Annotated in this window: 188 protein-coding genes, 1 tRNA gene and 1 pseudogene (1 of these 190 cut by a window edge); 114 read left to right on the top strand and 76 right to left on the bottom strand. The window is 43.9% G+C overall.

The genetic code is table 11. The features are described from left to right. The 14 genes from DWW91_RS03250 to DWW91_RS03185 form a co-directional block, all read left to right on the top strand. Window positions 1–525, top strand: the 3' portion of a protein-coding gene (locus DWW91_RS03250; RefSeq protein WP_122326929.1) for a hypothetical protein. The gene continues 342 nt to the left of window position 1, outside the view; the window shows 525 of its 867 coding nt (coding positions 343–867); its start codon lies beyond the left edge, outside the window; the stop codon is at window positions 523–525. 961 nt (window positions 526–1486) lie between these two features. Then, entirely contained in the window at window positions 1487–2248 is a 762-nt protein-coding gene (locus tag DWW91_RS03245; protein ID WP_122326928.1) for a class I SAM-dependent methyltransferase, read from the top strand. Between the two features lie 378 nt (window positions 2249–2626). Continuing rightward, window positions 2627–3850: a site-specific integrase gene (locus tag DWW91_RS03240; protein WP_122326927.1), complete on the top strand. Its 1224-nt coding sequence runs from the start codon at window positions 2627–2629 to the stop codon at window positions 3848–3850. A 25-nt stretch (window positions 3851–3875) separates the two neighbouring features. After that, window positions 3876–5030 carry a YhcG family protein gene (locus DWW91_RS03235; RefSeq protein ID WP_122326926.1) on the top strand — a complete coding sequence of 385 codons (1155 nt, stop codon included), beginning with the start codon at window positions 3876–3878 and terminating at the stop codon, window positions 5028–5030. Window positions 5031–5261: 231 nt separating this feature from the next. Next, window positions 5262–5834, top strand: a complete 573-nt coding sequence (locus tag DWW91_RS03230; protein WP_015546401.1) for a Crp/Fnr family transcriptional regulator — start codon at window positions 5262–5264, stop codon at window positions 5832–5834. A 9-nt stretch (window positions 5835–5843) separates the two neighbouring features. Continuing rightward, window positions 5844–6407, top strand: a complete 564-nt coding sequence (locus DWW91_RS03225; RefSeq protein ID WP_057328416.1) for a Crp/Fnr family transcriptional regulator — start codon at window positions 5844–5846, stop codon at window positions 6405–6407. A gap of 99 nt (window positions 6408–6506) precedes the next feature. Then, window positions 6507–6938: a GNAT family N-acetyltransferase gene (locus tag DWW91_RS03220; protein ID WP_057098940.1), complete on the top strand. Its 432-nt coding sequence runs from the start codon at window positions 6507–6509 to the stop codon at window positions 6936–6938. Between the two features lie 30 nt (window positions 6939–6968). Then, window positions 6969–7382, top strand: a complete 414-nt coding sequence (locus DWW91_RS03215; RefSeq protein WP_057328417.1) for a hypothetical protein — start codon at window positions 6969–6971, stop codon at window positions 7380–7382. Between the two features lie 16 nt (window positions 7383–7398). Beyond that, window positions 7399–7827 carry a hypothetical protein gene (locus DWW91_RS03210; protein ID WP_009860055.1) on the top strand — a complete coding sequence of 143 codons (429 nt, stop codon included), beginning with the start codon at window positions 7399–7401 and terminating at the stop codon, window positions 7825–7827. A gap of 15 nt (window positions 7828–7842) precedes the next feature. Then, window positions 7843–8325 carry a GNAT family N-acetyltransferase gene (locus DWW91_RS03205; RefSeq protein ID WP_009860054.1) on the top strand — a complete coding sequence of 161 codons (483 nt, stop codon included), beginning with the start codon at window positions 7843–7845 and terminating at the stop codon, window positions 8323–8325. Continuing rightward, window positions 8322–8642, top strand: a complete 321-nt coding sequence (locus DWW91_RS03200) for a DUF3795 domain-containing protein (RefSeq protein ID WP_005802209.1) — start codon at window positions 8322–8324, stop codon at window positions 8640–8642. Before DWW91_RS03205 ends, DWW91_RS03200 begins: the two co-directional genes overlap by 4 nt. Window positions 8643–8709: 67 nt before the next feature. Continuing rightward, window positions 8710–8955 carry a hypothetical protein gene (locus DWW91_RS27980; RefSeq protein WP_122326925.1) on the top strand — a complete coding sequence of 82 codons (246 nt, stop codon included), beginning with the start codon at window positions 8710–8712 and terminating at the stop codon, window positions 8953–8955. Then, complete coding sequence (locus DWW91_RS03190; RefSeq protein ID WP_009860053.1) at window positions 8909–9328, top strand: RteC domain-containing protein; 420 nt, start codon at window positions 8909–8911, stop codon at window positions 9326–9328. Before DWW91_RS27980 ends, DWW91_RS03190 begins: the two co-directional genes overlap by 47 nt. A gap of 130 nt (window positions 9329–9458) precedes the next feature. Beyond that, complete coding sequence (locus DWW91_RS03185; RefSeq protein ID WP_005802205.1) at window positions 9459–9791, top strand: helix-turn-helix domain-containing protein; 333 nt, start codon at window positions 9459–9461, stop codon at window positions 9789–9791. A 55-nt stretch (window positions 9792–9846) separates the two neighbouring features. Here DWW91_RS03185 and DWW91_RS03180 read toward each other — a convergent pair whose 3' ends face one another. From DWW91_RS03180 to DWW91_RS03145, 8 genes and pseudogenes are all read right to left on the bottom strand, one after another. Continuing rightward, the gene (locus DWW91_RS03180) at window positions 9847–10566 is read right to left on the bottom strand and encodes a hypothetical protein (protein ID WP_122326924.1); all 720 of its coding nucleotides are present in this window, start codon (window positions 10564–10566) and stop codon (window positions 9847–9849) included. 4 nt (window positions 10567–10570) lie between these two features. Then, on the bottom strand, window positions 10571–11497 hold the full coding sequence (locus tag DWW91_RS03175; protein WP_057328419.1) for a relaxase/mobilization nuclease domain-containing protein: 927 nt from the start codon (window positions 11495–11497) through the stop codon (window positions 10571–10573). Beyond that, the gene (locus DWW91_RS03170) at window positions 11463–11846 is read right to left on the bottom strand and encodes a MobC family plasmid mobilization relaxosome protein (RefSeq protein WP_007479984.1); all 384 of its coding nucleotides are present in this window, start codon (window positions 11844–11846) and stop codon (window positions 11463–11465) included. The genes DWW91_RS03175 and DWW91_RS03170 overlap by 35 nt, the downstream gene beginning before the upstream one ends. Window positions 11847–11992: 146 nt before the next feature. After that, complete coding sequence (locus DWW91_RS03165) at window positions 11993–12958, bottom strand: toprim domain-containing protein (RefSeq protein WP_057328420.1); 966 nt, start codon at window positions 12956–12958, stop codon at window positions 11993–11995. A gap of 163 nt (window positions 12959–13121) precedes the next feature. Further along, window positions 13122–14195 (bottom strand): AAA family ATPase, encoded by a 1074-nt coding sequence (locus DWW91_RS03160; protein ID WP_057328421.1) that lies wholly within the window; start codon window positions 14193–14195, stop codon window positions 13122–13124. 5 nt (window positions 14196–14200) lie between these two features. After that, window positions 14201–14487, bottom strand: a pseudogene (locus DWW91_RS03155) (helix-turn-helix domain-containing protein). 125 nt (window positions 14488–14612) lie between these two features. After that, a complete protein-coding gene (locus DWW91_RS03150; protein ID WP_057328422.1) occupies window positions 14613–15521 on the bottom strand; it encodes a hypothetical protein in 909 nt (302 codons plus the stop codon). 237 nt (window positions 15522–15758) lie between these two features. Further along, a tRNA-Leu gene (locus DWW91_RS03145) sits at window positions 15759–15842 on the bottom strand. Window positions 15843–16019: 177 nt separating this feature from the next. Here DWW91_RS03145 and DWW91_RS03140 point away from each other — a divergent pair. Further along, entirely contained in the window at window positions 16020–17102 is a 1083-nt protein-coding gene (locus DWW91_RS03140) for a mannose-1-phosphate guanylyltransferase (protein WP_010800895.1), read from the top strand. Here DWW91_RS03140 and DWW91_RS03135 read toward each other — a convergent pair. The 5 genes from DWW91_RS03135 to aroQ form a co-directional block, all read right to left on the bottom strand. Further along, window positions 17095–18318 (bottom strand): ABC transporter permease, encoded by a 1224-nt coding sequence (locus DWW91_RS03135; RefSeq protein ID WP_009860045.1) that lies wholly within the window; start codon window positions 18316–18318, stop codon window positions 17095–17097. The two genes, DWW91_RS03140 and DWW91_RS03135, sit on opposite strands and share 8 nt — an antisense overlap. A 12-nt stretch (window positions 18319–18330) precedes the next feature. Continuing rightward, window positions 18331–18666 (bottom strand): 30S ribosome-binding factor RbfA, encoded by a 336-nt coding sequence (gene rbfA, locus DWW91_RS03130; protein WP_010800893.1) that lies wholly within the window; start codon window positions 18664–18666, stop codon window positions 18331–18333. A gap of 12 nt (window positions 18667–18678) precedes the next feature. Then, window positions 18679–19305 carry an O-methyltransferase gene (locus DWW91_RS03125; RefSeq protein WP_010800892.1) on the bottom strand — a complete coding sequence of 209 codons (627 nt, stop codon included), beginning with the start codon at window positions 19303–19305 and terminating at the stop codon, window positions 18679–18681. Between the two features lie 95 nt (window positions 19306–19400). Further along, on the bottom strand, window positions 19401–20852 hold the full coding sequence (gene pyk / locus DWW91_RS03120; protein WP_122326923.1) for a pyruvate kinase: 1452 nt from the start codon (window positions 20850–20852) through the stop codon (window positions 19401–19403). 33 nt (window positions 20853–20885) lie between these two features. Beyond that, the gene (gene aroQ, locus DWW91_RS03115) at window positions 20886–21323 is read right to left on the bottom strand and encodes a type II 3-dehydroquinate dehydratase (RefSeq protein WP_009860041.1); all 438 of its coding nucleotides are present in this window, start codon (window positions 21321–21323) and stop codon (window positions 20886–20888) included. Between the two features lie 99 nt (window positions 21324–21422). Between aroQ and xerD the strand changes: the two genes are divergently transcribed. Then, window positions 21423–22328, top strand: a complete 906-nt coding sequence (xerD, locus tag DWW91_RS03110) for a site-specific tyrosine recombinase XerD (protein WP_009860040.1) — start codon at window positions 21423–21425, stop codon at window positions 22326–22328. Window positions 22329–22432: 104 nt separating this feature from the next. On the opposite strand, the gene DWW91_RS03105 is transcribed toward xerD, so the two are convergent. Further along, entirely contained in the window at window positions 22433–24424 is a 1992-nt protein-coding gene (locus tag DWW91_RS03105; protein ID WP_122326922.1) for a DUF4954 family protein, read from the bottom strand. Window positions 24425–24452: 28 nt separating this feature from the next. Next, on the bottom strand, window positions 24453–25664 hold the full coding sequence (gene hflX / locus DWW91_RS03100) for a GTPase HflX (protein WP_009860038.1): 1212 nt from the start codon (window positions 25662–25664) through the stop codon (window positions 24453–24455). Between the two features lie 70 nt (window positions 25665–25734). Here hflX and DWW91_RS03095 point away from each other — a divergent pair, with 70 nt between their 5' ends. The 10 genes from DWW91_RS03095 (at window position 25735) to DWW91_RS03050 (ending at window position 37802) form a co-directional block, all read left to right on the top strand. Further along, on the top strand, window positions 25735–27513 hold the full coding sequence (locus DWW91_RS03095) for a T9SS type A sorting domain-containing protein (protein WP_122326921.1): 1779 nt from the start codon (window positions 25735–25737) through the stop codon (window positions 27511–27513). A 51-nt stretch (window positions 27514–27564) separates the two neighbouring features. Continuing rightward, window positions 27565–27786 (top strand): hypothetical protein, encoded by a 222-nt coding sequence (locus DWW91_RS03090; protein ID WP_009860036.1) that lies wholly within the window; start codon window positions 27565–27567, stop codon window positions 27784–27786. 198 nt (window positions 27787–27984) lie between these two features. Then, window positions 27985–28347: a BlaI/MecI/CopY family transcriptional regulator gene (locus DWW91_RS03085; protein WP_009860035.1), complete on the top strand. Its 363-nt coding sequence runs from the start codon at window positions 27985–27987 to the stop codon at window positions 28345–28347. A 21-nt stretch (window positions 28348–28368) separates the two neighbouring features. Continuing rightward, complete coding sequence (locus tag DWW91_RS03080; protein ID WP_122326920.1) at window positions 28369–30363, top strand: M56 family metallopeptidase; 1995 nt, start codon at window positions 28369–28371, stop codon at window positions 30361–30363. A 19-nt stretch (window positions 30364–30382) separates the two neighbouring features. Further along, the gene (locus DWW91_RS03075; protein WP_122326919.1) at window positions 30383–31960 is read left to right on the top strand and encodes a tetratricopeptide repeat protein; all 1578 of its coding nucleotides are present in this window, start codon (window positions 30383–30385) and stop codon (window positions 31958–31960) included. A gap of 70 nt (window positions 31961–32030) precedes the next feature. After that, a complete protein-coding gene (locus DWW91_RS03070; RefSeq protein ID WP_122326918.1) occupies window positions 32031–33227 on the top strand; it encodes a 6-bladed beta-propeller in 1197 nt (398 codons plus the stop codon). Window positions 33228–33254: 27 nt separating this feature from the next. Then, window positions 33255–34769 (top strand): lipopolysaccharide assembly protein LapB, encoded by a 1515-nt coding sequence (locus tag DWW91_RS03065; protein WP_233584394.1) that lies wholly within the window; start codon window positions 33255–33257, stop codon window positions 34767–34769. A 51-nt stretch (window positions 34770–34820) separates the two neighbouring features. After that, the gene (locus DWW91_RS03060; RefSeq protein ID WP_010800882.1) at window positions 34821–35999 is read left to right on the top strand and encodes a 6-bladed beta-propeller; all 1179 of its coding nucleotides are present in this window, start codon (window positions 34821–34823) and stop codon (window positions 35997–35999) included. A 14-nt stretch (window positions 36000–36013) separates the two neighbouring features. Continuing rightward, entirely contained in the window at window positions 36014–37210 is a 1197-nt protein-coding gene (locus DWW91_RS03055; RefSeq protein WP_122326917.1) for a 6-bladed beta-propeller, read from the top strand. A 1-nt stretch (window position 37211) separates the two neighbouring features. Beyond that, the gene (locus DWW91_RS03050; protein WP_233584392.1) at window positions 37212–37802 is read left to right on the top strand and encodes a hypothetical protein; all 591 of its coding nucleotides are present in this window, start codon (window positions 37212–37214) and stop codon (window positions 37800–37802) included. Window positions 37803–37902: 100 nt separating this feature from the next. Here DWW91_RS03050 and DWW91_RS03045 read toward each other — a convergent pair whose 3' ends face one another. Further along, window positions 37903–41925, bottom strand: a complete 4023-nt coding sequence (locus DWW91_RS03045; RefSeq protein ID WP_122326916.1) for a glycoside hydrolase family 2 TIM barrel-domain containing protein — start codon at window positions 41923–41925, stop codon at window positions 37903–37905. Between the two features lie 204 nt (window positions 41926–42129). On the opposite strand from DWW91_RS03045, the gene DWW91_RS03040 reads away from it, so the two are divergent. The 3 genes from DWW91_RS03040 to DWW91_RS03030 are packed head-to-tail and all read left to right on the top strand — an operon-like array spanning window position 42130 to window position 46511. Further along, complete coding sequence (locus tag DWW91_RS03040; RefSeq protein ID WP_009860026.1) at window positions 42130–44340, top strand: patatin-like phospholipase family protein; 2211 nt, start codon at window positions 42130–42132, stop codon at window positions 44338–44340. A gap of 50 nt (window positions 44341–44390) precedes the next feature. Continuing rightward, a complete protein-coding gene (locus DWW91_RS03035) occupies window positions 44391–45800 on the top strand; it encodes a sialate O-acetylesterase (protein ID WP_122326915.1) in 1410 nt (469 codons plus the stop codon). A 39-nt stretch (window positions 45801–45839) separates the two neighbouring features. Continuing rightward, complete coding sequence (locus tag DWW91_RS03030; RefSeq protein ID WP_009860024.1) at window positions 45840–46511, top strand: DUF2461 domain-containing protein; 672 nt, start codon at window positions 45840–45842, stop codon at window positions 46509–46511. Between the two features lie 47 nt (window positions 46512–46558). On the opposite strand, the gene DWW91_RS03025 is transcribed toward DWW91_RS03030, so the two are convergent. Next, entirely contained in the window at window positions 46559–47767 is a 1209-nt protein-coding gene (locus tag DWW91_RS03025; RefSeq protein ID WP_009860023.1) for a hexokinase, read from the bottom strand. A gap of 368 nt (window positions 47768–48135) precedes the next feature. Here DWW91_RS03025 and DWW91_RS03020 point away from each other — a divergent pair, with 368 nt between their 5' ends. Next, on the top strand, window positions 48136–48543 hold the full coding sequence (locus DWW91_RS03020; protein WP_010800871.1) for a DUF3836 domain-containing protein: 408 nt from the start codon (window positions 48136–48138) through the stop codon (window positions 48541–48543). A 103-nt stretch (window positions 48544–48646) separates the two neighbouring features. On the opposite strand, the gene DWW91_RS03015 is transcribed toward DWW91_RS03020, so the two are convergent. Next, window positions 48647–50011: a TrpB-like pyridoxal phosphate-dependent enzyme gene (locus DWW91_RS03015; RefSeq protein ID WP_009860021.1), complete on the bottom strand. Its 1365-nt coding sequence runs from the start codon at window positions 50009–50011 to the stop codon at window positions 48647–48649. A gap of 156 nt (window positions 50012–50167) precedes the next feature. On the opposite strand from DWW91_RS03015, the gene DWW91_RS03010 reads away from it, so the two are divergent. The 6 genes from DWW91_RS03010 to DWW91_RS27975 all read left to right on the top strand — a co-directional run bounded on the left by DWW91_RS03010 (window position 50168) and on the right by DWW91_RS27975 (window position 56502). Next, window positions 50168–51394 (top strand): hypothetical protein, encoded by a 1227-nt coding sequence (locus tag DWW91_RS03010; protein WP_010800869.1) that lies wholly within the window; start codon window positions 50168–50170, stop codon window positions 51392–51394. Window positions 51395–51409: 15 nt separating this feature from the next. Then, on the top strand, window positions 51410–52633 hold the full coding sequence (locus DWW91_RS03005; protein WP_009860019.1) for a DcaP family trimeric outer membrane transporter: 1224 nt from the start codon (window positions 51410–51412) through the stop codon (window positions 52631–52633). Next, window positions 52630–53517, top strand: coding sequence for an SDR family oxidoreductase (locus tag DWW91_RS03000; RefSeq protein WP_199722551.1), 888 nt, complete (start codon window positions 52630–52632; stop codon window positions 53515–53517). The genes DWW91_RS03005 and DWW91_RS03000 overlap by 4 nt, the downstream gene beginning before the upstream one ends. 20 nt (window positions 53518–53537) lie before the next feature. Beyond that, a complete protein-coding gene (locus tag DWW91_RS02995) occupies window positions 53538–54725 on the top strand; it encodes a phosphoribosylaminoimidazolecarboxamide formyltransferase (RefSeq protein ID WP_122326913.1) in 1188 nt (395 codons plus the stop codon). Between the two features lie 219 nt (window positions 54726–54944). After that, window positions 54945–56186, top strand: coding sequence for a sulfatase-like hydrolase/transferase (locus tag DWW91_RS02990; RefSeq protein ID WP_233584390.1), 1242 nt, complete (start codon window positions 54945–54947; stop codon window positions 56184–56186). Beyond that, entirely contained in the window at window positions 56179–56502 is a 324-nt protein-coding gene (locus DWW91_RS27975) for a hypothetical protein (RefSeq protein ID WP_233584389.1), read from the top strand. Before DWW91_RS02990 ends, DWW91_RS27975 begins: the two co-directional genes overlap by 8 nt. Window positions 56503–56700: 198 nt before the next feature. Here DWW91_RS27975 and DWW91_RS02985 read toward each other — a convergent pair whose 3' ends face one another. Both DWW91_RS02985 and DWW91_RS02980 read right to left on the bottom strand, forming a co-directional pair. Beyond that, window positions 56701–57978, bottom strand: coding sequence for an ATP-binding protein (locus DWW91_RS02985; RefSeq protein WP_009860015.1), 1278 nt, complete (start codon window positions 57976–57978; stop codon window positions 56701–56703). A 162-nt stretch (window positions 57979–58140) separates the two neighbouring features. Continuing rightward, a complete protein-coding gene (locus tag DWW91_RS02980; protein ID WP_010800865.1) occupies window positions 58141–59151 on the bottom strand; it encodes an aspartate-semialdehyde dehydrogenase in 1011 nt (336 codons plus the stop codon). A 129-nt stretch (window positions 59152–59280) separates the two neighbouring features. Between DWW91_RS02980 and DWW91_RS02975 the strand changes: the two genes are divergently transcribed. The 3 genes from DWW91_RS02975 to DWW91_RS02965 are packed head-to-tail and all read left to right on the top strand — an operon-like array spanning window position 59281 to window position 62293. Then, complete coding sequence (locus DWW91_RS02975; RefSeq protein ID WP_122326912.1) at window positions 59281–61662, top strand: lamin tail domain-containing protein; 2382 nt, start codon at window positions 59281–59283, stop codon at window positions 61660–61662. A gap of 37 nt (window positions 61663–61699) precedes the next feature. Further along, window positions 61700–61951, top strand: coding sequence for a hypothetical protein (locus tag DWW91_RS27590; RefSeq protein ID WP_010800863.1), 252 nt, complete (start codon window positions 61700–61702; stop codon window positions 61949–61951). A 3-nt stretch (window positions 61952–61954) separates the two neighbouring features. Beyond that, on the top strand, window positions 61955–62293 hold the full coding sequence (locus DWW91_RS02965) for a hypothetical protein (RefSeq protein WP_010800862.1): 339 nt from the start codon (window positions 61955–61957) through the stop codon (window positions 62291–62293). A 64-nt stretch (window positions 62294–62357) separates the two neighbouring features. Here the strand turns inward: DWW91_RS02965 and DWW91_RS02960 are convergent, their stop codons facing one another. Continuing rightward, window positions 62358–63488, bottom strand: coding sequence for a clostripain-related cysteine peptidase (locus DWW91_RS02960; protein WP_122326911.1), 1131 nt, complete (start codon window positions 63486–63488; stop codon window positions 62358–62360). Window positions 63489–63606: 118 nt separating this feature from the next. On the opposite strand from DWW91_RS02960, the gene DWW91_RS02955 reads away from it, so the two are divergent. Together DWW91_RS02955 and DWW91_RS02950 are read left to right on the top strand one after the other, a co-directional pair. Then, entirely contained in the window at window positions 63607–64167 is a 561-nt protein-coding gene (locus DWW91_RS02955; RefSeq protein ID WP_009860009.1) for a DUF3575 domain-containing protein, read from the top strand. A 7-nt stretch (window positions 64168–64174) separates the two neighbouring features. Beyond that, the gene (locus tag DWW91_RS02950) at window positions 64175–64711 is read left to right on the top strand and encodes a DUF3868 domain-containing protein (protein WP_010800859.1); all 537 of its coding nucleotides are present in this window, start codon (window positions 64175–64177) and stop codon (window positions 64709–64711) included. A 715-nt stretch (window positions 64712–65426) separates the two neighbouring features. Here the strand turns inward: DWW91_RS02950 and DWW91_RS02945 are convergent. The 11 genes from DWW91_RS02945 to DWW91_RS02895 all read right to left on the bottom strand — a co-directional run bounded on the left by DWW91_RS02945 (window position 65427) and on the right by DWW91_RS02895 (window position 79595). Then, a complete protein-coding gene (locus DWW91_RS02945; protein ID WP_122326910.1) occupies window positions 65427–66332 on the bottom strand; it encodes a fimbrillin family protein in 906 nt (301 codons plus the stop codon). Between the two features lie 73 nt (window positions 66333–66405). Beyond that, window positions 66406–67386, bottom strand: a complete 981-nt coding sequence (locus DWW91_RS02940; protein WP_122326909.1) for a fimbrillin family protein — start codon at window positions 67384–67386, stop codon at window positions 66406–66408. A 57-nt stretch (window positions 67387–67443) separates the two neighbouring features. Continuing rightward, window positions 67444–68358 (bottom strand): DUF5119 domain-containing protein, encoded by a 915-nt coding sequence (locus DWW91_RS02935; RefSeq protein ID WP_229061086.1) that lies wholly within the window; start codon window positions 68356–68358, stop codon window positions 67444–67446. 125 nt (window positions 68359–68483) lie between these two features. Then, window positions 68484–69335, bottom strand: coding sequence for an AraC family transcriptional regulator (locus DWW91_RS02930; RefSeq protein ID WP_122326908.1), 852 nt, complete (start codon window positions 69333–69335; stop codon window positions 68484–68486). Between the two features lie 9 nt (window positions 69336–69344). Beyond that, window positions 69345–70874, bottom strand: a complete 1530-nt coding sequence (locus tag DWW91_RS02925; RefSeq protein ID WP_122326907.1) for a glycoside hydrolase family 10 protein — start codon at window positions 70872–70874, stop codon at window positions 69345–69347. 103 nt (window positions 70875–70977) lie between these two features. Further along, entirely contained in the window at window positions 70978–73362 is a 2385-nt protein-coding gene (locus tag DWW91_RS02920; protein ID WP_232312343.1) for a DUF4906 domain-containing protein, read from the bottom strand. 1 nt (window position 73363) lies between these two features. Then, the gene (locus DWW91_RS02915; RefSeq protein WP_009860001.1) at window positions 73364–74506 is read right to left on the bottom strand and encodes a DUF4906 domain-containing protein; all 1143 of its coding nucleotides are present in this window, start codon (window positions 74504–74506) and stop codon (window positions 73364–73366) included. 14 nt (window positions 74507–74520) lie between these two features. Then, window positions 74521–75555 (bottom strand): FimB/Mfa2 family fimbrial subunit, encoded by a 1035-nt coding sequence (locus DWW91_RS02910; protein WP_199722545.1) that lies wholly within the window; start codon window positions 75553–75555, stop codon window positions 74521–74523. A gap of 206 nt (window positions 75556–75761) precedes the next feature. Continuing rightward, entirely contained in the window at window positions 75762–77498 is a 1737-nt protein-coding gene (locus DWW91_RS02905; RefSeq protein WP_199722544.1) for an Mfa1 family fimbria major subunit, read from the bottom strand. 48 nt (window positions 77499–77546) lie between these two features. Continuing rightward, window positions 77547–78983: a DUF3868 domain-containing protein gene (locus DWW91_RS02900; protein ID WP_199722543.1), complete on the bottom strand. Its 1437-nt coding sequence runs from the start codon at window positions 78981–78983 to the stop codon at window positions 77547–77549. 12 nt (window positions 78984–78995) lie between these two features. Beyond that, window positions 78996–79595 carry a DUF3575 domain-containing protein gene (locus DWW91_RS02895; protein WP_046146091.1) on the bottom strand — a complete coding sequence of 200 codons (600 nt, stop codon included), beginning with the start codon at window positions 79593–79595 and terminating at the stop codon, window positions 78996–78998. 418 nt (window positions 79596–80013) lie between these two features. On the opposite strand from DWW91_RS02895, the gene DWW91_RS02890 reads away from it, so the two are divergent. The 4 genes from DWW91_RS02890 (at window position 80014) to DWW91_RS02875 (ending at window position 86371) form a co-directional block, all read left to right on the top strand. Continuing rightward, window positions 80014–81213, top strand: a complete 1200-nt coding sequence (locus DWW91_RS02890) for an AraC family transcriptional regulator (protein WP_122326904.1) — start codon at window positions 80014–80016, stop codon at window positions 81211–81213. Further along, on the top strand, window positions 81210–82328 hold the full coding sequence (locus tag DWW91_RS02885) for an AraC family transcriptional regulator (RefSeq protein ID WP_122326903.1): 1119 nt from the start codon (window positions 81210–81212) through the stop codon (window positions 82326–82328). The genes DWW91_RS02890 and DWW91_RS02885 overlap by 4 nt, the downstream gene beginning before the upstream one ends. Before the next feature lie 147 nt (window positions 82329–82475). After that, window positions 82476–85262 (top strand): excinuclease ABC subunit UvrA, encoded by a 2787-nt coding sequence (uvrA, locus tag DWW91_RS02880; RefSeq protein WP_122326902.1) that lies wholly within the window; start codon window positions 82476–82478, stop codon window positions 85260–85262. Window positions 85263–85411: 149 nt separating this feature from the next. After that, entirely contained in the window at window positions 85412–86371 is a 960-nt protein-coding gene (locus tag DWW91_RS02875) for a Fic family protein (RefSeq protein ID WP_228100043.1), read from the top strand. Between the two features lie 75 nt (window positions 86372–86446). Here DWW91_RS02875 and DWW91_RS02870 read toward each other — a convergent pair whose 3' ends face one another. From DWW91_RS02870 to DWW91_RS02860, 3 genes are all read right to left on the bottom strand, one after another. Then, a complete protein-coding gene (locus tag DWW91_RS02870) occupies window positions 86447–87007 on the bottom strand; it encodes a DUF4840 domain-containing protein (protein ID WP_009859992.1) in 561 nt (186 codons plus the stop codon). 149 nt (window positions 87008–87156) lie between these two features. After that, entirely contained in the window at window positions 87157–87957 is an 801-nt protein-coding gene (locus DWW91_RS02865; protein ID WP_195585863.1) for a DUF4846 domain-containing protein, read from the bottom strand. Between the two features lie 70 nt (window positions 87958–88027). Next, a complete protein-coding gene (locus tag DWW91_RS02860; RefSeq protein WP_122326900.1) occupies window positions 88028–90445 on the bottom strand; it encodes an ABC transporter permease in 2418 nt (805 codons plus the stop codon). A 226-nt stretch (window positions 90446–90671) separates the two neighbouring features. On the opposite strand from DWW91_RS02860, the gene DWW91_RS02855 reads away from it, so the two are divergent. Further along, window positions 90672–91883: an MFS transporter gene (locus tag DWW91_RS02855; RefSeq protein ID WP_122326899.1), complete on the top strand. Its 1212-nt coding sequence runs from the start codon at window positions 90672–90674 to the stop codon at window positions 91881–91883. A gap of 94 nt (window positions 91884–91977) precedes the next feature. Here DWW91_RS02855 and DWW91_RS02850 read toward each other — a convergent pair whose 3' ends face one another. Further along, window positions 91978–92871, bottom strand: a complete 894-nt coding sequence (locus DWW91_RS02850; protein ID WP_009859989.1) for a PfkB family carbohydrate kinase — start codon at window positions 92869–92871, stop codon at window positions 91978–91980. A 109-nt stretch (window positions 92872–92980) separates the two neighbouring features. Here DWW91_RS02850 and DWW91_RS02845 point away from each other — a divergent pair, with 109 nt between their 5' ends. Further along, window positions 92981–93946 (top strand): helix-turn-helix domain-containing protein, encoded by a 966-nt coding sequence (locus DWW91_RS02845; RefSeq protein WP_044215133.1) that lies wholly within the window; start codon window positions 92981–92983, stop codon window positions 93944–93946. A 320-nt stretch (window positions 93947–94266) separates the two neighbouring features. On the opposite strand, the gene murF is transcribed toward DWW91_RS02845, so the two are convergent. Then, window positions 94267–95550 carry a UDP-N-acetylmuramoyl-tripeptide--D-alanyl-D-alanine ligase gene (murF, locus tag DWW91_RS02840; protein ID WP_122326898.1) on the bottom strand — a complete coding sequence of 428 codons (1284 nt, stop codon included), beginning with the start codon at window positions 95548–95550 and terminating at the stop codon, window positions 94267–94269. A 119-nt stretch (window positions 95551–95669) separates the two neighbouring features. Between murF and folP the strand changes: the two genes are divergently transcribed. From folP to DWW91_RS02815, 5 genes are all read left to right on the top strand, one after another. Next, a complete protein-coding gene (gene folP, locus DWW91_RS02835; protein WP_122326897.1) occupies window positions 95670–96524 on the top strand; it encodes a dihydropteroate synthase in 855 nt (284 codons plus the stop codon). A gap of 35 nt (window positions 96525–96559) precedes the next feature. Beyond that, window positions 96560–97345: a diadenylate cyclase CdaA gene (gene cdaA, locus DWW91_RS02830; RefSeq protein ID WP_044215084.1), complete on the top strand. Its 786-nt coding sequence runs from the start codon at window positions 96560–96562 to the stop codon at window positions 97343–97345. Window positions 97346–97472: 127 nt separating this feature from the next. Continuing rightward, window positions 97473–98489 carry a phosphate acetyltransferase gene (gene pta / locus DWW91_RS02825; RefSeq protein ID WP_122326896.1) on the top strand — a complete coding sequence of 339 codons (1017 nt, stop codon included), beginning with the start codon at window positions 97473–97475 and terminating at the stop codon, window positions 98487–98489. Window positions 98490–98509: 20 nt separating this feature from the next. Then, on the top strand, window positions 98510–99709 hold the full coding sequence (locus DWW91_RS02820; RefSeq protein WP_009859983.1) for an acetate/propionate family kinase: 1200 nt from the start codon (window positions 98510–98512) through the stop codon (window positions 99707–99709). 73 nt (window positions 99710–99782) lie between these two features. Next, window positions 99783–100946 (top strand): hypothetical protein, encoded by a 1164-nt coding sequence (locus tag DWW91_RS02815; RefSeq protein ID WP_009859982.1) that lies wholly within the window; start codon window positions 99783–99785, stop codon window positions 100944–100946. A 130-nt stretch (window positions 100947–101076) separates the two neighbouring features. Here DWW91_RS02815 and DWW91_RS02810 read toward each other — a convergent pair whose 3' ends face one another. From DWW91_RS02810 to DWW91_RS02785, 6 genes are all read right to left on the bottom strand, one after another. Next, window positions 101077–101850, bottom strand: a complete 774-nt coding sequence (locus DWW91_RS02810; protein WP_122326895.1) for a UDP-2,3-diacylglucosamine diphosphatase — start codon at window positions 101848–101850, stop codon at window positions 101077–101079. Further along, on the bottom strand, window positions 101847–102164 hold the full coding sequence (locus DWW91_RS02805) for an SUF system Fe-S cluster assembly protein (RefSeq protein WP_009859980.1): 318 nt from the start codon (window positions 102162–102164) through the stop codon (window positions 101847–101849). Before DWW91_RS02805 ends, DWW91_RS02810 begins: the two co-directional genes overlap by 4 nt. Window positions 102165–102234: 70 nt before the next feature. Beyond that, window positions 102235–102921: a DNA repair protein RadC gene (radC, locus tag DWW91_RS02800; RefSeq protein WP_199722542.1), complete on the bottom strand. Its 687-nt coding sequence runs from the start codon at window positions 102919–102921 to the stop codon at window positions 102235–102237. Window positions 102922–102989: 68 nt separating this feature from the next. Next, complete coding sequence (gene efp / locus DWW91_RS02795) at window positions 102990–103556, bottom strand: elongation factor P (protein WP_009859978.1); 567 nt, start codon at window positions 103554–103556, stop codon at window positions 102990–102992. Between the two features lie 166 nt (window positions 103557–103722). Continuing rightward, entirely contained in the window at window positions 103723–104421 is a 699-nt protein-coding gene (locus DWW91_RS02790) for an LrgB family protein (RefSeq protein ID WP_009859977.1), read from the bottom strand. Then, window positions 104414–104764 (bottom strand): CidA/LrgA family protein, encoded by a 351-nt coding sequence (locus DWW91_RS02785; protein WP_009859976.1) that lies wholly within the window; start codon window positions 104762–104764, stop codon window positions 104414–104416. The genes DWW91_RS02790 and DWW91_RS02785 overlap by 8 nt, the downstream gene beginning before the upstream one ends. Before the next feature lie 190 nt (window positions 104765–104954). On the opposite strand from DWW91_RS02785, the gene DWW91_RS02780 reads away from it, so the two are divergent. The 5 genes from DWW91_RS02780 (at window position 104955) to DWW91_RS02760 (ending at window position 112854) form a co-directional block, all read left to right on the top strand. Next, a complete protein-coding gene (locus DWW91_RS02780; protein WP_009859975.1) occupies window positions 104955–105203 on the top strand; it encodes an AbrB/MazE/SpoVT family DNA-binding domain-containing protein in 249 nt (82 codons plus the stop codon). Next, entirely contained in the window at window positions 105197–105517 is a 321-nt protein-coding gene (locus tag DWW91_RS02775) for a type II toxin-antitoxin system PemK/MazF family toxin (protein ID WP_009859974.1), read from the top strand. The genes DWW91_RS02780 and DWW91_RS02775 overlap by 7 nt, the downstream gene beginning before the upstream one ends. 592 nt (window positions 105518–106109) lie before the next feature. Next, on the top strand, window positions 106110–109811 hold the full coding sequence (locus DWW91_RS02770; RefSeq protein WP_122326893.1) for a DUF6383 domain-containing protein: 3702 nt from the start codon (window positions 106110–106112) through the stop codon (window positions 109809–109811). A gap of 438 nt (window positions 109812–110249) precedes the next feature. Then, the gene (locus DWW91_RS02765) at window positions 110250–110621 is read left to right on the top strand and encodes a hypothetical protein (RefSeq protein ID WP_009859972.1); all 372 of its coding nucleotides are present in this window, start codon (window positions 110250–110252) and stop codon (window positions 110619–110621) included. Window positions 110622–110739: 118 nt separating this feature from the next. After that, on the top strand, window positions 110740–112854 hold the full coding sequence (locus DWW91_RS02760) for a VapE domain-containing protein (RefSeq protein WP_122326892.1): 2115 nt from the start codon (window positions 110740–110742) through the stop codon (window positions 112852–112854). A 252-nt stretch (window positions 112855–113106) separates the two neighbouring features. Here the strand turns inward: DWW91_RS02760 and DWW91_RS02755 are convergent, their stop codons facing one another. Continuing rightward, window positions 113107–113331, bottom strand: a complete 225-nt coding sequence (locus tag DWW91_RS02755) for a DUF4248 domain-containing protein (protein ID WP_009859970.1) — start codon at window positions 113329–113331, stop codon at window positions 113107–113109. Window positions 113332–113523: 192 nt separating this feature from the next. Here DWW91_RS02755 and DWW91_RS02750 point away from each other — a divergent pair, with 192 nt between their 5' ends. Beyond that, window positions 113524–113973 (top strand): HU family DNA-binding protein, encoded by a 450-nt coding sequence (locus tag DWW91_RS02750; RefSeq protein ID WP_122326891.1) that lies wholly within the window; start codon window positions 113524–113526, stop codon window positions 113971–113973. 18 nt (window positions 113974–113991) lie between these two features. Further along, the gene (locus tag DWW91_RS02745) at window positions 113992–114462 is read left to right on the top strand and encodes a glucosaminidase domain-containing protein (protein ID WP_122326890.1); all 471 of its coding nucleotides are present in this window, start codon (window positions 113992–113994) and stop codon (window positions 114460–114462) included. Window positions 114463–114592: 130 nt separating this feature from the next. Here DWW91_RS02745 and mgtE read toward each other — a convergent pair whose 3' ends face one another. Genes mgtE through rsmA form a run of 3 tightly spaced genes read right to left on the bottom strand, consistent with a single transcriptional unit; the run spans window position 114593 to window position 118468 of the window. Then, the gene (gene mgtE, locus DWW91_RS02740) at window positions 114593–115939 is read right to left on the bottom strand and encodes a magnesium transporter (protein WP_009859966.1); all 1347 of its coding nucleotides are present in this window, start codon (window positions 115937–115939) and stop codon (window positions 114593–114595) included. Beyond that, window positions 115932–117644, bottom strand: a complete 1713-nt coding sequence (locus DWW91_RS02735; protein WP_122326889.1) for a phosphoethanolamine transferase — start codon at window positions 117642–117644, stop codon at window positions 115932–115934. Before DWW91_RS02735 ends, mgtE begins: the two co-directional genes overlap by 8 nt. A 38-nt stretch (window positions 117645–117682) precedes the next feature. Then, a complete protein-coding gene (gene rsmA, locus DWW91_RS02730) occupies window positions 117683–118468 on the bottom strand; it encodes a 16S rRNA (adenine(1518)-N(6)/adenine(1519)-N(6))-dimethyltransferase RsmA (RefSeq protein WP_122326888.1) in 786 nt (261 codons plus the stop codon). 96 nt (window positions 118469–118564) lie between these two features. Between rsmA and DWW91_RS02725 the strand changes: the two genes are divergently transcribed. The 7 genes from DWW91_RS02725 (at window position 118565) to ispF (ending at window position 127829) form a co-directional block, all read left to right on the top strand. Beyond that, the gene (locus DWW91_RS02725) at window positions 118565–119572 is read left to right on the top strand and encodes a lysylphosphatidylglycerol synthase transmembrane domain-containing protein (RefSeq protein WP_009859964.1); all 1008 of its coding nucleotides are present in this window, start codon (window positions 118565–118567) and stop codon (window positions 119570–119572) included. 47 nt (window positions 119573–119619) lie between these two features. Then, window positions 119620–121074 (top strand): aminoacyl-histidine dipeptidase, encoded by a 1455-nt coding sequence (locus DWW91_RS02720; RefSeq protein WP_010800831.1) that lies wholly within the window; start codon window positions 119620–119622, stop codon window positions 121072–121074. 310 nt (window positions 121075–121384) lie between these two features. Continuing rightward, window positions 121385–122035 carry a redox-sensing transcriptional repressor Rex gene (locus DWW91_RS02715; RefSeq protein ID WP_046146104.1) on the top strand — a complete coding sequence of 217 codons (651 nt, stop codon included), beginning with the start codon at window positions 121385–121387 and terminating at the stop codon, window positions 122033–122035. 1 nt (window position 122036) lies between these two features. Beyond that, the gene (locus DWW91_RS02710; protein WP_046146105.1) at window positions 122037–122651 is read left to right on the top strand and encodes a fumarylacetoacetate hydrolase family protein; all 615 of its coding nucleotides are present in this window, start codon (window positions 122037–122039) and stop codon (window positions 122649–122651) included. 16 nt (window positions 122652–122667) lie between these two features. Beyond that, the gene (porU, locus tag DWW91_RS02705) at window positions 122668–126060 is read left to right on the top strand and encodes a type IX secretion system sortase PorU (protein ID WP_199722541.1); all 3393 of its coding nucleotides are present in this window, start codon (window positions 122668–122670) and stop codon (window positions 126058–126060) included. Window positions 126061–126128: 68 nt separating this feature from the next. Then, a complete protein-coding gene (gene porV, locus DWW91_RS02700) occupies window positions 126129–127322 on the top strand; it encodes a type IX secretion system outer membrane channel protein PorV (protein ID WP_122326886.1) in 1194 nt (397 codons plus the stop codon). Between the two features lie 30 nt (window positions 127323–127352). Next, entirely contained in the window at window positions 127353–127829 is a 477-nt protein-coding gene (ispF, locus tag DWW91_RS02695; RefSeq protein WP_009859958.1) for a 2-C-methyl-D-erythritol 2,4-cyclodiphosphate synthase, read from the top strand. On the opposite strand, the gene DWW91_RS02690 is transcribed toward ispF, so the two are convergent. Further along, the gene (locus DWW91_RS02690; protein WP_122326885.1) at window positions 127807–129717 is read right to left on the bottom strand and encodes a HAMP domain-containing sensor histidine kinase; all 1911 of its coding nucleotides are present in this window, start codon (window positions 129715–129717) and stop codon (window positions 127807–127809) included. The two genes, ispF and DWW91_RS02690, sit on opposite strands and share 23 nt — an antisense overlap. A gap of 131 nt (window positions 129718–129848) precedes the next feature. On the opposite strand from DWW91_RS02690, the gene DWW91_RS02685 reads away from it, so the two are divergent. From DWW91_RS02685 to fic, 6 genes are all read left to right on the top strand, one after another. Next, entirely contained in the window at window positions 129849–130193 is a 345-nt protein-coding gene (locus tag DWW91_RS02685; RefSeq protein ID WP_122326884.1) for a translation initiation factor, read from the top strand. Window positions 130194–130233: 40 nt separating this feature from the next. Further along, a complete protein-coding gene (locus tag DWW91_RS02680) occupies window positions 130234–133506 on the top strand; it encodes an exodeoxyribonuclease V subunit beta (protein ID WP_122326883.1) in 3273 nt (1090 codons plus the stop codon). A gap of 179 nt (window positions 133507–133685) precedes the next feature. After that, window positions 133686–134360: a phosphatidylserine decarboxylase family protein gene (locus DWW91_RS02675; RefSeq protein WP_122326882.1), complete on the top strand. Its 675-nt coding sequence runs from the start codon at window positions 133686–133688 to the stop codon at window positions 134358–134360. A 22-nt stretch (window positions 134361–134382) separates the two neighbouring features. Beyond that, window positions 134383–135078, top strand: a complete 696-nt coding sequence (gene pssA / locus DWW91_RS02670; RefSeq protein ID WP_048314604.1) for a CDP-diacylglycerol--serine O-phosphatidyltransferase — start codon at window positions 134383–134385, stop codon at window positions 135076–135078. A 57-nt stretch (window positions 135079–135135) separates the two neighbouring features. Next, the gene (locus DWW91_RS02665; protein ID WP_009859952.1) at window positions 135136–135405 is read left to right on the top strand and encodes a DUF4834 family protein; all 270 of its coding nucleotides are present in this window, start codon (window positions 135136–135138) and stop codon (window positions 135403–135405) included. 7 nt (window positions 135406–135412) lie between these two features. Continuing rightward, window positions 135413–136297: a protein adenylyltransferase Fic gene (fic, locus tag DWW91_RS02660; RefSeq protein ID WP_199722540.1), complete on the top strand. Its 885-nt coding sequence runs from the start codon at window positions 135413–135415 to the stop codon at window positions 136295–136297. A 7-nt stretch (window positions 136298–136304) separates the two neighbouring features. Here fic and DWW91_RS02655 read toward each other — a convergent pair whose 3' ends face one another. Both DWW91_RS02655 and DWW91_RS02650 read right to left on the bottom strand, forming a co-directional pair. Continuing rightward, complete coding sequence (locus DWW91_RS02655) at window positions 136305–136745, bottom strand: nucleoside deaminase (RefSeq protein WP_044215086.1); 441 nt, start codon at window positions 136743–136745, stop codon at window positions 136305–136307. Beyond that, window positions 136742–136969, bottom strand: a complete 228-nt coding sequence (locus DWW91_RS02650; protein ID WP_009859950.1) for a hypothetical protein — start codon at window positions 136967–136969, stop codon at window positions 136742–136744. Before DWW91_RS02650 ends, DWW91_RS02655 begins: the two co-directional genes overlap by 4 nt. 68 nt (window positions 136970–137037) lie before the next feature. Between DWW91_RS02650 and DWW91_RS02645 the strand changes: the two genes are divergently transcribed. The 5 genes from DWW91_RS02645 to DWW91_RS02625 all read left to right on the top strand — a co-directional run bounded on the left by DWW91_RS02645 (window position 137038) and on the right by DWW91_RS02625 (window position 143764). Continuing rightward, window positions 137038–137403, top strand: a complete 366-nt coding sequence (locus tag DWW91_RS02645) for a YraN family protein (protein ID WP_009859949.1) — start codon at window positions 137038–137040, stop codon at window positions 137401–137403. A 21-nt stretch (window positions 137404–137424) separates the two neighbouring features. Then, the gene (locus DWW91_RS02640; RefSeq protein ID WP_009859948.1) at window positions 137425–137778 is read left to right on the top strand and encodes an MmcQ/YjbR family DNA-binding protein; all 354 of its coding nucleotides are present in this window, start codon (window positions 137425–137427) and stop codon (window positions 137776–137778) included. After that, complete coding sequence (locus DWW91_RS02635; protein ID WP_046146111.1) at window positions 137771–138523, top strand: biotin--[acetyl-CoA-carboxylase] ligase; 753 nt, start codon at window positions 137771–137773, stop codon at window positions 138521–138523. Before DWW91_RS02640 ends, DWW91_RS02635 begins: the two co-directional genes overlap by 8 nt. A gap of 62 nt (window positions 138524–138585) precedes the next feature. Further along, complete coding sequence (locus tag DWW91_RS02630; protein ID WP_122326881.1) at window positions 138586–139455, top strand: endonuclease/exonuclease/phosphatase family protein; 870 nt, start codon at window positions 138586–138588, stop codon at window positions 139453–139455. Window positions 139456–140389: 934 nt separating this feature from the next. Beyond that, window positions 140390–143764: a DUF6383 domain-containing protein gene (locus DWW91_RS02625; protein ID WP_122326880.1), complete on the top strand. Its 3375-nt coding sequence runs from the start codon at window positions 140390–140392 to the stop codon at window positions 143762–143764. A 226-nt stretch (window positions 143765–143990) separates the two neighbouring features. Here DWW91_RS02625 and DWW91_RS02620 read toward each other — a convergent pair whose 3' ends face one another. Together DWW91_RS02620 and DWW91_RS02615 are read right to left on the bottom strand one after the other, a co-directional pair. Continuing rightward, window positions 143991–144419, bottom strand: a complete 429-nt coding sequence (locus DWW91_RS02620; RefSeq protein WP_199722539.1) for an Hsp20/alpha crystallin family protein — start codon at window positions 144417–144419, stop codon at window positions 143991–143993. Between the two features lie 197 nt (window positions 144420–144616). Next, window positions 144617–144847: a hypothetical protein gene (locus DWW91_RS02615; protein ID WP_122326879.1), complete on the bottom strand. Its 231-nt coding sequence runs from the start codon at window positions 144845–144847 to the stop codon at window positions 144617–144619. A gap of 381 nt (window positions 144848–145228) precedes the next feature. Here DWW91_RS02615 and pyrH point away from each other — a divergent pair, with 381 nt between their 5' ends. The 8 genes from pyrH to rsgA all read left to right on the top strand — a co-directional run bounded on the left by pyrH (window position 145229) and on the right by rsgA (window position 156993). Beyond that, window positions 145229–145939: a UMP kinase gene (pyrH, locus tag DWW91_RS02610; protein ID WP_005867363.1), complete on the top strand. Its 711-nt coding sequence runs from the start codon at window positions 145229–145231 to the stop codon at window positions 145937–145939. Between the two features lie 5 nt (window positions 145940–145944). Further along, window positions 145945–148668, top strand: a complete 2724-nt coding sequence (locus tag DWW91_RS02605; RefSeq protein WP_122326878.1) for a substrate-binding domain-containing protein — start codon at window positions 145945–145947, stop codon at window positions 148666–148668. Between the two features lie 184 nt (window positions 148669–148852). Continuing rightward, the gene (locus DWW91_RS02600) at window positions 148853–151168 is read left to right on the top strand and encodes a TonB-dependent receptor (RefSeq protein ID WP_122326877.1); all 2316 of its coding nucleotides are present in this window, start codon (window positions 148853–148855) and stop codon (window positions 151166–151168) included. 18 nt (window positions 151169–151186) lie between these two features. Further along, complete coding sequence (locus tag DWW91_RS02595) at window positions 151187–153073, top strand: DUF4980 domain-containing protein (protein ID WP_122326876.1); 1887 nt, start codon at window positions 151187–151189, stop codon at window positions 153071–153073. A 13-nt stretch (window positions 153074–153086) separates the two neighbouring features. Then, a complete protein-coding gene (locus tag DWW91_RS02590; protein WP_122326875.1) occupies window positions 153087–153956 on the top strand; it encodes a carbohydrate kinase in 870 nt (289 codons plus the stop codon). Continuing rightward, window positions 153953–155119 carry an MFS transporter gene (locus tag DWW91_RS02585; RefSeq protein WP_122326874.1) on the top strand — a complete coding sequence of 389 codons (1167 nt, stop codon included), beginning with the start codon at window positions 153953–153955 and terminating at the stop codon, window positions 155117–155119. The genes DWW91_RS02590 and DWW91_RS02585 overlap by 4 nt, the downstream gene beginning before the upstream one ends. A 277-nt stretch (window positions 155120–155396) precedes the next feature. Beyond that, the gene (gene frr, locus DWW91_RS02580; RefSeq protein WP_009859937.1) at window positions 155397–155960 is read left to right on the top strand and encodes a ribosome recycling factor; all 564 of its coding nucleotides are present in this window, start codon (window positions 155397–155399) and stop codon (window positions 155958–155960) included. A gap of 100 nt (window positions 155961–156060) precedes the next feature. Next, window positions 156061–156993: a ribosome small subunit-dependent GTPase A gene (rsgA, locus tag DWW91_RS02575; protein ID WP_122326873.1), complete on the top strand. Its 933-nt coding sequence runs from the start codon at window positions 156061–156063 to the stop codon at window positions 156991–156993. Here the strand turns inward: rsgA and dgt are convergent. Next, a complete protein-coding gene (dgt, locus tag DWW91_RS02570) occupies window positions 156990–158315 on the bottom strand; it encodes a dGTP triphosphohydrolase (RefSeq protein ID WP_122326872.1) in 1326 nt (441 codons plus the stop codon). The two genes, rsgA and dgt, sit on opposite strands and share 4 nt — an antisense overlap. 393 nt (window positions 158316–158708) lie before the next feature. Here dgt and DWW91_RS02565 point away from each other — a divergent pair, with 393 nt between their 5' ends. Beyond that, window positions 158709–161747, top strand: coding sequence for a SusC/RagA family TonB-linked outer membrane protein (locus DWW91_RS02565; protein ID WP_009859934.1), 3039 nt, complete (start codon window positions 158709–158711; stop codon window positions 161745–161747). 12 nt (window positions 161748–161759) lie between these two features. Further along, window positions 161760–163418, top strand: a complete 1659-nt coding sequence (locus DWW91_RS02560; RefSeq protein ID WP_122326871.1) for a SusD/RagB family nutrient-binding outer membrane lipoprotein — start codon at window positions 161760–161762, stop codon at window positions 163416–163418. A gap of 69 nt (window positions 163419–163487) precedes the next feature. On the opposite strand, the gene DWW91_RS02555 is transcribed toward DWW91_RS02560, so the two are convergent. The 5 genes from DWW91_RS02555 to DWW91_RS02535 all read right to left on the bottom strand — a co-directional run bounded on the left by DWW91_RS02555 (window position 163488) and on the right by DWW91_RS02535 (window position 169231). After that, the gene (locus DWW91_RS02555; RefSeq protein ID WP_046146121.1) at window positions 163488–164093 is read right to left on the bottom strand and encodes an L-threonylcarbamoyladenylate synthase; all 606 of its coding nucleotides are present in this window, start codon (window positions 164091–164093) and stop codon (window positions 163488–163490) included. A gap of 23 nt (window positions 164094–164116) precedes the next feature. Then, entirely contained in the window at window positions 164117–164974 is an 858-nt protein-coding gene (locus DWW91_RS02550) for an enoyl-ACP reductase (protein ID WP_046146122.1), read from the bottom strand. Between the two features lie 158 nt (window positions 164975–165132). After that, complete coding sequence (locus tag DWW91_RS02545; protein WP_009859930.1) at window positions 165133–167598, bottom strand: bifunctional UDP-N-acetylmuramoyl-tripeptide:D-alanyl-D-alanine ligase/alanine racemase; 2466 nt, start codon at window positions 167596–167598, stop codon at window positions 165133–165135. Between the two features lie 3 nt (window positions 167599–167601). Then, window positions 167602–168588: a GSCFA domain-containing protein gene (locus tag DWW91_RS02540; RefSeq protein WP_122326870.1), complete on the bottom strand. Its 987-nt coding sequence runs from the start codon at window positions 168586–168588 to the stop codon at window positions 167602–167604. A 1-nt stretch (window position 168589) separates the two neighbouring features. Continuing rightward, window positions 168590–169231 (bottom strand): HU family DNA-binding protein, encoded by a 642-nt coding sequence (locus tag DWW91_RS02535; protein ID WP_009859928.1) that lies wholly within the window; start codon window positions 169229–169231, stop codon window positions 168590–168592. A 659-nt stretch (window positions 169232–169890) separates the two neighbouring features. Between DWW91_RS02535 and DWW91_RS02530 the strand changes: the two genes are divergently transcribed. The 22 genes from DWW91_RS02530 to DWW91_RS02420 all read left to right on the top strand — a co-directional run bounded on the left by DWW91_RS02530 (window position 169891) and on the right by DWW91_RS02420 (window position 202429). Then, window positions 169891–173010 (top strand): DUF6383 domain-containing protein, encoded by a 3120-nt coding sequence (locus DWW91_RS02530; RefSeq protein ID WP_048316560.1) that lies wholly within the window; start codon window positions 169891–169893, stop codon window positions 173008–173010. Between the two features lie 309 nt (window positions 173011–173319). Further along, a complete protein-coding gene (locus DWW91_RS02525; RefSeq protein ID WP_009859926.1) occupies window positions 173320–173898 on the top strand; it encodes an RNA polymerase sigma-70 factor in 579 nt (192 codons plus the stop codon). A gap of 64 nt (window positions 173899–173962) precedes the next feature. Next, window positions 173963–174997, top strand: coding sequence for a FecR family protein (locus DWW91_RS02520; protein ID WP_122326869.1), 1035 nt, complete (start codon window positions 173963–173965; stop codon window positions 174995–174997). A gap of 441 nt (window positions 174998–175438) precedes the next feature. Further along, window positions 175439–178657 carry a TonB-dependent receptor gene (locus DWW91_RS02515; RefSeq protein ID WP_228100118.1) on the top strand — a complete coding sequence of 1073 codons (3219 nt, stop codon included), beginning with the start codon at window positions 175439–175441 and terminating at the stop codon, window positions 178655–178657. Between the two features lie 12 nt (window positions 178658–178669). Next, on the top strand, window positions 178670–180382 hold the full coding sequence (locus DWW91_RS02510; RefSeq protein WP_046146129.1) for a RagB/SusD family nutrient uptake outer membrane protein: 1713 nt from the start codon (window positions 178670–178672) through the stop codon (window positions 180380–180382). 27 nt (window positions 180383–180409) lie between these two features. After that, a complete protein-coding gene (locus tag DWW91_RS02505; protein WP_009859922.1) occupies window positions 180410–180886 on the top strand; it encodes a hypothetical protein in 477 nt (158 codons plus the stop codon). A 110-nt stretch (window positions 180887–180996) separates the two neighbouring features. Further along, complete coding sequence (locus DWW91_RS02500; RefSeq protein ID WP_122326868.1) at window positions 180997–182679, top strand: right-handed parallel beta-helix repeat-containing protein; 1683 nt, start codon at window positions 180997–180999, stop codon at window positions 182677–182679. A gap of 55 nt (window positions 182680–182734) precedes the next feature. Further along, complete coding sequence (locus tag DWW91_RS02495; RefSeq protein ID WP_122326867.1) at window positions 182735–184735, top strand: hypothetical protein; 2001 nt, start codon at window positions 182735–182737, stop codon at window positions 184733–184735. 344 nt (window positions 184736–185079) lie between these two features. Then, entirely contained in the window at window positions 185080–186012 is a 933-nt protein-coding gene (gene rsmH / locus DWW91_RS02485) for a 16S rRNA (cytosine(1402)-N(4))-methyltransferase RsmH (protein WP_048316071.1), read from the top strand. 44 nt (window positions 186013–186056) lie between these two features. Continuing rightward, window positions 186057–186410: an FtsL-like putative cell division protein gene (locus tag DWW91_RS02480; RefSeq protein ID WP_009859918.1), complete on the top strand. Its 354-nt coding sequence runs from the start codon at window positions 186057–186059 to the stop codon at window positions 186408–186410. Between the two features lie 2 nt (window positions 186411–186412). Further along, entirely contained in the window at window positions 186413–188581 is a 2169-nt protein-coding gene (locus tag DWW91_RS02475; protein WP_009859917.1) for a penicillin-binding protein, read from the top strand. Window positions 188582–188624: 43 nt separating this feature from the next. After that, window positions 188625–190097, top strand: coding sequence for a UDP-N-acetylmuramoyl-L-alanyl-D-glutamate--2,6-diaminopimelate ligase (locus DWW91_RS02470; protein ID WP_009859916.1), 1473 nt, complete (start codon window positions 188625–188627; stop codon window positions 190095–190097). Window positions 190098–190173: 76 nt separating this feature from the next. Continuing rightward, the gene (gene mraY, locus DWW91_RS02465) at window positions 190174–191433 is read left to right on the top strand and encodes a phospho-N-acetylmuramoyl-pentapeptide-transferase (protein ID WP_044215089.1); all 1260 of its coding nucleotides are present in this window, start codon (window positions 190174–190176) and stop codon (window positions 191431–191433) included. 15 nt (window positions 191434–191448) lie between these two features. Further along, window positions 191449–192783 carry a UDP-N-acetylmuramoyl-L-alanine--D-glutamate ligase gene (murD, locus tag DWW91_RS02460; RefSeq protein ID WP_122326865.1) on the top strand — a complete coding sequence of 445 codons (1335 nt, stop codon included), beginning with the start codon at window positions 191449–191451 and terminating at the stop codon, window positions 192781–192783. 170 nt (window positions 192784–192953) lie between these two features. Next, window positions 192954–194258, top strand: a complete 1305-nt coding sequence (locus DWW91_RS02455) for an FtsW/RodA/SpoVE family cell cycle protein (RefSeq protein WP_122326864.1) — start codon at window positions 192954–192956, stop codon at window positions 194256–194258. Beyond that, window positions 194255–195367: an undecaprenyldiphospho-muramoylpentapeptide beta-N-acetylglucosaminyltransferase gene (gene murG / locus DWW91_RS02450; RefSeq protein WP_122326863.1), complete on the top strand. Its 1113-nt coding sequence runs from the start codon at window positions 194255–194257 to the stop codon at window positions 195365–195367. The genes DWW91_RS02455 and murG overlap by 4 nt, the downstream gene beginning before the upstream one ends. Window positions 195368–195458: 91 nt before the next feature. Next, on the top strand, window positions 195459–196844 hold the full coding sequence (gene murC, locus DWW91_RS02445; RefSeq protein WP_122326862.1) for a UDP-N-acetylmuramate--L-alanine ligase: 1386 nt from the start codon (window positions 195459–195461) through the stop codon (window positions 196842–196844). Continuing rightward, the gene (locus DWW91_RS02440) at window positions 196841–197569 is read left to right on the top strand and encodes a cell division protein FtsQ/DivIB (RefSeq protein ID WP_009859910.1); all 729 of its coding nucleotides are present in this window, start codon (window positions 196841–196843) and stop codon (window positions 197567–197569) included. The genes murC and DWW91_RS02440 overlap by 4 nt, the downstream gene beginning before the upstream one ends. A 5-nt stretch (window positions 197570–197574) precedes the next feature. Next, window positions 197575–198918 (top strand): cell division protein FtsA, encoded by a 1344-nt coding sequence (gene ftsA / locus DWW91_RS02435; RefSeq protein ID WP_122326861.1) that lies wholly within the window; start codon window positions 197575–197577, stop codon window positions 198916–198918. Between the two features lie 30 nt (window positions 198919–198948). Beyond that, on the top strand, window positions 198949–200316 hold the full coding sequence (gene ftsZ / locus DWW91_RS02430; protein ID WP_010800793.1) for a cell division protein FtsZ: 1368 nt from the start codon (window positions 198949–198951) through the stop codon (window positions 200314–200316). 21 nt (window positions 200317–200337) lie between these two features. Beyond that, window positions 200338–200790 (top strand): GatB/YqeY domain-containing protein, encoded by a 453-nt coding sequence (locus DWW91_RS02425; protein WP_009859907.1) that lies wholly within the window; start codon window positions 200338–200340, stop codon window positions 200788–200790. A gap of 217 nt (window positions 200791–201007) precedes the next feature. Further along, window positions 201008–202429 carry a carbon starvation protein A gene (locus tag DWW91_RS02420; RefSeq protein ID WP_122326860.1) on the top strand — a complete coding sequence of 474 codons (1422 nt, stop codon included), beginning with the start codon at window positions 201008–201010 and terminating at the stop codon, window positions 202427–202429. A gap of 135 nt (window positions 202430–202564) precedes the next feature. On the opposite strand, the gene DWW91_RS02415 is transcribed toward DWW91_RS02420, so the two are convergent. Together DWW91_RS02415 and DWW91_RS02410 are read right to left on the bottom strand one after the other, a co-directional pair. Beyond that, window positions 202565–203296, bottom strand: a complete 732-nt coding sequence (locus tag DWW91_RS02415) for a response regulator transcription factor (RefSeq protein ID WP_005861388.1) — start codon at window positions 203294–203296, stop codon at window positions 202565–202567. Window positions 203297–203298: 2 nt separating this feature from the next. Next, window positions 203299–204852 carry a sensor histidine kinase KdpD gene (locus DWW91_RS02410; RefSeq protein ID WP_046146140.1) on the bottom strand — a complete coding sequence of 518 codons (1554 nt, stop codon included), beginning with the start codon at window positions 204850–204852 and terminating at the stop codon, window positions 203299–203301. A gap of 453 nt (window positions 204853–205305) precedes the next feature. Here DWW91_RS02410 and DWW91_RS02405 point away from each other — a divergent pair, with 453 nt between their 5' ends. Continuing rightward, a complete protein-coding gene (locus DWW91_RS02405; protein WP_009859904.1) occupies window positions 205306–206133 on the top strand; it encodes a 1-acyl-sn-glycerol-3-phosphate acyltransferase in 828 nt (275 codons plus the stop codon). A 12-nt stretch (window positions 206134–206145) separates the two neighbouring features. Continuing rightward, window positions 206146–207111 (top strand): GNAT family N-acetyltransferase, encoded by a 966-nt coding sequence (locus DWW91_RS02400; RefSeq protein WP_010800789.1) that lies wholly within the window; start codon window positions 206146–206148, stop codon window positions 207109–207111. 171 nt (window positions 207112–207282) lie between these two features. Here the strand turns inward: DWW91_RS02400 and DWW91_RS02395 are convergent, their stop codons facing one another. Further along, a complete protein-coding gene (locus DWW91_RS02395; RefSeq protein WP_044215136.1) occupies window positions 207283–207876 on the bottom strand; it encodes a DUF3109 family protein in 594 nt (197 codons plus the stop codon). A 121-nt stretch (window positions 207877–207997) separates the two neighbouring features. Next, a complete protein-coding gene (gene gpmI / locus DWW91_RS02390; RefSeq protein WP_122326859.1) occupies window positions 207998–209521 on the bottom strand; it encodes a 2,3-bisphosphoglycerate-independent phosphoglycerate mutase in 1524 nt (507 codons plus the stop codon). Between the two features lie 112 nt (window positions 209522–209633). Here gpmI and DWW91_RS02385 point away from each other — a divergent pair, with 112 nt between their 5' ends. Then, window positions 209634–210332, top strand: coding sequence for a M48 family metallopeptidase (locus tag DWW91_RS02385; RefSeq protein WP_122327072.1), 699 nt, complete (start codon window positions 209634–209636; stop codon window positions 210330–210332). A 52-nt stretch (window positions 210333–210384) separates the two neighbouring features. Here the strand turns inward: DWW91_RS02385 and sprA are convergent, their stop codons facing one another. The 7 genes from sprA to DWW91_RS02350 all read right to left on the bottom strand — a co-directional run bounded on the left by sprA (window position 210385) and on the right by DWW91_RS02350 (window position 224982). After that, entirely contained in the window at window positions 210385–217887 is a 7503-nt protein-coding gene (sprA, locus tag DWW91_RS02380) for a cell surface protein SprA (protein ID WP_122326858.1), read from the bottom strand. A gap of 60 nt (window positions 217888–217947) precedes the next feature. Then, on the bottom strand, window positions 217948–218538 hold the full coding sequence (gene ruvA, locus DWW91_RS02375) for a Holliday junction branch migration protein RuvA (protein WP_122326857.1): 591 nt from the start codon (window positions 218536–218538) through the stop codon (window positions 217948–217950). Between the two features lie 93 nt (window positions 218539–218631). After that, window positions 218632–219519: an SMP-30/gluconolactonase/LRE family protein gene (locus DWW91_RS02370; protein ID WP_122326856.1), complete on the bottom strand. Its 888-nt coding sequence runs from the start codon at window positions 219517–219519 to the stop codon at window positions 218632–218634. Window positions 219520–219531: 12 nt separating this feature from the next. Continuing rightward, entirely contained in the window at window positions 219532–220989 is a 1458-nt protein-coding gene (locus DWW91_RS02365; protein WP_044215090.1) for a TrkH family potassium uptake protein, read from the bottom strand. A gap of 1 nt (window position 220990) precedes the next feature. Next, window positions 220991–222328 carry a Trk system potassium transporter TrkA gene (trkA, locus tag DWW91_RS02360; protein WP_009859895.1) on the bottom strand — a complete coding sequence of 446 codons (1338 nt, stop codon included), beginning with the start codon at window positions 222326–222328 and terminating at the stop codon, window positions 220991–220993. Between the two features lie 57 nt (window positions 222329–222385). After that, a complete protein-coding gene (gene dxs, locus DWW91_RS02355; RefSeq protein WP_009859894.1) occupies window positions 222386–224290 on the bottom strand; it encodes a 1-deoxy-D-xylulose-5-phosphate synthase in 1905 nt (634 codons plus the stop codon). Between the two features lie 119 nt (window positions 224291–224409). Beyond that, entirely contained in the window at window positions 224410–224982 is a 573-nt protein-coding gene (locus DWW91_RS02350; protein ID WP_122326855.1) for a Crp/Fnr family transcriptional regulator, read from the bottom strand. 150 nt (window positions 224983–225132) lie between these two features. Here DWW91_RS02350 and DWW91_RS02345 point away from each other — a divergent pair, with 150 nt between their 5' ends. Beyond that, window positions 225133–225453 carry a multidrug efflux SMR transporter gene (locus DWW91_RS02345; RefSeq protein ID WP_009859892.1) on the top strand — a complete coding sequence of 107 codons (321 nt, stop codon included), beginning with the start codon at window positions 225133–225135 and terminating at the stop codon, window positions 225451–225453. 78 nt (window positions 225454–225531) lie between these two features. Here the strand turns inward: DWW91_RS02345 and DWW91_RS02340 are convergent, their stop codons facing one another. The 7 genes from DWW91_RS02340 to DWW91_RS02310 all read right to left on the bottom strand — a co-directional run bounded on the left by DWW91_RS02340 (window position 225532) and on the right by DWW91_RS02310 (window position 228943). Continuing rightward, window positions 225532–226389: an Rpn family recombination-promoting nuclease/putative transposase gene (locus DWW91_RS02340; protein ID WP_122327071.1), complete on the bottom strand. Its 858-nt coding sequence runs from the start codon at window positions 226387–226389 to the stop codon at window positions 225532–225534. A gap of 151 nt (window positions 226390–226540) precedes the next feature. Further along, entirely contained in the window at window positions 226541–226999 is a 459-nt protein-coding gene (locus DWW91_RS27520) for a hypothetical protein (protein ID WP_010800781.1), read from the bottom strand. Window positions 227000–227052: 53 nt separating this feature from the next. Continuing rightward, entirely contained in the window at window positions 227053–227454 is a 402-nt protein-coding gene (locus DWW91_RS02330; RefSeq protein WP_046146146.1) for a D-Ala-D-Ala carboxypeptidase family metallohydrolase, read from the bottom strand. Then, window positions 227451–227642, bottom strand: coding sequence for a hypothetical protein (locus DWW91_RS02325; RefSeq protein WP_028726678.1), 192 nt, complete (start codon window positions 227640–227642; stop codon window positions 227451–227453). The genes DWW91_RS02330 and DWW91_RS02325 overlap by 4 nt, the downstream gene beginning before the upstream one ends. Before the next feature lie 9 nt (window positions 227643–227651). Further along, window positions 227652–227861 (bottom strand): DUF4248 domain-containing protein, encoded by a 210-nt coding sequence (locus tag DWW91_RS02320; RefSeq protein WP_046146147.1) that lies wholly within the window; start codon window positions 227859–227861, stop codon window positions 227652–227654. Window positions 227862–227901: 40 nt separating this feature from the next. Beyond that, window positions 227902–228357, bottom strand: coding sequence for an HU family DNA-binding protein (locus DWW91_RS02315; RefSeq protein WP_046146148.1), 456 nt, complete (start codon window positions 228355–228357; stop codon window positions 227902–227904). Between the two features lie 121 nt (window positions 228358–228478). Further along, window positions 228479–228943, bottom strand: coding sequence for a hypothetical protein (locus DWW91_RS02310; protein WP_122326853.1), 465 nt, complete (start codon window positions 228941–228943; stop codon window positions 228479–228481). Between the two features lie 982 nt (window positions 228944–229925). Here DWW91_RS02310 and DWW91_RS02305 point away from each other — a divergent pair. Next, complete coding sequence (locus DWW91_RS02305; RefSeq protein ID WP_048318200.1) at window positions 229926–230624, top strand: hypothetical protein; 699 nt, start codon at window positions 229926–229928, stop codon at window positions 230622–230624. The last annotated feature ends 62 nt before the right edge of the window (window positions 230625–230686 follow it).

Genomic DNA, 230686 nt, shown 5'->3' with positions numbered 1-230686 from the left:
GTAACAGACTCTTATTTGGCTTATGCGATAAAAAATAGCAATCATCCGGCACTTTCACAGGGAACATTAGTCTATTTGATAAATAATGAAGCAAAAGATTGTTATTTCTTCCGAAACACAGGTTCTGGAACAGGAGCCACTAATACCCTGATAGCAAAAGGAACATACGAATTCTCAGTCAAGATAGAATATGGTATAGGTAACTCATCAAATACGTATGGTATACCTTATTTAACATTAAATTATGGTTCGGACATAAATGGGAATTTTACTGATGCTGCTATAGCACACACTCCTCACAGTCTGAGATTTGAACTTCTTGACGGAGAAACAAGTAGCAATACTGTCATCAATATGATACAAGTTTGTTTAGGTGTGGATTGGAAAGCTCTTGTACATGAAACTCTTAGCAGAAGTGTGGGTATAGAAGAACCAATTTTAAAAACCACGATAGATGATACAAATTATACGATAGTGGGAGTACTTAATACCACACCAGCAATTCCCGAAAATATCTTGGAATAGACACAAAAAGATGTTCAAAATGTTTTTAGCACTATGAATAAGTGATAAGTGTACGGGATTTAAATATCAATATTGACCTGAAAGAAGCACAACAGAAGTCTTTAATATTTTTTTAGCGGCTGATAGGTGTATTATGTGCGATCGATGTCAAAGCTTTTTTAAAAGAAAAGAGAATGGTTTTCTATAATTGTAATTTGTTTTATGAAACGACAAAAAGACAGACGAATAGGGCATATGCAAATATTATGATAGAAAATGTCACTGAATAAGAACGTGCTTATTTTTCAATCAGTCATTCTGGAAGAGGTGTATATACATTTATTAACGTGATGGGCGTTTTATATCAACTTTTTATTTTGCTATAAACAAACATGAACTTCGTTTAAAACGAGATTTTTTTCATTTTAAACGAGATGTCTTTTTATTGTAGTAGAAATTTATTGCAAATATTTGTTAATTTACGATGGCGCAAGATGTCAATCGGTACTTTTAAGAGAGGGAATTATATGTTTTAAAGCAATTTTTATTTCCAGAGCAACCATTTATCCAGATAAGCGATAAATGTCAAAATACCAACAATAATAGATATATATGCGGTATATTGCCCAAAACCATAAGCAATACATATCATTACGCTAAAAATATGACATAAATCAGAACAAAGACAGCAGAGGAAGCCTCGCGAGAATTCCATAAAAATGAATCGACATTCCACCCCACTGTATAGCTTATCCTCCATATACATAAAATATCATTTTGATAATCAAATAAAATTATGGGAACTTTCCAAATCTACCTATCAGATAACTGGAATTTTTTATCTTTTTGATATTGCTGTGATTTGTTATGGAACTTATTACTTGCAAGGTTAATGTCATGAAGAGAAAAAGATATTAATTTTGTCTTATTGGAAACAGACTAACCTGAGGCCATACACAAAAAATATAATTTAAAGAACAGAATGAATACAGATTACAAGGTGGGCGATTTGATTTATGACGCAAGTATTTATGATGGATTAAATACCTTCCTATCCGATTTGCAGTTTTACAAAAAGTGGCTGCCGAAAAATAGGGATGCTAAAATACTTGAACTTTGTTGTGGAACAGGCAGACTTACGCTTCCAATTGCAAAGGATGGATACAATATTTGTGGAGTCGATTACACTTCATCCATGCTTGAACAAGCAAAGGCAAAAGCTTCTGAAGCAGGAGTAGAGATTACTTTCATTAAAGCGGATATTAGAACGTTAGATTTGCGCGAAAAATTTGACTTTATTTTTATTCCATTTAATTCAATTCATCATTTATATAAGAATGAAGATTTATTTGAGGTATTTAATGTCGTTAAAAATCTTCTTAAAGACGGAGGTTTATTCCTGTTAGATTGCTTTAACCCTAATATTCAATATATTGTTGAAGGTGAAAAGGAACAACAGGAAATTGCAGCATATACAACTGATGATGGGAGGGAAGTCTTGATAAAGCAGACAATGCGTTATGAAAACGCAACTCAAATTAACCGCATAGAATGGCATTACTTTATAAATGGTGAGTTTCATTCAATTCAAAATCTGGATATGAGATTGTTTTTTCCTCAGGAATTGGATTCATATCTGGAATGGGCTGGATTTAAGATTATTCATAAGTTTGGAGGCTTTGAAGAAGAAACATTTGGCGATAATTCGGAAAAACAGATATACGTATTAGCATTTGATAAGTGATGTAGTCAATTTAGGCTCATGCCGAAGTCTGATCCTAATCCAGTATTGCCCCTGGCGTTGCCCTTAAAATAAAAAGTCCTGACTATCTATAGATAATCAGGAACTTAATTTAAAGTAGTGTACCCAGACCCGGTACAAGCCATAGAAATCATAGGAAAACAAAAGAATTTATCTTCCTTATTATCAATTACTTGAATATTTCCTATTTTCTCTATTTTTGCCATATTTTGCCCATTTTCCGTTATTCAGTACACTTTTAGTACACTTTGAAATATCATTTTCTTTTGTACCTTTGCAATATCGGAAAACAAAAGAAAATCAACTATTTAGCGTAATCACCCGGTTATGGTACCTAAATCGGGATAAAACCTCTAAACAATGGCAAAGTTAGAAAATAAAACGAAAGAAAACCCCAAGTTAGAGCAAAACAAGCTCTCGGATGGTAGAATTAGCCTTTACTTAGAGTATTATTTAGGTAGAGAGGAAAAGCCCGTATTAGATGAAAACGGCAATCAAGTGTACTATGATAGTGGAAAGATGCAAGGTAAGCCCAAGTTTGCAGTAAAGCACAACAGGCGAAAAGAAAACCTTAGTCTGTATCTGATAGATAAGCCCCGTACCCCTGCAGAACGTCAGCAGAACAAAGAAACGTTGGAGCTTGCCACAAAGATACGTGCGGAGCGTGAGCAGGAATTTAAAGAAAGTATGTTAGGCTATCGGTTGAAAAAAGATAGAACGGTCAATTTCTTAGACTATTTCCAAGCCTATATCAACAGTTATACCAAGAAAGATATTCGCATGGTACAAATTGCGCTTAGCCGTTTTAAGGACTTCTTAAAAGAGCAATACTCCATGAATGAGTTTAGTATCAAACCGGAACTTATCACCAAAGAAATGATGGAGCAGTTTGTAGCCTATTTGCAATCCCGAAGTGTTGGTGAGGGTGCTAAAAGCATTTACCAGCGTTTCAAGAAAGTTATTCGATATGCGATTGACCACGATGTAATGTTGAAAGACCCATGTAAAAGTGTTACCTGTAAAGTGGATAGCCAAATGCTTCGAAAAGATGTTCTTTCTCCCGAAGAAATACAAAAGTTGGCGGCTTGCCATTATGACAACGAAAACCCGAATGTCAGACGGGCTTTTATCTTCTGTTTATACAGTGGTTTGCGTTTCTGTGATGTAAAAGACCTTACCTACAAAAATGTAGATTACGCTAATCGGTTATTAAAGTTTGAGCAAAGCAAGACAAAGGGACATTCAGCCAGTAGTGGTGTGGTTATTCCCCTGAATGATGGTCTATTGTCTATCATTGGTGAAGCTCCGGCAGATAAAAACTGTTCAATATTCGATTTGCCTACTTACGAAAGCTGCTGTAAGTCAGTAAAGCGTTGGGTAAAGAGAGCCGGAATAGACAAACATATAAGCTGGCATTGTGCCCGACATTCGTTTGCCGTGAACATTCTGAATAATGGGGCAAATATCAAAACCGTAGCCAGCCTTTTAGGGCATAGCGGATTGAAGCATACGGAGAAGTACACCCGTGCGGTGGATAAATTGAAAGAGGAAGCAATAAACAGCTTGCCCGAGCTAAAGTTTTAACCATAAAAGACTTATCTTTGTAACTATGAACTTTGAAGCATTAGTAAAACATATCAGCACGATACAGAACACGTTGCAGGCACAAGCCGCACACGCTGTAAACCTTGCCCTTACTTCCCGTAACTGGCTTATGGGTTGCTATATCGTAGAATTTGAGCAGAACGGAGAAGACCGTGCCGCCTACGGTGAACAACTGTTGAAGAAGCTGGAACAACGACTGAAAACAAAAGGTCTGAATGAACGTAGATTCCGTGAATTTAGGCGGTTGTACCTTGTTTATCCACAGCTAAAAGAACCTATCACACAATACATTGCATCACAAATTCAAATTCGGCAGTCATTGACCGCCGAATTCACTGAACCAATTCGGCGGTTAGTGACCGCCGAATCTGAAAATGGCGTTTGGAAACTATCAACAGAATACCCACAAACCGAAACATGGATGATTCCGGCTGATAGATTATTCAACAGATTATCTTCCACCCATTTAAACACTATATCGGGAATTGAGAACCCGGTAAAACGTGCTTTCTATGAAATGGAAACCATTCGTGGCTGCTGGTCTGTAAAGGAGTTGGAGCGACAAATCGCATCTTTATATTACGAACGTAGCGGACTATCCAAAAACAAAGAAGCCCTCTCCGCTTTAGTCCAGCAACAAGCAACCTTATTACAACCTAAAGATGTTATCAATACCCCTGTTACTTTGGAATTCTTAGGGTTGAATGAACGTGCATTAGTGACGGAAAACGATTTGGAACAATCCATTCTTGACAACCTGCAACACTTCCTGTTAGAAATGGGACATGGCTTCTGCTTTGAAGCCCGGCAAAAACGCATCTTGATTGATGAAGATTATTTCTTTGCCGACCTTGTGTTCTATCACCGTATTTTGAAATGTCATGTTATTGTAGAATTGAAGATAGACAAGTTCCACCATGAGTATGCTTCGCAACTAAATATGTATCTGAACTATTTCAAAGCGGAAGAGATGCAGCCGGATGATAATCCACCTATCGGTATTCTGCTTTGCACTGAAAAGGGAGATACATTAGTAAAGTATGCCACAGCCGGATTAGACCCAAATATCTTTGTACAGAAGTATAGGATAGAGCTTCCAACAGAAGAAGAAATAAAAGAGTTCATTTCCTCCTCAAACTATGAGAGTTACAAACTTTAAAATTGGCGAAAAGGAAAAAGGTTGTTTCTTCTTTCGCCAGCATATACTTTCAGTCAATAGAAATAAGTTTAGTTCGTTTTGGACATATATACAAAAGCACAAACTAAACTCACAATAAAGTGGATTAAAAAAAAAGAGAAGATGTTTTGACAAAGTCAGGAATCTATTTTTGCTTTTTGAGAGAACAACTCACGAAGTTATTCTATATTTCAATTGTAATTAGTTTATAGTATGGAAGATTTTAACTCACAATATGCCAACCATTCGAAATTAGAACAGCTAAAGCAGTTCATTTTGGAACATGGTACTTATATCGAACTCAAAAAGGGCGAACGATTCACTATTCAAGGCAAAGTGAATCATCGGGGAGCTTATATTGAACACGGCTTATTGAGATATACTCGTGTGGATGAAAAAGGAAACATACACATAGTAGGATATACTTTCTCCGGAGAATTTGCAGGAAGTTTATGCACTCTTATAGAACCCAATCAACCGTCATTAGTAACAATTGAAGCCGTTTGCGATACAAAGATTTGTTATATGTCCTATTCAAAAGTGGAGGAATTCTTTGCTGCAAATGTAGAAACCATGCAACTAAAATGTACGCTTGTTGAACAATCATACTTATTAATGTATCATAGATTAATGGATATGTACTGCAAGACCACAGCAGAGCTGTATCTTGACTTATTGAATAGATGCCCCGATATTCAAGAGTACATTACGTTAAAGGAGATTGCTTCTTTCTTGCAAGTCACACCGGAAACAATCAGTCGCATACGCCGTGGACTGAATAAATAGCTTACGATAATGAATGATTTTAATACATATCTCAACAATTTGGACTATTCCCATGTAAAAGATTTATTTGCGAGAAAAGGGATATTGCGTACTTACCATAAGAAAGATTTCTTTATCCGGCAAAATGAGGTGGAACGTTTTGCTGGATGGGTAAAACATGGCACATTTCAATATACGCATATTGACGAAGAAGGAGAAGAGCACATTGTGGGATATGCTTTTACCGATGAATTTGTATGTGACTATTCTTCTTTTATGAAAAGTTGTCTGTCAGCAGTGAGCATTCAAGCGTTAACAGACTGTTCTGTTTATGAAATATCACGCCATGATATTATAGAATGTTGGGAAACGAATATGGAAACTCAACGATTAGGAAGATATGTAGCTGAAAATCTATATGAAATGGTGTATGAACGATTGCTCGATTCGTATTGTACACCTGAAATACGATATCAAAGACTAATGAAACGTTGTCCTGACCTTAAAGATACTGTATCCTTGAAAAGTATAGCTTCTTTCTTAGGAGTTACTCCTGAAACAGTTAGTCGCATACGCCGCAAACTGGAGAAATAGCCAATCTTTTAACATCCATTATACCGGGGTCTTGACAATTGTCAAGACCTTTTTTCTTTATTCTTCCGTATTTTGCATTCATGATTTAATAACATTGATATGATACGTAAATTAACACAAGAAGAATATAATAATGCGGCTGATTTGTCCTATCAAGTATATATGGAATGTGGCAGGAATGATTTCACCCAAGAAGGTATTGAAACCTTTAAAAGTTTCGTGTATGACACATCGTTGATGAATACACTTGACATATATGGTGCTTTTGACAATCATTTATTGATAGGAATAATCGGTGTACATCAGGAAAGGCAACATATATCCCTCTTCTTTGTCTTGCCACACTATCATCGGCAAAGAATAGGGAAATCGCTATTTGACTATATGATGAGCAATTGTAATTTCACTTATATAACAGTTAATTCTTCAACCTATGCAGAAACTTTTTATACATCTTTAGGCTTCAAAAAAGTGGGTGAAAAAGAGATTAATAAAGGTATTGTTAGTATCCCTATGAAGAGAAATATATAATTATTGTCAATCACTTAAAATAGAGATAAGATGAAAAAGAAAATTACTTTATGTATGGTGCTTTCCACATTCATTATTTGCGCCATGTTATGTCTGACAAATTGTAGTAACGATGATGCCCCTACTTCTGTCTTCACCCCCGAAACCCTGAAGCAAACTACTTGGCAAGCGCAAATGACCGTGTACAATATCGAAGATGAGATAGAGTACACAAAACAATCCATTCTTCAGTTTACCAACGAATCAGAAGGCATTTATACAAGGACGAACGAAGAAGACGGATATATGTGGAACACAGATTTTACTTATCAAGTAAATGGAAAAATCATCACGTTCGACAACATAGCAGGTCCGTGGACAGTGCTGGAATACACAGAAACACACCTCGTAATGGAAGCCTATAATCCCAATAAGATGGTGTGGACGTTGGAGAAGATGTATTAACCTAAAAATAGCGGATATGAAGATTTCAACAATTCTCTTTTTCTGCCTACTAATGACAGCTTGTATACAGACAAAATCCTTTCACCGGATAAACGGCTGGTACTACGTAACATCACAGACTACAGACAGCCTTTCACAAACACCTTTCCTTACTGTTAAGGATTTCGATACTTTACGTTTGGAAACTGATGCTTTTGGACGCTCGGTCATTACCGGTGTCTTCCTCCAAGATAAATTGCCTATATGGAGAGAAGCCACAACAAAGAGTGTAGGAAAGTACATTGCTTTCGTTTTCAAGGACACGGTGATAACTGCCCCTCAGGTTAATAGCCCCATAGAAAGCGGATGTTTCCAAATTTCCAATCCGCATGGATATGATTTGGAACGTATCTTTAGGGAACTACAAAAAAAGTATTCCTATGATAAAAGGCATATAAACAAATGACTAATTTTACAATACATGGATAAAGATTTTACAATTAGAATTGCCCAACCGTCTGATGCCCTTGAAATCAAAGATTTATTTCAAGATACAGTCCTCAATATAAACAAACGTGATTATTCAAAAGCAGAAGTGGAAGATTGGGCATCGTGTGGAAACGACCTTTCCCATATAAAAGGAATGATTAAAACACATTATTTTATTGTAGCCACTAATCAACAGTCACAAATTGTCGGCTTTGCATCCATTACTCTACAAGGCTATTTGCATTCTATGTTTGTTCATAAAGATTTTCAAGGTAAAGGTATTGCTACGATACTTCTAAATGAAATAGAACGGTATGCAACTGCAACAGGACTTATACGGATTACATCAGAAGTAAGTTTAACAGCCCGCTCATTCTTTGAAAAAAGAGGCTATATAGTAGAGGAAGAACAAAAACGGAAAGCAAATATGCTTTCTCTCACCAATTTTTGGATGGCAAAGAAACTCAGCAAATGAAATCTTATAACGGTCGTATTCCTGCTTGTGGTGTATTTTGTGGTGGTTGCCCTGCATATACAAGAGAAAAAAGCCCCTGCAAAGGAGCAGAACTGAGTAACTCTCGATGCGAAAAATGTAAAACATTTCATTTGTGCTGCTTGGGAAAAGAAATAACACATTGTTTTCAATGTTCTGATTTTCCATGTGCCAAACTTAGAAGATTCACCAAAAGTTGGCTAAAATATGGACAGGACTTTATTGAAAATCAAAAACTTTTAAAAGATATAGGTGAAATTAATTTTCTAAAGTATTATAATGAAAAAGTTGAAGATTAAGTTTTATCTCTTTCTGAAAATAATATTCTTTTAGATAGATAGTTCTTAAATTAGAAATATATATACAATGAACAATAAGTACATATTACAACAGAGACTTTTCCGATTATTATCGGAATACTCACAGCGTAAAGTTTCTGCATCCGAATTGGAAGATGCTATTGAAGAATTGGCTATTCATGTAGCCAATTTCTGTATCAACGAACAAAATTATGGCGTATTACTACGTTATTTTTCTTTTGGCTTGTATCGTCTTAAATCGTATCGTGTACGGTTTGAGCAAGAAAAAAATACCCTATTTGCATTTAGTTGATGAAGCGATAGGACTTTTAAACACTGAAATACGCCTTATCGAATGGCGTATCAAGTACCCGGAACAGCTACAACAACGTACTAATAAGCAATCTCTTTCCCCTCTATTTCTCGCTGACAAGACAACCCTTATCAACATCATGGAAATGGTAAGCGGTCTGTTCCTCTCCAAAGACATCGTTTATCAGAATGGAAAGCCTGCCTATTTGGTGGATTTATCCAAAGGTTTTGAGTGGTTGTTTAACATCAAGATAAGCGACTGTCACCAAAAGCATGAGGACGTGATAAAACGAAAACCGGGCAAACTCACCGAATTTCTTAATGGACTGGCTGACCTTATCCGAAAAGAACATGACAAGAAAGGATATAGATAATCAGCAACTTATGGTTTATTTATAGGGGATTCCATTAGTTCCCCTGTAATTTCTTTGCATCCATTTTTAGAACTTTGCTTCATCAATCGATTGACAAATAAGAATGTATAACCTGAAACATGAAGCAATTATGTATATAGAGAATGACGAATTTGGTGAATGGATGCAGAAGCTGTACGCCAAACTGGAAGAACTTTGTAAGGATGTACGGGTACTACGCAATGCAGACAGGGTACTGCCCGAAGATGATAACCTGCTGGATAATCAGGACTTATGCCTGTTGTTCAAAGTTAGTATCAAAACCCTGCAACGCTACCGGGCTATCGGTGCGCTACCGTACTTCACTATCAGCGGAAAAGTGTATTACAAGGCTTCCGATGTAAGGGAGTTCATCAAAGAAAGGTTCAGTATTACCACGCTACGCCAGTTCGAGAAAGAACACTGTACGAAGAAAAAGAAGTAAATCTAAAAAGCCGGAACGGTGAATGTGCTTCATCATTTGTTCCGGCTTTCCTTGCTTATGGCTTGCCCAACTTATCGGCTTCTTTCTTTAGCTGTTCGGCTTGCTCGTTCAACAGTCTTGCACGCTCCAGTGCTTCCGCCTGCTTTTGGATGCGGTATTCAAAATCCATCACTGAATCGGTCAGACTTCGGATAAAACTGTTATCCCGTTGCCACTTGAACTTGTTTTCCAGCATATCAAAAGTTTCCCCGTCTGCCTGTCCTTGCATCAGCAAATAGCGGTATTTTATATCGTTGTCCTGCAACTGCTGCATACGTTCAGCCAAACGGACATTCAAGAATATGGAAACGGAACAGATAACCAGCACTGCCGAAAAAAGGAACAATCCCGGACGAATCCAAGAAGCGACCTTGTTGTAAATCCGTTGATAGAGCGGTAAGGGTGCGGCTTCCTCTTTATCCGTCTTGCAAGAGCCAAAAGTATCAAGCATTACCTTGAAACAACGGTAGGTTTCCAATACTATTTTCTTGGTGTCCTCGATATGTTTCTGCTGACCCTGCATCCTGTTCCTTATATCGTTAAGCTGGCTTCGGATAGCCTGCAAATCCTTTTCGGAAACAGCAGGGTTGCTGTGTAGTTCCGACAATGCCTGTTCGATTGCGTTCAGCCTTTCAAAAGTTTCCTCCCGACTGGCTGGCGTTACCTGTGCTTCCTGCTTCTCTTTCAGTTCAGTAACCATTGAGAGAAGCCCCTCTAAAATCAAATTTTCCTCCATACGCTTATAACTTTAGTTGTTTTTTCTTTTTTTTCTTCTTCTTTCTCAAAAAGGAATCATCGGGCATTTCATCAGCTGGAGAGGATGAAGCGGAGAACAGACCGCCCAAGCCTGCCAGTAACGGACTGTCGGCTTTGCCTGGTGTCTGCGCTGGCTCCTGAACAGGTACGGAAACTGTCTGCCGGTTGTTTCCGGCAGCGTTCAGTCCTGCATCCCCGAAACATTTATCCAGTTTGGAGAAACTGAAACTGCGGTCTATCTCCGAACCCTTGAACGTGTATTCACCTTTGGAAAAGGATATGCCCTGCACTTCGTTTGTCTGCCCTTTGTACTTGAACCGGATAGTAATACCCTTTTCCGCTAACCGCCCCTGTAACTGCTGCCAGTTTCGGGATTTGCCGATTTCATTCTTTACAGCGTTGTAAATCTCGTATTTCGATTTGTCCGGCTCTTTCAAGCGGTACTGCTTTACCTGTTCTTTCCCACCAGCAAAATAAAGCCCGTGTTTGGCTTTCAGCTTCTTGCATACCTGCTCGTTGCGGTACATATCGTTCCTGTCCGAAATGGTCTTGCCGTTGTTGTCTATACGGTTGAACACGATATGCACGTGCGGATGCTCCCGGTCTTGATGGCGCACGATGATATACTGCGTATCGGTGATTTTCATCTCACGCATATATTCCTTCGCAAGCTGTATCATTTTCTCGTCCGTCAATTTGGGTGTGTCCACCGGGGAATAGCTTAGCGCAATATGTCCGACAGGCTTTTTCAAGTCGGGATTCATCCCGGTCTGCATACAGAAGCTGCGGATTATATCTCCCCGGCTTTCTGTCAGTACCCCGTCTGCATGGAGCAAAGCCGCCTGTTCCTTGCCCAACACATAGTTCACGCAGCCCTTAAACCCGCTTCCCTTTTTTATTTTTCCAATCATCCGACAACTGGTTTATAATTTCGACAATCCTGTTTTTGAGTTTTACCAGTTCCACCGCCACCAGTGCGAACCCTCCGGCATTTGCCCGGTGCGCCAACTGGTTGATGTTGTTGGCTTCCCCTGCCAACTTGCGGATGGTGTCCGCATCCTGCCTGTTCAGCCGGGGTATGACCTCTGCCGAAACAACTGCCTGCCTTACATACTCACTGACACGCAACCCGGATTCCCCGGCTCGCTTTCTGATAGCGTAATACTGCAACTCGGTCAGCTTCGTGCTGACTACCCGTTGCTGCTTCTCTATCCGTTTCTTTGCCGGACGTCCCCCCGGCTTATCCTTTATATTCGTCATAGGTTTTTACGTTTAAATGGTGTCTTAAAAATTGCGACCAACGGGAGAAATTTTCTTTGCGATGAGCAAAGCAAGGTAGTTTCGGTCTACCGAAACATAACCTTGCTCTCCAAATCAAACCGCCTGCCGCTGGTAATCCTGCCGGACTAAATGCCCCTGCCCCTTTTCTGTCTTGGGGCGGCACGTTGTCCGGTTTCCTGCTTTATCTCCTGTGCGTGGCTGGCACTGTTCTCCTGTTCCTGCTTCCTGCCGCACAGGTAATCGTTCAAGTCCGAATACCCCCTGTAATTGTCCGAGAAGTCACGCACACGGTAGGAGTATTCCAATTCGATAGCCCGTGTCGCTTCATATCCTGCCTTGTCATTGTCAAGCATACAGTGGATGCGTTCATACGGGTACAGCACGTTGATGGCTTTCGGCACATTGACAGTAGAGTTGAGTATGACATAATCCTGCCTGTCAAGGTCGGGCATGGTCGGGCAGTTCTTCATCCGGAGCGTGAGGAAAGAAAGATAGTCCATAAAACCCTCGAATACCAAACACTTCTCTCTCGTCTCTCCCTGCTGCCGTATATGGGTGATGTCTTTCGGGGCGATGCAGCCCTTAAAAAAGGAATTGCGAACCTCGTAACCTCCTGCCATATTCGGGAAACCGATAGCAAAGAACGGTCTGCCGTTATTGGTAAAATGTAGTTCCTTACATTCTCTTTTTGCCAGTTCGATATTGATACCCCGTCCCTCCAAGTAACGGAGCAATGCGGGATGGGTCAAGTCACGGACTTCCAAATGTTGGAAACTCGGTTCTGTCCTACGCTGGGGAAAAGAAAAACTGACCGGGCGGACGTGCGGTGTCTGTTCCGCTATCCGGTTTAAAAGGTATGGCAGACTATCAGAGCAATAGAGTTCCTTTGCCAATGCGATGATGTTGCCGCCCTTGCCTGCGCCAAAGTCATACCAAAGGTTGCGGTCAGTATTCACCTTGAAAGACGGTTCGTGTTCCTCCCTTAACGGTGATTTGTACCATAAGCCGTTGCCCTGCTGCTTGACAGGAGAGTAGCCTAAACTGTGCAGATAGTCTGCGATGGGTATTTGTTTCACATCTTCGATGTTCATAACATTTTCTTTTTTGGGGATTAAAAAATAGTTGAAAAGTGCGCCAGTCCTGTTTAGTCCGTTATATATATACCCGTACCATACTAAACCTGCCTGTTCCGATACAGGGAAATAGTAAGTCCGTTCCTCTTATATATACACCCGGACTAAACCAAACTGACTTTTAATAATGGAAATCGGGATTATAGCGGTAGCCCTTGCCCTCTTTCACAATCATACGCTTGTTCACAAGGAACTTGTTAAGTGACACAAGGACATTGCGTCCACGTTCGTAGCCGATACTCGCATAACCCTGTTTCAATGCCGCTATGACATTGGAATAGCCTTGTACCACCTGCTTGCCGAAACCGTTCTCCAACGCTTTCCGGTGTTGCTGTTCGGTCAGTTCCGTAAGCGGAAAGTTCCTGTCCTGCTTAGGTTGTTGGAATACATAACCGTCCACGATTTCGGGCAAAGCGTTGTCATTGATACGGAATGCGAACGGGTCAAATTCCCGGTCACGTATGTGCATCGCCTTTACCTCGCTTATGTTGCCGTCCTGCTGGCTTTTCGTGATTTGCAGGACGGTTTCAGCCTTGTTGTTCAGCTCCGTACCAATATGTCCCCTTGTGTTGTCATCCCCCTTGTTCAAATGCAGTACAGTATGGATATGCAGGTTATATCCGCTTGACCAGCGCATCAAGAGGTTGATTAGGTCAGTCGATTCACTGGGGCTGTTGATGTCAGACATCAAGTCACGGATTCCGTCAATAATGAGTAACCCCACATCGGGCATATTTTCAAGCATATAGCCGATAATCTGTTTCCGCTTGTCGGGTGTCTGCTCCCTTAGCACGATGAAAACAAAATCGTCTCTGTCCTTGTCGGTAGGCAGTCCGGCAAGTCGTAAAATACGCTCCATGACCTTGTGGCAATGGTATTTACTCTGCTCTGTATCGACATAGAGGATTTTCCGTTTGTTCGGTGGCAGGTATGCCGAATACTTCAGTACTTCGTCATTCTTCAACGCTGCCGCAACGATAGCGGAAATGTTGAATGTCTTTTTGCTCTTGGCTTTACCCGTGGATGCACTGAAATTACCCAGCGTGCCAATGGTAGAGCCGTTCACCCAGAGTATTTCGGGCGGTACTTCGTAAGTGTCCGTCACCTTTAGATGAATGGTTTTCCAAAGAACTGCGAAATCCTCTTTCTGCATAGTGACGTCCTGCCCAGCTTCTGTCGCTTTTCTATTTTCCATAACCGTTATTTCTTTAGAGGACGGTTAAGGATATATTTCTGCGCTTCCTGCTCTATCTGTGCCTGCGTCTGACCGGGTTCTGACGCAACCATGCTTCCAACTCCGCTTTCTCAAAATAAAGCATTTTGCCCTGCGGCTTGTAATGGGGTATCAAGTTACCCGAAGTCAACTTGTACAGGTAACTTTTAGAAAGGTTCAAGAACCTGCTCGCTTCATCGAAGCTAAGCACATTCTTTGAAAGGAACACTAATTTTTCGAGTTCTGAAACTCTTAACTCTAAATCTCTTTCCATATTGTTTAGGAATTTAGGTGAAACAATATGAAGGTGCGCACCCTCGTTTTTTTTGTTAACGGGGGCAAAGTTAAGAGGTTGAAAATGAAGTCTAATTGACCTTTGTTTGAGCGTTCAATCTATGCTCAACCTTTTTTCAGTTGTTTGATGTACTTGTCTATGATTTCATATCCTTTCGGATAGATGTTTTTTGCTTGGTCTGTTGCACTGGATAAGTCAGTACGTGTAAGTGGTTCTCCTTTTATCTTTCCTAATATCAGCTTGTTATTTGCTATGACAGACTGCCATTCATAAACAATGTAATTATAGCAGCCAAGCTGCATCATAAGATAGGCTAACAGACGGGTATTATTAACTTTCAATACCCCATTCAGTTTGCAGCTGAAAAAATCGGTAAGTATTTTGGCACTGACGGTAGTAGTAAACATATTCGCTTCATTCACACAGTCGGTCAGAAGTTTGATTTCATTGGCTTTCAACGTGGACTTGAAAGGATTGCTTTTGCCCACAATCTTGGTTGGATTAGTATCTGCACTTTCCTCTTTCTCTTTTGGCAAGACTTGCTCTTGGATGGCAACCGCATCTGTATGGTAATTGCTTTCCTGTTCTTGCAGATAGCGCAAATACTTGGAAAGCACGACAAGATTAACGATAATGGACAAATAGGGAAGCCGCCCATCATAACAGGACGGTTCATGCAAATATGCGTCCATATCAAAATCAGAGCAGCGGAAACCGATATACTTTTTTCTTTCATCAGAATTCAAGTCCTCAAAATAACCGCTTTCCCACAAAAAATCGGGAATATCCATATCCAATACAATGTTACGCACGACACGGTATTTTTGTTGGATGGCTACAATATTTTCAGTCACACGGAAAATTTCTTGCCGCAAATAATCCTTTAGCTGAGCTTGCGTCAAATATTCACGTTTTAAAAATAGTGCATCTACTTTAGTTTTATAGTCATGAGCTATACAACTATCTAATATCTTCTGTATTTCTCTGAAATTGTTTTCCATATGATTTTCCATAATCGTGCGCCTTTAAACGTTCTTACTACAAATATAAGGTAAGAATCTCACTTTTTCCGAAAACATCGGCAATAATAAGGTAGATAAAGATAGGATAAGCGTTAAGAAATTATAAAGATATGGGGAAGAAAACTATTAAAGTACACCTTTTCTTTGTATTCGTCATTCAGTACACATTTAGTACGCCCTATAAAAGCAGAAAACCCTGATAATCAGGTGATTATCAGGGTTTATTCGTACCCAGAGCCGGGATCGAACCGGCATGGAAGTGAATCCACTGGTGTTTGAGACCAGCGCGTCTACCAATTCCGCCATCTGGGCATTTGCTTTTTTGCTAATGCGTTGCAAAGGTACGCATATTTTTTATTTGTGCAAGCGTTCAGCGATTTTTTTTCAAATTATCTATAGCTTTCGGGGAATAATATAAGATAGGAGAATAAATACCGGATTATTTCGTTAACTTTGTAAGAGTATAATTAAAAAAACAACCTGTGTATCATGAAAGATAATTATTGCGTTATCATGGGTGGAGGGATTGGCAGTCGCTTCTGGCCTTTTAGCAGAGAAAGTTATCCAAAACAATTCTTAGATTTTTTCGGGACCGGACGTTCCCTGTTGCAAATGACTTTCGATCGTTTTTCCAAAATCATCCCGGTAGAAAATATTTTTATCGTTACTAACGAAGCTTACGCCGACTTGATTAAAGAACAGTTGCCCGAATTGAAAGAAGACCAGATCCTGCTGGAACCGGCACGTAGAAATACAGCTCCTTGTATTGCTTACGCTGCTTACCATATAAGAGCATGTAATCCGAATGCCAATATTGTTGTTGCCCCTTCCGATCATCTGATCCTGAAAGAAGATATATTTCTGAAAGACGTTCAGAAAGGATTGGATTTTGTAAAGAACAATAATGCATTGGTTACGTTGGGTATCAAACCGAGCCGTCCTGAAACAGGTTATGGTTATATCCAGAGCAGCGATTCCATGCTGGGAGAATTTACCAAGGTGAAGACTTTTACGGAGAAACCGAATCTGGAATTGGCAAAAGTCTTTTATGAAAGCGGTGAGTTTTTCTGGAATTCAGGTCTGTTTGTATGGAACGTAAATACAATTCTGGAAGCTTTTGCCAAATATCTTCCGGATATTGCCGTTCGGTTTGACCTGGGTAAGGATAAGTTCAATACGGAAAACGAACGTGAGTTTATACATGAGAACTTCCCTTATTGCCTGAAGATTTCCATCGACTACGGTATTATGGAGAAGGCGGATAATGTGTATATGTTATGTACTGATTTCGGTTGGGCAGACTTGGGTACTTGGGGGTCCTTGTTTGATTTGGCTCCGAAAGATGAAAATAATAATGCTGTATTGAAGAATAGTAATGCATTGCTTTATGAAAGTTCAGGAAATGTAATTGCCGTAGGTAATTCAAAAAGACTGGCTGTGATTCAGGGTGTTGAAGATTGCATCGTGGCTGAATCGGGAAATGTATTGCTTATCTGCAAAAAAGATGACGAACAGCGTATCAAGCAGTTTGTGGCAGATGCACAGATAAAATACGGGAAAGAATTTAATTAAACCATTTCTTTCCCAGATAATGCACGGGATACCAGGCGGCCATGAATCCAATGGCCGCTACCGTAATAAATGCAATCAGGGCATCAGTGAACATCACCCGCACCGGATATGCGTCGATAATAAAAGCACCTGCTGTTTGTCCCAATTTAATCAATCCGAATTGTCGCTGTAAAAAGCACAATGCCAGACCGATCACAATCCCTATCAGAGCTCCGAATCCGGAGATCATCCAGCCTTCAAATAGAAAGATACGACGGATAAGTTTATTGTCAGCCCCCATATTCCGAAGGGTATGTACGTCATCTTTCTTTTCTATCATCAGCATAGACAGCGAACCGACTACGTTGAACAAGGCGATTGTCAGGATAAATGAAAGTATCAGGTAAGTGATCCATTTTTCTACCTGCATCATTTTGAAGGATGCTTCCTGTTGTTCGTAACGGTCTTGTATGATAAACCGGTCACCCAGGATGGATTTGAGCTGCTTTTTGACTGAAGATATGTTGGCTCCGTCAGCAATTTTCAGTTCGATGGAGGTGACTTCCTTGTCGTATTTATATAACTCACGTACCAGTGAAAGGGGGAGTATCATGTATCCTTCGTCGTATACCTGCTGGTTAATCATAAAGACTCCGCCTATATAGGCATATTCCTGACTGAATGAAGAAGCCGGGTTGGATAAATTGACTTTTTCATTCCGTTTGGGAACATAAATCTCCAGCGGAGAAGCGAATCCTGGTTTGGCTCCCAGTTTGGATGACAGTCCGACTCCGAGAATGGCATAATCGGTTACTTCGTCTTTCAGGATGAAGCTGCCGTCTATCAGTACGCTGTCTATTTGGGTCAGATGGCTGAAGTTGTCGTCCACCCCTTTGATTATTGCCACATCCTGACGGTCGTGATAGCGTATTAATGCATTATCCTGAAGAACTTCTCCGAAATAGGCAATATCGGGTAATTGTTTTACCTGTTGGAATTCGGCAGTTGTCGGGTCGAACACTTTCCCGGTGCGGGGAGTGATCTTCAACTCCGGGTCGAAACTGCTGAACATGTCTGCTACCAGGTCATTGAACCCGTTATAGACCGACAGTGCACAAACAACTGCGGTGGTAGCAATGACTACACCGCAGACACATACCATCGAAATAATATTGATGGCATTGTGGGATTTCTTCGAAAAGAGGTACCGTCGGGCTATATAAAACGAAAGGTTCAACGCTTGATTCTCTTATTTCTGTAACAGTTTGTCAATGTTTTCAATATAATCCAGCGAATCGTCAATGAAGAAACTCAGTTCCGGGATAATGCGGACCTGTTTTCCTATACGTTTACCCAAATCGAAACGGATCGCTTTGGTATTTGCACGGATCGATTCCAGTAACTCTTTCCCTTTTTCGGAAGGGAAGATACTCAGGTATGCTTTGGCAACGCCCAGGTCGGGGCTGACGCGTACCGCACTTACAGAAATCAATATACCCGGCATTCCCTGGGTCTGTTTCTGGAAAATATCGCCCAATTCTTTCTGGATCAGACGACCTATCTTGTTCAGTCTTGTACTTTCCATATCGTTATCAATTTATTTTTTCCATATCATTGTCAGACCGTCGCGAAGCGGAAGGATCACTTTCTCCACCCGGGGGTCTTCTTTTATTTTATCATTAAAACTAAGTATTCCGATGGTTTGTTTATCTGACGGGTGAGGTTTTTCCAAAACTTTACCATCCCACAGGGTGTTATCGGCCAGGATCAGGCCTCCCGGACGCACTTTGGGAAATACCAGATCGTAATAGTCGGAATACAAGCGTTTGTCGGCATCGATAAATACCAGGTCGAATGTTTCGTCCAGTTCCGGTATGATTTTCATTGCATCGCCTATATGCAGCTTTATTTTATCTTTCAGGGGAGAGCGTGAGAGATATTTCATGATGAAATCTTCCATTTCATCATTGATCTCGAGTGTATGGATCAGGGCGTCGTCTTCGGTTCCTTCGGCCAGGCAGAGCGTGGCGTAACCGGTGTAGGTCCCTATTTCCAATACACGGCGGGGACGAAGCATGCGACAAAACATTTTCAGTATCCGTCCTTGCAGATGGCCGGACAGCATACGGGGACGCAAGAGATTGACATTGGCATCGCGGTTTAACGCGGATAACAATGCGCCTTCTTCGTCGCTGTGATTGAGAATGTATTCGTCTAATGTCATTTAAATAAAGAATGTTTATGCTTCAAATATACGAAAAAAGATGTAGCAAAAGCGTTTTACCGACTTTTGCAACACCTTTTCCTGTTTTATTTTATTTATTCCTTAAAGGTCGGGAGTGAATATTTACTTCCGGCATCCAACACTTTTCCAACGTTGTTGATTTCGAGGAATGTTGTGCCGCCACCTTCACCGAAGCTGCCGCTCAGGTAAGCAACCATGTCGTTACGGGTGATACGTCCGCTCTTAATCAATTCGTTCAGTGCGCTGTAGAAATAACCGCGACGGCTGTCATCCCACGGCTGATATACGGCCCATACGCCATATGACAGAGAAAGCATGCGGGTTACGCGTGGGTTATAGCAGATGGCAAATACCGTTGAGGTACCACGGAAAGCGGCCAGGTAACGGGCTGTACGTCCGGTGTGGCTGTCGGTGATGATTGCCTTTACATGTAGCTTGTTGGAAGATTTTACCGCCTGTTTTGCCAGGAATGAAGTGACGTCCAGGTCGTTACCTTCGATAGGTACGCGGATGTCATTGGCAGCCAGCTTGGTCTTTTCAGCTTCGCGGGCAACCTTAGTCATTGTCTGGACTGCTTCCAACGGATATTTACCGTAAGCTGTTTCACCGCTAAGCATCAATGCGTCTGTGCGGTAATAGATTGCGTTGGCAATATCGGTTACTTCCGCACGGGTAGGACGCGGATTCTTGATCATGGAGTGAAGCATCTGGGTCGCAACGATCACCGGCTTTTTCACTTCCACGCATTTGCGGATCAACACACGCTGGATTCCCGGAATCTTTTCGGCCGGAACTTCGATACCCAGGTCACCGCGGGCGATCATGATACCGTAAGCTACTTCCAGGATTTCATCGATATTGTCGACACCTTCCTGGTTTTCGATCTTGGCAATGATCTTGATCGGACTTTTATGTTCGTCCAGGATATGTTGTATATCCAATACATCCTGTTTGTTTCTTACGAAAGAGTGAGCAATGAAATCCAGTTCGTTTTCAATCGCCCAAAGAATATTTTTACGGTCTTTCTCTGTCAGTGAAGGGAGGTTGATGCGTACACCGGGGACGTTCACGCTTTTGCGGCTTCCTAATGTAGCGTCGTTCTGCACTTCACAGAGCAGATAATCATCCTGTTTCTCGATGACTTTCAGTTCCAGGTCGCCGTCGTCGATCAGGACGTCGCTGCCGATGGTCAGGTCGCCGACAAAGTTTTTGTATGAAACATAAATGCAATCACGGGTTGTCTCTTTTTCCGGATCACCGATTATCTTAACGGTGTCGCCGGTTGTAAAAGGTATTGGCTCTTTTGCCGTAGTGGTACGTACTTCCGGGCCTTTGGTATCCATCAATATACCGATGCGGTCGGATACTTCGCGTACATTTGTAACAACACGGTTTAAACCTTCTTCCATCATGTGGGCCGTATTCAGGCGCACAACATTCATTCCTGCATTGTACAGTGAGCGGACAAATTCCACATCACAACGTTGATCAGAAATTGTAGCAACAATCTTCGTATGCTTTAACATATACCTTAAATATTATAACCTATTATTTACTTTTTAGTCGTTGGCAGTTGGCTGCTGCATAAGCGCTTCGAGCGCCAGCCGGTATGAATCCAGACCGAATCCCAGTATAACCCCTTTGCAGGCAGCAGAGATCATCGATACATGACGGAATGATTCGCGTGCATGTACATTTGAAATATGTACTTCTATAACCGGGGTAGTCACTGCTTTTATGGCGTCGTGCAATGCGATGGATGTATGTGTATATGCTCCCGCATTCATTATAATCCCATCGTATTCAAAACCCGTTTCATGGATTTTGTCAATCATTTCGCCTTCTATATTACTCTGAAAGTAAGCAATTTCGCATTGGGGATACCGGGCGCGTAATTCGTCCAGATAACCTTCGAAAGAAGCATTACCATATACTGTTGGCTCGCGTTTGCCCAACAGGTTAAGATTAGGACCGTTAATAATCTGAATCTTCTTCATTTGCTGTAACTTTATTACCTTTGCACCACCTGGTACGGGCTGAAAATATCCGGCAAAGGTAATGATTTTATTTGATACATACATAATTGCCTGTGTACAATGCAACAAGGAAATAATATAATCGACAAATATAAGACCTGGCTCCGGCTGGAAAAGTCTCTATCTGCCAATTCGATAGAAGCTTACCTGACTGACCTGGACAAACTCATTCGCTTCGTGGAAAGTGAAGGGAAAGACTTTGCTACGATCTCTTATCAGGATTTACAGCAGTTCGTAGCCCAGTTGCGTGATATAGGAATCCATCCGCGTTCGCAGGCCCGCATCATATCCGGTATAAAATCGTTCTACCGCTTTCTTTTACTCGACGAGTATATAACAGCCGACCCGACGGAATTGTTGGAATCGCCCAAGATCGGATTGAAGCTGCCCGAGGTATTGACGGTCAATGAGATAAATGATATATTGGATACGATAGACCTTTCTTTGCCGGAAGGGCAGCGCAATCGGGCTATGCTGGAGGTGTTGTATAGCTGCGGCCTGCGTGTTTCCGAGTTGATCTCTTTGCGTTATTCGGATGTTTATTTTGATGAAGGTTTTATCAGGGTGGAGGGTAAAGGAAGCAAGCAACGCCTGGTTCCGATTTCTGAGACGGCTATCCGGGAGATAAAGAATTATCTGCTGGACCGTAACCGGATGGTGGTGAAAAAAGGATTCGAAGATATTTTATTCCTGAGTCGCCGGGGCACGGCTCTTTCCCGTATCATGGTTTTTCATATTATCAAGCAGCAGACGGAGATGGCAGGCGTTCATAAAAATGTCAGTCCGCATACGTTCCGGCATTCTTTTGCGACCCATTTGCTGGAAGGCGGTGCCAACCTGCGGGCTATCCAGGAGATGCTGGGGCATGAGAAGATAACGACTACCGAGATTTATACACATATCGACCGGCAGTTTCTCCGGAAGGAAATACTGGAACACCATCCCCGGAGCCGTCGGCGGGAATGAGATGTATCATATATTATGAGAATGGATTCGTATAATATATGATATTTGATTCGCATAATATGTGAGATTATATTCTCATAATATATGATACGAATCTTTTGCTACTATTGTATTAGCTTTTCTATCCTTCCGATCAGTTCATCTCCCAGTGTCCGTTTGGTGCTGATATGTTCTTTTACGGCTGTGACGAACGGGTTTTGTTCGAAAGCACCGCGTACGACTTCGAAGTCCTCTTCTTTTTCTTTGCGTGTCCCGTCTACGCCGAAGCCGGTCATTGAAGTAAGGGAGAACTCCTTGCGGGCATCTTTGTAAAGCATCTCGTCCAGACCGATGACGGATGATTTCCAGAGTTCAACCAGTTCGATGATCTTTCCGGGGGTGATCTCACCTAGCTTGATTCCGTAGTATTCTTCTATTTTCTGATAGGCCCATGTCCATTCTATTTCATAATATGAATTATGTTGGTACTGGAAGAAGGCATTAATCTTTTCCAAAGAATTTATCCGGTGGCTCTCGATATCTTCTATCAAACCATTTAATTGATCTTTCGGAAGGATCAGTCCGGACAGGTCAACCCATTCGCCGGTTCCTTCTTTGGCGGTTGGGGTCAGTTGTTTGCGGACTTCTTCTATGTTCTGGAACTGTGTGCCTTCCAGTCTTTTTATCAGAGAATTACCGAGAAATTTATTAATTGCCATTCCGTATAGTTTCAGTGCATTTTGTAAAGAAGAGCCTTTAATACGGGCATTCTGATAGTAATATATTTCGGAAGTTTCTCCGACAAGGCTTTGTAGATTCTTTAAGATACCGACTGCTTTTATCATTTTCTGGATGGTGTAGGGACTCAACAGGTTGTAGTTGATCATATCCAGTTTGTTCGTGTCGGTCCGTTTATCACGTCTCGGCCATTTCTGAGCGTCACGGATGGTACCGACACTTCGCAGATTGATGCCCGGCACCAGATAAGTCTCGTCGTCTTTTTCAATCAGATAGGAGAAAGGCATATCGGACGTGTCACTGTGATGGTGATGTCGGCCCATGATTAATGAAAAAGCACCGATACGTGCCGGCCAAAGTATATAAGAGTCGCTGGTCGTCTTGGAACCTCTTTCGACAATGCCTTGGTGAATCGGGCCTAACTTATACATATGATTGCTTTGGTTCGAACCACTTCCGGCGTTCAGGAACGAATACATGCCGGCAATCAGGAGGCTACTCTTGTGCATGGATACCGTGAACGGTCCGGCGAAGATGGCACAGGCCTCTCCGTTTTCAAAAGAACAGTTGCTGAATAGCAGGGAGTCGTGTGCCGAAAAATTATGTGTCACATGGCAGGCTTGTCCGATGAAGCAACGGATGATCTTTGCCGCATCGGCAATGACTGCCCCTGATGAGATGATAAAATCCTGGGCGATCACGCTGTCACCGATATATACAGGGGCTTCTTTATTACTGTTCACTGTCCCGTTTTCCAAGCGTGTACAGTTCTCGATGGTAGCGTGTTGGCCTATGTTTACATTACGGATTGTCCCGGCATTGATTATCTTTACGTTCTCTCCGATCGTCCCGTAGTCGGAGGTGATGCTTTTGGTATAATCTGCAATCATTTCCTGTAGCCGTTCGATCAGTATCGGACGGTGGCGGTAAAGTGCGATTACATAAGCCAATGGGGCGGAAAGCTGATTGTAGATGGGGACTTCGCGGCCTCCGGTTTCGTTCAGCACTGAAACCTGTACGTTGTTGCCGAACGTACTTTCTCCTTCCACGACCATCACGTTGACATTCTCTATATAGCAGTTGTCTTTGATACGGTAGTTGGCAATGTAATTGTGGGTGTTCTCGATCAGGATATTATCGCCCAGCATGCAATTATGCAGTGTTGTATTTCTGAGTCCGCTATGTTTTCTTATTCCACCGGGGAGGGTGAACTCTTTCTCGAAATGTCCTAAAATAACTGTGCCTGAGAAATGTACATGATGGATATATCTGGTCTCGAAGGATAAAGGGACTAGCACCTGTCCCCAGTTTTCGGCATAACAACCCTGAGATTGCAATACCGCAATCTCTTCGGGTTGTAGGTTTCTGATTTTTTCCATTGGTCAACTTGTTTGTATTTCTATTGCTTTATTCTTCGTCGTATTGCTGGAAGAGAAAGTCATTGTATGGGAAACGGGTGATATGTATCTGTTTTACCCGTTCATATAACAATGCTTTCAACGCATCTATGTTGGTACGTTCCTTGGCGGAGATAAAGATGCAGTTATCCTGCAACTTATTCATCCAGGTGCGTTTCAGCTCGTCCAGGTCGATATTTTCCCGTTTCCGCGGAGTCAGGTCGTCTTCGTCTTTCGGGACGAAGGTGAATGCGTCGATTTTGTTGAAGACCATGATCATCGGCTTTTCGGTCTTGTCGATTTCAGCCAGGGTCTTGTTTACCACTTCGATCTGTTCCTCAAAAGTCGGGTGGGAGATATCTACCACATGAACCAGCAGGTCGGCTTCGCGCACTTCGTCGAGGGTCGATTTGAACGATTCGACCAGTTCGGTGGGCAATTTGCGGATAAAACCAACAGTGTCTGACAACAGGAACGGCAGGTTTTCAACGATTACCTTTCTTACTGTCGTGTCGAGTGTGGCGAACAGCTTGTTTTCGGCAAACACATCGCTTTTGCTCAGTTGGTTCATCAATGTTGATTTACCGACATTGGTGTATCCGACCAGGGCGACGCGGACCATCTTGCCACGGTTTTTCCGTTGCACGCTCTTTTGCTTGTCGATATCCACCAGGTCACGTTTCAGCTTGGCTATTTTATCCAGGATGATACGCTTATCGGTTTCCAGCTGGGTTTCACCCGGGCCACGCATGCCGACACCACCACGCTGACGTTCCAGGTGAGTCCACAGACGAGTCAGGCGAGGCAACATATATTTGTATTGTGCCAGTTCAACCTGTGTTTTTGCGTTGGCAGTCTGTGCACGACTGGCGAATATATCGAGGATCAGGCTGGTACGGTCGAGTATCTTCACCTGAAGTTCTTTTTCGATATTGCGAAGCTGTTTAGGCGAGAGTTCGTCGTCGAAAATGACCAGTCCGATTTCATTTTCGATCACGTACTCTTTTATCTCCTGTAGTTTACCGGTTCCGACAAATGTGACGGGATTCGGATAGTCCAGTTTCTGATAAAACTTTTTGACGGCTTCGGCTCCGGCCGTATCGGCAAGAAATGCCAGTTCGTCCAGATATTCTTTAACTTTCTGTTCGTTTTGCTCGGGGGTAATCAAACCAACGAGCACCGCTTTTTCTGTCAGTGCTTCTGATATAATAAATTCTTTCATGCGGCAAAGATAATCATTTCAATTATTTCTTTATATTTGCAAACACAATAACGACTAAAATAGTTTAGCTATGAAAAAGAAACATTTACGTATGTTTCGGCATATTCTTGCCGGAACTATGGTTCTAACAAGTATGGTGTCTGTTCAGGCACAGGTAACAAATCCCGAAACATGGAGCAGTTTTGTAGAAAGTGGTGCGAATCCGTCGGTGGTGGATACGTTCCGCTGGCAGTTATTCACATCATCGGAGCATGATAATTGGAGTTATACTCTAGGTGGTGGTGCTATCATTTCTAATGATCAGAAAACGTTGAAAATGCCCTTGTCTTCCTCTGTCATTTTTGAGAAAAATTTATTGTCATGTTATAAGAATGTATATATAGTTGTGGGGATTACGGTTCATTCTTTAGTCCCTGGGGATACTTTATATGCCGTATATAGTAATACTTTAGGAGCAAAGCGAAAAGGTGTTTTATGTCCTGATCCCAAATATCCCAATCAGTCACATTTTTCCAGAAGGTTAGGATATGATGCTTATTATTTAGCTCTGACTGCTTCAGATCCTGTCAATGGTTCTAAAAACGGGTATTTTCAAATTGATAGTGTGTATAGTTATGGCTCAATCCGCCAATATTCCCTTTTTTCCGGAAATGGCAACTGGAATGATTCCATTCGTTGGTCTCACCTTCCTCCCTTGCGTCATCGAAGTGCCCTGATTAGTGGTGAGGCAGAAATTAATTCTACCGTGCAGTGTGAGCAGGCCCTGTTGGGTAACGGTGGTCTGCATATTTCAGAAAAGGGCCATTTCATCGTGGATAAGCTTGTTCTCTATAGCACTGACAATCCACTGACAAACACTGACAGAGCGCTGACAACTACTGACAATTCACTGACAGTGGCAGGTAAACTGACGGTTAACAAGCAATTGGAAGTCCGTTATACATTTCCGGAAAAAGGTAAATGGTATTTCCTCTCTTTCCCCTTTGATGTCTATCTGAATGATATAGATAAACGTTTTCAGTTGAAAGATAAAACCTTTTCCGGTAAAGGTGATTTTCTGTACGTGCAAGTTTATGACGGGAAGAAGCGTGCCCAAAGCAATGACGCGACGGGTAACTGGACGGTGCTTTCCCCGGAGGAACTATCCGATGGTCTTGTCTTTGAAAAAGGAAAAGGTTATCTGGTCGCTTTGGATGCAGCTGCATCCGATAATACTTTGACCTTTTCAACCGCAGGGAACGATATTCCTGAAAGTTTTGGTAAAACGGCATCTGTTCCGGTCTATGCGGCATCTGCCGGAAATACGGACAAAGCGCATAAGGGTTGGTATCTTTGTGGGAATCCATTGCCTTCTCCTATCTCATTGTCGCAGATAGCAGCAAATCCGGCGCTGGATGGAAATATTTATATATATGATGGAAATACCTACAAGTCCTATCCGATAGGTAGCGAGTATGTACTTCCTCCTTTCTCGGCTTTCTTTGTCAAAGCATCGGCAGATACGGAGATTGATTTGACGGCTGCTGCATTGTCAACAAATGCAGTTCGTCTGAAAACAGGTTATCCTTTTTCTGTAGCGGCTATAGAGCCGGAAGAAGTGGCTGTTCATAATTCTGCATTTTCAGGAATAGAGAAGAAATGCTATTTGAAAGGAAAGATACTTTATCTGTCAGATTTGCCGTCGACTGGAACTGTGCGGGTATCTGATTTTACCGGACGTGTGGTGTCTGTCCATTCGGTATCACCGGGTTCTTCAACCCTTCCGCTTTCTTTACCGGCAGGATTCTATATAATAAATGTGGAGGCAGGTCATTATCATGCCCAACACAAATGCGTTCTGACCCAATGAAAGAATAAACTATCTTGTATCTTTGTCTGTTCAAAACAATAAAAAAGCTGTATGAAGAAGATTAATATTACAACTGGCGTTCTGGTGATCTATCTGATTGTGATGAGTGTATGGGGATGGCCCGGAAAACAGCCCGATCCGGACTGGGTACAGTATTTCTCGGTAATGGGAGTATCCCTCTTCGTCATTCTCCTGCTGCGCTATCTGCAAGTTAAGCGGATGAAGATGCGGGATAAATGGAAAGAAGAGAATCGGCATTCAACAGAAAAATAGGATATATTTCGTTTAAAACGGGCGAAATCTTGTTTAAAACGGGTGTAGGATTCGTTTTAAACGAGATTTACCGGATACATTGATTGGAACCGAAAGGAAATCGTTTGTATTAATCTTTAATACTTCTTAACTTGTTTCTATTTGCAGATATACGATAATTTCGTAGATTTGCGATATAATCGTAAATAAATAGGGATCATGGAAAAATTAACAATGCAGGAAGAAGAAGTAATGCGCTTGATTTGGCAGATTGGGCCTTGTTTCGTTAAAGATATACTGGCTAAGTATGACGATCCGAGGCCGCCTTATACAACACTTGCTTCTATTGTAAAAAATCTGGAACGTAAGAAGTACGTGAAGAACAAACGCTATGGAAATACGTATGAATACACTCCGCTGATCCCGGAGAGTGAATATAAACGTACCTTTATGAGCGGTGTTGTTCGTAACTACTTTGAAGATTCATACAAAGAAATGGTTTCTTTCTTTGCCAAAGATCAGAAGATTTCGGCAGAAGATTTGAAAGACATCATCGATTTGATAGAAAAAGGAAAAGAATAAACCTTTTAACACCTTATTACCATGACACCGGAATTTGCCTACTTTCTGAAGGTGAATGTAGCCTTTGTGCTCTTTTACGCCTTCTACCGTCTGCTCTTTTATAAGGACACATTCTTTAAGTTGCGCAGGGCTTCCCTCCTTGCTTTCTTTGGTTTGGCGTTGCTTTATCCATTGTTGAATATTCAGGAATGGGTGAAGGAACAGGAGCCGATGACGGAGGTGATACAGATTTATTCGGCTATGCTGCCGGAGATGACAGTAACCCCAGAGGTCGTTGTTAAAACAGACTGGAAAGGAATCCTGCTTTCGGCAAGTTCATATATGTACTGGGGTGTCATGGCTCTTTTATTTGTCCGTTTTTTTATTCAGTTAAGCAGTATCCTGCTGCTGGCTTACCGGAGTAGACGGACTGTTATACACGGCGTACCAGTCTACCGGCTGGATAAGCCTGCCGGACCTTTTTCATTCTTCAAAATGATCTTCATACATCCGGAAAGCCATTCGGAGAAAGAAATAGATGAGATACTTACACACGAATGTACCCATGTTTTCCAGTGGCATTCGGTAGATGTGATGATTTGCGAGCTGATTACCGTCATATGTTGGGTGAATCCCTTTGCGTGGCTTTTGAAACGCGAAGTGCGTCATAACCTGGAATACCTGGCAGACAATACCGTTATCCAATCCGGATACGACTGCAAGAGCTATCAGTACCATCTGTTAGGCCTTGCCCACCATTATCAGGCTGCAGCAACATTATATAATAGTTTTAACGTATTACATCTAAAAAACAGAATCAGTATGATGAACAAAAAGAGATCCCACGGGATCGGAAGAACAAAATATCTGATATTCATCCCTCTAGCAGCATTTTTGATGCTGTTGAGCAACATTGAGGCGGTTGCCCGTATCACGGGAGAAATCGCAGCTGAAGCTGTTGCCGGGGTAAAGGAAGCGACTGAAATAAGTGTGCTTTCGGAGGATGATGTGAAAGTGTCAGGTCAGGTAATTGACGATTTTAACGGGCCGGTTATCGGCGCGAATGTGATTGTAAAGGGTACTAATGTAGGTACCATTACGGATACGGAAGGTTATTTTGTGCTGGAAACGACAAAGAATGCTGTTCTCCGCTTCTCTTTCCCGGGTATGAAGGCGAAAGAAGTCGCAGTGAAGGATGTGCAGGGTAAGTTGAAAGTACAGTTGTACTCGGATGGAAGTGCACAGGGATCGCAGTCTGCTCCTCCCCCTCCTCCTATGTCACCTCAGATATCTACAGACCCCTCGGATCTGGTTTTCACAGTCGTGGAAGTGATGCCTGAATTTCCGGGCGGACAAGGTGCCTTACTGCAATTTTTGGCAAAGAGTATTAAATATCCGGTAATTGCTCAGCAAAATGGTATTCAGGGACGTGTAACCTGTTCGTTTGTGGTGGGTAAAGATGGGGTGATCCGGAATATCGAGGTCATTCGCGGGGTTGATCCGTCGCTGGACCTGGAGGCTGCCAGGGTAATATCCATGATGCCTAAATGGAAACCGGGTATGCAGAAAGGGAAAGAGGTCAGTGTGAAGTATACGGTGCCGGTGACTTTCCGTTTGCAAGGAAAAGAAGACAATAAACCGACACCTCTTCCTGCTGGAGAGGGCGATAATGAAATCACTGTTGTGGGATATGGCGAACAGAAATCAGCCGATACTTCCGGCCAGGTATTTGCAATAGTGGAAAAGATGCCACAGTTCCCGGGCGGAGAAAAAGCGATCAATGAATTTATTTCAAAGACGTTGCAATATCCGGTCATTGCACAGGAAAATGGCATCCAGGGAAAGGTCGTTTGTTCGTTTATTATAAATCAGGATGGTTCGGTCACAGATGCTGAAGTGGTTAGTGGTGTTGATCCTTCTCTGGATAGGGAAGCGCTGCGTATCGTTAGTGCAATGCCTAAATGGACTCCCGGTACGCAACGGGGAAAAGCGGTTCGTGTAAAATATACTATGCCTGTTACTTTCACATTGCAGTAATCACTAAAACATAGAGCAGATGATGCACAAATATACTGTTTTGCTTCTTCTCAGTGTCCTGTCCCTTATGGGGCAGGCACAGAGTCTTTCATTTCAGGAACTACTCAATAAAAAGAAGTTCACAGAAGTGATCGCCCTGGCCGATAGTCTTACTCCGGCAGATTCTGCTGATTATGTTACTATGTCGGCTATCGGCCAGGCTTACGAAGGTGTATTGGAATATAATGAGGCTTACCGGTGTTATCAGCATTGTCTGCAAATGGATTCGACGAATGTCGATGCCTTAAGTTCCGTTGCCCGGGTAGCAATGAACCTGGGAAAAGCTTCCGTAGCCCAGGATTGTTTTCGGAAAGTACTCGAAAGCGACAGTACCGATTTCTATGCTAATTATCAATTAGCCCGCCTGTATTCCCAGATTGGCGATTATGAGAATGCCGTGTTGCAGTTCAATGTGTTGCGCGATCAGGATACGACAAAGGTAAATCCTGTTATTTACCGGAATATAGCTGATTGCTATATGAAAATGAATGCCATCCCGGCAGCTACGATCTGCTATTTTCAGGCTTATAATGTTAACCGTGAAAATGCCGGATTGGCCAGTGCTTTGGTGAATTGCCTGTACCGGATGGGAGGTCCGAATATACAGGACGGATTATCCATTTGTGATACGGCGTTGTTTTATAATCCCGGAAATCATGCGTTGCGTCGCAGTAAGGCTATGGGATTTTATATGAATAAACAGTATGCCCAGGCTGATACGTTATATGGAGAATTGTTTGCAGAAGGCGATACCTCTTTCCTTACATTAAAATATGGGGGTGCTTCGCGTTATCTGGCCGGACGTGCCATGGATGCGATCGATCTGCTGGAATGGGCGTATGGGAAAGATACGACGGATGTAGAAACGAACCTGTTGTTGGGTGCTGCTTTAGGTAAAACATATGACCGTAAACGGGCCTTCCTGTTGTTCGATCAGGCAGAAAAGTTGATGCAGCCGAATGAAGCATTGGTGAATATGTTGTTGACTTCCCGTTCAGAGACTTTGTTCAAAGATGGTCGTCAGCGTGAAGCTGAAGGGTTGCTTTATAAAGCCTGGCTTGCCAATAAGGACCGGCTGGACTTATTGTTCCGTATTGAACGGGAGTATTCCAACTGGGGGCCGGAGTATAAATCGGCAGAAGATTTAGCCAGGGCTTTGTTTGCCAAGGTTACATTCCTGAGAGAGTATTTCCTGACCGGAAAGAAATTACAGGGATTCCAGCGGTATCGTTCTATACTGCAATATCTGTATGAAGATGCTTTCTTTACGAATAAGACAGAACTGGTGATGATTGCCCCGGACAATAAGAAAAGTAAGATATCGGCTGAAGACTTAAAGTCTATAATAGACCGGTTGCCGGATATCTCGCAACTTCCGGAGGTAGAAAGAAAACATTATCAACAGATGGAAGAAGTGTTTAAAAAGAGGAAAGAAAACGGAGTCGGAAGTACAAAATCGGAGCCTCTTGACGAGAACTCGGAAGCGTTTAAAGCAGGAATGAAAGCTGCTCAAAAGTATCTTGACAGTCAAAAGAAAGAAGAGCAAAAGTCGGAATAACTAAATAAGTACGGATAGATTAATTATATCTATTCCGTTATACAGGTAATAACTTTAAAATAATCCGATTATGAATAAATGGAGTATCTATAATTTAGTCATAACCTGTATGTTATTGGGCGCATGCGGAGGAAAGCAGTCGACTGAAAAGACTGTTGTTTTAGAGGAAGAACAACATGGAACCGAATTTCCGATAACTGTCCCTTTTGAGATGGGGATAGAGAATGAGCGTGAAGTTTCTCTAAGCCAGATAGCAGAAAAAGTCGAGTATATTCCGCTTGAAACAAAAGCTGATTGTTTGTTATCCAATTATAGAGGGTATATTCAATATATAGCCGGTAATTATATTATTCCATGTAGCCGGGGCGTTTATATGTTTGATGGTAAGGGTAAATTTGTCCGTCGAATCGGTCGTCAAGGACAAGGTCCCGGTGAATATAGCCTTGTCTTATCTTTAGATGTTGACCGCGAGAATGAACTGATTTATTTGTTGGATAATGGAAAAGTGAACGTATACTCATTAACCGGTGATTACTTAAAGAGTATACCTCTACCCGAAGTGAGATATGCAGCGATATTGAATGACAGTATTTTGGCTTCATTCATCTATAATAGTTCCGGACAAATGAAGGACCGCATTCTCTTGTTCAATCAAGCCGGCGATAAGGTAAAAGTTTTTCCCCGACATGATCTGTTTACAATAGAAAAAGGGGTTACATATATGATGATGGGAAATAATGACCGCTATCTGTTTCATTATGATAATCATTTATGTTTTAAAGATTATTATTGTGATACCTTATATACTGTTACGGAGAATGAATTACAGCCCAGATACGTTATTCAGTTGGGCAAATATGCCATGCCGCTGGAAGCCCGGTGGGAAAATCAAAGAGGCGATCAAAATAAATTTACAAAGATAGCCTCTTCTTATCTTCGCGTCAATGTGATGGAAACGGACTCTTTCCTTTTTATGCCTTATAGCCATTGGGCAGGAGAAAAAAGCCGCTTGGAAGAAATACTTATATATGAGAAGAATACTCAGGCTTGCTTTAAAGTCGCCGGCAATATAATCAAGAATGATCTGGAAGGGAAATTACCTTTTATACCTTATACTTCAATAGGTGATAATTTGTTGTTAAGTATATGGACTCCTTCGGATATATTAGAACAGGCTGATAAAGATTCCTCTATTCTGGAACATCCGCAGTTGAAAGGATTGAAAGAAGATGACAACCCGGTCCTGATGGTCGTTCATTTTAAGTAGAGCTAAATAGGAAAATTAAAAGAGTTTATGATGAAATATACTATTGTCCTTTTTTTCAGTATTCTTTCTTTTGTTGCACAGGCGCAAAACCTTTCTTTACAGGAGTTGGTGAACAGAAAACAATTCCCGGAAGTGTTGGCTCGGGCGGACAGTCTTACGGCAGCCGATTCGGCCAGTTATACGACTATGTCGGCTATCGGTCAGGCTTATGAGGGAATGTTCCGGTATAAGGAAGCCTATACCTGTTTTCAATATTGTTTGTCAATGGATACAACGAATGTGGATGCTTTGAATGCACTTGCCCGTGCTGCAATTAATTATGGTAAGATTACGGAAGCCAAACGTTGCTATGGAAAAGTGCTGGAATCGGATAGTCTGAATTTTTACGCCAATAATCAGTTGGCACGTCTTTATTATCAGTTGGGTGATTATGATAAATCGATGGATCATTACCGGACTTTAGCATCCTACGAGAGTGATAATCCGACTATTCTGGCCGGTTTGGCGGATTGCCATATGAAAAAAGGCGGTATGAATATGCTGATTGCTTTGGAACTGTATACCCGTGCTATGGAAATCAATCCGGAGAATATCCGTGTGGCCTCTTCCCTGATTAATTCATTATTATGGAAAGGAGATGGAAAAACTGCTTTACAGGTCTGTGATACCGCCTTGTACTATAATCCCGATAACCGGCCGATTCGGCAAAGCCAGGGAATGGCTTTGTATATGACTAAAAATTATTTGAAAGCGGATACCGTTTACAGCGGCCTGTTAGCGGAAGGTGATTCGTCTTTTATCAATCTGAAATATGCAGGTGCCTCCCGCTATATGTCCGGCCATGCAATAGATGCCGTGGAACCGTTGGAGCTGGCTTACGAAATAGATTCGACAGACGTGGAAACAGTCTTGTTGTACGGAGCTACATTGGGTAAAACCTATGACCGCAAACGTGCCTATCAATTATTTGACCAGGCAGAAGAGTGTATGAAACCAAAGAAGTTTTATGTCAATCTATTGGCCTCTTTCAGAGGAAGTACACTCGAACGGGACGGTCGTTTCAATGAAGCGGAGAAAGTCTATTATGAAGCATGGAAGAAAGATCCGACACAGTTGAATTTACTATATGAAATCAATAAGCACTACTGGCTAAGGGAGTCGGAAATGTTTAAGGATGAGAAGTTGTTACAGAAAACCCTTTTCAGTAAATACACTTACATGACTGAAATGATGAAGCGGAAAGAATCTAAAGAGAACTTGTTTGGCTTTCGTTATTTCTTTGAAGACTTATATCAGGAGGCTTTCTTCCGTAATATTACTGAACTCACAATGCTGGCTCCCGATGGTAAAAAGAGTAAACTAACCATGACCGATTTACAAAACGTTATCAACCAACTTCCAGAGCCTTCAGACCTCGAACGGAAACGTCGTGAAGATATGAAAGCTGCCATGAAGGAATATGAAAAGAAAAATAAGAAAAAAGAGATAGCAGCAAGGGATTCGGCAAATGGCATCCATATCGAAGGAAAAACCGGCCGATAGAGGATGCCAATGATGCAGAAAATGAAATATAACCTTTAAACTAAAATAGATATGGGAAAACACGTCAGAATTATAGGAATATTATTACTTGCTTTGTTTTTTTGTCCGGCTATGGCGCAAAAGAAGATTGCTTTTGCCGAAGGAGTAGATGAACAGAAAGAAATAAAGTTAAGTGAGGTCGCTTCCGGAGTGAAATATATTCCGTTGGAAACGACAGCGGAATCGTTGCTGGATAAAGATATTTTGAATGTGACTTTTGCCGGTGACTATCTGTTTGTCTGTGATTTTGTTAATCTGTTCCAGTTTACGCCGGAAGGTAAATTTATTCGTAAGATAGGAAAGGCAGGAGAGGGGCCGGGGGAATATGCGAAATCTATTCTGGCTGTTACTTATGATGAAGATGCAAAACAGATTTTTATATCTGATTTTAGAAAAGGCAAGGTGCTGGTCTATTCTTTTGAGGGTAAATATTTGTATGACATCAATACTCAACGTGGATCGATGACTACTTATAGAGATAAAACCGGAAATCTGTTTGGGATAACCAATGAGTACCTGTATACGAAGGACAAAAGAGGCAAAGAATTGTTCGTGTACAATACTAAAGGAAAGGAATTGTATAGCTACCATTTCAGACCGGAACAAGGAGTCCGTTATCCGGGGATTATCTTCAGTTATGGTATTCTTTATGATTATCAGGAAAATACCTATTATAAAAATCCTTTAGAAACGACAATCTTTCGCTTGGAAGGGAAAAAAAGAATTCCGGCATATAAACTGGATCTTTCGCAATATGAAAAATTATCGGGTGAAGATGATGCTATCATCGCTATAGACAAGAAAACGAATACGGGAACCAACCTTCCCAATAAAGCCGCTGAAAAGAAATTCAGTTTCTTCAATGTCTTTGAGATAACCCATGCGATAGGTGTGGAGTATGCACAGGGACAAGGTCGCTGTTTAGCCTGGTATGACAAAGGGAAAGAAACTGTTTGCCGTGTCCGTTCCCCGAAAGCCGAATGGGATGGTTTTACCGATGATATGGAAGGTGGTTGTCCTATCTTTCCACGTTTTGTCAAAAACAATAAGATGATCGGTGTTGTCTCTGCTTCTGTTCTTTTGGAGAAAGTAAAGCCTGAAAATGCCAAAGGTTCTCTGAAAGATCTCTTGACGAACCTGCGAGAAGACGATAATCAAGTAATACAGGTCATTCTATTGAAAGATAAATAACAAAATACACAAATATGAAAACTATCAAACACTTGCTTTTAGGGGGATTTTCCCTTTTGTTGCTCTCATGCGGAGGAAAGAAGTCCGGTGATCAGCCGGTTGAAAATATATCGGAAGTGCCTGAATATCCGATAACAATCTCCTTTGCCAAGGGCATTGATACGGAACAGGAAGTCCGGTTGAGTGAAATTGCCAGGGAAGTAAAGGTCGTGCCGTTGGAAACAAAGCCCGAATGTCTGGTTGCCAAAGTATCTCAGGGTATGATACAGATGGTAGATCATAACCTGTTTATTCCATGTAGCGAAGGGTTATTGCAGTTTACAGATGACGGAAAGTTTGTCCGTTCGGTAGTCAAGCGGGGACAAGGACCGGGAGAATACAGCATAATCCGGTTTATAGCGGCTAACGACAGGCTGAAACAAATTTATATAATGGATAACGGAAGGATTCTTACCTATACAATAGGCGGTGACTATGTAGGAGAGTCTAAAATACTTTTCTGTTGGCAGTTTACTTTGTTGGGAGATAGTGCATACGTCGGCTACATTTATAACAATACCGGCCAAAAGAAAGACCGGCTTGTCCTGGTTGACCGGCAGGGAGAGACACTGAATACTTTTCCTCAATATGATCAGTTTACGATTGCCAATGGGTTGAATTATTATTTGTGGGGGTATTACGACCGTTATCTCTTTTCTTTCAGGGAAGAAGCCTGTTGTAAAGAGTATTATAATGATACGGTCTTTACGGTTACCCCGGAACGGCTTGAACCCCGCTATATCCTGGATTTGGGAAAGTATAAGATACCGAAAGAAAGGCGTTTTGAAGTTCTGGAAGGAAATTGGCAAGCCTATTCAGAACCGGCACAAGCCTATCTGCGACCGGATTTCCATGAAACGTCTCAATGGGTATTTCTCCCTTATACCTCCTGGGATGTTACCAACAAAGATGAGTTACCCCGTCTGGCCATGTACGATAAGAAGAAAGGCGCTTGCTATAAGGTGAAAAACAATCGTATCATAAATGATATGCAGGGTAGTTTACCTTTCTATCCGGAGACCCGCATTTCGGATGATGTATTGCTTTATTATCTTGAAGCACCCGAGGTGATGGAGTTGGCGGAAGATGATCCTTCTATCCTGGAATATGAACAACTGAAAAATCTCAAAGAGGATGATAATCCGGTATTAATGATTGTTTATTTGAAGTAGTATGATATATTTTATCCAAATTCTTTTGTTGTTTCCGTTACTGTTCAACTATTCAGTTGAACAACCGGTTCCTGTCTGGCTTCATTATGATGAGACGACACCTTCTCCCTCGGGTGCACAGGTTATTAAGTTGTCCGGAGATTTGCAAGGACAAACTTATAAGATACGGATGGCACATTATAAAGAAGGAGTAGTGTCTTATAAAATCCTGAATGAACAGGCTTATGTAATAAAAGATACCGTATTCTCTATTCGTATCGCGGTTGAGCCGCTCCATGCGCATGAAGTGGACTTTACAGTGGAAGGTGAAACGCAAATTGTGGAAAAAGCGGAGGTAGAAGATGTCTTACACAGTATTTTATTGGAGACATATCCGACAAGAACCTATACTTCCAATGATACGATACCTCTTACCAGTTATACGAGTGGTGCTTTATATGAAGTGATGCTTGAAGGAAAGAAACAACAGGCTGGTAGCTATTGTGATGTCCGTAATGCTAAACTTCCTCCGAAGGAATGGCATGAAGCATTTAATATGAAAGAGTATATATGGTTTGATTTATTTTTTTGTCATATGTCAACTGTCAACTAAAACCCGATACATGCATGATTTTATGACAGTATGATGGTGTAATATCTCTAAAAAGGCAGCTTTTGTCCGCCTTTTTAGAGATATTTTAGATGTAACCAGTTTATTCACTCAAAATAGTCAGTTCCGCTCCCGTTGCGAAATCCTGTCCGTTCTGTGAACTCAGTGCGGTGAAACGGATGTAACGTCCTTTTACCGGTTTGTCGAAGAGGACTTTCTTTTCGTCCCGATTATTCGCGAACTGGCCTTTGCAGACAGGCTCACCCCAATTCTTGCCATCGGAGCTGACCTGGATGGAATATTCTTTGATATTACCATTGTTGCTGTCTTTGCGAGGCATATAGATAAAGCCTTTGAATGCTTTCTCTTCGCCGGCATCCAGATCTACCCAGTGTGGATATTTGGCTACTGTGACAGAATACATACTGTGCCAGATCGTATTCGGATCGCCGTCTACCAGGTGTTTGGCATCGCCTTCGCCAACCTCTTCGCTGCTGGCGTAGATAACCTCTGTCTGGATGCTTTCCAACTTATTGAAAGTCTTTGTCGACTTGATCTCCGGATTGTTCTTTAACCAGGCAGTGATTGTTCCGCCTTCGCGCATCGGGATAGCTCCGGTATATTCTTTCGCTTTTTTCTCTTTGCCGATCGTGTAGCAGAAGACAGCATCCTTATCAATAGATGATAATTCAACCATACCTACACGGGAACGGGTGATGGAGAAAGGAATCTCACCGGCGGCCGATACCTGTGCGGCAGCCGACAGGTCTTGTGTGGCCGGGCGGATGATAAAGCCGATATTGTTCTGTCCGGCAAATACACGGTCATGAATCAATGGGCCACCTTGTCCGCAACTGTTACCTCCCAAACCTGTAACGGCAAGATCAAGATGCAGATAAGTGTCACCGGCCTTCGGTAACTGATAAGGATGTCCGGCCAATGTCATATCGAGTGCGGAATATTGCAAAGCAGAAGTAGAAAGGCGGTTGGTTGCCACAAAGAGAGCTCCCTTGCCGGCCTTGTCGGTCAGTGCACACCAGCGCACATCTTCGTGATTACCCATATCCTGCGGTTTCGGGAAGTTCACGAACTGGTCGGCTACGGTCGATTTATATTGTTCGATAAACTGTCCGGCTTTACGATCGGCATAGTTTTCAACCGGACCACGTCCGTAGTATGTATAGTTTTTATAACGCTGAGGAACGATCATCCGGTAGCCTAAACGTGGCAGTACCAGACTTGAATTGTTGGAGGTGATGCTGGCTTGCAGTTCGATGGAACCGTCACGGTAGATGGTCCATGCCTGGTCGGTCGTGAACTTGAAGTCGTCTTCGCCGAAGGCTTTATCGGTCAGTTCTTCCACTTTGTTCTTGCCGCTGGATGTTCCGCCCAGTATCTTGGCTGCATTGGGAGCCTGCGATTCTATGGTGTAGAACAATACCATGGAACCGTCTTTCCGCTTGATCACTTTGGACGCGGTAGCTTTATGTTTCAGATTATGCAAGCCGTTTTCGAACCAGCTTCCGTAGAACCAGTTATCGTTGTTCGTGAAGGCACGGAAAGCATCCAGTTTCGGACCGTTACCGTCGGCAATGATTGTTTCGCCACCATAATTCAGATTATAGATCGTACCGCTTTCATTGTCGAATGTGACATTGAAGTTATCTCCTTTGATCGTAGAGAAGCGTGCGTCCGACTGTTTTTCGAGAGACAGTTCTCCTGCTGAGGCATTTGCCACTTCGTTGATGGCAGGTTTGCCCACAGATGCTTTGACTGGAAGTTGTTCTTCTGCCATTACATAACCTTTGGGGGCCCAGGGTTTGTCCTCTTTCAGCAGAAACTGAACTTTAACGAAATATTCGTTGTCCGCTTTCAGTTGGCTGTACGTATAAGGAATGGCTACCTGCACACGTTTACGTGGTGAAACCTTACCCGGATTCAGGGAACCGCTTTCCACTTCTTTGCCGTTTTCATAAAGCGACCATTTCACATCGTAATCGGACAGATCGTTGAAATAGTATTTATTGAATAGCTCGAAAAGGCCTTTCTGTGCATCGACTTCTGTGACGCCGATATGCTGGTATACCTTTTTCACTTCATAATACTGCGGTTTCGGTTCCAGGTCGCCGAACACGATACCGTTCATTACGAATTGACCGTCGTTGGGCGTATCGCCGAAGTCACCGCCATAAGCCAGGTAGCGTTTGCCGTCGGGGGTATAGTTGTAAAGAGACTGGTCCACCCAGTCCCAGATGGCGCCACCACAGAAGAAGTTGGTCGACTCCATTGCATCCCAGTAATCAACCAGGTTACCGCAGGCATTCCCCATCGAATGGGCATATTCTGAGATATGGAACGGATACTTGATGTCATAATCGCCTTTCACGGCACCGCGCACCCAAGAGATAGACGGATACTGGTTGGAACCCATATCTACGATTTTATTGTTGCGCTCGTACTGAACGGGACGTGACAGGTCTGCTTTCTTTAAAGCATCGTAGGCCTCTACGAAGTTGTGTCCCGGACCGGCTTCATTCCCCAACGACCAGATCACGATAGACGGATGGTTGATATGGGCGTTTACCATTTCCATGACACGTGCCACATGTGCATCCCGCCATTCTTTCGGGTGGGACAGGGAGGCCTGGCCATAGTAATATTCGTGCGATTCGATATTGGCTTCATCTTCCAGATAAAGACCATATTTGTTACACAGGTAATACCAGTACGGATCATCCGGATAATGTGAGTTACGAACGTGGTTTATATTGGCGCGTTTCATCAGCATCACTTCGTCTTCCATCATTTTGCGTGTGATGGCATGGCCTACGGACGGATTACTTTCGTGACGGTTCACACCTTTTAGTTTGACAGTCTTGCCGTTTACGTAATAGTAACGTCCGGCCAGTCCGAACTCGTCTTCAGATGCCGGTGTATCCTTGATTTCTACCTTGCGGAAACCTACAGTGGTGGAAACCATATCGATCGTTTTATTCTTTTTATCTTTCAGTTCGGCAACCAGTGTATAGCGGTAGGGCTGTTCGGCCGACCATTTATTGGGCGCTTTCACTTTGACGGTCATCAGGTTCTCCGTTGTTTCATCCGGGTTGATCCGTTCGATGACAGGCGATAAGAATCCATCGACAAGTGTATTTTCGTCTGAATAGAGTTTATTGGCATAAAGCGAATAATACACTTTATAATTCTTGATTGCTTTTTTATCGAGGTTACGAATGTCTGCCTTGACGGTCAGCGAACCGTCGGTATATGTTGCATCCAGATCGGGTGTCACCACCAAATCGCGGAAATGCACTTTCGGTGTCGAATAGAGCGCAACGGTCCGGAAGATACCCGGTAGACGGAACATATCCTGTGCTTCGAGGAACGAGCCGTCGGAACTGCGATACACTTCGGCTGCCACAATGTTCTTTCCTTTTTGAAGATAAGGAGTAATGTTGAAATTGGCTGCATTACGGGAGTTTTTGGAAAAACCTACATAATGGCCGTTAATCCATAAGTAGAAAAAGGAATCTACTCCGTCGAAACTGATAAATACATTACGTCCGTCCCAGTCTTCCGGGATGGTGAACTCACGACGGTAAGAGCCGACTTCGTTACGGTCTTTAAAGGTCGTCCAGTTTTCCGGTGGGGTACGCATCACGCCTCCCCGCCAGTCGTCGACAGCCACTTTGTGCTGGAAGATAACCGGTTGGTTCACGTAAATAGGGGTACCATACTTCTGTGTCCCGTCTTTCTGAAGACCGACAATGTTCCAACTGGATGGCACGGGGATATTGTCCCAGCCTGATACATCGAAGGAGGGTTGATAGAAATCCTTCGGACGTTCTTCGGGCGTACGGGCCCAATTGAATTTCCAATCTCCGTTCAGAGATTGCCAGTAGGCACTGTTTTCCGGTAATACTTTCCGGGCACTCTCCAGATTCTGGAAGGAGAAGAACCAGGCACGGGGTTGTTCTTTGTTCAGCGCAAGGTTTTCGGGTGATTCCCACTCGTTCCCTTTCGGCGCTTGTTCTGAGGCATACTGATAGCCTTTCAGTAAATCTACTGTCGCATAGCTTTGAAATGTCAAGCAGCATAGTAATAGACAGAATGCTGATTTTTGCATATGAGTTTTTCTTCTTAAGGTGAGAAATAGGCTTCAAATTTAATACATTTATCGGAGAGTCTGTTGCTTACTTCGTGTTTTATTTATCTCATTGCGTTTCCTCCCGTATGATAAATTATGAATCTGGTATAGTAAATGCAGTAAACTCCGATTCGTTTGCATCTTTAGCGTAAACGAACTACATTTGCCGTAAATAGTGTGCAGATGAAAAAGTTACTTTGCTTTTTGCTGATGTTACTGGTCGCTTTGCCTTCCCTGACAGCTCAACGGAAGAAGGTTGGAGTTGTATTAGGCGGCGGGGGTGCAAAAGGTGTAGCTCATATTGGGGTGTTGAAAGTCTTGGAGGAAGCTGGTATTCCGATCGATTACGTGGCGGGGACGAGTATGGGTGCCATTGTCGGTGGCTTATATGCCATCGGGTATACGCCGGCGGAAATAGATACGATGGTGTTGGAGCAAGACTGGACCATGCTGCTCAGCGACCGGATCAAACGAAGCAGCCTTACCTTTCCGGAAAAGGAAAACTCCGAACGATACATTCTTTCCCTGCCTTTTGGGAAAGATAAGAAAGACCGTGTCATCCAGGGGATGATAAAAGGACAGAACCTGATGAACCTCTTTTCCAACCTGACGATCGGTTATCATGATTCCGTGGATTTCAGAAACTTCAATATACCTTTTGCCTGTGTCGCTGTGGATGCAGTCGATGGGAAGGATTATGTGTTCCGTAAAGGCAGCCTGCCGCTGGCGATGCGTGCCAGTATGGCGATTCCGGCAGTGTTTACCCCTGTCCGACTGGATAGTATGGTGCTGATAGACGGCGGGTTGAACGATAACTTCCCGGTAGATGTCGCCCGGGAGATGGGCGCCGACGTGATTATCGGTGTAGACCTGGGTACCAGTGATTTGAAGACGCTTGACAAGCTGAACAGTCCCGGTGATGTGATCGGGCAGATTATCGCCTTACACGGACATGATAAATATGCACGTAATAAGGAGCAGACCGACCTGTTGCTCCGCCCGAATATGACCTCTTATAATGCCGCCAGCTTTAGTACGGTTGCACTCGATACGCTGATCCGTCGCGGAGAGCAGGAAGCCTATGCCCATTGGGATGAGATCATTGCACTGAAAGAGAAAATAGGAATAGCGGAAGATTCCTGTCCGGAAGAGCATGGACATGTCCGGAAATCTTACCCCGCGCTGCCTACCGACAGTTTCTATATCCGGACGATCTCCTTTGTCGGTACCGATCCGAGGGACGAAAAGTGGTTGATGAAGATCAGTGGTTTGCGGGAAAACAGCCGGATCACGTTGCACGAACTCCATCATGCCATGTCTGTGCTGATCGGCTCCAATGCCTATTCGAATGTAGATTATATGCTGACCGGCGAGCAACAGCAGAATTTGGTGCTGACGGCACAAAAAAAATCAGTCAGCTCTGTGAACCTGGGTGTGCGTTTCGATTCGGAAGAGGTCATCGGCGTCTTGGTGAATGCCACTTTCGATCACCGGGCCCGCAACCATTCGAAGCTGGGATTTACCGGGCGTGTCGGGGGGAAGACTTCGTTTGCCCGCCTGGATTATGCCATCGAAAGGAATCCTTTGCGCAACCTGAACCTGGCCTACCAGTTCACTTACCAGGATCTGGATATCTACAAGAAAGGCGATAAAACATTCAATACCAGCTATACCCATCATTTTGCCGAGTTCGGATATTCGGATATGAACTGGCTGAATTTCAAATTCAAGCTGGGATTGCGTTATGAATATTATGATTATAATTCCTTCCTCTATACTGGTGATAATAACCAATACGAGGTAAAGCCGGAAGGTTTTATCAGTTATTTCGCTATGGCACATCTGGAGACGTTCGATAAGCGGTATTTCCCGACCAAAGGTGTTTCTCTGAAAGCGGACTATTCTTTTTATACGGACAATTTCGTTAGTTATAACGGGCATGCACCATTCTCTGCGGTGGGTCTGAATTTCACATCTGTCATACCTGTTACTTCCCATTTCAGTATCTTGCCTTCCCTGTATGGCCGCGTACTGATCGGTGGAAACCTGGCCTATCCTTTCCTGAATGCGGTCGGGGGAGAGGTGGAAGGACGGTATGTGCCCCAGCAGCTGCCGTTTGCCGGAATCAACCGGATGGAGATATTCGACAACTCGGTAGCCGTTGCCCGCCTGCATTTCCGTCAGCGTATTGCAGGGAATAACTATATTTCCCTGATCGGTAATTATGCGATCCATCATGATGACTTCTTCCACCTGCTGAAAGGGAAAAGCGTATGGGGCGGAAGTCTTGGATATGCGTATAATAGCATTGCGGGACCGCTAAGCGCGACTTTCAGCATGTCCAATCAAAACACTAGCCTTCAATTTTATTTGAATTTGGGATTCTCGTTCTAGTTTTTGTTGTACATTTGTTATCCGTTAATCAATCAAATACAAAGAGATACATGAAACTTACACGAATTACAGGGATAGCCGCTGGTCTGTCCCTTCTGATAGCCGGTATGCAGGCACAGGTTAGTCTGCCGGCTGTTTTTACCGACCATATGGTGTTACAGCAGAAAAGTGAAGTGCCCGTGTGGGGCTGGGGATCTGCAAGTGCTACAATCAAAGTTGTCGGAAGCTGGGCTCCGCAGGATACGGCAACGACTGTCGTCCGTTCGGACGGAACCTGGGATACCACCCTGAAAACGATCGGGGCGGGCGGTCCCTATACCTTATCGGTCCTGGGCGATGGCACCCGTGAACTGAAAGACGTCATGCTGGGCGAAGTATGGCTGTGTAGTGGCCAGTCCAATATGGAATGGACTCCGATGCACGGTATCGACAACAGCGAAGAAGAGGTCGCCGCCGCCAATTATCCGAATATCCGTTTCTTCCATATCCCCAAACGCGGGGCCGCAACCCCGCAGAATAATTGCGAAGCATCGTGGGCACCCTGTACCCCAGACAGAATGAAGAGCACCAGCGCTATAGCTTACTTCTTTGGACGTGACTTGCAAAAAGACATGAATGTTCCTGTCGGCCTGATCGTGTCTGCCTGGGGAGGTACTCCGGCCGAGGTATGGGTACCCGAAGAACAGGTAATGAACAATCCCCGGATACGTGATGTGATGCCCGATAAAACATATCCCTGGTGGCCCGTAGAGCCGGGTGTACTGTATAATCAGATGATTAGTCCGGTCGTGCCTTATGCCCTTGCCGGCGCTATCTGGTATCAGGGCGAATCCAACCGCGATCATCCGGATTCGTATGGAATCCTGCTGAAAACGATGGTCGAGAGCTGGCGTAAGAGTTTCAAAAAAGACTTTCCGTTCTATCTGGTGCAGATCGCACCGTTTACCTATAATGCCGGCGATAATGGCGCAGCTTTGGTTCGCGAGCATCAGGAATGGGTGGCCCGTACGGTTCCGGGGGCCGGGATGGTCGCTGTTTCAGATTGTGTGGCAGATGTAAAGAATATCCATCCGACCGATAAGCAAAGTGTAGGACAACGTCTGGCGAATATGGCATTGGGCAAGATATACGGCCGGCTCGATTCCGGATATGAAAGCCTTCTGTTTGAAAGTATGACCATCGATAAGAACAAAGCTGTCATCTCTTTCCTGCATGCCGGTAACGGGTTGATGTGTAAAGATAAGGAAATTACCGGGTTCATGATAGCCGGCGAAGATGGTGTCTTTGTGCCTGCCAAAGTCCGGATCAAAGATAATACGGTCGTTGTAACCTCTTCCAAAGTGAAGAAGCCTGTCGTGGTGCACTATTGTTTCGATGATGCGACCATCGGCAACCTGTTCAGCAAGGAAGGTTTGCCGGTCGCTCCTTTCCGTACCGACAGAAACTGGAAGAATGAATGATATTATTCTCTATCTTTGTGGGTAAAACAGACAGACAATATGAATAAAGAGATTATACAATTCCTGAAGGAATTAAGCGTAAACAACAACCGGGAGTGGTTTCAGGCAAACAAGGACCGCTTCGATGTCCTGCACAAAGGATTTATCGACGAAGTGCAGGAAGTAATCAACCGGATTGCTCTGTTCGATCCGCAGGTAGCAGGCCTGGAATCGAAGGATTGCCAGTTTCGCATCTACCGCGATCTGCGTTTCTCGCCGGACAAGACACCTTATAAGGTTCATTTTGCAGCTTATATGGCCCAGGGCGGACGTGCCAGCGAGCGGGGCGGATATTATATCCATCTCGAACCGGGTGCCTGTATGCTGTCCGGTGGCGTATGGTGTCCTCCGCCTAAATTATTGAAAATGCTTCGCCAGGATATTTACGATCACATCGACGAGTTTGTCGGTATCATTGAAAAGCCATCCTTTAAGGAAGCCTTCCCGGTGATGGAAGGGGAGGTTCTGAAGCGTATGCCGGCCGGTTATCCGACCGATTTCAAATATGACGAGATTATGAAGCATAAAGATTTCTGTTTTGCGGCCAACTTGCCGGACGAGTTCTTTATGGCGGACGACTGGATGGATCAGACCTTAAAGCGATTCGAGGAGTTACTGCCGTTTAATAATTTCCTGAATTATACGGTGGATGAATTTTTAGGAAGAGTATAAAGAATAGCGAGGGTATTTCAACTGATTGATATACCCTCGTTTTCTTATCAAGACAATGCCGCAATAGCCGTCCCTATCAGATTCGCATTATTCATTTTGTTCACATGAACTTTCACATCGCCTATTCCAAGCTCATTCAGTAACTTTTCCAGTTCTTCCATTACGAGCACATTGTAATCTTTATCTTTCCTGTTAATACTCCAGAACATACTTCCTTCGGCTACCAGGCATACTTTTTTGATATCCTTATTATAGGAAACTAATAAAGAGACCAGTCCTGCGAGCGAAGCAGCGACCAATTGTGCGGAACGGTTATATATCCAGTGGGCAACCTGTACATATTTATCTTTATGAATATCCGGATAATTCATGATAGTCGTCAGCTTCTGCGCATCAAACTTTTCTTCGAATTCATCCAGCGGAAAGGTCGATTTCAATATCTCTCCCAGATACATGCCGGAGACGGCTTTCTCAAAACGTTGCATGCCATGGCTGTCGGAGCAGGCATCGACCGTGTCGTCGACAGTTGTCAGATAAGGGGGATGGAAGTTTCCTGATTCTAGATTGACAGGGATTAGCCCGTGTGCCTGTACGGAAGAGGGTAATTTTGTAATCTTTTCGGCAGGAATAAAGGTCGCCATATTGGTTCCCGTTCCGACTATAAGTCCGATATAGGCGTCATAACTACTGTCGGTAAGTCCGGCGAACAGGCTGGCTACTGTATCATTAAGAACCTTTATACTTGTAAACCCGGGGGTATTTCTGTCATTCAGATAGTCGAGCAGAGGTTTCCCTACCGGCTGTCCGAGCATTTCTTTGATATGCACTCCCTTTGTCCAGTGCAACAACCGGGCATCCCCGTCGGGAAGCGATTCGGCTGCGTACGAGAAGCAATAACCGATCGGCATTTCCTGTTCCCGCTTGATCTCTCCGATAGGGTCAGCCAGTTCCTTGAACAGTTCGTCACGGGTGAAGCCGGGAGTTTTCATTACCGACAGATCTTTTTTCCAGCCGTTTTCAGGATGGATAGTCGGTTTGTCGTTATTAAAGTTGACTGTTGCCACTCGGTAATTCGTACCGCCCAGGTCGAGAACGAGGGCTTTACCGTTTATGTTTGTACTTTTGGGGGTGATGAATGTCGGGATACATTGTATCTCTTGGCCGTCTTTTGCCAGACCTTCTTCTACTTTCTGTCGCAATGAAAGAGCAATCTCTTTCAATTGGTCATTTTCCAGTTTAAAAATATTTCTCTCCATGATATACCGATTTAATTTGGATGCTAATATCCTTCTTTTATTTCTAAATAACAATCGTGAGTGTATATTTAGTTCTGAATAATGCAGCTGATGATGAAAAAAACTATTAGTGTCAATTCGTAAGTGAGTTGGCTTTTTCTTTTGGCTTATTAAGAAAATAGAGACTGAAAACAATGTTATTTTGATGTTGTAAATCGTTTTTCTTATAAATTGTAAGCTTTGTGCTGTTTTGTATGTGTTGGGTTGTGGTTTAAAATAGTTAAATAAGTCTATTATGCTATCAATATGTCAGAATATATTTGGTTATTACCCGAAAACTGTGTTCATTTGCACGCAATTTGAAAGTAAATCTTATAAGTAATATATTTATGAAAGCTTCGATTTTAAGAAAAGAAATTTTGTCATTTGTTGTTTTGTTCGTTTGCAGTCTGGCAATGAGTGCCGCTTCTCCCAGAAACTATCTGTATGATACGAAGGAAGAGAACGGAAAGATCGTTTCAAAAGTAATATTCCTACAGGAAGAAGGGCTTTTGAACAAACAGGTGAAATATGAATTCGCCTACAATGATAACGGCAAAGTCGCTGAGAAAAAAGCGTACCGCTGGAATCAGGCAAAAGAGACATGGGATCCTTATTATCTGATTACATATCAGTATAATGAAGACGGAAATATCACTTCCGAATACGGAATGTGGGACAAAAAGAAGAAAGATTATAGCCTGAACACACAGAAAATGCTTGTTCCGGCAACCAATTATGAGGAAATTTTCTCATAATACCTATTTTAAAACATTCATAGACACACACGAAAGTGGCGCGAATAACAAAAGACGTGAGTCCCTGTTATTAGCGCCACTTTTATTTTGGTAAATAGTCCTCTTATTTGATGATCTTTTCCAATTCTGACAAATTGTTAGCAACTTCCTCATCTGTTACTTCGTAGTTTGTCAGGTCGCCGGCCAGATACTGGTCGTAAGCAGCCATGTCGATCAATCCGTGACCGGACAGGTTGAACAGGATCGTACGGGCTTTACCTTCTTCTTTCGCTTCCAATGCTTCGCGGATAGCAACGGCAATAGCGTGTGATGATTCCGGAGCCGGAATGATACCTTCCGCCTGGGCAAATAGGGTGGCTGCCTGGAATGTATCCAACTGTTTTACATCGTATGCGCTCATTAAACCATCTTTCATCAACTGGCTGACAATAGAACCGGCGCCGTGGTAACGTAGACCACCTGCGTGGATATTTGCCGGGGCAAAATTATGTCCTAACGTGAACATCGGGATGAGCGGTGTGTAGCCGGCTTCGTCACCGAAGTCATACTGGAACTGTCCGCGTGTCAATTTCGGGCAGGAAGCTGGTTCGGCGGCAATAACACGTACATCTTTTCCTTCCGTCAGTTTATGGCGCAGGAAGGGGAATGTAATACCGGAGAAGTTTGAACCGCCACCGAAGCAACCGATTACAACGTCCGGATATTCGCCGGCCATTTCCATCTGCTTTTCTGCTTCCAGGCCGATTACTGTCTGATGCAGCATAACGTGGTTCAATACGCTACCTAATGTATATTTGCAGTTCGGAGTTTGCATTGCCAGTTCTACCGCTTCCGAAATAGCCGTACCCAGGCTGCCCTGATAATTCGGATGGTCGGTCAGAATCTTACGTCCCGCTTTTGTACTCATACTCGGAGAAGCTATCACCTGTGCACCGAATGTTTGCATGATAGAGCGGCGGTAAGGTTTCTGATGGTAGCTGACCTTTACCATATATACAGCCAGTTCCAGGCCGAAAGCCTTGGCGGCATAAGAGAGGGCGGCACCCCATTGTCCGGCACCTGTTTCCGTGGTGATATTGGTAATACCTTCCTGTTTGCAGTAGTAAGCCTGTGCGATAGCCGAGTTCAGTTTATGCGAACCGATCGGGCTGACGCTTTCGTTCTTAAAGTAGATATGTGCAGGAGTATCCAGCATCTTCTCCAGTCCGTAAGCACGAACCAGCGGAGTCGGACGCCATACCTTATATAATTCGCGAACTTCTTCTGGTATTTCAATCCATGCATCTGTCGTGTTCATTTCCTGGTGTGAAGCACCTTTGGAAAATAAAGGATACAAGTCTTCTTCCTTCAACGGCTGCTTTGTCTGCGGATTTAAAATAGGAAGTGGTTTGTTCTTCATGTCAGCCACAATGTTATACCAGGCTGTAGGTATGTCTTTCTCCTCCAATAAAAACTTTTTAGTACTCATAATTCTTTATGTAGTTTACATTATTAATCATTTTGGCCTTTCAGGCTTACAACTTGGAAGCAAAGTAACAAATAATATTTCGTTCTTCAAATTGAATAAACAAAAATATATACCTTTGCGCCTTCAAACTAGACAAATAGATAACAAACGACAACGATGAAAAAGCTGGCTCTGCTATTGGTAAGTATGCTGACTTTGTTTTCCGCAACTGCCCAGAAGAAAAACTTCACTTACAAGTTTTATGGTTTTGTACGTGGTGACCTGTTCTACAATACCCGTGCAAATATGGCTCCGGTAGACGGAAACTTCTACCTTTTCCCTTTGGATGAAAAACCGGATGCTGACGGGAAAGACCTGAATGCGACTCCCAACGGTAGTTTTTATACGTTCACTTCCCGCCTGGGATTGAGTGTGACCGGCCCGAATGTCGGCTCGGCTCGTACTTCAGCTTGTCTGGAGACTGACTTCGGCGGCTTTTCGGGAAGTACGACTATGTTGCGTATCCGCCAGGCATGGGTAGCGTTAGATTGGGATAAGAGCAATGTATTGATCGGTCATACCTGGCATCCGTTATTCGGTTCCGTATTTCCGGATATGCTGAATCTGTCGACAGGCGCACCTTTCCAACCTTTCAACCGCAGTCCGCAGATTCGTTATCAATACAAGGCAGGTAATGTAAAACTAACCGCTTCGGCTATATGGCAGTTGCAATACACGTCGAGCGGTCCGAAAGGGATGAGCGAAGATTATATAAAGAATAGTTGTGTGCCGGAGTTTTATGTAGGTGCCGATTATACGTCCGGCAATGGTTGGCTGGCAGGAGCTGGTATTCACCTTATTTCTTTAAAACCCCGTACGACTTCTGAGATAAATGACAAAGTATATAAAGTAAATGAGCGTATGACGACATATTCATACGAAGCTCACTTGAAATATACCGGCCGTAATTATACCTTTGCAGCCAAAAGCCTGATGGCTTCCTGTCTGGACCAGACGGCCCTGATCGGTGGCTATGGTATTAGTTCTGTCGATCCGAAGACCGGCGAGCAGGAATATACTCCTTTCCGCCATTCGACAACCTGGGCGAATTTCACCTATGGCACGAAATGGAAAACGGGACTATTCCTGGGATACACCAAGAACCTGGGGACGGATGATGAGCTGACAGCCTCGAAAACAGTTTACGGAATGGGGCTGGATATCGATCAGTTGCTGACGGTAAATATGAATTTCTCTTATAATCTGCCTCACTGGCAGATCGGACTGGAATATTCTCCGGCAACGGCCTGGTATGGAACGATCGACCAGAAGAACGGTAAAGTGGGAAACACTCACGCCATAACCAATCACCGCATATTGGGATTGGTTATGTATTATTTCTAATTTGAACGCTTTTAAATGAGAACGAGACTAGGTATGTTTTTATTGGCCGGATTGTTAGCTGTAACGTCCGGTTATGCACAGAAGAAGAATTTTTCGTATAAGTTTTACGGACAGGTTCGTGGTGACTTGTTCTATAATTCCCGTGCCAATTCCGAGATAGTAGACGGTTTGTTTCATCTCTATCCGAAAGATATCTCTCCGGATGCAGATGGCAATGATTTGAATGCTACGGCAAACGGTAGCTTTTACCTGTTATATTCCCGTTTAGGGATTGATGTGGCAGGGCCGAGTGTCGGCAAAGCTAAGACAACCGCTAAATTGGAAGTGGATTTCCGTGGTTCGGGAAGTAACTTTGCCATGATTCGTGTGCGGCATGCCTATGTAAATCTGGATTGGGGAAAATCGGCTGTCCTGATCGGCCAGACCTGGCACCCATTATTCGGTGATATCTTTCCACAAATGTTGAACCTTTCCACCGGAGCACCTTTCCAGCCGTTCAGCCGTAACCCGATGCTTCGCTATCGTTATACCAATCAGGGATGGAGCCTGACGGGGGCGGCTATCTGGCAGTTGCAGTATCTGTCCACCGGACCGAACGGAAAGAGCGAGGAATATATAAAGAATAGTTGTGTACCGGAATTTTATGCCGGTGTCGATTATAAAACCAACAATTGGATGGTGGGTATTGGTGCCGATCTTATTTCGTTGGCACCACGCATAAAATCCGAAGTCGGAGATAAGACTTATAAGGTAAAAGAGCGTGTTACCTCCGTTTCTGTCGAGGCGCATGCCCGTTATACGGATGATAACTGGAAGATTTCGGCAAAGACGATTATGGGAGAGAATCTGGCTCATCTCTGTATGCTGGGTGGTTATGGCGTCAGCAGTATAGACAAACGTACCGGCGAACAGGAGTATACGTCTTACCGTCATTCAATGACCTGGTTGAACGTGGTGTATGGTAAAAAATGGCAACCCGGATTGTTTGTCGGATATTTGAAGAACCTGGGGGCAGGCAAGGATATTGTCGGACCGACTTATGGAGTGGGCCTCGATGTGGATCAGGTCTTTACCACTAATCTGCAGCTGTCGTATGTGTTGCCTCACTGGAAACTGGGAGTGGAGTATAGTCCGTCTCTGGCTTGGTATGGCGACCGTACACTTGCCGACGGACGTATTCGTGATACCCATTCAGTAACCAACCACCGTATATTAGGTGTATTAATATATTCATTCTGATGAAAACGCTGATAATTGGAGCAAACGGTTTTACAGGCAGACGTATTTTGCAACATCTGTCCCTGTGTGGTGGGTATGAACTGACAGGATGCTCCCTGCATAAAGATATTCAGCCGGAGAGTAATACCCGTTTCGTTCAGGGGGATATCAACGATCATCCGGCCATTGGGCGATTGATCGGGGAGATGCGTCCTGATGTCGTGATAAATGCTTCCGCACTTTCCGTACCCGATTATTGTGAGTCCCATCATGGAGAGGCGCATGCCGCCAATGTACTTGCCGTTGAAAATATGGCGCGTTGCTGTGAACAGGAAGGTAGCCGTTTTATTCATCTGTCGACCGATTTTGTCTTTGACGGAAAGAATCGTTCTTTATACATCGAGGAAGATATTCCGGCTCCGGTGAATTATTATGGCCTGTCGAAATATCAGGGAGAATTGGCCGTGGCTGCCAATTGCAGTAATTATGCGAATGTCCGCGTGGTCGTTGTCTACGGAAAAGCATTGCCGGGGCAACATGGCAATATTTTGCAACTGGTAAAGAACCGCCTGGAAGCTGGTCAGCAGATACGGGTCGTTTCCGATCAGTACCGTACGCCGACTTGGGTAGAGGATATTGCTGTCGGAGTAGAAAAACTGATGCATGTTTCTCTAAACGGTACCTGGCATATTTGTGGAGGCGAATGCCTTTCGATAGCCGATATCGCTTACCGTGTTGCCGATTATTTCAAGCTGGACCGTTCATTGATTATCCCGGTCACCACCGAAGAAATGAACGAAGCGACTCCACGTCCCCGTTTCAGCGGGCTGAGCATCGAAAAGGCAAAACGTGAGTTAGGCTATACTCCTCATACCCTTGAAGAAGGAATGGCGGAGATGAGATAGAATCATATATAACAAGCAATATGAGCACAGAAAACAAAAACTCTTTAGAACTGAAGTACGGCTGTAACCCCAACCAGAAGCCGTCGCGCATTTTTATGCAGCAGGGGGAATTGCCTATAGAGGTATTGAACGGCCGTCCCGGATATATCAATTTCATGGACGCTTTCAATAGCTGGCAATTGGTGAAAGAACTAAAAGAGGCTACCGGACTACCGGCTGCCGCATCTTTTAAGCATGTCAGTCCGGCGGGTGCCGCTGTGGGAATCGAGATGAGCGATACCCTGAAGAAAATCTATTTTGTAGACGACCTGACTCTTACTCCTCTGGCAACCGCTTATGCCCGTGCCCGTGGTGCAGACCGCATGTCTTCATATGGCGATTTTATCGCTTTGAGCGATACCTGCGACGAAGCTACTGCCCGCCTGATCAACCGTGAAGTTTCCGACGGTGTCATCGCTCCCGATTATACCCCGGAAGCCTTGGAAATCCTGAAGAACAAACGAAAAGGAACGTATAACGTGATTAAGATCGATCCGTCTTATAAGCCGGCTCCGATTGAACATAAAGATGTGTTCGGTATCACTTTCGAACAGGGACGTAACGAGATTAAACTAGACGAAAGCCTGCTGACAAATATCCCGACTCAGAATAAGGAATTTTCTGAAGCTGCCAAACGCGATCTTATCATTGCCCTTATTACATTAAAATATACGCAGAGTAATTCTGTCTGCTATACAAAAGACGGACAGGCTATCGGTATCGGTGCCGGTCAGCAGAGCCGTATCCATTGTACCCGTCTGGCCGGAAACAAAGCCGACATCTGGTATCTCCGCCAGCATCCGAAAGTAATGAACCTGCCCTGGATCGAAAAGATCCGTCGTGCCGACCGCGATAATACAATCGACGTATATATCAGCGATGACCACGAAGATGTTTTGGCTGACGGTATCTGGCAACAGTTCTTCACCGAAAAACCGGAAGTGCTGACTCGCGAAGAGAAACGTGCCTGGCTGGACACCCTGAAAGGGGTAGCATTGGGCTCAGATGCTTTCTTCCCCTTCGGTGACAACATCGAACGTGCTCACAAAAGCGGTGTCGAATATATCGCACAAGCAGGCGGTTCCGTCCGTGACGACCATGTGATCGATACTTGTGATAAATATGGCATAACGATGGCGTTTACAGGGGTACGTTTGTTCCATCATTGATTGCATATGAAATGGGTAAGATTTCTGATGAAAGAATTCTTATCCATTCTGTTTACCTTAAATAATAGAACAGGAAAATCACGGTTATTATACGGTTTACTCTCGGAAAACAGCTTTATCTGTTGGCAGGGAAAACTTCGGTTGATATGCCTTATGAAGTGAAAGTTAACAGGTAAATTTGTATCTTTGGCGCAATACTATAGCTTTAAAGATCGATTTATGAATAAAACTCTCTCCTCTTCATTTGTAGCGGTTTTGTCTCTGGCAGGCGTTACCATATCCGATTATGTACAGGCGCAGCAGCTGGTTAAACCTAATGTTATCTATATCTATGCCGACGATATGGGAAAAGGTATGCTGTCCGCTTATGGTCAACGGCATTTCACGACACCTCATATTGATGCGATGGTTACCCGGGGGACTTCTTTCGATAATGCATACGGTTGTATGTTGTCAGCTCCGGCAAGAGCCTCTCTGCTGACCGGTTATCACGATTGCCATCCGGATAAATGGATGATATCGAAGGGAGGACAGTTTATTCCTCCGACTGATAACCTCTCATTGATTCCGGCTCTTGAGAAAGAGATAGATGATGGGGATATTCTTCTAGGGGAAGGCGACTGTTATCTTCCCCAGGTATTTAAGAAAGCTGGTTATGTAACCGCCGAGATCGGAAAGCTGGAATGGGGTTTTACGGCTATCCGCAAACAGATGAAGGAACATGGGTGGGATTATTATTACGGTTATCTCGACCATGTACGTTGCCATGGTTTTTATCCGCCGTTTCTGTTTGAGAACGGTGAGATTGTAACGATTGACGGGAATACTCTTCCGAACTGTGGGAAGAGTACGGAAAATGAAACAGATGAGACTTTGCGGGAGCGATGGGAAAGAAATGGTAAAGCTGTTTATTCGCAGGACCTTTTTCTGGATAAGATGCTGTCTTTTATCCGCGAGAATAAGGATAAGCCTTTTTTCCTGTTTCATCCGACCCAGTTGCCGCATGGTCCGGTAGCTATCCCGGCCGTTCACCCGGAGTTGGCAGCCAACCCTGAGTTAACACCGATAGAAAAAGAATATGCTTCTATGATTAAGTTGCTGGATGATCATGTGGGGATAATTATGAATGAGCTTCGTGATCTCGGATTGGATAAGAATACGATTATAGTCTTTGCCGCCGATAACGGGCATGAGATCTATTATTCGCAGAAAGGAAGATGTGAAAAACCTTATAAGAACCTGCAAACCGGCCAATTGTTTGATGACTATACAGATAAGTATTACAGCGACCTGGCAGGCGATATTTTTAACGGGAATGCCGGGATGGCCGGACTGAAACGGAGTAATCTGGATGGCGGCGTACATATCCCGCTGATCTTTTACGGTGAAGGATTGATACCGGCCGGCGTGAAAAAGCAAGGAATTGGTTTCCAATTACGACTTCCTGTCTACGATGGCTGATCTGTTAAACGTTTCGCTCCCGGTAAAGAAAGACGGTATCTCTTTCCTGCCTACTTTGCTGAATGGGAAGCAAACAGATCCGAAACGGTATGTCGTATATGGCTCCAATCTCGGACCGGGCATTGTTATCAACGATGGCTGGAAACTCCGTTATTACAGAAAACAAGGTGTTTATGAGTTGTACAACTTGTCTGACGATCCGCAGGAGCGCAAGAACGTGATTGATAAATATCCGGAGAAAACGGAAGAACTGAAAGCTATTATGCTGAAGGAATGTGACGGAAACCTGGAAAATGGGGTAAACAGATACGGATAACTATTCAGGGAACACAGATTAATGCATATCACATCTGTGTTCCTTTCATATCACAGATGGATTCCGTTTGTATCACAGTTGAGTTTCTTTTGTATCACAGATGTGATATGAATAAACTTTGGCATTTTGCTGACTCTACATTTGGCTTCGTCGGTTCGTTCAGGAGGCTAATCTATTCCTTCCGGGCGTCTGTCGACACTACCTGTTTTCCAACAGACTGTCCTGTTCAAGTAGCCATTTCCAAATCGGAACAACAGCGATCTCTTTTCCGTCTTCCACAATCATTTCTTCTTCATCGTGAGTAATGATGAGTAGTTTGTCAACATCCATGACTTTGGCTATTTTTAATAACGCTGTTATTTCGCGTTTGCGTGTTGCCTCTTCTTTCAGGCTATATGATACCTGTACAGCCAGATTCTTTGTCGGTATATAAAAGTCGACTTCAATGTTCTGATGATAAAAGTAAAGTTCTTCTTCGTATTTCTTTTTTAGGCTGATAGCTACCAAATTTTCTAGCAGTGAGGTTTCTGGGTCTATCAGAAATAGATTCAACAGGCCATTGTCGATGAAATAGTATTTCTGATTGGATACTTTCTCTACTAATTTACTGGCATAATTCTCAATAGAAAAGATCAACCATGTTGCTTGCAAAAACTCCAGATAATCGATAACGGTATCTGTGGTGACTTTGACTCCTGTGGATGAAACGATGTTTGACAACCGGTTGAATGAAGAGGGTTGTTTTACGCTTTCCGCCAACTTACGGATTAGGACTTTCATGGCTAAATCGTTTCGGATAGAATAGCGTGTTATCAAATCACCAAAAAATATCTTATTGAATAAATTGCTTAACCATTGGCGCTTTTCTATCTCTTCTATCAATTCTAATTCCGGTAATCCGCCAAAATAAAAATAATCAGAGAATGAACGAACTATTTCCGTGCGGTTTTTGAAATACCAGGCTGGTTCAACAGTTATGTCATTGGCTTTTAGATATTCCCGAAATGAAAAAGGATATACATTCTGTATAATAAACCTGCCGCCAAGTGTTGTTGCAATCTCACTGCTTAACATTTTGGCGTTGCTTCCGGTAATATACACCCGATATTTCAGATCTGTTAGCCGACGGGCAAACTTCTCCCAATGCGTCACAATCTGAACTTCATCCAGAAAGAAGATAGGACGATGTGCATAAAGCTCTTCATAACAAACTTTTATAAGATCGAGATCTTCAACGCTTAGGTTTATCAGGCGATCATCCTCAAAATTGAAATAAAGAATTTCTTCTATTGAGTGTCCTTCTCTCAACAAATGTTGTATTTGTTGATACATCAGATAAGATTTACCTGCACGACGAAGACCAACAAATACATAGTTTAGCTGATCTGATAAATGAATATCTCGTTCAATCAGTGTTATTTTCTCAACGAATTGCTGATATTCAATGATTAGAGACTTTATTACATTCTTTTCCATGCTATTTTATCTTTTGTACAAGACAAATGTAGTCCTATTTTGTCGATTATAAAAGATAAAATGGCATTTGTTTTATCGTTCATGAAAGATAAACATGATAAAAAACGAAAGGGACGATCTCCAACAGACCGTCCCTTTCTATATAGAAAGATTGTAAGATTATTATCCTATATTCTTCACCTTGATCAGGTATTCGGCAATCTGAACAGCGTTCAGGGCAGCGCCTTTCTTAATCTGGTCGCTTACAGTCCAGAATGTCAGACCGTTCGGGTTGCTGATATCCTTGCGGATACGGCCAACATAAACCGGTTCTTTATCTGCAACGAACAGCGGCATCGGATAGTCCTTGTTTGCCGGATCGTCCTGCAGGATGATTCCTTCGCCTTCAGCAAAAGCTTTGCGTGCTTCTTCTACGCTGATAGGACGTTCTGTTTCAATCCAGGTTGCTTCGCTATGGGCACGCATAACCGGAACACGAACACAAGTGGCACTTACTTCGATATCGGAGTGCATGATCTTGCGTGTTTCGTTATACATCTTCATTTCTTCTTTCGTATAACCGTTTTCAGTGAACACATCAACATGAGGAATCACGTTGTAGGCCAGCTGATAAGCGAATTTTTCTACAGTAGGTTCTTCGCCCTTCAACAGTTGTTCGTACTGCTTGATCAGTTCGGCCATAGCTGTTGCACCCGCACCGCTGGCGGCCTGATAAGTTGATACATGTACACGTTTAATGTGCGATACCTTTTCGATTGCCTTCAATGCAACGACCATCTGGATGGTAGTACAGTTCGGATTGGCAATGATACCGCGCGGACGATTCAGTGCATCTTCCGGGTTCACTTCAGGAACTACCAAAGGCACATCGTTATCCATACGGAATGCGCTGGAGTTATCGATCATCACAGTACCATGTTTGGTAATGGTTTCTGCAAATTCGATAGATGTACCGCCACCGGCCGAAACAAAAGCAACATCGATTCCCTTAAAGTCGTCGTTATGCTTAAGCTCCTTAACGGTGTACTGTTTACCACGGAAGGTATAAACACGTCCGGCACTACGAGATGAGCCAAAAAGCACCAGCTCATCCATTGGGAAGTTTCTTTCGTCGAGCACGCGCAGGAACTCTTGTCCTACAGCACCACTCACGCCAACAATTGCTACTTTCATTTTGAGCACTAATTAAATTGTAATATAAAAAAATTGTTATAACTTTACCGCATCCAAAATCGAACACAATAATAGTTGTAAGCTATTAGCGTGCAAAGATAGATAATTTTATAACAAAACTATATAACTATGAAACAATTTATTCTTTTTATCCTTGTATTGCTTCCTGTTTGTGCATTCGCACAGTTTACAGAAACATTTGATGGTCCGGAGATCGGTTCGAATAATCCGTGGATTGATGATTCTAGTAGATATGTAATTAATGAGGAAAGACAATTGGCGTTTGACGGCTCTGGTCTGACCGGTAATTATCCGTTTCATACACCAATTCTTTTTGGTCGGACAATGGAGTGGGAGATGGATATTACATTAGCTTTTAAACCGTCTAATTTTAATAAAGCATGTATTTATTTATATAGAACTGATAAACCAAGTGATTTATTGTATTATATTCAAGTTGGAAGTAATGATGATAATGTATCTTTTTATAAATGGCCTCCAAAAGGGAATGCGCAGCGATTGATTAAAGGTGCTCGCCGGATGGATGGGAGAATGGTTCATATTAAGCTGGTTTTGGAAGAATGTAACCGTTGGACTCTTTATACTCGAATGTCTGATGAAGATTATTATATAAAAGAAGGAGAGTTGGATGATAAGAATTTGAAGGATATCCGTGATTCCGGTAGTCTTAATATCATTTGTTATTGCAAAGCTAAGTCCCTTAAAAACATGTTTTTCTATTTTGATAATATTTTGGTCCGTCATGAGCTGACGGAAACGCCTCTGCATCCGGCTGAAGAACCTGAAGATCCTTCAAAACCCGATATCACTTTGCCTAAACTGTTGTCAATAGAACCTTTGACTCTCTCTGATTTACAATTTGTGTTTGATCTTCCGGTTAAAACGGAGCAGGCTGCATTTTCTATTTCCGACATAGGGAATGCTGACCGTATTGTATATGCTGATGAAAGCCGGAAGGTTGTAAATACTCATTATCCGGAAGAAATGAAGACAGGAGAGATTTATACAATTTCCTATTCCGGCGTAACGGATGAGAAAGGGAATACACTTGACAGCTATTCAGAGAAAGTAAAAGTGGAGGAAGAAGACGAAGGTGAGGAACCATCTGAATCAGGCTCTATTCTTATTAATGAAATAATGGCCGATCCCAAGGGACTGGAAGAGTTGCCGGAAACAGAATATGTAGAACTTTATAACACTACAGAGAATGTATTAGTGCTTACAGACTGGCAATTTTCATATGGTGGAAAAGCGAAGCCTATGACGACCTTTGAAATTCCCGCAAAAGGGTATGCGGTACTTTATCGCTCCGGCAGGGATATTGTGGCTGATCCTTCAGCGGTGAAGGTCCCGTTGGATAATTTCCCGTCCGCACTGGCTAATACTGGAAAGTTGTTGCAGCTGTTTGATGGCGATAATAACCTGATTGATGAAGTAACCTATGAAAAAGCCACCCCCGCCAAATCCTGGGAACGTTCTTCTTCCGGTTGGCATCTCTCTTCCGATCCGCGTGGCGGAACTCCCGGCTCTGTTAACTCATCGGGTAAAGGTGAGGAAAAACCCAATGAACCGGATAAACCTGTTACACCTGACGACCCCGACGAGCCGGATACCCCCGACGATCCGCCTCTCCCGGATATTACCGTCGAACCGGGAGAGTTTGTTTTTAACGAACTTCTTCCCAACCCTTTTGCCGGTGGTAGCGAATATATCGAGTTATACAATCGTTCCGATCGTGCCTTGCCGGTATCCGGCTTATCGGTCGCGGTCAGGAAAGCCGATGGAACATTGAATACCCGCTACCCGTTATCCTCCGTTACTGCAACAATCGAGTCGGATGGTTATGTGTTGTTGACGAAGAATCTGGAGGGCGTTACCGATTTTTACACAATTCAGTTCCCGTCTTCGTTGTTTGAAGTTCCTAAACTTCCTATATTGGCGAATACTTCCTCTACGCTTGTCCTGTTCCGGAGCAAAGATGGAACAGTGATCGATGAAGTTTCCTATACCTCCAAATGGCATGCCTCTTCAATAAAAGATCAGAAAGGTGTCTCCCTGGAACGGATCGATCCCGATGCGGGAACGCAATCGCCTTCGAACTGGACCTCTGCATCTGCTACAGTGGGTTATGGTACTCCCGGTTATCCTAATTCACAATCGGATATTTCCCTGCCCGATGATCCGGATACTCCGGATGAACCGACCGGCATCAAGACACCGCAGTGGGATGAAAGTGCCGGTCATTATACTATATCCTATTATCTGGACCAGCCGGGATATAACTGCCGTGCTTTTGTCTTCAATATCGCCGGTCAGCGTGTCGCACAAACTGCTAATCACGAACTGCTGGGTTTGACGGGAAAATTAACTTGGGACGGTTATGCCCTGTCCGGGAGGCAACTACAGACAGGTGTTTATATCTTCTATGCCGAATTGTATCATACCAGCGGCACAGTAAAAAGATATAAACAGGTATTCCTTGTCCGGTAAAAGAATGTGGATAAGTAGTTTATTAATAAACCGCTTTATGTTTGTTGAAGATGTTTGGATGCTTTACCTTTGTAATATCTCCAATGGGCATAGAACATTAATCAAAATAATTGTAATGCCTATGAAAGAAGAAGAATTTAAACGTAGAAAAGGATTCCTGGAAAGCCTTTTTATGAACTATTCAGGACAGATGAATGATCATTCTGATCAGGAAAAAGATTTAATAATGAAGAATATAGATGTTATTCTTGATTGGTATAATGCTTTAGTTAAAGAGATGGAGGAGTAATTTATGGATAATAAAGAATATTTAGAATCGCATCCGGAATATAGAAGTTTATTTCCAACGCAGGAAATGTATGAGGATTTCGTACGTTTTATGGATCTTGATGAAGACGGGCGGCGTGTTTATTTTGAAGAACACAAGGCAAGATTGGATGTTATGTCTCCGGAAGAACGTAAACAAGATTGGGATAATTTGGTGAAAGGTACTGAGTTGTTGATCGAATTTGCCAAAGTGGAAATACCTAAACTAGCTTATGAAAAGAAGATGATCGAAGCTTCGAAGAAGCAGAATAAGGTAACTTGGGATGATATACGCAAAAAGCTGAATAATATAGCGAGTCTATAATGGGGTGAAAGTAGCTATGAGGAGACTTTAACCATAGTCCCTTCACAGCTACTTTTGTTTTTAGTTAATAAACCGCCTTATACCAGGCAAGCTGCTTGTACCAGTCTGACAACTTCGTCAGAGAGGATTGGGGCACGAAGACCGACAGGCCGGAGAAACGCTTGATTTTTCTTGCTCCATATAATGCTGCATAGTATGAATAAGGTGTTGCATATTTGCTGATGACCGCTTTTTCCATACAAGCGGTAAAACGTTGATACTGTTCGTCGTTTGCTAGATACTTGATAAAATCATCGAAATCATAAAGCATATGCGGCTGCCTGACAGTAAGATATTCAAGTATCTGCATATTCGACAAAGGAAGAGCATAAATATCCTCTTCTGTTTTGTCTTTTAATATGTCATTGACAATTTGTGCCAATTCGTTCAATTCGCTTGTCTTTATCAGAGATACTGTGCCGTATGGAGCATAATCGTTATTGCTGTAGTATTCATAAAAACTTTTGGTAACTGCTTCCAGATCGGCTTTGTCTTTAAACAAGGCAGGCAGGAAATCTTCATAAGGAAATCCGCGGGCAAGGACTTCGGTCGGCGATCCCAGGAAATAATCCGTTTTGTCTTTCAACTCATAAGCACATTCAATGCCGCTCATATAACAAGCATCAAACAACATGAAGTCGAAATGAAAGCCTTCCAGTGCCTCGTTCATTTCGGTTATTTCCATATATTGGCCGTTTTCTTCTCCGAAAGAACGTAAAGAACTGAAATTACCTGGCAGCCACGATGTGCCATGGCTGGATAATACCAGACCATAACTTTCTGCTGGAAACAATTCTGTTGTTTCTTTGATCACCTTATACATAGTTTCCGGCAGGATAGCACTTTGGTTTTCGTAAAAACGGACGGTGTCTGTTACTATATTCCCTTTCTTGTCTTCTTTTATCTGGAACAAATAAGATCTGCTTTTGCTTTCCGAATAATATACAACCAGATTTCCTCTGTTGAGTGCTTTGTTGGAGGCGACTGTCATCATTTGTCTGATATTGGCACGTATATCACTACCAAGATTGGTACTGGCAATCATATAAGCAAGTACTGTTCGTTTGGCTGGTCCTTTTATCTCGATGTCTTCTTTACTGCAACTTCCCAGTAATAGTGCGAACAAAACGCTATATATAATATATTTGATTCTCATGCCTTATTATTTAAATTACAAAGTTACGTATAATTTGGTTGTCTCTAATGTTTTATATTTCTTTTTTCTATCTTTGTGTGCTAATAGATTTTAAAGCATGTAGAGAAAAGACACTGATATGAAAAAAGTATTATTCATCGCACTGTTGTTGTGCGGTATCGGGTGGGGAGCGAAAGCGCAGACTGTGGCAGTCAAGTCTAATATTTTGTATGATGCAACTGCAACAGTGAACCTGGGTGCCGAAATTGCTTTCAACCGACACTGGTCGCTGGATATCTCCGGCAATTATAATGGCTGGGATGTTGCGAGCGACAAGTCGTGGAAGCATTGGATGGTGCAACCCGAGGCACGTTACTGGCTGCATGAAAAGTTTAACGGCCATTATTTCGGAGTTCATGGCGTTTATATGGACTACGATATGTCTCATGTGAATTTCATGTCGGTGATGAAAAAGGATTTTGCTTATGACGGCAATGCCTATGGCGGTGGTATCTCTTACGGATATCAGTTGTATCTTTCTCCGCATTGGAACATCGAGTTTTCGGCGGGAGTCGGCTTCCTGCATTTTGAGTATGACAAGTCGGCTTACCCTGCGGATAAGGAACCGGCTTATAAATACCGTAATAACTATTTCGGACCGACTAAACTCGGTGTCAGTATTGTATATATAATTAAATAAGTGAACGATGAAAACTCCGGTCTATATATTTATTTTTCTGCTGGTTGCACTGCTGTTCCCGGTTCAGGCACAGTCACAGACGGAAGCTCCGGCTACTACTTATAACGGCCTGATTAATATCAAACAGAATAAGGCTGAGGTAGAAGGTAACCTTTTAAAACTGGATATGGATATTTTGCTGAGCGGCCTGTCTGTCGGACGTTATCAGACATTGATACTGACTCCCGTTTTGCGCAAGGACAATTACCTGCTTCGTTTGTCACCCATCCGTATCAACGGGGCGAATAAACATAAAATGTATGAGCGCACGATTGCTTTTCAGGGCAAACAGGTGGCCGATAAAAATGCTTATGTAGTGTTGAAAAGTGCTCCAACCTTGTTGCAGGAGGTAAACTATAAAAAAGAGATTTCTTTTCGTCCGTGGATGGAGAATGCAGAGTTGCTCCTTCTCGGTGAACTGACAGATTACGATGATATCCCGGTTCAGACTTATACGAATGTTTTGACCGATCGTTTGTATATTCGTCAGGAGCAGGAAAAATAGTTTTTCCTGAAAAAGTTTTACGAAATAAGGCTTCACTCTCCGGGTGAGGCCTTTTATCTTTGTATTCATCAGGGTTTTGAGGTGACGCCACCCTGTTGGAATGGGATCACCGGTGGTACTGTCTGTTTTTATCCGAAAGCCTATAATTGTTTACCGCAGATATAAGCGGAGGTTAGTTCAAATCCTCTTACTTTCTAACTTTTCGACCCAGGTGAAACTATTAGTTGACCCAGGTGAAATATGTAGTTGACCTAGGTCAACTTGTTGTTTTCCCTTGGTCGAAAGGTTAAAGGCTTACTTGTTCGTTGATAATTAGCTATATATTTTGTGTTAGTGTGATATAGTATAAAAGGATTACTTATAGAAATAATTGAGCTATCCCGTTCCCGTGCTTGACACGGGATCGCAAAGGCACAGACCGTATCCTATATGTATCTTTTGATACTGCTGGTTCTTCTGCGGCCCCGTGTCAAGCACGGGGACAAGGTAGCTCACTTTTGACAAATTCTGAACCGATAGATTTCCTAGTATTTCCTCTAAGCATTCAAAACAGGATGTTGTTTTAGCTTGTTTAGGGATAAGGCCATGGGGTGAATCCGAAATAGTTTCGGGTGACGCTGCTTTTGCAGGACAGCGTCACCTGAAGATGCTGATAAATACAGGGATTCCAGGAGTTTTATTGTTGGGTGACTCTGGAGTGTGTAAAAAATGATGCTTAGAAATAAACTGTTTCATCGCTGGTGCCACCATCCAGCCAAGGATTGATACTGCCTGAGATGCTGATGTCCTGGGCTTGTATGGTGAAAGAGTAGGTTTGTTTTTTTCCTCCTTCGAATGCTTTTGTCGATTCGATGCGGTAATCTTTGTTACTCATCCGGACAATGAAAACAGGTTTCTCTACCGGGTAAAGAAGATAGTTGGTAACGATTGTTTCTTCGTTCGGAGTTATTTCTTTATTCAGGTTGTCGATAAGTGTATAAGGCGTAGTCGAGGGAGCGACACTTAGCTTGCCGGTTTGTACGTTCAGTTGTATGGTTGACGGATAGTTCTCCATCGAAATGCTTTGCAGGATCATCTCTTCCTTAATATCATCCGCTTTCTTGAATTTAAGTGTAATGGCGGAAAGGATATGGTTGAAAGAGAGGTTGACAGGTTCATTACTTGTTGTTTTATCCCGGTCCAGTACGGGAGTTGCCCACATGATGTCGTCTTGTTTTTTCAGGTCAAAGGGGATACTTAACGGAGCGGCTGTCGCTGCTTCGGTGTAAGGGTAATAAGCGTAAAAGTTTAGTAAGGTGTCGGGGTTGATGGGGTAATGGGCATGGGCGTCGCAGGTAAATTCGTTACTACCAATGCTTTTGGTGTATTGATTATTATTAAGGTCTCTACGAACGGTTTGGTTTGTTGCATTATTTTTAATATGCCCCCAACCGAAAATGCCAATTGATGTATTATTAGTAAAAATGATATCCTCAATAATTGCTTTTGTTGGAATAATACTGTTTATTTGAGCATTAAAATTAATTTTATTAGAATCTGTTTCTGGTATTTTATCAATACTATTATTACATCCTAAAACAATAAAAGATAAAATGATTAGTATATATTTTGCATTGATCATATGGCTTATTATTTAAGGCTGTTGCAAAGTCTACATAGTATGGACTTTTGCAACAGTCTATTTTTATTGTTTATTATCCAACTTCTCCATTACCACTTTCTCCAGTACTTGTATCCCATTCTGTGATAGCAGAACTAACTTCTATTTTTTCTTTGAAACTTAGAGTTATAACATGCTTTTTACCTGTTTCTAATCCAGTTGTCATATTATTGACATTAACAATACTAGTAGTGTTTGTATCTCCATATGTTATCTTTATCTCTAAAGAGTTTGCTGATGTACCATATTTTTGACTTCCTCCGTTGTAAATCATGGCTGTTTCTCCAATAGTAGTTGCTGTTGTTGTAAGATTAGTACCTGTTGCATTATCATATACAGCGATGTTTTGAATAGGACTATCATTCTTAGCCGCAATAGCAATAGTACTTCCTAATGTTAAATCTAATGATGTAGGTATATTTACTAATTCAATTTTCTTTATCTTTCCAAAAGCATTTTGAGCTGCAACATCACCCTTTAACTTTATTTCTACTTGAGAAAGCATATGATTAAATTGTAATGACGGAGATGATGCAGGTTCATGTTTACTGCCAACACAGGTTTCAGGAGTACAAAGAATATCTGTTTCTCCTACTATTCCTGTATAAGACACAATACCTGATGTATATGACCCTGTACTAGGGTAATAGCCTATAAAATAAACTTTAGTATCGCTTTCTGCTGGATAAAATTTTTGTGAATCATCTAAAACTACATTACTCCCAGTGATTGTCGCATTTGTTGGATTTGTTGCTGTAGACCAAGTTGGACTTGTTGCTCCTTCTAGTCTAAGTAATGGAACTTGTGTTGCTTCACTGAACGTAGTTCCAGTGATAGGTTTAGGGACTATTTGAGCTTTTGTTTCAACATTAACTACCCCAGCATTCAACTTTATCTCCACCTTTGCATCCTTCGGATTTGTAATGTCATTTATCGGATCACTCTCGCTTGTACAAGCGGTCATTGCTGCAACAGTTGCAGCAATTGAAATCATACTTAATACTAATGTTTTCATAATTATAAAAATTTAATTGTTGTTATTTTATTCGTTGCTTATTACTTATCATTCAATTCATTCGATGACCATGTCATCGCCGGCAGAGACTTCCCACTTGTTGATTGTGACAGTGAAAGAAGCGTCTTTTTCTACCGTTACGGATACGTCTACATTTACTTTGTTTCCTTCCGTTTCTCCGATCGAGTTGCCCAGGTCGAGGGTGGAAGTGGTGGTACTTCCGTCATTGAGGGTGAAATCCAGCTGTACTTCGTTTTTAGGGAGGGCAGGTGGGGGTGTTCCTTGTTTGGGGGGAGTGCCTAATATCAATACATTTGTTTTTATACCTTCCGCTGAAGTTGTTGTTTCAAAGTTAACTGTTGTTGTTTTGTCCGGAACGATCTCTTGTTTGCTCAGGTTGAAAGCGGCAGGTACGCCTGTCAGCTGCCCTTTGCATTCTTTTATATACTCCATACCCTCGACTTTTATGTCGAGCGTTACTTCGCGGATCAATGAAGCCGGACTGAACTCACGTTTATTATTTGCTCCGTCGTTGGCTTCCACTTCCAGGTTGTCGATGGCTATTCCATATAAAGGAATGCGTCCCGATGTCGTACCCCCGGCCGCTTTCGTTTCCGGGATAAATGCTTCTGCCGTCTCAAATGAATTCATATTGCGGAACTGGATGTTGTCGGCATCGCAATTGAAAACCAGTAAACGGTATGTATCCGGTGGCAGTGTGAACTTCAGACCGCTTGTGTCACTCTCGATCTGTATCATTGCACCCTTTTCCAAAGGATAAAAGCAATAACGAACTTTTTTAGGACTTTCATAGCCGCTCATGGCCTGTTCCCATTTCAACGAATACCAAATGAAACCGTAGGAAGACTGCTCTGGCTTTTCTTCCGAACTGCATTTAATGAAACATGTAATGATCATTAATATACAGACTGCGATTCCGCACGAGCAACCTAGTTCACTTCTTATCATCATTTAATATACGTTGAAAGTCAATTCTTCTTGTTTCTGACGCAAATGTATCGGGAAAAAGCAGACGTAAAATTGCTTTTTCTATTCAATAAGTTGTAAAAACTGCGAAAGTTGTTGATTTTTACTGGTTATTCGTCTTTTTTATTGCGAAGTGCACGGGGAGACATGCCGAAATTGGTCCGGCAGAAGTGGGAAAAGTTGGAAAGCGATTCGAAACCGTATTTGTAGCTGATCTCTGAAATAGACATTTCGGTAGTGGTTAAGTCGTTCTGGATGTCTTCACATTTCTTTTTCAGCATCCACTGGTAAGCGGGCTCGCCGAATGTCTCTTTGAACAGGCGGCGGAAAGTAGGTGTGCTGTAGCCTCCCATCTGGGCGAAGGCTTCCACATCTTTCGCCTTCATATAATTCTGCATGACGAAGTAACGGAAACTTTTGCTGTACCGGTAGATCGGCGAGTAGAAAGCGGCCAGTTCTTTTAATGTATAGTAGCAATTGAGCAGGTAGACCAGCTCCGTCCGTTTGGCATTCAGGAAACCGGCGCACAGCAGGTCGTCGTTCAGGTACATCCGTATCCCTTCCACGAAATACTGCAACGGCGGACACATATTCATTACAATCGGTTCGATACGGGAGGTCTCTGCTATGCTGGCCCCTTTATTGAAACGTTCGTTGCAGATATTGATCGGGCGTTCAAACAGGTACAGGATACATTCGGCGGTTTCGAGGATCTTGAATTCGACCTTTGAGCCGATCGGTTGCAGGATGAACTGTCCTGCACTGAAAATGGTATTGGGATGTTCTTCGCTATTGACCTGCACGGAACCTTTCAGCAGAAAATACAATGTATTCTGCAAACAACGTTCCCGTGGGATGATAAGTCCTTTGGGATAGGAACGATATTTAAAGATGTTTCTCCTGTATTCGGAACAGGAGCCACAATCCGTAAATTTACTGTATCTAAGGTCCGGAGAGAACATAGACGGTCATTATAATTTTACCTTTATACTTTTTCCCGTATTCTCGTTATGAAAACGGTCTACGGCGGTCACAATATAGCGATATTTTTTCTTTCCGTTATCATAAGGCATTAAATATCTTGTGTTACGGGTGATTTTTACGATTTTTGCCGGATTACTGAGGTCGATCGGTTCTTTATCTTCGAAACGGTAGACGACAAAGTAGGAGGCTAGCTCCGGGTTTGTCGGGCTTTGTTCGGCCTTCCAGTGCAGCATATAACCGTCGGCGGTCCATTCTTTTTTCAGTTTTTTCACCTCCTGCGGTGCCCGGTTGTGCATATGAGTATAGGCCGGGATCAGTGCCGGATAACGGTGGTAGTTCCTTTTCAGGCTGTCGGCTACGCCTTTGTTGTTCCACAACAGTTCGTTGGCGGGCCAGAAGCAGTTGCCTTTGACTTTCGACAGGGCGCGTTCGTAACGCATTTTGCGGGTCAGCTGGCTGGCTTTCATGGTGCGTGCCACGTCCTGACCGATATAGAGATGGGGACCTTCGAGGGTTGCGTTCTTGTTCCACCATTGGATCAGGGTGATATAGTCGGCTGCCGGATGGTCTATTTCCCAATATATCTGAGGCATGTTGTAATCTATCCAGCCTTCTTTCACCCAGTGGAGGATGTCGGCATAAAGGTCGTCATAGTTTTGCAGGCCGTTGGTATCGCTGCCGGAACCGTCGGGTGTGCTTTTCTTGTTACGGTAGATACCGAAGGGACTGATGCCGAAACGCACCCAGGGTTTGGTGAGCAGGATGGTCCGTTTCAGTTCGCGGATCAGCGTGTTCACGTTCTCCCGGCGCCAATCGCCGCGCTGTGCATTGGTATATCCTTTGTTCAGTCCGTATTTCTGGAAACTCTTATCATCGGGGAAAGACATGCCGGCTGCCGGATAGGGGTAGAAATAGTCGTCCATATGGATGGCGTCCACATCGTAACGGCTGACAATGTCGCGTACTACCTTATTAATGAACTGGCGGCTTTCGGGCAGTCCCGGGTCGAACAGAATCTGTTTATTATAGGTAACGAACCATTCCGGATGTTTGTTATAAATATGTGAATCGGCAAAACGGGTGTTGCCTGCCGTGCTGGCGCGGTAAGGGTTCAGCCAGGCATGGAACTCCATATTCCGTTTGTGGCATTCGTCGATCAGAAATTCCATCACGTCGAAATTGCCTGCCGGAGCGACGCCCTGTTGTCCGGTATAGAAACGGCTCCAGGGTTCGATGTCCGATTTATAGAAAGCGTCGGCTTCGGGACGGACCTGGAAGATGATGGCGTTGATACCGCAGGATTGCAGGTAATTCAACTTACGTACGAAATCTTTCCGTAGCTGGGCGGGGGTCATATCCTTATATTCTCCCTGGAAAGCTGTTTGTATCCAGGCTCCCCTGAATTCCCGTTTGTCTTTTCCTTCTGTCTCGCGGACAGGTAGTTGGCGTGTAGTCGAACAGGAGGTAACTACACAAAGGACCACTGCCAGAAGCAGGCGGATATACTGATTGTTCATGAATATTGTCTGGTTTGAGATTATTGTAACACTTTCTTCATTTCCTGCGGCAAAGATAATAAATAAAAGTGAGACTGAGCGCAGGAGGTAGAAGAGGGCTGTTTCATTTCGAATCGCGTACACAACGGATTGGTCCTGCGACCGACTTTACATAATAAAAATAGAATTGGTATTCGAATATATGGAACAGACCGGCATCCTTATGGATATGCAAAATATTCACTCGATTGTCCGTGTCCGTGGTTGCATTATGGTAGTTTCCACAACTACTTGCACGAAAACCTCCTCCATCGCCTACACGTGTTCCCTGTGTCGGGAAATAAGATGTCGGACCCTCTTTCCATTTCTGCATATACATATTCATTCCATATCCGTTCGGAAATCCATCGTCATAATTGATACCGCTCATAGATCCTGGATTGAGTCCTGTATTTGTAAACTCGAACCACAATTCGCCCGAGGCAACTCTCCAGCCTGTGGGACAGGGATCGAAAATGGATTTTTCCGTTCCGTAGTTATCGTATATATGTACATTATTACTCTGATTGATCGTGTAGGCTTTCATTCCATCGGAAGCCGGTTCCAGTCCTCCCCAAAGCTTATTGTCGCTTTCTCCTGTCGGGCACCAGTCGCCATAATTGAAATAGCTACTCTTTGTTTGCACATAACTTTCGCCTCGGTTGACTTCGTTCGTCCCACAGATAAAGATCGTAGGATTAGCGATGGCGTGTCTGACAGCCCCGGTCAGGGTGCTTCCGATTACCGAATGGAACAGCATGCTTTCATCGGTAAGGGATGTCTTATGCACTTCAATTTGGTTGGAGTTGTCATAATGCAGATCTGTATGTCCGTCGTTATAATCCTGATGTTCATTTATAATATTGCGTAAAGGAGGGAACGGGTCTTTTCGTCCCCATTGATATAACATGCCGAAGGCCTGCGTCATTTCATCCGGATACCGATGGAGACCATTTCCTATACCTTTTTGATTATCTGCCAATGCACCGAGATTGCATGACATGACAGCATAGCCTTGAATACGCGGTTTCTCAGGATGTATACCATTATTGTCCCAGTCGTATGTGTAATAAGTGACAGCTTTACCGAGATTGTCCGGTTCATGGTCTGTAACCCAAATGTGCCAAGACCATATAATGTCTCCCTTGCTATTGTAAGCACCGATCAAGGCATTACCTTTCTTTTGCGTTCTAACATAGATTTTCTGATGAATGTCGCCTGTATTTTCACCGAGTTGAACCAACGTTCCATTCGTATTATTACCAATGCAGTCTTTGGTTTGCCAGATAATACCGACACGGGCTATTTTCAGATTCTCGTCATGAGGGTTTAAATAGTCTGCAAAATTATACCCGCCCCCTGTCTCTACACGATAATAAGGCTCAAAAGAGAGGAAATCGTTTGGTTTTATAACAAAACAGTTGGATGATGGATTGTTTTGACCTTTCTCTCCTGTGACAGTCACCGTCATACGGTAAACTTGATTACGTTGTATATTAAAATTATTGAATGAGTTTCCTCCGGGATAAGCTGCATAGAGATACCTTTCACCACCGATTTCGGTGGTGACATCGACTACAAGTGCATTGGAAGGAGCTGCATCAGACTTGTTACCGCCCTGAGTCTCTATTTCTCCTTGCAGATTTTCCGGGACATAGAAAACAGCCCATTCTTTATCTTCGTTCTTTTCCAAATCCGAGGCGGCAAAGGCTATCGAACTGAATGTCGTTCCGACAGGAAATGGAACCGCATCCATTGGCTCTCCATTTCCGTCGCCGGCCAATGTCTCTACCCGGCAAATATTCGGAATTTGCCTTACATTGACGTTGTTGAGTTTCATTTCTGCTTTCAGCATCTCTACTTTTACTTTGAGTTTGGCATACATACGTGTAACCGGTATTGTGACCTTAATACCTGTCGTTACTTCCACCTCCTCGCTTGCTCCGTCCATTGGTATCGACACCTTATCTATCGATCGTAAAGGGAAAGCGGTAGGCAGGGTTTGTTTTTTCAGTTGTTCCAGATTCTTGAACTTTTGCCATGAAGTATCCGTGCCGTCGTTGGCCCAGTTGTCATAGCTCGTGTTGGTTACGACATATACAATGGACGGAACTCCGGCTTTCAGATATACGGGTAGGTCTTGTAACATTGCCTGATCGGCGATGGTATAGTAACGCGGCTTTATCAGCAGTTCTTTGGTTGTCGCATCGTACTGGAACACCCAGATGTTATGTATCTCTTTTTCTTCCGAAGTCTCTTTTTCTGGTGTGTCGCTCGGTAGAGACGCCCTTGTTTTTGCTTGTGCTTCAACGGCAAATGTATTGACGGACAAATTCAATACGGCTTCCGTCAGTTCACCTTCATCAAGACCTGCCCCGTTTGTTCCACTTGTCTCCAGTTGCAGTTCTTCTGTGCAACCTCCCATTACGATGGTTACCAATAGAAGTATGATTAAAAAGTAATGTTTCATATCAGTCAAAAGTATATTCATTATCATAAGTATATTTCCATTCTTGCACGTTCACGGTGAGCCTGTTGTCGCGGACGGTGATGGTGAAACGGTAGAGGATGTTTCGGTTGATGTCGAAACGCTTGGTATTGTCCTTATTATCTGTCTTTCCACTCTCATCGTAATTTGCGAAATAGACTTTATACGGTTCGTCCTCACCGGTCTGGGCATCGAGCCTTACTTCAATGCACGCGTATTTGTCGCCTGCGTCAATATTTTGGTATTCGGTCAGGTAGGCAATCCATTTCTCATATTTATTTCCGTCAGTACCAACCCACCGGCTTGCAAAGCGGAAATTTTGTATTTTTTCTTCCGTATCGTTGCTATTTCCCACGAGGTGCAAGCCGCTAACGTAATCGTTGCTCCACTCACCACCGTGGTCGTAGTCGTCCTGTGAAAAAATATCTTTGGGGGCACAATATCCTTTTTTATTATAGCGGCGAACCTTTACCTCACTGATCGATAAGTCAAAATAGTCATCTGTCTTGAGGATTATCTCCACCTTTGCCACGGCACGGAGTAGAGTGACAGGCTCAGGTAACAATGTAACCTCTCCTGACTTGAACTCTATATTGTTGTATTCATGGACACCATAGAAAGGAATCAGTCGTTCCGGTTTCAACTCGAAAGAAGAAAAACTATCGAACTGCCCCCAATCGGCATTGCAGATATCCGAAAGCAACGTTTCTCCGGTCTTCATCGTATCGTCGCCATATTGCGGCCAGTTGGCAAGCACGACCATTTTGAAGTTTTTGTGATTGGCCAAAGCGGCGGGTGCTTTGCCAAGTACACTATAATCCCTGTAATCGCTTTTTTCAGTTACTACGAAACCGTCCGGCTCAAAACGAGCGATGAGCTTATTGTCGAAGGTGAAGAAATAAATCCTGTAGTTGTTGTTCTCTATGTCTATGTAGTTTTCATAGGTTTCGCCAACTTCATAGCCTTCACCGGTCTCTGGGCTTCTTGTGGGCAATCTGAAGCCGATGCTGAGAGCTGTTTCTTTTTCGGATATGCCGAAAACTTCCGTTTCATGGCTACACGAGGTACTCCACAACGCAAGGAGCATCAGAGTCCCCGTGATGATATGTTTTACCACATTTTTCATTCGCATTCCTTTTATTATAATTCGCTGTTTTGCAGCACCACCTTCCAAGAGTTGATGTAAATGTAGGCATCGAGCCAACGGTCACCTTTATCGAGGAAGAACACCATGTCGTATACGTCCTGCCTATCGAGATATTCCTGGTCGTCCATATCCCGGTTATAGAAACCTTTCACAAGCAAGGCATAGTCGATAAGAGGAATGGAGAAAACTGGTTTTCCTGTTTCCTTGTTGGTCACGGTGAGCTGTGTTTTCTGTCCTTTTACAAGACGTGGTATGGTCAGTTCGGCTATGGCTGCGCTGAAAATGGCGCGAGACACAGTCTGTATTTCTTCGGACTGGGAGTCTATGCCTGCTTCCCCGGCGTCGGTATGCCATGCGAAGAAAGTCACCGGCTCGTCGGGTAGCAATGTGTTGTCCCAGTCCATGCTTCCGTTAGTATCGGTGATGGTGAAGACGAACTTATCTTTGTCCACAGCCTCTCCCGAGAGGTGTTGTAACACCACTCGGACATTGTTGGTGTTTTTCACCAATGGTACGGTATAAGTGTACGTACCTTCGGTTTCACCGAACGTCTGTTCCGGCAGTCGCCCGTGGAATAAGCGGTCGAGATCTTCGTTGACGAATGCCTTGTTTCCGGCATCGTATTGCCTGTCAAGCGTGCAGGTCAGTTCTCTGCCGACGGTTGTTACAGGTCTTGAGAAAGAACCTTTGTCAGTTGTGCCACACCAAGCGAGCAGCTCATATTCGCCTGGTTCTACATCTATGGTCATGGCATAATCATCAGCCGCAAGGGATTCTCCCTGTTCGGTACGTTGCCAAACCACCTTGCCGTCGACATCGAGCAGGTAAAGTGTCACTACGTTCACTTCGTGGGCAAAGGCGTCGGCAAACTTCATGTTGTAATCGTAGCGGAATTTCACACGGTAGTTCACTGAGCAGTCGCCCTCATCGTCATAGATTAAGCTGTCGCAGGCATATAGCATCGAGGTGCAAGCGATGACCGCCATCGACTTGACGTTTATTTTTCTTATGTAAGACCGTATATTCATTTGATTTATATTATTTATTTTATATATGTATGCTGCGGAAAATACCGCAGGGGATTTTCATTTTCGGTGGGAAATGGCAGATGCGCCCTTTCCGGTTCCGTCCTCTCTTTGCGCCGGAGCGGAAGCGCTTTTCTAAAGCCATTCCATGTGGGGTTTATTCCTCATGGAATGGTTGTTTTATAAGATAAAGATTGTTTCAAGAAAAATTAAAGTTCCACATTTTGGCTGACAATCTTCCAGGAAAGGATATTGATTTTCGCGCCAACGTAATAAGTGTCACCGTCCGGATCTTCGCCGGGAACGATTTTTTCGTCTTCGTCAAAAATCCCCTTGCCTATATTTTCCAATTTGTCAATGGTGACTACATAGTGGTGATTGCGCACCACACCGTATTTGGCTTCCGGAATAGTCCCGTTTGCGACATCGCCATTGTTGAGGTGTTCGATAGGTATATTGTAGTACATCGATCCACCGTTGTAAGCGATGGCATCTGCTGAAGCAGCGGCCAGATTTTCGTTAAGAGCGGCGATGATTTGATCCGAACTGTTGGCGCCGTTCTCTGTATATAATGAGGTTTCATTCTCATTCGTAAATACCACTTTTACTTTTCCGTCGCCCATATTCTCCAATTTCACATACTCTTTACCAATCTGTGTATATTTTGTATTACCTCCATCGTCTTGACCGTCTTCATACCACATGTTCAGTTGGTTTTTCGTCTTCAGTACGTTGAGCACATATTCGAGGAAGGAGTCTTGTTTGAAAAGTACACCATTGTAACGTACGAGGTCGAGTGCATTGCCGCTTGCATCGCATATATTGGCTTTCAACAGGACACTCGTAACGGTAGAAGGAAAGTTGCCAGTCACGATGGTGTTTGTGTTGGTGTTCTCGGCGCAATAGGCAGGGGTTCCCAATGCGGTTAAGTCGCTTTCCAAATCGACATAATTCAGATATGTGGAATTGGTGGGAACTCCCGCCGCATTTTCAGGATAGCCGGACAAACCGTAGTTGAACGACTTACCCCAATGGCTGCGGTGGTCGGTCCATCTGTTCCATGTAAAGCCCAAGTCATTATCCGTCCAAGTTGCATCTATGTTCTTAATCATGTACGATTTCTTCGCTGTGGCGTTCAATTTCCATCCGAGCAATTCCACATAAAGCTCTTCCGAAGCGATATTACCGCTTCCGGCTGGGTTGTCTTCGCCTGCTACAGTGACTTTTATCGGATAACGCCCATTTACATCCTTTGGAAGTTCATCGGATACATTCAAGGTTACTTTGGCAGCCAGACGCTCCACATATACAGTCACCGCATTGCTAATGGCACTCACATCTGTTATCGGTTCAAGAGAGAAATTTTCCTCTTTAACTTCCGTCACGAAATATTTTGTCCGATTGGTTTCGGTGTAGCTCGTAGTGCTCATGGTAAAGTAATTGGTTGTGACGTTATTGGTCGTTTCCGGATAATAAATACCTTCCGCGTTATTGTCTGCAAGCACTGTTTGCATTTCGTCGAGTGTTTTTCCATACACGAAGTTGGTCGGTTTGTTGAGCACTGTTACCATATATTTAGGATAGTCTTTTTTGTCCAGTCCTTTCAGTACAACGACGTTGTTGCTCACAAATTCAATGTTTCCGGCAGGGGCAGTCGTTGAGGCGTTGCCACCTCCCCAAGCATTACCTTGTGTCACGAATACACCGTCTGCATCGTAAAAGTAGAAGTAGGCGTTTTTTACAGACTGTTCGTTTATTCCGTACTCAAAGTCACCTTCTTGCGCCTTTGTAAGTGAACCTGCATCAGCGAGGCGGATATTGATGTACGCCTCGTCTCCTGTGAAGGCATTCGGTGTATCATCCGGAATAATTCCTGATTCGTCGTTCGAGCATGCACACAATGCGATGCATACGAACATACCTAAAAATAATTTATTCATCTTCATAAATGTTTGTAATCTAATTTTGTTAATAATATATTATCTCGTTTATCCTTAATGTTTCCCTTTTTCAAGCTGTTCAAGCGTGATGCCGGCCTGTTCTGATCCGAGAGATTTCGCCTCGTTCAAGTAACGTCGGGCACTGTTGTAATCTTTTTGCCGGATGGCCAGTGCACCTCGGGCATAAACAGCCTCGGGCGAATTGTCCGTTTTGGCAAGGTAACGCTTTGCGGCCGTGAGGTCGCCACGGCGCATGGCAGCGTTGGCGGCGTTCAGGTTGGCGATGGTGTCATCCGGGAACATGCGTACCGCTGTCTCGAACACTTCAGTGAACTCATCCGTACCGGGTTCATACTCCTGTGCGACGAGGTAGAACTCATTCAGGTTCAGTTTCTGCGGCCGTTCACGTATGATTCGCCTTATATCCTCCACGTCGCTGTAACTGCGGATAGTGTAGACTATGCGGTAGTCAGTGTGGCGCAACGTCGGATAACAGTTCTGTAACAGGAAGCGATATTCCGCCGGATAGGTCTGTTTTATTTTCAGCTCTTTGGCATCCGGTTCCAAATTGCCGTCTATCAAAGCAATCATTTCTGTGCGATGTTCAAGGTCTGACTGTTCCACGTAGTGGCGCAATCCTACCCAATCCTCCGGTTCGTAGTCAGTCGTTATTACCTCGTCTTCAAACTGGTAGAGTTGTTGTATGAATTTCTTCAATGCTGCCGTACGTCCGATAGCCAACTCTTTGTTATGTGCATAAGGACTTTCGGGTGAAGCGTAACCTTTCAGCCATACCGAAGTAATGGTTATGTCCATGTCGCCTTGCACGGAGTCTATCGATGACTGTATTTTCCCAAGTTCGGCGGTGTTGTGTCGATAATCCGGATAAATCACTGTTTGATTCACCGGGAAGTCGATGAACGCCGAACCTTCGAGTGAATCCTGTTTTTCGATCTGCCCTTGCGGACGTATATATACCAGTTCGGGGAAAAACGCTTCGGTGTGTCGTCCGAGCGTGTCATTCCGCTCTGCCAACAACGTGTTGCAACACCCGTAGTCGTCACGACGAAGCGACAGCACGGCTCCGTTCATCCATTCGGCGTATGGTACCATATGGTGGTATTTGAGGGTATCGGGTTTTTCCGAGGCCTTATAGCTCTTTTCATTCTTGCCCGATAGCATGCTTTCGCCATTGCGTACATAGAAGTAGTAACGGCGCCTGCCGTAAACCCCTATCGGTTGCAGGTCGAGCGAGTCGTTGCCATTGACTAGCCATGGTGTAAGAAGTACGGCACGATTATCGTCCACGTCAAGCCCTGACAAATCCCAAAGCATGTCTATGGCGATGTACCCGCCGTTGCGTTCTATTTTTAGATTCTCCACGGAAACACCGTCCACGATGTCCTGTTTTCGCAAGTCGATTGCAGTTTGTGCTTCCGTTACCGTAACCATGCCCAAAAGGACTGATAGGATATATATTGTCTTTTTCATCTTTGCACACGATTAAAATACATAAACAAGGTTGATTGCCGCTTTCGTCGGCCCCACATAGTGGTGCGGCTTGTCCGTTTCTAACTTTCTGCCGCACCCGGCACACTGGAAGCGGTCATAGCGTGTATAGGAATAACCAAAGCCTATTTCCGCCTCAAGGTTCCAATGCCGCCCCAGTATCCACGTATAACCGTAAGCGATACCAGCGCCGACGAACCAGCCCTGATAACGGGTATCTTTCAGCTTGCGGGCATCCGTTCCGAGAAAGTTGATTTTTCCGTCAAAACCTCCGATGTTATACTGTCCGCCATGGATGTGAGCACCTACGAAGTGCCCTGAGAAGTGGTCGCAGAACCAGTATCTGACCTCAGGTTGAACGGCCCAGTGTTTCCAGCGCCGGTCGTGCGAGAGTGTCCATGCGTTGAACTGTCCCGTAGCGTCCAAAGTCCATTTAGGTGCGAGTCTGATCTCTATTCCCAAATTCGGATTCAGGAAAGCATCTGCCAGAACATTACTCTTGACAGCCACGTTCTGGGCTTTGGTATCCTGCATCATACCGGCGGTAGTAACTACCAGCAGGACCAATATTCGTTTTATAATTCCATTGTGCATATTTTATGGCTATAGTTAATTATTCCGTTGTAAATTTTATAGTCTGTTCTTGCATATACAGTCTCAAGAGGTCAACTGCGGTGACCTCGCTTTCTTTATTTTTGTTTTGCACAAAGGAACGGCGTATTTGTTATCGCATAGTGTCAAAACGTATAAATCATATCGGCAAAATCGTAATGACCATTTTACACAAGCTGCAATTTTGTAACGGGCATGTCAAATCATCAAAGTCTGACTCATTTTAGAAGTGCGCGGAGTCATTATTAACAGTTGTAATACAAATAAGTGCAGTAAAAAAGGCTATCTTTGTATACCGTAATGTCAGTGAGTTTATGACTGTCTGCCTAAGCAATTTAAGTGCATCGGAAAAAGCCAGCAGAAACACACACTCGAGAAAAATAATTTGAATTCGATTGACATGGGAGCATTTGTCACATACAGCAACTTGATGACCTATATTTTACCGATATTTTGTTCGGCCATATGTTCGGTCTTTACTTTATTATTGATATGGAATTATCGCAATCTTGCCGAAAGGAAATTAAGGCGGGTTGTAAGCATTTATTGTATCCTGATAGCCGTATGGTGGTCATCCGCTTTATGGCATGTGCTCTCTGACGATCCGATATTCCTTCCGGTCGATATTCCTTTTGCCCTGTCGTATATTTATATTCCCATATTGTTTTACAATATCGTTTATTACTTGGCCTATTTAGGGAAAAAGAGAAACTTTCCCGTACTGAATTACATTTGGCCGGTACCCACATTGGCAATTATCCTGATAACGACAGCTTGGATGTCACCTCCCGAGGGAGGACTTTTTACCAGACTGTCGTTATTTGAGCGCTATACGGAGCTTTTTATATCCAGTTCTTTACTGCGGTTTATCACTGCAATAGCTTATATTGTTCCGACTGGCCTGTTATTGCTGCGGTATTATAGGCAGACGGTACTTCAAATGGCCGATACGGATCGAAAATATGTCAGTATTAAATCATCGCGTTGGCTCATTATGTTTTTCATGCTTTCTATACTTTCCATCGTTATATTTCTAATTGCTTTTTTGCCTTCGTTGGTCGGGGCAAGTCAATGGCTTATTCGGTTGAACGCGTTATGCATTATGGCTCAGGAAATCTTGCTTACATATCAGGTTATCCGTAGGCAATATCTCTCTTACAAGACCTTTGATTTGTTTTCAGGCAATGAAAATGAGACCGGGAACAACGGTTTGATCGCCAAACAGTACCCTAGGTCGGATGACACCCGCGGACAATTGAACAGGACGGCGTTCGAAAACTATTTGTCTCAACAAAAACCATTCCTCGATCCTGATTTCAAGTTGACTGACATGGCCGAGGCGATGGGGGTGAACCGTACCGTGATGTCCAATTTTGTCAATCAAACTTATGGGGTGAATTTCAGGCGTTACCTGAACCAATGTCGGATTAGGGAATACCAGACTCTGATAGTGCATCCTTCGAATGAACAAAAAAATCCGTATCAGGTAATGACCATGGCGGGGTTCAAAGACTCTAGGCATTTCCAGCGTGCGATTCAATTGGAAAATACATATAAAGAACAGACTGACAAGGAATCACCAATAAATAAAAAAGGATGAATCAAGATATCGGACGTGCAATAGTTTTTTCAATACCTGTGGTAAGCGCTGCGGTCGGCCTCATCATGATTTCGCTTGACATAACTCGCTCTTCCAATACAGTCAATCGGAAAATACATTACAGCATAATCACTGTATACTGTTTGATAATGTTGTACTGGAGTGGATTGGTTATGCATTCTGTCGCCCGCGACACTTTTATAACATACCAACCTGTTTTCTTTTCCTCGTTCAGTTTTATTCCCATATTCCTGTACCTGATTACCTATATTATTACGGGAATAGGCGAGCAGAGGCGTTTTCCGGTATACCATTTTATCCTTCCGTCGTGTTTGACTGTAACTATTTACGTGATTGCCTTAATAGTGCCGTTCCGGCAACGATGGACTGCTATTTATGATAATGAAGTAAGCCTGACAAGCGCGATTGTCGACATTACGTTTATCGTCTGTATTTTGCTGAGTATTTTATATTCTGTATTGAGCTTGCTTCGCATAAAATCCTATAAACGTCAGGTAACTGATTATTCCGCTGATATTTACCGGATGTCGCTGGATTGGCTATCCTTTATCATTATTTTCAGGGTCCTGCTGCAAACCTTGCCGATAGCCGGATTGATATTGGGTATCGGGCTATTCAATAAGTTGGGGTTTATTTGGATATTTACAACGTTGCCGGCAGTTTTTACTCATATTGTGCTGTGCCTGAATATTCTTTCGGAGAATTATGTGATTATCGAACCTGTTACTGCCAAAGAAAAGGAAATGACTGCGTTGGGGAATTATGCGCAATTGGGGCGGGAGCGAGTCGAGAAGTATTTAGAGGATAAGAAACCTTATCTAAACCCGGAATTCAAAATAACCGACATGGCCAAGGATCTTTTCTCCAACAGAACTTATATATCAGCATTTATAAATAGAGAGTATGAGATGAATTTCAATCGTTTTATTAATAATTACCGATTGAAGGAAGTTGAAAGATTACAGGCGGAGGCTGTACAAAGAAAGCAAAAAATATCTTTGATGGAGATTGTTATTCATGCTGGATTCAGTAATTATCGAAGTTATTTCCGAGCTAAAAAAATGGTAAAAAACGATCCTGTTTCCGTAGATTAAAAAATGTAATTCAGATAGATATGCGAAAGTCTCTTATCCGATTCAAAGATAATAGATAATAAATAATAACAAACCCGAATACCTCTGTACTAAATTCAGGTTCTCGTTTCTTTTTGCTATTTTTGTATCCTTATTAGGAAAAGATTTATGTCTGAAAATAATGCTATATTTATCAAAGGGGCTCGTGTTAATAACCTGAAGAATATTGATGTAGAGATCCCGCGCGACAAACTGGTCGTGATAACCGGATTATCCGGCAGCGGAAAATCCTCCCTTGCTTTCGATACGTTATATGCCGAAGGACAGCGCCGCTATGTGGAGAGTCTTTCTTCTTATGCCCGCCAGTTTTTGGGGCGTATGAGCAAGCCGGAGTGCGACTATATTAAAGGCATTCCGCCCGCTATTGCGATCGAGCAGAAGGTGAATACCCGCAATCCGCGTTCGACAGTGGGTACATCTACCGAAATATATGAATACCTGCGGCTGCTTTATGCCCGGATAGGCAAGACGATTTCGCCTGTGTCGGGGATGGAAGTGAAAAAGCATCAGGTGAAAGACATCGTGAAGGAGGTTCTGGCATATCCGGCCGGTACCCGTTTTGCCGTGTTTGCCCCGGTAGTCCTGCCGGAAGGCCGTGGCATGAAGGAGCAGCTGGAGATTTTACAGAAAGAAGGATATACCCGTTTGTCAATCAACGACACGGCTTACCGTATCCAGGAAGTGTTGGCGGATGAGGCATTGCTCGGTTCTCCCAATATTGAATTGCTGGTCGACCGTTTGACGGTTTCGGACGATAAGACATTGAAAAGCCGTCTGGCCGATTCGGCGGAAACGGCGTTTTTTGAAGGGCATGATACCTGTATTATCCGTATCTATGCTGCCGAAGGGACGGTGGTAAAGGAATATTCCAAGAAATTCGAAGCGGATGGTATCACGTTTATCGAACCGACCGATATGATGTTCAGTTTTAATAATCCGCTGGGAGCCTGTCCGGTCTGTGAAGGATTCGGAAAAGTTCTGGGTATCGATGAGAACCTGGTGGTACCGGATAAGAGTTTGTCGGTCTTTCAGGGGGCGGTGGTCTGCTGGAAAGGCGAAGTGATGGGAGAGTGGTTGAAGGAGTTTATCGCCAAGAGCGAGAAATACAACTTCCCGATACATCGTCCGTATTACGACCTGACGCAGAAGGAAAAAGACCTGTTGTGGCATGGTGCCCGCGGCTTGCACGGCATCGACGACTTTTTCAAGTTTGTGGAAGAGAATCTTTATAAAATACAATACCGTGTCATGCAGGCTCGCTATCGGGGAAAGACGACCTGTCCTTCCTGTAAAGGGGCCCGCCTGAAACCGGAAGCGCTCTATGTGAAAGTAGGCGGTAAGAATATAGCTGAACTGGTGGCATTGCCTATCACGGAAGCAAAAGCCTTTTTTGACAACCTGGTGCTGGACGAAACGGATGCGGCCGTGGCAAAACGTTTGTTGACGGAGATTATGAACCGCTTGCAGTTCCTGCTGGATGTCGGGTTGGGGTATCTGACGCTCGACCGCCTTTCGGCTTCGTTGTCGGGTGGTGAAAGTCAGCGTATTAACCTGGCGACTTCGTTGGGCAGCAGCCTGGTCGGTTCCTTGTATATATTGGATGAGCCGAGTATCGGGTTGCATTCGAGAGATACCGATTTGCTGATAAAGGTGTTGCGTCAGTTGCAGGCGTTGGGTAATACGGTGGTCGTGGTGGAACATGACGAGGATATTATCCGTTCAGCCGATTATATTATAGATATAGGTCCGAAGGCTGGACGTTTGGGGGGCGAAGTGGTCTACCAGGGGGATGTGAATAACCTGCAAACCAGCAGCGACAGTTATACGGTCCGTTATCTGACCGGTGAAGATAAGATTGAAGTCCCCGCTTTCCGGCGCCTGTGGAATAATTATATAGAGGTGAAAGGGGCCCGTAAGAATAACCTGAAAGGGGTAGATGTGAAATTTCCGTTGAACGTGATGACGGTTGTTACCGGTGTCAGCGGTTCGGGAAAGAGTTCGCTGGTGCGGGATATCTTTTATGAAGGGGTAAAGCATTATCTGGATGATGCGGCCCGGCTGATGGTGGATTGTTCCGGCCTGGAAGGTGATATGAAGATGATACAGGGTATCGAGTTTGTCGATCAGAACTCGATCGGTAAGAGTTCGCGTTCGAATCCGGTGACTTATATCGGTGCTTACGACGAGATCCGTAAATTGTTCGGTGAACAGCCACTGGCGAAACAGCTGGGATATACGTCTGCCTATTTCTCTTTTAATAAGGAAGGCGGACGCTGTGAAGAATGTAAAGGGGACGGCCGTATCACGGTGGAAATGCAGTTTATGGCGGATATCACGTTGGAATGCGAAAGCTGCCATGGAAAGCGTTTCAAACAGGATGTGCTGGATGTGGAATATCACGGTGTGAATATCTATGATATGCTGGAAATGACTGTCAACCAGGCAATCGAGTTCTTCGAAGCACATACCGGTTCGCAGGAAAAGAAGATCGTCAAAAGGTTGAAGCCGTTGCAGGATGTCGGCCTGGGTTATATCAAACTGGGACAGACTTCTTCGACTTTGTCCGGCGGTGAGAACCAGCGTGTGAAGCTGGCCTATTATCTGGGGCAGGAAAAGCAGCAGCCGACTTTGTTCGTATTCGACGAGCCGACTACGGGTTTGCACTTCCATGATATAAAGACCCTGCTGAAAGCATTTAATGCATTGATCGATAAAGGACATACGGTAGTGATCATTGAACATAACATGGACGTGATCAAATGTGCTGACTACCTGATCGATTTAGGACCGGAAGGAGGTAACGCCGGCGGTTATCTGGTTTGTGCCGGAACGCCGGAAGAGGTGGCCTTGTGCCCGGAGTCTTATACAGGGCATTATTTGAAAGAGAAATTGTAGCAGACCAATCCTGAAAAGATTGTTGAATATAAGAATCTCCTTCCGGTTACATGTTAATTCGCATACCGGAAGGAGATTTTTTATGTTTATATAAATATATTTCTTATCTTTGATACTATCAAATGATACTATCAAATGATACTATCACAATGAAACCTCTTTATAAAATAACACCTTATATATTGGCTAAAGTCGCTTCAATTTCAGAAAAACTGGGTGAAATTAAAGCGGCCCGTTTGCATAGGCCTCCTACTGAACTAAGAAAAAGGAACAGGATACGCACAATTCATTCTTCTCTTGTTATTGAAGGAAATACGTTAACTTTCGATCAGGTTACGGCTTTATTGGAAAAGAAACGTGTAATAGCTCCATTAAAAGATATTACCGAAGTGAAAAATGCAATTCGTGTTTATGAAAATATTGGCCTTTTTGATCCTTTTAGCATAGAATCCTTATGTGAGGCACACCAGATATTGATGGATGGTCTGGTAGAAAACGCTGGGAGGCTGAGGAATAAATCAGTTGGCATCATGAAAGGAAAACAGCTGGCACATGTCGCTCCCTCAGGGACTCTTGTTAAATCGCTGTTGAATGACTTGTTTGGTTATTTGGAGAATGATGATGAAATATTGCTTGTCAAGAGTTGTGTTTTCCATTATGAGTTTGAATTTATCCATCCGTTTCTTGATGGAAACGGAAGAATGGGACGTTTGTGGCAAAGTGTTATTTTGATGAAGTATAATCCGGTGTTTGAATATTTGCCGGTAGAGTCTCTCATTAAAGAAAATCAGGAAGAGTATTATCGGATTTTGGCTGTTGCTGACAGACAAGGGGAGTCTACTATCTTTGTTGAATTTATGCTGAGAATAGTAGAAGAGTCGCTCGAAGAATTACTGCAATCGCAGAATGTAACACTTACGGGGCGTGACAGAATTGCTTTGTTTAAGGATTATATAGCAGATGCTTCTTTTACCCGTAAAGACTATCTGAGATATTTTAAAGAGTTATCAACAGCTACGGCCAGCAGGGACTTAAAAGAGGCGGTTGATAGTAATCAGTTGCGGAAAGAAGGAGAGAAAAGTTTGACGCACTATACATATATTATATAGGACCTGTTGTTGGAATACAAAAACGGAGAATGCTTCCAATGAAACATCCTCCGTTTATATTGGATAGAATTAGTCTTATTTCTTCTTCATATCGAAAGACAAGTCCATCGGAGTCCAACCACCAGGGAAGTCTATTCCGCCTACTTTTACATTAGCAGCTTTAATAGTGAACTTTAAGTTTTTGTCTTTAACTGCATATGAAGCTGTCTTTTCTGCTTCAATAGTAACTTCAACACCAGCAGCATCGATTTTTAATGGTTCCGGTTTTAAAGTCATTACAACTGAATCTTTTGCCGCATTCATTGTTGCTGTATAGTTTATTTTGTAATTCAGTGAATCGCCAATCGCTTCGATGATAGGCTTTGATGCTTCTTCACCCAAAAGTTCTACAACTAATGCTTGATAAGGGAATTTCTCAAACTGAATTGAGTCATTTGCAACTTTCAGTTCCAGAGTCGTACCTGTAGCTGCTGCTTCTTTTGCTTCTTTTGCATAAGTCATCTTCCCTGTAAACTCGCCATTAACATCTTCTACAGTTCCTACTGTTGGAGTGTCATCATCATCACTGCAAGAAGCAAAAGTTAAACCAACTACTGCTAACATCATCATAAGCGACCATTTCAACGTCTTCTTCATTTTTCTTTTATTTTAGTGTTAATAAATTATGTACGACTAATAAGATGGTAGAAGTTGTAAAAAGGCTGCATCTTTATTGAATAATAAATGAGAAAAATAATATATTTAAATGTAATGCGTTGATATATAGTGACTTTTGAAACGTTTTTTTATTTGAATTGTTTCAGATCTTTTTTATTGAAGATCCATTCCGGGGTGTAGACCTTTCCATCATCCGAGTCGCTCAGTTCGTACCAGGGGGATTTCTTCCTGTTTACCGGATTGGTCAGTATATGGATATGCTGGGCAGGCATATAACTTTGTGCCAGCAGGAATACTTTCTTTTTTGTCTTTGGGTGAACGGCCATATCGACGACAATAACGGCATGCCCCGGGTGACCGCCCTGGATGAATACGTCACCTATCTTCATCTCCAGGTAGTTGACCGGAGCCAGTTCTTTCGATAGGGAGGCTGTTCCTGCATAGGAAAATACCATATCCAGATAGGAACGGAATGTTTTATAGGAATAATCTTCGCCTTTGGATGGATACCACGACACTGTATTGCCGTTCACACGGATACGGCTGCCCTTTGCCCACTTGGTATATTCGGCATTGAATCCGTTTGTGAAATTGAAGTGGATGGCTGCATACTGTTTCTGTTCGTAAAGATATTCTGCCCTCAGCCGGATAACGGCATCGGCACACTGCTGAAGGTCACGTTTTCCGATATCCAGATCGACGACGGCATAAGCAGGCAGCTGATTACGCTTTGTCTCTCCATTATAAAGCAAAACTTTGCTTCCTTCCGGTTGCAGAGGTAGCCGACGGAGATATGAAGCAAAAGAATTTGCTGCTACCTCTGTTCGGACATATCCTTCGGGAGGCATTATTCGTTCTGCAATAGTTTGTCCTGAAAGTAAAGTTTTGCAGAAAAACAACAGGAAAATCAGTAATATTCTGTTTATCATACTCGGAAGGTTTACGGCAAACATACGGATTTTTTCTGTTATTTCCGGTTCTTGTCCTCATCATTTATTTTTAATCGCTTTTTACAACTTCTGCCGGATTTCCGTTTGCGGCCCGAATCACTTGTCCTAAGACTGTCAGTATAACTAACAGAATAGTAGCCAGCAGGATACTTATAAACATCCAGAGTTGCATATGAACGTTCTGTGGATATTGTTCCAGCCATTTTTGGGCGAACAGATAGCCGACAGGTAAAGCGATGGCATTGGCAGTCAAAGTGATTATTGTGTATTCTTTCAAGAACATATCAATGATCTCTCGCGAAGTGGCTCCCATCACTTTTCGAATGGCTATTTCCTTCTTTCGCTGCTGCATATTGGACGAAGAAATAGAATAAATACCAAAGATGGAAATTAATGCGCATAAAATAGCCAGTAAGGTGAATAACCGGAGACTGGCGTTTTCAGTGCGGGTCAGTATTTCCAACTGATCGTTGACTGTCATTGTCTCGCTCAACGGAAATCCTTCGGGGGTTATACGACTGATCAATTCTTTTACGGCTTTTAATGCTTCTTTTTCTTTTCCGGGTAAAGTCCGTAAATATAAATAGTAATCATAGAAATTCCAATATTCAATGATTGTAGGAGGTATTGGATTTCGAAGGCTTAGCCCGTGGAAATCTTTTACGACTCCTACTATTTCAAAATAAAGGGGAGGTGTCCCGTCCGTTCCTCTTAGAAGATAATCTTTTCTGCTAATCATTTTTCCGATCGGATCGTTAGTGTCAAGCAGATTGGCCATTTGTTCGTTGATAAGTACTTTATGGCATCCGATGCCGGACGGCTCATCCGATTGCATGTCTGTATCTTCCAGGTAACGTCCTTTCAGCAATGTAATTTTCATCTTCTGTGCGAAGTCTATGCCTGCCTGTATCATCTGGATTTCATAAGAGGCATTGGCTGGTTTGTTCTCCCATCCTATTTCTTTTTCGGTATGCCAGTTATCATGACTTAGCCGGAAATTTCCTCCGCGAATGCAATCTGTAATACTTGGTATTTGTTTTATCTCATCAGTGAATTGCGAGTAGATTTGTGAGGATATATTAACCTGTATAAGGTTGTCGGTATCAAATCCCATCGCTGTATTTTTCATCCGGTTGATTTGCAGAAATAATATTTGTGCGGTAAACATGAAGCCGACACAAATACCTAACTGTAGTCCGATACTGATTTTACGGATCCATTCATTGTTGGCCGTATGGAATAATTGGGGACCCGCTTTGAAATCGTTTGATTGCCTATGGATAAAGCGGCTGATGATAAGCAGGACGATTGATAACAGAAGAGTCCAGCCGAATATTCCTGTCTGTAATAAATCTATGAATAATTCCTGTTTTTGAATAGACGTATCCAATAATTGTTCGATATAAGGGGTTCTCAGTTCTATCAGGGAAACCCCGACTAACAAGGCTAACAGTACCTGAATAGAAATTTCAATGATGATCTGGCAGAATAAATTCTTTTTTACTGCTCCCAGAGAGGTTCGTAGCTTAAATTCGCGGGAACGCTCAAAGATGCGATTGACCTGTAAGTTGATAAAATTGAACAGAGTACAGAATAGCAATAATAATCCGGAAACAACAAAGGTCCGGATATAGTTTAGATTGAAGGACATCTCTGCTCCCAATTGGTATCTTGTTTTAGTGATAGGGGTTATTTCGATATATAAATTAGGGTTTAGCTGATTTTTTATCGAATAGGTGTGTAGCTTCCGACTGAATGCTTTTACATCTGTATTTTCATGGAGGCATACATACATTTCATTAGGTGGATAATTCCAGTAATATTCCGGCGAACGGCTGGTGTAATGGCTTTTATCGACTTGGATACTATAATAACCATCTGCCTGAAAAATACTGTTTGAGGGTGGATTTTCAATAACGGCTGTTATTGTCTTTGTGAATTTATTCTGGTCAGTGAGTATTTTACCAATAGCCTCTTCCGGGGTTTTCCAGTATTTCAAAGCGAATTTGCGGGTTACCATCAGATTCGTTTTTGTTCCGTCTTCGGTTGTAGGGATGGGATCAGTCATGTTTCCGGCTATAACTTTGGGAGGAAAAAGCCGGGTATAGTTTTGATTTACCCATTTAAATAAGGGGGTACCGATTGTTTTATTATCGGAAGTATATATGCCCCCAGCATTGGATAAAGTAGCAGCATATTTAACTTCGGGGAAGTTTTCATTTAATTCAGCGCATAAAATGACGGGGGCACCCGGCTGCATTTTTCCAGTCTGTTTGTCGATCGTATAAATATTATAGGTATGTTCCGATTCCGGGTAAAAGCTGTCGTAAGATGTTTCATATCTATACCAATAGTACCCAACGGTGAAAAAGGTCAATCCGATTGCTAATCCTATTATGCAGATAAAGGATTGGGTTTTATATTTTAGCAGGTTTCTGAATCCTGTCTTGAAATAGTGTCTAATCATGATAGAATATTATTAAATGATAATAATCAAAAAATGTGCCATGAATTAAATGTTTGTTATATAGTAGTTTGTCCTGTTGTGGCTATTGAAGAGTGAGTGCTTTATCGCACGTTTAGTGTTCATAAACGCACAATTTGAATTGTGTATTTATTTTTTGTTTCACAGATTGGTGCCCGGTATAACGAAAATATGTCTATTTTTAACCGTTCAATAAATATCTGACGAAATGGATTCTAATAACCATGTAGCTTATTCGAAAGAACATATACGTTTTGCGGTTCTTTCCTTTTTTCTTGCTCAGGGGCTTTGCTTTTCAAGTTGGGCAAGTCGTATTCCTGATATTAAGGAGATCTTTACAGTGAATGATGCCCTGTATTGGGGGATTGTGCTGTTTATGATTCCGGTGGGGAAGTTTGTGGCGATTCCGCTGGCGGGTTATCTGGTGTCGAAGCTGGGAAGTCGTATTATGGTGCAGATCAGTATTATGGGATATGCCCTTTCTCTATTTGCGATTGGGACGGCATTGAATATTTATATGCTTGGGGTGTTTCTGTTTTGTTTCGGTGTGTTCTGGAATCTGTGTGATATATCGTTGAATACACAGGGGATCGGGATAGAGCGGCTTTACGGGCGGACGATCATGGCTTCTTTTCATGGGGGATGGAGTCTGGCTGCCTGTCTGGGGGCGTTGATCGGTTTTATCATGATCGTTTCGGATGTTACTCCGTTTTGGCATTTTACGTTGATCGCTGCATTGATACTGTTGCTTACCATGGTGAGCCGCAGGTATTTACAGGATGATGTATTTACAGCGGAAGTGAAGGAGGAAGCTGTAGAAGATAAGTCGGAGAAATGGCAATATGTAAAGAGACCGGAGATGTTGCTGATTAAGTTGGGGCTGGTCGGTTTATTCGCTTTGGTGGTTGAGAGTGCGATGTTTGACTGGAGCGGTGTCTATTTTGAATCGGTTTTGCAGGTACCTAAATCTTTGCAGATTGGCTTTCTGGTGTTTATGGTGATGATGACTGTCGGTCGCTTCCTGGCTAATTATGCGTACCGGATATGGGGAAAGCAGCGGGTGTTGCAGTTGTCCGGTGCTTTTATTTTTATCGGGTTCTTTACTTCTGCCTTATTGGGCAGTACAGTTGATTCGATGGCCTTGAAGGTGATTGTCAACTCATTCGGATTCATGTTGGTCGGACTGGGAATTTCGAGTATGGTTCCTACTATTTATAGCCTTGTCGGGGCAAAGTCGAAAACACCGGTAGGGATTGCGCTTACCATTCTTTCAAGTATCAGTTTTATCGGTTCGCTTGTCGCACCATTACTGATCGGAGCAATCTCGCAGGCTTTCAATATGGAATATGCTTATATGGTGGTCGGTTTGCTGGGACTTTGTATTCTGTTGATGACCACGTTCAGCAAGGCGTTTAGATAATTCTATTTTCCCCATTGCAATGGGGATTATTCCCCTTTCTAGTTGGGGAAAATTCCCCACACAATAAAAAATATGGGGAATTTTACAGGCTCGTCTAAATTTCCGGAAACTTCTGTTCCGCCGTCTCCATGCAATGGATGACATCTTCTTTGCTTCCGCTGAAGGGACCGGAGGCTTCGATCTTGATGGTGGACATGGCGGCGGCAAAGCGGCCAGCTTCATCTATGGAAGCACCTTTGGCACGCTGATACAGGTAACCGGTCATATAAGTGTCGCCACAGCCGGTGGCATCAACCACTTCTCTGGGTTTGTAGGCCGGTATTTTATGGAATGTTTTTCCATCGTATATAACAGAGCCCAGGCTGCCCAACGTGATCAGTACTTCTTTTACTCCCCATTCATACATTTTCAATGCAGCACCGACAACATCGTCGTGGCCTGTGAGCACTTCCATTTCATGTTCGTTTGCTTTCAGAAAATGGATATATTTTAATGCTTCTTCCTTTTCTGTCCAGTCCACAGCGTAGACTTTCTTATCACGGACTTCGCGCAGATAACCTTGAGAGTCGGCGGATACGAGTCCTTTTTCAGCCATGTATTTCACGACATCCAGTGAGAAATCGTCGGCTAGCAGACTTCCCAGATGTATGATCTTGGCCTGTATATCTTTCAGATAATCGACTGTGAACGGGTCTGCTTTCGCCAGAACCCGCTGCGTGCGGTTATCCTGGTTCTCTCCGTAGATGTTCTCGAAATAAACGGAATGTTTGCTGGGCATAACCGCCACATCGATTCCTTCCGATCGTAACTTATCAACCTCTTTCATCTCCGATTCGGCTAAAGCCGTGATCAACGAATAATCGATGTCGTTGAAATGTTTGATTGCATGGGAGAAGTAAAAAGCGGTTCCTCCCGCCATGTGTACTGTATTTTTAGGGGTCACAATTTTATCCAGTGTGATATGACCTATACAACAAAGATCGTGCATATTATTATATTGTTTATAAATATACAAAAGTAGTCAAAAATGAGTATTGGTAGGAATGGTTCTTTATTTTTATTATTTTTGTCTACTGGCAATCATTAAAATTGTTATTATGAGTAAAGACCTGATTTACGAAAAGTTTATCAGCGCGATCAGAGAGAAAATGCCACATAAAGCGACCCTGACCAATGCTTTGGTTGATTTACTGTGTATAGAAAGAGAAGCTGTGTACCGCCGTATGAGGGGCGATGTGGCTTTTTCTTTTGCAGAGATAGCTGCGATCTGCAATAAGTTTGGGGTCTCGTTGGATAATCTGGTCGGAGGATGTGCGGCAAAGAGTCGTCCTTATCAGCTGAGTCTGGTGGAGTATGTGGAACCGATAGAGGATGATTTTAAAATGTGGGAAATGTATAACGAACGGTTGCGGGAAGCTGGCACCGATCCGTCTTCCTGCGGGGTGGAGTGTATGAACGTGCTTCCTACCACTTTCTTACTTGATTACGATTATATAACCCGTTTTTATCTCTGTAAATGGTATAATCAGTATGGCCATTCGGATAGGGCGGTTCATTTCTGCGATATAGAACCTTCGGAGAAACTGTTGGAGGTTCAGCGGATAACTGCGGCGGAATCGAAACATATTGGGAAGACTACTTATATCTGGGATCCGTTGATTTTTCAATACATAGTGAATGATATATTATATTGTCGCAGTATCCATCTGATAGATACTGAAAATATCCGTCTTTTAAAACAGGATTTACTCCGTTTCCTCGATAATATGGAATTAATGGCAACCCGTGGGGTATATAATGAGACTGGTAATCCGGTTTTGTTTTATATTTCGAATATTAATTTTGATGCCAGTTATAGTTATCTGGATTCACAGAATTTCCGGATCAGCATCATTCGGGCATTTATTTTGAATACGGTTGTTTCACAGGATGAAAAGGCGTATGAGATTGTCCGTAACTGGCTTCAGTCATTGCTGAAAGCCTCTACCATGATATCGGTCAGTGGTGAACAACAGCGTATTTTGTTTTTTGAGAAACAAAGAAGGATTATGGATAGCTTGTAATTTAAATTAATCCGTATTTTAGTTGCGTTCATTAAATTAAGATTATCTTATTGATTTTCCTGTTGTCGATCTGTGGTTACTGCCGACGGTTGGTAAGATCATTGTATTTATCATACTGGGAGTTATCCTGCTCGTATTGTCTTTCCTGTATCAGAAGCTGAAGAAGGTATTGTTTATGGATAATCAGGAGGAAGGAACTACTTGATCATATTGGCTACCGATAATTATGGACAGGCTTGTCGACAATTATGAGCAAACCTGTCGATAATTGTGAGCAGGCCTGCCGACAATTGTCGGCAAGCAAACAGGACAGACTGTTATTACAGAACTTCTATTGTCTTTTCCAATGCCATCCCGTGTGAACCTTTGATCAGGATATGGTATCCTTTTAACGAGTTGGCTTTTAATGCGTCGATCAATTCCTCTGTTGTGGCATAGGTGGCAAAGTCTTTGCCTGCTTTTTGGAAATGTTCTCCGCAGAGGAATACTTTATCGAATTTTCCGGCTTTGATTTCTTCTATCGCTTCGGCATGCAATTCGTCGCTAGCCGGCCCCAGTTCACGCATGTCACCCAAAATGACGGCTTTAGGGGATACCGGCATGGCTGTAAAGTTCTCTAACGCAACTTTCATGCTGCTGGGGTTTGCGTTGTAAGCATCGATCAGCAAGGTGTTGCTTGCTGTCTCTTTTAGCTGCGACCGGTTGTTTGTCGGCTCGTAAGCGGCAATGGCACGGCTGATACGTTCTGCCGGAATTTTAAAGTAACGGCCTATGGCGACGGCGGCAAGCACATTATCCAGATTATATGCCCCGATCAGGTGCGTATCTACAGTATGAATTTTCCCCTGTTGTTTCCAGTCGAAAGTGAGGAACGGGTTACAGCTGATCACATGACCTGAAGCGAACGAAGTATCGTCTGCCCCGTAAGTGATTTGTTCGATCCCTTTAGCGATCCCCTGGAGGTCTTTATTTTCTTTCTTTATAAATATCTTTCCCTTTGTGCGGCGGATATAGTCATACAATTCCCCTTTTGTTTTTATTACACCCTCAAAGGAACCGAAACCTTCCAGGTGGGCGCGTCCGACGTTGGTAATGATTCCGTAGTTTGGCAAAACGATTTCTACCAGTTCTTTGATATCGCCCGGATGACTGGCACCCATTTCGATAACTGCCATCTCATGATCGTGTGTCAGTCGAAGCAGGGTCAGGGGAACACCGATATGATTGTTCAGGTTGCCTTCGGTATAAAGCAGGTTGAACTTGGTGGATAATACGGCCGCCAGTAATTCTTTGGTGGTCGTTTTCCCATTTGTTCCGGTAATACCGATAATGGGAATACCTAATACTTTACGATGGCGGTGAGCCAACTGTTGTAAGGCTGTCAATACATTGTCGACCAGGATGGTGCGTTCGCCTGTGACATAGTCCGGGTTATCGATCACGGCATAAGAGCAACCTGTAGCCAGTGCTTTTTCTGCGTATTGGTTTCCGTCAAATCTTTCCCCTTTCAGGGCGAAAAAGATAGAACCACGCGGACAATTGCGACTGTCTGTCGTTATTTTCGGATGGTGTATAAATAATTCATACAGTTCTGAAATACTCATAGCTTTCTTTCGTTTGCTGATTATTGGAGAGCAAAAGTAGTAATTAAATGAAGAATGAGGAATGAAGAGGGAAGATTTCAGTGAGAATCGTGTATCTTTGCTGGAAATATAAAATTGGAATGTCAGATAAAACGCTCAATATTAAGGGAACACTCATGTCGCTCTCTACCCCGGTAGTGATGGGGATTCTGAATGTTACCCCCGATTCATTTTATGCCGGAAGCCGTAAACAAACGGAAGCAGATATCGAAGAACGCATACAGGCTATATTGTCGGAAGGCGGTCAGATCATTGATATCGGCGGATATTCGTCCCGCCCCGATGCAGAGGAGGTTTCGCCGGAAGAAGAGATGGAACGGCTGGCTTTTGCCTTAAAGATATTGAACGCACATTATCCGGAGGCTGTCGTATCGGTCGATACATTTCGTGCTGATGTGGCCCGTAAATGTGTGGAGGATTATGGTGTTGCTATCATAAACGATATATCGGGCGGCGAACTGGATCCGGCTATGTTCAGTACTGTTGCCGGACTGAATGTACCTTATATTATGATGCATATGCGCGGAACCCCCCAGACAATGCAGCAGCATACCGGTTATACGGATATGATGGAAGAGATCATGCTGTATTTCGCATCGAAAGTACGTGAACTTCGTTTGCTGGGGGTAAATGATATTATCCTTGACCCAGGGTTCGGTTTCAGTAAAACGGTCGATCAGAATTACCTTTTGATGAATCGTTTACAGGAGTTCGGCGTGTTCGATCTTCCCCTTTTAGTCGGTATATCCCGCAAAAGTATGATCTACCGTTTCCTGAGAGGAACACCTGCCGACAGCCTGAACGGAACTACGGTGCTGAATGCTTTTGCCCTAATGAACGGCACTGATATTCTCCGCGTTCATGATGTGAAAGCTGCTGTAGAAACAGTTAAAATAATAACCAAATTGAAAGTCGAAGATCACGTTCATCCGTAATTTTCAATTCTCAATTTTCAATTTTCAATTAAATTATGTGGATGCATTTCGGAATAAAAGACCTGATTGATGTACTGCTGGTAGCCTTCTTCCTTTATCAGACATACAAACTGATGAAAAGTTCGGGCACGCTGGCTATCTTTAGCGGGGTCGTTTCGTTTATTGTTGTATGGATCCTGGTTTCGCAGGTGTTGGAAATGCGTTTGATGGGCGCCATACTGGATAAGTTTATCAGTGTCGGTTTTGTCGTACTGGTTATTTTGTTCCAGGATGAAATCAGGCGTTTCCTTTTGGCTCTCGGTTCGCATCGCGGCTGGAAGTTTCTGGGGAAACTGTTTTCAAAAAGAGGAGCGGATAAGGAGAGTGAAGGTAAGTTTGTCGCTCCGGTGGTTCTGGCCTGTATGAATATGGCCCGTAAAAAGACTGGTGCCTTGATCGTTATCCAACAAGATGTGGACCTGTCGGTTTATGAACATACCGGCGAAATGTTCAATGCTGATGTAAATGCCCGTCTGATTGAAAATATCTTTTTTAAGAATAGTCCTTTGCATGATGGTGCCATGATCATAGCAGACGGAAGGATCAAGGCGGCCGGCTGTATCCTGCCGGTTGCGCAGAACGCCAATCTGCCGAAAGACCTGGGTTTGCGTCATCGTTCGGCACTGGGAATGTCGCTGGATACGGATGCTTTGATTATTATCGTATCGGAAGAACGCGGCAAGATATCTGTGGCTCATAACGGCAAGTTGGCGATCAATATCTCAGCCGAAGAACTCCAGCAAATCCTTTCCGGAGAGCGTGAAGTAGTGAATTACTGTTAAATGTTCTGAAAGTGGCAGGTCGGGATGCAATTCTTTTGCACTTTTTGCAAACTCTATGTTGCATTTTGTCTACTTTTGTACTCGCAAACAGTAGCAATTACTAAATTCTATAAAAATATCTTCCGCTATGGATTTAATGCAAGAGATTATTGCACGCGCTAAAGCTGACAAGCAGCGCATTGTTCTTCCCGAAGGAACAGAAGAAAGAACATTAAAAGCCGCCGACCGTTTATTGGCCGATGGAGTTGCTGACATCATTTTGATCGGAAATCCTGCCGAGATTTCTTCTTTGGCAGCAAACTACGGTCTGAACCACATCGGACAGGCTACTATTGTTGACCCCAAAAATCATGAAAAGAAAGCCGCTTACGCCGACCTGCTTTTCCAATTGCGCCAGAAAAAAGGTATGACTTCTGAAAAGGCAGCCGTTATGGTAGAAGATCCTTTATTCCTTGCCTGCCTGATGATCAAGGCCGGTGATGCCGACGGTGAAATTGCCGGTGCGCAGAATACGACAGGTAACGTGCTTCGTCCTGCTTTGCAGATCATCAAGACTGCTCCGGGCATGAGTTGCGTATCAGGTGCATTCCTTATGTTTACAAAGAAACCGGAATACGGAAAAGAAGGTCTTTTGGTTTTTGCCGACTGTGCCGTAATGCCGAATCCTACTGCTCCGGAACTGGCAAGTATCGCTGTAGCAACAGCAGCAACAGCCCGCGATATCGTTGGTGTTGAACCGCGTGTGGCCATGTTGAGCTTCTCTACGAAAGGCAGTGCTTCTCACGAAATGGTAGACAAAGTAGTTGAGGCTACCCGTCTGGCGAAAGAAATGGCTCCGGAACTGAAGATCGACGGCGAACTGCAGTCGGATGCAGCTTTGGTAGAATCGGTTGCTTCATTGAAGGCTCCGGGCAGCGAAGTGGCAGGAAAGGCTAACGTACTGGTATTCCCGACACTGGAAGTAGGTAATATTGCTTATAAACTGGTTCAGCGTCTGGGTGACGCAGAAGCTGTAGGCCCGATCCTTCAGGGTATGGCTGCTCCTGTTAACGACCTGTCACGCGGTTGTTCAGTAGATGATATTTATAAGATGGTTGCTATCGCCAGCAATCAGTCTATCGGCTTAAAAGCTGCTAAAAAGTAAAAAGACACAACAAGAAAGATATGAAGATATTAGTATTAAATTGCGGAAGCTCGTCTGTTAAGTACAAGCTGTTCAATATGGACACACACGAAGTACTGGCACAGGGCGGCGTAGAGAAGCTGGGTTTACCGGGTTCTTTCCTGAAATTCACTCAGCCGGATGGCAAGAAAGTGATTCTCGAAAAGGAAATGCCTGAACACAATGCAGCTATCGAGTTCATCCTGAGTGTGCTGACTGACGATAAATACGGCTGTATCAAGTCGTTTAACGAAATTGATGCTGTAGGTCATCGTGTGGTACACGGTGGTGAAGCATTCAGCAGTAGTGTGGAAATTACTCCGGAAGTGATCGGTAAGATGGTTGAGTGTATTGATCTGGCACCGCTTCATAATCCGCCAAACCTGAAAGGTATCCGTGCTATGAGCGCATTGATCCCGGGAATCCGTCAGGTGGGTGTGTTCGACACTGCTTTCCATCAGACAATGCCGGATTATGCTTATATGTACGGTCTGCCTTATTCTCTGTATAAGAAATATGGTATCCGTCGTTATGGCTTCCACGGAACCAGTCATCGCTATGTATCAAAACGTGCTTGCGATATCCTGGGTGTTCCTTACGAAGAACAGCGTATCATTACAGCTCACGTAGGTAACGGTGGTTCTATCGCTGCTGTTAAAAACGGTAAGAGTATAGATACTTCTATGGGACTGACTCCGGTAGAAGGTTTACTGATGGGAACCCGTTGTGGTGATGTAGATGCCGGCGCACTTACATTCATCATGGATAAGGAAAAACTGGATGCCAAAGGTTTATCCGATCTGATCAACAAACAGAGCGGTGTACAGGGACTTTCCGGTATTTCTTCCGATATGCGTGAAATCGAAGCTGCTGTTGCCGAAGGAGATAAACGCGCTATCATGGCATTGAACATCTATAACTACCGCATCAAGAAATATATCGGTGCATATGCTGCTGCTATGGGTGGTTGCGATATCCTGGTATGGACTGGCGGCGTAGGTGAAAACCAATGGGCTACTCGTCGTGTTGTATGTGAAAACATGGAATTCATGGGCATGAAGATCGACGTTGAAAAGAACGAAGGTATGCGTGGTGAAGAAATGGTGATCAGCACTCCGGACAGTAAGGTAACAATTATCGTTGTGCCGACTGACGAAGAATATATGATCGCTTCCGATACAATGGATATATTAGGTAAATAAATATTGGTAATTGATAAAGACCGAGGAAGGGTGTAAAAGCTTTTCTCCGGTCTTTTCATTAAAGACTACTATTATGCAGAAAATTATCTCTTTTTTGTTTTCTCTTTTCAGAAACAAAAAGTTTCTGGCTTTGTTGATTTTGTTCGGCATAGTAGTAAAATTATGTATGCTTCCTTTTTACCCTCAACCGGGGGATTATACTTTTTTCCTTCTGCCGTGGGTGGAATTTATCAAGTCGAACGGTTATTTTGAGGCTTTCCGTTATCCGTTTGCTAATTACACACCGGCTTATCTGTATTTTTTATTACTGATAGCTAAGCTTGGGGTAGCTCCTTTAGTGGGGATTAAATTGTTGTCTGTTCTCTTTGAGTATGTGGCTGCTTGGTTTGTGGGGGCGATTGCTTATCAGAAATATAAGGAAAATTGGGTGAGATGGTGTGCGTTTGCCGTGGTGCCACTTCTTCCGACAGTCCTGATTAATAGTTCCTACTGGGCTCAATGCGACTCTATTTATGCCTCTTTCCTGTTGGGAAGTATTTATTTTGTGATGAAGAAGCGCTCGCTTCTTTCCGTTTTGTTTCTGGGGATTTCTTTTTCCTTTAAATTACAGGCTGTACTTCTCTCTCCTTTTTTCTTTGTTTTGTTGCTGAGGAACAGGATTAAATGGTATTATTTTTTGTTGATTCCTGCTGTTTATCTGGTATCGGTTTTTCCTTCTTATATAGCCGGTCGGCCGTTGATGGATTTATTGTCTGTGTTTGTAAAACAGTCATCGCATTATGAGGAACTTTCTTTACAGTTTCCCAATATTTATATGTGGATCAGCAATGATTACTACGAACCGGTAAAATGGATAGGAATACTGTTTACTTTTTTGTTCGCGTTAATAGGAGGTGGATATCTGGCCTGGAAACGTCCGGTTAATTTGACGAACGAGTATTTGGTCCGGTTGGCATTGCTTTCGGCTGTGATTTTTCCTTTTATTTTGCCAGGAATGCATGAACGATATATGTATGCGGGTGATTTGCTGGCTGTTGTTTATATGTTGTATTTCCCCCGGAAATTCTATTATGCAGTGGGGATTCCTATTGTCTCTTTCTTTTCTTATGCACTTTGTACTTCGCTCAACGAGACATTGATTCATTATCTGGGAGTACCGATGACTATTTTTTATTTGTTGGTAATCATTGGCCTGATACGCGATTTTGTGCTATCCGGTAAGACTTCGGAAAAATAATCCTCTTGTTTTTGTCTATAATTAGAGAAAACTGTGTAACTTGCATCCGGTTAATAATAACTAATCCTCACAGCTTACAAAACACAGGATTAGTGTTTAGACTGCTCTGACACCGGTTGGGGCAGTTTTTTTAATCTTCAATTAGTTCGAACTGTTCAAGGAACAGATTCTCGCCATCCCATACGATATAAGAAAAGAGTGTCATCCAGTCGCCGGCGATCAGCAGGCGGGAGGTGCGTGAAAGCATCAGGTCGAGCATGATATGACGATGCCCGAAAATAAAGAAATTGATATCCGGATGTGTTTTCAGATAGTCTTTAGCGAATAGAACCAGATATTCAGCTGACTCACCTTTATATTCGAGTGCATTTTCTTTTTCCAGTCCGCTTTTACGGCTGCTCAGTGACCAGCCGAGGGCAAAACCGAAAGTCCAGCGGGGATGAATGCCGGCATAAAGCCACTGGCAGAATTTGTTACGGAAAAGGGCACGGATAAAGCGGAAGGCTTTGCTGCGGTAGTCCACTTCGTCGCCATGGCCGAGAAAGAAACGCTTGCCCAGCAGATCGGTCGTCAATACGTCCCGATGGATCACTGCACCGATTTCATTGGGCAGGTAATCGAACATCCAGATGTCGTGGTTACCGATAAAAATATGGATTTCGATGCCGCTGTCCGATAATTCGGCCAGCTTGCCGAGGAAACGGGTAAATCCTTTGGGTACTACATATTTATATTCGTACCAGTAGTCGAACATATCTCCCAGAAAATAGATTGCCATAGCTTCGTCTTTGATGCTGTCGAGCCAACGCACCAACTTTTTCTCAACGGTCAGCGGGTCTTTATGAAAACGGGCGCCCAGATGGGCGTCCGAGGCAAAATATATTTTCTTCCGGGATGTATTCATAGGAAACCTAGTTCGAGTTTCGCTTCTTCCGACATCATATCCTTATCCCATTCCGGTTCGAATACGAGGTTGACTTCCACGTTGTTCACCCCATCTACCGATTCCACTTTCATGCGGACATCTTCCAGAATAAAATCGGCGGCCGGGCAATTCGGAGCCGTCAGGGTCATATCTATGCGGACGTTCTTTTCGTCGTCTATATCCACTTTGTAAATCAGGCCGAGATCGAATACGTTGACCGGTATTTCCGGATCATATACCGTTTTCAGCATGGCGACAATCGCTTCTTCTGTTTGGAGGAATTCGTTGTTCATCTTCTTTTAATTTGAATGCAAATATACATTAATATCTTCTATATAGTAAACCATAGAAAAGATAAAATGTTTACAACCCCAGTCGTCCTTCGTCTGCATAGCTGAAGTAGCTGCCGTCGGCAAGGATAATATGGTCTAATAAGTTTATTTCAAGTAATTCGGCGGCCTTATGCAGGCGTTTGGTCAGGGAGTCATCCTGCGAACTCGGGTGAGTGTTTCCCGAAGGATGATTATGGCAGAGAATAATACCGGCAGCCAGTGCGTTGATAGCCGTTTTCAGTATGATACGCAGGTCGGCGGAGGTTTCGGCCGTTCCTCCCTGGCTGATCCGGGTTTTGCCGGTCACTTTTCCGGCCCGGTTTGTCAGGGCAATCCATAATTCTTCGTGAGGTAAATCGCAGAGCAAGGGGTGAAACAAAGAGTAGGCGTCGTGGCTACTTCGGATCGACTGGCTCAGGACCGGATCGGACAGGTTGCGGCGTTTGCCGAGCTCGAGTGCAGCGCATATTGTGATCGCTTTCGCTTCACCAATACCTTTGAAGCCGGAGATCAGTTCCCGGATTGTCAGTTTTGCCAATGCATTCAGATTATTGTCTGCCGTGTTGAGGATACGCTGCGACAATTGTACGGCTGTTTCATTGCTGTTACCCGAACTAATGAGGATGGCTAAAAGTTCGGCATCACTGAGAGAGGCGACACCTTTGAGTAACATTTTTTCGCGCGGGCGGTCTTCTGCTGCCCATTCTTTTATTTTCATAGCAATATGTTTTGGATAAGAAAAAATAGAAGGGCAGTCCATAAAACCGCCCTTACAATATATAAATATTATTCACGGATACGTCCTACGTAAGAACCGTCTGTTGTGTTGATTTCGATGATTTCACCTTCATTGATGAATAACGGAACACGAACTTCTGCACCAGATTCCACGGTAGCCGGTTTCAATGTGTTTGTAGCAGTATCGCCTTTTACACCCGGTTCTGTATAAGTTACTTTCAACTGTACTTTGGTAGGCATGTCAGCAAAAAGAACAGTATCTGTAGATGCATCGGAAACAACTTCCACAATCTGACCTTCGATCATGAAATCTACTCCGTTAATCAAGTCTTTGTCGATGATTACGTCATCGAATGTTTCCTGATTCATGAAGTGGTAATGTTCGCCTTCTGCATAAGTATATTGGTAAGGACGACGTTCTACACGTACATCTTCCAGTTTTTCACCGATATTGAAGCGGCGTTCGATCTGGCCTCCTTTTACTACGTCTTTCAATGTAGTACGCATAATTGTGTTACCTTTTCCCGGTTTTACGTGAAGAAAGTCTACACAGAAATAGAGTTTACCGTCCAAACGTATACAAGTCCCTTTTTTAATGTCTTGTGAATTAATCATATGAATATTTTTATTTATAATGTTTTTTTGAATTGTCTTCGGTCATTTTCGGGTACAAAAGTAGTGTTTTCCTCTTAAAGTACCAATATATGCCTATGTTTTTATTCAGAAATAGGTTGCAAATCAGTCTGATATGATTTCAGAAGGCACAGAAGAAGGTGTTATCCTAAAACAGGGAAATGATAAAACTGATTACCGGGACCAGAATGGCGGTCATAATTCCCATTAAGCCGATAGCCAGTCCGCTCAGTGCACCTTCGACAGCTCCGATCTGTATGGCAACGGAAGTTCCCAGTCCATGTGATGATGCGCCCAATGCCAGCCCTTTGGCGATCCGGCTTTCAATACCTAATACTTTCATCACGAACGGGCCGACAATACTGCCGAATATACCTACTGCTACAACGATAACGGCTGTTAACGAAGGCATTCCTCCGGCCTTTTCGGCAATACCCATAGCGATAGGAGTTGTAACGGATTTCGGTTGGAGGGTGGCGATCAATGCCTGGTCGGCTCCCATCAGGTCGCCGATCACGATCACGCTCACGATGCCGATAATGGCTCCGACGAATACGGAGGTGAGGATAGAGATCACATTTCCTTTCAGGTATTGCATCTGTTCGTATAAGACAAATCCTAATGCGACAACCGATGGTCCCAGCAAGAAATGGATCAGATGGCTTCCCCGCTGGAAAGACTCATATTCGATTCCCATCATTTTCAGTACGGCAATAATAACGAGGATAGATGTCAACAGCGGGTGCAGCAGGCTGATACGGGTTTTCTTATACAAAGCTAATGCCGCCATATAAGTACCGATCACCAATGTGAGTGAAAATACTTCCGATTGCGCGAGGTTATTCATTGCTTCCGACCTCCTTGCCGAGTTTTTGTTGGATAAGTGCGACACTCGCTATCACCAGGATTGTACTGACCACGGAGGCAGTAAGAATAACTGCCCAATATTGTGATATGACTCCCAGCGACGTCATAAGCCCGACGCCTGCGGGAAGGAAGAACAACCCCATGTTTTCAGTGAGGATCGTGGATAGTTTTTTTACGTTGGCAGGCTTTACCAGCTTAAAGACCAATGCCAGGAATAACAATATCATACCGATCACGCTTCCCGGAATGAAACCGTCGATAAAGGAGCTGATAAACTCTCCGGTAAAATAGAAGAACAGAATGTAAAATGCTTGTTTTAGCATATCTCTTTACTGTTTAAATAGACACTGCAAAGATAACAGCTTTGCAGGAAATGTGTTCTACAACATAGCAATTTAACATAAATACTTGTTGAATGAGGCTGCTAGATAACAACCTTTAACAGGGTTATGTTATAACTAGATATCTTTATTACTATATTTGTGTAGTATAAATGTTATAACATGTGGTAGTATGGAAAGAAATATCGTACAAATCGGAAACAGTATGGGCGTTATATTACCAGCTAGTATTCTAAAGCGCTTGAATTTGTCGGCTAAAGATCCGGTAACAATCACACATAGGAACAACAGTATTATTATCAAGCCTGTCCCACGTAGGAATTGGGAAGCTGCCGCATCACAGATGCATGCAGCCGGAGATGATAACCTGATTATGCCGGATATATTAGAGGATGAGAAGATGGAGGGACTGGAATGGTAGAAAGATTTGGTATCTATTGGGTCGACTTTAACCCGACAAAAGGAAGTGAGATTAATAAAATTAGGCCGGCAGTTGTCGTATCACCGGATGAGTTGAACCGCCATTTGAATACGGTTATAATTATTCCCTTGACATCGACACTCACTCCTTATCCTTGGCGGGTGAAGTGTACTTTAGACGGAAAAGAGGGTATGATAGCCACCGACCAGATTCGGACTGTCGATAAATTGAGGATAGGAAAGCAAGCAGGTGTATTGAACGAAGATGAAAGAGAAAGCCTGATTGATGTATTGGAAGAAATGTTTATACTGTAGCCTTTGGATCAAAAGAATATGAATAAACCTGGAGAAGAAATCAATAATCTGTAAAAACCTTTCTAAAAATAATGATGGGGCTGTCGTTTCAAACGATAGCCTTTTTTGTATGAATGAAAATCCCCCGCTTATTCCCCCTAAAACAGGCTAAATCCTATCTTTTAACAATTCTCGGCAAAAAACTGAAAAAGTAGGTGTTGGAACACAGTGTATTATGAAATGCGCGTGGGTACATATTTATGTATATGAAGAGAGGAGAAAATAATAGATAAACTGTTGAATAATAAGGGATGGATTATAAAAAGTGAATGACTAATTTTAACGTTCCTTTTTTCTCGCCAGCAAAGTTACTACATTCTTTTAATCCTCCAATCTTTTTCAAAATATTTTTTCCTTTCCTATATCCTTTCTTATCAACAGAATAGCAAAACTAGTACGAAAATCATCCTTTTGACCACAAAGACAAAATGGGCAAAAAACAATGACTAGAAAAAAGGAACGTTTTCTCTAGTCATCTGCTCTTAGAAACGTTCCTGATCTGAGGTTAAAAGACTTTTTAAATAACACTATTATTAATATTAAACGAAAGATTATGAACAAAAAGTTTTCTACTTTGATGACGGGAGCGTTATTGGTAGGATCAATTACTGTCGCAAGTGCTCAGCATGCGAATAAGAGTGATTGGGAAGTACCGTTTCGCACCCAAGATGTAACTGCAGCAAGCTTGGATCAGATTGCTGTTACTAAAATCAATAAATTTGATTCAAACAAGTACTACCAATTGGTGGTAAATGAAAATGCAGAGACTGATGTACTTGGCGAAAATGCGTATATCAGAACTCCGAAGGTTCTTGTGCAGGCTAGAGATTATAAAACCGGTAAATTGTATTTAAAGGTAGTAAGCATTGACGAAACACAAGAAATAGGCGCAAAATTAACCTCTTCATTGTGGAAAATCGATGTGCAGGAAGATGCTTCTAACGGTGTTAACTTCAGATTCATCAATAAAGAAACAGGCTATCCTCTGACATTTGATCATGAGAATGCTGTTGCAGGAGGAACTCTTACTGCTGATTCAAAGATCTCAGGTGCTGTAGAGAAAACATTAGTAGACGGTTGTATCGACAGATGGACTTGGTATAATATCGCAGAAAAAACAACTGGTACATTTGATGCACAGAAATTATGGGCTTTTGTACATGATACGAATTCTAAAAAAGTAATTGCTTTAGCTCAGAATGCATCTGGTGACGTTGTTGCTGTTGAATATTCAGATGCAGATGCCGGTGTAAACATGGCAGACCAGAATGTAATTGCTTTGACACCGGTTGTAGCTGGTGCTAAAGTTCTTTCTGCTAATGATATCAATAGCATGATCGATGCTGATGGTTCATGGGAATACGGTAATAGTGTTGCCGGAGATAATTGGAATAAGGCAATCTTTGATGTATTCAATTCAGGAACAAAAGACGAAGTGGAACTTGCTGCTGATTATGATTATTTCGTAAGAGAAAAAGGATATGTTGCGGAAGAACATGATTATTCCGGATTGGAAGGTAATGTAAATATCTCCGATTATGCAGGTTTCAATATCGCATTGCGAGTAAAGAAGGCTGCAATTACTGAACCTGATTCTGTATTGATGGTATCAACAGAAGCTTATGAAGCAAATAAGTTGAATCCGGAAAAGAGCCCCAACCTGAAATTAGTGAATGCTCCGGCTCCTGATTATACAAAACTGACTGCATATAATGCACGTTCTATCTTTAAGTTCACTTATTTCCCGACTCAGGATAGCTTGGTTATCGAACCGTGGAATGCTTCTTCTATGTCTGTAGCTGAATACCAGGCAGGTACTGCATGGACTGCAACATCATTGGCAAGTGCTACAACTAAGCAGTTCTATAACTCTGTAAACGAAGGTAAAGCCCGCGGTACAGGTGCTATGACAGCTGCAGATAATACAGGTGTAAAGAAAGCCGAAAACGAACCGGTTGCAATCACAATCGCTTATTTGTCTGATGGTTCTGTCGTTCCTACAGTTGGCCGTGCCCGTACTTATCAGGGAGGTGCATTCGCTAATGCTGGTCTGGCTATTAATTCAAAAGGAAATGGTAAGGCTTATGTAACTAACAAGCAGGCTGATATGCTGATCCGTATCGGTTTCGATCACGATTACTCTTATTTGGCTCGTGCTTCAAAAGTGGACGGTACTTACTTTGTTCGTTTGTCTACAGCAAAAGCAGCTAGCCAGGGTGAAAAGAGAGTAGACGGTTCATATATCGTTTCCGATTTTGCCGGACATATGTATTATGATGTAAAAGAAAACGAACAGGACTTCAATCATATGCCTGCAACTCAGTGGGTGGTTAAACAACTGGGATGTGATAACAGAACTGCTCCTCAAGACAATGAAACTCCGCGCGTAAGCATTACTAACCGCGAATTTGCAAATGTAGCATTTACAGGTCAGCTTTACAATGTGAAAGATGCTGAAGGTAATGTTGTTGCCGGTAAATATTACTTTATCGATCATACAAAAGATGCTAATGTAAATTATCTGGAAGGTCTGAGCCAGCATGGTGCAGCTTATAACTTCCTGAACTGTGGCGATACAATCTATTTCGATGACGTAAAAGATGCTACAAGAGGTTATCTGGACCTGAGCGGCAAACAAGTTACCGATACAACTTACGTATTCAACCTGATTGATGGTTTGAACAATGAAATGTTCCTGACAGCAGATGTAAATGACACATTGACAATTGCTAAAGAACAATTGGAATTCCAGTTGGATAACGCAAAATCTGTTACGGCAAACGGTTGGACGAAGACTATCTACAGACTGAAGATTAAAGATGCTAACCAGATCGATAACGATTACAAGTATATCGCATTGGATCAGAATCATAAGTTTGTAGCTAAATACGAAGAAGATGTTACAAGCGATCCTTCTTTGACAATGGCTTGGTTTGCATTCAAAGAAGATGCACATGCAAATGGCGCTCATTATTATGCAATGATCCTCACAAATGCAAAAGGTGAAGCTCTGCAGGTATTACGTCGTCAACCGATCAGCAATGAAATGAAAGTGGATGATCTGTGCACATCAATGGGTACAACGACTACTACAATCTTCGATATCAAACCGGTTAAGAGTCATATCTATGTACAGTTGGCTGACGAACAGGTTTATGTTCCTGCTAATATCCAGAAAGAACCGTATCAGGCATTCTTGTATGAAGATGCTGGTTCTGTTTACTCAGCAGGTAAAGGTATGAATTTCGTAGGTGTTCAGCCGAAGAATGTAACTCCGGAAGCTCCGTCTGTATATATCGACCTTGCAAAGAAAGATGATTACAGACCGTTGTATATGTTTGTTGTTGATCCGGATAGCGTACCTGCTTACACATTCTGTAAAGACGGTAATATCGAAGCTCCTCACGGATTGAATCCTTCTTGCGGACACGAAGAATCTTATGATGGTTATCTGGCTGGTCGTTTCATGATCAACTTGCAGGATTCAGTTGACCTGTATGAAAACATCAATAAGCTCCAGAATGCCAGCATCTTCAAACATAACAACAAAACTCGTTTGGCATTTGTAGAAGCAATCCATAAAGGAGATAAGCTGTATATCCTGAAATCTGACTATACATTAGGTTTGAAAGCATGGGAAAAGAAAGACAGCAAGACTGTTATCGCTATCGAACAGGATGGTCACAAATATATCAATCCGAAATATTTCAAGGATAACGAAGCATTCCTGGCTGTAATTGATGTAACTAAGGCTGACGATGCTAACAAAGCTGCATTTGCTTTGAGAAGAGTTGGTTTCGAAGGTGACGGTTCAGCTGTAGAAAATCAGTTCTATATCGAAACAGCTACAACAGGTTATGGTGCATTCAAGGGTGAAACAGCTGCTTGGTTGAAGGAAGAAGACGGTGTTGCCGTATTAGCTCAGAAAGCAAACAAGAACGGTAACCATGAAGGTTCTGATGATGCAATCAACGAAGGTATCAACCAGGCTACTCCGTTCACATTTGACTTTGAAAATGCTACAACTCCGACAGAGAACGAAACTATCGGTACTTCTGCAATCAGCGTAGTAGCAACTGACGGTGCTGTAATCGTTAAGGGTGCACAGGGCAAGAAAGTTACTATCAGCAACGTACTTGGTCAGACAATTGCCAACACAGTTCTTACTTCCGACGAAGTTACAATCACTGCTCCTGCAGGTTATGTAACTGTAGCTATCGAAGGCGAACCTGCTGTTAAAGCAATCGTAAAATAAGAAACTATTTATAATCAATAGATTTTGACTGCGTGTCTTGTCTTCGGACAATGATAATTACCCCGTGAGGGCGAACGAGTGGTCAATATTAATACTAAAGTAATGAAATAAAGTTCTTCTGTTCGATCTCTGTGAAGAGCGAAGACAGACAAAAACAAGCCCCGGGGGATTTCCTTCGGGGCTTCGTTGTTAGAAAAATATGAACTATCTGCTTAATAGTGCCGGGAGTAACCAATTCCCCTCTTGAGAGGGGATAAGGGGTGTGTTAAAGCTAGTTATAGGGCGAAACTATGACACACCCCCTTCCCCCTCTCAAGAGGGGAGCCAGTTACAACCAGTCAATAATTAGATAGTTCAATTCTGATAAATTCTGAACCAACAACCAGTCAATCACTAATAAAAAACAATCCAAATGAAAAAAAACTGGAAGCCGGCCTTTTGACAGAGGCGGCACAAGAATTGAGGCTCCGCTGCGAGCAGCTCGAAGGCGAACTTCGGGAAGTGAAAAAACAATGTAACAAACTGGCACACCTGCTGGAACATGCCGTTTGGGAAGAAGATATGATAGCGGAAGAACCTATCGTCTTCAACGGACTGACGGCCGATTTCGTGGAACTGATCGGCCCTTTGCTGATGAGCCGCAAATGGACGGTGAACGGACGGCACGATGTGCAACCCTTCCTCCGTTCGCTCGACTCGGTCTTTCATATACGCTATGATCCGGAGAAAGACTACCTGGCGTTGGGCAGACTGACGAATGTCGTACAGGAATATCTCGACAATCACCGGGATGACGATCTCCCCGGATAAGAGCTTGAATTTACAGGGCCCGTGTTTATCATAATAAAAGAGAAAATAACGGGCCCCTTTGTAAAGAATTGCCGACCTTGAAAGCAGTAATAATAACCTCAATTTTAAACGAACTGGTATGATAAAAGTAACTGTGTTTGCCCGGTTTAAAACCTGTATGGGCGACGTCAACCTGATAGACGTCCTTTCTGATATCCGGAATGGCAAATATGCCACGTCTATTAACCGTATCCGTGCCTGTATGGACAAGGGTGATCTCGAAGCGGCCGATATGCAGAAAAAAGCATTGCCGGCTATAACAATTTCCGCGACCTATCGCGGGCAACGCCTTGTAGAATATATGACAGCCTACAATCCATTGATTATCCTCGATTTTGATGACTTGAAAAAAGAGGATTTACCCCACCTGCTCGCTCTGGTGCGTGAGGCTGTCTATACGGTGGCCTGCTGGATCAGTCCGCGCGGGCATGGCATCAAAGTCATTGTCTACCCGGTGGTCGGGCTTGAACTGGTGCCTCAGAGTCATCCGGCTATCTACAAGCGGGTGAAAGACTGGTATCAACGTCTGCTGGGTACTAAAGCCGATACTTCGGGAAGCGATGCCGGTCGTCTCTGTATTGTTTCGTACGATCCGCAACTTTATCTTTCCCCCCGTTTCGAACCCTGGCTGAGAGGAGAGGGCACTTTGCCCGGCGATCTGCCGCCGATAGAGGTCGTTATCGGAAAAGATGTCATGCAACTGATTTCTTCCGCCCGTAAGCAGACAACCCGAAAGTATGCTTATGCCGAGGGCAACCGCAACAATTACGTCCATCTCTTTGCCGCCAACTGCAACCGTCTGGGAGTGGCCAAAGAAGAAGTTGTGAAGTATGCCTGTAAAACCTTTACCGACCTGCCGGCCGAAGAGTGTCTGCAAGCTGTGGATAGCGCTTATATGCATACGGAGGAGCATGGTGCGGGGAAAACGGCGCTTCGTTCGCATCGTGGGGATAGTTTTGTCGTTCAGATACAGGAGTTTCTGAACAAAAGTTTCAAGCTTCGCCGCAATATCGTCCGGCGTATAGTGGAGTATCGGAGCCTGACGAAACACGATGTTTATCAGCCTGTCACCGATTATTGGGAAAACTCTGTCTGGTGTGCCTTGCAGAAAGCGGATGTGTTTTGCCGTGTGTCTGACCTGCGTTCGGTGATTCATTCCGATTTCAGTCCCGAATACAATCCATTCCGGTCTTACTTCGAAAACCTGCCTGCCTGGGACGGGAAGACGGACGCTATCGGGCAGTTGGCCGCCACTGTCGACACCACCTGCCCCGAATATTGGGGGAAGTGCCTGAAGAAATGGTTGGTGGCCGTTGTGGCCTGTGCTATCAACGAGCAAAAGGCAAACCATACGGTCTTGTTGCTGAGCGGAGCGCAGGGATTGGGCAAGACTACCTGGTTGCGTAACCTGGTGCCTCCCGCACTTAGAAACTATGTCTATTCGGGCAATCTCGATCCTACGGCAAAAGATTCGTCGTTGCTGATGAGCGATTGTTTCCTGATCATCCTCGATGAACTGTCGGGACAGAGCCGCGTGGAGTTGAACCAGTTGAAGGCGTTGATCACGAAAGACTCTATCCTTGAACGCCGCCCGTATGCCCGCAATGCGGAGACGTTCGTGCGCCGTGCTTCGTTTGCCGCCACGGTGAACGACAGCCAGATTCTGACCGACCGTACCGGTTCGCGCCGTTTCCTTTGTTTTGAAACGCTCCGCATCGATTATACCTCCGGGATAGACCATACCGCCATTTATGCTCAGGCGCTGGCGCTTTATAAACAGGGGTTCCGCTATTGGTTTGCCGACCAGGATATTACGGAGATAAACGAGAACAACGAACCTTTCCAGCAATCGAGTCCCGAAGCGGAATTGCTTTTCACGTATTTTCGTAAACCGGTGCGTTTCGAGGCGTATATTTTGCTCTCCACCAGCGAAATCATGTCCCAAATAGCGGAACGAACACGCTATTCCGTGACCACAATGAGCGTAAACCAACTGGGAAAAGTGTTAAAAGGTGCCGGTTTTGAGTCGCAAAAGAGACATGGGAAGCGTCTTTTTGCCGTCATTGAACTGACGAATGACCAGATAGAAGCCCGCCGTAAGGGATTCGGGTATGATCCGGTAGATGGAGAGGAACAGTCTGACGGAGAGGGTAATAACGGAGAAGAACCTCCTGAGCCAACACTTCCGTTTTAAGGATCGGGGGCGGATGGGGGCGGCAAAAAGGCATTTTGGGAAACTTCTGTATAGTGTGTTCCTTGTTCCTTCTACGAACTGATCGTAGAAGGAACAAGGAACGTCTTATTATAAAGTTTTCAAAACCCTCTTTTTGCCGCCCCCATCCGCCCCCGAACAGATTGGCTGCCGCAGCTATTTTATTTTACTGCGGCAGCCACCGGAAATGGGTGCGGCAGCCGGTAAAAACAGCTGCGGCACTTATCTTTTTCTTCAAGGCTCTCCCAGATGTTCGACAATACATTCTACCTGGCGGGGCGTAAAGCTTCGTATGCCGGGACGGAAGCCCAGTTCAAGCAGTTTCGCTTTCAGTACGCCATGATAATTGATCCACCGCCAAAGTTGCATAATCGCTCCTCTGTGACTCATATGAGGGCTGTAAAGCTCTGCCAGCTCACCTACTCCGTAGGCTCGTATTTCGAAGGTTGTTTGTTTCATTGTTAGATTGCTTTTGTGCTATCTAAGATACGAATAATCAATGGATTTGTCAAATTATTTCAATGCGGTTTTACAATATTTATCGGAAATAAAATGTCGTTTCGTCACACCACGTCACCGCTGTCTACAAAGTGGGTAGGCGCTTGCCGTATCTTTGATATGTAATTAATAATCAACTAAAAAGAATAAAGTATGGCATTACAGTTTCATTTGGTTCAGAGGAAGAACCTTAGTAAAAATGTAGAGGTGGGGAAAGAGAAACTCTACTATGCGCAGACCCGGGCGACGGGGACGTGTTCCTTCGATGAGTTGTGCGAAATCGTGGCAGAGAGTTCCACTGCTTCGAGCGGTGATGTGAAGGTGGTGATAGACCGTGTGATCAAATTCCTGCTCCTGTTCCTGGCCCGCGGGGAGGTAGTGCAGTGTGGCGAGCTGGGTACCTTCCAGCTGTTGCAGACCAGTTCGGGGAGTGTGACTGCTGAGGAGTTCTCTTCGAATATGTTGTATCGCGCCCGCCTTCGCTTCCGTCCCGGTCCTAAGTTGCGTGAGTTGATCCTGACGGCCAAGAGCGAGCGTTTCAAGCTCGAAGAGTCGAAACCTGCCACGCCGGGCGGTGGAAGTGATCGTCCTGAAATTGAATGATCTCTGTAACCTGTGTGTATGGATAAGTATTCATTTACCCGCAAGTACCTCCCCGCCGCACGTATGGCGGGTGAGTTGTACGGATTGAACCCGGTAGTGATCCTGGCTCAGTCTGCTATCGAAACCGGCTGGGGAGAGAGTTCCCTGGCTACCTGCTACAATAACTTTTTCGGACTGACGGGGTATGGTGTTGCCAATGCTTACTGGCATGGCGGCAAGACTGATCTGGATAAGCCGGACGGTCTGCTGTTTCGCCGTTACGACAGTCCTGAAAATAGTTTCCTGAATTTTGCCCGCCTGATAGCGACGGTCTATAAACAGGCGGCAGCTGTGAGTCATTATCCCCGGGCGTATGCCCGTGAGATTGCTTACAGCAGGTATATCAGTGAAGTGAACGGGGATAACCGGGCGGCCTATTGCAGGATGTTGGAGAGCATTGCACAGTCGCTGGTTCCCATAGTGTATAATCTTAATAATGACAACGTATGAGCGAGAAGACAAACAAGGTGAAAACGATCCTGCAATTTATTATGGATCTGCTGGGGTTCCTGTTGGGAAGAAAGAAACAAGGATGATCCCCGTAGGGGCGGTTCGCGAACCGCCCCTACCGAACCGCCCCTTATGTCAATGCGGAAGAGATAAACATATAAATCATCATCCCGATAATGTCGTTCGTGATGGTGATAAACGGTCCGGTAGCCAATGCCGGATCGATCTTCAGGCGGTCGAGCGTCATCGGGACAAGCGTACCGAAGATACTGGCGAACATAACGACGGCAAACAAGCTCAGGGAGACGGAAGCCGTTATCCCTTTGTCGCCCAGCATAAAGAAGTTATATACGAATACAACCAGACTGATGATGCTGGCATTGATCAACGAAACAATTCCTTCCTTTAATATCTGCGGAAGAATGTTATCCTGTTTCAATGAGTTGTTGGCCAGACCCTGTACCACGATGGCGGATGACTGTATGCCGACATTCCCCCCCGTTCCGCCGATCAGGGGAATAAACAAGGCCATTTTGGGATTACTCGCCAGATTACCTTCGAACCCCCCGAGGATAACTGAGTTTGCCAGTCCGCCGATCATACCGATCAGCAACCAGGGGAGGCGGGCGGCCGTCTGTGTAAATACATTATCCGAAGTTTCCACGTCCTGCGAGATACCGGATGCCAACTGGTAATCACGTTCGTGCTGTTCGCGGACTTCATCCATTACGTCGTCGATGGTGATGCGCCCGACCAGGCGACCGATACTGTCTACTACCGGCAAGGCTACCAGGTCATATTTTTCGATCGTTTCGGCAACCTCTTCGATACTGTCGCTTTCGCGGACCGAGATCGGCTCTTTCTTCATGACATGCTTGATCTTCGAGACGGACGGGTTGGTGATCAGTCGCTGTAGGGGAAGTACGCCTTTCAGCCGTTCGTCGTCGTCTATGACATATACATAATAGATTTCGTCCATATCTTCCGCCTGTTTGCGCATTTCATCGATACATTGAGGCATACTCCAGTTCTCGTTGACCACGATCATTTCCGTACCCATCAAACCACCGGCGGTATCTTCATCATATTTCAGCAGGTCGACGATGTCGCCGGCCTGTTCGACGTCTTCAATGTGCGAAAGGATCTCTTCCTGTGTATCTTCGTCCAACTCACGCATCAGGTCTACCGCGTCGTCGGTTTCCATATTGTCGACGAAGCGTTTGGCGATCAGTTCGTTGGGTAGTTCTTTCAGTAATTTATGACGGTCCTCTTCATCCAGTTCCATCAGGACGTCGGCGGCCTTGTCGCCGTCCATCAGCAAATACAGATAGATTGCTTCTCCAAGATTCAACTCCTGGTATAGTTCAGCAATATCTGCCGGATATAAATCGTGAAGCAAAGCCTGTGCTTTGGCATCATCTTTTTCTGCGATGATACTTTTCAGGTTGTCGATATAGTCTTTCGTCAGTTCAATCATTTCTGTCGTTTTTTGAAAAATGAATAACTCGTTTGTCCGGCATAAGTAAGTACCTTACGCTGTCTTCGCGGAATAAAGGAGAAGCAAAACTTGCCGTCAACTCTTCTCCGGGATAATGTATGTCGGCCAGATCCAGTATGGTATGGAAGAAATTGCTGGAACTTAATGACCGTCCTGTATTGCTTTCCAGTGTAATCTGCTTTTGAGGATATACCTGTTTATATTTTTCGGAAGTCCATAAAAATAGCGGAATATGCTTTTCGTAAACCGAAGAACTGCTCCCTCCGTGAAAGACCAATTCTTTTTCGTCGTCGTACAAATTTTCAGCGTGATCTGATATGTATATGACGGCACTGGTCGTTTGTTGTTCTCGTACCCGATTGATTATGGAAGATAGTATATGATCAGTATACCGGATAGAGTTGTCGTACGTGTTAACTAGTAACTCTTTGTTAGAAGGAGATAAGACTGAATAACTCATTGTCCCTTCCATAGCCGGTGTAAAGTATTTGAATGCCTTCGGATAGCGGAAATTATAACGGAAATGACTTCCGAGCGTATGAATAACAATAAGTTGGCGAGGGTTCTGTTTGTTTAATACCGTATCGAGGTGAGGCAATAAATTTCCATCAAAATTGGTCGCAGCATCAAAATCTGTCATCGAAAAGAAACTATAATCGGAATCTGCTGCAATTCGAGAAATGAAAGGACTGTCTGAAGATTGGTTGGCTATCCATGCGGTAGAAAATCCAGCCTCTGCGAAAGCATCGGTAAATGCTTTTTCTTTGTATCCCAGGTCGGCGTTTGGAGGAGTTGCCCTGGTGAGTATAAGGGGCAGGACGATTTCCGTAAGATTGGCAGTCGCATATACATCTTTATAGGATAGTATCTCCTTATTTTTTTTCAATTCGGGAGAGGTAGGGCGTTCATATCCGTTAATGGAAAAATTTCCGTAACGAGCTGACTCGCCGATGACAACAACATATAATTCTTTATCTGTCTGAAATTCTTTAGATGCTCCAAATGAGAAATGTTGTAATTCCTGTTGTAATGCTTTCTCTTTCTTTTGATTGGAATATAAACTATAGCTGACTGTTAATAAATCGGCCGGATAGGTTTTCTTATATTTTTTATTGAAATGATCGTTAGCGTATTCAAAACGGTTAATCACTCCCTGTTTGTAAGCCATCTGGTACATGATCCCGTATAAGCCGAGATTGAAAAAAATGAACATGACAGCTATTATTATCTTAGCCTTTGAAGTGAACAGGAAGTCATTCTTTATCCGGGTGAAAGTGATAAGGAAATAGCAGAACCAAATAAAACCGACAATAATGCAAATCCCTTTGAGAGAATATAACATTTCGAATGCCTCTCCCGGATTGGTGTGGATAATGGCCGAAATAAATCCTTCTGTTATTGGCATTTTGTTGAGGTACATGTGGGCTATTTCCAAAGGAGCTAGCAAGACAAACAAGCCTTCCAGCAGAAAATAGTAACGAAGTTTTAAGAATAATGCCGGAACAAAAAGGATTAAAACTGAGAAAAGCAGATAAGCGACTTTTTTGAATAAACTGTCTTCCAGGTCGCTTAACATAAATAATCCGGCAATATTCGGCAACAGCAAAATGGAAAACAGCAACAGAATCCATTTATAGTCGTTCGGTCGGAATATCTCCAGGAATATTTGCTTTACAGATTTCATTTTGAGGTTGTTTTATTCCAGTTTGTATGGAATACTTTTTACATGCTTTTCAGCCAGCGGTCCGCAATCAACGTCAGTTCGACGAACTGTTCAACCGAGAGCTGCTCGGGCCGTTTGTCGAAAACCGGCAGGGCGTAGTCCGGACAATCTTTTCCCAGCAGTGGTTTCATCGAGTTCCGGAGTGTCTTACGACGTTGGTTGAAAGAGGTCTTGACTACCGTTTTGAATAATTTCTCATCGCATCCCAGTTCTTTCCGGTCGTTCCGTACCATGCGGATGACTGCGCTTTTCACTTTTGGAGGCGGGTCGAATACGAATTCACTGACAGTAAAGAGATATTCTACCGTATACCAGGCTTGCAACAGGACGCTGAGGATACCGTAGGTCTTGCTGCCCGGTCCGGCTGCCAGACGTTCGGCCACTTCTTTCTGGATCATCCCCGAACAACAGGGCACGTGCTCTTTAAAGTCGAGGACTTTAAAGAATATCTGGCTGGAAATATTGTAAGGATAATTCCCGATCACACAGAACTGGCCGGGGAAAAGTTTGGAAAGATCCAATCGCAGGAAATCTTCTGCCAGGATACGCCCTTCAAGCGCCGGAAAGTTTTGTTCCAGGTAATCTACCGATTCCATATCCAGTTCCACCACGGTCAGGTCATGGCCCGCTTCCAGCAGGTATTGGGTAAGCACCCCCATGCCGGGACCGATCTCCAGAACCGGTAAATCTTTGTAGTCCGACAACGTATCGGCAATACGCTGAGCGATTTGTAAATCCTTCAGGAAATGCTGTCCTAATGCTTTCTTTGGCTTAACTAATCTCATCCAGTTCTTTGGTGTAAAATGTTCGTATTAAAATATAATGCTTATCTTTGCGGGTGCACAAAAATACAACAAATAATTTAAAGTATCCTACGTAGAATGAATTTTAAGAGTATCCTACAAACGTTTGTCAAGATATTTTTACCCTTAGCTTTTGGCTGTTTGCTGCTTTGGTTTTTATATAGTCATATGGATGTCACCGAGATATGGCGTGTCATCCGTGAGGGGGTAAGATATGATATCATATTGGTTTCTTTACTGTTCGGCCTGTTTGCCAATGTGGTTCGCGGATTGCGTTGGGGGTTGTTGATTTCCTCATTGGGCGAGCGCTTTAAAATGAGTAATATCATTTATGCCGTGCTGGGAAACTATGCCGTGAATATGGTGCTGCCGCGTGTCGGCGAAGTCTGGCGTTGTGGTATTATCACCAAGTATGATAAGATCCCGTTTACCAAGTTGCTGGGAACCTTGTTGATCGACCGTGTGAGCGATACGATCGTAGTGGGATCGATTACTTTGTTGATTTTTATTTTCAATTTCGACTTCTTTGTCAGCTTCTTTGCGAAGAACCCCGCGCTGCTGGAAGGTTTCCAGAAAATGTTCGATTCGATATGGATTTACGTCGGTGCAGTAATTTTAGTGGTCGGAATTTGGTTTGTTTTCAAATATATGAGTAACTTTACGCTGGTGCAGAAAGCAAAGGCGTTGTTGCTGAATGTATGGGACGGAATGAAGAGTATCTGGCTGCTGAAGCAGAAAGGACGTTTCGTGGCACAGACATTGATGATATGGGGTGGCTATTTCTGTTATTTCTATATAACGTTCTATGCATTCGACTTTACCCGTGATCTGGGAATAACGGTCGGACTGATTGCTTTTACCATGAGTAGCATCGGGGTTGCCGTCCCTGTACAGGCGGGAATAGGTGCCTGGCATTTCATGGTGATCGCTACGCTGGTCTGCTTTGGTGTCAACGAAAATGATGCTGCCGCTTTTGCCCTGGTGGTTCATACGGTGCAGACGGTATGGACGGTGTTGTGCGGTCTGTTCGGCATTGTGGCTCTGCCGCTTACGAACAAAGAGACACCCGCCGTTGTTTCAGAATAGATACTATATGTATAAAATAAGAGTTTTTAAAATTAAACATTAAGTCTATGTCAGCAGAAATCAAGAATCTTTCCCCGCAGCATGTCTGGGGTTATTTCTATGACCTCACACAAATCCCCCGTCCGACAGGACACATGGAAGCAGTCACTCGTTTTGTAGAAGCTTTTGGAAAAGGATTGGGATTGGAAACTTTGCGGGATGGAGCAGGAAACGTTCTGATCCGTAAACCGGCCACTCCCGGAATGGAAGGCCGCAAAACTGTAATCCTGCAATCTCACCTGGATATGGTTCCCCAGAAAAATTCTTCTGTGAAACATGATTTTCTGACTGACCCGATTGATGCTTATATAGATGGCGACTGGGTAACAGCCCGTGAAACGACATTGGGTGCCGACAATGGCATCGGTGCTTCGTTGGCTATGGCAGTGCTTTCTGATACGACTATCAAGCACGGACCGATAGAAGCTCTTTTCACGATCGATGAAGAAGAAGGAATGGATGGCGCTTTCGGTTTGAAGCCCGGTTTCCTGAAAGGAGAAACATTGATTAACTGCGATTCGGAAGAAGAAGGCGAATTGTTTGTCGGTTGTGCCGGCGGTGCAGACCTGAATATTTCGATTCAGTTTAAAGAAGATACTTATATTCCTGAAGGTGATGTGGCTGTAAAGCTGAGCCTGACAGGATTGAAAGGCGGTCACTCGGGTGTGGATATCCATTTGGGACGTGCCAATGCCAATAAATTAATGTTCCGTTTCCTGAAAGAGGCCGTTTGCGACTATGGGGCTCGCCTGTCGTCTATCGAAGGCGGTTCGTTGCGTAATGCGATTCCGCGTGAGGCATTTGCCGTTGTTACCATTCCCGGTGATAATGTGGAGGCTTTATGGGAGCTGGTGAGCGATTATCAGGATATGTTCCGGGAGGAATATAAAGGCATTGAGAATAATATCAGCTTTGTTGCCGATATGACTGATCTGCCCGGCACACTGATTCCGGAAGAGATTCAGGATGATATTATCAATGCGATTGAAGGTTGCCAGAATGGTGTGATCAGCATGTTGAGTGATTTCCCCGGAACGGTGGAATCTTCTTCCAACCTGGCCATCGTCAAATCATCCAATGAATTGATTGAAATAAAGATATTGGTCCGCAGTTCATCGGAGAGCCGTAAGGCCTCTGTTTGTTCAAGCCTGGAAAGTATATTTGCTTTGGCAGGAGCTAAGGTGGAATACGGCGGTTCTTATGGCGGATGGCAGCCGAACATCAATTCTCCGATTCTGAACGTAATGCAGCAGACATACGAGGAATTGTTCGGAAAGAAACCTTCGGTAAAGGTCATGCATGCCGGACTGGAATGCGGCATCATCCAGGAATCTTATCCTACAATGGATATGATTTCTATCGGTCCGGATCTGGAGCACCCACACTCACCGGATGAAAGGGTGAACATCGCGACAGTGCAAAAAGTGTGGGACTTCATTGTCGCTACGTTGGAAAGAATCTAAGTACGAAAATCTACCCTTTATACGAAAGGCTGCATTCCCGTTTTGGAGTATGCAGCCTTTTTGCCTATATTTTGGAACAAAAAGTGAAGTGTTTTGCCTATGTTTTGAAACAAAAATCGAGTGTCTTTGCCTATGTTTTGAAACAAATCAGTATATTTGTGTCTGAAAATCAATTCGTTTGATCAATGTTCCTTTTTATTATGTAGGCTCATTGGATGCGGTAATGTCCAAACATATAAAATCGGCTATAAACTAAAAAGGAAAGAAAAAAATTGTACTTTTGTGAGCTACATTAATAAAGTACAAAATAATGGCTAATGATGACTTGAAACAAGCCTGGAAAATTCCGGAGCCGACGCTTCGGAGATTGCCCTGGTATCTTGCTTTTCTGAAACTGATGAAAGGTAAGGGAGAGACGTTTGTATCATCTACCCAGATTGCTAAAGAAATTAATGTAGATCCCAGCCAGGTGGCGAAAGATCTTTCGTTTGTAAATATTTCGGGGAAAACCAGGGTAGGCTATGATATTTGTGCCCTTGTGGATGTGTTGGAGGATTTTTTAGGTTTTACCGCGCAGCACAAGGCCTTTTTATTTGGTGTTGGTAGCCTGGGAGCTGCTTTATTGCAGGACACCGGGTTGAATCAGTACGGTCTGGAGATCGTTGCCGGATTTGATGTCCGCAAGGAACTGGCCGGAACGGTAGTCAATGGCATTCCTGTATTTCATTTGGATGATTTTCCTGCCAAGCAAAAAGAATTCGGGGCGACGATCGGTGTTATTACCGTGCCTGTCGATAAAGCGCAGGAGGTGACCGAACAGATCATTGCCGGAGGAATCAAAGCCTTATGGAATTTTACCCCGTTCCGTATCCGTGTCCCGGAACATATTGTGGTACAGAACACTTCCATGTATGCCCATCTGGCTGTCATGTTTAATCGCTTGAACTCAATTAATCACTGAAATGAAGATTATAGCAGTAGGAATGAATTATGCAGAACACAATAAAGAGCTGCATCATTCGTTAGAATTATCGGAGCCTACTATCTTTATGAAATCCGATTCCTCCCTGTTGAAGGATGGAAAACCGTTTTTCATTCCCGATTTTTCATCGGAGATACATTATGAAACGGAGATTGTCGTGAAGATAGACCGGCTGGGTAAGAACATCGCCGAACGTTTTGCGCATCGTTACTATAATGAAGTAACAGTCGGTATCGATTTTACCGCCCGTGATCTGCAAAGAGAGTTGCGTGCGAAAGGATTACCCTGGGAGATCAGTAAAGCATTTGATAATTCGGCTGTTATCGGAACGTTTGTGCCATTGGACAGAGTAGGGGATATCAACCGTATCCCGTTCCATCTGGATATAAACGGTCAGAAAGTGCAGGAGGGAAATACCTCGGATATGCTTTTTCCGGTAGACAAGATTATCGCTTATGTGAGCCGTTTCTTTACCCTGAAGATAGGAGATTTGATTTTTACAGGTACGCCGGTGGGTGTAGGGCCGGTTAAGATCGATGATCATTTGCAGGGCTATATCGGCGAGCGGAAGCTTTTGGATTTCCACGTGAGATAACGGGAAATGAATGACTATGCTACGAATACTATATACATTAATAATAAGTATCTGCTTTTTTACTTCTGCCTGGACGGATGGTAGCAAATATGCAGCCAGTTCCGCATTGTCGTCCGGCAAATGGGTGAAGGTACAGGTTGAAGACAGAGGATTTTATAAACTGACATATGCCGACCTGCGTGGAATGGGGTTCTCTGATCCTGCCAAGGTTTCCGTGCATGGGTATGGCGGTTGTATGTTGGATGAAGATTTCTCGACTCCTTATATTGATGATGTTCCTGCCGTGCCGGTCTGGCGTGGCGACGATTTCCTTCTTTTCTATGGTTGTGGGGTTATCAAATGGGATTATGATAAAAGTACGGGAAGTTTTATTCATACCAATAACCCCTATTCCAATTACGGTTATTACTTCCTGACGGATGCGACGGGTACAAAAGAAATGGAATCTGTGGCGTCTGCTGCCGGTGCATCTCTGAAAGTGACGACTTATGATGATTATCTTCTGCATGAAAAAGACCTTGTTTCCGTTAATAACTCAGGACGTGAGCTTTTTGGAGAAGCGATGGATATGACCCTTTCAAGGGATTTTTCATTTAACGGTATAACCGGTATAACCAATGATGACGGTAAGGTCACGTTGCGCTTTATCGCCAAGCCGACAAGTGGTAACGGAAGTGTGACCATGAGCGTGGATGGAAACAAAGTGTTGGAAAGGAGTATCTCTTATAGCAGTACGGGCGGTAGTGAAACATATACTATGGCACGTTCGGTATATGAGGTCGTCGATTGGAAGGGGGACAAAAGTACAAATGTAAAAGTAAATGTAAGATACGGACAGTTAGGACATAAGAACGTACATCTGGACTTTATCCGTTTGCAGATGAAACGTGAACTGCAACCCTATGGCGTCTGTACTTTTTTCCGTAGCCTGGCTTCGGTAAATAACGCTTCCCGTTTCGTTATTCAGAATGCGAATGCGAATACGTTGGTCTTTGATGTGACTGATAAGCTGAACCCGAAACGGATGGAAACAGAATTGAGCGGAAGCGAATTGTCTTTCTCTATTCCGGCGGGAACGTTGAGGGAATTTGCCCTGGTGCAGCGAGACCAGACATTACCGTCCCCTGAAGTGATAGGCGATGTGACGAATCAGGATTTGCATGCTTTGCCGCAGACAGATATGGTTATTATCGCTCAGTCAGGTTTGGCTTCGCAGGCAGAACGTCTGGCCGAAGCACATCGTACCCGTGACGGGTTGACCGTTCAGGTCGTTTCTCCGGATGCGATTTATAATGAATTTTCCAGTGGAACCCCGGATGCGACAGCCTACCGTCGTTTTATGAAGATGTTTTATGACCGGCAGACTTCGGAGGCCGACGCCCCCAAATATCTGCTTCTTTTCGGTGACGGGGCGTTTGATAATCGCTTCATTACTTCAAGTTGGCAGAATGTGGCAAAGAACAATATGCTGCTGACTTATCAGACTGAGGAATCTTTGGATGATAAATCATATGTGGTAGATGACTATTTCGGTTTTCTGGATGACAGCAATAACGGAAAGGGGTTGGTGTCAGCCAGAGTGGATATCGGTATCGGACGTTTCCCTGTCCGGACATTGGCCGAGGCGACCAATATGGTGGATAAGGTTATCAACTATATGGATAATAAAGAGACCGGATCGTGGAAGAATAACGTCTGCTTTGTAGCAGATGACGGAAGTAATGCGGACGGTTACATGATACAGCATGCTCAACAGGCTGATGATCTGGGCGAATATATAAATACCAGTCATCCGGAGTTCATGGTAAACAAGATTTATTTTGATTCTTATAAAAAGGACTTTTCCGGAGGTTTAAGTACCTATCCCGATGTAAAGACGAATCTTCAGAAACAGCTTAAGAACGGATTGTTGCTGATCAATTATACAGGTCATGGTAATACCGTATCCTGGAGTGATGAAAAGGTATTGACAGAAAGTGATATAACGAAATCAACTTATACCCGTCTGCCTGTGTGGATTACGGCGACTTGTGACTTCTGCCGTTTTGATGCTCCGGTTACTTCTGCCGGCGAGCAGGTATTCCTGAATAAGGTAAGTGGTGGCATCGGTTTGTTTACTACGACTCGTGTGGCTTATTCCAGTCCTAACTTTTCTATTAATGACAACTTGATCCGTAACTTGTTCGAGAAAAAGAACGGACGCCGGCTAACGTTGGGTGAGGTGATGAAAGCAACCAAACAGGCATTGGGTTCCAGCCGTTATAAGTTGGGATTCGCTTTGATCGGCGATCCCGCATTGAAGCTGGCTTATCCGGAGTACCGGATGCAGGTGACGGCAATAAACGGGAATCCGGTAACGGACGAACCGGTCGATTTTAAAGCATTGCAGAAGATAACGGTGGAAGGCGAAGTATTGGATCCGGGAGGAAATATTGCAACCGGCTTTAATGGTCTGCTGAACCCGACCGTCATGGACAGCCGCCTTTCTTATGAGACATTGGATAATAATAAGACCGGAACGAAATTCAAATATACAGATTATTCAAACATACTTTTTATTGGTAACGATTCAGTTCGTGCCGGAAAGTTCAGTTTCACGTTTACTGTGCCGAAGGATATTTCTTATTCGAATGAGTTCGGTAAGATGAATCTCTACGCATCGGATGAGACAAATAATCTGGAGGCGCAGGGTGCTTATCTGAATTATAGGGTCGGAGGAACCGATGATAACGCGGAAGACGATCATGAGGGGCCCGAAGTTCGTGCATTATACCTGAACGATTCGACATTCGTCAGTGGTGGCCAGGTCAATACAACCCCGTTCTTTGTGGCGCGTCTTTGGGATAAGAGTGGCGTGAATATAACGGGTAGCAGCATCGGTCATGATATGATGCTGATTATCGACGGCGATCCTTCGTTCAGCTTTAATCTGAACAGTTATTATGAACTGATTCCGGGAAGTGACGGAGAAGGGATCGCGAAATACCTGATCCCTGCCTTAACGCCGGGAATCCATACCGCGGAGTTTAAAGTCTGGGATATACAGAACAATTCGACGACATATGAATTTGAATTTGAGGTAGTCGAGGGGTTGAAGCCTTATCTGTTGGAGTTGACGGCATCGCCCAGTCCGGCACGTGAACAGGTGGAGTTCCATTTGTTCCATAATCGTCCGGAAAGCCAGCTGACAGTCGGTATCATGGTGTACGATATGATGGGACGTCTGCAATGGAAGCATCAGGAGACCGGCGCTTCCGAACTGTTCAAGTCCTATACGGTAACCTGGGATCTGACGAATAACCGGGGAGGACGCCTTCGTCCCGGGGTGTATATTTATCGTGCGGCGATCAGCTCGGGTGGCTCCAAAGAGGCAACAGACGCAAAGAAATTAATAATCCTCGCACAATAAAGTAATATAAAATCAGTTTATATGTTGGTAGGGTAAATTTTATTTACCACGTTTTTAACAGATATAGTATGATAAAAGAATTAAGAATCAGTACATTTATAGTAGTATTCAGCCTTTTGGCTGTATTATCCGTGTGGGCTCAGAAGAAAAATACATTTGCTCCGGTTAATACTGCAGTGCCTTCGCTATCAATTGCACCTGATGCACGTGGTGGCGGTATGGGTGATAACGGGGCGTCGACTACTCCCGATATAAACTCTCAATATTGGAACCCTGCTAAATATGCGTTTATGTATAGTAAGGCAGGCGTTTCTTTGTCATATACTCCCTGGTTGCGTAAGTTGGTCAACGACGTGGCTTTGGCGAATCTGTCCGGTTACTATAAAATCGGTGATAGCGATTTGCAGGCTGTCGGTGCTTCCTTGCGTTATTTCTCGTTGGGAGATGTACCCTATAATCCTATTACCGGAGAGTCGACAGGTAATTATTCCGTTAGTCCGTATGAAATGGCTTTCGATGTAAGTTATAGCCGTAAATTGTCTGAATCTTTTTCGATGGCTGTGGCCATGCGTTATATCCGTTCGGATATGGGAACCGACCCGGCTGATGAAAGCCGCGTGCCCGGTAATGCCTTTGCTGCGGATATTGCGGGTTATCTGGAGAAGTATGTGATTCTGGGTAACAGTGAATGTTTGTGGAGTTTCGGTTTCAATGTGTCTAATATTGGTACTAAAATCTCTTATGACGGGGGAGAGCATAATGAATTTATTCCGACAACACTTCGTTTGGGTACCGGTTTGCTGTATCCGATCGATGATTATAACCGGATCGGTTTGTATCTGGATTTGAGTAAGTATCTGGTTCCGAGTCTGCCTTATTTGCAGGAAGGGTATACGGATGAAGAAAAACAGGAATATGATGATAAGAAAACAGAATATAATAATGTATCCGGTATCTCCGGTATCTTCAAATCTTTCGGTGACTCGCCTGACGGTTTCAAAGGTGAATTGCAGGAAGTGATGGTCTCGATCGGTGCCGAGTATAGCTATAACGAGCAGTTTTTCCTTCGTGGAGGTTATTTCTATGAGAATGCCAATAAGGGTAACCGTCAGTATTTCTCAGTCGGAGCCGGTTTCCGCATGAGTGTATTCCAGTTGGATGCAGCCTATCTGGTAAGTACCGTTCAGAGTAATCCGTTGGACCAGACACTCCGTTTCACACTGTCGTTTGATATGGACGGGATAAAGAACCTGTTCAGATAATTGAAGATTGAATATTAAGAACTGAAAATTATGAAGATACGGGTTGGTTTCGGCTATGATGTGCATGCGTTTGTCGCTGACCGTGAGTTGTGGTTAGGAGGGATTCGAATCGAACATTCAATGGGGTTGCAAGGGCATAGCGATGCGGATGTGTTGATACATGCCATTTGTGATGCTTTACTGGGGGCTGCCAATATGCGCGATATCGGTTATCATTTTCCTGATACGGCTGAAGAGTATGAAGGCATTGACAGTAAAGTTTTACTATATGAAACAATGGAGTTGCTTCGTGATGCCGGCTATACGTTAGGTAATATAGATGCAACGATCGCAGCTGAAAAACCGAAATTGAATCCGCATATCCCGCTGATGAAACAGACATTGGCCGAAGTGATGGGAGTAGATGCAGAGGATATATCCATCAAAGCGACTACTACGGAAAAGCTGGGTTTCACCGGACGCCAGGAAGGGATAGCCGCTTATGCTACTGTCTTGATTCAGAAATGACAATGTCTTTATGATGAACTTCGCAGGGGATGGTGAACCAGAAGGTGCTTCCTTCCCCCTCTTCCGATTCGACTCCGATCTCTCCGTTCAGACGTTTTACAATTGTCAGGCAGATAGATAATCCCAATCCTGTACCTTGTATGAAATTGTCGAATTTGGCAAAACGTTCGAACACGTGCGGAAGGTTTTCTTTGGAAATCCCTTTGCCGGTGTCGGAAACATAAAAACGCAGGCCGCCTTCTATTTCTTCATATCCCATTCTTATAGTTCCTCTGAAAGTGAATTTGCAGGCATTGGTCAGAAAATTGGTTATGACCTGTGTCAGGCGTGTCTTTTCCGAATAGATAAAACAGGGATGTACGGGTGTTGAACATTCCAGTGTTACTTCTTCTTTTGTCCGGCTTTTGAATGTCTGTGCCAGTGTGGTGAATAACGAAGAAACATTGATGTTGGAGAAGGTAAAATCCAATTGGCCGGCCTCTATCTTTGATAAATCCAGTATGTCGTTGACCAGTTGGAGCAATAGCTCGTTATTGGTTTCGATGATATTACAGAATTCGGCAGTGTCTTCCGGACTTTCCGAATGGGCGATCAGGTTGGAAAAGCCGACGATGGCATTGAGCGGAGTGCGTATTTCGTGGCTCATGTTTGCCAGAAACGCAGATTTCAGCCGGTTAGCCTCTTCCGCTTTTTCCTTTTCGCGACGTTCGTCTTCCTGTTTTAGCTTTTGGATATAAAGCCGGAAGCGCAGGACGGCAATTGTTGCCAGCAGGATAATGATTGCAAATGCACTGAACAGATGTATTTTATATTTCTGAAAGAATGTCGGTGGCTGCTGGTAATAAATGGCATTGGGGGGAAAGCGGGACGGTTCGATGCCGTGATTGAGCAGATGCTGGTAATTGAGATAGGTGTGCGGCTCCCCTCCGATATGGGTTTGGATATCCCGGGCTGCGGTTCCTTGCCATATTAACCGGACGGTGGCAATAACAGATTCGCTGAAATCATTTTCCGAGATATAATGTCCCCCGGCAAAATTGCCGGTCTCGATGTTCAGGTCTGCCAGAAGATAGACCGGTGGCAGGGAAAAACTGTTGATCATCTTTTGCATGTTATCGATCAGGTAATGATTCTCTTTGGAGTTCTTGAAGACAAACCAGGAGTAATAGATGATACCTGCTTTCTGGTCATATATACTTAAGCTGTCCAGCAGATTTTCGGTAGAGAGGGCTGGAGTGGACAACACTTCCAGTTTTAATTCGGGATAATTTGCCTGTATTGTTTTTGAAAGCTCCTGCTTGGTATATAAACTGATGTAGCGGTTGTCGCAAATAAAGATTATTTTTTTCAGTTCAGGCTGTAGCTTCTTGATTGTTTCAATGGTCTCTTTTACGAAAAGGGGCTGGATTAGTCTGGTTGTATTGTATCCTTTTATCTCATCTTCCGTGAGAGCCATATGTTCGATAGTTTCCAGGTCTCTTTTCAATAAATATTCTATTTTTATCGGGACCAGTTCCTGCGAATGGCAGATGATGGAAGGTACATTTTTCCATTCATTATCGAAAAGGGGACGGCAGAGCAACCAGGCCGGATCGCCTATGCAAACAACGACTTTGGGAGGGGTGGGGTATTTATTACGTAATATTTCCAGTTTCTCATTTACATCTGTCGTATCTTTTATAGCAGGGATAGATAACTCCTCGCCAAGCACTGTTATATGTTCCTGGGAAAAAGTTTTATTGATTGCTTCGTAAATACCTTGCGTCCATACTTCGTTAAAGTTGATGGAATGGATAACTAAAATATAATCGTCCTTATCGTCCGGCAGGGCATACATGGAACGATCAATCAGTAGTATAAGGGATAATATGAAAAAAAGTCTTTTCATACGAACTAGTGTGATGATTAAAATAGTTATGAAAATCAGTCTGTTTCAAGCAAAGATATGTATTATTCTTCGTTCTATTGCTTATCCCGCTGTTAATTTGTAGTTTTGAACCAAATAAAATGTAATGAATTATGAAGAATAATGACTGGAAAGACCGTTTGGGTGTGATGTATTCCACAAATCCGGATTTTCAATATAATACAGGGGATGAGGAAGAAGAAGATACACTTCCCAAAGAGAAACAACAATTGCGTATCTCGCTGGACAAGCGGAACCGGGGTGGTAAAGCCGTTACATTGGTGACCGGATTCCGTGGTACGACAGAGGATATGGAGGCTTTAGGTAAATTCCTGAAGGTAAAATGTGGGGTAGGCGGTTCCGCTAAGGACGGAGAAATCATCGTACAGGGAGATTTGCGTCAGAAAGTACTCGAAATCCTCCAAAAGGAAGGCTATGTAAAGAGCCGGATTATTTGAGGAGATTCAATATTAAAACCTCTCATTAATAATTAAAACTATGCTGACTGTTTACAGAGCTTCGGCGGGAGCCGGAAAAACCCATAAGCTGACCGGTGAATATCTGACCTTGCTGTTTGGCGGGACGGGAGCCTATCGCCGTATCTTAGCGGTGACGTTTACCAATAAGGCTACCGATGAGATGAAAAGCCGTATTGTGGAGGAACTTTACAACCTCTCTTCCGGTCGTAAGTCTGATTATGTGGAATCTTTGCGGGCAACCTATGCACTGACCGAAGAACAAGTCCGTAAACAGGCAAAAAAGATATTAACCGATATCCTGCACGATTATTCTGCATTCAATATCAGTACCATCGACCGTTTCTTCCAGCAGACTATGCGTGCTTTTACCCGTGAAATAGGTTTGCAGGGTGGCTATGGCATTGAAATGGACCAGGAGCTGGTGCTCACTTCAGCTGTCGATAACCTGCTGGCTGACCTTGAAAAGCCGGAAAGTAAGGAACTGTTAGGCTGGCTGCTTCGTTTCGCCGAAGATAAGATAGAGAATGGAGGCGAATGGAACCTCCGTAAAGATATCATGTCCTTGAGCCGTGAAGTTTTTAAGGAAAGCTACAAGGCATCCAGTGAAGAAGTCGCTAAAGATATCGAGGATAAGGAAGCACTCGAAAACTATAAAAATGAGTTGTTCGGTATTATCCGTTCTGTTGAAGCCGAAGCGAAACGATTGGGCGAGAGCGGTCTTGCCTTACTCAATAAATATGCCATCCGTACAACCGATTTTAAGGGAGGAAGCCGTTCTCCGCTAACCCTGCTGGACCGTCTGGCGAAAGGTGAGATGAAAGAGCCGACAGCCACCTTTATCGGCCTAGCCGATAATCTGGAAGGCTGTTTTACCAAAACAACTCCGATAGGAATGCGTCAGGTCATCGGTTGTGTTTTTGAAGACGGGTTGAATGATTGTATTAAACGTATCATCGTCCTGTTCTCTAATCTGACCGCTTATAATACGGCCCGTGAAATCGTACGTTATTATTATACGCTGGGTATCCTGACCGACGTTTCCCGCCAGATCGCCTCCTATCGGGAGGAAAAGAATGTCATGCTGATTGCCGATACGACCGAGCTGCTGAATAAAGTGATCGGAGGCAGCGACGCCCCGTTCATCTACGAAAAGACCGGTACGCACGTCGATCATTATATGATTGATGAATTTCAGGACACCAGCGGCATGCAATGGAACAACTTCCGTCCGCTGATCGAAGAAAGCCTGGCACACGACCGGGCCAATCTGATTGTGGGAGACGTAAAACAAAGTATCTACCGTTTCCGCAACTCCGACTGGAAATTGCTGGATGAACAGGTGCAAGCCGATTTCTCGCAGGAAGAAGTACGGGAAGAAACATTGAAGGAAAACTGGCGCAGCTGCCGGAATATCGTTGAATTTAATAATACATTCTTTACCGCTATCCCCGGTGTCTTGCAAAGCGTATATAACGAAAGCCTGCTGACCTCTTCGCTGAGTGAAGAACAGCGTGCCGCCTATCTGACAAAGATCATGTCGGCTTATACGAAAAGTTATCAACAGGTTCCGCCGCCGTTCAAACAGAAAGACGGCCATGTCAAAATAGAATTTCTTGCCGGTGATGAAGAGAAAGACTGGAAAGAAGAAGCCCTGGACCGTCTGCCCGGTGTGGTGGAACAATTACAGGATAACGGTTATGCCCTGAAGGATATCGCCATTTTGGTCCGTACCAATATGGAAGGGGCGATGGTGGCTGAAAAGCTGCTTTCCTATAAGGAGGCAAACCCTTCCGATCGTTATCATTACGACATAATCTCCGACGACGCCCTGTTTGTCAGCGGATCGCCGGCTGTTCGTTTTATGGTTGCCCTGTTGCGGTATCTGAGAAATCCGGAAGATAAAATCAATGAACAGACAGCCTTGTACTCTTACCGGATTTTACAGGGAGCGACGAAGGACGAGAATCTCTCGGAGGCATATTCCGTAACCGTTTCCGGCCTGGCTTTTCCGCCGGAGATTGCATCGGAGTTGCAGACTCTTTCCCGCCAGTCACTGTATGAAATATCAGAAGGACTTTTCCGTCTTTTCTCCGGAGAATTTCAGAATAACGAACAGGTCTTCGTTCAGGCGTTTCTCGATATGGTATCGGAGTATACCCAAAAAGAAAGTGCCGATCTGACTCGCTTCCTGAAATGGTGGGATGAGACGGGATACCGTAAAACAATCGCTACCCCGGATGCGCAGAATGCTATCCGTATCCTTACCGTCCATAAGTCGAAAGGACTCGGATTCAAGGTCGTCATTATCCCGTTCGGCGACTGGGAGATAGACCATAAGCCCAGCAAACCGGTTATCCTGTGGTGCAAACCGGAAACCAAACCGTTCAACCGGCTGCATCTGGTTCCTGTCCGCTACAGCCAGTCGCTGGGAAATACCATTTTTGCGGAAGACTATTTCCGTGAGCGGTTGCATGCTTTCATTGATAATCTGAATACATTATATGTCGCTTTCACCCGCTCCAAAGACGAACTGATCGTTTTTGCTCCCCGTCCGAAAAAGATAAAGGAAGAGACCGGCGAAGTCGAAAAGATATCTTCCATGGCCGATGCTTTATGGGCAGGCTTGTATCTGGAGGTGAAGGATACCCGGGAAGGAGACACGCTTGTTTCATTACCTTCTTCTTTTGATACGAAAGAAGGGATCTTTGAACTGGGTAGTTGGTGGCATCCCGCAGCAGCAAAGCAGGATGGACACAGTCCCGAGGAGATCGCGATGGCTCGTATCAACTCTATTTCCCCCGACGACCGTTTACAGCTTCGTCTGCATGGCAAAGGCTTTTTCTTTGATAATGCCCGCCGTAAGCACGGTGCCCTGATGCACGAGGTGCTCAGCCAGATACGGACACAAAAAGATATCTCCGCAGCCGTCGAAAGCTATCGTTTGGCCGGTGTCATCAATAAGGATGAAGCAGAGTCGCTGATTGTCCGGCTGGAAGAATTGCTGGAAATGCCGGAAGTGCATCCTTGGTATGACGGGACGGCCCGTGTGCTGAATGAAGTCGATATCCTTTTCGGAAAAGGACTGTCCAAACGTCCTGACCGGGTTATGATATCGGAAGATAAAGTCGTGGTGATCGACTATAAATTCGGTGAAATTCAGGATAAGAGATATCATAGCCAGGTGAAGAATTATATGAAACTGATCCGGCAGATGGGATATGAAAAGGTAGAGGGTTACCTGTGGTATGTGGAACTGGGAGAAATAGAGGCTGTAGCCTGTCCCCGTGCTTGACACGGGGTTGTCGAAGAACCGGCAAATCTAAATAGAGGATGCGGTCGGTGTCTCTGCGATCCTGTGTCAGGCATGGGATCAGGGGATATGTCAACCGATTTGTCATCTTATTTGTTTTGTTATTCCGTAAAAATGAATACTTTTGCAAATTGTAATAAAAACGCAGTTTAAGAAGAAGGATGAAAGTACATAAAGAAGGAACAGGCCTGCTACTTACGTTATTTACGGTTTTATTTGTCGTAAATGTCGCATTATACCATACCGTGGGTAAGGGAGTGCTGTTCTATTCCGTTGCGACAGTTTCGACTATTCTTTTCCTGCTGATCCTGAATTTCTTCCGCAGTCCGTTTCGTCGTTTTCCTTACGACTCTGAAGGTCTGGTGATTGCACCTGCCGACGGTACGATCGTAGCAATCGAGGAAGTGATGGAAAACGAGATCCTTCACCGGAAATGTTTGCAGATATCTATCTTTATGTCCGTGTTTAACGTACATGCCAACTGGTTTCCGGTAAACGGCACCGTGAAACATGTCTCTCATAATAACGGACGGTTCATGGCGGCCTATTTGCCGAAGAGCAGTACCGAGAACGAACGTTCGGCCGTTGTTATCACGACCAGGAACGGGGTGGATGTACTGGCACGCCAGATTGCGGGAGCACTTGCCCGGCGTATTGTTACGTATGCCAAGGTCGGAGAAAAATGTCACGTGGATGAACAGATGGGTTTTATCAAATTCGGGTCGCGTGTAGATGTTTATTTGCCGGTGGGAACCGAAGTCTTGATTGAGATGGATCAGAAGGTAACCGGTAACCAGACACCGATTGCACGGTTAAGCAAATGCCCGTGCGAATAGAATCCGGAAAATATACGAAAGAATGAATATAAGAAAGCATATCCCCAATACAATCACTTGTCTGAGTCTTGTATCAGGATGCATCGCCACTGTGATGGCTTTGCAGGATAATTATTTGTGGGCTGCCATATGGATCATCATTGCTGCCGTGTTCGATTTTCTCGACGGCTTTGCCGCCCGTTTGCTGAAGGCTTATTCTCCGATGGGAAAAGAGTTGGACTCATTGTCGGATATGGTGAGTTTCGGAGTGGCACCCGGTATGATCGTATTCTCGATGCTGGGACAGGCAAGCCTTCCTTTAGGCGAGATAGGACGTTATATTCCTTATCTGGCTTTTGTGATTCCTGCTTTCTCCGGTTTGCGTCTTGCCAAATTCAATATTGATGAGCGGCAGACAACTTCATTTATCGGTATGCCGGTTCCGGCACATGCGTTATTCTGGGCTTCGGTCGGATATTCATTGTCCCCTTTGAGCCAGGCGAATAATGTCTTATTTATAGTGGTTACGCTGGTGGTGGCGTTGGCTACCTCCTTATTGCTTGTGTCTGAGATCCCTATGTTCTCGTTAAAGATCAAGACGGTTGCATGGAAAGGTAATGAAAGACGCTATATATTAGTGGGTTGCGCAGTCCTGTTCGTTGCCTTTTTCGGTATGCTTGGTATAGCGGGAACAATTCTTCTCTATATCCTCTTGTCTATTTTTAACAAAAGGCAGTAAACAAGAGGTCTGGTCTATGTGTTTCTCTTATAAACCAACTAAGTAACGAATAATATTATGTTTAAGTTTTTGTTTGTAATGTTTTTCTTCTTCATCCTGTTAGTCTTCCTGATGGGTTTCTCTATCCTGCGTACATTTAAGAATATGTTGTTTGGTAGCGGAAGCAGCAATGCAAAGAAAGGGGAACAGCGTCGTCAGACAAGTAGTTACTCCGGTGGACAACGTCAGTCGCATAATACCGCTGAGGAAGATTATGCGGCCGCCAATCGCAAGAAGATCTTTACTAAGGACGAAGGCGAATATGTCGATTTCGAAGAAGTAAAATAAGAAGTTATTGATCAATAACACGAAAATATCAATCCGTTTTTTTGACGATCGTGAGGTCCGTGCAATCTGGGACGAAGAAAACAACAAATGGTGGTTTTCCGTATTGGATATTGTTGCAGTTCTTACGAGTCAAGATGACTACACTAAAACACGAAATTATTGGAAATACCTTAAGGCCAAGTTAAAGAAAGAAGGTAATGAACTGGGTAGTGACACTACCCAGTTGAAGTTGAAGTCACCTGATGGCAAAATGCGACTTTCAAACGTACTTGATTACGACGGTATTATTGCTTTAGCGAAACATTTTCCCAATAACAAAGCTGCAAAGTTTCTCGATTGGTTTACTTATAGCGACAACAGTATTGACGGACAGAGTAAGAAAAAAGCGTATGCATTCTTTGAAAGCAATCTTATTAGCGAAGCAGAAATCGGAACAACGAAAAGTTTACAGCAAATTCATGCGTATCTCTTTGGCGGGTTATATGATTTTGCCGGGCAAATCAGACAAAAGAACATTTCGAAAGGCGGTTTTCAGTTCGCTGTATCGCATTTCTTAGGGAATACATTAAGGCAAATTGAAGAAATGCCCGAAAATACGTTTGAAGAAATTGTCGATAAATATGTTGAGATGAATATTGCCCATCCATTCATGGAAGGTAACGGCCGAAGTACTCGGATCTGGCTGGATTTGATCTTTAAAAAACGATTGAAGAAGTGTGTTGACTGGAGTCAGATCAATAAAAAGGATTATCTGAACGCAATGGTACAAAGTTCTACAAACAGTGTAAAGCTAAAGAATCTGCTGAAGAACGCCTTGACTGATAAGATTAATGATCGTGAACTATTTATGAAAGGCATTGATTATTCGTATTATTACGAAGAGGATGAATAACTGCCCGTTATCTGCGTGACTTAAAGAATTTCTGCATCTCTTCCGCACACTCTTTCTCCATTACTCCCTTTTTTACTATCGCTTTGGGATGGAAAGCCTTCGGCGCATATTGCTGAAAGCCTCTTTTCTCGTCGCTTGCCCCATATACGATGGTGCTGAGTTGGGACCATCCGATGGCGCCGGCACACATGATACAGGGTTCTACCGTTACATAAAGACTGCAATTAGTCAGGTACTTGGCACCCAGTACGCCTACGGCTGCCGTTATGGCTAGCATCTCCGCATGAGCGGTCGGGTCGTTCAGCCGCTCCGTCTGGTTATGGGCACGGGCAATAATCTGATTGTTACATACAACAACGGCCCCTACGGGCACTTCTCCTTCGTCGGCGGCAGCACGCGCTTCCACCAACGCCTGTTTCATAAAATATTCGTCGTTAAATGGATTCATCTTCTCATTTCTGTTTCCTTGAAGAGGGTAGGATAATCCTCCTCCAGTGTCTTGAGTATATGTGAAAGGATTGTTTCCCGGTACCAACGGGATTTGTTTTCGATATTATATCTGGCAAGATAGCGGTCGACAGCCTTCTGCTCTTCATCGTTGAGCATAAAAGTAACCTTATGCACCCTTGGGCGATTGGGTTGGGGTGGTGAATATTTCCGTTTTAATGCCATATTGTGCAAATGTACAAGTGAAAGCCCAAATAAAAAAGAAAAACAGTATATTTGTGCAAATTAATAAGATGGCTGAACAAAACGATTTAGGCAGGGATGGTGAAGCAAGGGCACGCGATTATCTGATCCGTCAGGGCTACACGATTTTGCATACCAACTGGAGATGGCATCATTACGAACTGGATATTGTTGCCGTCAAGGAGAAGGATCTGGTTGTCGTAGAGGTGAAAACCCGCTCGGAAGATTATCTCCTTTCGCCCGAAGAAGCTGTCGATAATAAAAAGATCAGGCGTATTGTAGCGGCGGCAGATGCCTATGTCCGTTATTTTAACCTGGATTTGCCGGTCCGTTTCGACATCATCACCCTGGTAAAAGAGAAGGATGGTTTCCGGATCGAGCATATAGACGATGCTTTCTACGCTCCGTCCCGATAAAATAGAAAACTGAGAAAACGTATGAATATAGAAGAAGCCCGTGAATATTGTTTGTCGTTGAAAAACGTTACCGAATGTTTTCCTTTCGATGATGTCTCACTCGTCTTTAAAGTGGAGAACAAGATGTTTGCTCTTTTGCCTTTGGACGGAGAGGAACCGTATTTGGCTCTGAAATGTAATCCGGATTATACGGAAGAGTTGCGCGATCGTTATGCAGCAGTCGAAGGAGCTTATCATTTCAATAAGAAATACTGGAACGGAGTTTATCTGGAACGCGACATGTCCGACGACGATATCCGCCACTGGATTCGTCATTCCTATCGTGAGGTAATAGCCAAACTACCGAAGAAAATAAGAGAAGCATACGATGAATGAAGAAAATGAACAGCCGCGTATTATCCGGCTCGAAGAAACAACCTCTACAAATAATTATCTCCGCGGACTGGTAGGGAAAGAACCCTTACCGGAAGGGAGTATCGTTGTTACAGAATATCAGACAGCCGGACGAGGCCAGGTCGGTAACACCTGGGAGTCGGAACCGGGAAAGAATCTGATGTTTAGCATTATCCTGTATCCGGATTTTCTTCCGGCTAACCGCCAGTTCTTAATCTCCCAGATAGCTGCACTGAGTGTAAAGGAAACGCTTGATGCTTATGTGGACGGTATAACGGTGAAGTGGCCGAACGACATTTACTGGCGCGACAAGAAGATATGCGGCATGCTGATTGAGAACGACTTGACGGGGCATTCCCTGTATTGTTCCGTGATAGGCATCGGTATTAATATAAACCAGCGGGAGTTTCTGAGTGATGCTTTGAACCCTGTTTCACTGGTACAGATAACGGGTCGGGAATATGACCGGGAGGAAATCCTGAACAGTTTCCTGAAACGTCTTTACGACCGCTATCTCGGTCTGCTCCAGGAAAAGGAGGAAGAGATTCGGAGTGCTTATATGGCAGCCCTGTATCGCGGTAACGGCTTTCATCCTTACCGGGATGAACAAGGCGTCTTCCAGGCTTGTATCCTGGGAATAGAACCCACAGGACACCTGATTCTGAAAACAGATAACGGAGAAGTGAGGCGCTATGCATTCAAGGAAGTGTCGGTGGTAAACACTTAAAAATAGCGCTTTGGGGGCACTTCTCTAAATAACATAGTATTAATCTAATATCAGAAATAACAATGAAGCAGTTATCTAATAACAAATGTATTCTCTTTCTTTTTGCATTATTCTTTATTTCCGGTCTGAATGCTCAGACTTCAAGTTCCTATGAACGTGACTGGCGCACCGACCGTCAAAAGATAAAGATCATTTCTTACAATATCATGGATGGTTTCAGCAACGGTTCGGATAAGGATCGTATCTCCCGTTTTACCGCCTGGGTAAAAGAACAATCTCCCGATGTACTGGCTTTGAACGAACTTTGCGGCTTCACCGAGGCGAAACTGAAAGAACTGGCAGCTTCTTATGGTCACCCTTATGCCGCTATTGTAAAGGAAAACGGTTATCCGGTCGGGCTCACTTCGAAAACGCCTATCAAGGTTGTCGACAGAAAGATTGACGGTTACGGTCATGGTCTGTTACATTGCAAAGTTCTGAATATGGATTTCCTAGTGACGCATCTGAATCCTCATGATCGGTTAAAACGCAAAAAGGAGGCCGATAATATTATCGATTACATCAATAAAAATCAGTTAACCAATTGCCTATTGATGGGTGACATGAATGCCCATTCCCCTTTCGATGCCTCCTGGACGGATGAACATCTGGAGAATTATGCTGTGATTTCTACTTTTATGGCAGCTTCATTGCATGACATTTGTTATATGTTCACTCCTGATAACCAACGTTATTCTTACCCTACCCGTATATTGACCAGTTCACCGAAAGGAGAGGCTTTACGCCGCCAGCAGGAGCGAATCGATTTCATATTTGTAACCGACAGCCTGCGTCCTGATTGTGTAGATGCGCAGATTTATAACGGTCCGGACAACGATTATCTTTCCGATCATTATCCGATAGGGATCAGTATGTTCATACCCAAAGAGTAGTTACAAATAAAGTTTCCGGAAATGTGGCGTCACTGGCTATATTACGGATGCTTATTCAGTATAAAAGAGTGAATTATGATGGTGATGCTGAGGTGTTATTCAGCGTCACCATTGTTGTTTTATAGCGTCACTTATTGCTCCATTGATGCTTAAGTCGCCACACTATTATATTTAAGGATATAGTATAGTACAATTAAGCCCTTTTCATACTTATTCTAAATATGAAATATATGCTTTTCTAAAAAGAAAGGTAAGCCTTACATATATGTAGATATGATCTTACATTTATGTACTTATATGCTTACATATTTAATACTAGTAAAGAAGATGGTTAAAGTCTACTACAATAGGGCTTAGTTCTTATAGTATAATGGGTTAACTGTTGTAGGCCGGTATAAAGGAGATAGATTAGAGAGTAGCTTTATTTTTGCTATGTAAAAATAGGTGATGTCGAATAATATTTCAGCGTCACTTGTAATATATTGATATATAGTATTATATTAACTTTTTCTTTGTTTTGACACTGAATCGGTGAAAACTATATATTAATGTACATGTGTACATTAATATAATATACTTTCTTTATGGAAGAAATATAATATACATATGGTTCAGCTGTTGAAATATAAGAATTATATATAAAATAAGTAGTGGCTAAAAAAAACGATCCTTTAAATACGTCAACAAAATTAATTATAACTTTTGAAACCACAACTCTTTTCCAAATAAATTTTGCATAACTATCTCCTTTCTTATCAAGAGAATAATAAAGTATGTACAAAATTAATGCTTTCGATTACGAATATCAAATAGTCTATAAATACTGGCTAGATTAAAGGATCGTTTTTTCTAGTCATTATACTTTGACTAAGGACGTAAAAGGTTGGATAAGAACTATTTCATTAACATTATTATTAATATTAAAATTTAGATTATGAACAAAAAGTTTTCTACTTTGGCGATTGCTTGTATGGCTTCGACTTTGTTCTCTTCTACTCAGGCTGCAACAATCAGCCAAGGTACAAGGGATGTAACGAAGATTGAAACTAACAAGTTTTATCAATTAGGTGACGCTACTGCAGGCAAAGTACTTGTTATGGTACCGGATGGTAATGGTTACACACTGAAACTGAAAGATGTTACTGCTGTAACAGATGTAAACTCAACACTGTGGTCTATTCAGTATTCTTATAGCAACAATGCTACTGGTCCTGATTTTACATTTGTAAATAAAGGAACAGGTATACCTTTGATGGTTAATCCTGGCGATGCTCCTTTGTATGATGCAACTAAAACTTATGCAGCAGCAGATGGTTTTGTGAAAATGAACGGAGCAGCTTCTTCCTGGAAATGGAAAAGTTCAACAGAAACTCAGTCTTCTCCGTTCGGAACAAGCGGTTTAATTTCTTATTTTGCAAAAGACTCTGTTGTTACTTTGGTAACAGGCGCAACTGCTACTCCTAATGCAACTGGTAATGGTTATACTAGTTCAGAAGATGTTTATTTGGTAAAAGCTCATGCCAGCAGAGATAAATGGGAAGGTCGTCATTTGAGACTGGCTCCTATTACTGCAGGTGCTGTAACTCTGAGTGCAAAAGACTTGAATACCAAATTAGCTACCGATCCGGAAGGAGATTCTTTCAAGTTAGGATCAACTCCGGAACTGAAAAAAGGAGTAAATAGCACATTAGGTAATCAATTTACAGATAATACTTTCCGAGCATGGGATATTCAGGCTGCTGCTACAGATGAAGATAATTTCAAGATGTATGTAGAGAATGGTAATTTTAATGTATCTGAGGGGGGACTTTTGTTACAGGTTATTGATGATGCCAATGATGCAGATCCTTATAAAGATACTTATCTGTTGGCAGATACTTTTTATATCGATGGTTTGTCTGTAAACAATCAGGATTTTGTTAAGTTTGGAACAGATAAGATGATCACTGATACATGGCAGGGTAATAAATATATAAAGAATGTTCAACCTGGTCGTCTGGCCGCATCTTCCAAATTTAAATTTACTTATTATCCGACACAAGATAGTATTGCTATTGAAGTATTAGGTTATAACAAGAAAAATGGTTCAACAGGTGCTACAGCAACAACTGTAAACGGCAAGGCTACTCTTTGGGATCAGTCACAGTCTGATAAAACTGTTATCTTGAATAAATTAACAGCTTCTAATGAGATAACTTTGGGTACATCTCCTGCAAACGTTCGTTTCTTCTTGGGTGAAGGTACAACAAACCGTACATCAGAAAATAACGGTGTTTATGTAATCAAGAATGATAAAGACCAGTATTTGGCTGTTCCTATTTATAATACGAAGAAAGATAATGGAGTAAATGCTTGGGCTAATGCTCCGAAATGGGTTACTGTAAAAGCTTCTGAGCAGGAAGTGATGAACATGCCGGCTTACCAGTGGGTTATCTTAAAAGATCATGAAGAAACTTCGGAAATTGCCGAGCTGTCAACTGTAACACTTATTAACCGTGAATTTGCCGGTGTAAAACAAAGCATTCAGTTACGTCAGGAAGAAGGTGGTGCTTACAAATTTGTTGCAGGTGGTCTGCATAATATTGACTCCCTGGATATCAAGCCTGTAACAGCTGCTGCATTAGGTAATGAAAAATTAGGTTATTTGAACTTGGATAACAAGGTGTTGGATGTAATGTCTTACAAGTTCAATTATCTGCATTCATATGCTGATGATAAATTCATCGGTATGAACGGGGATTCTATCCTGTATGTGAAAGATGCTGAATTGTCATTCTTTATGAATAAAGAAACAGCTGAAGTTCCTTATGGTATTACTGTGGATAATGCATTGAAAGCTAAAATTTCAGGTTTGAAACAGTTGAAACGTGTTATGTACACTCCGTATGTGAAGACTTCTAAAGGTAATCTTTATATTACATTAGATAGCGAGGGCAGATACAAAATGACTTCTGATGAAGCTAAAGCTAAGAAGTTCTATCTGAAAGAAAATAATTTCTATAAAGCTGAATCTGTAGAAGCAGCTCGTCCTTACTATGCATTCATCAATGTCGCAGCAACTGATTCAACGAAGATTGGTTCGGCTGATGAAGATCTGAGCGTAATCTTGAAAGATAATGTGCTGGAAGAAACAAGAACTTCTGCATTTGCAATTGTAGAAAATAACGCTCCTCTGTATCGTCGTTTCAATACTGCATTAGATGGTGCTGTAGAAGGCCAGGAAGATGCAGCTAAGCTTCTGAAGTTCAAAGAATATTATCGTGGTGAATATCTGATGGATGAAAACAATGAGAAATTCAAAAATGAAGGAGTTTGCTATTTGGGTATCGAAAGAGAAGATAAAGTTAATCCGAAAGCAGGTTTGTCATTTGTGGTTGATACAGCGACAATTGATAATGCTCCTAATGGAAAGATCAAACCGCAGTATTTCATCTATGTGAGTCAGAGTGAAAAAATTGCAGAACCGGCTAAACCTTGTGAACTGGATCACGAACACCTGAACGGTATTACAGAATGGACTTGTCCTCACGCTATTCCTGCAAAACCTGGCTTTACAAGAGCTAAATATCTGGTAAGTTTCGCAGATTCTCTGAAGGCTAAAGATGCAGATAAGTTGTATCAGTTTGGTGACTATACTCGTGTCGGTTTTGTGGATGCTATGCATATTGGTGATAGCTTGTATGTTTTGACAAATGGTTTCGAAGAACTGGCTAATGCTGATTTGGATACGGCAAAAATTAAGGCTGCTTACAAAGCTGCTAAAATTGACGCTGACTATATCATTGATTTGAAATCTGAATTGAAGAAAGATGCTCACAAGAATTATACTTGGTCATTCCGTTACATCAATCCGGATAAGGCAGCTGCTGCAACAGTAGAAAACTTGGATGTTGCATTCCTGATTGAATCAGACAAGGAAGCAAGCGATTTGGATGTTGCTCCTATCAATGGTGCTTGGTTGAAGAGTCAGAACGGTTGTTTGGTTCTGTCGGATTCAAAATCATCTACATTTGAAAATGCAAGAACCGGTGGTGATAATGCATTGGTATTCAATATCGAGATAGGTTCAGAAGATGATATGGCAACAGATAACGAAACGATTGCTACATCAACAGTATCAGTAGTTGCAACTAACGGAGCCGTAATCGTTAAAGGCGCTGAAGGTAAGAAAGTTGTTATCAGCAACGTTCTTGGACAGACTATTGCTAATACAGTAATCACTTCCAGTGAAGCTACTATCGCTGCTCCGGCAGGTTATGTGACTGTGGCTGTTGAAGGCGAAGCTGCTGTAAAAGCAATCGTAAAATAATAGATAATTCTAAAATTACCACCATGCGGTCGGGTAGAGACATTGTATGCAATGTCTCTACTACCTGCCAATTAACCTGCGACGGGCGAACAAGTGGTGGCATTAATACTAAAGTAATAAAATAAAGTTCATCTGTCAGTATCCCTGCGAAGAGAGAAGCCGGATAAAAAATATCCCCCGATGGAAATTCCGTCGGGGGATATTCATTATTTAATGATGAGGTTACTTATTTAATCTCAATGTTTCTCTGTAATTTGGCCGTTTCTACAAGCGCTTTTTTAGGAACATCTACGGTCAATACGCCATGTTCTACTTTAGCACTGATCTTTTCTTTGTCAACATCATCCGGCAATATCATTGTCTGCTGGAATTTAGAATATGAGAATTCGCGACGTAGATAACGTCCGTTATGCTTTTCGTCTTTATTCTCGTTTTTCTTTTCCATTGAAACAACCAGGCAGTTGTCATCGTCGATACGGACATTGAAATCTTCCTTAGTCATTCCCGGGGCAGCCAATTCAATCTTATAATCTTTTTCGCTTTCAATTACATTGATAGCAGGTGCTGTTGAATTAGCTTTTTCCATCCAGTCGTTATCGAAGAAATCATTGAAGATACTCGGTAACCAATTTTGATTTTTTCTGATCGGCATCATAATTAAATCTCCTATTTTTAAGTTACACATTCAATAATTTACTGAACTCCGGGCTCTTTCCGAACCCTTCGTTCAGCTATCAATAAGCAAACTTTGTGCCAGTTGGATTTAATGCCTAATTCTGTCTTTTTGTCACTTGTTTAAGCTATGTTTGACAGAATTGGTGACATATTGTAGCGATAATCCTTGAATGGCTATTAATTTGTTGCCCCTTTCTTGACTTTGTCGGTGATATGTTCGACACGGTCACCGATATATTCGGCTTCGTTAACACCTTTGTCGACTACATCTTTGATTTTCTTTTTTGTTCTGTCAGCCAGTTCGCTCATGTCGTCGTGGATACATTTGAATTTACCGTCGTCTTCCATTTTGCGAAGCACATAGCCGATAGCGATACCGGCAGCAATACCAATCAATACATTTTTCATAACTGCTTAATTTTTAAATGATTCTTTTTGTTTAATGTCTCTTTGTTTATGAAACAGTGCGTCAGGCTGTATTGTTCAGGCTTTAAAAGTGAAAAAGATATATGAAATTGTAAAGTAACATTCCCCTGTCTCTTTCCGCTGAAAGGGGAGGGGAATGCTAAAGTTAGGAAGAAGGTTTGGTTGTTTTCTTAGTGTTTTTCAAAATAAGGAATAAAGTGTGTTTCATTTCGATAGCAAAAGTAGGGGGACGGCATTACAGAGTTGCTACATAGGCTATACAGTTTTATTAAATAATACCGGATTAATTGACTTCCGATATTGTTTGCTAATCGAAATACTGTATTTTTGCAGAAGAACAATTAAAAATCAAAAAACAGAAAGATGGCACAATACAAGAGAATTCTACTGAAGTTAAGCGGTGAGTCGCTGATGGGAGGTAAACAATATGGTATCGACGAAGTTCGTTTGAATGAGTATGCAGCACAGATCAAGGAGATTGCAGAGATGGGGGTCCAAATCGGCATTGTCATAGGCGGAGGTAATATCTTCCGTGGTTTGAGTGGTGCGTCTAAAGGGTTCGACCGGGTGAAAGGTGATCAGATGGGGATGCTGGCAACGGTAATCAATAGTTTGGCCTTGAGTTCTGCGCTGGTTGCACAGGGAGTAAAGGCAAAGGTGTTGACTGCTATCCGGATGGAGCCGATCGGTGAGTTTTATAATAAATGGCGTGCCATCGAATTGCTGGAACAGGGTAATGTGGTGATTATGTCCGGTGGAACAGGCAATCCGTTCTTTACAACCGATACAGGTTCTTCTTTAAGAGGTATCGAGATTGAAGCCGATGTGATGCTGAAAGGTACACGTGTGGATGGTATCTACACGGCCGATCCGGAAAAAGACCCGACTGCGACTAAGTTCTCAGATATTACTTATGATGAAATATACACTCGTGGCCTGAAAGTGATGGACCTGACAGCGACCACCATGTGTAAAGAAAACAATCTGCCTATCATTGTCTTTGATATGGATACCAACGGGAATCTGAAGAAGGTGATGAGCGGCGAGAATATTGGGACGTTGGTGCATAATTAGAAAATGTGAAACACTTCCTATCCATATTAATCCTTTTGTGCCTGTTGCTTGCCGGTTGCGACCGTGCCGATAGGGAAAAGAAATATGTGATAGGAATTTCCCAATGTATGCTGGATGATGCCTGGCGGCAGCAAATGATTCGGGAGGTGGGAATTGAGGCATCTAATTATGATAGTATTAAAGTCGTTATTAAGGATGCCGATAATGATAATGACCGACAAATCGAACAAATACGCGAACTGATTGCACAAAAGGTCGATGTCCTGATTATTTCACCTTTCGAATCAGCACCGATAACAGATGTGGCCGAAGAAGCATTCCGTGCAGGCATCCCAACGATTATCACCGACCGCAAAGTAAACACGAACCAATATACCACCTTTGTCGGAGCGAATAATTATGATCTGGGTTTTGCCGCCGGAACATATGCCGCTAAACATTTACCCCCTCATGCCACTATTCTTGAAATTTGGGGAATGATGGGCTCTTCTCCCGCTCAGGAACGTCACAACGGTTTTCGGGATGCCTTGCTGCAACGGACGGATTTAACCTTTCGCCCCGTGGAAGGCGACTGGCGGTATGATGTCGCAGCCAAACGCCTGAAAGAGATAGACTTTTCACAACCCATCGACTTTGTATATGCTCATAACGATATGATGGCTATTGCCGCCCGTGAACATTTTCTGGCAATAGACCCGGTGCGCGGTAAGGAATTACATATTATAGGAATGGATGCCGTGGCAAATGCCGGACTGGAAGCGGTGGCGGATGGACGGATTAATGTCTCTTTCCTTTATCCGACGGGCGGAGAACAGGTGATACGGACCGCCATGCAGTTGCTTAGAGGGGAGAAGGTGGATAAATATATTCCCTTGTTGAGCGGTTTGGTTGATAAGTCGGCTGCCCAGACCCTGTTGCTTCAATCTGAACGGTTGAGCAATTATCAACAGCGTATTGAGACACAGCGGAGCCGTATGGATGAATTGCTGAACCGTTTTAATTTTCTCCGGGATTCATTGAGTGTTATCACGCTTTTGATGGTTGGTTTCATTTCTTTGTCGGTCTATGTATTCTATATTAACCGTAAGATACGGCTTAAAAACCGCGAACTGCGTGAGATTAATAAGAAAGAGGAAGAACAACGCCGTAAACTGATATCCCTGAATGCGGAGATAGAAGAGGTGACAGCCTCCAAACTCCAGTTCTTTACCAATATATCCCATGAAGTACGTACTCCGTTAACACTGATATTGGGGCCGTTGGACAGGTTGCTTAACTTATTGCACGATTCCCCCTACCTTTCAGACCTGGAGTTGATTCATAAGAATGCGGGGCGTTTACTCCGCGTCATCAACCAACTATTGGATTTCCGGAAGGTGGAGAATAAGCAGGAGAAACTGAAGATACGTGAGACGGAAATCGTTTCGTTCAGCAGTGAGGTGAAGTCATATTTCAATAGTATGGCGAAGGTGCGTACTATTACCTATACTTTTGCCTCGGACATGAAGAACTGCCGTATCTGGATGGATGCGGATATGATTGAGAAGGTGTTGGTGAATTTGTTATCCAATGCATTTAAGTTTACGGCCGAAGGGGGAAAGATTGGGGTAGCGCTGGAAGAGTCGGACGAATGGGTGACGATACATGTCGAAGACAATGGTTCGGGTATCCAACCGGAGAATCTGCCTTATCTCTTCAACCGTTTCTATTCGGAGAACAGCCGGGTGGGGACAGGTATCGGTTTGCATCTGGTCCATGAATATGTGAAGATGCATAATGGGGAGGTAACAGTGGAAAGTGTCCCCGGACAGCGAACCGTTTTCTCCGTTTGCCTTCGGAAAGATAAGACGCAGCTGAACGGCGAATATATCACGGAACTGCCTGTTTCCCATTTGGCGTATGATGCTTCGAACCTGGATGATTCCGAAGAGAAAACGTTGTTGGCACAGAAATATCCTTATTCCGTTTTGGTTGTTGAAGACGATGATGAGGTCCGTGCATTCCTGGAAAAGGAATTATCGGAGAACTTTCGCGTATTTACCGCTACCAATGGAAAGGTCGCTTTGAATCTTCTTCAGGAGGAAAATGAAATATCGCTTGTCTTATCCGATGTGATGATGCCGGAAATGAATGGCTTCGAACTTTGCCGCAGTATAAAAACGGATATTGCCATCAGCCATATTCCCGTTATCCTGTTGACGGCCTTGTCGGATGAACGTCAGCGTATGTATGGCATATCGGGCGGGGCGGACGGTTATATCCAGAAGCCTTTCCATGTGAACTTTGTAAAACTCCGTATGATCCGTATCCTCGATGAACAAAAAAGGTTGCGCGAAGCATGGCTGAAAAAGCTGCAAAGCAGTAATATGCTGATGGCGCAACCGGAGAAGGTGGAGAATATGGATGACCTGTTCCTTCGCCGGTTCCTGACACAGATTGAAGAGATATATACCGATTCTGAATTTAATGTGGAGAAGTTGAGTGATACGCTCGGTTTGTCGCGCGGCCATCTCCACCGTAAGATAAAAGACCTGACCGGAACCAGCCCGGTCGATTTTCTCCGTAACTACCGTTTAAAGAAGGCAGCCGTTCTTCTGAAACAAAAGCAATACAATATCAACGAGATTGCTTACCAGACAGGTTTTTCGTCTCCCGCCTATTTTGCCAAATGCTTTAAGGCCGTTTATAACCAAACCCCGAAAGAGTATCAGAATACAGAAAAGGTATGATTTGAATTTAATATCCTATCACATTTGTCACATTTATCTGACGGATATTATACTTCTGGAATGAATTTCAGGGTATGTGACGAATGTGACAGGATTGGTTCGTTTTGTTATATCCGATTGTTTTCAGTGCCTCTACATTTGCTTCCGAAAACTTGTTAGCAGGAACAACATTAAAACATTCTATATGAAAACAGTTGCCATGATTACCATGAAGAAGTCTTTCCTTTTATTAGTTGCCGGTTGTACTTTGTCTGCCGCAACATATGCACAGGAAGCGGTAAAAGATACCGTTCAGGTGAATAAGGAAAAATCAAATGAAACGAACAGCCGCAATGTGATGCTGAATGCCTCCAGTGCGAATGGTCCCCGCGAGATATCCATCGGACTGCCCGGTGGGGATGTCAATGTCCTCGAAAATGGTTTGCCTGTCGTCTACAATTCCAATCCTCATAATGTAAATACCCATTGGCGCGGTGACGGTAGCCTGGGGCATGTCGGGTTATTGAAGATTTCGGAAACGGCTATCACGACCGGTACTGTCGGATATGCGGTAAACTCTCATACGCAACTCGGGACGGAAAAGTTCCGGGGTAAACTGAATTATAATACGAATCATTTCGGTAAGCAGCAAATCGACCTGAATATCAGCGGTAATGCCGGGAAAGGTTGGTTTTACAGCGGAAGTATTTATCAGGATTTCGACCCGGGAACTTTCAAGTTGCGTTTTGCTTCCAATCAGGACCGTACACAGATTTATAAAGCTGCTATCACCAAACGTTATAATCAGGACCGCGGTGAATTGTCGGTTATTTATCATTACAGCAATAGCCGCTGGCCCTCGAATGCCGCGACCAATGCCCCTTTTATGTATGTGGGTGACGGAAGTGTGAAGGAGATTCCCGGTTTTAAACTGGGCACAAGCTCTTACCTGCCGACAACGGGCGAGATGGTTTATATGGATATGCGTTCCGGTGAATTGAAGAAGACTAACCTCTATGATGCCTCCCTGAATAAAGGCAACCAGATTAGCCTGCATCATGCTTATAAATGGAACAACGGACTGAAATGGATTGTGAATGCCAAATACGACCATGCGCTCGGCTCTTATGTCTATCAGACGCCGATGTCGCTGGAAAAGAAGACTTCGGAAGACGGCTATTCCCTGAAAGACCTGGAAGGCAATCTGACTCCTTATGAAGGCTATGTACAAAGCCGCATGTCTTGTCTGAATCGCGGTAATATAGATGAAACCTTCCTGACTTCCGAACTGTCGCGCGAATATAAAAACGGAACCTGGCGTATCGGGTTGAACCAGTGGCATTATAAGATTGATTATGCCTCCAATACCACCATGTACGACCATACAGTGGAAGAATATCCGAGCCGGCTGATGAAAGAAGGTTATACCGATGGTGTTTACTACGACTTCAACAAGAATGCTTCCGAATATTACAAAGGGTATGAAAATAAACTGGCCCTTTATTTTACCCACGATTGGGATATCAACGACAAAATCAATGTCTACTACGGTGCCCGCTTCGAATATCAGAAGATGCACGGCCAGAATGCAGCGGTCTATCTGAGGAATGACAGCGTATTAGGACGTTTCCCTAACTATCATTTGGGTGCGGCTTATAATAAGAATGGACAGACCGGAACCGTCGCTCCGCAGGATTTCGATTATGACTGGTTCAATCAGGTCTATACGTTTGCCCTGACTTACAAACTGACCGGGCAGTTCGGTTTTACAGGCGATTTCACTTATAATACGCAGCATCCTGCCATTTCCAGTTTTGCCCCGTCCGAATTGCCGAATGTGGAGAAAGTATCCATTCCATTGGGACGTGCCGGTATCTATTATAATAATAACTGGTTGAGCCTGACGTCTTTGTTCTCTTATATCGGAAAGACGAACAACAACTCTACCCTGAACCTGATTAATCCGAACAACTCGAAAGATATCAACGCAGCCCCGCTTAGCTACGATATTAAAACTATCGGGTGGACGACCGACCTGATTGCCAGGTTGTTCAGAGGTTTCGACCTGCACTTCCTGTTTACTTACCAGAATCCGACCTATAAGAAATATGAAACAGGCGTGAATTTTTCGGACGGCAGCCACGCTGGTATCAATGCTACCGGTAATATCGTGACGGAAATACCGAAAGTCCTGCTGGAGATTGACCCGAGTTATACCTATAAAGACTTCCGGGTTTGGTTGAGCGCCCGTTATTTCAGCAAGACGTATGCCAATATCAACAATGCCTATTATTTTAATGGTCGTTGGGAAACATTCGGAGGTGTTAATTACAAAGTAAATAAGTATCTTAGCCTGGGAGCGACAGTCGTGAATATCCTGAACCAGACCGGAGCACGCGGCAGTATTTCGGGAGCCGAACTGGATAAGAAGGAGGATGCCTCCAAGCATAACGGGCAGTGGATGGCCGGCAGCTATATCCGTCCCTTCACTGTAGAATTTAGTGCAAACATTACATTTTAACAATTAATCTATTATCATATGAAAGCAACGATTTTGAATAACAGTAAGAATTTCCTGATGGGCTGTGCTGTATCAGTAAGCCTGGCCTCTTGCCAGTCCGCCTCTAAAGAAGGATTTACTTTGGAGCAGCAGGGCGATACACTAACGCTTGTCCATATAACGAATCCGGCCAAATACCTCTTGTTGCCGGTGGAAGAACATACCGGTGAAGGGCAGGTGTGCCTTGTGACGGGAAACCCGGCGGATACGGATATGGATGTCCGTCTGGCTAAAAAGGAAACGGATTATTTCGTCCCTTTCGAACTGCCTGCCGGAGCAGAAGAGGCGGTTGTCCGTATCCGCAAAACGCCGAAGGATGCCGTGTGCTGGAAAGAGATGAAACTCTCCGACACGTTCGATACGACCAACCGTGATAAATACCGTCCTCTTTACCACCATACCCCGTTGTATGGCTGGATGAATGATGCGAACGGACTGGTTTATAAGGATGGCGAATATCATCTTTACTTTCAGTATAATCCTTACGGTTCGGTATGGGGAAATATGCATTGGGGGCATTCCGTAAGCCGTGACCTGGTTCATTGGGAACATCTTCCGGTAGCCCTGGCCCGTGATACGATGGGGCATATCTTTTCCGGTAGTTCCGTTGTGGACAAGGATAATACGGCCGGTTATGGTGCCGGTTCGATCGTCTCCTTCTATACTTCCGCCAGCGATAAGAACGGACAGATACAATGTATGGCTCACAGTAGCGATAACGGGCGTACGTTTACCAAATACGAAAAGAACCCTGTCCTTACCCCGTTCGACGGTCTGAAAGATTTCCGTGACCCGAAAGTGTTTTGGTATGCTCCGGAAAAGAAGTGGGTGATGATTGTGTCGGCCGATAGGGAAATGCGGTTTTATTCTTCCGGGGATTTAAAAGACTGGACGTATATGAGTGCTTTCGGTGACGGGTACGGTGTGCAGCCGAGTCAGTTCGAATGCCCGGATATGGTGCAACTGCCGGTAAACGGGGATTTGAATATCAAGAAATGGGCGCTGATTGTCAATATCAATCCGGGTTGTTTGTTCGGAGGGTCGGCTACGCAGTATTTTATCGGGGATTTCGACGGAACAAAGTTTGTTTGCGATACGAAACCGGAAGTAGTCAAATGGATGGACTGGGGAAAAGACCATTATGCGACAGTCTGCTTTTCCAATACTGGCGACCGTGTCATTGCCGTGCCTTGGATGAGCAATTGGCAGTATGCGAATATTATTCCTACGCAGCAGTATCGTAGTGCCAATGCTTTGCCTCGTGAATTGATCATGTATTCCGAAGGGAAAGAGGTGTATATGGCTGTGAATCCGGTCAGGGAACTGGAATCGCTCCGGAAAGAGACACGCGAGATTCCTGCTTTTACGGTTGAGGCGAATAAAGCTGTCAGCATAGATACGCTGTTTGCCGGAAATGATGGCGCATTCGAGATAAATATGAATATAGCAATCGGTAAATCGAGTATCGCAGGCTTTCAGTTGGTGAACGGGAAAGGTGAGTATGTGGATATTTATCTGGACCTGAATGCGAAGAAGCTGGTTATGGACAGGGTGCATAGCGGTATCGTGGACTTTGGAAAGAATAGCGTTCCGCATGAAAAGGAAGCGCACGATAACCGTATCGCCAACTCCATTAATTATGTGGACGATTTTGCTTTGGCGACCTGGGGACCGTTATCTCCGGCACAGGAACATACGCTTCGGATTTTTGTAGATAAATGCTCTGTCGAAGTCTTCCTCGATGGCGGAAAGGTGGCTATGACCAATCTTGTTTTCCCGAACGAACCTTACAACTGTCTGAACTTTTACAGTAAGGATGGTTCCTGCCGGGTAAATTCGTTGAATATTTATAAATTAGCACTTTAAAAATTGAAATATCATGGAAAAGAATAAACCTGTAGTAGTCGGTATCGGCGAACTTCTTTGGGATGTCCTGCCAACCGGAAAGCGTGCCGGAGGTGCCCCGATCAACTTTGTATATCACGCCACACAAATGGGAGCTGAGGGATATGCCGTCAGTGCAGTAGGAAATGATTTGTCGGGAACGGAAATCGTTCAGGAATTGGAAAAGAACCATATCTCCAATAGCTTGGGAACAGTAGAATATCCGACCGGAAGTGTGATGGTGGAACTGAAGGATGGTATTCCGACCTACACAATCATTGAAGGCGTTGCCTGGGACCATATTCCTCTAACCCAGGAATCTATCGACCTGGTAAAGAGGGCGGATGCCATTTGTTATGGCACATTGGCTTTGCGTTCACAGGCGTCGAAAGAAACGATCCTGACTTTATTGTCGTATGCACGTGAAGATGCGTTGCGCTTTTTCGATATCAATATCCGGCAATCGTATTATTCCAAGGAGCTGATTGAAACGTTGTTGCATAAAGCAAATGTCTTTAAGGTGAATGATGAGGAACTGGTATTGCTTCGCAGCATGTGTGATCTGGAAGGTGCGGATGAGGAAGTGTGCCGTAAGATGTTGAGGAAATATAACCTCAGATATGTGATTCTGACAGCCGGAAGCGCTTTCAGTTCGATTTATTCGCCGGATGAGCAGTCCACTATCCCGACTCCTAAAGTACAGGTTGTCGATACGGTAGGAGCAGGCGATTCTTTTTCCGGGGCGTTTGTCTATTCTATATTAACAGGGAAATCCCTGCGTGAAGCCCATCAGCTTGCTGTCGAAACGGCCGCTTTTGTTTGTACACAGGAAGGGGCATGGCCTCCTTATCCGAATAAAGAATGATCATGAAAGAAAAAGGTTTATATATAAAGTTGATCCCGGTCATGCTGGCGTTCTTCGCTATGGGATTTGTGGATCTGGTGGGGATTGCTTCCAACTATGTGAAGGCCGATTTGAATCTGACAGATTCGGAGGCGAATATCTTTCCGTCGCTTGTATTCTTCTGGTTTCTGATTTTCTCTGTTCCAACCGGAATGCTGATGAACCGGATCGGACGGAAGAAGACTGTATTACTTAGTCTGATCGTTACATTCTTCTCTTTGCTGCTCCCAATCTTTGGCGATGGTTATATGCTGATGCTTATTTCCTTTTCTCTGCTGGGTATCGGTAATGCCTTGATGCAGACTTCTTTGAATCCGTTGCTCTCGAATATCATCAGTGGGGATAAGTTGGCCAGTAGTCTGACTTTCGGACAGTTTGTAAAGGCTATCGCTTCTTTCCTGGCTCCTTATATCGCGATGTGGGGCGCAACGGCTGTGATTCCTTCTTTCGGCCTGGGCTGGCGGATACTTTTCCCGGTTTATATGGTTGTTGCAGTTATTACAATCCTTTTGTTGGGAGCAACGCAGATAGACGAAGAGAAGCCGGAAGGGAAACCTTCGACATTCGGAGAATGCTTTGCCTTGCTGGGTAAGCCTTTTATTCTGTTGTGTTTTATCGGCATCATGTGCCATGTCGGCATTGATGTCGGAACGAATACAACAGCTCCGAAAATCCTGATGGAGCGTTTGGGAATGGGATTACATGATGCATCGTTTGCCACCAGTCTTTATTTTATCTTCCGTACGGCCGGTTGTTTCCTGGGTGCTTTTATCCTGAGTCGCATGTCGGCCAAGATATTCTTTGGTATCAGCGTTGCAATGATGGCGCTGGCAATGGTCGGATTGTCTTTGTTCCACGGCAAAGAGATCATATATATATGTATAGGGTTGATTGGATTCGGAAATTCGAACGTGTTCTCGATCATCTTTTCGCAGGCAATCCAGTCCATGCCCCAGCGTAAGAACGAGATATCCGGGCTGATGATTATGGGGCTGTTCGGAGGAACTGTCTTTCCTCTTTTCATGGGCTTCCTGTCGGATGCAATGGCTTCGCAGTTGGGGGCGGTGATTGTGCTGAGTGTGGGCGTTCTCTATCTGATGTTACTTTGTCCGAAGCTTAAGTGATAAAGCATCCCTTATGAGGTAATGAGAATATCATATATTGTAATATAACTGTATCATAATATATGATATTTTATTTTTATAATATATGATATCTTAGTATCATAATATATGATACAAATTTTCTTTCTGGATTGCTTTGTCGATTTCTTCGGAGCCGCAAGTTTATGCTACGCTTTCAGTTGAATTATAGTGCTAAAAAAGTAATTTGTTTGCTAGGTTCAAAAACTTTACTACTTTTGTTTATCGAAAAAAACAGAAAACAAAATATCAATCAGTTATGGCAGATATCAAGCAGTATGTAAAGTCAGCAGAAGAGAAAATGACGTTCGCAATCGATTATCTTGACGAACAGTTGGCTCATATCCGTGCCGGAAAGGCTAATCCGAAGATCCTTGACGGAGTGAAGGTTCCTTATTACGGAGGTCTTGTTCCTCTGACTAACGTGGCTTCGGTAAATACACCGGATGCAAAAACGATTATCATTACTCCGTGGGAAAAGCCGCTTATCAAAGAGATTGAAAAGGCAATCATGAACTCGGAAGTAGGTATCACTCCTGAAAATAACGGTGAAATAATCCGTCTGGGGATTCCTCCTCTGACAGAAGAACGCCGTCGCACGTTGGCTAAACAATCCAAACAGGAAGCCGAAACGGCAAAAATCAGTGTTCGTAATGCGCGTCGCGATGCGATCGAGGCAATAAAGAAAAGTGTGAAAGCCGACGGAACTCCTGAAGATGTGGCAAAAGATGCGGAAGCGGAAGTTCAGAAGGTGCACGATAAATTTATAAAGAAAGTAGATGACCTCTACGCTGCTAAAGAAAAAGAAATAATGACAGTATAAATAATTGAAAATTGAGAATTGAGAATTGAAAATTACTTTGACGCGTATCGTCCGGTAGTTTGTTCAATTCTCAATTTTCAATTTTTAATTTTTAATTAATATGAAGGGACTGGTAATAAAGAATACAGGTAGCTGGTATACCGTACGCACCGATGACGGGCGTGATGTGGAAAGTAAGGTAAAAGGAAATTTCCGTTTAAAGGAGATACGCAGCACAAATCCTGTCTCTGTCGGTGACCGGGTTGATATCGATATCAATAATGAAGGTACGGCGTTTATTACCAAGATAGAAGACCGTAAGAACTATATTATCCGGCGGGCTTCCAACTTATCTAAACAGTCGCATATCATTGCGGCCAATCTCGATCAGGCCATGCTGATCGTAACTGTCAATTATCCGATTACTACAACTGTTTTTATCGATCGTTTTCTGGCCACGGCTGAGGCTTATAGTGTGCCGGTGAAGTTGGTTTTCAATAAAATTGACCGTTATAAAGGGGAAGATAAGGAATATCTCGACGCCTTGATTAATTTATACACAACGATCGGTTATCCTTGTTCTACCCTATGTGCTAAAACGGAAGAAGGTCTCGATGCGCTAAAGGCTGAGTTGAAAGATAAGATAACTCTTTTGTCCGGCCATTCGGGAGTTGGGAAATCAACGATTATCAATAAGTTAGTTCCCGGTGTTAATCTCCGGACCGGCGATATCTCCGAATATCATAATAAAGGGATGCATACGACAACTTTCTCTGAAATGATCCCGCTGCCGGAAGGAGGCTACCTGATTGATACCCCTGGAATCAAAGGTTTTGGAACGATAGAGATGGAGACTGCTGAAATCTCCCACTATTTTCCGGAGATATTCAAATTCTCCGAAGATTGCCGGTTCAATAACTGTAGCCATCGTCATGAACCGGGGTGTGCTGTTTTGCAAGCGCTTGAAGATCATTATATCAGCGAGTCCCGCTATAAGAGCTATCTCAGTATCCTGGAAGATAAAGAAGAAAGCAAATATAGGGAAGAGTATTAAACGGCCGGAAGGCTCATTCCTGTGATCTTGCGGTATAGGTCGAGTGCATAAACATCCGTCATTCCTGAGATATAATCAAGTACACATTGTATTTTGCCATAAGTGGTTGGTGCATTCGTGTCATATTGTTCCGGGATGCGCTGTAACAATAATTTACTGTATGCATGGCTCTGATTCATGACAGCTTCTGTCAGGCTGTCGATCAGATGGCTGAAGATATGGTAACCGGCCAGTTCTATGTCGAGTACTTCTTTGGCGCGGTAAATCTTTTTGTAAGCCGTTTTTGAACAGGTGGCATAGGCTTGTTTGGCTTGTTCTCCTATCTGCTCTATCAAAGGAGTATTATAGGTTCCGTCAAGTATTCCGTCTTCATTTTCAAGGAAGACACGCGAACATTCATCTACCAGTAGTCCGATGATGCAGGAGCGTAGATAGGCGATCTGTTCGTTTGTATCGTCCACCATTTTCATGACGCGGATGATATGGTTCAGTCGTTCTCCTTCAAAAAAGTTGAGCAATAGTTGAATGGCTTCTTCTGTCGTAAGGATATGTAGTTTGCAGGCATCTTCTATATCCATGATCTGATAACAGATATCGTCGGCTGCTTCTACCAGATAAACCAGCGGGTAACGGACAAATTTATTCTTGTCTTCAGGATTGTGGTTTATTCCCAATTCGGTAGCTATGCGCATATAGGTTTCTTCTTCCGACTGGAAAAAACCGAACTTCCCTTTTTTGCCTGAATGAACCGATGCATAAGGATATTTGACGATAGAGGCCAATGTGCTGTAAGTTAAAGCAAATCCGCCTTTTCTCCGGCCGATAAACTGATGGGTAAGCAGGCGCATGGCATTGGCATTGCCTTCAAAATGAAGAAAGTCTTCCCAACGGCCACCAGCGGAACGAATTTTATCTTCCAGATAACTGCCGTTCCCTTCCAGGAAGTAAGCGGAAATGGCTCTCTCTCCGGAATGTCCGAATGGCGGGTTGCCCATGTCGTGAGCCAGGCAGGCTGCGGAAACAATGGAACCTATTTCCGGAAAGTTAATACTTCCGTCGGGATATTTTTGCATCAATCCCTTTGCTACATTATTACCTAACGAACGACCTACACAGGATACTTCCAGGCTATGTGTCAGACGATTGTGGACAAAGATACTGCCCGGCAAAGGAAATACCTGCGTCTTGTTCTGTAATCTGCGGAAGGGGGAGGAGAAGATCAAACGGTCATAATCCCGCTGGAAGTCCGTACGTTCATGTTTACGTTCATGATATTCTTCCATTCCGAAACGTTTACCTGATAATAATTGGGTCCAGTTCATATTGCTATATTAATAATGTAATAATTACAAAGGTAGGCATTTTGGAAGACAATAGGAATATGAAGGTTTCAAATAAATATTTTATTACGGAGTTCTACCAGAACTTATATAGCATTGCGTTTATCCGGTTGTAAATCTATTAAATTATAACCGAAATAAGCAATAATTGTTTGAATAAAGATTATTATTTTTGTTTATATTAACACAATAATGTCGCGTTTCCCAGCACACTCGCATCAGCATTAACATTTGTTTGTAGCAAATAGACAGAGTTCTGGTAGGACTTAGTTCTTGTTTTGGCTGTATGTATGTAAATGTTAAACCTGTTATTTAACTTTAGGATAAAGTGTTATGGAAATTTTCATTATTAATTCACCTAAACAATCTGACTTTATGAGGAAGAGCTTTGTTATGTTGGTACTATTCTGCATTGGGATATGTACAAATGTGCTGTGGGCACAAGGAAAAGTAAGCGGTGTTGTGATGGACAAAGAACTGAATGAGCCTCTTGCTGGCGTAAATGTTCTACAAAAGGGTACGACTATTGGAACCGTAACTGATTTCGATGGAAAGTATTCTCTGGAAGTTGGTGAAAATGCAATTCTGGTATTTTCTTATTTGAGTATGAAAACAGTGGAAGAACCGGTTAACGGACGTTCTGTTGTTAATGTTTCTATGGTTTCCGATTCTGAACAATTGGGCGAAGTTGTTGTAACTGCCATGGGTATCAAACGCGAATCGAAAACGTTGTCATATGCAGCCCAGACTGTTGGCGGCAAAGACTTGAATGAAATTAAAAACGTAAACATGATCAACTCTTTACAGGGTAAGAGTGCCGGTTTGCAGATCACTCCGAACTCTACCGGTGCGGGTGGTGCTTCCAAGATCCTGTTTCGTGGTAACAAATCTATTAATGGTAGCAACCAACCGTTGATTGTGGTAGACGGGGTACCTTTGATGATGAATGTGTCTGATTCACAGGTAAACAGTAATTATGGTGGAGGTCGTGATGGTGGTGATGCCATGTCTACGATCAATCCGGACGATATTGCTCAGATAACTTTACTGAAAGGTGCTTCTGCGGCGGCTTTGTATGGTGCTGTGGCTGCCAACGGTGCAATTATGATTACTACTAAATCGGCATCGTCGGGTAAAGTGTCGATCGATGTATCGAGCAATACAACAGTGGAAACAGTTGCTTCGTTGCCTAAGTTCCAGAATTCTTACGGAATGAGCAATGAGGGTACATTCAGTTGGGGGGACAAATTGTCGACTACTGCTCCAAATTATGCGAAAGATTTCTATCAGACTGGTTTCACTACCAACAATTCAATTGCTTTGAGTGGTGGTAATGAACACATCTCTTCTTATTTTTCTTATGCGAATGTAGCTTCTCACGGTGTAACACCGAAAAATACCTATATGAGTCATAACCTGTTGGCTAAAGTCGGTTTCCACCTATGGAAGAAAGTTCATATTGATGTAAGTGCCCGCTATAATAATCAGGATATTGAAAACCAGGCAGCAGCCGGTTTTCTGGGTAATCCGGTTACCGGTGCTTATTTGTTCCCGAGAGGAGAAGACTGGGATCATTACAAAAATAATTACGAGGTGTATAAACCTTCTTTGAACGCAAATGTCCAGAACTGGACGAATGTTGCCCAGGAACAATTCTCCAACCCTTACTGGATGGTGAACCGTCAGAAACCGACTTCAAACCGTAACCGTTATGAATTCGGAGGTAGTGTTAAATATGATATTATGGAAGGTCTTTCCGTTACCGGCCGTTTGCGTTACGAACGTGGTGATGAGAAATGGATATATAATGAATATGCTTCCAGTACAGGCGGACGTAACCAGATGGGTACTATGAAGGATTCCCGTATTTTTAGTGAACAGATGTATGGGGATATTCTGGCAAGCTATAATAAAAGTTGGGAAGATACTTATACCTTATCAGTAACGGCTGGTAGCAGTTTTACGAAAACAACTGGTTCCAGTGTTGATTTGATCGGTTGGGGTGACTCCAAGTTCTCGGTTGTAGATGGCAAACCGACCGGTAGTGCTTATTATCCGAATATCTTCTCTCCGGCTAACTATTACCGGATGACTACGACTGAATCATTGAAAGAAAAACGTTTGAATTCTGTATTCGCGACTGCTCAGTTCGGTTATAAGGAAGGTTTGTTCCTGGATGTAACTGCTCGTAATGACTGGTCTTCTGCTTTGGCATATACGGATGGTGTTTCTTTCTTCTATCCGTCAGTAGGTGCCAGTGCTTTACTGGATAAGTTTATTGACTTTGGCAAGAATGTTAATATGTTTAAGTTGCGTGCTTCTTACTCAATGGTAGGTAATGACGTTCCTATTTTTATGACGAATCTGCGTTATGAGTTGGGTGACCAGGGTGCTTTGACGCCTCCCGAAAATGCACCGTTCAAAACATTGAAACCTGAAAAGACAAATTCTTTGGAAGTTGGTTTTGACGGAACATTCTTTCAGAATCGCTTGGATGTGAACCTTACATATTATAAGACAAATACAAAGAACCAGTTCTTCTCAATCTCAGCTCCCTGGGAAACAGGTCTGAGAAACCGTTATGTAAATGCCGGTAATGTGCAGAACCAGGGTTTTGAAATTGGCTTGGGTTGGCATAATCAGTTTACCGATCATTTTAGCTGGAGTACAAACTTCAACTTTGCTTATAACGAGAATGAGATTAAGGAATTAGTAGATGAACTACCTGACGGTTTGACTCTGGCTGATTATGGCGGAGCAAAAGTGATCCTGAAGGAAGGCGGCCATTATGGTGACTTGTATGTTCGTCAGATCAAGAGAGATGACAACGGTAAACCTGTTGTTTCTGAAAACGGTGCTCCCCAGTTGGGTGGTGACGGTATTCAGGATCTGAAATATGTCGGTGATATGAATGCTAAAGTAAATATGGGTTGGACCAATACATTCCACTATAAAGATTTCACTTTGTCATTCCTGATCGATGCAAAGGTGGGTGGTAAAGTAATGTCAATGACTGAAGCTACGTTGGATGGTTGGGGTGTTTCCGAACGCTCTGGTGCTGCCCGCGATAATGGTAGTGTTGTGTTTGAAGGAGTAACTTTTGATCCTCAGAAATTCTATTCCGTAGTAGGTGCAACAAACTTCAATTCGCAGTATGCTAATGAGTTGTATGTTTACGATGCAACGAATGTCCGTTTGCGTGAGTTGTCTTTCGGATATACGTTCCGTAACCTTTTCGGTATCGGAAAGAATCTGAATGCGTCTTTGATTGCCCGTAACCTGTTCTTCTTCTACAAAGATGCTCCGATGGATCCGGATGTATCTGCCGGTACCGGAAACGGTTGGCAAGGGGTTGATATGTTTGCGTTGCCTTCTTCCCGTAGTGTTGGTCTTAATCTGAAATTAAACTTCTAATCTTGATTATCTATGAAATTAAATATATTATTCAAATATGCAGCCGCTTTGGGCCTGACTATTGCCTGCGGCACGATGATTGTCGGTTGTACTGATAATTTTGAGGAACTGAATACCAATAAATATGAAGTCGATCCGGATAACATGCCGTTTGAGGCTCAGTTCATAGAACCGATTACTTATGTATATGCTCCGCAGCAAAATATGTTCCAGTTTTGGACAAACCTGAGTGTAGATCTGTTTGGCGGTTATTTCATGACCCCTCACAACTTTGGAGGTAACGGGAATGCCGATTATAAATTGAACCGCGGTTTCTGTGGCGGTATGTATGAGAATTTTTATCTGCATATCTTCAATAATACCCGCCGTCTGATCAATGCCTGTGATGAAAAGGGTATCAAAGATTATGCTGCCGTTATGCGTGTTGTCCAGGTTTACGGTATGCTGATGACGACAGATGCCTACGGACCTATTGCCTATCAGTCTGTATTGGATGGCAATGATGTGGCTTTTGCTTATGATACACAGGAAAGTGTTTATAATAGTATGTTCACTTTGCTGGATGAAGCAATAGAAGGTTTCAAAAATGGAACTTCATCTGCAGCAGACATGCAACAGTTTGATTATTGGTGCAAAGGTGACCGCTCTTTATGGATAAAGGTTGCTAACCAGTTCAAACTGCGTATTGCGATGCGTATTGTAAAAGCGAATCCGACGTTGGCAAAACAGAAAGCGGAAGAAGCGTATCAGGGTGGCGTTCTGACCTCTGCCGATAAAGATATTCTGATTGATCAGGGTTTAAGTAATGAATTGACCCGTATGTTCGAATGGGGTGATTGTGGCGTCAATGCATCTTTGGTAACTATTATGGAAGGTTATAAGGACCCTCGTACACCGTTGTATATAACGAAGAATACTCAGGAAATTGTAGCCGAAGACGGATCTAAAATAGCTGTAGATACTAAGTATCTGGGCATACGTGCGGGTTGTGAATTACCTTCGAAGCCGAATAAATGGGGTGGTTTCTCAAGTGTCGTTTGTTCTTATGCTACTCCGTTCCCGGTAATGAAGGTGGCAGAAGCTTATTTCCTGCGTGCAGAAGGTGCTTTGCGTGGTTGGAGTATGGGTGGTAATGCCAAGGATCTGTATGAAGAAGGTATCCGTATCTCTATTAATAATGAGTTGAAATACAAAAAGGCTTATGTGAATGGAACGGTTGATATATCTGAACAAGATATCGAGAATTACATCAATGGTACTACAACGCAGATTGACTTCGTAGATCCGATTGACTCTAAAAATAGTTATAAAGCAATGAATACAGTGCCGGTTAAATGGAATGATGGTGCAAGCAATGAAGAAAAGCTGCAGCGTATCATTACGCAAAAATGGCTGGCAAACTTCCCGTTGTCTACAGAAGCTTGGGCTGAATATCGCCGTACAGGTTATCCTAAACTGTTCCCGGTTCGTGTTAACAGCAGTAACGGAACAATTGATACGGATGAACAAATTCGCCGTCTGATTTATTCTGAAATTGAAATCAATACAAATAATGCAGAATTACAGAAAGGTATTGATCTGTTGAATCAGGAAAACTCAAGTGGAAAATTTACCGGCGATATTGGCGGTACTCGTGTCTGGTGGGATAAAGCAAATGTGGGGAACTTCTAAATTGCAGATTCTGTTAGATAGTTAAAATAGAAAAAGGCTTCCTGTTTCAATGCAGGAAGTCTTTTTGCTTTATTCTAATATACCTTTCCCTTGGCGTACAATCTCAAACTCATCTGTGGTGCAATCTACAACCGTTGAGGCTTCGAAACCACCGTAACCACCGTCGATAACGATGTCCACCGTATTTTCATACTTTTCATGGATCAGCTCCGGATCAGTCGAATATTCGATCACGTCATCGTCGTCATGAACAGACATGGTCAGAATAGGGTTTCCCAGCTCCTTTACCAGGGTCCGGATAATATTGTTGTCCGGCACACGGATACCGACTTCTTTCCTGTTTTTGTATATTTTCGGCAATTCGCTGCTTGTCGGCAGGATGAAGGTGAAAGGACCGGGCAGGTTCTTCTTCATCAACTTGAAAGCGGAATTGCTTACTTTGGCATATTCGCTCAAATTAGAAAGATCGTAACAGATGATGGAAAGGTTGCTCTTTTGCGGATTGATACCTTTCATCTGGCAGATCTTTTCAACTGCGCGGACATTCAGTGCATCACAGCCGATCGCATATACTGTGTCGGTCGGGTAAATGACCAGGCCTCCGTCGCGAAGGACGTCGATAACCTTGTCTATTTCCCTCGGATTGGGATTTTCGGGGTATATTTTTATTAACATAACTGTCAGCTATTTACGGCTGGTTAGCCGTAAATAATATTTCCGTTCTCGTCGGTAAATTCTTCTAATCCTTTGCTGTACTGGTTCATGGCGCGAAGGCTCATGCCCATGCTTGAGAAACCACCATCGTGGAAAAGGTTCTGCATAGTAACCTTGCGGGTCAGGTCGGAGAACATTACGATGCAGTAATCTGCACATTCTTCGGCCGATGCATTACCCAGCGGACTCATCTTATTGGAGAAATCCATCAGATGATCCATACCTTTCACTCCGCTACCGGCTGTTGTCAGGGTCGGCGACTGAGAGATCGTATTGATACGTACTCCCTTCTCGCGTCCATAAATATAACCGAAGCTGCGTGCAATCGATTCTAGCAGGCTCTTGGCATCCGCCATGTCGTTGTAACCGAAGAAAGTACGCTGTGCTGCCACATACGATAAAGCAAGTACCGAACCGCAATCGGCGATAGCATCCTGCTTTTTGGCTACCTGGAGCATCTTGTGGAAAGAGACGGCGGATATATCCAATGTCTTTCCCAGCATATCGTAATCCAGGTCATCGTATGTACGTTTTTTGCGCACATTCGGACTCATACCGATAGAGTGCAATACGAAATCTATTTTTCCTCCCAGTATTTCTACTGATTTTGAGAATACCATTTCCAGATCTTCCACGCTAGTGGCATCTGCCGGCAGCACTTCTGCGTTCAGCTTTTTAGCCAGGGCGTCGACTTCACCCATACGTACGGCAACCGGCGTATTACTTAATGTAATAGTTGCCCCTTCTTCCACAGCCTTTTCTGCCACTTTCCAGGCAATCGACATCTCGTTCAGCGCACCGAAGATAATGCCTCTTTTACCTTTCAATAAATTATGACTCATACCTTTATTTAATTTATTTACGGCACAAAAGTACATAAAATGTGCAAGATAAACAATTTATGTCCGGCTTTGCTGCATAACTTGTGGAGAACTTCCCTTAAAAGAAAAAGCCCGGACGCATATTTCTGCATCCGGGCCTCCTGTTATTTGTCGGAAAATTATTCCCTGTAATAAACTCTTTTTACCCGTGGAGAAACTGAGGTCAGTATCTCGTAAGGTATAGTTTTCAGCTTGTCGGACAGTTCGCTTACCGGAAGTTCTTCGCCGAAGACGATGACCGGGTCGCCTTCCTGGGCGTCTGTGTCGGTCACGTCGATCATGCAGGCATCCATACAGATATTTCCGACGATCGGACAGCGTTTTCCGTTGATGGAGACTTCGCCTCCCCGGTTACTGAAATGACGGTCCAGGCCGTCGGCATAACCGATCGGGATAATGGCGATGCGCGAATCACGGTCCACATAAGTACGGCGGCTGTAACCGATGGAGTCGCCAGCCGGGACATGTTGTATCTGAAGGATGGTGGTACGCAGGGTACTGACATTGCGCAGGCCTTTTATGCCGGAAGCACTTACACCGTATAGTCCGATTCCCAGGCGGACCATATCCATCTGATAGTCCGTGAAACGTTCGATTCCGGCAGAGTTCAGGATATGTTTGATGACTTTATATTCCAGGCCGTTTTCCAGTTCGGCAGCCGCCTGGGTAAATGTATTCAGTTGTTTCTTTGTGAAATCATCGAAGATGGATGAGTCGCTTCCCACCAGATGGGAGAATACAGAACGTGCCGTTACGCCACTTTGTTCTTTCAACCGTTCACAGATGGCCGGGACGTCATCCGGTTGGAATCCCAGACGGTGCATTCCCGTGTCTATCTTGATATGGATCGGGTAGGAGGTGATCCCCCGTCGTTCCGTTTCCTTAATCATGGCATCCAGCAGGCGGAAGCTATATATCTCCGGCTCCAGATTGTTTTCAAACAAGACATTGAAACTGCTGAATTCCGGATTCATTACGATAATAGGGATTGAGATGCCCTCTTTACGGAGTTCCGCCCCTTCATCGGCAACGGCAACGGCCAGGTAATCGCAACGATGTTCCTGTAATGTTTTAGCCAGTTCGTATGAACCGGCCCCGTATCCGAACGCTTTTACCATACAAACCATCTTGGTTTCCGGTTTCAGTTTCGAACGGTAATAGTTGAAGTTATGCACAACCGCGTCCAGGTTTACTTCGAGGATCGTTTCATGCACTTTCTTTTCCAGTAACTCGGAGATACGTTCGAAGTGGAAGTGGCGTGAGCCTTTTATCAGGATCAGTTCGTCTTTGAACTTCTTGAATGTCGGTGATTTGAGAAATTCATCCGTGCTGAGGTAAAATTCCTTTTCGATATCGAATGCACTGCCATATTCTTTCAGATCCCGTCCGATACCGATAATCCGGTCGATGTTTTTACGGCGAACCAGGTCGGCAACCTTTTTGTAAAGCGACTTGGGCAAGGTGCCTGATTGCAGGATATCAGAGAGGATCAACGTACATTTCAGGTTCTTGTCCACATGGCGGCTCTGCTGGAAGTCGAGGGCGATATCCAGCGAGTTGATATCCGAGTTGTATGTGTCGTTGATCAGCATGCAATTGTTGATGCCTTGCTTCACGTCCAGGCGCATGGCGACAGGCTCCAACCGGGCAAATTTATTGGCATCATTTACGCTGGTCGGCTTCAGATAAAGCATTACTGCCAGGCAATGGATCACATTTTCAATGGAAGCATCATCGGTGAAAGGTATGACATATTTCTGAGTCAGCCCGAGCAGTGTGCAAAGGATGACTGTTTCTTTCTCTTTCTTTTCGATCTTTTCGATATAAAGCGGTGCATCCGAGTCTGTCCGGCTCCAGGCAATCGCCTTATGTGAAAGGCAGGCCGATTCGATACAGTTGGATATAAACGCATCATCCCCATCATATATAATAGCTTCGCATTCATTGAACAACGTTAGTTTCTCCAGGCATTTCTGCGTGGTGGAAATGAAATTTTCCTGATGTGCTTCTCCGATATTGGTAATAACACCGATAGTCGGTGAAATGATCGGGCGCAGGTTTTCCATCTCATCCGGTTGGGAAATGCCGGCTTCAAAGATCCCCAGCGTATTCTTGTCGCTTATCTGCCAGACAGATAGCGGCACGCCCAACTGTGAATTGTAACTGCGTGGCGAGCGGACAATGTTGAATTCCTTGTGCAATAGTTGATAAAGGAACTCCTTTACAATCGTTTTCCCGTTACTGCCTGTAATGCCGATCACCGGGATATTGAACTGTTTCCGGTGATGGGTAGCCAGTTTCTGAAGTGCTTTCAACGTATCTTTTACCACCAGGAAATTTGCTTCTCCGAGCGATTCGAACTCCGGAAGCATTTCGCTCACTACAAAATTGCGGACGCGTAGTTTGTAGAGTTCCTTTATATATCTGTGTCCGTCGTTGGTCTTTGTCTTAAGGGCAAAGAAGAGACTTTGTTCCGGAAAAGAAAGCCGGCGACTGTCAGTCAGCAAAATGCTGATGGTGCTATCCTGCAAGTTATTTGCCTGCGCACCGATAATTCTGACGATTTCTTTTATTGAGTATTCCATTCTTTACATTAGTTTAGACTTTATTATTTCCATCTCTTTTGTACTATCAAAGGAAGGAAATTTCTCGTTAATTCGTTCCATCTTTAACAAAGTTTGCGAGATGAAGCGTTTATAGGCTTCACTTTCGGGTTGAAACGGGCGATGATTAATAGCCTTTTGGATCTCTGCCCATTCTTTAAGAAAGCCTTTCGTTTCATCGGATAAGAAATTTTCTGTAAAACGTTGCCAAATATAATCAACAGCGAGTTCCGAAGGATGCAGCATATCGGTTGCATAGAAGCGGTAATCGCGCAGCTCATCCATCATGATTTCGTAGGCGGGGAAGTAAGCGATCCGTTCCGGATAGGCCGTCTGGAGCGTATCGGCTGCCAGTAGCAAAGTGGCCTTACTGAGTTGATTGCCATGTGCCCCGTCCTTCCAGTGGCGTATCGGACTGACGGTGAAAAGTATCTTCAGGTCCGGGCATTGCTCCCATAAGGAGAGCAACAACTCCTTCCATTCCGACACAATCTCCGCCACGGATAGCATCGAGCGGTCAAACATTTTCTCCGGTAGCTTATGGCAGTTTGCTACCACCTGGCCGGAACTTTTCAACCGGTAGACATAGGCAGTCCCCAGTGTGATCACCATATATCCGGTTTTCCTGATTTCTTGTGCCGAGGCAAACAATCTGTCGTTAATCTTTTCCAGGCACTCTGTTTCCGAGGTGGAAGAGAAACGGCTGTGGTGCGTAAAACTATGATATACGCCTTCGTGCCGGAATAAATCATTTGCTGTAAACCGCTCCGGATGCAGCAGCATTCGCAATGCGGTAGCGATGGATGCCGGATTATACAGTGTTCCGAACGGATTAATATCGACATTGAACTTGTTCTCAGCCAGCTTCGCCCCGATATTTTCCGCAAAACAGGAACCGAGCAGTAAGATGCGTTCCTGCCAGGAAAACCGGAAAGGAGGCTTGGGTATTTTGATAGCGGTGTATAGTTCCATATTATTCCGTTGGGTCGTTAGGTAACGGGCCGGCTGTTGGTTGCTGGGGCGAACGCCTGGTGTAGAAAGCCCGTTTTCCGCACCAGCTCTTTTGTATCTGATTGTCTTCAAGCAGCTGTTCCAGATCTTTTTTAGTCTTTTGCCGCGTGCATTGGTTCAGGCTGGCAGCAACCGTCAGGTTGATTGTCCCATAGTTTTTTATATACCACAGGATACGTTTCTGCCGGATATCGGCATTGTAGTTTTTTTTCTCGCTGGTCCCTTCCCGCCGTTCGATACGAACGCCCCGGAAACGTTTCTTCAACTCCGGATCAGCACGGAACTCCACGTTCTTAAACTCAATGGATGCCGAGCGTATATCTTTTTTGTTTTCCACCTGCTGCTTGCATCTCAGCGTCACCGAAAACGTGCCGATCCCTTCCAGATGTACGCTCTGGCTATTACTGAGACAGAAGTACAACCGATCGCTGATTGCCTTGATTGCCCCTTTGATATCGGCTGTCGTGAAAGTGCTCATGCTCTCGATCATCCGCGCCAGTTCGTTGGTATTGACGGTCTGGATATTGATAGCTCTGGCATGTAACGTCGGCTTCTCTTCCCCATTTCTGGGGGGATTGGCAAATAAGTCGTATTCAATACTCATATTCCTCCTGATGTTTAAGGTTTAACGTCATGACTATTAAGGATTTTTCTCCCTAATCTTATTTATGGAACAATTTCTTTCCGTAAATGTAAGGTTAGGAATACAAATATGTAAGGAATGCTTTACTTTTCTGTAGTGTGTTCCTTTCATATTTAAAAGTCCGTACCAAAGGTAATAAATCTCCTGATATAAAGAATTAATTATTCGGTACTTTTTCTTAGTTCTAGTAGGATTATTGGGTATGTGTTGTAAAGTGCTGAAAGAAAAGCTATATAGTTATATATTAATGTACGCCCGTACATTAATATTATTGAGTAAAAAATGTGTGAAAAAATAGAGTGTAATTGGTTGATTAATAAAGTGGCGATTGAGAAAAAGCCGTGGCGAAATAAAACGTTCCTTTTTTCTCGTCAACAAAAGTAAGAATTAGTTTCATACCAACCATTCTTTTTAAGATATTTTTTATCTGTCTATATGCTTTCTTATCAATCGAATAGCAAACAATGTACAAAACAGGGCCTTTCACAAACGAAAGGAAAGCCCCCCAAAAAAATGGCGAGATTAAAGGAACGTTTAAACTCGCCATTTTTTGGGGAGTGGAACGTTTCTATTGTGAATTGGACTTATTACACTTTAGTATTAATATTAAATTATTTATTATGAACAAAAAGTTCTCTACTCTTTTTGCAGGTGTAGCATTGTTAGGTGCAACATCTGTTTTTGCAGCAGACAACGTTACTTCTTTAGTTGAAGGAACCAATAGCGGTTTATATCAACTGAAAACAGACGGCGGTCAGTTCTTGTCGATTAATGAAGACGGAAAGTTAAGTGTTGTTGATGCTATTGAAGCTGACAATGTGGCAAGTACTTTGTGGTGTGTCACTGTTACAGAAGAAAATAAGGGAAAAGCTCCTTATTTTGATTTTGTAAACAAAGGCGCTGAAGCATTGTTGTCTATTACAATGGAAGAATTTGCTGCTGGTGCTACAGCAACAACTGTTGCTCCTGAAGTTGGTGGTGAGGTCAGTGGTTGGGCATTTTCTCCTACTTATGAAACTTTGGTAAATGAAAAGCCTCTGTATTCTTATTTTACAACAGACTCTGTAGTAGGATTCGTTGTTGATAATGGTACTGTAGTTTTAAAGAAAGACTTAGCAAGTAATGCAGCTACAACTTTTACTACTACTTTCTCTTTGGTTGAAGCTGATGCTGTTACTTTGAATGCAGAGCAGATCAACACTAAACTGGGTATTCAGAAAAAAGATGCTGGCGTTAAGCTGACATTTACTCCGGATGCAAGCAACACAAGTTTGAAAAACCCGTTCAGCCAGGAATTATTCTTAGCTGCTCAGGTAGAAGGTGAAGACTTTGTTTACATTACAAGAAAAGAAGATGCTAAAGCTTTGTTTGTTGATACTGCTTATATCAACACAACAGGTTCTATGTTCCTCGCATTTAATTATATGGAGGATCTGGATGAGTTGAAAGATAGCGATTTGGAAGGACATGGTCAGTTCTTGTTCACTTATTTCCCGACAAATGACTCTTTGGTTATTCAGGTAAAGAGTATCATTAAAGAACCGACTGCTGGTAGCTGGGCTGCTACGACTGCTACATCTATCACTGATAATGATGATGATTTCAACTATGTAACAGTTCAGGATTTGGTAAAAGAAGATCAAATTCGTGTCGTAACAATTGGTGAAAAGAAAGAAACTGATATCGTATTAGGTTTCACTTCTTGTAAAGAAAGCGATACAGACAGAGTATCTTTGGAAGATGGTGTATATTTCATCCGCAATGCTAAAACTAATAAGTATTACGCATCTCCGATCCATATCGATGGTGAAGAAGCACAATGGGTAAGCGTTGACGCAGACGAACAGAATGTAAACCATATGCCGGCTTATCAGTGGGTTGTTCTGAAAACTAAAACATCTGAATACTTCGCTGCTACTTCTCCGGTGGATGTTGCAAACCGTGAATATGCAGGCTTGAATAAAAATTATCAGTTTACTCAGGCTGAAGGTTCTTCTAAATATTTCTGTGAAGCTATCTCTGCTACTGACTCTTTGGTTATTACAAAGATTACAGATGCAAATGTCTTAGGAGATGAACATCTTGGTTACAAATATCTGACTAAGGATGAGTTGATGATTACTAACTATGCATTCAACTACTTCAACCCTTATACAATGGAAAAATACATTGCTCAGGTGGCTGGTAGCAACAAATTGAATGTATTGCAGGATACTCCGACTTATTTCGAAATCAAACCGGTTAATGGTAACGTAGCAGCTGATTATGGTTATAAAGTAACAGCAGACGTTAAAAAGAGAATTAATGGTTTGGCTCAGTTGAAGAGAGAGTCTTATACAATCCACACTAAGAATGCTGTTATTGCTTTAGGTGAAGAAAATAACTTTGTGATCACAGATAAAACTGCTGCAAGCAAATTCTTCTTCAAAGAAAACAATCAATTGGATGCTACTTGCTATTATGCATTTGTAGATGCTGAAGATGTGAACGCAGATGGTTCATTCAACTTCAAAGCCGGTGTTGCTGACCAGAGTTTGACTGCCCTGTTGCAACAGCAGGTTATCAATGAAGTTAGAACATCTGCTTTCTCTATCGGTTTAACTGACCAACCTCTGTATCGTCGTTTCAACAATGTTAAATTGGATGGCGCTGTAGAAGGTAATGAAGATGCAACTAAGCTCTTGAAGTTCAAAGAAGCATACGTAAACGACTACTTGATGGACGAAACTAACGTAAACTTCAAGCGTGAAGGTATGAGCTACTTAGGTATCGGTGCTGCTAATATTGCTGAAGCTGGTCTGTCATTCAATGTTCGTCCGTACAACATTGGTAAATCTGCACAGTATAATATCAAACCGCAATACTTAATCTATGTAAGCGAAACTGTAAACGAAGGTTCTGAAAACATTCCTTGTGATGCAACTAACCACAAACACATGAATGCTGATGGCGAAGAATGTGGACCGGAAGATTGTATCCACGCAACTCCGGCTGTAGAAGGCTTCAACCGTTACAAACTGTTGGTTAGCTTCGCTGACTCTACAGATACACAAGTTGTTACAGAAAAACAACTTTACAAGTTCGGTAAATATGTTCGTGTAGGTTTTGTAGATGCTGTAGAACAGGATAGCGTAATCTATATCTTGGGCAATACATTTGCAACTGTTGCAACTAAAGATCTGAGCATGGATGATGTTAAGAAAGCTCTTGAAGCTAAGAAGATCTCTTCTATTAACATGAAAGCTACTGTTAAGGAAGACAAACATCACAACTACACTTGGTCATTCCGTTATATCGACCCGACTAAGGCTGCTAACGAAGTAGAAGAAGATCGCGCATTCTTGATCGAATCAAATGCTGTAGCTCCTATAGCTCCGAAGAATGCAGCATGGATCAAGAACCAGAATAACTGCTTGGTATTGTCTGCTATGGATGCTTCTTTCGATGATGCTAAGACTGGTGGTGATGCTGCTTTGATCTTCAACATCGAAAAGGGTGCTGCTGACGATATGGCAACAGACAATGAAAGCATCAGCGCTTCTGAAGTATCAGTAGTTGCAACTAACGGTGCCGTTATCATTAAGGGTGCTGAAGGTAAGACTGTTGCTATCAGCAATGTTCTTGGTCAGACAATTGCTAACACTGTAATCACTTCTAGCGAAGCTACAATCTCTGTTCCTGCAGGTGTAGTTGTAGTAGCTGTTGAAGGTGAAGCTGCTGTTAAGGCAATCGTAAAATAAGATAATTTATAATCAAAAATAAATTCTAAAATTTCCACGAGTTGGAGTCTAGGTGTTGCATGCAACGCCTAGACTATCCATCAATTACCCTGTGATAGGCGAACAAGTGGTTATTAATATTAAGTAATAAAATAAAGTTCTTACTGTAATTTCTCCCGTGAGGAAGGAATACAGAAAAAAACAGCCTCTGCGATCTTGTGTCGTAGAGGCTTTGTTGGTTGCAGTTGTTTTGCGTGGTAAAATAGGTTGAAAATGAAAAAATGTAATTAATTTAGCTGCCAGGAAATAGTGTTAATGCTTGAAATCAATATGGGAAAACTGGATAAACAACAAGAGTACTTTGTTTTGTCTGCTTTGAAGCAAGACAGCAAAGAGGCTTTCTCATTATTGTTTCAGACCTATTATACCGATCTTGTATTGTTCTGCGGGAATTTTATAAAAGACAAAGATTCTTGTGAAGACATTGTTCAATCAATCTTTTTAAAACTTTGGAACGAGAGGAAAAACATACAGATTGAAACTTCTTTGAAATCTTATTTGTTGAAGGCTGTCCGTAACAGTTGTTTTGATGAATTTCGTCATCTTGAAATTGTCCGTCAGTATGAGACGGAGTATGAAAATACAGTACTTGATTCTTACGATACGGAAAATTATGTCTTGTATTCAGATTTGCATGACCATTTGCGTCATGCCTTGGAACAGGTGCCGGAGTTGTATAGGGAAGCTTTTGTGTTGAATCGCTTTGAAGGATTGAAATACAGGGAAATAGCAGAAAAACTGAATGTATCGGAGCGGACAGTTGAAGTCCGTGTCAGTAAGACTTTGGAATTATTACGGAAACATTTGAAAGAGTTCTTCATGCTATTGCTTTCAATAGGTATTCCCTAAAAAAAGTTATAAGCCATGTGGGAAATGATTCCCCGGACGTCTTAAATACTATAAAAGAGAAAAAATGACAGACAAAGATCAAATACAACCTATTATCACAGCTTATCTATCCGGTAAAGCAACGGCAGAAGAACGCCGTAAACTGGATGATTGGGTGAAGCAATCTCCTGATAATGACCGATATTATCAGGAAATGCGTAATATATGGCAGGTGATGCACCCCGCTTTTACCCCCTCTGAGATTAATGTATTTGAAGCCGAGAAAAAAGTTTTAGCAAATATCGCAACCACAAGGAGGAATATCGCCCGTACATTAATTATCTATTGGCAACGTATGGCTGCTGTCCTTGTCATCCCTTTGTTGATCATCTGTACTTATTTATTTTTAGAGAAGGATAATGGGGTGTATGATGCGATAGAGTATCAGGAAGTGAAATCACCTCACGGTACTTTCTCTGAAGTCCGTCTGCCGGATGGAACGAATGTTTGGCTGAATGGTGGAAGTACCCTGAAATATCCCTTAACTTTCCGGAAAGGCGAGCGGGATGTTTTCTTGAGTGGCGAAGGATATTTTGAAGTGCATTCGGATAAAGAAAATCCTTTTATCGTAAAAACCGATCAGATAACTCTCCGGGCTACCGGTACGGCTTTTAATGTGGAGGCCTATGGAAGTGATTCTATTACTGCTGTTACTATGGTTAACGGAAAGATAGATGTCGCTTTCGGAAACTCTTCACCTGTTGCTATGGTTCCGGGAGAACGAGCTTCCTTTAATAATCTCACGAAACAATGTCTTATTGCAAAGACTGATCCTTATAAGTGGTATGCCTGGAAAGACGGACTGATGATATTCAGGGATGACCCATTATCGTATGTCTTTAAGCGCCTGGGACTAACTTTTAATGTGAATATAGAATTAAAAGATCCTTCTTTAGCTAATGCACCTTATCGTGCTACTTTTGAATATGAATCGTTGGATGAAATATTGCGTTTACTTGAAATGAGTGCTCCTCTGCATTTCAAGCAGAATAAGAGGGTGAAGGACCGGAATAATGCATATGAGAAGCAAACAATAGAAGTGTATAAAAGAAAAAGGTGATGAAAAATATCACCTTTTTATCTTCCGAATAAAGAAAATCTGATTTTAAATAAAAAAATGACTTTTCAGTTGTGGTAAAAAACAGCTGAGACGTCTTAGTTATGTATGAAAAGATAATTATTATTTGTTCACTATAAAAATCTGATGCCTATGAAGTAGTCAATTATTAAGATCAATGAGTAAGCAGCTTTAAATAAAAAGGAAAGGTGTGCGAGACCTTTCCTTTGATTGTTTAGCTGTTTAAAAGTTTTTAGTCAACCTTATTTTTCTAACTAAACAAACAAATGTATGAATTCCATTTCGGATAAAAAAATCGAAAGGCTAAGTTTTGCCATTAAAATTTTTCGAGTTATGAGATTATGCTTGTTATTTATAGCTTTAAGTCTAACGCAAGTTTTTGCCTCGGTATCTTATTCTCAATCAACTTCATTGACGCTCAAAATGAAAAATGTTTCTATTGAAGATGTATTGAATAAGATAGAGGAAAAAACAGAATTCCGCTTTTTGTATAATAAAGACGTTGTAAACGTGGGACAAAGAGTGAATGTTTCTGTTAATGAAAGTAGCATTTCGGATATTCTGAATAATATACTGAAAAATACAGATATACATTATACTATTAGCGATCGTCAGATTGTATTAAGTAAAAGTGGATTATTCGCTTTGGTTAGTAATGAACGGATTGTGACCGGGATAGTGACTGATGAGAATGGAGAACCAATCATTGGTGCTAATATTATAGTAAAGAATGATCCGACACTAGGAGGGATTACTGATGTCAATGGTAAATTTAGTATAACAGTTCCTGAAAAGGCAACATTGGTTATTTCTTATATAGGATATGAATCCAAAGAAATAGCTGTGACTAATCAATCTGCAATACAGGTCGTTTTAAAAGAAAGCCACAGTCAATTGGATGAAGTGATCGTTGTTGGTTATGGCTCGACATCAACCAGAAAAACGGTAAGTTCAGTAACTAGTGTAAAAACAGATAAGATAGACGAACTGCCATATACAAGTACATCTGCTGCGTTGCAGGGACGTGCTGCCGGTGTAATTGTTCAGCAAACAGGAGGAGAACCTGGTGGAACAGTTCCTACAATTTCTATCCGCGGTGGTGGTACTCCTCTTTATATCATTGATGGTATTATTCGTGAACCATTGGACTTTAATGCTTTGACTTCTTCTGATATTGAATCAATATCAGTATTGAAAGATGCGAGTGCAACAGCTGTATATGGTGCTCAGGCTGGTAACGGTATCGTTCTTGTCACTACTAAGAGAGGAAATAGTGAAAAGATCAATATTGATTATACTGCAGGTTTTGATTGGAGCAGACCGACCATTATTCCGGACCGGGTCAATGCTGTTGAATATGTAACGGCAGCCAATAAAGCGGCTGAATATGATGGCCGTGGAGCTTATGCCATGTACTCGGAAGATGTGGTCAATAAAGTGTTGAACCATTCTGATCCGGCTAATTATCCGGATAATGACTGGCTGAAAATGGCAATCAATAATTTTGCACCTCAGATGCGGCATAACCTGTCTATGTCGGGTAAATCTAAAAATGGTGTGAAATATTATACTTCTCTGGGTTATTTAAATCAGGAATCTTTATTTAAGCAGTCCCATAACAATACTTTTAAACGCTATAATATCAGAAGTAATGTTTCTTCCTCTTTTGATAATATCGGTTTGGAAGTGGGGCTGAATCTGGATGCAATTTTGGAAAAGAGAAATCCGAATCCATATGGTCAGTCACAGATTTGGAGAAACTTATTGGCGTATAACAAACCAATAGACGTGGCTTACAATCCTGACGGGACTTACAGTGCTTTCTCTGTTCATCCATTGGCCTGGCTGGATAAAGAATCGGGATATGACCGGGTTTCGGATAATATATTAAACACACAACTTTATGCAACCTGGACGTTACCTTGGGATAAAGGGTTAAAGTTTAAAATTTTGGCTAACTCCCGCTATTCTAATTATAATGAAAAGTATTTTAAATCCAGTGCTCCCCAATATTCTCCTTCCGGGGTATTGAAGGAGGCTGCCCCATCTGAAATGTCACTGACAAATAGCTGGTGGCGTAATAATACATTGGAGGCTAGTGTGGAATATAGTCGTGCTTTTGATCGACACTTCCTCGAAGTCCAGGGAGTGTATAGCTATTATAATACGACAAATGAAGAATTCAGTGCATCGAGAAATGGCTTTATTTCAAATGATTTCGACCAGTTGTTTGCCGGAGACGCATCTACACAGCAGAACACCGGAACGGCTCAGGAGGGAGCACGTATTGGGTATGTGGGACGTTTGAGATATAATTATGCTGATAAGTACCTGTTGGAGGGAAACTTCCGTTATGATGGTTCTGATAATTTCGCAAGAGATCAGCGTTGGGGATTTTTCCCATCAGGTGCTGTTGCATGGGTTGTTTCGGAAGAAGGCTTTATGAAGACATTGAAGGATAAGCAGATTATTGATTTCTTTAAAATCAGAGCTTCTTATGGACAAGTGGGGTTGGAAACCGGAGTTGCTCGTTTTGGTTATATTCCTACTTATTCATATAACTCTCAATCTGCCGTTGTAGGAGGTGAGTTTGTTCCAGGTTTTACAGAAGGGAATCTGGTGTCGAATGCTTTGAGTTGGTATACAAAAGATGTATTTGATATTGGTTTTGATATGGCGTTCCTGAACAATCATTTGAATTTTACTTTCGATTATTATTATTATAAGACGAAAGGATATTTGATCTCTCCTCAGAATCGTTATACAACTACATTGGGAAAAGATCTTCCACAAGTGAAATCGAATAGTATCCATCGGCGGGCTGGTTATGAAGCAATGGTAAGATATAAGAATAAAGTCGGTCATTTGAATTATGATCTGGGTTTCAATTTTACGACTTATGATGAGTTGTGGGAAGTAAATGAAAGTGAATCGGAAGCCACTTTGAAAAACCCTAAAAAGCGTTCAACCCATCAAAAGAATTATTATGGAAATGCGTATCAGTCAAGTGGTATCTATCAAAGTGCAGCAGATGTCCTTGATAATCCTCGTTTCCTGAGTGCTACGGAATTGAAACCGGGTGATCTGGCTTATATTGATGTAAATGGTGATGGTAAAATTGATTCGGAAGACCAAGTGAGAATCGGTAAACCGTTCTTCCCGTCATTTAACTATGGCTTTGATTTCAATTTGGATTACAAAGGCTTTTTCTTGTATGGACTATTTCAGGGTACAGGACCGCGTTATGTTGAATTAAGCGGTTTGATGAAAGGTGGTAATACTATGGAGATGAATTATAAGTATCAGCTGGATTTCTGGACTCCGGAAAATGCGGATGCGGCTTATCCCCGTGCTTCTTCTTATCAGAATATTAATAGTTCGAACAATACGCAGTCTTCTGATTTCTGGATTAAAAATGCAAGTTATTTCCGTTTGAAGAGTCTGCAGTTCGGATACGATTTCAAGAATATATTGTTGAGGAATGTGAATGCGATTAGTAAATTGAAATTATCGGTAATGGGGACCAATCTCTTTACTATCTCTGGTGTGAAAGATTATTTCGATCCTGAAGTTGTGGATGGTAGCGGACAGGGATATCCTGTTCAACAGACATTCTCAGTTGCATTAAATGTTGGATTTTAAAAAGAAACAAATATGAAATATATAGCAATTTTATCGACTTTTATTCTTTTGTTTGCCTCATGTGCAGATGATCTGGATAAATCTCCATTGGATAAATTTTCAGAAGATAAGGTGTGGAGATCTGCAGAAGGAGCACAGACTTTTATTAACGGGACTTTATATGTATCCAAGTTGCTGACGGAGAATGCAGATGACTGGAGTGATAATTCAGTTGTCAACACAGAGATGAGCGCTGCTGTCAGAACAGTTCGCGAGTTGATGACGAATGCCAATGATTATGGTTGGAACAAATTCGGTGAAATCCGCCGGTGCAATCTGATTATAGAGAAGGTTACTGCTTCCGAAGATATAAAAGAAGCGGATAAGGAACCTCTGATCGCACAGGCTAAAATGCTCCGTAGTATTGTTTATTATACTCGTGCCAGATTGTTTGGACGCTTGATGATCGTTGATCGCGTACTGACTCCGGATGACGACCTTATGTTTCCTCGTTCGAAAACGATAAAAGAAACTTATGATTTTATTATTAATGATCTGACTGAAGCTGCGGAAGGATTGCCGACAACTGCTTCTGCGGGTGCTTTGACAAAAGGTGCAGCGTATGCTTTAAAAGCAGCTGTTTGTTTGCAGGGAGCAGCTTTTTTAACAGATTCTAATGAGAAAAGGGATTATTATCAGCAAGCAAAAAAAGCATGTGAAGACTTGTTTACATTGGGTATTTATTCTTTGGAAAGCGATTATGGAAAATTGTTCAATGATTATTCTACCGGGTTAAGTTCGAAAGAGGTGATTCTGGCCACTTATTATTTATCAGAGACGACAAAGATGTCAGGAACATGGATGCAATCTATTGTCCCTAACCAGGGAGCTGGAAAAATACCGGAAGAGGTGGCTGCTGTATGGCCTGTGGAAAACTTTGAGGGGTGGCATGATAAATCTCCGTCTCAGGATTTGGTTGACGCTTATGAGGTGGTTGATGCCGACGGGAATGCTAAAACATGGGATGAAACATCTTACTATAAGAATTTCAAACCGAATGTCGATTATGTAAGTAATGCAATCTATAGGAACCGCGATGCCCGCTTTTATTCAACGATAGCTTACGACTCAGTCAAATATTTTAATTCAATCATTACAACACGTGTTGGTGGAAACTTGTATTATTTGAATAATAAGGAGAAAGACCGTCATATGACAAAAACAGGTTATTTATATATTAAGAACCTCTATCAGGATAAATCGGTCATTGCTGGCGTGCCGACAGACTGGCATTTGATTCATTTGCGTCTGGGACGTTCGTATCTAGACTATGCGGAAGCTTTGTTGAGACTGGGGGAAACAACTACAGCAATTGAATATATAAATAAGGTTAGAATGACTCATGGAAAGTTACCAGCTTTGTCGACAGCTCTTTCCTTTGATCAAGCCTGGAAATATTATAAACAGGAACGCCGTGTTGAACTGGTGCAGGAAGAAGATAGATATTGGTCTTTACTCCGTTGGGGAAAAGAAGACGGATTGGATGAAATTGAAGAACTTAATACACCTCCGACAGCAATAGAGATTGCGGCTGATGGCAAAAGTTTTGAGATCATACCGGTTCCGGTTGTAGGTCCGTCTAATGATAGAAAATTTACAACCAGAAGATACTTTTTACCGATACCCAAAAATGAAACAATTCTGAATGAAAAGTTGTCGGATGATCAGAATCCGGGTTGGGAATAATTATGAATATATTAGAATTTATTGAATATGAAACAACTGATATTAATTAAGTACGTATTGCTCTCTTTCTTGTGTATCTGTTTGTCATCGTGTCTGACGGCAGGATTAGATGATGATCTGCCTGTTTATACAGAGGCGGAAGTAACGGCATTCAATTTTGAATATCGCTGGACTATACAGGAGGGTATTAGTGAGAAGTTACAAGTAAAAACATTGACTGCACAGACGAAAATCAATCAGGCAGAAGGACTTATTGAATGTGCTATTACGGTGCCTAAAGTTTCCGGAACATTTACGGAAGAAGTAAGAAATCAGGTTTCCTTATCCAAATTAATAGGATATGCAACTATTTCAACTGCAGCATCAATTGCGCCTGTAGGTTCTGCTCCGGTATTGGGGAAAGTTGGAGATTTTTCTCAATCAGATATGGTCTATGAGGTGACTGCGGCCGATAATAAGAATAAAAAGCAATGGAGATTGGTGATTACAAGTTTTACTAAGTAGCTGTAACCATATGTAAGAAGCACTCTTTTGGAATAAAGCTAAGCGATTATTCTTTAAGAGTGCTTTTTTGTATCTATAATATGATTTGACAGAATAGAAATTGAGTTAAAGTGAAGAGATTAATATATTTATTTATCATCTTATTCCATTCTTGGTTGTATTGTTATGCAGAGTCAGGACAACGGATCAGTGTATTGGATTTTGGAGCAATACCGGATGATGGGCTTGATGATTCGGAGAATATTCGTAAAGCTTGTGAATATTGTAGGGATAATAAATCTACCGTCTTGTTTTTTCCGCCAGGTCTGTATAATTTCAGGGATTCACTGGCATTACAGATTGAGCGAGAGGCTATAAGCGGAGTATATGGAGAGAATGTACAAGGTCGCTTATTTAAACCGGATGCCCCTTATGTGAAAGCATTGGATTTGTTTGGAGCGGAGAATCTGGTTGTGGAAGCGGAAGGTGCTATATTATTATTGGAGGGATGGTATGAAGTTGTTTCGATAGATAAGGCCCGGGAGGTAACAATAAAAGGTTTGAGTATTGTTTATCGGAGGCCGCCTAATACGGTGGGGAAGATAACTAAATTGAATGAAGGTAGCTTTGATATGCAGATCGATCCTGAACGGTATTTTTATTTGGATAAAGATGTAACAGGCAGAGTTCATTATGTGGATGCTATGAGAGAGAGATTATATACTGGTGGCAGAGTTTCCGGAAAAGAGTTGCTTTCGAAAGACATGATCCGGATTTATACTGATTTTAGACCTTCTACAGGTGATTTCTGTGTATTGCGTCATTCCGGGCATTATCGTCCTGCAATTATGATAAAGGAATCGTCTGATATTTATATTGAAGGAGTTAAGATTCATAGTCAGCCGGGTATGGGAGTTGTCGGACATCTGTCGGAAAATATAACTTTAGAGAATCTGCAAGTGATTCCGGAAGCTGGTATGATTATTTCAACTAATACGGATGCAACACATTTTACTAGTTGTAAAGGAGAAATTGTGATAGAAAATTGTAAATTTGGAGGGCAGGGAGACGATTGCACAAATATTCATAATTATTATTATACAATTGTTCCCCAAACAAAAAGATCTGTAGAAATAAAAATACAAAATGCAGACCTTCATGCTTTATCATTGGATTATCCGGACGTTGGTGATACTTTGTTGGTTGTGAATAGGAGTAATTTGATGGAGAAAGAACATTTTATAGTGGAGCAGGTAGATACGTCTACTGTAGACTGGAGGGTGAGTGTGACATTGAATAAAGACTGGCTTATCGGTTCTCCGGATCTTTATTATATGACAAATATTACACGTCGTCCCTCTGTTCGGATTACGAATAATACAGTGAAGAGTCACTTGGCAAGGGCATTTTTGATAAAAAGCAGGAATGTTCTTATCAATAAAAATGTAATACAGAATAGTACTGGAACGGCTATTCAATTAGGAGCTGAGGCTGGTTGGCGTGAAAGTGGTCCGGTGGAGAATGTGTTGATTGAAAATAACTGGATTTCCGGTTGTGGTTATGCACAAGGAACTCAGGGAGCTTCATCCGGAATCAGTATATCTGCATCCGGTATAAGAGAGAAGACGGGTTTTTTAAACAATAATATTCTTATTCGGAATAATATTATTGAAGCGGTAAATGAACATGCTATATCGGTTGAAGACGCGAAGAGTGTTCGGATCATCAACAATGATATTTCGGGATGTCCGCATCCTGTTTACATGAAAAATACTGAATCTGTAACGGTGAAGGATGTTCGTTACTCTGATTAGTAATGGAATTATAATAAAAGTAATGTGTGAATAACCATTTATATAATAAAGTATCATGAAGAAGTTTTTATTTGTGTTTTTATTCTGGACTCTTGTTTGTGGCGGAACTCTTTCCGCTCAAGACCGTTGGTCGATCAACCCCGACGGCAGTATCTCCTGGAATGTCAAAGACCGTATCCTTCATTATGACCATATTGAGATGAGCGGGCTGAAAGTTTCGACTGTGCTCCGTTACGGGGTGAATGCGGACGGCTCTTTTGAACTGAATAAAAGTATGGTTTGGCCCATGTTGCGCACTATCCCGAACAATACGCATGCCAGCCTGATGCGTCGTTTTGCCTGGAATGCAACGGACATGGTGGCGGTGAACGGACAATCGTTATCCGGAGAAAAGGTGAATAAGATTACGCTGGATGGGAAAATGACTGTAGAAAGTGCCATCGGATTATCGCGTAATGCAAAGGCTGAACTGACACGCATCATTTTCCCGGCGGTGGCGAAACCGGCCGTTTATGAAAAGTATATCCTTCGGAATACAGGTAGTTCGCCTCTTACGGTGGAAGTGCCCGAATCGCGTGCCGTGATTAACACAGACCCGGAAAAAGGAGTGGACGGCAGTTATAAATTAGTCTCGGAAATTATCGGGGCAGCAACCAAACAGCTTCAGCCGAAAGAAGAACTTGTTTTTTATGCTGCTATCACCGGCTATAAAAACGGTGAAGCAGAATTGAAACCTGATGTGGAAAAGGAACTTCAGGAGCGGAAGGAACTGATTGCAGGCTTTTGGAATAACCTGATTCTCGAAACACCGGACCCAGTTGTCAATACCATGTTTGCCTTTGCCAAAATACGTGGTGCTGAAAGTATTTACGATACCAAAGGCGGATTGATGCACGGTCCTGGCGGTGAGTCATATTATGCCGCTATCTGGGCAAACGACCAGGCCGAATATATCAATCCCTTCTTTCCTTATCTCGGATATGGAGCCGGAAATGGCTCGGCCCTTAATTCGTTTAAACATTTTGCCCGTTTCATGAATCCGGAGTATGAAAAGATACCGAGTTCAATCATCGCAGAAGGTATTGATGTTTGGGGTGGGGCCGGTGACCGTGGCGATGCGGCAATGGTCGCTTACGGAGCTTCCCGTTATGCCCTGGCAAGAGGTGACAAGGCGGAAGCCGAAGAGTTGTGGCCTCTGATTGAATGGTGTCTGGAGTATTGCCATCGTAACCTGAATGATAAAGGAGTGGTCGCCTCTGATTCAGATGAACTGGAAGGACGTTTTCCTGCCGGAAAAGCCAATCTTTGTACCTCTTCATTGTATTACGATGCGTTGCGCTCGGCTGTCTATCTGGGAAAAGATTTGAAGAAGCCTTTTTCTGTATTGAGTGCTTATGAAAAACAGGCAAGAGACCTTCGGGAAAATATGGAAAACTATTTCGGAGCCAAAGTCGAAGGCTTTGACACGTATCAATATTATGAAGGAAACGATATCCTTCGCTCCTGGATTTGTATTCCTCTGACTGTTGGAATCTTTGACCGCAAAGAAGGTACGATCAATGCCCTGTTCTCTCCCCGTCTGTGGACGGAAAACGGTTTGTTAACCCAGGCAGGAAGTGAAACATTCTGGGACCGTTCCACCCTTTATGCTTTAAGAGGCGTATATGCCTGCGGGGCAACCGCGAAGGCAACAGAATATTTGAAATTCTATTCCAATCAACGCCTGTTAGGTGAGCACGTGCCTTATGCTATCGAAGCCTGGCCGGAAGGAAGTCAGCGCCATCTTTCTGCAGAAAGCGGATTATATGGGCGTATCATCACAGAAGGAATGTTCGGTATTCGTCCGACAGGACTGAAATCCTTCACTTTTACTCCCCGTTTGCCGTCGGAATGGAACAGTATGAACTTGCGTAAAATAAAAGCATTTAATACAACATTCGATATCGAAGTGCTCCGTGAGAATGGAAAACAGTTAGTTACTGTCAAATCCGAGGGGAAGACACTATTACATAAAGCCATAAAAGAAGGAGAAATCGTTTCTGTTAAACTAGACTGATTACTAATCTATTACAGTTTCCTCGTAGTTCCCTGGGCAGGGAACTCTGATTTCCTCCCAAGGAAACTCCGGTTTCTTGGGAGGAAATTGTATTTATCTCCCTGTTTGTTCCATTGTAGAACCACACTATTGTTTGGGTGCAGCCTTAATCTTTTGTCTACTTTTCTATCAAGAGAAAAGTAGGTCTCCCTTACCTGTTGATAACTTTTTTGTACTTTTCTCATATATTTCTTGGAAGGTAATTTGATAAATGTTTAATTTTACCCACAAATATAGTAAAGTGCCCGTTGCTAACGAAGTAGGGTGCTTTTGTTTAAGGGAAAGTTTAACGTGTAAAACAGAAAATGGAAGAGAAAGAGACTTGCTATCATGTACCGGTGATGCTCGATGAAAGCGTGAAAGGCCTGAATATTCAAGAAGGGGGTATCTACGTGGATGTGACCTTCGGAGGTGGCGGACATTCACGCGAAATCCTGAAACGGATGGATAGCGATGGCGAACTTTACGGATTTGACCAGGATGCCGACGCCGAACATAATATTCCTGATGACTCCCGTTTTGTGTTTGTTCGCAGTAATTTCCGTTATTTGTATAATTTTATGCGTTATCATGGCGTAGACGGCGAAGTGGACGGGCTATTGGCCGACCTGGGCGTTTCCTCTCATCATTTCGATGATAAAGACCGTGGTTTCTCTTTCCGTTTCGACGGAGCGCTGGATATGCGTATGAACACCCGTGCCGGCCAGACGGCTGCCGATATCGTAAACAACTATACGGAAGAAGCATTGGCCGACGTCTTTTACCTTTACGGCGAACTGAAAGTTGCCCGCAGGCTAGCCTCATTGATTGTCCGGACACGTGAAAACAAAAAGATAGAAACAATCGGAGACTTTCTGGAACTGGTTAAACCCTTTACCGGAAAAGACAAAGAGAAAAAGTTCCTGGCACAGGCATTCCAGGCCCTTCGTATCGAAGTGAACGACGAAATGCGTGCCCTGAAAGAAATGCTGCAACAAACCCTCCAGGTCTTAAAGCCCGGCGGACGTTTGGTTGTAATCACTTACCATTCTCTGGAAGACAGGCTGGTAAAGAACTTCCTGAAAACAGGAAATTTTGAAGGAAAAAGCGAACAAGACTTTTTCGGAAATGTACAAACGCCATTTCGTATGGTAAATAATAAAGTAATTGTGCCTTCCGACGAGGAGATTGAAAGAAATCCCCGTTCGAGAAGCGCCAAATTAAGAATAGCGGAGAAGAAAGGAAAAAAAGAGAATTGAAAATTAGGTTCGCGTTCGTATAATTTTCAATTAAAAAGGGAGTTATGGAGGAAAAACAACAACGTAAAAAGTCAAAGAAAAAAGAGAAACGTCTTTCTCTTTTGTATGTGCTGGGCGGTGGTATCCTGAACGAGGATTTTATCGTTAAACACACAAGAATGATTGTGCTTGTTGTGATAATGATATTTTTCTTCATCGGCAACCGCTACACCTGCATGCAGAAACTAAGGGAGATCGACCGCCTGCAACAACGTTTGCGCGACATTCGTTTCGAGGCATTGTCTATTTCATCGGAACTGACGGGCAATAGCCGTCAGTCGCAAGTAGAATTATTGATTGAAGAACAAGGTATTGAACTGGAAGGAGCCAAAACTCCGCCGTATGAATTATACAAATAAATATGGCAGAAGAGAATGAACCAATAGAAATCGCCCCGAAAAGTAACCGTATATTATTCTGTTACTTTCTTGTCGTGCTATTATTGGGGCTTATAGCAGTGGGCATATTGTTTCGCACGTTTGATACAGCTTTTGTGGAGAAGGAGAAATGGGAGAAGGTGGCCGAAAGCCAGAAACGCCCGAACCGTCTGATATTACCCGGACGCGGAAACATCTATTCTTCCGATGGAAAGCTGATGGCTACCAGTGTGCCTCGTTATTATACCTATATCGATTTCCGTGCTGACGGATTTTCTGTCGATACGTTCCGGAATTCGAAGGTGAACGGGGTGGATTCACTTTCCGTTTATCTGTCACGTAAATTTAAGAACCGTACGCCGGCCGGTTATAAGGCGCATCTGCTTCGCGGACTGAATAGCAAAAGCCGTCAGTATCCCGTTTATGAGGGGCGTGCTTCTTATACCGACCTGAAAGAGATGAAGAAATTCCCGTTTCTCCGTTTGAGTCGTTATAAGAGTGGATTCTATACGAAGGAAATGGTGCAACGCCAGAAACCCTTTGGGACATTGGCATCCCGTACTATCGGAGATATTTACGGTGAGATTGAAGCCGGAGGGGTGACCAAAGGAAAGAACGGGTTGGAGTTGCAGTACGACTCTTTGCTTCGGGGTGAACCCGGAGTGAGTTCGGTTCGTCGTGTTGGTGGCGGATGGACGAATGTTGTTGAGATAGAGCCGGTCGATGGCATGGATATCCGGACTACGATCGATATCAATATCCAGGATATAACCGAGAAGTCATTGGTCGATATGTTGAAGAAGATCGACGCCGAATCCGGAACAGCCGTTGTCATGGAAGTGGCGACAGGCGAGGTGAAAGCGATAACCAATATGGGCCGTATCCGTGAAGGCGCTTATGCTGAAACCAAGAACCATGCAGTAGCGGATGAGATAGAGCCGGGTTCGACCTTCAAAGTCGCCTCTATGATGGTCGCTTTGGAAGACGGAATCTGCCAGCCAAGCGATACGGTGGATGTGGGCAAAGGTATTTATATGTATAAAGGTGCCCGTATGACCGACCATAATATGAATAAAGGCGGTTACGGTCGTATCTCGGCAGAACAGGCTATCTGGTATTCTTCGAATATCGGTGTGGCAAAGATTATTCTGAAAGGGTACGAAAAGAACCCGACCAAATATGTGGAAGGTTTGTATAAGTTGGGCTTGACTATTCCGCTGAACCTGGAAATCCCGGGAGCCGGACGTGCCAAGATTCGTATGCCGAACGATACCGCCTTGTACTGGTCGAAGACAACATTGCCCTGGATGTCTTTCGGATATGAAACGCAGATACCGCCTATCTATACGCTGACATTCTTCAATGCCATTGCAAACGGCGGAAAGATGGTGCGCCCGATGTTTACTAAAGAGATTATGCACAACGGAAAGACGGTGCAGAGTTTCTCAACAGAGGTGTTGAAATCGTCTATCTGTTCAGACAAAACATTGGAGATTATCAAAGATATGTTGCTGGGCGTAGTAGAGAAAGGAACCGGTAAAGCCGTTCATTCGGATATCATCCGTATAGCCGGAAAAACAGGTACGGCGCAGATTGCTTCGGGCGGTGTTTACCGTACAAGCGGGCACCAGGTTGCTTTTTGCGGATATTTCCCGGCCGATGAGCCGAAATATTCTTGTATTGTCGTTATCCGCCGTCCGCGTATCGGTTATCCGTCCGGTGGAACGATGTCTGGGGGCGTGGTAAAAGCCATTGCCGAGAAAGTATATGCTAGCCATATGTCGTTTGATGTACGTGATATGGAGCGCGATTCATTAGCTGTGATATTGCCGGCAGCAAAGAACGGGAATCTGGAGGCACTGGAAAATGTATTGGATAAACTCGATGTCAGTGCAAATACAGACAGCCTGGAGACAAAATGGGTTGTCGCAAAGCGTGAAGAAGGCGAAGAAGAACTTCATCTGCGTGACCTGACAATCCGTGAAGGCCTGGTGCCGAATGTGATTGGAATGGGCGCTAAAGATGCGGTTTTCCTGCTTGAAAGTGCCGGTTTGCGTGTTGTATTGGATGGAATGGGACGTGTTTCCGCCCAGTCGATGGGAGCAGGCACACGGATAGCCAAAGGACAGTCCATTCGCTTAACATTAAGATAATAGAAAGGGGAGGTTTCCGGACCTCTCCGTAAACAGATAGAATATGGAACTGAAGAAATTGATTCATACGTTGGATGTACTGGAAGTCGTAGGAACAGATGATGTAAAAATCGCAGGTATCCAGTCTGATTCCCGTAAGGTGGAAGACGGCTTTTTGTTCGTGGCGGTAAGAGGCACGGCAGTCGACGGTCACGCTTATATCGACGGAGCCATTGCCAAAGGTGCCGTAGCGGTAGTCTGCGAGGAAATTCCATCCCTTTCGGAAGAAAATGGAAATCCTTCCGGGAGAAATGTCATTTTCATCCGGGTGAAAGATTCGGCGGATGCATTGGGTAAATTGGTTTCGACCTGGTATGACAATCCTTCGGATAAGTTGACGCTGGTGGGGGTTACCGGAACGAACGGCAAGACGACTATCGCTACCTTATTATATGAAATGTTCCGTAAGATGGGACATAAGGTAGGCCTGCTTTCAACTGTATGCAATTACATTGACGGCGAAGCGATTCCGACCGATCATACGACACCCGACCCGATCACCCTTCATAGCTTGATGGCACGGATGGTGGAAGCCGGATGCGAATATGCTTTTATGGAAGTCAGTTCCCATTCGATCGACCAGAAACGTATCAGTGGTCTTTCGTTCGACGGTGGTATTTTTACCAACCTGACACGCGACCATCTGGATTATCATAAAACAGTAGAGAATTATCTGAAAGCCAAGAAGAAATTCTTCGATGACCTGCCTGCCGGCGCTTTCGCTTTGACGAATGCCGACGATAAATCAGGACTGGTAATGCTTCAGAATACGGCAGCAAAGAAGCTGACCTATTCATTGCGCACATTGGCTGACTTCAAAGGAAAGATTCTTGAATCGCACTTTGAAGGAACCGAGATGATTATTAACGGCCGTGAGGTGGTTGTCCACTTTGTAGGCCGATTCAATGCTTACAACCTGCTGGCTGTTTACGGGGCTGCCGTTTCTTTGGGCAAAGACCCGGAAGAGACGCTGATTGTGTTAAGCACGCTTCATTCGGTTTCCGGCCGCTTTGAAACGATACAGTCTCCGAAGGGTTATACGGCAATTGTCGATTACGCTCATACGCCGGATGCTTTGACAAACGTGTTGAACGGTATCGATGAGGTGCTGAATGGCAGAGGCCGCATCATCACCGTGGTGGGTGCCGGAGGAAATCGTGACAAAGGCAAACGCCCGTTGATGGCAAAGGAAGCCGCCAAGCTGAGCGACCAGGTCATCCTGACTTCTGATAATCCTCGTTTTGAGGAACCGGACGATATCATCAACGATATGGTGGCCGGACTAAGCAAGGCGGATATGGAACGTACGCTCTGTATCACCGACCGCATGCAAGCCATCAAAACGGCAGCCATGTTGGCGAAGAAAGGCGATGTGATCCTTGTTGCCGGCAAGGGACACGAAGATTATCAGGAAGTAAAAGGTGTGAAACATCATTTTGATGACCGCGAAGTAATAAGAAATATATTTAATAGTTGACAATTGACAGATGATAGTTGACAGTTAAATGTTCATCACAAATAACTGTCAACTGTCAATCGAAAACGAAGTTTTTATGTTGTATTATCTTTTTAATTATCTGGATCAGCTGGATCTCCCTGGGGCGGGGATGTTTAAGTACGTATCATTCCGTTCCGGACTGGCGTTGATCCTCTCTTTGTTCATCTCGACAGCGATCGGCCGCCGTATCATCGACCGTTTGCAGTTATTGCAGATCGGTGAAACCGTGCGTAACCTCGGACTGGAAGGGCAGATGAGTAAGAAAGGTACGCCGACAATGGGAGGTATCATTATTATCATTGCCATTTTGATCCCGACATTGCTTTGCGCCAAGCTGAACAATATTTATGTAATCTTGATGATGGTGACGACCGTCTGGCTGGGTGCTCTCGGTTTTGCTGACGATTATATCAAGGTCTTCCGCAAGAATAAGGAAGGGATGCACGGCAAGTTCAAGATTGTCGGACAGATCGGTCTGGGACTGATTGTCGGACTGGTGTTGTTTATGAGTCCGGATGTTGTGATAAAGGAGAATATGGAAGTGCGCCATGATAATGTAATTGAAGAAGTGCATTATCATACGGTGGAAACCAAGTCGACCAAGACAACGATCCCGTTCCTGAAGAACAATAACTTTGATTATGCCCAACTGGTCAGCTGGGCGGGCGATTATAAGGAAGAAGCAGCGTGGCTGGTATTCGTGCTGATGACTATCTTTGTGGTGACGGCCGTTTCAAACGGGGCGAACCTGACCGACGGGTTGGACGGACTGGCTGCCGGAAGTTCTGCGATTATTGGGGTTGCTTTGGGGATATTGGCTTATATGTCGTCTCACTTCGAGTTTGCTTCCTTCTTGAATATCATGTTTATTCCGGGGGCGGAAGAACTGGTGGTCTTTGCGGCAGCCTTTATCGGGGCGACAGTCGGTTTCCTGTGGTATAATTCATATCCGGCACAGGTATTTATGGGTGACACGGGTAGTTTGACGCTGGGAGGTATTATAGCTGTGTTTGCCATAATTATCCGTAAAGAGTTGCTTATCCCGATTCTTTGTGGTATTTTTCTTGCTGAAAGTATTTCGGTGATGGCACAGGTTGCTTACTTTAAATATACAAAGAAGAAGTATGGCGAAGGTCGTCGCATATTTAAAATGACGCCATTACATCATCATTTCCAGAAAGCTGGGAATGCTGGTATACAGGCGTTGATACAAAAACCGTTCAATGTAGTGCCCGAATCGAAGATCGTGGTGCGCTTCTGGTTGATCGGTATTATTCTGGCGGTTATTACGATCGTCACATTGAAGATGAGATAATAAATATATATAAACGTGGAAAGAATTGTTGTATTAGGGGGAGGAGAAAGCGGTGCAGGTGCTGCCGTATTGGCGAAAGCGAAAGGATTTGACGTGTTCGTTTCCGACTTTTCGTCTATCAAACCCAAGTATAAGGAGATGCTGGACACCCACGGAATCCGTTGGGAAGAGGGACGGCATACCGAAGCCGACATTCTGAATGCCGACGAGATCATCAAGAGCCCGGGAATACCCGACAAGGCTCCGATCATCCAAAAGCTGAAAGCACAGGGGACGCATATCATCTCCGAGATCGAATTTGCCGGACGATACACCGACTCGAAAATGATCTGTATCACCGGTAGCAATGGGAAAACAACGACCACCATGCTGACCTACCACATCCTGAAAGAAGCCGGACTGGACGTCGGGTTGGCAGGAAACGTCGGTAACAGCCTGGCCTTACAGGTCGCCGAAGAACCGCATGCGGTCTATGTCATCGAACTGAGCAGTTTCCAGTTGGATAACATGTACGACTTCAAAGCAGATATAGCTATCTTACTGAATATAACGCCCGATCATCTGGACCGTTATAATTACGAGATGCAGAATTATGTGGACGCCAAGTTCCGCATCATTCAGAACCAGACGTCTGAAGATGCATTTATTTTCTGGAACGACGACCCGATCATTGCACGCGAGATTGCCAAGCGCCATCCTGCGGCTACTCTTTACCCATTCGCCGAAACACATGAAGACGGCGTGAAGGGATATACGGATAATAAGCAAATAGTAATTGAAACCTCAAACGGAACATTTACAATGGATCAGGACTTATTAGCATTAACGGGTACACATAACCTGTACAATTCGTTGGCTTCGGGTATCGCCTCCAAGGTGGTCGATATCCACGATGAGAATATACGGGCTTCACTGAGTGACTTTACCGGGGTGGAACACCGCCTGGAGAAGGTTGCCCGTGTACGCGGAGTAGATTATATCAACGATTCGAAAGCAACAAACGTAAACTCTTGCTGGTATGCCTTGCAAAGTATGACTACCAAGCTGGTATTGATACTGGGCGGGACGGATAAGGGTAACGACTACTCCGAGATTGAAGAACTTGTGAAACAGAAAGTACGTGCCTTGATCTTCCTGGGTGTCGACAATGCCAAGCTGCATGCCTTTTTCGATGGGAAAGTAGCGCAGATAGAAGATGCCCGCTCGATGGAAGAAGCGGTAAACAAAGCGTATAAATTGGCAGAAAAGGGAGATACGGTCTTGTTATCCCCGTGCTGCGCCAGCTTCGACCTCTTCAAGAGTTACGAAGACCGTGGCGACCAGTTCAAGGCCTGCGTACGCAGTCTTTAATTTCCGGTTGTCGGAATAACGCTTTTCCGATGGTCGGAACAGTGCTCTTCCGATAGCTGGAACAACGCTATTCCGATGGTCGGAACAGTACTCTTCCGGTCATCGGAAATATAAATATCGGGAATCCGGAGATTGCCGTAGTTTTAATTTGAATAAAAGACAAGTATAGAATGGATCTGGCAAGTAAATTATTTAAGGGCGACCGGGTGATATGGATCATCTTCATGTTCCTGTGCCTGATTTCGGTTGTTGAGGTGTTCAGTGCCACGAGTACGATTGCCTACAAGAACGCGAATCATTGGGCGCCGATCGTTCGTCATGCCACTTTCCTGCTGGGCGGGTTTGTGCTGGTTTTGCTGTTGCACAATGTCCCGTGCCGGTTCTTTCCGGCGTTTATATTGTTGCTGCCCGTCTCGGTGCTGATGTTGCTTGTCACGCCTTTTGTTGGGATCAATGCCAACGACGCGCACCGCTGGCTGGAGATATTCGGTATACAGTTCCAGCCTTCGGAGTTTGCCAAGTTGGCCTCCATTGTGTTTATCGCCTTCCTGCTCAGTAAGCGGAGTCGTTTTACCGACGACCAGATATTCAAATACATACTGATCGGGGTGGGAGTGACCTGTGTGTTGATTCTTCCGGAAAACTTTTCGACGGCGTTTATGCTGTTCGGGGTCTGTTTCCTGATGATGTTCATCGGCCAGTTGCCATTGATGAAGTTGGGGAAGCTGGCGGGTGTCCTGATATTGGCACTTATCTTGTTTATCGTTTTGCTGCGGTTTACGCCGGCAGGGGTGACCCAATATTTGCCGGACCGTTTCAGTACCTGGCAGGGACGTTTGGAGCGTTTCTTCGACGGGCATGAATCGGATACCGACGAGAACGGAGTATATAAGATCACAGACGATAATTACCAGGTCTCCCATGCGAAGATCGCGATTGCACGCGGAGGAGTGTTCGGACAGTTGCCCGGTCATGGTCAGCAGAGAGATTTTCTTCCGCAGGCCTATTCCGACTTTATTTATGCGATCATTATTGAAGAATTGGGTGTGGTAGGCGGCGTATTCGTGCTGATGCTTTATATCATGTTATTGGTGCGAGTCGGGATGATTGCGCGAAAGTGCGAGAAAGCCTTTCCCAAATACCTGGTGCTCGGGTGTGGCCTGTTGATTGTCGTACAGGCGCTTGCCAATATGGCGGTGGCCGTCAACCTGATACCGGTAACCGGTCAGCCGATGCCGTTGGTCAGCCGTGGTGGTACTTCGACGGTGATATCCTGCATTTATTTCGGGATCATCCTGAGTGTAAGCCGTTTCGGAGCCAATATGGGTAATGAGGAAGATGAACTTCCGGAAGAAGATGAAACCGAAGGCGCCGGTGCAGCCCCAGCCATCACGGAGGAAGAAATCTCCAACTGGGTGCCCGACACACAGCCTGAAACAGAAGAAGTAGTAACAGAGACAAAATCAAGAGAATGAAGGAACAGTACCGTATAATAATAAGTGGTGGCGGAACCGGAGGACATATCTTCCCGGCTATCTCCATTGCCAATACCTTCAGGAAACGTTTCCCTGATGCGGAAATCTTATTTGTAGGTGCGGAAGACCGGATGGAAATGGAAAAGATTCCGGCCGCCGGCTATGAAATAGTAGGTTTGCCGGTGAGCGGTTTCGACCGTGCTCACCTGCTCAACAATATAAAAGTGCTCAACCGTCTGCGTAAAAGCCTCGGACTGGCGAAGAAGACGATCCGCGAGTTTCGTCCGGACATTGCGGTGGGAGTGGGCGGCTATGCCAGTGGCCCGACGTTGTGGATGGCGGCTTCGCTGGGCATCCCGACACTGATACAGGAGCAAAACTCTTATGCCGGAGTAACCAATAAGTTGCTGGCAAAGAAGACTTCGAAGATATGTGTCGCCTACGACGGCATGGAGAAGTTCTTTCCAGCCGATAAGATCGTGATTACCGGAAACCCTGTCCGCAAGGATCTGGAAGAAGCGACCGACAGGAAAGAGGAAGCGCTGGCTTTCTTTGGTCTTTCTCCGGAAAAGAAAACGATACTGGTAGTCGGCGGTAGCTTGGGAGCCCGTACGATCAACCGCAGCATACAAGGCGACCTGGATAAACTGTTCGCTTCCGACGTGCAGGTGATCTGGCAGACGGGGCGTTATTATTACAGCGAAGCCACCAAGCATCTGAAAGCCTATCGCGGCATGCCTATCTGGTGCTCCGACTTTATCACCCGTATGGATTATGCCTATTCGGCTGCCGACCTGATTATCTCCCGTGCCGGAGCAAGTTCTATTTCTGAACTTTGTCTGTTGAAGAAACCTGTTATCCTGGTTCCTTCCCCAAATGTGGCGGAAGATCATCAGACGAAGAATGCCATGGCTTTGGTAAACAAAGATGCAGCGATCATGGTTTCAGATAAAGATGCTGAACAGCAACTGGTAACCAGGGCGCTTGAAGTGGTACACGATGATGGGCAACTGGCTTTGTTGAGCCGTAATATAGAGCAACTGGCCCAGCATCAGAGTGCCGACCGTATTGTTGACGAGATAGTAAAGATTATAGATAAAAATAGATGAACATTTATAGCGACGGGAGTACCTTTTCCCCTCTTGAGAGGGGGCAGGGGGTGTGTTAAAGCCAGTCACTATACATAATATATAAGGTAATATGAATATAAATACGATAACGGCTGTTTATTTTGTCGGAGCCGGAGGAATCGGGATGAGTGCCCTGATCCGTTACTTTCTTTCAAAGGGAAAACAAGTAGCCGGATATGATAAGACTCCGTCCGACCTGACCGCGCAGTTGAACCGTGAAGGTGCCGTTATTCATTACGAAGATAATATCTCCCTGATACCGGATGCTTTTAAGGACCCGGCTAAGACTTTGGTTGTCTATACACCCGCCGTTCCCGAAACGCATACGGAGTTGGCCTGGTTTCGTCAGAATGGTTTTGAGATCATGAAACGTGCCCGTGTCTTAGGCGAAATCACCAACTGTTCGCGTGGACTTTGCATTGCCGGAACACATGGTAAGACAACGACCTCTTCCATGCTTGCCCACTTGCTGAAACAATCACATGTCGGTTGCAATGCTTTCCTGGGAGGTATCCTGAAGAACTATGACAGTAACCTGATGTTGTCAGATAAAAGCGATCTGACCGTGATCGAGGCAGACGAGTTCGACCGCTCTTTTCACTGGCTGACACCCTATATGGCTGTCATCACTGCCGCTGACCCGGACCATCTGGATATCTACGGCACAGCGGAAGCCTATCGTGAAAGTTTCGAACATTTCACCTCGCTGATCCGTCCCGACGGTTGCCTGCTCATGAAAAAAGGCATTAACGTAACGCCCCGGCTGAAAGAGGGTGTGAAACTCTATACTTATACCGGAGCTGAAGAAGCCGATTTTTATGTTGAAAACATCCGTATCGGAAACGGTGAGATCTACTTCGACTTCGTTGGCCCGGATATCCGTATTGCCAACATTCAGTTGGGTGTCCCTGTAAAAGTAAATATAGAGAATGGGGTTGCCGCTATTGCCCTAGCCTGGCTGAACGGCGTGACTCCGGAAGAAATAAGAAAAGGCATGGCATCCTTTGCCGGTCCGAAACGCCGTTTCGACTTCCATCTGAAGAAAGATGCTATCGTCCTGATCGACGATTATGCCCATCATCCGGCTGAACTGGCTGCCAGTATCCAATCTGTGAAGGAACTTTATGCCGGACGCAAGGTAACGGGCATCTTCCAACCGCATCTGTATACCCGGACACGCGACTTTGCTCCCGACTTTGCCGCCAGCCTGTCGTTGTTGGACGAACTGATCCTGCTGGATATTTATCCTGCACGTGAAGAGCCTATTCCGGGGGTGACTTCGGAAATCATATTCGATGCTGTCACCATCCCTGCCAAGAAGCTGATTCGTAAAAGCGAACTGCTCGACCTGGTGGAGAAGGAGGCAGATACGTTTGAAGTTGTATTGATGGTTGGAGCCGGCGATATAGACCGGCTGATCGAACCTGTTAAACAAATATTGGATAAGAAATTGTGATTCGTATAGTTTCCATAGTAGTCGCTACACTGTTGTTTTGTTACATCGTGTTTGTATCCTTCTTCTTCCGCGAAATGAGGCAGGATAAGGTATGCCAGGACCTTCAGGTCGTGGTGAAAGACAGTCTTGACAAACATTTTGTAAGCGAAAGCGATCTGGTGACGATCCTTAAAAAGGCTGATCTGAACCCGATCAAGAAGCCTATGGACGCAATCAACACCGACAGGATAGAAACCGAACTCAAAAAGAACGAAATGATTGCCCGTATCGAAGCCTATAAGACACCTTCGGGGATCATAAAGCTGGAAGTTGAGCAAAAAATACCTATCTTGCGTGTGATTAGCTCCCGGGGAAACTTCTACGTGGATAACCTCGGCACTACGATGCCGGTCAGTTTCCGTTACGTCGCCGATGTCCCTTTGGTAAGTGGATATGTCGAAAAAGAGCTGGCGGTAACCGACTTATATAAATTTGCATTATTTTTGCAGGAGAATGAGTTCTGGAATAATCAGATAGAACAGATTTATGTTCATCCTGACAACGAAGTGGAACTGATTCCCCGGGTGGGAAACCACCGTATTGTACTGGGTACTTTCGACGATTTCCAGGAAAAGCTGGATAACCTCCGGCTCTTCTATGACAAGGTCATACCGAAAGTCGGTTGGGAGAAATACAGTATAATAAATTTAAAATACAAAGATCAGATTGTTTGTACTAAAAGATAGATGATATGGCATACACAGACTTTATAGCAGCCATCGACCTTGGCTCTTCTCACATGGTCGGTATGGTAGGAACGAAGAGCCCGACGGGAGCTCTCTCGATTATTGCCTACGAAGTTGAGAACTCCGCTACCTGTATACGAAGAGGATGTGTATATAATGTGGAAGAAACAGCAAATAAGATCAAACGACTCATCCTGAAGCTGGAAAATAAACTTGGCGGTGCCCGCATCGGAAAGGTTTATGTCGGCATCGGCGGGCAGTCGCTGCGCTCTATCGACCATACCGTTCCCCGGATATTGGGTACCGACGGGGTGGTGACGGAAGAGGTCATCAGCGGCCTGTATGAGGAATGCCGCAATTATCATCCGGATATGCTGGATGTGCTGGCTGCCGTTTCTCCTACCTATTTTTTAGACGATAAACCTGAACCTAATCCGGTTGGCATTCCCTGTACCCGGATTGAAGCTCGCTATAAGCTGATTGTCGGACGGCCTTCGTTGAAACGTTATGTAATCAACAGTATTGCCGACCGTGCCAGAATAGAAATTGCCGACATTGTCGTTTCGCCGCTGGCCCTGGCTGATGTGGTGCTGACCGACAATGAAAAGGACCTGGGCTGTGCCCTGATCGGTTTCGGTGCCGGAGTGACTACGCTGACGGTCTATAAAGCCGGACAGCTGGTGAACCTCTCCGTCATTCCTTTCGGAGGCCATTTGATTACCCGCGATATCACCAGTCTCCATCTGGTAGAAGCCGAAGCAGAACGTGTAAAGCTGACCTACGGCAGTGCCCAGATGGAGAAAGATAATGACTTGAGCATTCAGGTAAGTTCTGCCGATGGCATGGGATTGCGCGAGATCAAACTCGCCGACCTCAATAATGTGATCGAGGCGCGTATGAAGGAGATTCTCGAAAATGTATATGCCCGCCTTGAAGCAACCGGCCTGATAAACTCGCTTGGTGCGGGTATCATCATCACCGGTGGTGGTGCCGCTCTGAAGAACCTGCCGGAGGTGATCCGCGAACGTCTGAAGATGGACGTGCGTTATTCTGCCGTGCGTAAGGGTATCGTGGAAAGCGGGGAAATGATTGCCAACAATCCCGAATATGCCGTTGCTGTTGGTTTGCTGGCAAGAGGAACAATAAACTGTGCCCTTTATATACCGCCTAAGGTAGATCCTATACCGGAGAAGAAAGAAGAGCCGGTTGAGGAAGAACCTAAAAAGACTCCTGAGCCACCTAAGAAGAAACCGGAGAAGAAGAAAGGTCCCGGCTTGTTTGGACGCCTCACCAAAAGTATAGACACGTTTGGTAAGGGTTTGTTTGATGACGAAGACGATATAAAGTAACAACAGCGAATGTAATAAAACCGGAAGACAATGGACGACACAATATTAAGTTTCAATTATCCGACAGATACTCCTAAGATCATCAAAGTAATTGGTGTTGGAGGCGGTGGTGGTAACGCTGTTACCCACATGTACAAAGAAGGTATACATGATGTTACATTCGTTCTGTGTAACACCGACAACCAGGCACTGAACCGCTCGGACGTGCCGGTCAAAGTGCCTCTGGGGCGTAACATCACCCAGGGACTGGGAGCCGGAAACAAACCCGAACGGGCCATGATGGCTGCCGAGGAAAGTATGGAAGATATCCGCAAGATGCTGAGCGACGGTACCAAGATGGTTTTTATCACTGCCGGTATGGGTGGTGGTACGGGAACGGGAGCCGCTCCGGTAATCGCTCGTTTTGCCAAGGATATGGGAATACTGACGGTCGGTATCGTTACAATCCCCTTCGTCTTTGAAGGTGAACGCAAAATCATCCAAGCGTTGAACGGGGTGGAAGAGATCAGCAAGAACGTGGATGCCCTCCTGGTTATCAACAACGAACGTCTTCGTGAAATATATTCCGACTTGACCATGACGAATGCTTTCGGAAAAGCCGATGATACCTTGACCATTGCCGCTAAGAGCATTGCCGAGATCATCACTCTTCCGGGTATTATCAACCTCGACTTTGCCGATGTCAATACCACTATGAAAGATGGTGGCGTAGCTCTTATGAGTAACGGTTTCGGTGAAGGGGAAGGTCGTGTGCGCCAGGCAATAGAAGATGCTCTGAACTCTCCGCTGCTGAACAACAACGACGTGTTCAATGCTAAAAAGATATTGTTCAACGTATCGTTTGGCGAAGAGGCTGAGCTGCGTATGGAAGAAATGAATGACGTACACGATTTCATGTCACGCTTCGGACGTGACATCGAAGTGATTTGGGGTACGGCAATCGACAATACATTAGGGACGAAAGTCAAAATGACTATCCTAGCCACCGGTTTCGGTATGGAAGACATTCCTCAGATCGCCGAAAAGCGTCAGATCGAGCAAGGCCGCATGACCGAAGAGGAACTGCGCCTGGAAGAAGAACGCCTGAACAAGGAACGTGCCGAAAAAGACCTGATCGACAAATATTACGGAGCTTCCGGTCAGCGTATGCGCCGTGTGGCAGCCCGTGCAAAAGCGGTTGTGTTGAATCAGGATGAACTGGACGACGATGCCCTGATCGCTCTGATCGAAGATAATCCTACTTATAACCGTGACCCGAAGGTGATTGCCCGTGCCCGTTCCAAAGTGATGGGTGACGAGATCCCGGTTTCATCTTCTGCGACAACGACTCCTTCGGCGCCGCGTAGCGAAGGGAAGAAACCCGATACGGGCGGTAAGCAGGTGATAAGTTTCCGATAATTCTTAAAAAAGAAATTAGATATGGATTTGTTTGAAAAAGTCAGCGAAGACATTAAAAACGCAATGAAGGCAAAAGACAAAGTTGCCCTCGAAACATTGAGAAATGTAAAGAAGTTCTTCCTGGAAGCTAAGACAGCTCCGGGTGCCAACGATACCCTGACGGATGCCGATGCGTTGAAGATTATTCAGAAGCTGGTAAAACAGGGCAAAGACTCAGCTGAAATTTATACTCAGCAAGGTCGTGCCGATCTGGCTGAAGCCGAACTGGCGCAGGTAAAAGTGCTTGAAACTTACCTTCCGAAGCAAATGACAGCCGAAGAACTGGAAGTTGAGGTAAAGGCCATCATTGCCCAGGTAGGTGCTGCCGGCCCGAAAGACATGGGCAAGGTTATGGGCGTAGCTTCTAAAGCCCTTGCCGGTAAAGCGGAAGGACGTGCTATCTCTGAAACGGTAAAACGTTTGCTGAATAGCTGATATTTAGAAAGAATTGAGCTATCCCGTTCCCGTGCTTGACACGGGATCGCAAAGGCACAAACCGTATCCTATATACTGCCGGTCCTTCTGCGACCCCGTGTCAAGCACGGGGACAAGGTAGTTCATATCTTATACTAACTAAACCATCAGGATATCCCGTTTGTGTATCGATAAATATCCTTTTCTGAATAGACCAACATTCTAATAACTCTTTATAATGATAACCTTTATCTGCTGCCTGGCAACTCTTATTGCCGGCTATTTTATCTACGGTTCTTTTATAGAACGTATCTTCGGGGTGGACCCTTCCCGTACAACCCCAGCTTACACCCATCAGGACGGAGTCGATTACATTCCGATGTCTTCCTGGAAAGTTTTTATGATTCAGTTTCTGAACATTGCCGGCCTTGGTCCGATCTTCGGTGCTATTATGGGCGCAAAGTTCGGTACGGCTTCTTTCCTGTGGATAGTCCTGGGGACGATCTTTGCCGGAGCTGTCCATGACTACCTGGCGGGAATGCTTTCATTGCGTCATAACGGGGAAAGTCTCCCGGAGATTATCGGACGTTATCTCGGAAATAACTTCAAACAATTCATGCGCGGCTTTACTGTGGTCTTGATGATATTGGTCGGTGCCGTTTTTGTAGCCGGTCCGGCCGGTTTACTGGCGAAGCTGACACCGGAGTATCTTGATGCTACATTCTGGATATTCGTGGTATTTATCTATTATATCTTGGCTACTTTGTTACCGGTTGATAAAATCATCGGAAAGATTTATCCGTTGTTTGCCGCAGCCCTGCTGTTTATGGCAGTCGGCATTCTGGTGATGTTGTTTGTGAATCATCCTCCCCTGCCTGAGTTGACGGACGGGTTAGCCAATAAGCATCCGGAGAATCTACCTATTTTCCCGATCATGTTTGTAAGTATTGCCTGCGGAGCTATTTCCGGGTTCCATGCGACACAAAGTCCGTTGATGGCCCGTTGCATCAAGAGCGAAAAGATGGGACGTCCCGTCTTCTTTGGTGCGATGATCACAGAAGGTATTGTTGCTCTGATCTGGGCGGCTGCCGCAACTTATTTCTATCATAATAACGGGATGGGAGAAAGTAATGCTGCTGTAATTGTAGATAGCATCACTAAAGAATGGCTCGGTACGGTCGGAGGTATCCTGGCTGTCCTGGGAGTTATTGCCGCTCCGATCACTTCCGGTGATACGGCATTCCGTTCGGCCCGTTTGATTGTAGCCGACTTCCTGCATAAGGAACAGAAAAGCATGGTAAGCCGTCTGGTGATTTGTATACCTTTGTTTATTGTGGCGATCGGCATATTGCTCTATAGCCTGAAAGATAAGGACGGTTTCGATATGATCTGGCGTTATTTTGCCTGGACAAACCAGACGTTGGCTGTATTTACCCTTTGGGCACTGACAGTTTTTCTGGCACGTTCCAAAAAACTGTATATTGTCACCCTGATTCCGGCCCTGTTTATGACAGCCGTTTGTTCGACTTATATCTTTGTCGCCCCTGAAGGTCTGGGAATGGATGTTACTGTTTCACAAACTATCGGCTGTATCATCACCGCTATAACTCTGGTGACATTCCTTTGGTGGAAAAAGAAAAATAAAACAGTAGATTATTAACTCGGACTGTTGCTTCCGGAGCAAGTATTCAACCAACATAAAAAAGGCATTGCCAACTCTTTCGAGCAGCAATGCCTTTCTTATTTTATCTTCCGAAGAATCCGCTTTTGGCGGCTATTCTCCGGGATATGTTCATTAAAGTACCTGGATACCTTCTTCGCGGGCCTGTTCTTCTCCTGAAGGAGTGATCAGTTTGTAACCCTTACCGTGGATGTTGATGATTTCGATTCCGGGATCATCTTTCAACAGTTTACGAAGTTTAGTGATATACACATCCATACTACGGGCATTGAAGTAGTTATCGTCTACCCAAATAGTTTTCAGTGCATAATTACGTTCCAGAATTTCATTCGCATGAGCACATAACAGGCTCAGCAGTTCGCATTCTTTAGTAGTCAGCTTAGTCACTTTGTCACCGATAGCCAGTGTTTGTTTCTGCGTATCGAATAAGAAATTACCCAGCTTGTAGAAAGGAATGTCTTTCATCTTCTTGCCTTTCACACGGCGAAGGATTGCTTCGATACGAAGCAAGAGTTCTTCCATGCTGAACGGTTTTGTCAGATAGTCGTCTGCACCGATCTTGAATCCTTCCAGAATATCTTCCTTCATCGTCTTTGCAGTAAGGAAAATAATTGGAATATCAGGATTTATAGAACGGATCTCCTGTGCAAGAGTGAAACCGTCTTTTTTCGGCATCATCACGTCTAATACGCAAAGATCATATTTGCCTTTGGTGAAACCTTTGTAACCAGCTTCTCCGTCAGAGAAAAGATCTGTTACATAACCTTTTGCCTGTAAGTATTCTCTTAATAGCATACCCAGGTTTTCGTCGTCTTCACAAAAGAAGATTTTCAGTTTTTCTTCCATAACTAACTTTTTATAAGAGGTAAAGTAATAATAAATTTTGTTCCTACATTTCCGGGTCCCATTTCAGCACGGATCGTACCTTTATGGTCCTCGATAATCTTACGGACGTAAGCCAGTCCCAAACCGAAACCTTTTACGTCGTGTACATTCCCTGTCGGTACGCGGAAGAAGCGGTCGAATACTTTCTTAAGGTATTCCTTCTTGATTCCTATACCATTGTCTTCAACGGAGATCAGCAACTTTCCGTTGTTGTCGTTCCAGGTTCTTACCATCAATGTAAGCGGCACTTCCGGACGGCGGTATTTCACTGCGTTGTCCATCAGGTTAAACAATACATTGGTGATATGCATTTCATCTACGTAGATGGACGAATCGGTTGCCTGCAAGTCAATGTCGAGTGAGCCATCATACTTTTCTACTTTCAGGACGAAGGTGTTCGCTACGCTGATCACCAGGTCGTTTGCATCTACTTCTTTCAGTTTGAATGCTGCTTTCTGCCGTTCGAACAACGACATCTGAAGCACTTTTTCAACCAGGAAGCCTAATCGCTTCGTTTCATCATTTATCACGCCTGATATATGTTTGAATACATCGGGGCTTTTCGTTATATCCGAGTCTTTCAGCATCTGTGCCGCCAGCGAGATAGTGGAAACCGGAGTTTTCAGCTCGTGCGTCATATTGTTGATAAAGTCGTTCTTCATTTCTGACAGTCTCTTCTGGCGGAATACAATATATATGGTAAAGATAAATGTTACCAACAGTATCAGCGAGAAAAGAACAGACGGTACAATAAATGTTACAGAACTTGAAATATAGTCACCTTTTGTAGGGAAGTATACTTTCAGATAATTCAGTTTTGAGGGAGGATCGTTCGGGAACAATACGTACGTAATTATATCAGACGCAATAGGTTCCTTCTTTATTTCCCCACTCTGGTACACGGTTTTCCCGTCTTTGTTTATAACAAAAAATATGAACGGCAGGTTCAAACCATTGTTAATAAATTCTGATTTTAAGTAATTGTTCAACTTCTTAAAATCGACACGCTCCTGAATCGGTTTAAGGTTTGCCGTATTTAATATATTCACCAAAACTTCCTGCATCAAAGCATTCTGATATTTAAGACGGCGCATAAGTGTTTTTTGCAGATCCTGGGAAGTACTGATAATATTATTGGACGTTTGTTTTTTGTCCAGCGATGACAGCGGTTCGAATTTCTGACTGAAACTGTGTAGCTGATCTATTTGCAGTATATTACCGTTGGCGTCCTTTATTTGTGATTTCTGCAGGGTGATTGTCTGAGTAATCTCTTGGGGATCCTGGTTATTTTGCAGATAATAACTCTCGTCACGCTTAAGATCTTCTTCCAGATATCTCTGCGTTTCATCCAACTCCAGGTTTTTTGAGACCTGGTGCAGGCTTCTTTTGACTGTTTCATTGAATTGCTCGCTGCTTTTTTTGAGTATGATGCTCACGTACTTAACCTGTAGGAAAAGCAAACCAGCAAAAGCAAATGCCATCACAACTGCGAGTAACCAAATCGTAGATTTCCTCATTCTAAATACTTTCTCTTTTTAACAGAACAAATAACGCTCATTTTAGTTTAATATTTACACAAAAAAGGTAAAAATAGCGGGCTGTTTATATTAAAAAAGGTTTACCTGGTACTCCGGTTTTCTTCTTATTGTCTTTTAAAACAACCGTTTATGCTAATTAACATCTGTCTGTGTATATATATGCATCTTCATTTCTGTCTATAAAAACATAATTATTGATTATTTTGTTTCAACTTATGCAAAAAATATGAATTCCGATGGAAGAATTCGCATCTCCATGTTCGTGCATACGCGTCAGATAGTATAATGTATAACGGATACAGGTGCTGTTTTATTTTATCCGGCAGTAAAGAACATATGACTTAAGTACTTGAAACTTCTTAAAAACTTTTGCCGAATGCATTCAAATTTAATTATTAGCTATATCTTTGCTGCTGACAAGAGTTATGCAAGATGGCACAAGAAGGTATTACACAAATTGATGTAAAACAGGTATTACAGCAGAAAGCGCCCTCCGTGGCCGGTAAAATACCCGGTTTTATTGTCAATTATCTGATCCGTACCATTCATCAGGACGAACTGAATGATATCCTAACCCGTTATCATGATAAGGATGGGGTTGATTTTATGCAGGAACTGATCGGTTATTTTGACCTGACCCTGGAACTGGTGAACGAAGAGAACATCCCGGCGGAAGGCCGCTATATTTTTGCTTCCAACCATCCGTTGGGAGGGCTTGACGGTATCTGCCTCTCGGCAGTGATCGGACAGCATTATGACGGAAAGATCCGTTACTTGGTCAATGACCTGCTTCTCTACTTGTCAAATCTAAGGTCCATCTTTGTCCCTATCAACAAACATGGTGCGCAGGGTAAAAACAATGCCCGGCTGATCGACGAGGCCTATGCTTCCGAAAATCAGATCGTGACGTTCCCCGCAGGACTTTGTTCGCGTAAGATAAACGGACAGATACAGGATACCGACTGGAAGAAATCGTTTATCCAGAAGGCAGTCGAACATCAGCGGGATGTCGTTCCAGTATATTTCGAAGGAAGAAACTCTAATTTCTTCTATCGGTTGGCAAATCTGCGCAAGAGGTTGGGTATAAAGATGAACTATGAAATGATTTATTTGCCGGATGAAATGTTCCGGTCTAAGCATAAAACGTTCCGTATCCATTTTGGCAAGCCTGTCCCGTGGCAGACTTTCGATAGCAGCAAGAAGCCGGTCGAATGGGCCGAGTGGGTGAAGGAACTTGCTTATAATCTCAGGAAAACATAGACTCTATAATATATGCAAGACATTATTAAGCCGACTGATCGTGCTCTTCTGAAGTCGGAGTTGACGAAAGAAAAGAAACTCCGCAGCACGAATAAGTCAAACAATGAAATATATATTGTTACAGCCCACGACGCTCCCCATGTGATGCAGGAGATCGGGCGTCTGCGGGAAATCGCATTTCGTTACTATGGTGGGGGAACGGGGTTCCCGGTAGATATCGACGAGTTCGATACGATGGAGGACGCTTATCGGCAGTTGATTGTCTGGAGTCCGGAAGATGAGCAGATCCTGGGCGGTTACCGTTTCCTGTGCGGTTCGGATGTCAAGTTCGATGAGAACGGGAAGCCGATGTTGGCTACTTCGCATCTGTTCAATTTCTCGGAAAAGTTTAATAAAGAGTTCCTCCCTTATACGGTCGAGTTGGGCCGTTCTTTCGTTACTTTGGAATATCAGTCTACACGTGCTGGCGCAAAAGGATTGTTTGTGTTGGATAATTTGTGGGATGGATTGGGAGCTTTGTCGGTAGTCGATCCGAGTTTGCAATATTATTTCGGGAAGGTGACGATGTATAATACGTATAATACGGAAGCACGTAATATGATTCTTTATTTTCTGGGGATGCACTTTCCGGATGCGGATAAGCTGGTGACTCCGGTCTATCCGTTGGAAACCGATACGGACATAGAGAAGATGAAGGAGTTGTTCCGTTATGATAACTTCAAGGACAATTATAAGGTATTGAATCAGGAAGTACGTAAATTCGGTATCAATGTGCCGCCGCTGGTGAATGCCTATATGAGCCTTTCACCGAAGATGCGCGTGTTCGGGACGGCCATCAACCATGAATTTGGGGATGTGGAAGAGACCGGTATCCTGATTGCGATCAATGAGATTCTGGAAGACAAGAAAAAACGTCATATAGAAACTTATCTGAAAGAGGAAGGCCAGACGGCTGATCTGATAAGAAAAGCGGAATAACCTAGGGATGATTTCTGTTCACGAGGGCCTCATAAATGTTTTTGACGCCCTCGTGAATGTTTATGAGGTCCTTGAAAATGTTTATGAGGACGTCAAAAACAGTCTTTATACTATAGTCTGACAGAAGACACGTTATCCGTGTTCCATAAACAGGCACATCTATTATTGGCACTAACCCAATTTTTCCTGTTCCTTTTGTTTTCTCCACTCCTCAGCTACTTCGACCAGACTTTCATACCATTTCTCGCCGAACTTGCGGATAAGCGGTTCTTTCAGGAACTTATATAAGGGTAGTTTCTCTTTTTGTCCTAATATTTCTGCCGCTTTACATATTTTCCAACGGTCGTAGTTGACAGCCCGGAAGTCTTTGTATTGGGTTACACGGACAGGATAGAGATGGCAGGATACCGGCTTGTAAAAGGACAGTTTCCCTTCACGGTAGGCTTTCTCGATAGCACATTTACAAGTACCGTCGCTGTCATAACAGGTAAATACACAATCTTTGTTGTCAACGATGGAGGTGACGATATCACCTTCGCAGTCGATATAGGCTACGCCTTGTTTGTTGATAATTGCCTGGGCTTCGGGTGACAGGTCGTTCCATACGACCGGAAGCGCTTTCTCCAGTTTGGCAATCTCGCTTTTCTCAAGCGGGGCACCGGAATCACCTTCCACACAGCAAATGCCTTTGCACTGGGCAAGGTCGCAGATGAAATTTGCCTCGATCAGGTCCAGGCTGACCAGGGTGTCGTCTATTTGGATCATTTTGTTATCAGGGAAGAGGTAATAAATACCCCTCTTCAGGGAGGACATGAGGGTTTGTTATTGAAGTTTACACACCCCCTGCCCCCTCTCAAGAGGGGAAAAGTTACTATTGGTACAATAATTATTTGATCAATGATTTTCCTGTCATTTCTTTCGGTTGCTTCAGCCCCATGATATGAAGGATTGAAGGAGCAACGTCTGCCAGGATACCGTCTTCAACTTTAGCGTCTTTGTTTTCTGTTACATAAACGAATGGAACAGGATTCAAAGAGTGAGCAGTGTTGGGTGTGCCGTCTTCGTTCAAAGCATGGTCGGCATTACCGTGGTCGGCAATGATGATTACTTCGTAGCCATTAGCCTTAGCTGCTTCGACTGTGTCGTTCAGGCAAGCGTCGATAGTAACAACAGCCTTTTCGATGGCTGAGTAAATGCCGGTGTGGCCTACCATGTCGCCATTTGCATAGTTACAAACGATATAGTCATATTTCTTTGTGTAGATGGCTTCAACCAGTTTGTCTTTTACCTCGAAAGCACTCATTTCCGGTTTCAGGTCGTAAGTGGCCACTTTCGGAGACGGAACCAGGATACGGTCTTCACCTTCGAACGGAGTTTCGCGTCCGCCGTTGAAGAAGAAAGTAACGTGTGCATATTTTTCTGTTTCGGCAATGTGCAGCTGTGTTTTACCGACTGATGCCAGAAATTCGCCCAGTGTATTTTCTACATTGTCCTTGTCGAACAGGATATGAACGCCTTCGAAACTAGCATCGTACGGAGTCATACAGAAATACTGCAAGTTCGGAATAGTTTTCATTCCGGCTTCCGGCATATCCTGTTGAGTCAGGACGACTGTCAGTTCTTTGGCACGGTCGTTACGGTAGTTGAAGAAAATCACAACGTCACCTTCTTCGATAGTCGCTACCGGCTTACCGTTTTCTACGTGTACGATCGGTTTGATAAATTCGTCTGTTACACCTTCTGCGTATGACTCTTCCATTGCCTGAACCATGTCTTCGCAAGGTTTACCCGTGCCGTTCACGATCAGGTCGTAAGCCTCTTTTACGCGTTCCCAACGTTTGTCACGGTCCATTGCATAGTAACGGCCGATGATGGAAGCGATCTTTCCGCCTGTTGTTTGCAGGTGATTTTCCAGCTGTTCGATAAAGCCTTTACCGCTTCTCGGGTCCGTGTCGCGACCGTCCATAAAGCAATGAACATATGCTTTGTCGATTCCGTATTCTTTGGCGATATCCGCCAGTTTGAACAGGTGTTCCAATGAGCTGTGTACACCACCGTCGGAAACCAGTCCCATGAAATGGATCTGTTTGCCGTTTTCTTTGGCGTAGCTGTAAGCACGTTTGATTTCCGGATTATCGAGGATTGTGTTTTGGCGGCATGCGATATTGATCTTCACCAGGTCCTGGTAAACGATGCGGCCGGCACCGATATTAAGGTGGCCAACTTCCGAGTTACCCATCTGTCCGTCAGGTAAACCAACATTTTCGCCGGAAGCCTGCAACTGAGAGTTTGGGTATGTTTTCAACAGTTCGTCCCAGTAAGGGGTGGGAGTGTTGTAGATTACATCATCTTTACCACGGTCGCCGATTCCCCAGCCATCGCAGATTAGTAAAAGTGCTTTCTTGCTCATGATTGCCTTGTTTATATTGTTTATACTTATTAAATATCTAATACCGGGCGCAAAGATAAGCATTTCTGATGTAATATTATTTGCCTTTAAAGTATTACTTTTGCAGGTAGATATGGAAAAGAAGATATACGACAACGATCTGGGAACCATCCTTCTCCGTACTGCCCCGCGAGCTACCCGTTATACGCTGAAAATATCAAAGGGAATGATCACTGCCACTATGCCGGTCGGGGGTGATGAGGGGAGAATGTTGTCCTTTATTGAAGAGAACCGGCAAAAACTTCTGAACGCTCTGAAAAAGCATCCGGCACGTCCGTTGCTGAATGAAACTGCCAGATTGGAAACAACTACTTTCCTGCTACATATTTTCCGGACGGAACGTGCAAATTTTTATATGAAATTGGATAACAGTATCCTGCATATCGCCTGCCCGCTGGAAACCCGGTTTGAATCGGACGAGGTTCAGCTCATATTGAAAGGTTTTCTGGAGAAGGCATTGCGGCATGAGGCAAAACGTCTGTTGCCGAACCGTCTGAAGACGTTGGCAGACCGGTATAAATTGACTTTCACGAGCGTACGGATCATGAACAGCAAAACCCGCTGGGGAAGTTGCAGTACGCGTAAAAGTATCAATCTCTCCCTTTCGCTCATGTTGCTTCCCTGGCATCTGATCGATTACGTCCTGCTTCACGAACTTTGCCATACGGTGGAGATGAACCACAGCGACCGTTTCTGGAAACTCCTGAATGAGATAACGGAAAACAGGGCGTTAATGCTCCGTCAGGAGTTGAAGAAATACTCTATACTGTAACACCTTCCTGCTCCGCCCGAAGTGCAAGGCATGCACCGGTGTTGTATTGCGTTTACTGTGCCAGTGAGAACCGTAATGCAACACCGTAGTTGGAGTTGGATGTCGGATAAGATGCATTTGAGATCAGCGGCTCATTGATCTGCAAGTCGTAGAAAGCACGCAGTGTCAGCGCACGGCTCAATCCGTAATCGGCTGAGAACTGGATCGTTTTGGCAATGTTACCGCTGGTTGCCTGTGTGAAGCTATCCTCGATCTTACGGATCAATGACTGCATCTTGTTGTATGAGAAGTCCAGACGCACGGTCAGGTCATTGCTGAAATCACGCGTTTTCTTCATCTTCAATATCTTGTTGAACTCGGCGAACTTATATCCCAGTCCGATGGTATACTTATTCGAAAGCGCTTCCACAATCTGGTAAGACGAGATATTCAGGTTCAGATTACGCGTTGTCGTGTAATCGGCACGGATCGTGATATTGTTCAACATGGTCGCATCCACTCCCAGCAACGGGCTGAAACTCTCCGTCAGGCTGACGGAAGAGATGGAGTAAGGTGAAGACGGGATAGGAGCTTCGGAAGCATTCTGTGTAAATCCGAGGTTGTCACCCAATCCGGCATCCACCCAGGTCGAATAAGTTTCGTAGGCACCGACATTGTAAGTACAGCGATACTGATGGGTCAGCATGACCGACTTGAAATGTTTCTTTATGGCCGGAATGCGGATCAGTCCGTCGTAGGTGATACGCCAGTTCGGCAGCATGCTGCGGATAGCCGGGAACGGGGAGGATGAAATCTTATTAGGATCTTTCCCTGTATAAGCGGCCAGGAAGGCCGGGATCAGTACATCGGCCGAGTTATGGCTGACTCCGCCGCCATGTTCTTTATTATATTCTTTACCTCCGTATTGAGATTGTCCCAGGAAACCGGAATTCGGATAGGTTGTTCCTGTATAGCGGCTTTCGAGGCGGTTCGCAATAGTCTCACGGTATTCGATAAACTTATTGAATGTTTCCGATGCATAGTTATTACTTGCATTGCCGACGCCTTTGAAGAAACTACCCAATGCGACAGTCGTCATCGTAAAATTTCCTCCGGCCAGTTCCGGCATACCGGGATACATATATTGTATATCGGTGTTGCGGGTATCGACGCGGTTGGCATTCAGGTCGATCTTCAGTCCGGTGATAGGCTCCAGGTTCGCCCGGATATTCAGGTTTTTGGCACTGCTCATGACGGCCGGATTGACATTGCTGGTGTTTTCAACCAGCCAGCCACGGTCTTTGGCATCGTAGAGAAAGTCCCGGTTCACGGCTCCGAAAGCAAAGCCAAGTCCCGGTGTCAGGCCGAAAGGCGAGCGGCCCTGTCCGAAGATATCACCGATCATTGGGGAGAATCCCGGAACCGACATACCGTCGGTCGTCGCATACTGGATATTGATACGGCGTATCATCATCAGGAAGCGGCTGCCATATTCTGCCGTTTTGTAGAGGAAGTCTTCCGTCGCTTTCGGACCCGGCTTGATAGTCAGTTTCAAATGAGCCGTATCCTGGTTCAGGATCATTACCTGTGCAAAGTTGATCGGCTTGTATTTGATGGCATAGACTTTGCCGTCGGCTCCGCGGGCGGTAATGCGCACCTTCTTGGTGAACATACCGTGTTGTACGACTGTTCCGCTGTCCATATTCAGTTGGATATCTCTTTCCAGTTTGATCTCTTTCTGTTCTTTCTTTTTGGTCGTGGTACGGGTGGCCGAGAACTTCTGGTTCACTTTCTTCAGGAACTTGTTCTTGTTGTAAAGCGATTGCAAGTTCAGGCTACCCTGCCAGTCGATCTGGCGCTGGTTGGTAATCGTGTTACCGAGCTCATATTCGGTGTTGGTAATGGCTCCACGGTCCCAGTTATACTGCGCGTTGTAAGTGACGGAACTGTTTACCCAATCCAATACCGGGATATACTGTAACGGCATATTCCAGGTCACGTTGAATGTCTGGTCGTATTTCAAAGGCGTACCCAGGTCGGCGATACTTTGTTTTACGGAATCTTTCCAGATCTGATACTTATCAGGGGCGAGATCTTTGTTCACCTGTACATACGGCTCTTCGATCCGGGCATTTGTTCCGGAGGTAAAGGTCATGTTCAGGCTGTTCGTGAAGTCCCAGCGCAGGCTGAAAGCACGGTCCCAGTAGAACTCGGAACTGAAGGTCACCTCAGGTTTGTAGCCGGTGTTTTCCAAGTCGCGCAGCTGCATTTCGTTATAGTTACGCATCATGGCTGTCTGGAAACTGATGTTCGACGGCAGGTAGTTCAGGCTGAACTGCTTGATGTAACGGGTGTAACCGTTGTTCTTCTTCAGCTTCTGGAACGGGCGGAACGGTTTCGCATACGGTGTGTAGTTGTAGGCGAAGTTACCGCGGTAATCCTTGGTCGTTTCATATTCCGTTTCCGGATTCTGCGTTTTCGTCTGGCTGAATGAATAGCCGATCGAGAAGTTTGCCGGGTCGTAAGGCATCGGGGTCTTGCTACGGATATCCGCTCTTACGTTATTGAATGAGATACTCTTGATGACGGTCTGGTCGACAGCCATACTCTTGATAGAGTCTTTTTCGGCTTTCGTGTCGACAGCGTCCAGAGCATCACTCAGTTTAATATCCTGATCGAGCGGGTTATATTTTGCTTTTGTCTGATCCTTGGAGTAGGCATAATACATCGGGATGCTGACCTTCGCTTTTTCCGGGAAGAATTTACCCCATTCGATGGTCGTAGCCACGTTGTATTGTGTGAAGTCGTCGATGCGGCGTTCTGCCAGTGACTGGTCGAGGGCACCGAAACCAGCTGTTTCGATACGTCCGCCCACATTGACCGTACCCAAGTCGGAGACAGCCACGTTCAGGTTGGCGTTGGCCGCCCAACCGCCTTCTTCGTTAAACTCGCTCAGACGGAGTTCGTTTATCCAGACTTCACCGCTTTTAACTACATTTTGTCGGTTACGGACACCGATCATGATCGTTTTTACTTCCGAGAGGCTCGGGTTACCTACGATGCTGATCGTGTTGCCATTCTCGTCCATTTCTGAATAGACGGTATTGAATGTAATACCTTTGTCTCCTGCCCGTTTCTTCTTGTTGCGGCTTAGTTTAAGGTTGGTCAATACTTCAAGACGGAAGTCAAGCATGTTTTCCGCCGGCCAGATTTCTACGGCCTCATAAGATCCTTTTACCGGGGTAACTTTCAGCGGAACTTCATATTCGTAGTAATTATTTTTATAGTCGGAACCTAAGCGAATGAATACAGACAAATCTCCGTTGGCAAGGGATGTGTAATTATCCGCATCTTCAGGCAATGCTTCTGCGTGGGTAAACAGTTGTAACCGTTTGTATTGACGTAGATCGTAATAAGTATTCTTGTAAACGGCACGTGCGTCCTTGGCAGCCAGGTCACTGACCTTCATGGATAATGCCTGTTCGTTCTGACGAGTCAGTTGAGGCTGGCTAGGGTCAGCAACACGGCTTACTCCCGGAGGTGTCATGTAAGGAATAGGAGTCCGTCGGCTGTTTTCTTCTATATTTACAGAAGATACTTCAAGTGTGCCATTGAATAATGGCGGAACTTTCGGGTCGGACAGATCCTGCTCGTATGAACGCCATTCACCGCGTACCAGTTCGAATGTTCCGAAACGCAGTACGGTCGGTTTAGAGAATTGGGTCATATACATGCGCATAAAGCGAATGCTCTTGAAGTCGCTGATGGCTCCGACAGTACGATTGTATTGCTTAACAGGGATTTTGAACAGGTACCATTTGGCCGGATTGTTTCTGTTGTTGACGCTTGCGTTATCCCCGTTTGGTAAGCTGGGATAGGTTGTCTTCATATCCACGATGAAGTTCTTTCCTACTTTCAGGTCTTCCGGACGAACAGATACTTTGTATTCGAAATACTTTTCGTTCTTGTTCATGGTGTTATCCTGATTCAGGTCTTCCACATCCGGATTCTTGGAGGCGGACGTGTCGTAACGTTCTCCTGAAGTTCCGCTTTCGGCGGAGTTGCCTTCAGTACCATTGTAACGTTTGTAACGATCGAGGATACTAACTTCTTCGACATCCAGATTAGAGCCACGGAAATAACGGTATCTATCAGTTCCAGGGTTCCGTAAAGGCGAGAATTCATCCTGCATCATTGAATCAATTCTTGTCGGCGATAACTTTGTCATAAGTTTATCGATAAACTCCTTGTATGCCGGATAGTCCCGTTCTTCCTCTGCCGACAAACCGTTGAGTCCGACGTCCTGTCTTGCACGTGCGCCTGACGTATTGTCGAAGGCATAGACCGTGCTCTGCTGTTTCGGAACAAGTCCCCAGACGGTAGAATCGACCCTGCTTCTGTCACCGTCGATAGGTAATCCGTTTTCATAGAATTTCTTTCCGTCTTTCAGGACGTCTTCCGATATTTCGCCCAGGTTGAAATACAGGTCACCGCCTTTAGCCGTAATACCTTCTTGTTCTTCATAGAGATAAGGGTCGAGCATCCAGAATTCGATGTATTCGATATTGGCTGTTTCGAAGTCGCTTTGGTCGATCTTACGCATGATACCGCCCCAGCGATTTTCCGGCTTTTGTAATGTTCCGTCAGGATTGACAAAGTCGGCATCCAGGTTGTACGGACCACGTTCATTCGGGTAATAAGCCAGGTTGAGCGCCTGGATCGTACTTGTTTCATTGTAACCCTGGTCTCTGTCCGGGAACAATTCGTCTACATAAATGGCGCGGACGTAATGGTTGGATAATTGTTCTTTATCATTACGGATATGCGTCGGAGCCTGACTGGAATTTTTACGGTTGAATAACCCGTCCACATAATACCATGCCAGCAGTGCACGGTTTTTACCATATTCTATATCGTTTGTTTTGCTTGCTTCTGGGAAAAGGGCATTAGCGCTATTATCCCAAGGCACGCTGGCGAGTTTCCACGGATACGGGTTCAGCAGGTCGAAGCCGCTTTGTGTCGATTCGAAATCGTCCAGATAAGAGTAGCCTCCGCTATATTTGTTCTCATAATGGCCGGCTATCAGATGGGCAAATTCTCCGGTGAATGCTATCTGGCTGGGTTTTGTCAGGTTCAGCAACGGCAGTTTGTCAAATGTGTTTGTCAGCCATTGGCTTTCCGATTTGTAGGCGATGTTGAATCCCCACAAGGTGTTTTTGATGGATTCGTCGCCAAATACCGTTTTAGTAGTCAACGGCATTTCTGACATGTGCATAATGGTGGCTCCCAGTGAGAAGTCGGGATTGAACTGGTAGTTGAGGTCCAGCCCCATCATCGTTTTTCGCTGCATATTGTAGGCCGTCTGGTTTTCCAGCGAGACGCTGACAGGAGTTCCGGCAGCAATGATACTTTCATTCAGGATAGTAACGGTTCCCGACGTATAATCGACCGTATAGTCCACATTTTCCGTCAGTGTGGCACCTGCTGCCGTTACACGTACCGAACCGCGTGCCACGTTGCTGGCTCCCAATTGTATTTCGGATGCGGAAGAGGCCTTATATTCTCCCCGCATAATGAATTTGTTCTTTTCAGCGATCTGACGGGCGGCAGTCTGGGTCGTATCGTATAATTCCTGGAATACATATTTATCGGCAATTGCCGGACTGACAACTTTTTCCAGTTTCTCTTTCAGGCTGGAACCGAAAGGTTCGATAGTCGGGAAAATCACCCTACCGGTGGACGCCTGTACGGTGTATCCTTCCACAAAGTCGAAATATCCGTCCGGATGCGATTCGTTCTGGGCGTTCAGGCGGTCTGCTCCCATCAGGCGTATCCAGATTTGTCTGGACAACGTGTCGGTACGTGCTTCCGGCAGATAGTTTATATAAGTACCGGTCGTATCGCTTTGGTACATGACATCCAGGCGGAACTTTTCTTTCTGGACAGAGTAAGCACCCAGGGAATAGATATTCTTCATCATCAAATCCCAATATTTCATGGGGGGAGACATATTCGTGCCTCTCAGTAACTTCACATACAGGCAGTTGCTGGGATTCGTCGGATTGCTGTCGGAAAACTCGCCGACTCTTCCTGTCCGTTTTCCACTGGCATCGGAATATTCATATTCAAAGGCCACGGCCAGCATCTGTCCTTCCTGTAAACTCATATTCAAGGACAGATATCCCAGTTGTTTGTCGTAGATATATTCGGAGTTCGGATCCAGCAAGCGGGCATTCTCTATGGCTTCATATTCGGAACCTCCGGTGAATCCGGTTAATACGCTTTCTACATCGCTGATTTGGCGGGCGCCGGAATAGGTGGTGGTCATTTGGTTGTATAGGTCATTCGCATTATTGGCAGGATATGATCCGTCCTTAATCGGGAATGCACCGGGATTTGCCATATAGGCTGCGTCGTTTTCACCGATGTCGGTAAAAGCGACGATGTTACGAGCCTGGTCGTAGTTACCTCTTGTGTTGGTCACCCAAACTTCCAGTCGGGTAATATTCAGAGTCGCTTTTATCTGAGGCAATTGGCTGACAGCGTCGTTGTATCTGTTGCGGAAGTAGTGCGCCAGGAAGAAGTGGCGGTTCGCATCATACTCATCGATCTTCAGTTCAAAATCCTTGGTCTGTACGCCACCTTTGGAGTTTACTGTTTTTGATTCCGAGTTCTGCTGTGCGAACAACGCGTTCACCCTCAGTTTACCGAACTGAAGGTCTGCTTTCATACCGAACAGGGCAGCTCCGCCGTTGATCAGCGAGTTGCTTGTCGTCATCGACACGTTACCGGCTTCCAGTGATTTGATGATCTCATCCTCTTCGCCCGTATAAGCCAGTTTCAGCTTTTTGGAATCGAAGTCGAAAGAGGTTTCCGTATTGTAGTTCATGTCGAAATTCACTTTCGAACCGACGGAGGCCTGTACATTCAACTGCACACTTTCGTCGAAGTTGAAAATGGTATTGCTGCGGGCGCGTTCGGGGAGTGAAGGGTCTTTCGTGCTGTTCCGCTTCAAGCCTAATGTGACTTCGGCCGACCCTTGTGTCTTTACACGTACACCTCCGGGACCGAATATACGTTCTGCCGCACCGATACCGAACTGCATATCTGCCAGGTTAAACTTCTTGTCTGCTTCCTTCTGAAACTCTTCTTCGTTTTTCTGGCGGTAGTAAGAACGGAGCGATTCCTGCATGCTGTATTTCTGATATTCTTCCGGACTCAGGTCGATCGGAGTGATCAGGTCTTTCTCCCCTAAACGGGAGCGGACAACATATCGTCCGGTCCTGATATCGTATTCAACGAAGGTTTTCACGTTTTCCGGATCGCGTAAATCTACCGGGGATTTTTTCAAGAGGTCTTTATAGGTTTCATCACCCTCCGGCACGGTTTTGGATACCGGATAGCGGGTTGCCGGGACAGTATCCTTCCCGTCGGGCATGTCGTCTTGTCCTTCAAGCAACTGGATATCCGGCAAGGATGCCGTATAAGTCAGGTAATTGGCATTCAGCGAGAGCATGCCGATCCCGAATAGCAGTATTGTAACCCAGATAAGATATTTAAGAGTCTTCTTTTTCATTTTAAACTGTCAACTGTCACTTGTAAGGGCGGTTCGCGAACAGCCCCTACCTGTCAACTATTAAAGCATTCTGAGTGCACTTTTTATCACTTGTTCCACAGCCAGCATCGGCGAGGTTTTCAGTATTGAACTGACTGCCTTTTGTGAAGCAGCCTTTTGGAATCCCAGCATAACCAGGGCGGCCACCGCTTCTTCGGCCACCGCGCCGTTTCCTGCCGTGGCAGCCGTTCCCGTCCCAACCATCGAATCGCCGGCTTTCACCTTGTTTTTCAGGTCGACCAGGATGCGCTGGGCTGTTTTCTGTCCGATGCCTTTTACCGAGGTCAGCGCCGTTTCGTTTTTGTTGGCGATAACCTGGATCAGTTCGGAAGGAGGAAGAGATGACAGGATCATACGTGCCGTATTAGGACCGACGCCGGATACCGATGTCAGCAATAAAAACAACTCGCGTTCAGCCTTTTGGGCGAAACCGAACAGCAGGTGAGCATCTTCACGTATTACTTCATATACGTAAATTTTCCCGGTTGGTTTACCGCTGAATGCGCTGTATGTGGTCAGAGATATGTTAAGTTCGTAGCCAATCCCTGCACATTCGATGATCATCTGTGTGGGAGTCAGTTCTACGATATCCCCCTTAATATATTCTATCATTTTGCGTCTCTTCTAGTTATTCGTACCTATTATAACGCAAAATTAAGCAAAAGCGTATATCAGACCTAAAGAAATATTCAAATAGGTGAATAATTATTCTCTTCCCGGATGTTCGGCAGTGAAGGTTTCGAAGCAGCCGCGGTCTTGCAGGGTGACATAGCAGCGGCGGTTGTCAGGACCTCCGAATGTGATGTTTGAGGGCTTTTTGCCTTTCAGTTGTATTTCGCGGATCAGCTTGCCCTTCGGATTTATAACGGCTATCGTTCCTTTGTCGTAGCGGCAGAGATACAGGTTGCCTTTCACATCGCAACGAATTCCGTCCATGCCGAAGCCTTCGAAGGTGTGGAAAAGCCGTTTGTTTTTGAGTGTCCCGTCCGGCTTGATATCATAGACCCATACTTTGAGTTGTGCAGACTCGTTAACATAAAGTTTTTTACCGTCCGGGCTGACATCGATGCCGTTGGTCGTCCCCATATTGTTTTCCAGCAGGGTCACTTTACCGTCGGGAGTGATCAGCCAGAGTTGCCCTTTCTGGTTCGGCCAGTCCGGATCGCTGGCATAGAGATTGCCGCCCGGAGCGAGGGCGATGTCGTTGGGCTGGTTCATCCGGGACTCATGTGCATACGTGCTGATCGCTTTGGTCTGCATGTCGACTTTCAGGATATTATGACCGGTGTAATCGGCAACCAGCATGTCGCCGGCCTTGTTGAAGCGGATGCCGTTGCCTGTCGAACCTTCGGGGAGTGTCACGAAGCATTCGTGCGAGCCGTCTGGACGTACAATGCCTATCGTTCCTTCTTTTCCGTAGTTAACGGCATACAGATTGCCGGCTTTGTCGGTGGCCGGGCCTTCTATTCCGTTGGTGAAAGTACCTTCCGGCAGTAAATCGGCTGTTTCCCGCTGTGCGGAGGTCTGTGCGCCGGCTGCCAGTCCTACGAACAGGCAACTCATGATTGTAAGGAACATTGTACGTGTTTTCATATCAAATCTATTTTATTGTTTCCAGAATCCCGGAACAAGTAATGTCAATACAGTAAATATCTCTAAACGTCCTGTCATCATCAGTAAGGAAAGGAACCATTTGGATACCACCGGAACTTCCGAGAAGTTGTCTACCGGCCCCAGTTTGCCCAGTCCCGGCCCGACATTGCTGATGGCTGAGACGGCAGCACCGATCGACTCTTCAAAGCCCAACCCGTCGAGCATCAGCACGGCACAGCTGAGTACGATCAGTGACATATAGGCAAAAGCGAAAGCCAGTACGCGGTGTACGACCTCGCCGGATACGATATGTGAATCCATCCTTACCGGGATAATGGCATGCGGATGGGTTTGTTTCTTGAATTCGTTGAACAGGTTTTTGGAAAGGATCACGAAACGTCCCATCTTCAACCCTCCGCAGGTCGAGCCAGCGCAACCGCAGATGAACATCAGTATCAGGGCGATCATCCAGAAGAAAGGTCCCCAGGGAATATAATTCTCTGTCGCGAAGCCGCAGGTCGAAACCAGCGTAACCACCTGGAATGCAGCCTGCCGGAAAGCTGTCGGGAAGTCTGTAAAGAATCCGTGATACATGATCCAGCCGGTTGTTATCCCTGTCATGATCAGGACGAACCAGAAGAACCAGCGAAACTCTTCATCGAAAAACAACTTCTTTATATTTCCGTTCAGGCAGAAATAGATCAGGGTGATATTAGTCGCCCCGATAAACATAAATATCGTGATAACATATTCTATATAAGCCGAATGCCAATAAGCGATACTGGCGTTCTTGGTGGAATAACCGCCGGTAGAAATCGCAGTCAAGGCATGGTTTACCGCGTCATATAAATTCATCGGGCCTATCCATAACAACCCGATCAGCAGGACGGTAAGGAACACGTAAACCCCCCACAGGCGTTTGGCGACCTGTGTTACACGCGGACGGAACCGTTCGTGTGTGATCCCCGGTGTTTCGGCATTAAACATCTGTGTCGCTCCGCCTCCCAGGATAGGCATCAATGCTACGGTAAATACGATCATACCGATACCTCCCTGCCATTGAGTGAGGCTTCGCCAGAACAGGACGCCTTTAGGCAGAGCTTCTATATCGGTGAGAATGGTCGATCCGGTGGTCGTGAAGCCTGACATGGTTTCAAAGAAAGCATCCGTTATATTGTCGATATATCCTCCCAAATAGAAAGGCAACATTCCCAGCAACGAGAGCAGCAACCAGGTAAGCGTAACCGTCAGCATCCCTTCCCGTCGGCCGGCTGTGTATTCGTTTGCACGGAAACCGATGGCATAGAGCGATATGCCGACCCCGAACAGGATTCCGCTGGAGATAAGCAATGGATAGAAATCGCCTCCTTTGTACAGGAAAGCGACCACTGTTGCCATCAGCATAAACAGTGTTTCGAGGATGCACATCATCCCCAGCATTTTTATTATGAAACGTATATTCAGTAACATACTAATTAAAATAATCTTCCAGTTTACGCATGGCAGTTTCCAGGCAGAATACCACCACGTGGTCGTATGCCTGTATCTGTGTGTCACCCTTAATCATCATTGGTTCGCCGTCGCGTATCAGTCCGCCCAGCGTCAGGTCTTTCGGCAGGTGCAGGTCTTTCACCTGTTTGCGGGTGATCTTCGAATCGGGGCGTGCCACCAACTCGGCCACGTCGGCATTGGCAAAGGTCAGGAACTTCACGTTCGACACGTCGGCATCCAGCAGGAACTGATAGATATGACTGGCGGCAATCAGCTTCTTGTTGATTACCGAACCGATATCCATATTCTCGGCCAGCGGGATATAGTCGATATTCTCGATCTTGGCGACTGTCTTGAATACGCCGAAACGTTTGGCAGCCAGGCAAGCCAGGATATTCGTACTCGAATTGTCTGTCAAAGCGACAAACGCCTGTGCGTCTTTGATCCCTTCTTGCATCAGTAGCTCCGTGTCGCGTCCGTCTCCGTTGATGATCAGGACATTGCTCGGCACAACCTCGGCTATGCGGTGACTTTTCTCTTTGTTTGTTTCCAGTATCTTTACGCGGATATTGTTCGGCAGATACTGGCTGGTGCGGATAGCGATGCGGCTGCCTCCCATGATAAAGATTTTCTTTACTTCCGGGTCTTTCTTGCCGGCATGCATCTGCACGTCTTTGATATGTTCTTTGGTCGTCGTAAAGAAAACGATATCGCCGGGCAGGACAAGGTCGGTACCGCGGGGGATAATCGTTTCATATTGCCGTTTGATGGCAACGATATGGTACAGCTTCTGTTCGTTCAGCAGTTCGGCCAGTTGTTTGTTCACCAGGCGGGAGTTTTCGCGAACCTTCACCCCGATCAGGATCAGGGCTCCTCCGAACAGTTCCCAGTACTGGCGTGTCCACGGGCGGCGTATCGCGTTGACGATCTCTTTGGCCGCCAACATTTCCGGATAGATCATCGAGTGGATGCCCAGCTTTTCGAACAATTCTTTGTTTTTAGGCAACAGATATTCGTAGTTGTTGATACGTGCCAGAGTTTTGCGTGCTCCCAGCTTGGAGGCCAGGATACTTGCCGCAATATTCGTTGTCTCTTCCGGAGTAACGCTGACGAACAGGTCTGTTTTCTTTATGCCGGCTTCTTCCAGGTCGCGGATCGAAGTCGGATTACCAACCATAGGAAGTATCTCCATATTGGTGTTGGTGATGTTCAACCGTTCCTCACTCGGGTCCATCAGGATGATATCCTGTTTTTCCTGCGATAACATCTTTGCAAGATGCGTACCCACTTCGCCTGCCCCGGCAATAATAATTTTCATTTTATCAATTGTTACTCATTCCACCTGCCGCATCGTCCGGCAAATCGTCATTAATAATTAATCGTTCATCATCTTTCGGATTTCTCCGGCTATGCTGCCGGCATCCAGGCCGCACAATTTGTATAACTCGGGGATCGACCCGTGTTCAATGAATGTGTCGGGTATACCGATGCGTTTCACCCGCGGAGTATATCCGTTGTCTGCCATAAATTCAAGAACCGCACTACCCAGTCCGCCTTTTGCTACACCGTTCTCTACGGTAATGACGCGTTTGAACTTTTTGCCTATTTCGTCCAGTAATTCTTCATCGATCGGTTTCAGGTAAATCATGTCATAATGTGCAACCGATATTCCTTCACCGGCTACTTCTTCAATTGCTTTTATCACATCGTTTCCAATCGGTCCGATAGATAAAACAGCGATATCGTCTCCTTCGCTCAATTTCTTCCCTTTTCCGATGGGCAGGACATGCATTTCGTTACGCCAGTCCTTTTTCTCGCCTTTCCCTCGCGGATAACGGATTACGAACGTGCCCGTAGCCTCCTTGTAGCCCGTGTACATCAGGTTCCGCAAATCCAACTCGTTGAGTGGCGAGGCAACCGTCAGGTTGGGGATCGGACGGAGGTAAGCCAGGTCGAACACCCCGTGGTGCGTGGCACCGTCTTCGCCGACCAGTCCGGCACGGTCCAGGCAGATCACCATATGCAGTTTTTGCAGAGCGACGTCGTGTATCAGGTTATCGTATGCCCGCTGCATGAAAGAGGAGTAGACATTGCAGAACGGGATCATTCCTTCTTTCGCCAGTCCGGCGGAGAAAGTCACCGAGTGACCTTCGGCTATCCCGACATCGAAGGCCCGTTGAGGGAATGCCTTCATCATATAGATCATGGAACTTCCGGTCGGCATGGCGGGAGTGATACCCACGATCCGCTCATCCTTTTCCGCCAGTTCCACCAGCGTATGTCCGAAGACGTCCTGATATAATTGCGGCTCATCCAGATTGTGCACGATGATGCGCTGGCCTGTTTCTTTGTTGAACTTGCCCGGTGCATGCCATTCGGTAGCCGATTCCTCGGCAGGCTTGAACCCTTTTCCTTTCTTTGTCTTGATATGCAGTAGCTTGGGGCCTTGCAAGTCTTTTATATCGTTCAGCAGCTTTATCATGTAGTTCACGTCGTGCCCGTCTACGGGGCCGAAGTAACGGATGCTGAAACCTTCAAACAGATTATGTTGCTGGGTGAGCAGCGCTTTCAGGCTGTTGTTGAAACGCAGGATATTCCCCCGGCGGTCATTGTTGATGAGCTTCATCTTCCGCAGGCCGCGGTACACGTCGTAACGCATTTTGTTGTAAGCCTGGCTGGTCGTGATATCAACCAGATACTGACTCAATCCTCCGACGCAGTTGTCGATAGCCATATCGTTGTCGTTGAGGATAATCAGCAGGTTGTTGGGGTTGGCAGAGGCATTGTTCAGCCCTTCGAAGGCCAGTCCTCCGGTCATTGCCCCGTCGCCGATCACGGCTATTACGTGGCGGTCGTGTTCCTCCTTCAGTTCCGAGGCGACCGACATACCCATGGCTGCCGAAATGGAGTTGGAGGCATGTCCGGCAATGAAAGCGTCATACTCACTTTCTCCCGGGTTGGGGAAACCGCTGATTCCTTTGAATTTCCGGAGCGTATGGAAAGCCTCCCTGCGTCCGGTCAGGATTTTGTGCCCGTAAGCCTGATGTCCGACGTCCCAAACGATCCGGTCGTAGGGCGTATTGAAGACATAATGCAGGGCGACGGTCAGTTCGACAGTACCGAGGCTGGCTCCCAGATGGCCGGGGTTTTCAGAAAGTATATCTATTATGTATTGCCGCAACTCTTCACATACCTCGCCCAATTTCTCCTGAGGCAACTTGCGTAAATCCTCGGGATAATTAATGACGTTTAATATATGTTCATCCTTGCAATCTATCATGTCCGCTAATTTTTGTGGCAAATGTAAAGAATTAACGGCACATAAAATAGTTTTGGCAGCGCATTTTCTATTTCCCGTAGCCGGATTGGGGTAATTCGTCGAATAAATTGAATTTTATTTTAATGCTCCCGTTTTAGCTTCGCCCTTATCCGGCTAAGGCTTACCGGGGTGATTCCCAGATAGGAGGCGAGGCATTCCAGCGGCATTCTTTGCAGTAAATCCGGATTGTCTTTCAGCAGTTCCCTGTAACGTTCGGATGCGGTTGTAAACAGGAGGGAGATAAGCCTTTCCTCTGTTTGCAGGAATTCTGTTTCTGCAAATTTGCGTCCCCAGTTGGCGATATGTATATCTTCTTCGAATAACTCATAGAGTTCTTTGCGTTTCAGCATATACAGCACCGAGTTTTCCATCAGTTCGACAGTTTCATATCCTTGCTGGTTGTTCACGTAGCTTTTCAATGAAACGATGGTGCTGCCTTCCCTGCCGATCCAAAAGGTTACTTCTTTGCCGTCGACAGGGATATAAGCCCTTGCAATCCCTTTCTCGATAAAAAATAGATTTGTCTCGGTTTTGCCCGTTTCCAATATGAGGTGGCCTTTAGGATATGTAACCTTTGACAAGAGCCTCTTCAGCTTGTCTACTGAAGATTCCGGCATCGGGTATATTTTGTTTATGATCTCATGTATATCCATAGGTTATCCAATCGTTTTTACAAAAGTACTAAAAGTTACCTTTGAAAAAGGATTTTTTTGCAACCTTCTGCCGTTATTTCTTATCAAATGTAAAGAGCCGGTGAGAGGGGGGAGTTTAACTTTGCAGCCAAATTTTAAATGTCGGAGTTTATGAGTTGGATTATATTGATTGTTGCGGGATTATTGGAGGTATGTTTTGCCTTTTGTCTGGGTAAGACCAAGGAGACGGTAGGAAATGAATATTATCTGTGGGGAATAGGATTTGTGGTCTCCGTAACTCTGAGTATGTATCTTTTGGCAAAAGCGACACAGACTTTACCGATAGGTACAGCTTATCCGGTATGGACCGGTATCGGAGCTGTCGGTACGGTGTTGGTCGGGATTCTTTTTTTTCATGAACCGGCTACTTTGGGACGGTTGTTTTTTATTACGACTTTAATCGTCTCCATCATAGGGTTGAAGATGGTTTGATTTTCTGAATTTTGGTTATCAGCAAAGTTTTCGGGAGCACCGCGAACTTTGCTGATCCATATAAATAAAGTGAGTGGATTACAAGTTGTCTATTTCTTCAATTGACAGACCTGTACACTGGGCAATCATTTCTGTGTTGACTCCCCGCTTTTTGAAATTGGCAGCGATAAGGCGTTGTTCCTCAGTCTTACCTTTTTCTTTCCCTATTTTGATCCCCTTTTCCACACCTTTCTCTTCCGCATAGTCAATCGTATTTTTATAATCGCGATAGCGTTTCAAGGCTTCATCATACAGGATACGTTCATCCTTGCTCAGATTAGCCACATCTGCCACTTCTAGCAATTTGTCGAAGACGGCTTTGCGTGCCTTGAAGGGCATTCTTTCTAATGTATCCATATGTTTTAATAAATATAACCAACGTTCAAAATCTGTTTCGCAATCATCCGGCTCTTTTGTAAACCAGGGGAGTTCCAAATAGACCTGGCGAATCTTGTCGCTAAACATACGCCCCGTATCACGGTCTGCCAATATAACATCAGTACGGAATTTGGAGTTTATCCCCATCTTATAGTTTAACAGAAATATGCCATACACCGGACATAAGCTAAACTTCCAGTCTTTTCCCTTTTCCCCTTGATTACTGATAGCCCGTGACAAGTAATAAATACCCCGGTCGTAAAAATAGGGTTGGGCTCCGTTTTGCATTTCGACCACAAACCAACCTCCTTTGTCATCCCTGCAATGAATGTCGAATATCACTCCCCGGTCCTCTATGGTTTCCGGTTGCTGGATAGGATTCAGGAAAGTGATGTCAATGATATGACGTTCATCTTTCAATAATTGATTCAGAAAATCAATTAATAACTCTTTGTGTACCTCTTGACCGAAGATACGGTGAAAACCGAAGTCGGTAAAGGGATTTATAAATTTCCCCATAACTAATGAATTTTGGTTGTCGTCCAATAACAGACGATGTGACAAAGGTAAAGATTATTTTAATAAACAATCGTTCTGAAGGGACTTTTTTTCGTATCTCCGTCCGTTTTTGCTGTTCGGCGAAGGCGAGTATGACTTCTGATATGACTGGTCAGACAGATTTGTGGGGAGAAAATTTGTAGAGTATGATTAGTGCGATTAGGAAGAAAGTTAATAAAATCGTGATTTGGGGCAAACCGGATTTCCTTTCTGTCTCTTTTCTGATCTCTTTTGTTTGTTTTGACTGCCTCTCCAATTGTTCCTCATATTGCCAGACGAGCGTTTGCAGGCTATCGCAGGTGGCAGCGACAAATAACGTGTCATGTAGGAAACGGATTTCAGCTGTTGCCTGTCCGCTTTTTTGGATAAAGGCGGCGCCGGCTGGCAACTCTTTGAGGGTTGCGACCGGAATGGAAAGGTCGGCACGGCTTTCGGGGATTCGGGCCGTTTGAACTGTCAGGCGGCTGGTTTGCAGCAGGCTGTCGGTCTGCTGGCAAAAGGAAGCGGTGTGCTTGCGGCTCGAACAATTTGCGAAAAACAAGATGATGAGAATGAATAGGCTGAATTTCATGGAGATTTTTAATGGTATGAATTTATGGGGTGTGTTTTGCAGTTGTCTCTTATTTATCCGTAAAGTACCTGCCGGCGGTTAAACCCTTCGCGATAAGACAGATGGAGGAACTTTTTGCGTCGGTAGAGGATTGCCTGATCGAAATCGAGACCGGAGGCTTTCAATATCTCCAGCAGCTTTTCCGGCCCTTCGGCGATGTAGCAGTCGGCTGCTTCGCCTTTCGTATGTTGCGAATTTTTGACTCCGCCGACCAGCAGGTTGACCGTTTCGTTGCGGTAGCCGCTTGTGATGGCGATTGCACTGCCGTAGCGGTCGCGAAGCGGTTGAAGCAGATAGGTCGCGAGGTTTTTTAATGATTGGAAAGCCAGCGGGCCGGGTACGTTTTCAAGACCGTGCTCGATGGCGATACGACTGTAAGTGAGTTCTTCGAAGGTGAAATTTCTACTAAGGTTCATTGATTTTGTTTGTATTTATAATCGACTCCGAACAGCGCTCCGGCAAACGTTGCAGTCTCACCGAAGGCCACCAGCACACTGTTATGAATCTCTCCCAGCGGAGCCGTCCAGAAGCCGAAAAATAAAAGGAGGATGCCGGCTGCGGTCAGCAGCACGGCAATCCATAATTGTACACTTTGTTTCTTCACTCGGGAAAGTCAGGGTTCGCCCAGATATTCAAAGACGAGCGTCACCTGTTTAGGAGTTAAAATCTTTTGTCCGTTGTAATAGCCCGCATCTGTGAGGGCCTGCATGAGCGGTTTGTTATACACGAGCCAGCGTTTCAGTTGCACGCCGGCGCTGCGGATGCTGCTGTGCGGAAAATACATCGCACTCAGTTCTTTAATAGAAAGCGTTGTTGGTTTCATCGTGATAACAAAGATAATGAAAATTTTTCAATTAGCCGGGTTACTCGATTTCCGGTCTGTCGCTGCCTCCGCCGCCCCCTTCGGAGCCGTTGCCTTCGTCTTCCTTCTTTTCGGTAGAGGTGAAGGCGACCAGCTTTTTGGTATTACGCAGGGAGGCGCCGGGTGTGAAGATCACACGTGCCCCTTTCACGTCGGCCTGGGTGAACGATTTCTTGTCGCTTGCGCCGTTGCTGGACAACGAGAGGCGGAAATTACCGAACTCGCCTAACTGGACGATACGTCCTGCACGCAGCTCCATGTCGAGGATGAAATTAAGGTTATCCAATACCGCTTTTACGTCGGCGCTGGAAACGGTAGATCGCGCTCCGATCATGACACACAATGTATCCATGTCGGTATGCCCGTTGTAGTCCGGTATCGCATAAATTTTTTCCTGTGCTGCACCGCCTTTCAGGTCGGTCACTTTTCTTGTTACTAATTTGTAGCCCTGGGCCATCGTTAATAAATTGTTTTAAGGTTGATACTTTGTTGTTTCGTCTGATTGACAATGCAAAGTTACGACCGGTCGGATAGGCGGAGTTGAGTTGTGTGCAGATAGGTGTAGATAAGTCGTTTTTTCAGATAAATTCGAACAAATAACTATCGTTGTTTTCGTCGAGGATGCCGTTTTGATGGAGGACATCGTAGACGTTTTCGAATGATTTTGAGCCGAAACCTCTGAGGCGCCTCAAATGATGCATCTTGAATATTTTGATTTCAACCAACAGTTCTTTGAGCGTACGTATATCTACGGCACATAAACCGAACAGGACACGGTTGTTAAAATCAAACTTGTAAACGGGTTGCAGGAGTATTTTCATCATGTCTTCCAGAAGCATCGGGGTAAGTTCATACCTGTCAACTTCTTCCGGAGGAATATTGCCTTTATTACGCCATGACTCATAAAGTAACGACCGTAACCGATTGTTATCATACTCCAGGGCCATATTTTTTACGGTCAACTGATTTACTAATTCTGTCTGCGCGGAGAGTTGTGCTCGCAACTCGTCTTCCGGTGTTTTGTTTTTACTGTGTTGTGTCATAACGTTATTATATTTAAAATGAACTGCCTATCCTCACGGACGGGCAGTTCTTACTTAACCGAAATTAAATTAATCAGGCTATCACCTGAAATTTATACCCCTCTTTTAAGTATAGTGAGTTCGATAAAGTCAAAAACAATGATCTTTTGTGTAAGATTATAAGATTGAAAGACGGCAGTTTAGGGCATAAAAAAAGCGTGTGACTGCCGCTATTACCTATCAACGAGGCATCCCCATGCCCACAAATCAGATAATAGACAACAGCCCACGCTATATTTATACACATAAGTATATACAACTAGCATGGGCATTTTGTTGCTATTATTCCTGATTTGTAACTAAATGGGGATTTTCGTTGATCGGAATAATACCTTATAAAATGCTTAACTTATAATTTATATCATCGTAAATCCGCCACCGCTGTAACAGACCTTCATACGACATTGCAAATATAACCTTTATTTATAAACAAACCTTGTTTATCTAAACTTTTTTCAATCTGACACCTTATTTCTGAAAGCCAGTCTCGAATTTTACATTATCTTCCCTTCCCTGTTTCACCCCATCCGGGTCCGTTTTCAATTTCTCCCGGATGAAATTTGATTTTCTTCCGAAAGAAATTATTTTTTCTCCCGGAAGGGCGTTTTCCTATAAAAAACAACAGCTTTCGCCGGAATGGGGAAATTTACAATAAGTATTTTGGCGATGGCCTATTTTTCGCCGTTGGAATTTAGTAAAAATCTATGTATTTAGCACGGATGCAATAGTTAATATTAATAAATATTCAACGAATAAAAATATTTTCATAAAATCGCATACAAATATTGATTATTACTTGCTCATGTAAATTTAAACCCTTACTTTTGCATCGGTTTAATCAATCAACACCTGGTTAAATCTTAACTATTGTAATTTAATTATTTTAATTTTAAAGTAAACAATGACTAAAAGTGAAAAAGGCGTTTTAAAAGCCGGCCTACCTATGGAAAATTGCGTATCGACTCTCCAAATGAATGCGGAAAGCAGTGTCTTGTATGCCGGAAAAGGGCGCGGGCTGTTGGAACAGATCGGACGCGAAGGAATGAACGAATTCTTTGCGGGCGAAATCAGAGCCTACATTGCCGAATGTACATGCGAAGTCGGGCGAATGAACTGTATCCGTAAACCTTTCACGACCGAGCTGGTCAAGTGGCAGAAGCAATTTGTCGCTTTTGAAAAAAGTATCGATCCGGCAGAAAAAGGCAGTCCTGCCTACGAAGCCTCCTGTATCCTGTTTGCTTATATGAAGAAGCAGATGAACGAAGCAGAAAACCGTGCCCTGCAATTGCAAAAGAACCGCAACCGCACCGAAAAGCGTATTGCCGGGCGTGATGACCTCTCCGATGAACAAAAGTCGCAAGCCTTGCAGAAGGCCGATTCGCGACTGCTGGCTGGGCAGGCTGCCCTTCAATTGACTGCGGTGGCTACCGATCTTATCCCTGTCGTGACCGATCCCGAAGGTTATATCGACCTGTTGCGTTTCTGGTGGCAGGAACTTGGTCGCAACCTCTCGGATGATGATCTGGAACGTATCTTTCGCCCGATGCTGTCGTATGCCAAAAAACAGGCGCGCAAAGGGGTGAGAGTGAAAAGCGTTTACATAGAATACCGCGAGGAACCGAAAGGGGTGCGGGCAGCGTGAATTTAGAAATGAATCTAAACGATACCATTTTAATAAAGTAATGAATAAAACAGAAAAGACTT

Source organism: Parabacteroides sp. AF17-3 (assembly GCF_003635445.1).
Lineage (GTDB): Bacteria > Bacteroidota > Bacteroidia > Bacteroidales > Tannerellaceae > Parabacteroides > Parabacteroides goldsteinii.
Note: the sequence above shows the minus strand (reverse complement) of the source record. Positions and strands in the feature narration are given on the sequence as shown.

Coding starts and splice junctions, on each gene's coding strand:
- DWW91_RS03245 (WP_122326928.1), top strand. CDS start 1,487: ATGAATACAGATTACAAGGTGGGCGATTTGATTTATGACGCAAGTATT.
- DWW91_RS03240 (WP_122326927.1), top strand. CDS start 2,627: ATGGCAAAGTTAGAAAATAAAACGAAAGAAAACCCCAAGTTAGAGCAA.
- DWW91_RS03235 (WP_122326926.1), top strand. CDS start 3,876: ATGAACTTTGAAGCATTAGTAAAACATATCAGCACGATACAGAACACG.
- DWW91_RS03230 (WP_015546401.1), top strand. CDS start 5,262: ATGGAAGATTTTAACTCACAATATGCCAACCATTCGAAATTAGAACAG.
- DWW91_RS03225 (WP_057328416.1), top strand. CDS start 5,844: ATGAATGATTTTAATACATATCTCAACAATTTGGACTATTCCCATGTA.
- DWW91_RS03220 (WP_057098940.1), top strand. CDS start 6,507: ATGATACGTAAATTAACACAAGAAGAATATAATAATGCGGCTGATTTG.
- DWW91_RS03215 (WP_057328417.1), top strand. CDS start 6,969: ATGAAAAAGAAAATTACTTTATGTATGGTGCTTTCCACATTCATTATT.
- DWW91_RS03210 (WP_009860055.1), top strand. CDS start 7,399: ATGAAGATTTCAACAATTCTCTTTTTCTGCCTACTAATGACAGCTTGT.
- DWW91_RS03205 (WP_009860054.1), top strand. CDS start 7,843: ATGGATAAAGATTTTACAATTAGAATTGCCCAACCGTCTGATGCCCTT.
- DWW91_RS03200 (WP_005802209.1), top strand. CDS start 8,322: ATGAAATCTTATAACGGTCGTATTCCTGCTTGTGGTGTATTTTGTGGT.
- DWW91_RS27980 (WP_122326925.1), top strand. CDS start 8,710: ATGAACAATAAGTACATATTACAACAGAGACTTTTCCGATTATTATCG.
- DWW91_RS03185 (WP_005802205.1), top strand. CDS start 9,459: ATGTATATAGAGAATGACGAATTTGGTGAATGGATGCAGAAGCTGTAC.
- DWW91_RS03180 (WP_122326924.1), bottom strand. CDS start 10,566: ATGGAGGAAAATTTGATTTTAGAGGGGCTTCTCTCAATGGTTACTGAA.
- DWW91_RS03175 (WP_057328419.1), bottom strand. CDS start 11,497: ATGATTGGAAAAATAAAAAAGGGAAGCGGGTTTAAGGGCTGCGTGAAC.
- DWW91_RS03170 (WP_007479984.1), bottom strand. CDS start 11,846: ATGACGAATATAAAGGATAAGCCGGGGGGACGTCCGGCAAAGAAACGG.
- DWW91_RS03165 (WP_057328420.1), bottom strand. CDS start 12,958: ATGAACATCGAAGATGTGAAACAAATACCCATCGCAGACTATCTGCAC.
- DWW91_RS03160 (WP_057328421.1), bottom strand. CDS start 14,195: ATGGAAAATAGAAAAGCGACAGAAGCTGGGCAGGACGTCACTATGCAG.
- DWW91_RS03150 (WP_057328422.1), bottom strand. CDS start 15,521: ATGGAAAATCATATGGAAAACAATTTCAGAGAAATACAGAAGATATTA.
- DWW91_RS03140 (WP_010800895.1), top strand. CDS start 16,020: ATGAAAGATAATTATTGCGTTATCATGGGTGGAGGGATTGGCAGTCGC.
- rbfA (WP_010800893.1), bottom strand. CDS start 18,666: ATGGAAAGTACAAGACTGAACAAGATAGGTCGTCTGATCCAGAAAGAA.
- DWW91_RS03125 (WP_010800892.1), bottom strand. CDS start 19,305: ATGACATTAGACGAATACATTCTCAATCACAGCGACGAAGAAGGCGCA.
- pyk (WP_122326923.1), bottom strand. CDS start 20,852: ATGTTAAAGCATACGAAGATTGTTGCTACAATTTCTGATCAACGTTGT.
- aroQ (WP_009860041.1), bottom strand. CDS start 21,323: ATGAAGAAGATTCAGATTATTAACGGTCCTAATCTTAACCTGTTGGGC.
- xerD (WP_009860040.1), top strand. CDS start 21,423: ATGCAACAAGGAAATAATATAATCGACAAATATAAGACCTGGCTCCGG.
- DWW91_RS03105 (WP_122326922.1), bottom strand. CDS start 24,424: ATGGAAAAAATCAGAAACCTACAACCCGAAGAGATTGCGGTATTGCAA.
- hflX (WP_009860038.1), bottom strand. CDS start 25,664: ATGAAAGAATTTATTATATCAGAAGCACTGACAGAAAAAGCGGTGCTC.
- DWW91_RS03095 (WP_122326921.1), top strand. CDS start 25,735: ATGAAAAAGAAACATTTACGTATGTTTCGGCATATTCTTGCCGGAACT.
- DWW91_RS03090 (WP_009860036.1), top strand. CDS start 27,565: ATGAAGAAGATTAATATTACAACTGGCGTTCTGGTGATCTATCTGATT.
- DWW91_RS03085 (WP_009860035.1), top strand. CDS start 27,985: ATGGAAAAATTAACAATGCAGGAAGAAGAAGTAATGCGCTTGATTTGG.
- DWW91_RS03080 (WP_122326920.1), top strand. CDS start 28,369: ATGACACCGGAATTTGCCTACTTTCTGAAGGTGAATGTAGCCTTTGTG.
- DWW91_RS03075 (WP_122326919.1), top strand. CDS start 30,383: ATGATGCACAAATATACTGTTTTGCTTCTTCTCAGTGTCCTGTCCCTT.
- DWW91_RS03070 (WP_122326918.1), top strand. CDS start 32,031: ATGAATAAATGGAGTATCTATAATTTAGTCATAACCTGTATGTTATTG.
- DWW91_RS03065 (WP_233584394.1), top strand. CDS start 33,255: ATGATGAAATATACTATTGTCCTTTTTTTCAGTATTCTTTCTTTTGTT.
- DWW91_RS03060 (WP_010800882.1), top strand. CDS start 34,821: ATGGGAAAACACGTCAGAATTATAGGAATATTATTACTTGCTTTGTTT.
- DWW91_RS03055 (WP_122326917.1), top strand. CDS start 36,014: ATGAAAACTATCAAACACTTGCTTTTAGGGGGATTTTCCCTTTTGTTG.
- DWW91_RS03050 (WP_233584392.1), top strand. CDS start 37,212: ATGATATATTTTATCCAAATTCTTTTGTTGTTTCCGTTACTGTTCAAC.
- DWW91_RS03045 (WP_122326916.1), bottom strand. CDS start 41,925: ATGCAAAAATCAGCATTCTGTCTATTACTATGCTGCTTGACATTTCAA.
- DWW91_RS03040 (WP_009860026.1), top strand. CDS start 42,130: ATGAAAAAGTTACTTTGCTTTTTGCTGATGTTACTGGTCGCTTTGCCT.
- DWW91_RS03035 (WP_122326915.1), top strand. CDS start 44,391: ATGAAACTTACACGAATTACAGGGATAGCCGCTGGTCTGTCCCTTCTG.
- DWW91_RS03030 (WP_009860024.1), top strand. CDS start 45,840: ATGAATAAAGAGATTATACAATTCCTGAAGGAATTAAGCGTAAACAAC.
- DWW91_RS03025 (WP_009860023.1), bottom strand. CDS start 47,767: ATGGAGAGAAATATTTTTAAACTGGAAAATGACCAATTGAAAGAGATT.
- DWW91_RS03020 (WP_010800871.1), top strand. CDS start 48,136: ATGAAAGCTTCGATTTTAAGAAAAGAAATTTTGTCATTTGTTGTTTTG.
- DWW91_RS03015 (WP_009860021.1), bottom strand. CDS start 50,011: ATGAGTACTAAAAAGTTTTTATTGGAGGAGAAAGACATACCTACAGCC.
- DWW91_RS03010 (WP_010800869.1), top strand. CDS start 50,168: ATGAAAAAGCTGGCTCTGCTATTGGTAAGTATGCTGACTTTGTTTTCC.
- DWW91_RS03005 (WP_009860019.1), top strand. CDS start 51,410: ATGAGAACGAGACTAGGTATGTTTTTATTGGCCGGATTGTTAGCTGTA.
- DWW91_RS02995 (WP_122326913.1), top strand. CDS start 53,538: ATGAGCACAGAAAACAAAAACTCTTTAGAACTGAAGTACGGCTGTAAC.
- DWW91_RS02990 (WP_233584390.1), top strand. CDS start 54,945: ATGAATAAAACTCTCTCCTCTTCATTTGTAGCGGTTTTGTCTCTGGCA.
- DWW91_RS27975 (WP_233584389.1), top strand. CDS start 56,179: ATGGCTGATCTGTTAAACGTTTCGCTCCCGGTAAAGAAAGACGGTATC.
- DWW91_RS02985 (WP_009860015.1), bottom strand. CDS start 57,978: ATGGAAAAGAATGTAATAAAGTCTCTAATCATTGAATATCAGCAATTC.
- DWW91_RS02980 (WP_010800865.1), bottom strand. CDS start 59,151: ATGAAAGTAGCAATTGTTGGCGTGAGTGGTGCTGTAGGACAAGAGTTC.
- DWW91_RS02975 (WP_122326912.1), top strand. CDS start 59,281: ATGAAACAATTTATTCTTTTTATCCTTGTATTGCTTCCTGTTTGTGCA.
- DWW91_RS27590 (WP_010800863.1), top strand. CDS start 61,700: ATGTTTGTTGAAGATGTTTGGATGCTTTACCTTTGTAATATCTCCAAT.
- DWW91_RS02965 (WP_010800862.1), top strand. CDS start 61,955: ATGGATAATAAAGAATATTTAGAATCGCATCCGGAATATAGAAGTTTA.
- DWW91_RS02960 (WP_122326911.1), bottom strand. CDS start 63,488: ATGAGAATCAAATATATTATATATAGCGTTTTGTTCGCACTATTACTG.
- DWW91_RS02955 (WP_009860009.1), top strand. CDS start 63,607: ATGAAAAAAGTATTATTCATCGCACTGTTGTTGTGCGGTATCGGGTGG.
- DWW91_RS02950 (WP_010800859.1), top strand. CDS start 64,175: ATGAAAACTCCGGTCTATATATTTATTTTTCTGCTGGTTGCACTGCTG.
- DWW91_RS02945 (WP_122326910.1), bottom strand. CDS start 66,332: ATGATCAATGCAAAATATATACTAATCATTTTATCTTTTATTGTTTTA.
- DWW91_RS02940 (WP_122326909.1), bottom strand. CDS start 67,386: ATGAAAACATTAGTATTAAGTATGATTTCAATTGCTGCAACTGTTGCA.
- DWW91_RS02935 (WP_229061086.1), bottom strand. CDS start 68,358: ATGATGATAAGAAGTGAACTAGGTTGCTCGTGCGGAATCGCAGTCTGT.
- DWW91_RS02930 (WP_122326908.1), bottom strand. CDS start 69,335: ATGTTCTCTCCGGACCTTAGATACAGTAAATTTACGGATTGTGGCTCC.
- DWW91_RS02925 (WP_122326907.1), bottom strand. CDS start 70,874: ATGAACAATCAGTATATCCGCCTGCTTCTGGCAGTGGTCCTTTGTGTA.
- DWW91_RS02920 (WP_232312343.1), bottom strand. CDS start 73,362: ATGAAACATTACTTTTTAATCATACTTCTATTGGTAACCATCGTAATG.
- DWW91_RS02915 (WP_009860001.1), bottom strand. CDS start 74,506: ATGAAAAATGTGGTAAAACATATCATCACGGGGACTCTGATGCTCCTT.
- DWW91_RS02910 (WP_199722545.1), bottom strand. CDS start 75,555: ATGAATATACGGTCTTACATAAGAAAAATAAACGTCAAGTCGATGGCG.
- DWW91_RS02905 (WP_199722544.1), bottom strand. CDS start 77,498: ATGAAGATGAATAAATTATTTTTAGGTATGTTCGTATGCATCGCATTG.
- DWW91_RS02900 (WP_199722543.1), bottom strand. CDS start 78,983: ATGAAAAAGACAATATATATCCTATCAGTCCTTTTGGGCATGGTTACG.
- DWW91_RS02895 (WP_046146091.1), bottom strand. CDS start 79,595: ATGCACAATGGAATTATAAAACGAATATTGGTCCTGCTGGTAGTTACT.
- DWW91_RS02890 (WP_122326904.1), top strand. CDS start 80,014: ATGGGAGCATTTGTCACATACAGCAACTTGATGACCTATATTTTACCG.
- DWW91_RS02885 (WP_122326903.1), top strand. CDS start 81,210: ATGAATCAAGATATCGGACGTGCAATAGTTTTTTCAATACCTGTGGTA.
- uvrA (WP_122326902.1), top strand. CDS start 82,476: ATGTCTGAAAATAATGCTATATTTATCAAAGGGGCTCGTGTTAATAAC.
- DWW91_RS02875 (WP_228100043.1), top strand. CDS start 85,412: ATGAAACCTCTTTATAAAATAACACCTTATATATTGGCTAAAGTCGCT.
- DWW91_RS02870 (WP_009859992.1), bottom strand. CDS start 87,007: ATGAAGAAGACGTTGAAATGGTCGCTTATGATGATGTTAGCAGTAGTT.
- DWW91_RS02865 (WP_195585863.1), bottom strand. CDS start 87,957: ATGATAAACAGAATATTACTGATTTTCCTGTTGTTTTTCTGCAAAACT.
- DWW91_RS02860 (WP_122326900.1), bottom strand. CDS start 90,445: ATGATTAGACACTATTTCAAGACAGGATTCAGAAACCTGCTAAAATAT.
- DWW91_RS02855 (WP_122326899.1), top strand. CDS start 90,672: ATGGATTCTAATAACCATGTAGCTTATTCGAAAGAACATATACGTTTT.
- DWW91_RS02850 (WP_009859989.1), bottom strand. CDS start 92,871: ATGCACGATCTTTGTTGTATAGGTCATATCACACTGGATAAAATTGTG.
- DWW91_RS02845 (WP_044215133.1), top strand. CDS start 92,981: ATGAGTAAAGACCTGATTTACGAAAAGTTTATCAGCGCGATCAGAGAG.
- murF (WP_122326898.1), bottom strand. CDS start 95,550: ATGAGTATTTCAGAACTGTATGAATTATTTATACACCATCCGAAAATA.
- folP (WP_122326897.1), top strand. CDS start 95,670: ATGTCAGATAAAACGCTCAATATTAAGGGAACACTCATGTCGCTCTCT.
- cdaA (WP_044215084.1), top strand. CDS start 96,560: ATGTGGATGCATTTCGGAATAAAAGACCTGATTGATGTACTGCTGGTA.
- pta (WP_122326896.1), top strand. CDS start 97,473: ATGGATTTAATGCAAGAGATTATTGCACGCGCTAAAGCTGACAAGCAG.
- DWW91_RS02820 (WP_009859983.1), top strand. CDS start 98,510: ATGAAGATATTAGTATTAAATTGCGGAAGCTCGTCTGTTAAGTACAAG.
- DWW91_RS02815 (WP_009859982.1), top strand. CDS start 99,783: ATGCAGAAAATTATCTCTTTTTTGTTTTCTCTTTTCAGAAACAAAAAG.
- DWW91_RS02810 (WP_122326895.1), bottom strand. CDS start 101,850: ATGAATACATCCCGGAAGAAAATATATTTTGCCTCGGACGCCCATCTG.
- DWW91_RS02805 (WP_009859980.1), bottom strand. CDS start 102,164: ATGAACAACGAATTCCTCCAAACAGAAGAAGCGATTGTCGCCATGCTG.
- radC (WP_199722542.1), bottom strand. CDS start 102,921: ATGAAAATAAAAGAATGGGCAGCAGAAGACCGCCCGCGCGAAAAAATG.
- efp (WP_009859978.1), bottom strand. CDS start 103,556: ATGATTAATTCACAAGACATTAAAAAAGGGACTTGTATACGTTTGGAC.
- DWW91_RS02790 (WP_009859977.1), bottom strand. CDS start 104,421: ATGAATAACCTCGCGCAATCGGAAGTATTTTCACTCACATTGGTGATC.
- DWW91_RS02785 (WP_009859976.1), bottom strand. CDS start 104,764: ATGCTAAAACAAGCATTTTACATTCTGTTCTTCTATTTTACCGGAGAG.
- DWW91_RS02780 (WP_009859975.1), top strand. CDS start 104,955: ATGGAAAGAAATATCGTACAAATCGGAAACAGTATGGGCGTTATATTA.
- DWW91_RS02775 (WP_009859974.1), top strand. CDS start 105,197: ATGGTAGAAAGATTTGGTATCTATTGGGTCGACTTTAACCCGACAAAA.
- DWW91_RS02770 (WP_122326893.1), top strand. CDS start 106,110: ATGAACAAAAAGTTTTCTACTTTGATGACGGGAGCGTTATTGGTAGGA.
- DWW91_RS02760 (WP_122326892.1), top strand. CDS start 110,740: ATGATAAAAGTAACTGTGTTTGCCCGGTTTAAAACCTGTATGGGCGAC.
- DWW91_RS02755 (WP_009859970.1), bottom strand. CDS start 113,331: ATGAAACAAACAACCTTCGAAATACGAGCCTACGGAGTAGGTGAGCTG.
- DWW91_RS02750 (WP_122326891.1), top strand. CDS start 113,524: ATGGCATTACAGTTTCATTTGGTTCAGAGGAAGAACCTTAGTAAAAAT.
- DWW91_RS02745 (WP_122326890.1), top strand. CDS start 113,992: ATGGATAAGTATTCATTTACCCGCAAGTACCTCCCCGCCGCACGTATG.
- mgtE (WP_009859966.1), bottom strand. CDS start 115,939: ATGATTGAACTGACGAAAGACTATATCGACAACCTGAAAAGTATCATC.
- DWW91_RS02735 (WP_122326889.1), bottom strand. CDS start 117,644: ATGAAATCTGTAAAGCAAATATTCCTGGAGATATTCCGACCGAACGAC.
- rsmA (WP_122326888.1), bottom strand. CDS start 118,468: ATGAGATTAGTTAAGCCAAAGAAAGCATTAGGACAGCATTTCCTGAAG.
- DWW91_RS02725 (WP_009859964.1), top strand. CDS start 118,565: ATGAATTTTAAGAGTATCCTACAAACGTTTGTCAAGATATTTTTACCC.
- DWW91_RS02720 (WP_010800831.1), top strand. CDS start 119,620: ATGTCAGCAGAAATCAAGAATCTTTCCCCGCAGCATGTCTGGGGTTAT.
- DWW91_RS02715 (WP_046146104.1), top strand. CDS start 121,385: ATGGCTAATGATGACTTGAAACAAGCCTGGAAAATTCCGGAGCCGACG.
- DWW91_RS02710 (WP_046146105.1), top strand. CDS start 122,037: ATGAAGATTATAGCAGTAGGAATGAATTATGCAGAACACAATAAAGAG.
- porU (WP_199722541.1), top strand. CDS start 122,668: ATGCTACGAATACTATATACATTAATAATAAGTATCTGCTTTTTTACT.
- porV (WP_122326886.1), top strand. CDS start 126,129: ATGATAAAAGAATTAAGAATCAGTACATTTATAGTAGTATTCAGCCTT.
- ispF (WP_009859958.1), top strand. CDS start 127,353: ATGAAGATACGGGTTGGTTTCGGCTATGATGTGCATGCGTTTGTCGCT.
- DWW91_RS02690 (WP_122326885.1), bottom strand. CDS start 129,717: ATGAAAAGACTTTTTTTCATATTATCCCTTATACTACTGATTGATCGT.
- DWW91_RS02685 (WP_122326884.1), top strand. CDS start 129,849: ATGAAGAATAATGACTGGAAAGACCGTTTGGGTGTGATGTATTCCACA.
- DWW91_RS02680 (WP_122326883.1), top strand. CDS start 130,234: ATGCTGACTGTTTACAGAGCTTCGGCGGGAGCCGGAAAAACCCATAAG.
- DWW91_RS02675 (WP_122326882.1), top strand. CDS start 133,686: ATGAAAGTACATAAAGAAGGAACAGGCCTGCTACTTACGTTATTTACG.
- pssA (WP_048314604.1), top strand. CDS start 134,383: ATGAATATAAGAAAGCATATCCCCAATACAATCACTTGTCTGAGTCTT.
- DWW91_RS02665 (WP_009859952.1), top strand. CDS start 135,136: ATGTTTAAGTTTTTGTTTGTAATGTTTTTCTTCTTCATCCTGTTAGTC.
- DWW91_RS02655 (WP_044215086.1), bottom strand. CDS start 136,745: ATGAATCCATTTAACGACGAATATTTTATGAAACAGGCGTTGGTGGAA.
- DWW91_RS02650 (WP_009859950.1), bottom strand. CDS start 136,969: ATGGCATTAAAACGGAAATATTCACCACCCCAACCCAATCGCCCAAGG.
- DWW91_RS02645 (WP_009859949.1), top strand. CDS start 137,038: ATGGCTGAACAAAACGATTTAGGCAGGGATGGTGAAGCAAGGGCACGC.
- DWW91_RS02640 (WP_009859948.1), top strand. CDS start 137,425: ATGAATATAGAAGAAGCCCGTGAATATTGTTTGTCGTTGAAAAACGTT.
- DWW91_RS02635 (WP_046146111.1), top strand. CDS start 137,771: ATGAATGAAGAAAATGAACAGCCGCGTATTATCCGGCTCGAAGAAACA.
- DWW91_RS02630 (WP_122326881.1), top strand. CDS start 138,586: ATGAAGCAGTTATCTAATAACAAATGTATTCTCTTTCTTTTTGCATTA.
- DWW91_RS02625 (WP_122326880.1), top strand. CDS start 140,390: ATGAACAAAAAGTTTTCTACTTTGGCGATTGCTTGTATGGCTTCGACT.
- DWW91_RS02620 (WP_199722539.1), bottom strand. CDS start 144,419: ATGATGCCGATCAGAAAAAATCAAAATTGGTTACCGAGTATCTTCAAT.
- DWW91_RS02615 (WP_122326879.1), bottom strand. CDS start 144,847: ATGAAAAATGTATTGATTGGTATTGCTGCCGGTATCGCTATCGGCTAT.
- pyrH (WP_005867363.1), top strand. CDS start 145,229: ATGGCACAATACAAGAGAATTCTACTGAAGTTAAGCGGTGAGTCGCTG.
- DWW91_RS02600 (WP_122326877.1), top strand. CDS start 148,853: ATGAAAACAGTTGCCATGATTACCATGAAGAAGTCTTTCCTTTTATTA.
- DWW91_RS02595 (WP_122326876.1), top strand. CDS start 151,187: ATGAAAGCAACGATTTTGAATAACAGTAAGAATTTCCTGATGGGCTGT.
- DWW91_RS02590 (WP_122326875.1), top strand. CDS start 153,087: ATGGAAAAGAATAAACCTGTAGTAGTCGGTATCGGCGAACTTCTTTGG.
- DWW91_RS02585 (WP_122326874.1), top strand. CDS start 153,953: ATGATCATGAAAGAAAAAGGTTTATATATAAAGTTGATCCCGGTCATG.
- frr (WP_009859937.1), top strand. CDS start 155,397: ATGGCAGATATCAAGCAGTATGTAAAGTCAGCAGAAGAGAAAATGACG.
- rsgA (WP_122326873.1), top strand. CDS start 156,061: ATGAAGGGACTGGTAATAAAGAATACAGGTAGCTGGTATACCGTACGC.
- dgt (WP_122326872.1), bottom strand. CDS start 158,315: ATGAACTGGACCCAATTATTATCAGGTAAACGTTTCGGAATGGAAGAA.
- DWW91_RS02565 (WP_009859934.1), top strand. CDS start 158,709: ATGAGGAAGAGCTTTGTTATGTTGGTACTATTCTGCATTGGGATATGT.
- DWW91_RS02560 (WP_122326871.1), top strand. CDS start 161,760: ATGAAATTAAATATATTATTCAAATATGCAGCCGCTTTGGGCCTGACT.
- DWW91_RS02555 (WP_046146121.1), bottom strand. CDS start 164,093: ATGTTAATAAAAATATACCCCGAAAATCCCAATCCGAGGGAAATAGAC.
- DWW91_RS02550 (WP_046146122.1), bottom strand. CDS start 164,974: ATGAGTCATAATTTATTGAAAGGTAAAAGAGGCATTATCTTCGGTGCG.
- DWW91_RS02545 (WP_009859930.1), bottom strand. CDS start 167,598: ATGGAATACTCAATAAAAGAAATCGTCAGAATTATCGGTGCGCAGGCA.
- DWW91_RS02540 (WP_122326870.1), bottom strand. CDS start 168,588: ATGGAACTATACACCGCTATCAAAATACCCAAGCCTCCTTTCCGGTTT.
- DWW91_RS02535 (WP_009859928.1), bottom strand. CDS start 169,231: ATGAGTATTGAATACGACTTATTTGCCAATCCCCCCAGAAATGGGGAA.
- DWW91_RS02530 (WP_048316560.1), top strand. CDS start 169,891: ATGAACAAAAAGTTCTCTACTCTTTTTGCAGGTGTAGCATTGTTAGGT.
- DWW91_RS02525 (WP_009859926.1), top strand. CDS start 173,320: ATGGGAAAACTGGATAAACAACAAGAGTACTTTGTTTTGTCTGCTTTG.
- DWW91_RS02520 (WP_122326869.1), top strand. CDS start 173,963: ATGACAGACAAAGATCAAATACAACCTATTATCACAGCTTATCTATCC.
- DWW91_RS02515 (WP_228100118.1), top strand. CDS start 175,439: ATGAAAAATGTTTCTATTGAAGATGTATTGAATAAGATAGAGGAAAAA.
- DWW91_RS02510 (WP_046146129.1), top strand. CDS start 178,670: ATGAAATATATAGCAATTTTATCGACTTTTATTCTTTTGTTTGCCTCA.
- DWW91_RS02505 (WP_009859922.1), top strand. CDS start 180,410: ATGAAACAACTGATATTAATTAAGTACGTATTGCTCTCTTTCTTGTGT.
- DWW91_RS02495 (WP_122326867.1), top strand. CDS start 182,735: ATGAAGAAGTTTTTATTTGTGTTTTTATTCTGGACTCTTGTTTGTGGC.
- rsmH (WP_048316071.1), top strand. CDS start 185,080: ATGGAAGAGAAAGAGACTTGCTATCATGTACCGGTGATGCTCGATGAA.
- DWW91_RS02480 (WP_009859918.1), top strand. CDS start 186,057: ATGGAGGAAAAACAACAACGTAAAAAGTCAAAGAAAAAAGAGAAACGT.
- DWW91_RS02475 (WP_009859917.1), top strand. CDS start 186,413: ATGGCAGAAGAGAATGAACCAATAGAAATCGCCCCGAAAAGTAACCGT.
- DWW91_RS02470 (WP_009859916.1), top strand. CDS start 188,625: ATGGAACTGAAGAAATTGATTCATACGTTGGATGTACTGGAAGTCGTA.
- mraY (WP_044215089.1), top strand. CDS start 190,174: ATGTTGTATTATCTTTTTAATTATCTGGATCAGCTGGATCTCCCTGGG.
- DWW91_RS02455 (WP_122326864.1), top strand. CDS start 192,954: ATGGATCTGGCAAGTAAATTATTTAAGGGCGACCGGGTGATATGGATC.
- murG (WP_122326863.1), top strand. CDS start 194,255: ATGAAGGAACAGTACCGTATAATAATAAGTGGTGGCGGAACCGGAGGA.
- murC (WP_122326862.1), top strand. CDS start 195,459: ATGAATATAAATACGATAACGGCTGTTTATTTTGTCGGAGCCGGAGGA.
- ftsA (WP_122326861.1), top strand. CDS start 197,575: ATGGCATACACAGACTTTATAGCAGCCATCGACCTTGGCTCTTCTCAC.
- ftsZ (WP_010800793.1), top strand. CDS start 198,949: ATGGACGACACAATATTAAGTTTCAATTATCCGACAGATACTCCTAAG.
- DWW91_RS02425 (WP_009859907.1), top strand. CDS start 200,338: ATGGATTTGTTTGAAAAAGTCAGCGAAGACATTAAAAACGCAATGAAG.
- DWW91_RS02420 (WP_122326860.1), top strand. CDS start 201,008: ATGATAACCTTTATCTGCTGCCTGGCAACTCTTATTGCCGGCTATTTT.
- DWW91_RS02415 (WP_005861388.1), bottom strand. CDS start 203,296: ATGGAAGAAAAACTGAAAATCTTCTTTTGTGAAGACGACGAAAACCTG.
- DWW91_RS02410 (WP_046146140.1), bottom strand. CDS start 204,852: ATGAGGAAATCTACGATTTGGTTACTCGCAGTTGTGATGGCATTTGCT.
- DWW91_RS02405 (WP_009859904.1), top strand. CDS start 205,306: ATGGCACAAGAAGGTATTACACAAATTGATGTAAAACAGGTATTACAG.
- DWW91_RS02400 (WP_010800789.1), top strand. CDS start 206,146: ATGCAAGACATTATTAAGCCGACTGATCGTGCTCTTCTGAAGTCGGAG.
- DWW91_RS02395 (WP_044215136.1), bottom strand. CDS start 207,876: ATGATCCAAATAGACGACACCCTGGTCAGCCTGGACCTGATCGAGGCA.
- gpmI (WP_122326859.1), bottom strand. CDS start 209,521: ATGAGCAAGAAAGCACTTTTACTAATCTGCGATGGCTGGGGAATCGGC.
- DWW91_RS02385 (WP_122327072.1), top strand. CDS start 209,634: ATGGAAAAGAAGATATACGACAACGATCTGGGAACCATCCTTCTCCGT.
- sprA (WP_122326858.1), bottom strand. CDS start 217,887: ATGAAAAAGAAGACTCTTAAATATCTTATCTGGGTTACAATACTGCTA.
- ruvA (WP_122326857.1), bottom strand. CDS start 218,538: ATGATAGAATATATTAAGGGGGATATCGTAGAACTGACTCCCACACAG.
- DWW91_RS02370 (WP_122326856.1), bottom strand. CDS start 219,519: ATGAAAACACGTACAATGTTCCTTACAATCATGAGTTGCCTGTTCGTA.
- DWW91_RS02365 (WP_044215090.1), bottom strand. CDS start 220,989: ATGTTACTGAATATACGTTTCATAATAAAAATGCTGGGGATGATGTGC.
- trkA (WP_009859895.1), bottom strand. CDS start 222,328: ATGAAAATTATTATTGCCGGGGCAGGCGAAGTGGGTACGCATCTTGCA.
- dxs (WP_009859894.1), bottom strand. CDS start 224,290: ATGATAGATTGCAAGGATGAACATATATTAAACGTCATTAATTATCCC.
- DWW91_RS02350 (WP_122326855.1), bottom strand. CDS start 224,982: ATGGATATACATGAGATCATAAACAAAATATACCCGATGCCGGAATCT.
- DWW91_RS02345 (WP_009859892.1), top strand. CDS start 225,133: ATGAGTTGGATTATATTGATTGTTGCGGGATTATTGGAGGTATGTTTT.
- DWW91_RS02340 (WP_122327071.1), bottom strand. CDS start 226,389: ATGGGGAAATTTATAAATCCCTTTACCGACTTCGGTTTTCACCGTATC.
- DWW91_RS27520 (WP_010800781.1), bottom strand. CDS start 226,999: ATGAAATTCAGCCTATTCATTCTCATCATCTTGTTTTTCGCAAATTGT.
- DWW91_RS02330 (WP_046146146.1), bottom strand. CDS start 227,454: ATGAACCTTAGTAGAAATTTCACCTTCGAAGAACTCACTTACAGTCGT.
- DWW91_RS02320 (WP_046146147.1), bottom strand. CDS start 227,861: ATGAAACCAACAACGCTTTCTATTAAAGAACTGAGTGCGATGTATTTT.
- DWW91_RS02315 (WP_046146148.1), bottom strand. CDS start 228,357: ATGGCCCAGGGCTACAAATTAGTAACAAGAAAAGTGACCGACCTGAAA.
- DWW91_RS02310 (WP_122326853.1), bottom strand. CDS start 228,943: ATGACACAACACAGTAAAAACAAAACACCGGAAGACGAGTTGCGAGCA.
- DWW91_RS02305 (WP_048318200.1), top strand. CDS start 229,926: ATGGAAAATTGCGTATCGACTCTCCAAATGAATGCGGAAAGCAGTGTC.